This window comes from Pseudaestuariivita atlantica (assembly GCF_001205715.1).
Classification (GTDB): Bacteria; Pseudomonadota; Alphaproteobacteria; order Rhodobacterales; family Rhodobacteraceae; genus Pseudaestuariivita; species Pseudaestuariivita atlantica.
The window spans coordinates 339,500-566,134 of sequence record NZ_AQQZ01000002.1 but is presented as its reverse complement, the minus strand read 5'-3'; the positions used below and the strand labels follow the sequence as shown (position 1 = coordinate 566,134).

Here is a 226,635-nt window from a genome sequence, read left to right as displayed (position 1 = left end):
CAAATAGCTGCCGATTCCGGCCATAATGACTTGCCCATTCCTGTCCCAAAAGTGGGGAAATCCCCGTCCCGTTTCCCATTAATGGGTTTTTAGGGGGATGTCATTAGCGTCCCAGCAGGCCCCGTGTTCTGGGGTCGGCCGATGTTCCCGGCATCGCGGGTCAGGACGAGATCGGTCATGCAGTCGGAGGGCGACCCGGTGGCACTGCCCCGTGGATCGCACCCGCCTTGGTTGAGAGCACGCACCGGCCCACGGGCCGATGCGTGAAGGCGGAAGACCGGCGTGCCATGGCCGCCACCACTCCGGAAGCAGGATCTCGTCCTGATCCTGATGCGGGCCGCCGCCGATCAAGCGGCGCGCGGACTTGCGAAGGCCCCGCGCGCCGGGGCATAGCGGGGCATGGCCAAGCTCTATTTCCACTACTCGACGATGAACGCGGGCAAGTCGACGGCTCTGCTGCAGGCCGCGCACAATTACCGCGAGCGGGATATGGTGCCCTACCTGCTGACCGCCGAGATGGACACCCGCGCGGGCGAGGCGCGGATCGGGTCGCGGATCGGCATCAACAGCCCCTCCGACATCTTCACGCCCGACGACGATCTGTTCGACCGGTTGCAGACCCGTCTTGCAACGCAGCCGGTGGATTGCGTGTTCGTGGACGAGGCGCAGTTCCTGACGCCCGCACAGGCGTGGCAACTGGCGCGTGCCGTGGACGACCTGGGCGTGCCGGTCATGTGTTATGGCCTGCGCGTCGATTTCCTGGGCGAGCTTTTTCTCGGCTCGGCGGTCCTGCTGGCGCTTGCCGACGAGATGCGGGAGGTCCGCACGATCTGTCACTGCGGCAAGAAAGCGACCATGGTGATCCGGCGCGACGCGGACGGACAGGTCGCAACAACCGGCGCGCAGGTTCAGATCGGCGGCAACGAAACCTACGTGTCGCTGTGCCGCAAGCACTGGCGCGAGGCGGTGGGCGACGTGAAGAGCGGTGACGAAAGAAACCGGCTCAACGCGGATCGGGGCTGACCGGAGACACGGCGACGGGCGTCAATGCATCCTGCCGCCGTTCGGCACGGGATGATCGGGGGAAATGAGCACCACCGCGCCGTCCGGGTCCATCACGCCCAGCACCAGCACCTCTGACCGGACCGGCCCGATCTGGCGCGGCGGGAAGTTCACCACCGCCATCACCTGCTTTCCCGGCAGGTCTTCGGGCGTGTAATGCACGGTGATCTGAGCGGAGGACTTCTTTTCCCCGATCTCCGGCCCGAAATCGATCCACAGCTTGATCGCGGGCTTGCGCGCCTCGGGGAAAGGCTCTGCCCGCGTGACGGTACCGACGCGGATATCGACGTTGAGAAAATCGTCATAGGTGATCTCAGCCATCGCGCAATTCCTTTGACCGGTCCGTTGCAGCGGCGACCGTGCGCGCGATCAGGTCCGGCAATTCCGCCATCAGCACTTCGAGCCCCGCCTGCGTCGTCCCGTTGGGCGACGTGACGTTGACGCGGAGTTGCGCGGGTGTCTCGTCAGCCTGCATCGCCAGCGCGCCCGCGCCCGCGACCGTGGCCTTGGCGAGGTCCATCGCCATGTCGGCGGGCAATCCCTGCGCTTCCCCGGCCTTTGCCAGGCACTCGATCAGGTGAAAGACATAGGCCGGGCCGGACCCGGACACACCCGTGACCGCGTCCATCTGATCCTCGGTCTCAAGCCGGACGACGCGCCCCACGGCCTGCATCAGGGCCTCTGCCCCGTCCAGATGCGCGGCCGAGCTTGCCCCGTTCCCGACAAGCGCGGTGATCCCCTGCCCCACGGCCGCGGGCGTGTTGGGCATGGCGCGGATGATGGGTGAAGTCGCGCCCAGAACGCGCTCGTACGCGTCGATGGTGACCCCAGCCGCCACGCTGATGAACAGCGTGCCGCCCCCGCCCATGCCTTGCAGCGCGGGCAGCGCATCTCCCATCATCTGGGGTTTCACGGCGATCAGGGCGACGGCGGGCGCGTCCGGCAAGGCCGCGTTCACATGCACACCCGTGCCGGTCACCCAGTCCGATGGTTTCGGGTCGATCACGTGGACCGACGTGGCGGGCAGTCCCTCTGCCAGCCACCCGGCCAGCATGGCGGAGCCCATCTTGCCGCAGCCCAGCAGGACCATGCCGCGTTGCGTGATGTCGTCGAAAATGGTCATGTCGCCCTCCCTTCCGGCGCGCGGACCCTAGACGGGTGGCGCGCGGAAGGGAATGCAGGTGTCAGGCGCGGCCGTAGGCTTCGGCGATCGCGACCTGGATCGCGTCTTTCGGGGCGCGTTCGGCCCATGTGACAAGCTGGATCGCCGGGTAATACCGTTCGGCCGACATCACCGCGGCACCGATCATGGTGTCGATCTGGTCCGCCGACGGCGTCTGCCCGTCACCCACGACAAGGCCGTAGCGGTAGACCATCAGCTTCTGTTCGTCCCACCACGTGAACGCCCCGCACCAGCACTGGTCGTTGATGAGGTTCAGGACCTCGAACAGCTCGCCGTGGCGGTGCTCGGGCGGTTCCATTTCGAAGGTGCAAACCATGCGCAGCGTCTGGTCATAGGCCGACCATGCAAGCGTGATCGAGTAGGTGCGCCACTGGCCCTCGACCGCCATCGCGATCTGGTCGTCGGCGATACGGTCGAAATCCCAGTCGTGGTGCGCGGCCAGCGTCTCCACGATGTCGATGGGATGAATGTCGTCCTCTAGGTACTGCTCGGAAAGCGCCATGCTGCCACCCTCGTTGTTATCGGAGCCTGGGCTTTGGCAGCGCCCGGGCGCCTGGTGCCTGCTTGCCGGGGAGTTGGTTTGCCTGTTCCCCTTGGCTTCATGGTGCACAGGTCGGATTGCGGCTGTAAAGCTATTTCTTGGGGACAACCTCTATAAGCTGTGGATATCCAACAGACGATCACAAGACTTGGGCCATCGCCGAGGTTTCGCTTGATTTGAAAGCCGCTTGCCGTCACCCTGCGCGCGTTCTCAGGGCGGGGCGGAATTCCCCACCGGCGGTATGCGGCATGATCCGCGAGCCCGCGAGCGGCCCGAGCCACACAAGGCTTCGGGTGTCAGCAGATCAGGTGAAATGCCTGAGCCGACGGTCATAGTCCGGATGGAAGAGAACGTGCATCCGATCCCGCCGGACTTTCCGGCGGCGAGGGATGCATGGGATCGCCTTGGGTGACGTGTCTGACCCAAAGGAGGATTCCCGATGACACACACCCGCTTTGCCTTCATCAAGGCCAACTGGCACGCCGACGTGGTGGACGAGGCCCTGCGCGGCTTCACCGAACTCATACCGCCTGCGCAGGTGGATGTGTTCGACGTACCGGGTGCGTTCGAAATGCCGCTACTTGCCCGCGACCTCGCCGCGACCGGGCGTTATGGCGCCGTTGCTGCGGCGGCGCTGGTCGTGGATGGCGGCATCTACCGGCACGACTTCGTTGCGCAAGCCGTCGTCAACGGATTGATGCAGGCTGGGATGGAGACGGGCGTGCCCGTTCTGTCGGTCGCCCTGACACCCCACCACTACCAGGAGACGGCGGCGCATACCGGCTTTTTCCGGGCCCATTTCGTCGAAAAGGGGCGCGAGGCCGCGCAGGCCGCGCTTCGGATCACGACAACCCGTGCCGCGCTGGCGGCTTGACCGGAACCTGTTCCGCGGGACATCAGCCCGCGGCGCGGATCACTTGCCTTCCAGCGCCTCGATCCGGGCCTTCAGGGCCTCGTTTTCCTCGCGGGCCTTCTGCGCCATGGCGCGCACGGCGTCGAATTCCTCACGCGTGACGAAATCGCGATCCGCCAGCCAGCGGTCGATCATCGAGTTCATGGCCGTTTCGGCCTCGGCCTTGGCACCCTGCGCCACGCCCATGGCGTTGGTCATCAGTTGCGAGATATCGTCAAAGACCTTGCTGCGCGTCTGCATCTGTCGCTCCGGTTCTGCGTTTGGGCATATATGGGCCGCAAAGCGCGGGTTCACAAGGTTGACCCCGCACGGAAGCAGGGGCAAGACAGCAGCATGCAGGCCGCTATCCCTTTCCCGCCCATCGCCCCGGAAATCTTCTCCATCTCGGTTTTCGGGATCGAATTCGCTCTGCGTTGGTACGCCCTCGCCTACATCGTGGGGATCATCATCGGCTGGCGGCTTGCCGCGATGGCGGTCAAGACGCCCCGGCTCTGGCCCGGCGGGCGCGCGCCCATGACGCCCACGCAGGTCGAGGACCTACTGACCTACATCATCCTTGGCGTGATCCTTGGCGGTCGCCTTGGCTTCGTGCTGTTCTATCGCCCGTTCTACTACCTGCAGAACCCGGTCGAGATCCTGATGCTGTGGGAGGGCGGGATGTCCTTTCACGGGGGATTCCTCGGCGTCGGCGTGGCGATCTGGCTTTATTGCCGGGCGCAGAAGGTGCCGCTGGCCCCGGCCTGCGACCTGATCGCGATGGCCACGCCGCCGGGGCTGTTGCTGGGACGGCTGGCAAATTTCATCAATGCCGAATTGTGGGGCCGCCCCACGGACCTGCCCTGGGGCGTGATCTTTCCGGGCCAGCTGGCACAGGCCTGCGGCCAGGTCGCGGGAGCTTGCGCGCGCCACCCGTCGCAACTCTACGAGGCGGCGCTCGAAGGGTTGATCCTCGGCGCGGTCCTTCTCTGGCTTGCATGGCGGCGGCGCGCGTTCTTTCGCCCATGGCTCGCCACCGGCGTCTTCTTTGTCGGCTATGGCGCGGCACGGTTCCTTGTCGAGTTCGTGCGGCAACCCGACATCCAGTTCGTGTCGGACGGCAACCCGCTTGGACTGGCGCTGCATGTCGGGGGGTACGGGCTGACACAGGGACAGGTCCTGTCACTGCCCATGATCCTTGTCGGCGCGCTCCTCGTTCGTGCCGCCCTCCGGCGCCCTGCCCAGACCGCATGACCCTCCGCGACCGGCTGATCGCGCGGATCGAGGCCGATGGCCCCATGACCATTGCCGCCTACATGACGGCCTGCCTGACCGACCCCGAAGAGGGGTATTACACGACCCGCGACCCGCTGGGCCGGGATTTCATCACCGCGCCGGAGATCAGCCAGATGTTCGGCGAATTGCTGGGGCTTGCGCTGGCGCAGGCATGGATCGATCAGGGCCGCCCATCCCGCCTCCTTCTGGCAGAGCTTGGTCCGGGGCGCGGGACATTGATGGCCGACATGCGCCGGGCGATGGCGCAGGTTCCCGGCCTGTCGGACGCCGCCGAGGTTCACCTTGTCGAGCTGTCCCCGACCCTGCGCGCCGAACAGGCCGCGCGCGTGCCCGACGCAACGTGGCACGACACGATCGACACGCTTCCAGCCGACGCGCCGCTCTACCTCGTGGCCAACGAGTTTTTCGACGCGCTGCCGATCCGCCAGTTCCAGCGCGATCCGAACGGCTGGCGGGAGGTGCAGGTCGGGCCGGACCTGCGTCCGGGTCTCGCCCCGGCAATCCCCGTGGCCGCGCTCGACCACCGGCTGGCGGATACGCGGCCGGGCGATCTCGTCGAATGGAACGCACCGGCGGTGGCGGTCGCGGGCGCGGTCGCGGCCCGGATCGCGGCGCAAGGCGGCGCGGCGCTGATCGTGGATTACGGGGACTGGCGATCGGTCGGGAATACCTTTCAGGCGATGTCACAGGGCGCGCCGGTCGATCCGTTCGACGCGCCGGGCGCGGCCGACCTGACCGCACATGTCGATTTCGAACCGCTGGCCGATGCTGCCAAAAAGGCAGGTCTCTGGCATTCGCGCCTGACGCCGCAGGGCCTTTTCCTCGAACGGCTGGGCATCACCGCGCGGGCCGAGGCGCTGGCCACACGGCTGACCGGACAGGCGCGCGCCGCGCACGTGGCCGCACACAGACGGTTGACGCATCCCGATGAAATGGGGACGCTGTTCAAGGTGCTGGGCATCGCCCCGCACCCGCTGCCCGGATTCGCCGATGACCCTTGAGATCCTGACGTCCGACGCGCTCGGTTCCGTGCGCCACGGGTTCTTCACCCGGCGCGGCGGCGCGTCCTCGGGCATCTATACCGGGCTGAATTGCGGTTTCGGGTCCGACGACCAGACAGAGGCGGTGCGCACCAACCGCACCCGCGCCGCCGAGGCGCTGGAGGTCGCACCGGACGCGCTTGTCTCGGTCCACCAGTACCACTCGGCCGAGGTGCTGACCGTATCCGAACCACGCAGCGACCGGCCCAAGGCGGACGCGATGGTCACCGCCACGCCGGGCATCGCGCTGGGCATACTGACCGCCGATTGCCAGCCGGTCCTGTTCGCCGATGGCGAGACCGGGGTCGTCGGCGCGGCCCATGCGGGATGGAAAGGTGCCGTGGGCGGCGTGCTGGATGCCACGGTCGCGGCGATGGAGGCCCTTGGCGCCCGGCGCGACCGGATCACGGCGGTCATCGGCCCCTCGATCAGCCAGGCGAATTACGAGGTCGGGCCGGAATTCCTTGACCGGTTCCTCGACGAGGATCCCGAAAACGGGCGCTACTTCGCAGGTGGCGAGGGCGACCGGGTGATGTTCGACCTGCCGGGATACGGGCTTGGCCGCCTGCGCGCGCTGGGGATTGGCCATGCCGAATGGACCCGGCATTGCACCTATGCCGATCCGGATCGATTCTTCTCCTACCGCCGCGCGACCCACCGCAACGAGGCCGATTACGGGCGCCTGATCTCGGCCATCCGGCTCTGATCCCGGCAGGAATGTGGCAGGACCTGCGCGTATTCCGCCCCAATCGGACGCGGAATCGCCCGCCACGGGCGAAAACGCTACCTGATTTCAAGTTTAATTCAACATTATCAATAATTTGAACATTGGGGCCGCGCTGCCCCATTCCAATCACGGGCCTGCCCAGAAAGTTTCAACAAATTTCGTTTGCGCCCTTCGGACGCCGCAAACCGGGGCCATCCTGTCTTCAATCGAATATCACGCCCGGATGCCGGGCACCGACGGAGACGGACACATGAAACTGAGCACCCGCTTCATCAAATCGGCCATCGCAACCGCGGCTGAAACGAAGACGCAAATGCCGTGGGAACGTGGCGCACGCCGCGCAGCCTTCATCGCGGACCGCAAGGCGCCCAAGCTGAAAACGGCTTGATCGCCCTTCACATCCGAAAGTTCTGAAAGCCGCCCTCGCCGGGGCGGCTTTTGCATGCGTGGCGTCTGCCGCCGCACCTTTCCACCCGTTCCCGACACGACTGACCCTGTTTCAGGGCGGTGTCCGAATCGGAATGTGGCGAACTCGTTTCACGATATTCAACAATTCCGCCGCGCGCCGATCTTTGGCGCGCAACCCGCGTCGAATGTCCCCCGATCTTTGACTTATGACCCCGCTTTCAGGCAATTTGTGACCATGGAAAGGCAAAGAAGGGACCCGTCCTTCTGTCGTTGTCGGTGGGGGCCGGCGCGGATGTGACACCCGAGAATGGGTATTCGCATGGCTAACCTCGACTTCGGCACCCGTGGTGCCCTTTTACCAGTCTCCCCGGCCACCGACGGCCGGATTGCTCGGCAAGACGGGCGACCTCAGCGCACGCCGCCTCTCATGCGCAAGTACGAGGTCGCCTCTTTGCTCCCCGACCTCTCGATCCGACGCACGCATCACGTCGCGCCCGCCACCTCGCTGTTCACCGCGACGTCGTCGGCCTTCGCACATGGCGCGCTGATCAACACTGTTGCCGGCCCCGTGCCCGTCGAAGACCTGCTGCCCGGCGATTACCTTGACGTGCAGGATGCCGATCCGGCCGCGATCCTCTGGATCGGGTCGACGCTTCTGGCGCCCAACATGCCCGAAGTGGATGGCGCGCTGTCACGCCTGGTACGGATCATGCCCGACACGTTCGGTCTTGCCCGGCCCATGCACAACCTTCTCCTCGGTCCCGGCGCGCGGGTTCTCCAGCCGCAGCAGGGCGGAGGCGGTTCGGTGCTGGTGGACATCCGGGGCCGCGTCGACGGCACCAGCGTGATCGAGGTCACCCCGCCTTCTCCGGTGCGCCTCTATCATATCGCCACGCGCCGCCACGCGATCATCGAAGCGGACGGCATCGCTGTCGAAACCTACCACCCCGGTCGGAACACAACCGACAGGCTGGGTTTCAACACGCGCTCGCTGTACCTGTCGATGTTCCCGCATATCCGCGAATTGTCGGATTTCGGCCCGCTGATCTATCCGCGCACCGACGCGGAAGACGATCTGGACGCGGCCTGACGGACGGTCAGGCCGTCCGGCTCAGCCGTTCTTCCAGCACGTCGAACGGCACGCCGGGGTCGTCTTTCGCACCACGGATCACCAGCGACGTCTTGACCGACCCGACATTGTCCGCCGTCAGCAATTCCGAGGTCAGGAAAGTCTGGAAGGTCGACAGGTCGGGTGCCACGCATTTCAGGATGAAATCCACCTCGCCGTTCAGCATGTGACACTCGCGCACAAGTGGCCAGGCGCGGCAGCGGTCCTCGAACGCGGTCAGATCGGCCTCGGCCTGCCGCTGCAGCCCCACCATCGCGAAGACCTGCACCTCGAATCCAAGTTCGCGCGGGTCCACGTCGGCATGGTAGCCCCGGATATACCCCTGCTCTTCCAGCGTGCGCACGCGACGCAGGCAGGGCGGCGCGCTGATGCCCACGCGTTTGGCCAGTTCGACGTTGGTCATGCGGCCGTCGGCCTGCAATTCCGACAATATCTTGCGGTCGATCGGATCGAGCCGGTGCTGGGGCATAATTCACCCTATCTGAGTTGGCGACAGCCGAGAGTTACAGGACAGCATTCAAACGCGCAATAATGTTTCGCAACTGCGCAACAATCTTGTCGAATGCTCGCATGGGTCACGCCTGCGCGATCCGCACTTTCCCCCGCCCGCGGGCTTTCGTATATCCCTAAAGCCAAGGCCAGGAGGGACGCGACATGGGCGAGACGAAGACCACCAAGGTGCTGATCGTGGGCTCCGGTCCCGCCGGGTATACTGCGGGCGTCTATGCCAGCCGCGCCATGCTGGAACCCGTTCTGGTGCAGGGAATCGAACCCGGCGGCCAGCTGACCACCACGACCGAGGTCGAAAACTGGCCCGGCGATACCGAGGTGCAGGGTCCCGACCTGATGCGGCGGATGGAAGCCCACGCCAAGGCGATGGGATGCGAGATCATCGGCGACATCATCACCTCCATCGATTTCTCCAAGCGCCCCTTCGTCTGCCAGTCCGACAGCGGCACCGTTTATGTCGCGGACGCGATCATCCTCGCCACCGGGGCGCGCGCCAAGTGGCTGGGGCTGGAAAGCGAGGAGAAGTTCAAGGGCTTCGGCGTGTCCGCCTGTGCCACCTGTGACGGGTTCTTCTATCGCGGGCAGGAGATCGTCGTGGTCGGCGGCGGCAACACCGCAGTGGAAGAGGCGCTGTTCCTGACCAACTTCGCCTCGAAGGTCACGCTGGTCCACCGCCGGGACGAGTTGCGCGCCGAAGCAATCCTGCAGGACCGTCTGTTCAAGAACCCCAAGATCGAACCGATGTGGTTCCACGAGGTGGTCGAAGTCTATGGCACCGACGCGCCCTTGGGCGTCGAGGGCGTGAAGGTGAAGCACACCAAGACGGGCGAGATCACCGACATTCCCTGCAAGGGCTTTTTCGTCGCCATCGGTCACGCGCCGGCCAACGAACTGGTGAAGGACGTACTGGAAACGCATATGGGCGGCTACGTCGTGACCAAGCCCGATTCGACCGAAACGTCGATCCCCGGTGTCTTCGCGGCGGGCGATTTGACCGACCACAAGTACCGCCAAGCCGTCACCAGCGCCGGGATGGGCTGCATGGCCGCGCTCGAAGCGGAACGGTTCCTCGCCGAACACGGCGAGGCAGAGCGCGAGCAGGTGACCGAACCGCTCGGCTACGGTGCCGAGACCGCCTGATCCGGAGTTAAGACTTCTTAAAGACTTGCACCGTTAACCTTGTCTTCAGTGGTACAGGGGGCCGGTCATGGTTGCGCATGCCTACACGGTTGCGTTCGAAGGGGTCGAGGCGCGCGGGGTCGAGGTGCAATGCGCCGTCACGCCGGGCCTGCCGGCCTTTTCCATCGTCGGCCTGCCCGACAAGGCGGTGAGCGAGGCGCGGGACCGGGTCCGCGCGGCGCTGAGTGCCCTGTCGATCGCGCTTCCGTCGAAACGGATCACGATCAACCTGTCACCGGCCGATCTGCCCAAGGAAGGATCGCATTTCGACCTGCCCATCGCGCTGGGTCTCCTTGCGGCGCTCGACATCATCCCGACCGACGCGGTCGAAGGCATCGTGGCGCTTGGTGAGTTGTCCCTCGACGGGGCGCTTGTGCCGGTGATCGGCGCCCTGCCCGCCGCCATGGCTGCCGCCGAGAATGACCGCGCGCTGTTATGCCCCCGCGCCTCCGGGGCGGAGGCCGCATGGGTCGGCGCGGCGCAGGTCATCGGCGCGGAAAACCTCGCCGACGTGATCCGCCACTTCACCGGCCAGTCACCGCTTGCCCCATCCGAACCAGGCGATGTCACACCTGCCCCCGGCGGCCCCGACCTGCGCGATGTGCGCGGGCAGGAACGCGCCAAGCGGGCGCTGGAAATCGCCGCCGCTGGGCGGCACCACCTGCTGCTCGTCGGCCCGCCCGGTTCGGGAAAGTCGATGCTGGCCGCCCGCCTTCCCGGCATCCTGCCCGACCTGTCCCCGGCCGAGGCGCTGGAGACGTCGATGGTGCATTCCCTGTCGGGTCTGCTGACCGATGGCGGGATTTCGCGCGCGCGTCCGTTCCGCGAACCGCATCACACCGCATCGATGGCGGCCATCGTCGGCGGTGGGCGCGGGGCCAAGCCCGGAGAGATCTCGCTCGCCCATAACGGGGTGCTCTTCTTCGACGAATTGCCGGAATTCTCGCGCATGGTGCTGGAGACGCTGCGCCAGCCGATCGAGAACGGCACCGTCATGGTCGCCCGCGCCAATGCCCATGTCAGCTATCCCTGCCGCTTCATGCTGGTGGCGGCGGCCAATCCCTGCAAATGCGGGCACCTGACCGATCCCGGCCGCGCCTGCAACCGCGCGCCGATCTGCGGAGAGGATTACCTTGGCCGGGTGTCCGGCCCGCTGATGGACCGGTTCGACCTGCGCGTGGACGTGCCGCCGGTGCAGTTCACCGATCTCGACCTGCCGCCACCGCGCGAGGGGTCGGAGGATGTCCGCGCCCGCGTCGTCGCGGCCCGCGCGCGCCAGACCACGCGCTTCGCGGACGTGCCCGGTGCGCGCAGCAATGCCGACATGCAGGGCGAGGTGCTGGACCGGCACGCGAAACCGGATGTGGACGGCAAGGACCTGTTGTTGCGGGCTGCCGAACGGTTCGGCCTGACCGCGCGCGGCTATCACCGGGTGCTGCGCGTCGCGCGCACGATCGCCGACCTGGCCGAGGCAGACAAGGTGACCCGCACCCATATCGCCGAGGCGCTTGCCTTCAGGGTCGGCGCGTCCTGAGCGTCAGCCCGCGGCCCGCGCCTCGACCGCCTGCCAGATCTTCTCCGCCACGTTGATCCCGTCGAACCGTTCAAGCTCCTGGATGCCGGTGGGGGAGGTCACGTTGATCTCGGTCAAATAATGGCCGATCACGTCGATCCCGACGAAAACCTGCCCCATCTCCTTCAAACGCGGCCCGATCGTGGCGCAGATTTCCCTGTCGCGTTCGGTCAGGTCCACCTTCTCGGGTCGTCCGCCGACATGCATGTTGGACCGCGTCTCGCCCTTCGCGGGCACGCGGTTGATCGCGCCGACGGGCTCACCGTCGACAAGGATCACGCGCTTGTCGCCCTTGGACACGTCGGGCAGGAATTTCTGGATGATGAGAGGCTCGCGGCTGGTCGCGGTGAACAGCTCGTATAGCGATGCGAGGTTGCGGTCGTCCGCGCCAAGCCTGAACACGCCCGCACCGCCATTGCCGTACAACGGCTTCACGATGACGTCGCCATGCGCCTCCTTGAACGCGCGCAGCACGTCGAGGTCGCGGGTGATCGTGGTCGCCGGCATGAGCTGCGGGAAGTCGAGGATGAACAGCTTCTCGGGCGCATTGCGCACCCAGAACGGCGCATTGACCACCAGCGCCTCGCCTTCGAGCCGGTCGAGGAGATGGGTCGTCGTGATGTAATGCATATCGAACGGCGGATCCTGGCGCAGCCAGACCACATCCATGTCACGGCCGAGGTCGACCGTCCTGACATCGCCCATCTGCGCGTGATCGCCCTGTACGCGCTGCACCTTCAGGTCGCGTCCGCGCGCGGTGATGCGGCCTTCCTCGTAGGCAAGTGCATTGGGTTCATAGACAAACAGCTCGTGCCCGCGCACCTGCGCCTCTTCGGCCAGTCGAAAGGTACTGTCGGCGGAGATATCCACCGTCTCGATCGGGTCCATCTGAAACGCGACGCGCATGTCACCTCCGGTCAGCAAGTTCCGACCTACATGGGACATCCTTGGAACGGGTGCAACGGATCAGGCGCAGCCGAACGCATTCTCCACGATGGCGACCCCGCCATATTCGTCGACCAGCGCCACGTCGAACCGCGCCTCGGACAGCGAACCGTCGGGCAGCGTGTCGAGGTATTCACCGGCTGCAGCGGCGATCCGCGCCATCTGGCGCGGCCGCAGATGTGTCGCGGCGCTGCCAAGGTCACGACCGCGCTTGACCTCGACGAAGACGGTCGCTGGGCCGTCCCGCACGATCAGGTCGATCTCGCCGCCCTGACCCGTCCAGCGGTGTTCGGCCACACCGCACCCGCGCCGTTCATAGACGCGCGTGACCGCCGCCTCGGCATGCCGCCCTGCATGATACGCGTTGGCGCCGCGCAATTGCCGCGCCGTTCGACTGCCGTCCAGATGTCGCATCCAGCTCATCGCCGCTCTCCGTCACTCCGCATCATCACGCAGGGCAAGGGCCCGTTGATAGACGTCGCGGCGTTTCAGCCCGTGCATCCCGGCGACCCGCGCCACGGCTTCTTTTAGCGTCATGGAGCCTAACAATTCCCTAATGTCGTCATCCACGTCACCCGGTTCCGGCGCGGTGTCGGGTGCCGGCTCGATGAGGAGGACGATCTCGCCACGGGGTGGATCGTCCGCAACCGATCGGGCGAGGTCCGCGAGCGACCCGAGCCGCGTTTCCTCGAACTTCTTGGTCAGTTCCCGGCACAGCGCGGCCTGACGATCCGGCCCTAGCACCGTCACCGCGTCATCCAGCGTTGCCGCGATGCGGTGGGGCGATTCGTAGATGACGAGCGTGGCGTGGATCGCGGACAGATCGGTCAGAACGGCGCGGCGGGCGCCGGATTTCGCGGGCAGGAACCCCTGGAACAGGAAGCGGTCGGTCGGCAGGCCTGCGACCGTCAGGGCGGCCAGCGCGGCGGACGCGCCCGGCACGGCGGTCACCGAGTACCCTTCTTCCCGCGCCGACCGCACGAGGCCGAAACCGGGATCGGCAACGAGCGGCGTGCCGGCATCGGAGGCGTAGGCCACCGACCGGCCCTCGGCCAGCGCCTTCATCAGGCCCGGTCGCGCGGATTGCGCGTTGTGATCGTGGTAGGCGACGATCTTGCGACCGTTCAGTGCGATGCCGTGGATTTCCATCAACCGGCGCAGCGTGCGGGTGTCCTCCGCGGCAAGCACATCCGCCCCGGCAAGCGTATCCATCGCGCGCAGGGTGATGTCGCGCGCATTCCCGATTGGCGTCGAGATCAGATACAATCCCGGCTGAAGATCGCCTTTGTCCATTTTCGCTACTGGACCCTTCCCGCATCTCGACTATGATCGCGCCCGCACCGAAAAGAGCTGCCCGGGCGAAGGAGTGAGAGTAGCATGGTCACGTTTTTCAGCAAAAGCCGCAATGCGTTGCGGTGCGGTTTTGCCGGGCTTGCGCTTCTGGCCCTGTCGGCCTGCGACGCCTCCCTTGTCTCGAACCCGCTGCCCGGCACGGGCGGGCAAAAGATCGACCCCGGCGCACGTGTTCCTGTCGCGCTGCTGCTGCCGAAAAGCGACGCCGCGGGCGGCCCGGTCGCGCGCAGCATGGAAAACGCCGTGCGCCTCGCCATCGCGGACCTTGGCGACAAGGCCAATATCGACCTGCGCGTCTATGACACCGCGGGCAAGCCCGCCACGGCAGCCGCACAGGCACAGGCCGCCGTCGACGGCGGCGCCAAGATCATCATCGGCCCGCTTTTCGCGGAAGCCGCCAACGCGGCAGGCAATGCCGTGGCCGACGAAAACGTGGTTGTCCTGTCGCTCAGCAACAACGCCTCGATCGCGGGCGGCAACGTCTTCGTGCTGAGCACGACATTTGGCAACACCGCCAACCGCCTGCTGTCCTACGCCGCGCGGCAGGGCAAGAAATCGGCCGTGATCGTTCACCAGAACAACGTGAGCGGCACCACCGGCCGCGACGCCTTTGCCAAGGCCGCCACGCGCAACGGCGTGACCATCACTCGGACGGTGGCCTACGAGTTCAACCCCGCCGCGGCCACGGCCGCAGGCACGCAAGCCGCCGCCGCGATGACGGAAACCGGCGCCGACACGCTGCTGATCACGGCCGAGGCCGCGGGATCGCTCGGCTTCCTTGCCGGAACGCTGCCGCCGGGCGGCGGGCAGTATGTCGGCCTGACGAACTGGAACATCAGCCAGGTGTTGACGCTTCCCAGCCTGCAGGGCGGCTGGTTCACGGTGCCCGATCCGGGCCGGTCCGCGGGCTTCCGGTCGCGGTACCAGGCGGCTTACGGGTCTTCGCCGCACAATCTTGCCGCCGGTGCCTATGACGGCATGGCCGCGATCGGCACGCTGATTGCCGCCGGCAAGAGCAATGCGCTGACCACCGCGGGACTGACCCGCCGGCAGGGCTTTGAAGGAGCCGCCGGCATCTTCCGCCTGCTGCCCGATGGCACGACCGAACGCGGCCTCGCCATCGCGCGGGTGACCAACAACGCTCTCGTCGTCATCGACCCGGCTCCGCGCAGCTTTGGCGGCTCCTGACACCGCCCAGGACCTGAAAGTCGACGCCCCGGACAGCCTCGTCTGTTCGGGGCTTGACCTTTTTGACGCTGACGCCGCGTTTGCCGCGATCCGCGACGCCGCACAACAGGCCTCGGACAGCGACACGCGCACCGCGACCGTCGCGCGGCTGAACGCCGACCGTAAGGCCGCGCGCGACCGCATCGCTGCCGAACTGGCCGCGCGCCCGTTCGCCGCCGAAGCCGCCGTGCGGTCCTACGCGTGGCTGACCGACGGCCTTGTGCGCGTCGCATGGCGCGTCGCGACCGAACTGATCCACCCCCTGCCCCTGCCCTCGGACAACGAACGCCTGTCGGTGATCGCCGTCGGCGGCTATGGCCGGGGCGAAATGGCGCCCTATTCCGACGTCGACCTGCTGTTCCTGACACCGTGGAAGATCACCGCCCGCGCGGAAAGCGTGATCGAGACGATGCTCTACATCCTGTGGGACCTGCGCCTGAAGGTCGGCCATTCCAGCCGCACCGTGCGGGACTGCCTGCGGCTCGGCACCGAGGATTTCACGATCCGGACGGCGATGCTGGAATGCCGCCACATCACCGGCGACGCGGCCCTGTCGAAGGAGCTGACAGAACGCCTTTGGTCCGAGCTGTTCAGCGGCACCGAGCGCGAATTCGTCGCCGCCAAGCTGGCCGAACGCGCCACGCGGCTGCAACGCCATGGCGGCCAGCGCTACCTCGTCGAGCCGAACCTCAAGGAAGGCAAGGGTGGGCTGCGCGACCTGCAATCGCTCTTCTGGATCACCAAGTACGTGCACAAGACCGACGACACGCGGAACCTCGTGCAGCTTGGCGTGTTCCGACCCGACGAATACGCAACCTTCGAACGCGCGCACAGCTTTCTCTGGGCCACCCGCTGCCACTTGCACCTCGTCGCGGGCCGCGCGACCGAGCAACTGACCTTCGACATGCAGGTCGAGGTGGCGGACCGCATGGGATACCTTGATACCGGCGGGCGCCGCGCGGTGGAGCATTTCATGCAGGACTATTTCCTGCACGCCACCCGCGTCGGCGAGTTGACCCGCATCGTGCTGACCGCGCTGGAAGCGGACCAGACCAAGGACGCCCCGCTGCTCACCCGGCTGTTCCAGAAACGCCCGCCGCGCCTGCGCGCAGGATACGAAGTCGTCAACAACCGACTGGCCCTGACCGATCCAGACGCCTTTCTGCAGGACAAGGTCAACCTTCTGCGCCTGTTCGAGGAAGCGATGCGCACCGGGCTCTTGATCCACCCCGATGCGATGCGCCTCGTTGCGGCCAACCTGCACCTGATCGATGACGAGGTGCGCAATTCCAAGGACGCGCAGAAACTGTTCCTGAACCTGCTTCTGAAATACGGCAACCCCGAGCGCGCGCTGCGGCGGATGAACGAGCTGGGTGTGCTCGCCGCCTTCATCCCCGAATTCGAACCCATCGTCGCGATGATGCAGTTCAACATGTACCACCACTACACGGTGGACGAACACACCATTCAGACGATCCGCACCCTCGCCCAGATCGAGCACGAGGAACTGGTCGAGGAGCTGCCGGTCGCCTCGTCGATCCTCGCCGAAGGCGTCGACCGCAAGGTGCTTTATGTCGCGCTCCTGTGCCACGACATCGGCAAGGGCCGGGACCAGGATCACGCGGTGCTAGGCGCGCAGATCGCCCGCACCGTCGCGCCCCGGCTGGGCCTGAACAAGGCGCAATGCGAAACCGTCGAATGGCTGGTGCGCTACCACCTGCTGATGTCGGACATGGCGCAGAAGCGCGACATCGCCGATCCCCGCACCGTGCGCGATTTCGCCAAGGCGGTGCAGACGGTCAAACGGCTCGACCTGTTATGCGTGCTGACGGTCTGCGACATCCGCGGTGTCGGGCCGAACACGTGGAACAACTGGAAAGCAACGCTCATCCGGGCGCTGTATCGCCAGACCCGGCGCGCGCTCGAAGAAGGGATGGAGGCGCTGACCCGCGAAAACCGCGGCGCCGACGCCAAGCGCGACCTGCGCGAGGCGTTGCAGGACTGGCCGGGCAAGGACCTGCGGACCGAGATCGCGCGCCATTACGACCCCTATTGGCAGGGCCTGCATGTCACCGCGCACGTGGCTTTCGCCAAGCTGCTGCATGACCTTGGCGATGACGAGATCAGGATCGACATCCATCCGGACGACGACCGCGACGCGACGCGCGCCTGCTTCGCCATGGCCGACCACCCCGGCATCTTCGCCCGGCTTGCCGGCGCGCTGGCGCTGGTGGGCGCGAACGTCGTCGACGCGCGCAGCTTCACCACCAAGGACGGATACGTCACCGCCGCCTTCTGGCTGCAGGATATCGAGGGCAAACCCTACGAAGCGTCCCGCCTGCCGCGCCTGCGCAGTATGATCCAGAAGACGCTGGCGGGTGAAGTCGTGGCGCGCGAGGCGATCAAGTCACGCGACGTGATGAAAAAGCGCGAAAAGGCGTTCTCGGTCCCGACCTCGATCACCTTCGACAATGAAGGATCCGACATCTACACGCTGATCGAGGTCGACACCCGCGACCGCCCCGGCCTGCTGTACGACCTCGCCCGTACCATGACCGACATGAACATCAACATCTTCTCGGCGGTGGTCGCTACCTATGGCGAGCAGGTGGTCGACACGTTCTACGTCAAGGACATGTTCGGGCTGAAATTCTACTCCGAAAGCAAGCAACGCGCCGTGGAGCGCCGCCTGCGGGAAGCGATCCTGCAAGGAGCGGAACGCGCGAAGAACTCCTGAGAACAGGATCGACGCGCCGCATTGGCGCGGTTTGCATCGGCACGAGGATATTCCTGGCAACGGAGTCGAGACCGGGGGTTTCCATCCCGGTTCCCGAGGCGTAAGGCAGCGCTCAGCTATGCTCCGATTCCCGGTCATTCCGGGACCCACGATTGGTCGAGACATGCGCCCCTCTGATTTCTTTCCGCCCCTGAACTGGGCTCACAAGATCACAGCATCGAACGTGCGTTCGGACGCATTCGCGGGTTTCACGAATGCGGCTATCGTGCTGCCCCAGGCAATCGCCTTCGCGACCATTGCCGGGCTGCCGCCGCAATACGGGCTTTACACCGCGATCGTGACCGCCGTCGTCGCGGCCCTTTGGGGATCGTCGATGGTGATGGTGTCGGGGCCGACCACGGCCATCTCGGCCGTCCTGTTCGCAACGCTCGCGGACATGGCCGTTCCAGGCACGGCGCATTACATCCAGCTGGCGCTGATCCTGACCATCCTTGTCGGCCTGTTCCAGCTGGCGGCGGGCCTGGTCCGGCTGGGCGGTCTGGTTTCCTTCGTGTCGCACTCGGTCATTACCGCCTTCACGGCCGCCGCCGCCGTGCTGATCGCCGTCAGCCAGCTGGCCGGCGCACTGGGCGTGCATGTCGAACCGGGCGGCAACGTCATCGAACGGCTTTTGCGGCTGGGCGAACACTTCATCGAGGTCAATCCCTACGCCGTCGCCATTTCCGCCACCACCTTCGTCACGCTGATCACCCTTGCCCGGTTCGCACCGCGCCTGCCGGGGTTCCTGATCGCGCTGGTTGTGGGGGCCGGGCTTGCACAGCTGATCGGGGCGGCGGATCACGACGTTGCCATGGTGTCGAGCTTCCCTGCCGCCCTCCCCCGGTTCGATCCGCCCGAAGCGAGCCTCGCCCACGTGATCAACCTTGCACCGGGCGCGTTGGCGATCGCGCTGATCGGGCTGCTGGAGGCGATCTCGATCGGTCGCTCCTTCGCGGTGCGTCGCAAGGAGCCGTTCGACGCCAACCAGGAGATGATCGGTCAGGGCCTGTCGAACGTCGCGGGCGGTCTGACGCAATGCTACGCGGGTTCGGGCTCTTTCACCCGGTCGGGCGTGAACGCCGCCGCCGGGGCCGTCACCCCGCTGTCCGGCATCTTCGCCAGCGCGTTCCTCGCCGTGATCCTGGTCTTCGTGTCGCCCTATGTCAGCTATATCCCGATCCCGGCCATGGCAGGGCTGATCCTGTACGTCGCATGGCGCCTCATCGATATCGAGGAGTTGCGCCACATCATCGAGACATCGCGCCCCGAGACGCTGATCCTCGCCCTGACGCTCGCCGCCGGGCTGCTGATCGAGCTGGACTTCGCCATCTATGTCGGCGTGATCGCCTCGCTGTGCGTCTTCGTCTACGAAACCGCCTATCCCGAGGTTGCCGTGACCGTCCCGGTCCAGACCGTCGGCGGTAACCGCAAGTTCGCCGACGTCACGACAACGGACCAGGTCGAATGCCCGCAGGTCGTCGTGATCCGCGTCACCGGTGCGCTGTATTTCGGATCGGTCGACAACGTCTCGCGCGCGATCAAGTCCGCGATGGCCGCCCGCCCGCGACAGGTCAACGTGGTGCTGTACCTCAAGAGCGTACGGAAGCTGGACCTCGCGGCGGGGGACATGCTGATCGAACTCATCCGGTCGGTGCGTGCCGCCGGGGGCGAGATCCACCTCGTGGCCGGCACCCACGAACTGCACCGGTCGCTGGAGCGGTTCCACGTCATCGACGAACTCGGCCCCGGCCACATCCACGATTCCAAGACCGAGGCGGTCGTGGCCACCATGACGCATCACTTCAAGCGCCGCATCTGCCAGGGCTGCATCCGCGAGGTGTTCCGGGAATGCGATGCCTTGCGCGACGGGCTGATGCCGACAGGCGGCGCCACGGCGGACAAGAAGGCCGGCTGAAGACGCACCAGCCGCGTTCCGTCCAGGTCTGTCTTTTAAAACGCCCTCAGGTCACCCGCGACCGCACCTGGAATTGCGGCTCGCGCCAGACGCCGCTGTTGACCACGTCCGTCACGATCCGCGCGGCCTCGATCACGTCCGCCTCGTCAAGGTAAAGCGGCGTGAAGCCGAAGCGCATGATGTCGGGCGCGCGGAAATCGCCGATCACGCCCCGTGCGATCACGGCCTGCATCGCCGCGTAGCCGTCCGGATACGCGAAGGACACCTGCGACCCGCGCTTGGAAGGGTCGCGCGGCGAGGCAAGCGCAAGGTCGGGACAGCGCGCTTCGACCTCGGCAATGAACCGCTCGGACAGGGCCATTGACGCCGCGCGGACCTCCTCCATCGTCACGCCGTCCCAGACGTCGAGCGCATGGTCGAGCATGGCCATCTGCACGACCGGCGGCGTGCCCACGCGCATCCGTTCGGTGGACAGCGCCGGGCGGTAGGCCGGCTCCATCGCGAAAGGCGCCTCGTGCCCAAGCCAGCCGGACAGGGCCGGTTCCAGGTCGCCGATCAGGTCCGGCCGGACATAGATGAAGGCGGGCGCTCCCGGACCGCCATTGAGGTACTTGTAGGTGCAGCCGACCGCGAATTCGCACGCCGACGCGTCCAGCGCGACGGGTACCGCGCCCGCGCTGTGGGCAAGGTCCCAGATCATAACGGCGCCCGCATCATGCGCGGCCTGCGTGATCGCCTGCATGTCATGCAGCCGCCCGGTGCGGTAATCGACATGGGTCAGCATCACGACCCCCACCTCTTCGGTGATCGCCTCCGCCAAGTCTTCGGGCGCGGGCGTGCGCAGCGACCAGCCGTCATCGACAAGGCCGATAAGACCCTGCGCCATGTAAAGATCGGACGGGAAATTGCCGGAATCCGACAGGATCACCCGCCGGTCGGGCCGCATCTTGATCGCTGCCGCCAGCGCCTGGAACACCTTGATCGACAGCGTGTCGCCCATGGCGACCGTGCCGGGTGCCGCGCCGATCAGGGGCGCGATCCGGTCACCCACCCGCTGTGGCGCCTCCATCCAGCCCGCGTTGTTCCACGCGCGGATCAGTTCGGTGCCCCACTCGTCGTGCAGGACCCGCTGCACCACGTCGCCGATCCCCCGCGGGACCGGACCCAACGAATTGCCGTCGAGATAGATCACGCCCTCGGGGAGATCGAACAGGTCCTTGCGGGGAAGTGTCATGGCGTCTGGCGCTCCGCTTTGGGCTGGTGCTGCAGGCTTGCCGCAAGTTGCGCGCCCCGGCAAGCCCGCCCCCTGTCACGTGATCGGAACAGGCTGTCATGTCACCTTGACGTCCACGCCGGGACGCTCCTAAAGTTTGCATGGAATTTCCGCGCGCCAAAGTTTAACTTGCCACTCGGTAAAGTTTTGCGCCCTTGGTGCAAACCGGCAGAAAAGGCACGTGACGAAGTCGAGAATGAGTGACGGCAAGATCAGGAACATGGAGGATTTCGCGGCGCTGAGCGGTATCTCGCGCCCGACCATCTCCAAGTATTTCAACGATCCGCAAAGCGTGCGCCAGTCCACTCGCGCGAAGATCGAGGAAGCGATAGAGCGGTACGATTACCGCCCCAACATCTTCGCGATGAACCAGAACCGGAAGCTGACCAAGAATGTCGGCATCGTCGTGCCCTACCTCGCCGACCCGTTCTTTGCCGAAATCGCCCGCAACATCGAACAGCGCTGCATCGACAGCGGCTATCGGCCCACGCTGTTCTCGTCACATGGCGATCCGGAACTGGAGGTCGAAATCCTCGACACCCTGCGGTCTCTGAAACCGGCGGGGGTGCTAATTGCCCCTCTCGGTCGCGCCAGCCGCAAGGGCGCGCTGGAACGGTTCTGCAAGGACGTGCCTACGGTGCTGTTCGACAGCAACCTCGAAGGGATCGGCGCGGCATTCGTGGGATCGGACAATTTCAGCTTCGTCTCGCAAACCGTCGAATACATGACGCGCACCGGCGCCCCGCCCGCCTTCTTCGAGATGCGCACACCCGCCAACCCGAACGCGAACAAGCGGCGCTCGGCCTATATCGAGATGATGTCGCGGCTGGGCTTCGACCCCAAGGTGATCCAGATCGACGGCGAGGGCTGGGCGTTCGAGGAAATCGGGCGGCGCGGCGCGCACAAGGTTCTCGAAGACGGCAGCCTGCCGACGGATGCGATTCTGTGCAGCAATGACCGGCTGGCGATCGGATTCCTGTCGGCCTGTTACGAGCGTGGCCTGAAGGTCGGGCGCAACCCGGACTGCGTCTTGCGGGTCGCCTCGAACGACGATCACCCGTTTTCAAAGTTCACCTGCCCGGCACTGACAACCGCTGCGCATGACTATGAAAGGGTCGCCGAACACAGCGTCGACAGCCTGTTTTTGTTGATCGAAAACGGGGGCAGCCTGCCCACCCGCGAAGAGACGTTGTTCCCGGCACGACTGGTTCTGCGGGCATCGGCCTGACGGGGTTCCGGATATAAAAGTTATCGCGCGTAAATTTTTATTTGACTCCGCGACAAGCTGCCGCCTAGGGTTGCGCATCACATCCAGAGATTAGGGAGGATCGGATGTATTTGAGGAATGCACTTTGTGCAGCAAGCACGCTCGCGGTCATGGCGGGCACTGCCTACGCCGACGGCCACGCGAAAGAGCTCACGATCGCGATCGTGAACAACGGCCACATGATCAACATGCAGAAGGTCGCCGAAGCCTACACCGAGGAAACCGGCGTCAAGCTGAACTGGGTCGCGCTGGAAGAAGGCGTCCTGCGCGAGCAGGTCACGTCCGACACCGCAACCGGTGGTGGCCAGTACGACATCATCAACATCGGCATGCAGGAAGCACCCATCTGGGGCGCGGCCGGCTGGATCGAGCCGCTGGAATTCGGCGCCGATTATGACGTCGAAGACATCCTGCCCGCGATGCGCGCCGGCCTGTCGCATGACGGCACGCTCTATGCCGCACCGTTCTACGGTGAATCGTCGATGGTGATGTACCGCAAGGACCTCGCCGATGCGGCGGGCGTCTCGATCACGGACAACGCAAGCTGGTGGAACGTGAAAGAGGCCGCGGCGGCCATGCACGACCCCGACAACGGCGTCTACGGTGCCTGCCTGCGCGGCAAGCCGGGCTGGGGCGACAACGCTGCGTTCATCACGACCGTGGCCAACTCGTTCGGCGCGCGCTGGTTCGACGAGAACATGATGCCGGACCTCGACTCGGTCGCGTGGAACGCGGCGGTCAGCTTCTATGTCGACCTGCTGAGCAACTACGGCCCTCCGGGTTCGGAAGGGAACTCGTTCAACGAGATCCTCGCGCTTTACAACGAAGACAAGTGCGGTCTCTGGATCGACGCGACCATCGCGGCCTCGTTCCTGGAAAACCCGAACGTCGCATACGCACAGTCGCCCAATGCCGGTAACCCGGTTGGCGCGAACTGGCTGTGGGCATGGGCAATGGCCATCCCGGCCGGTACGCCGAACGCCGAAGAAGCCAAGGCGTTCATCGAGTGGGCCACGTCGAAAGACTACGTGCAGGCCGTGGGCAACCACCCCGACTTCGGCTGGGGCTCGGTCCCGACCGGTCAGCGTGCATCGACCTACGAGATCCCCGAGTTCCAGGCCGTTGCCAAGTTCGCCGAAGCCGAACTGGCCGCGATCGACTCGGCGGCTCCGGAAGCCACTGACCTGAAGCCCTATGTCGGCGTCCAGTTCGTGGCGATCCCGGAATTCCCGCAGATCGGCGTGATCTTCGGCCAGGAAATGGCCGCTGCCCTGACGGGTGCGAAATCGGTCGAGGAAGCGCTGGCTGCATCGCAGGAAGCCGCTGACGCGATCATGAGGGAAGCCGGCTACTACTGAGTGGCCAACCTCCCGGAAGGTCCGACCGCGTGTCGGGCCTTCCACCCCCCGGACGCACCGTCGATTGCCCGACCCGGCGCACCGGTGCATGACAACCGACCCCTTTTCATCCGATAACTGCGATGACAATCGTCCTGCGCAGGAGCACTCGAGCCATGTCCGACAGAAAGTTGCCCCGCCTACTGCAAGCCCCCGCGGTGATCCTGCTTCTGATCTGGATGCTCGTGCCGCTGTCGATGACGCTCTACTTCTCGTTCATCCGCTACGTGCTGAACAACCTGCGCCGCCCGGAATGGACCAAGCCGCTGCCCAGCAACTGGCGCGGGTTCGGCAATTACGAATTCGTCTGGAACAACAAGGATTTCTGGTTGGCGATCCAGAACTCGCTGCTGATCGTCGGCAGCATCATCATCCTCACGGTGACGCTGGGTATCCTGATCGCCGTCCTGATCAACCGTGCCTTCCCCGGACGCGGGATCGTGCGGGTGCTGCTGATCTCGCCCTTCTTCGTGATGCCCGCGGTCAACGCGGTGTTGTGGATCAACATGATCCTCGATCCCGTCCTTGGCCTGCAGGGCCTTGCGGTGGACGGGATCAACCAGCTGATCGTGTCGCTGCAGACCGCGCCGGGCGTGGGATGGTTCTTCTCTCTCTGGCCGCAGCTTGAACCGATCTCGTTCCGCGCGACCCAGACCTCGGCATATGCCGTCATCATCATGGTGACGTGGCAATGGACGCCCTTCGCGGTCCTGATCTTCATGACCTCGCTGCAATCCGAGGACCAGCAGCAGAAAGAGGCGGCGATCCTTGACGGTGCGGGCGCGTGGTCGCAGTTCCGCTTCCTGACCCTGCCGCACCTCGGTCGACCCATCGCCATCGTGGTGATGATCCAGGCCATCTTCCACCTGTCGCTCTATGCCGAGATCGAGATCGTCAGCCGCGGCAACGGCAACAAGAACCTGCCCTACCTGATCGGCGAGTTCGCCAACAACAATATCGGCGCGGCCAGTGCCACCGGCATCTTCGCCGTCATTCTCGCCAATATCGTCGCGATCTTCCTGCTGCGGATGATCGGCAAGACGCTGATGGAATAGGGAGGCCCACACCATGGCAATCGTCGCACAACACTCCCGTTTCTCCTCCATCGCATGGCCCGTCGTGGCCTGGGTGGTCGGGCTGATCTTCTTCTTCCCGATCTTCTGGATGGTCCTGACCAGCTTCAAGACCGACGCGGACGCGGTGAAGCCCGAATACCTGTTCTTCTTCAGCCCGACGCTGGAGAACTACCTGAACATGACCGAGAACTACGATTACTGGCGCTTCGCCATCAACTCGGTCATCACCTCGGTCTTTGCCACCGTCTTCGCGCTGTTCGTGGGCATCCCCTGCGCCTATGCGATGGCGTTCAATCCCAGCCGCGCGACCAAGGACGTGCTGATGTGGATGCTGTCGACCAAGATGCTGCCCGCCGCCGCGGTGCTCTACCCGATGACGTTCCTGACCAAGAACTTCCTCGGCATCTTCGACACGCATTTCCTGATTATCCTCGTCCTGTGCCTGATCAACCTGCCGATCGTGATCTGGATGCTGTTCACCTACTTCAAGGAAATCCCGAAAGAGATCATCGAAGCGGGCAAGATGGACGGCGTCACCACCTGGGGCGAGATCCGCGAGATCCTGATCCCGCTGGCCTGGGGCGGCATCGCGTCGACCGCGCTGCTCACCTTCATCTTCTGCTGGAACGAGGCTTACTGGACCGTCCGGCTGACCACCACCGAAGCCGCGACCCTGTCAAAGCTGATCGAGGGCAACCGCGCGCCCGAGGGCCTGTTCTTCGGCCGCCTGTCGGCGGTGTCGACTGCGGCGGTCGGGCCCATCGTCGTGCTGGGCTGGTTCTGTCAAAAACAACTCGTCCAAGGCCTGACCTTCGGCGCCGTGAAATAGGAAACGACCATGGGACGCATCGTACTGGACAAGGTGTCGAAAAGCTTCGGCGAGACCGAGGTCATCCCACCTCTCGACCTGACCATCGAGGACGGCGAGTTTGCCGTGTTCGTCGGCCCCTCGGGCTGTGGCAAGTCCACCCTCTTGCGCCTGATCGCGGGGTTGGAGGATGCCACCTCGGGCAAGGTCATCATCGATGACGAGGACGTCACTCAGGTCTCGCCCTCGAAACGCGGGCTGGCGATGGTGTTCCAGTCCTACGCGCTCTACCCGCACATGACGGTGCGCAAGAACATCGCCTTCCCGCTGCGGATGGCCAAGATGTCGCAATCCGAAATGAACCAGCGGGTGGAACAGGCGGCAGGCATCCTCAATCTTGCCGATTATCTCGACAAGAAGCCGGGGCAATTGTCGGGCGGCCAGCGCCAGCGGGTCGCCATCGGCCGCGCCATCGTGCGCGAACCCTCGGCGTTCCTGTTCGACGAACCGCTGTCGAACCTCGACGCGGCGCTGCGCGTGGGGATGCGGCTGGAGATCGGCGAACTGCACCAGCGGCTGAAGACCACGATGATCTACGTCACCCACGACCAGGTCGAGGCCATGACAATGGCCGACAAGATCGTCGTGTTGCAGGCGGGCGTGATCGAGCAGGTCGGGTCGCCGCTGGAACTTTATCGCACGCCGCGCAACCGGTTCGTCGCCGGCTTCATCGGCTCGCCCAAGATGAATTTCATCGGCGGGGACGAGGCCGCGAAGCACGGCGCGCATGAAATCGGCATCCGGCCCGAACATATCGCCGTCGCGAACGGGTCCGGCGCATGGTCAGGCGTCGTGGGCGTGTCAGAGCACCTTGGATCGGACACGTTCTTCCACGTGCACGACACCGGCCTTGCCGAAACCATCACCGTGCGCGCCGATGGCGAGGTCTCACTGAACGCGGGCGACCGGATCGACCTCGCCCCGCGCGAGGATGTCATCCACAAGTTCGACGCGCAGGGAATGCGGATCGCATGACGCGGCTGGCGGGCAAAACGGCGCTGATCACCGGCGCGGCGCGCGGCATCGGGCTGGCCTTTGCCGAGGCGTACGTGCGCGAGGGCGCCCGCGTCGCCATCGGGGATATCGACATCGCCCGCGCGCGAGGCGCTGCCGCCGATCTGGGCGATGCCGCCATCGCGGTCGAGATGGACGTGACCTCGCAATCCAGCATCGACGCCGCCGTCGCGCAGACGGTCGATGCCTTCGGCGGGATCGACATCCTGATCAACAACGCGGCGATCTTCACCGCCGCGCCCATCGTGGAAATCGACCGCGCGGATTTCGACCGCACCTTCGACATCAACGTCGCGGGCACGCTGTTCACCCTGCAGGCCGTCGCGCGCCACATGATCGACCGCGGAAAGGGCGGGCGCATCATCAACATGGCCAGCCAGGCCGGGCGCCGGGGCGAGCCGCTGGTCGCCGTCTATTGCGCGACCAAGGCCGCCATCATCTCGCTGACGCAATCGGCAGGGCTCAACCTGATCGAACACGGCATCAACGTGAACGCGATCTCTCCGGGCGTGGTGGATGGCGAGCATTGGGACGGCGTCGACGCCTTCTTCGCCAAGTACGAAGGCAAGGCCCCCGGCCAGAAAAAGCGCGAAGTGGGCGCCGCCGTGCCCTTCGGACGGATGGGAACCGCCGAGGACCTGACCGGCATGGCGGTGTTCCTTGCCAGTGACGAGGCCGAGTATATCGTCGCCCAGACCTACAACGTGGACGGTGGGCAATGGATGAGCTGATCCCCCTCCGCCTCTCGACGCTGGGCGCGCTTCCGCAAGGCGTGCTGGTGCCCACTTACGACCGCGCAAGGCTGTCGCCCGGCATCGTGCATGTGGGCCTCGGCAATTTCCACCGCGCCCACCAGGCATGGTACCTGCACCGCCTGATGCAGGCGGGCGAGGCGATGGACTGGGCCATCATCGGCGCAGGCGTGCGGCCCTACGATAGCGCGATGCGCGACCGGCTGCTGGCGCAGGATTGCCTGACCACGCTGATCGAGCTTGACCCGGCCCGCACGGCGGTCGAGGTGACGGGCGCGATGATCGACTACCTGCCGGTGGAGCCCGACAACGGCGCGCTGATCGCGCAGATCGCCGATCCCTCGACCCGGATCGTGTCGATGACGGTCACGGAAGGCGGGTATTACAACGGCCCGCACGGGTTCGACATCGACCATGCCGACCTGCGCGCCGACATCGCCACGCCGGACCGGCCGCGCACCGTGTTCGGCGCCATCGTCGCGGCGCTGGGGCTGCGACACGCGGCGGGCCACGGCCCGATCACGCTTCTCAGCTGCGACAACCTGCAGAATAACGGGGACATCCTGCGCAATGCCGTGGTGACGCTGGCCCAGGCCACCGACCCGGCGCTGGCCAAGTGGATCGACCGCTCCTGCTCCTTCCCCAATTCGATGGTCGACTGCATCGTGCCCGCCACCGGCCCGACCGAGCTTGACCTCGTGCACGGCCTCGGCATCGACGACAAGGCGCCCGTCACGCATGAAGCGTTCCGGCACTGGGTGATCGAGGACAAGTTCTGCGCCGGGCGACCCGCATGGGACAAGGTCGGCGCGATCATGACGGACGATGTCCACGTCTTCGAAGCGATGAAGCTGCGCATCCTGAACGGCGGTCACCAGATCGTCGCCAATGCGGGTGAGCTGCTGTCGGTCGGCACGATTTCGGATGCGACCGCCGATCCCACCATCGGCGCGCTGTTCGACAAGGTCGAGGCGGAAGAGATCCTGCCGCAGGTCGCGCCCGTGCCCGGCTTTACGCCCGAGGCCTACCTCGACCTGATCCGCGCGCGTTTCCTGAACCCGCGCATCGTCGATACAACCCGGCGCGTGGCCTTCGATGGCAGTTCCCGCCATCCCGGCTTCCTGCTGCCGTCGCTGCGCGACCGGCTCGCCTCGGGCCAGCCCGCGCCCGGCCTCGCCTTGGTCGAGGCGCTCTGGGCGCGCTATTGCGTCGGCACGCGCGAGGACGGCACCACCATCGAACCGAACGACCCGATGTGGGACCGCCTGCAACCGCAGGCGCGTGCCGCCCAATCCGATCCGATGGTCTGGCTGCAGATGGACGACATCTATGGCCCCCTCGCGCAGAACCCCGAGTTCCGCGCGGCCTTTGCCGATGCCGTGATCGCCGTTCGTGACCTTGGCGTCGTCGGCGCGATCGAGGCCTATTGCCACGGCGCGCGAACACCTCGGGCCAGCGCCAGCTGACAGCGTACGGTCAGCGCGGCGGGGCGACCGATCCACGCGTGATGATCGTGCCGTCGAACCGCGCGGATGCCAACGGCACGCCGGTTTCCAGGCGTTCGACCAGTTGCCGCGCCGCTTCCTGCCCCATCTTGCGCGCGGGCAGGTTCATCGTGGTGAGCGGCGGGACCAGTTCGGACGTCCAGTCGAGGTTGTCGAACCCCATGACCGACATCTCCCCCGGCACCGAAAGCCCGGCCTCGGCCAGCGCGAAACAGGCGCCAAGCGCCAGAACATCCGAGAAGCACAAAAGGGCGGTCGGGCGGTTCGCCTCCGCCAATGCCGCCCGCGCGGCCTGCTTGCCGCCCGCCACATCGAGCGCCCCTTCGAATGCCGCGACCGGCGCCGCGCTGCGCGCACCGGCCAGCCGCGCGCGTGCGCGGTCATTGGTGTCGAGCGGTCCGTGCAGGACGGCGATCCGTTCGTGACCCTCGCCGCGCAGGAAGCGTACCGCCTCTGCCGCGAGCGCGTGGTTGTCGTATCCGATGGTCGGCACCGCGCTGTCGGGGTCGTAGACCGATGTGAAGACATACGGCACCCGCCTCAGGTCCAGCAGTTCCGTCAGTTCGGCCCCATGCGCCTGTCCGCTCAGGATGAACCCCTCAGCCCCCATGCCCAGAAGCTTCTGGACCGCCGCATGCTCCTGCTCGGCCACGCCGTTCGACACGGCGAAAACCAGCGAATATCCCTGCTCGGCAAGCGTCCTTTCGACCGCGCCCATGAACTTGGCATAGATCGAATGCTCGATGCTCGGGATCACCGTCGCCACGGTGCGCGACTTGGCCGTCGACAGGGCACGCGCGGCAGGGTTCGGCAGGTAATTGAGCGCGCGGATGGCTTCCAGCACCTTGTCGCGGGTCGCGGGCGCCACGTTCCGCGCACCGTTCATCACGCGCGACACGGTTGCGATCGACAGGCCTACCCTGTCGGCCACGTCCCTGATCGTGCCCACCTTGCGCGTCACCGGTCACCCCTCGCCGTTTCGGCAAACTTATCCGTTGACTTGAAATTCCGCCAACCCCTATCGTTGAAACCGGTTACACGGGCGCGTGCGCCGGTTTTTTGCGGATTGATCCCGTGCTGGAACATTTGTCGACCAAACCTTTGCCACGACGCGTCTATCGCGGCCTGAAGGACCGCGACGTGCTGCGGCGCGAGGTTACCTGGGGTGGGTCCAGCTTTGTCCGGGTGCCGCGCGACGCCATCATCTCGATCACCAACGTGGGCGGCGGCGCGCCTTGCTGGGTCACGACGCTGTCGGACACCGCGCCGACCGCGACACCGAAAGCGCTCGACCTGGCGGGGGCAACCGCCCGGCTCGACCCCGCCCGGTTCGACGCGCGCCAGCTTGCCGCCCGCCTTGCCGCGCGGGGCGCGTCGCTCGACACCGTGCGCATCGCGCCGATCTTCGACGCCTCGACAGAGCCCGGCGCGCATTTCGTGACCCGCGCGACCGAGGACACGACGCTCTGCATCATCGCCCCCATCGCACCCGAATACGTGATCACCGGCGGCGGCAGTTCCTTTGCCGTCGAGGTCAAGCTTCCCGCCTCCGCCGGGCCCGACGCTTTGCTGCCGGAACCCATGGGCCGGGTGGTCGAGGAATGGCGCATCGACCGGGCCACCGCGCGGGCCTACACGGTCAAGGCGGGGCAGTTCATCCAGGTGATCGACGTCGAAGGCCAGCAATGCTCGGACTTCATGGCGATGCGTGCCAGCGCGCTTGATGCCGGGATCGAACGGTTCATCGACAGCACCGTGACCCGCACCAAGGCGCGCAGCGCCTATCCCCTTCCGGGCCTCTTCGACAAGTTCTACGACCAGGACATCCGCCCGCTTCTTGCCGTGCGGCAGGACACCGTCGGGCGGCACGACACCTTCGCGCTGGCCTGCACCGCCAACGGCTACGAAGAGCGCGGCTTTCCCGGTCACATCAACTGTTCCGACAACATCTCGGACGCTTACGCACCCTACGGGATCGGCGCGCGGCCGGCATGGCCCGCCATCAACTTCTTCTTCAATTCGTGGATCGACGCGGGCCATCACGGGCTGGCGTCGGACGAGGCATGGTCCCGCGCGGGCGATTACGTGGTGATGCAGGCGCTGACCGACCTCGTCTGCGTCTCCACCGCCTGCCCCGACGACGTGGACCCGATCAATGGCTGGAACCCGACCGACATCCACCTGCGCATCTACGAGGCCGACAGCCCCATCACCCACGCCGTGACATGGCGTGCCCAGCCGGACGAGGCCGGACAGATGACCCGACATTCCGCGTTCCATCCCCGCACCTCGGCGCTGACGCGCAGTTTCGACGTCGCCCGCGACATGTGGATGCCCCGCCACTACGATGCCACCGGCGCGGTAGGCGAATACTGGGCCTGCCGCCGCGCCGCGACGCTGCAGGACATGTCGGGCCTGCGCAAATACGACATCGTCGGCCCCGATGCCGAGGCGCTGCTGCAAGCCTGCCTCACCCGCGACGTGTCGAAACTCGCCCAGCACCGTGGCCTGTACGCGCTGATCTGCGATGCGCGCGGGCAGGTTCTGGATGACGGCACCTTGTTCCGCATCGAACCGCACGTGTTCCGCTGGTGCTGCGGATCGGACGAAAGCGGCCTGCACCTTGCCGAAGAGGCCGCGCGGCTTGGGTTGTCGGTGCATGTCCGCGCGCTTGGGACCAAGATGGCGAACCTCGCGCTGCAGGGGCCCGCATCCCGCGACATCCTGCGCGAGGTCTGCACGATCCAGCCCTCCCGTCCCGCGCTCGACGCGGTCAAGTGGTTCGGGTTCACCATCGCCCGGATCGGCGGGCCGCAGGGACCGGCGGTCATGCTGTGCCGGACCGGGTTCACCGGCGAGCTGGGATACGAGGTGTTCTGCGACGAAAGCGACGCGCTTGCGGTGTGGGACGCGCTGATACAGGCGGGCGCACCACACGGCATGGTGCCGATGGGCGGCCACGCGCTCGACATGCTGCGGATCGAGGCGGGGCTGATGATCATGGGCGCCGAATTCGGGCCGGGCGCGGACGCGCTGGAATCCGGCCTCGGCTTTGCCGTCGATTTCCGGAAAGAGGCGTTCATCGGCCGTGACGCGCTTCAGCGCAACGCGCAGGCCGAACGGCGCAGGCTGGTGGGCCTGATGCTGACCGGGGCCGAACCGCCCGTGCACGGCGATCCGGTGTTCGACGGCCGGATCGAGATCGGCACCGTGACCAGCGGCTGCCATTCGCCGCAACTGGGCCACGCCATCGCCATGGCGCGCGTCCCGGTCGAACTGTCGGAACCGGGCACGGTGCTGGAAATCGGGCGGCTTGACGGCCACCTCAAACGCCTGCCGGCCACGGTCACGACCCTGCCCTTCCTCGACCCGAAACGCGAGAAGGCCCGCGCCTGAACGGCCTCGCGCGTTGCGCTTTGGGGTTTTATCGATATTCAATGTCGGTATGAGCGATCTTGCGCCGCCCACGCTGTCTGCCGAAGGCTCCGCCACGCAACGTGCCTATGTCACGCTGCGGCACATGATCGTGACCGGACAATTGCAGCCGGGCGAAAAGCTGAAGATCGACACGCTGCGCCAGCGGCTCGATACCGGGGCGTCGCCGATCCGCGAGGCGCTGAGCCTGCTGACCTCCGACAACCTTGTGGAACGGATCGACCAGCGCGGGTTTCGCGCTGCCGAAGTCAGCGCCGCGAACTTCAACGAGATCCTGACGCTGCGCTGCACGCTCGAAGACCTCGCCCTGCGCCAGAGCCTCGCGCGTGCCGACGATGCGTGGGAAGAACGGCTGGTTCTGGCCCATCACCGGATGAGCCGCGCCGCGTCCGAGGACATCACGCGGTTCGAAGAGGTGCACAAGGCCTTTCACATGACCCTGCTCGACCGGGCCGAGGCCCCGATCCTGCTGAAATTCTGCTCGCAGCTCTACGACCTGAACATCCGCTATCGCTACCTTGCCGGGCGGGCGTCGAATTACGGAAGGCGCGATATCGGGGACGAACATGCGCGCATCCTCGACGCCGCGGTGTCGCGCGACGCCGACGAGGCCAGCGCGCGGCTCTTGTCGCATTACCGCAAGACGGGTGCCTACCTCACCGGCCTGTTCGATACCGGGGCGCTCGGCTAGGCGCGGACGAGGATCAGGTCGAAATCGACCTTCAGCCACGGCCCGTCGACCTTGCCCGACAGGTCATACCCGGCATCTGGAAAGGTGCCCGCCGGCATTTCCTTGTAGGACATGATCAGGTCCGACCGAACGCCGAACACCGCGTCCTCGTCAAGGTAGGGATCACCGTCGGCGAATATCTCGCTCACCAGCGTGCGGTATCCCGGAGCCTTGACGATCATGTGCAGGTGCGACGGCCGCCAAGCATGGCGGCCCGAGGCGCGCAGGATGTCCCCGACGGGTCCGTCGGTCGGCACCTCGTAGCTGACCGGCTTGACGGTGGTGAACCCGTACCGCCCGTCCGCGCCGGTTGTCTGGATGCCGTGGAACGAATAGGTGTCCTGATCCGGGTCCTGGCTGGAATAGAACCCGTTGGGCGCGGTCTGCCAGATGTCGATGGCCGCCCCTTCGATGGGCGTGCCGTCCATGTCCCTGACCATGCCGTTCGCCAGCAGCACCTCGCCCGGAAAATCGCGCTTCATGTCGTGGCCCATCGGGATCTCGGGCGACCCCGCGATGTGGAACGGGCCCAGCACCGAGGAACTCGTGCCGCCTTCGACCGTGTTCAGCATGTCGACCAGCGAGGACAGCCCGAACACGTCGGACAGCAGGACAAACTCGTGCCGCTCTTTCGTGGTGAACTCGGTCATGCGTTCGAGGAAAGCGATCCCCTGCTCCCATTCCGGGTGCGTCAGGTGCACCTCCTTGGCAAAGGCGTGCAGGTGCCGGGCCAGCGATCCGATCACCTCGCGGAACCGCGGATCGGTGTCGGGGCCAAAGTAGCCTTCGAACACCTCGGTCAGGTTCTCCTTGGTCACGTGGCGCATGGCTTTGTCCCTAATTCAGTATGGCGAGGCTGAGGGCGGGGAATCGGATCAGCAGGATCAGGACGATCAGCATCACGCCCGCGAAGGGCAGCGCTCCCAGGAAAACATCCTTCAGGCTGATCCGGTCATCGTCAAGCGTGGCCTTGATGACGAAACAGCTGAGGCCAAGGGGCGGCGTCAGCAGCCCGATCTCGGCCGCGACGACGGCCACGATGCCGAACCAGACAAGGCTCAGCCCCATGCTTTCGATCAGCGGAAGGAACAGCGGCACGACGATCAGGATGATCGACGCGGTGTCGAGGATCGTGCCGAGGAACAGCATCAGAACGACAAGGATGACCATCACCCAGAAGAAATCGAACTGCCCGGCGGACAGGAAGGCCTGCAACTCGTTCGGCAGCCCCGCGATCCCCAGCATGCGCGCATACATCGAAGCCGCCGTGATCAGGAACAGGATCGCGGCGGTGATGTGGCCCGTCTCCAGCACCGTTTCCCACAGCGACCGCGCGTTGATCCGGCCACGCAGGGCCGCGATCACGATGCCCAGAAGCGAACCGGCCGCGCCCGCCTCCACCGGCGTGGTCCAGCCGGTATAGATGCCGCCAAGCACCACCACGATCAGCGCGAGGATGGGCAGGGTCTTGGCCGCGATCTCGGGCCACGGCATCAGCGTGGCCTCTTCCACGATCTCGCCGCCCACGAAGGCGGGGGTGAAACGGCCCATAAGCCAGATGGCGACGACATAGGCCACCGCCAGAAGGATACCCGGCACCACGCCCGCGAGGAACATCTCCCCCACCGATTGCTCGGCCACGAAGGAATAGATGATCAGCATGGCCGAGGGCGGGATGATCATGCCCAGAACGCTCGACCCGGCCACGACGCCCACGGCGAAGCGCGGGTTGTAGCGGTGGCGCAGCATTTCCGGCACGCTCATCTTGGAAAAGACCGAGGCCGAGGCGATGGATGACCCCGTGACGGCCGCGAACACCGCGTTCGCACCCACCGTCGCCATGCCGATCCCGCCGGTGATGCGCCGGAACCCCTGGTTCATCACCGAGTAAATGTCGGCGCCCAGCCCGGCCTTCGACACGATCAACCCCATGAAGGTGAAAAGCGGGATGGTGGCAAAGGTGTATTCCATCGCGCTGTCGCCGATGGCGATTTTCAAGAGCGCGAAGGACAGGTCGATGTTGTCGCGCATGATCCAGATCGCGACGAAGCTGACGACGCCCAGCGCGATGGGAATGTAGACGCCAAGGTAGATCAGCACCACGATGGCGACGATGGACAGAAGGCCAATCTCGACCGGGCTCATGCGAGGGTGTCCTGTTCGTCCGGCGCGGTGACACGCGGGCCGGTGATCACGTGCAACGCGAAGTGGATCGCGCACAGGCAGGCGCTGAGGAAAATGACCAGCTTCACCGGCCACCACGGCGCGGTGAAGACGCCCGGAACGCCGAAGAAATCGCGGCTTTCCCACATCTCGACGAATTCGGGCCAGATGGCGATGGCGACGATCACCATGAACACGCAACTCAGCGCGTCGATGGCGCGCGACAGCGCCCGGCCCACGGGCGGGCGGCGGCGCGTCATCAGGCCAAGGAACCCATCCGACCGGGTCAGCCGCCCCACGCGCACCACGTCGGGCAGTTGCAGGAACACGATCAGCACCATCGAGAACTGAACGACCTCGACCGCGCCGAGGAAGGGTTTGTTGAACACGCTGCGCGCCACGATGTCGTAATTGACGACCGCGATCAGCGCGATCACCACGAAGGTGCCGACGGCGTTGGCCGCGATGGCCACGCCGCCGGCGATCTTGTGCACGGGTTTCAGCACGCCAACCGCCGCGCGATCGCGATCAGTTGGTCGCCGCGTCCGCGGCCCAGTCGCGCACCGGGGTGAACCCCGCCGCCCGCAACTTGGCCATGTAGGCGTTCAGCATCTCGGTCCCGGGCTGACCCGCGGCATCGAGGTTCGCCGCCCATTCCGCCGCGATGTTGGGCATCGCCATCGCCCATGCCTCGCGCTCTGCCGGGTCCATCTCGACAATGGTGCCGCCGCCGTCGACATAGGCCTGGCGGCTTGCCTCGGCCCGGTCCATCGCCAGCCCCGCGACGTGGTCGCGGTAGAGCACGGCCACCTCCTGCAGGACGCCCTTCACCTCGTCGGGCAGCTTGTTCCAGTATTGCTTGTTCACGGTGACCGTCTTGGAGTTCACCGCGCCAAGATCCGCGCGCAGCATGTAGGGCGCGACTTCGGCGATCTTGAAGGTCTTGGCCGCCTCTGGCCACAGCATCGCGTGATCCACCAGCCCGGTCTGCAGCATGTTGTAGAAATCGGTCAGGCCGCCGCGCACGCCCGCCGCGCCGTCGATCCCTTCGAGGTAGCGCAGGTTCATGCCCGCCCCCGCGACCTTGCCGCCCTCGACATCCTTCAGGCTGTTGATCGGCTGTTTCGAGAAGAGCTGGTAGGTATCCAGCACGACGCCGGTGGCGAGGTAGACCTGGTTCTGCTTGTCGAACTCGGCCTGCATCGCCGGGTATTCCTTGGCGATCTCGTCAATCGCCTTGGCCACCGCACGCGCATCGGGCGCGACAAACGGCGTGACCGCCGACAGCGCCTGGCTGGGCAGTTTCGAATTGTGGAAGATGGTGGTGACGATCCCGATATCGCCAAGGCCCAGCTTGACGCCTTCCAGCACGCCCTTGGGCTTCACGATCGTGCCGCCATAGGCCTCTTGCCACTCCATCTTGTAATTGCCGGTCTCGGCCAGCCGCTTGTCGACCTCGGGGATGAAGAAGTTGGTGAACTCCTTCACCCACAGCGCGCGCGCCGGGTAGCCGTCGATCACGACCGCCTTGATCGTCTCCTGTGCCGCAGCGGGCAGCGCCACGGTGGCGGCAAGCGCGACAGCGCCCACCCATCCGGTGATCCAGTGTTTCATCTTGTCCTCCCTTGGGGGCCTGTGCCCCTCACGCTTTTGCCCAGGTCACGGTGACGTCCGTGCCGGAGTTCTCGTACAGTTTCGATATCGGGCAGTATTTCGCCGTCTCCGCAGCCACCCGGTCCAGATCGGATTGCGAGGCTGGCCCGTCGGCGGTGACCTGTAGCCGGATCGAGGTGAAGGGCACCTCGACCTCTTCCATCAGCAGGACGCCGCGCCGGTCGAAATCGACCTCCATCTCGAAGGCGAGATGGCCGATATCGACGCCCAGCCTGGCGGCGCACTTGTTGCCGATCACGTTGGTGCACCCGATCAGCGCGGCATAGGCCATCTCGGTCGGCGACGGGCCAAGGTTGGTCCCGCCCCGTTCGACGGGTTCGTCGATCACCGCTATCAGGTCACGGACCGCGATCTCGCTTTGCGCGTGGCCGGTGCCCCGTCCCGACAGCTTGAGCGTTACATGCGTCTTTTGCCGGATCGCCATGGGCCCCTCACACGATCTTGCAGATGTCGTCGAAGTCGAACCGCGGCAGTTTCTGGAACAGCGCGGACTCGTCGGCGTATCCGATGTTGCACAGGAAATTCGACTTCCAGCCGCTTTCGGCAAAGAACTCGGCATCCACGTCGGCATTCGAAAAGCCCGACATCGCGCCCACATCCAACCCCATCGCCCGCGCCGCGATCATGAAATACGCGCCTTGCAGGGTCGAGTTGCGGAAGGCGGTGGCGTGGATGAACGCATCCTTGCCCTCGAACAGGTGCTTGCGGTCGTCATGCGGGAACAGGAAGTCGAGCCTTTCCCAGAAGGCCGGGTCCCAGGCGATGATCGCCGTGACCGGCGCGCCCATCATCTTGGGGACGTTTGCGGGTTTGAGCGCCTTGGCCAGCCGTTCCTTGGCCGCGTCAGACCGCACGAAGACGAACCGCGCAGGGCAGGTGTTCATGCTGGTCGGGCCCTGGATGGTGATGTCGAAGATCTCGCGCAGCATCTCGTCCGACACGGGCCGGTCGGACCACGCATAATGCGACCGCGCATCGCCGAGGATCAGGTCGATCGCATCGTCGCCCAGCCGGTCGATCCGGCCCCGCAGCGCCCGCACCGCCGCCTGCGCCTGCGCGCGGGGGTCCATGCCGCCGTCGCTCGTCATTCCGCGGCCACCTTGCTGAAATCGGCCTCGTCGACGACGGGATTCGCGCACAGGCCGATCCCCTCGATCTCGACCTCGACTGTTTCGCCGGGGCGCAGCCATCGGGGATCGGGTTTCTTGGCGTGGCCCACCCCCGGCGGCGTGCCCAGCGCGATGTGATCGCCCGGCGCCAGCGTGCAGTATTCCGAGATGATGGCGATGCTACGCGCCACGCCCCAGATCATGTTTTCGGTGTTCGACGATTGCAGGATCTCTTCGCCCACACGGCTTTCGATCTTCAGCCCGCTGGCCCCTTCGGGCAACGCGTCCGGGGTCACGACACAGGGACCGACGGCACCGGTATTGTCGAAATTCTTGCCCGGCGTCCATTGGTGGGTCTTGCGCTGGTATTCCCGCACCGACCCGTCATTGAACACCGTGTAGCCGAACACGTGCTCCAGCGCCCGGTCCTCGGGGATGTGGCGCCCGCCTTGCCCGATGATGACCATCAGTTCCGCCTCGTAATCCAGCGTTTCGGAACAGGCGGGCCGGACCATCGGCGCACCGGCGGCCATCAGCGACGCGCGCCCGCGCATGAACAGCGCCGGGTAGTCGGGGATGTCGTAGCCGCCCTCCCTGATGTGTTCGACGTAATTCAGGCCAAGGCAGATGATTGTTCCCGGCGACGCGATGGGCAGCGACGGCGTGATATCGGCCACCGGGACCGTGTTGCCGGTGGCGCGGGCGGCTTCCGCTGCCAGCGTCGGGGTCGCGACAAGCGCGGCAAGATCCGACCCGACCTGCGGAATGGCCTGCGTGAGGTTCAGCGCCGCGTCTCCGTTGACGGAAAATACCGACTGCTCTCCATGATGAGTGCCCACGAGGTACCGCATGGATGGTCCACCTTTCATTGCGTGCATGCCAGCTTTGGCGATAATGTAATTCGAGGTCAAATAAAATCGATATTCTGAAGGAGGCCCTGATGCCCCGCTGGTCCGACTACACCGAAACCGCGCGCGCCCGCGGGTCGCTCGCCTTCGAACTTTATGCCGTGGTGTCGACCCCGGCCGCACCACCCGACGTGGTCAAGGCCATCCTGCCCGACCACCTCGCCTACCAGGCCAAGCAGGAGGCGAAGGGAGCCTTGTTCCTCGCCGGTCCCATGTCGGACGAGACGGGCGATATGATGGAGGGCGTGGGCCTCATCATCTATCGGGCGGCATCGCTGGAAGCGGCGCGTGCGCTGGCGGACAACGATCCGATGCACGCAACCGGCGCGCGCAGCTACACGATCCGGCGCTGGCTGGTGAACGAGGGTGCGCTGTCGCTGTCCGTGCGGCTTTCGGCGCAGGAGGTCAGGCTCGACCGCTAAGGCGCGCGGCCGCCCTTTCACCAACCTGCGCGATCCGGTAAGCCTGTGCAAAACGCGCAGGACCCCGATGAAACCCATCCGCTTCCTTTCGGCCTTCCTCACCGTGGGTGGGTGGACGCTGATGTCCCGCGTGCTGGGCTTTGTCCGCGATGCGATGATCCTCGCCTTCCTTGGAACAGGTCCGCTGTACCAGGCCTACGTCGTGGCCTTCCGCCTGCCCAATCTCTTCCGCCGGTTCTTCGCCGAGGGCGCGTTCAACACCGCCTTCGTGCCGATGTTCTCCAAGCGGCTGGAAGGGGCCGACGACGCCAAGACCTTTGCCGAGGACGCCTTTGCCTGGCTGACCTCGATCCTGATCCTGCTGACGCTGGTCGCGCAAATCTTCATGCCGTGGCTGATCTGGGCAACGGCGGCCGGGTTCGAAGGGACCGAGAAGTTCGACCTGTCAGTCGAGTTCGGGCGGATCGCCTTTCCCTACATCCTGTTCATCTCGCTCGCGGCGCTTTTGTCTGGCGTGCTGAACGCGACGGGCCGGTTCGCCGCCGCCGCCGCCGCGCCCGTCCTGCTGAACGTGCTGCTGATCTCGGGCATGTTCGTCGCGGCGCAGACGGGCGGGGACATCGCCCGCGCGCTTGTTTGGATGATCCCCGTGGCCGGCGTGGCGCAACTGGTGCTTGTCTGGGTCGCCGCCGCGCGCGCGGGCTTTGCCCTGCGCCTGCGCTTCCCGCGCCCGTCGCCCCAGATGTGGCGGCTGGTGCAGGTCGCCGTGCCTGCCGCGCTGGCGGGTGGCGTGGTGCAGATCAACCTCGTCGTCGGGCAGGTCGTGGCATCCGGGTTCGACCGTGCCGTGGGCTGGCTGTTCGCCGCCGACCGCCTTTATCAACTGCCGCTTGGCGTGGTCGGCATCGCGGTAGGCATCGTGCTGCTGCCAGACCTGTCGCGCCGTCTGCAGGCGGGCGACGACGCGGGCGCGCGCCATGCCTTTTCCCGCGCGGGAGAGATCTCGCTCGCCCTCACCATCCCCGCCGCCGTGGCGCTGGTGGTGATCCCGCTATCGCTCGTGTCGGTCCTGTTCGAGCGTGGCGCGACCACCGCCGATGACAGCGCCGCCATCGCGACCGCCGTGTCGATCTATGGCCTCGGCCTGCCCGCGTTCGTCCTGCAGAAGCTATTGCAACCGCTGTTCTTCGCGCGCGAGGACACGCGCCGCCCGTTTCACTATGCGCTGGTGGCGATGGTGGTGAATGCGGGCCTTGCCATCGGGCTGGCCCCGGTGATCGGCTGGACCGCGCCGGCGATCGCGGCCTCGGTCGCCGGCTGGATCATGGTGGCGCTTCTGGCCATCGGCAGCCGGAGCATGGGGGACGTCGCGCGGTTCGACGCGCAACTGCGCCGGCGGATCTGGCGCATCCTCGTGTCGTCCGCGATCATGGGGGCGGTCCTGTGGATCGGCCAGCTTGTGCTTGGCCCGGCGCTGGGCAGCGCCGGCTGGCGCTACCTTGCCCTTGCCGCGCTTGTCCTGCTTGGCATCGTCGTCTACTTCTCCGCGGCCCACGTGACGGGCGCGCTGCGCCTCGGTGAAGTGCGCGCGACCCTGCGCCGCGAATAAGCCCGTTCAGTCCCGGCGCAGCGCCGCGATCACCCGCGCCATGCCGCCGGGTGCCAGCAGCGGCGCCATGGCGAGCCCGATGACGAAGGCCGCAAGGTCCGCGACCCATGTCGGGCTGGTGCCGTAAAGCGCGCCGAAGATCAGCTGGATCAGCATCAGGAACCCGATCAGGCTGAACGCGCGTATCTGCCGTTGCCCCGCCGCGCCCAGCTTGACCCACAGAAGGAACGTATAGGCCCCCACGAACCCATAGATCGCCGGGAACGCGCCCATCAGGGGCGCGGCACTTTCGGTCAGAAGCGCGAAGGCGACCGCGCCAAGCGCGCTGGGCACGAAGAAGAACAGCACCGCCGCGACCGTCCCGTAGGCATCCCCGACCATCTTGCCGAGGGCGAGGAAGATCACCGACCCGATGGCGGCGTGGATGAAGGTCGAATGGATGAACGGGAAGGTCACAGTGCGAAGCAACTGTTCTGCCGGCCAGCGATTGTTCTCGATCATCCAGTCGAAAATCTCTCCGGAAAAGGCGAATTGCTGGATATAGGCCAGCCGCCAGCCCACCGCCGCCGGGCCGCCGATGATCTCGCGTTCGCCCAGAGAAAAGATGAGCTCTGCCGTGACCATGGCGAGGAACAGGAAAAGGATCACCGGCGGGATCGGATTGATCGGGGACGTGTCGTTGTGATCAGGGTTCGGGTGCGCCATGGCGGGCTCCTTGACGGGCTCGGATGCCATGGGTAAGGCAGCCGCACCCCGTTGACCAGATGGAGATTTGTCTCATGACCGAGACAACCCACACACCGCGCGTCTTTTCCGGCATCCAGCCGTCTGGTGGCCTGACGCTGGGCAACTACCTTGGCGCGATCAAGCGGTTCGTCGAGATGCAGGACAGCGGCATCGAAACGCTCTACTGCATGGTCGATCTGCACGCGATCACCGTCTGGCAGGACCCCGAGGCGCTGCGCCACAACACGCGCGAACTGGCTGCCGGGTACATCGCCGCGGGCCTCGACCCGGCGAAATCCATGCTCTTCAACCAAAGCCAGGTGCCCGAACATGCGCAGCTTGGCTGGGTGTTCAACTGCGTCGCGCGCATGGGCTGGATGCAGCGCATGACGCAATGGAAGGACAAGGCGGGCAAGAACCAGCAGAACGCATCGCTGGGGCTGTTCGCCTACCCGTCGCTGATGGCGGCCGACATCCTGATCTACCACGCGACCCACGTACCCGTGGGCGAGGACCAGAAACAGCATATCGAGCTGACGCGCGACATCGCGATCAAGTTCAACAACGATTACGGGGTCGATTTCTTTCCCGTGACCGAGCCGGTGATCGAAGGCGTGGCGACGCGCATCATGTCCCTGCGCGACGGGTCCAAGAAGATGTCGAAATCCGACCCCTCGGACATGAGCCGCATCAACATGACCGACGACGCGGACGCGATCGCGACCAAGATCCGCAAGGCACGGACCGATCCCGACGCGCTGCCCTCGGAACTCGACGGTCTTGAGGACCGGCCCGAGGCGCGGAACCTCGTCAACATCTACGCGGCCCTGTCGGGATCCGACGCGGCCACGGTGCTGCGCGAGGTGGGCGGCAAGCAGTTTTCGGAATTCAAACCGATGCTCGCGGACCTGGCCGTTGACCACATGGCGCCGATTTCGACCCGCATGGCCGAACTGATGGACGCCCCGGACGAGATCGACCGCATCCTGACGGACGGGGCCGACCGCGCCCGCACCATCGCGGCACCGATCCTGAAACAGACCTACGACATCATCGGAATGGTCCCCCCGGCGCGTTGAGCGCCGGGTCGCCCGTCAATCGAGACCCAGCTGCGCGACCAGAGCGGCCAGCGCCGCGCGGTCGTTCTTCGTCAGGTTGGCCACGCGGCTTTTCCAAAGCGTCGCCTGGCTTTTCAGCACCAACCCGTCCGACAGGATCTTGAGGTGGTTGGCGCGCAGCGTCTCGCCGGTAGAGGTGATGTCGGCGATCATCTCGGCGGTGAGGTTGGCCACCGTGCCCTCGGTTGCGCCCTGGCTGTCGACGATGGCGTAATCGGCCACGCCCGCATCCCGCAGGAACCCGCGCACCAACCGGTGATACTTGGTCGCCACACGCAGGCGGTGGCCATGTTCGGCGCGGAAGGCCGCCGCCGCCGCGTCCAGATCGTCAAGCGTGTCCACGTCGATCCAGCAGGCGGGAACGGCCAGCACGAGGTCGGCATGTCCGAACCCCATCTCGGCCAGCGGCGTGACCACGTCGGTCCAGAGCGGCAGGCGCTCATGCACAAGGTCGGTGCCCGTGACCCCGAGGTGCAAGCGCCCGGCCGCCAGTTCACGCGGGATCTCTCCGGCCGACAAAAGGACAAGCGACACGCCCTCCGCGCCCGACACGGTCGCGGCATATTCCCGGTCCGATCCCGACCGCGCGAGCGTCACGCCGCGCCGCGCGAACCAGTCGAATGTCTTCTCCATCAGCCGTCCCTTGGACGGCACGCCCAGCTTGATCATGTGCCCGCCCCGTCCAGTGCGACAACGAGGTCGGGCCGCACGACGCCGCCCACGGCGGGGATCGCGCCTGCGCCCTGCCCCAGCCGTTCGGTCAGCGCATCGTACCGCCCGCCAGTGGCCACCGGCGGCCAGTCCGGGCGCCGGGTGGCGTAGAAACCGAAGACGAACCCGTCGTAGTATTCCATCGACGTGCGCCCGTAATTCGCCTCGAACTCCAGCGAACCGGGCGCAAAACCCCGCGCGTCCAGCGCGTCGAGCCGCGCGGCAAGGCGGTCCACGGCAGGCCGGATCGACACGAGGTCAACGGACAGGTCCCGCAACCGCTCGATCGCGAAATCGCAGGTCTCCCGCACCGCCAGCAGCGCGTCGAGAAGCGCCAGCGCCTCGGCCGCGAGGGGCGGTTCAGCCGCGTCTTCCCGCAGGGCGGCAATGCGCGCCTCGACCTCGGCACGCCCGCGCAGCCCGATCTGCGGTGCCGCACCGGTCCACGGATGATCCTCGGCCAGAAGTCGCGCGCGAGAGGCCGGCACGGGCGTGCGCCCCGCGAAACGATCCAGCAACGCGCGGAAGCGGCGCGGCCGCCAGATATGGCGCATCAGCGCGGTGCGGCGACGGTCGGTTGTTTCAAGCCCGCGCACTGCCGCCATCAGGATGCCGATATCGCCGGTCACCGCGCGCACCGGCAACCCGTCAAGCTGCGCCGCGATCAGGGCAAAGACCTCGGCATCCGTCTCGGCCGGTGCGCTGCGGGCGAAGACCTCGTATCCCACCTGCGGGTACTCGTTGGCGCGGGACGGGTCCTGTTCCTGCTTGCGGAAGACCGGGCCCGCATAGGCATATCGCGCGGGTTCGGCCCCTTCGGCCATGTGGCGCTGCACGACTGGCACGGTGAAATCGGGGCGCAGCATCTGCTCCCCCCGCAACGCGTCCGACGTCACGTAGGCGCGGCCCCGGATGTCTTCGCCGTAAAGGTCCAGCAGCGCCTCGGCAGGCAACAGGACGGGGGCTGAAACCTCGACCCCGCCCGCATCGCGGAACGCGCCCATCAGCGTGGCGACACGCGCCCGCAGACGCGCGTCGTCTGTCGTCTGCCCTGCGTCAGCCATCGGCACCGTGCCGCGCGAGCATCTCGCGCACCTGCGCCACCAGGTCGCCACGCGGCACCTCGACCTGCGAGGGGCGGTCCTTCCACTCCTCAAGGCTCGCCGTCTCTGCCAGCTTCGCCCCGAGGATGAGGTCCTTCAGCTGGACGACGTCGCGGTCGGCCTCGTCCCCGCCCTGGATCACAGCGACGGGACTACCGCGCTTGTCCGCGTATTTCAGCTGGTTTCCGAAGTTCTTGGGATTGCCGAGGTAGACCTCCGCCCGGATGCCGGCCTGCCGCAACTCGCCCACCATCGCCTGGTAGTCGGCCATGCGATCCCGGTCCATGACCGTGACGATCACCGGGCCATGCGACGCGCCCGCGACGCGGCCCTTCATGCGCAGAGCGGCGAGCAGGCGGTCGACACCGATGGACACGCCCGTCGCCGGGACTTCCTGCCCGGTGAAGCGCTTCACGAGGTCGTCGTACCGCCCACCGCCCGCGACCGAGCCGAACTGCCGCGGGCGGCCTTTTTCGTCGAGGATTTCAAAGGTCAGCTCCGCCTCGAACACCGGGCCGGTATAATAACCGAGGCCACGCACGACCGACGGGTCGATTACGATGCGGTCGGGGCCATAGCCCTGCGCGTCGAGTAGCGCGGCGATGGTTTCCAACTCGTCTACGCCCGCCGTGCCGACAGCCGACCCGGCCACCAGTGCGCGCAGCGCGGCCACCGTTTCGGCACCCGTGTCGCGCCCGGCTTCCATGAAACCCATGACGACATCGGCCTGCTCGCGCGCAAGACCCGCACCTTCGGTGAAATCGCCGCTGTCGTCCTTGCGCCCTTCACCCAGCAGCGCCCGCACGCCGTCCGGGCCGAGGCGGTCGAGCTTGTCGATGGCGCGCAGGACGATGCCGCGTTCGGCCTCCTTTTCGTCGCCCGCAAGGCCCGCAACCTCCATCACGCCGTTCAGGACCTTGCGGTTGTTCACCCGCACGACGTAATCGCCCCGGTCGATCCCCACGGCTTCGAGCGTGTCGCTGAGCATCGCGCAGATCTCGGCATCCGCCGCGACGGACGGTGCGCCCACGGTGTCCGCATCACATTGATAGAACTGGCGAAACCGCCCCGGCCCCGGCTTTTCATTGCGCCAGACCGGCCCCATCGCGTAGCGGCGGTAGGGCGTCGGCAGGTCGTTGCGGTGCTGGGCATAGACGCGGGCCAGCGGGGCCGTCAGATCGTAACGCAGGGCGACCCAGCCGCTGTCATCCAGTTCCCACGCGAAAACGCCCTCGTTCGGGCGGTCGACGTCGGGCAGGAACTTGCCCAGCGCCTCGACCGTCTCCACCGCGCTGGTTTCTAGCGCGTCGAACCCGTAGCGATGGTAAACCTCGGCGATGGTGGCCAGCATCGCGCTGCGTTCGGCCACGTCGGTGCCGAAATAATCGCGGAAGCCCTTGGGCGTTTCGGCCCTTGGGCGCGGGGTTTTCTTGACCTTGGCCATGGCGCGTGCCCTTTGCCTCGTTTCGCGCGGCCCGTGTAGCGGCCCCGCGCGCGGGGGGCAAGGACGGGGCTTGCCTTCGCGCGCCCATCCGGCAAGGTAGCGGCATGAGCGACATCGACCCAACACAGGAACGCCTGGCACATCTGGAGCGGCTGGCAGAGGAATTGTCGGACGTGGTGGCGCGGCAGTCCCAATCCATCGACCAGCTGGAACGCCGCGTGGCACTGCTGATGCGGCGCGAGGCAGAGCGCGAGGAAGCCGAGGGCGCGGCCGTTATCGTGGGCGACGAACGCCCGCCGCATTACTGACGGCGCGTCCGGCGGTCAGTTACCGACCTTGTCCTTCTCGACCACCGTGCCGTCGTGCAGCAGGATGTTCGCCCACGAGGCCGACCCCTCGTAGCGTTCATAGGTCGACACGAACACGGTCGTTTGCGCCAGCTTTTCGATCTTGGCGCCGCAGGGCTTGCCCTTGGCCGCGCGGCAGACGCGGCCCTTCACCGTCTCATAGGCCTCGTCGGTGGCCGAATACGGCTGGACCTTGCTGGGCAGGCCATAGCGCAACTGCTCGTGCAACGCGGCCTCGCCGAACAGCGCGAGCGCGGCGGTGAACTGGCGTGCACAGCCATCCTTGAAACCGGTGAGGTAATGCGTGCGCAGACCCGTCTGTTTCGGCTTGGAATCGTACAGGCGATAGGTCGGGCGCTTTTCGGGATACCGCGCGATCTCCTTGCCCAAGCCATTGCGCGGCACGTCGCACACGCGCACGACCTCTCCGAAATTGACGGGGGTGCCGTAGGGGACGACGCGGGCATCGGGCGCGTCCGGGTCGATGCGGGGCCCGCGCGCGGCTGAAAGCTGACCGAACAGTCCCCGGCGGCGCGGTGCGGCCTCTTCGGTGTCAGTTTCGGGTGCCGCGACACTGTCCGGCGCCAAGGCCGCAACCTCTTCACCTGCCGGCTCAACGGCGTCCCGCTTCTCCTCTTCCACGGCCTCGGCTCGTGCCGAGGCTGACCGCGCACGCTGGAGAAACCCACCGAGAAGGCCACGCCTCGGTTTCGCGGTTTCTTCAACCTCGGCCACATCCGCCACCACGGCGTCCACGGTTGCGTCCGAAGCCGGTGCCGCCTCCGCTTGCGGGGCATCTGCCGGATCGGCCTCCGATGGTGCACCCGTCCCGGAGGCTGCTGTCTCCGCCGCTGCCTCGGCATCGCCCGAGCGCTTGAAAAGGCCCAGAAGGCCCGGACGGCGGTTGAGTTCCTGCGGTTCGGCGCTGACCTGCGCGGTGGTGGGAAGTGCCGCGCCGGTGTCGGCGGCACCCGCATCGGGTGCGACCAGCGGCACGTCTTCCAGCCGCTCCACGTTCCGCAAGGGATCGGAGCAGGCCGTGACGGCCAGACAGGACAGCATCAACAGCCATGCACGCAACGCGACATTCCTCCCCAAAAGGCGCGCGCCGGACCGGCGAACACCATGTCACCCCGCGCTGATACAGGAGCGGCGGCGGCAACGTCCAGAGGCGGTCCGCCGACCGGCCCCCGCCGGGCGGAATGCCGCGATCAGAGGTCCTCGACCATCACCACGCCCGACAGGCTTTTGACCGCGCCCTTGATCTGCGGGTTGACCGCGAAACCTTCACCTAGATCAAGCTCCACCTCGCCGGGAAGGCCGGGATCGAGCAGGCACAGGACAACCGGGCCGCGCCCGGCGGACCGCGCGGCCTTTGCCGCGTCCTCGAGGATGCGCGCGACCAGCGGCACCGCTCCGGCGTCATCGACGAACACCTTCAATCCGCCCCCGTCCTCGGCCCCTGCAACCGTGTCGATGGGTGCCACGGACCGGCCCAGAAGCTTAAGCTGGTCGGCTTCCAGTGTCGCCTCGACCTGCACCACGACCTTCGACCCGGTCTCGAGATGCTCCCGCGCGACCTCCAGCGTGTCCGAGAACAGCGTGACCTCGTATGCCCCGGTCGGGTCGCTCAACTGGGCAAAGGCAAACCGGTTGCCGCGCGCCGACTTGCGCTCCTGCCGCCCGGCCACCACACCTGCGATCTTGGCCACGCAGGGGGCCTTGGCCCGGACATCGTCAAGGGTCAGCACGCCCTTGCGTTTCAGCGGCCCAAGGTAATCGTCAAGCGGATGACCCGTCAGGTAGAACCCCACCGCCTTGAACTCCTCTCCCAGCCGTTCGGCGGGCAGCCAGTCATCCACCGGCGCAAGGCGGGGTTCTGGCAGGTCGTCACCCGCCTCGCCGAACAACGAGACCTGGTTCGAGGACTTCTGGTCATGCACGGCGGCCGAATAGGCCACCAGCGCGTCGAGCGACTGGAACACGCGCGCACGGTTGCGATCCAGTTCGTCGAACGCGCCCGCGCGGGCCAGCATTTCCAGCGGGCGCTTGCCCACGCGTTTCAGATCGACCCGGCGCGCGAAATCGTAAAGCGTGGTGAAGGGCCGCTCGTCGGGCCCTTGCGTGCCCGCCTCGCCCCGGCGCGCCTCGGTGATCAGGCGCATCGCTTCGACGCCGACGTTCTTGAGCGCGCCCAGGGCATAGTGCAACGTGCCGTCCCGCACGTCGAAGGACGCCTCGCTGCGATTGACGCAAGGCGGCGCCCACGGCAGGTCCAGCCCCTTGCGGACCTCCTCGAAATAGACGCCCAGCTTGTCGGTGAGGTGGATGTCGCAGTTCATCACCCCGGCCATGAACTCGACCGGGTGGTTCGCCTTGAGCCATGCCGTCTGGTAGCTGACCACGGCATAGGCGGCTGCGTGAGACTTGTTGAACCCGTAATTGGCGAACTTGTCGAGGAGGTTCCACACCTCCATCGCCTTGGCCTCGTCGACCCCGTTCTCGGCCGCGCCCTTCAGGAATTTGGGGCGTTCAGCGTCCATCGCTTCCTGGATCTTCTTGCCCATAGCGCGGCGCAGCATGTCGGCGCCACCGAGCGAATAGCCCGCCATCTCCTGCGCGATCTGCATCACCTGTTCCTGGTAAACGATGATGCCCTGCGTCTCATCCAGGATGTGATCGACCAGCGGGTGCAGCGTGTCGCGCTGAGACAGCCCGTTCTTGACCTCGCAATACTTGGGGATGTTCTCCATCGGGCCCGGCCGGTAGAGCGCGACGAGCGCCACGATGTCCTCGATACAGGTGGGTTTCATGCGCTTCAGCGCATCCATCATGCCCGAGCTTTCCACCTGGAACACCGCCACGGTCTTGGCCGCCGCGTAAAGGCGGTACGAGGCCTCGTCATCGAGCGGGATCGCGTTGATCTCGTTCTCGGTGCCCGGTTCGGGCGTGTAAAGCTCGGTGCCGTCGGCGGCGATGTGCAGGGAGCGGCCTGATTTCAGGATCAGGTCGACGGCGTTCTGGATTACCGTCAGCGTCTTCAGGCCGAGGAAGTCGAACTTCACCAGCCCCGCCTGTTCGACCCATTTCATGTTGAACTGGGTCGCGGGCATGTCCGACCGGGGATCGCGGTAAAGCGGGACAAGCTCGTCCGTGGGCCGGTCGGCGATCACCACGCCCGCCGCGTGGGTAGAGGCGTTCCTGAGCAGCCCCTCGACCTGCTGGCCATAGGTGAGAAGGCGGTTCACCACTTCCTCGGTCTTGGCTTCCTCGGCGAGGCGCGGTTCGTCCTTCAGCGCCTTCTCGATGCTGACGGGCTTCACACCCTCGACCGGGATCATCTTGGACAGGCGGTCCACCTGCCCGTACGGCATTTGCAGCACGCGGCCCACGTCGCGCACCGCGGCCTTCGACAGAAGCGCGCCGAAGGTGATGATCTGGGCCACGCGGTCGTGGCCGTATTTCTCCTGCACGTACTGGATCACCTCCTCGCGGCGATCCATGCAGAAGTCGATGTCGAAGTCGGGCATCGAGACCCGTTCGGGGTTCAGGAACCGTTCGAACAGCAGCGAATAGCGCAGGGGATCGAGGTCGGTGATCGTCAGCGCATAGGCCACCAGCGACCCCGCGCCCGAGCCACGCCCCGGCCCGACCGGAATGTCCTTTTCCTTCGCCCACTTGATGAAGTCGGCAACGATCAGGAAGTAGCCGGGGAACCCCATCCCCTCGATAATGCCAAGCTCGAAATCGAGCCGCTTTTCATATTCGTCGACCGGCGCGGCATGGGGGATCACCGCCAACCTGTCCTTCAACCCCTGCTCGGCCTGCCGGCGCAGTTCGTCGACCTCGTCATCGGCGAATTTCGGCAGGATCGGATCGCGGCGATAGGCGGCAAAGGCGCAACGGCGGGCGATTTCCACCGTGTTCTCAAGCGCCTCGGGCAGGTCGGCGAACAGCACGGCCATTTCCTGCGGCGACTTGAGGTAATGCTGGGGCGTCAGGCGGCGGCGCGGTTCCTGCTGGTCGACATAGGCGCCGTCGGCGATGCAGATCAGGGCGTCATGCGCCTCGTACATCTCTTCCTTCGGGAAGTAGACGTCGTTCGTGGCGACCAGCGGCAGGTCCATCGCGTAGGCCATCTCGACAAAGCCGCGTTCGGTCAGGCGTTCCGCCTCGGGCGGGCTGCCATCCTCGCCCGGATGGCGCTGCAACTCGACATACAGGCGATCCCCGAACACCTCCGCCAGCCAGCGCATCAGCGCTTCGGCCGCCGGGTGCTGGCCGTGCTGCAGCAGGCGCCCCACCGGGCCGTCCGGCCCGCCGGTCAGGCAGATCAGGCCGGTCGCGTTCTGCGCGATCTCGTCCCGCGTGACATGCGGCAGCGTTCCGTCCTTGCGCAGGTAGAGACAGGAGTTGAGTTTCATCAGGCTCGCATACCCGGCCTCGTTCTGCGCCAGGAGAACGAGGGGCGCGGGCGGCTTGGCCGTCTCCCCCAGCCCGGCCTGGTCATAGGACAGGTCGATCTGGCAGCCCACGATCGGCTGCACGCCCGCCCCCTGCGCACCGACCGAGAATTCGAGCGCCGCGAACAGGTTGTTGGTGTCGGTCAGGGCAATCGCGGGCAGGCCCATTTCCGCCGCGAGGCCGGGCAGTTTCTTGACGCGGACGGCCCCTTCCAGAAGCGAGTATTCGGAATGGACGCGGAGGTGGATGAATCGGGGGTCGCTGCTCATGCCGACACCATATGTGGGGCCGGGCGAGGCGAAAAGCAGGAAAGGCGGTGCAAGGTCGCGGGACAGTCGGGCACGCGTCCCTGCGGTGAGGGTTGCTGGCGGTGGCGCAAACCGTCCGCGCAACATCCATTATATAGCCATTTGACTAAGTTTCTTGACACTAGCAGGCATATAGCAATACTTAGCCACATGGATAACCAACTTGACAGCTTCTTCGGCGCCATGGCCGACCCGACCCGCCGCGCCGTGATCGAACGCCTGACGCAGGGGCCAGCCCCCGTCAGCGAACTGCACGCCCCGCACGACATCGCTCTGCCCACCTTTCTCAAGCACCTACGCAAGCTCGAAGACGCGGGCCTCGTCCGGTCCGAGAAACGCGGCCGCGTGCGCACCGTGCATATCGAGGCCGCCCCGCTTGCCGTGGCCGAGGACTGGCTCGCCCGCCAGCGCCGCGTCTGGGAAGGGCGGCTCGACCGGCTGTCCCACCTCGCGGACCGGTTGCCGCCGGACGTATCCTGACCTTTCCCGTCCCCCATTCACACCCAAGGAGTTCTTCCCATGACCATCACAACCGGAACGCTGCGCTTTGAACGCTCTTTCAACCTGTCTCCCGACCGCCTGTGGCACCTCGTCACCGATGCCAAGGAGCGGGAGAAATGGTCTACGCCTGATGAGGATCACACGCTTGTCGCCGAGAAGATCGACCTGCGCGAAGGTGGGCACGAGCATCACCGCTGCGGCCCTGCTGACGAGCCGATGTATACGGTCGACACGCGCTGGTACCACCTGAACGCCCCGGCGTCGGCCTGCTTTACCGAAACGCTCAATTTCGGCGGCATGTCGGGTAGCGTGTCGCTGGTGACCTACCTGCTCACGGCGACCGGTACGGGCACCGACCTGACCATCGATGTCGCGATCACGTCGCTCGACGACGAGGCCCCCATCTCGGAACACGAAGCGGGCTGGGCGGGGGCCATCGACCGCCTGACGCGACTGGCCAAATCCTGATCCCTGCAACCGTCCGGAAGCGGCCCGCGCGCCGCTTCCGGCATTTTCCGCTTGCCAACGACTTTCAGCCGCGCCTAGCCTTGGGACCGATCCCGCGCCGCCTCTACGCCGCATCGAGGCGCGCGCCACACGGGCCACATCGGTAACGCGGCCGGCCATTCGCATGGACATCACGTTTCTTCTGAACGGAGAGACCGTCACCCTGCGCGACCCCGCCCCGACCGAGACGTTGCTGGATCACCTCCGCGAGAAACGCGGGCTGACCGGCACCAAGGAAGGGTGCAACGAGGGCGATTGCGGGGCCTGTACCGTCATGGTGCGCGACCGCGACGGACCCCGCGCCCTGAACGCCTGCATCCTGTTCCTGCCGCAACTGGACGGAATGTCGGTCACCACCGTCGAAGGCCTTGCCGCGCCCGACGGCACGCCGCATCCGGTGCAACAGGCGATGGTGGATCACCACGGGTCGCAATGCGGGTTCTGCACGCCGGGGTTCGTCGTGTCGATGGCGACGGCGCATCGCACCGGCGACGCCGACGACGACACCACGCTGGCCGGTAACCTGTGCCGCTGCACCGGATACGCCCCCATTGCGCGTGCCGCCGAAGCTGCCCGGTCCGCGCCCGTGCCCGACTGGCTCGACACCGGCACGCTGCCCGATCCCGTGGCATCCGACCGGATGCCGCGATCTTCGGACGACCTCGCCCGCTTGCTGGAGCAGACGCCCGACGCCACGCTGATCGCCGGGGCGACGGATGTGGGGCTGTGGGTCACCAAGGACCTCACCACACTGTCGGACCCGATTTTCCTTGCCGCCTGCGCCGACCTCAAGGAGATCGAGGTTACCGACACCACGATCCGCGTCGGGGCCATGGTCACGATCGAGCGCCTGATGATCGCCCTGCGCGACCACCAGCCCGACCTCGCGGAATTACTGCGGCGGTTCGGCTCCACGCAGGTGCGCAACGCTGCGACCATCGGCGGCAATATCGCCAACGGCTCTCCCATCGGGGACGCGCCCCCGGCGCTGATCGCGCTTGGCGCCACCCTGCACCTTCGGCAGGGCGACACGCGGCGGGAGATGCCGCTTGAAGACTTCTTCCTCGACTACCGCAAGCAGGACCGCCGCGCGGGCGAATTCGTCGAGGCCGTCACGCTGCCGCGCCAGCCCGCGACGCTGCGCTGCTACAAGCTGTCCAAACGCCGCGATCAGGACATCTCTGCCGTCTGCGGCGCGTTCAACCTGGTGGTCGAGGATGGCACGGTCACCCGCGCGCGGATCGCCTTTGGCGGGATGGCAGGCACCCCGAAACGCGCCCGCGCCGTCGAGGCGTGCCTGACCGGCCAACCCTACACCGAAGCGACGGTGACCGCCGCCCTCCCCGCCTTTGCCGAGGATTTCACCCCCCTCAGCGACATGCGCGCCTCGGCCGACTACCGCCTGAAAACCGCGCAAAACATGCTGCTCCGCCACTTCGCCGAACATTCGGGCGCGCGCACCCGGATTGCCGAGGTCGCCCCATGACCGCCGGTCGCGCCCTGCCGCATGACGCCGCCGCCCTGCACGTCACCGGCGCCGCGCGGTATGTCGATGATCAGCCGCTGCCCGCGGGCACGCTGCACCTCGCCTTCGGCCTGTCGCAGGAGGCGCATGCCGATCTGACCGCGCTCGACCTCGATGCCGTGCGCGCCGCACCGGGTGTCGTGGCGGTGATGACGGCAGACGACCTGCCGCACGCCTCCGACGTCTCGCCCGGATCGGGGGACGAACCGCTTCTGGCGACCGGCTCCGTGCATTACGTCGGCCAGCCCGTCTTCCTCGTCGTGGCCACCTCGCACCTCGCCGCGCGCGCCGCCGCGCGGCTTGGACAGGTGGGTTATGCCACCAAGCCCGCCCTCCTGACGGTCGAAGACGCCCTCGCCGCCGACAGCCGGTTCGAGGAAGGACCGCGCATCTATGCCCGTGGCGACGCCGATGCCGCGCTGGCAAGCGCGCCGCACACCATCACGGGCGAGATCGAAATCGGCGGACAGGAACATTTCTACCTCGAAGGCCAAGCCGCCGCCGCCCTGCCTCAGGAAGCGGGGGACATGCACATCCTGTCCTCCACCCAGCATCCAACCGAAATCCAGCACAAGGTCGCCGACGCGATCGGCCGCCCGATGCACGCCGTCCGGGTGGAGACGCGCCGGATGGGCGGCGGGTTCGGCGGCAAGGAAAGCCAGGGCAATGCGCTCGCCGTCGCCTGCGCGGTCGCGGCGCACCTGACGGGTCGCCCCTGCAAGATGCGGTACGACCGCGACGACGACATGGTCATCACCGGCAAGCGGCACGACCTGAAGATCCGCTATGCCGCCGGGTTCGACGGCGAGGGCCGGATCACTGGCATCACGTTCGAACACCTGTTCCGCTGCGGCTGGGCGCAGGACCTGTCGCTTCCCGTGGCCGACCGCGCGATGCTGCATGCCGACAACGCGTACTTCCTGCCGAACGTGCGCATCACCTCGCACCGGCTGCGCACCAACACGCAAAGCGCCACCGCCTTCCGCGGCTTCGGTGGCCCGCAAGGCATGATGGGGATCGAACGGGTGATGGACGAGGTCGCCCACACGCTGGGCCTCGACCCAACCGAGGTGCGCGCGCGGAACTTCTATGCCTCCGCGCCCTCCGGCCCCGGCACTGCCAAACGCTTTGGTGGCAAGCACTCGCCCAAGGGGCCCGAGACCGCCCGCGACACGACGCCCTACGGCCAGCAGGTCGAGGATTTCCTGCTGCACGACATGATGCCCGACCTTGCGAGGCGCGCGGGCTTGCCGGCGCGACGAGCGGCCGTGGCCCGCTGGAACGCCGACAACGACATCCTGAAGCGCGGGATCGCGCTGACGCCTGTCAAGTTCGGCATCTCCTTCACGCTGACCCACCTCAACCAGGCGGGCGCGCTGGTGCATGTCTATGCCGACGGCTCGGTCCACCTGAACCACGGCGGGACCGAGATGGGCCAGGGCCTGTTCCAGAAGGTCGCGCAGGTCGCGGCGCGCGAACTGGGCGTGCCGCTGGACGCCGTGCGCATCACCGCGACCGATACCGGCAAGGTGCCCAACACCTCGGCCACCGCCGCCTCCTCGGGGTCGGACCTGAACGGGATGGCGGTGCGCGATGCCTGCATCACCCTGCGCTCCCGCATCGCCGATGTCGTGTCTGAAAACCGCTGCCGGGCCGAGGACGTCCGGTTCGAGGACGGCCATGTCCATGTCGGGCAGGACACGCTGACCTTTGCCGAGGCGGCGCAGGCCGCCTACCAGGCCCGCGTCTCGCTGTCGGCCACGGGGTTCTACAAGACGCCGAAACTGGCATGGGACCGGATCGCCGGTCAGGGCCGCCCGTTTTTCTACTTCGCCTACGGCGCGGCGGTGACCGAGGTGGTGATCGACACGCTGACAGGCGAAAACCGCATCCTGCGTACCGACATCCTGCACGATTGCGGCACCTCCCTGAACCCGGCGCTCGATATCGGCCAGATCGAGGGCGGCTACGTGCAGGGCGCGGGCTGGCTGACGATGGAGGAACTGGTCTGGGACGATACCGGGCGCCTGCGGACCCACGCGCCGTCGACCTACAAGATCCCGGCCATGTCCGACCGGCCCTCCGTCTTCAATGTCGAGTTGTGGGACGCACCCAACCGGGAAGAGACGATCTATCGCTCGAAGGCCGTGGGAGAGCCGCCCTTCATGCTGGGCATGTCGGCCTTCTTCGCGCTGTCGGACGCCTGCGCGGCCTGCGGCCCGAACTACCCCGCGCTCGACGCGCCCGCGACGCCCGAACGGGTGCTCGCCGCCGTGGAAAGGGCACGGGGATGAGCGCGATCTGGGTGGTCATCGACGCCGTACGCGGATCGGCCCCCCGCGATGCGGGCACGGCGATGAAGGTGACCGCCGACGCCCTCGAAGGCACGATCGGCGGCGGCGCGCTGGAATACCGCGCCACGGCCATCGCGCGCGAGATGCTGGCGAAGGACGCGCCCGACACGACGCGGAAATTCCCGCTTGGACCGGACCTTGGCCAATGCTGCGGGGGGGCGGTCACGCTGCGATTCACGCGGACGCGCCACGCCACGGACAGCCAGCATGTCCATGGTCATCCGGTCAGGTCACACCGGCCCCATCCGGAGGTCCTGTGGCTTTGGGGCGCGGGTCATGTGGGCCGCGCGGTGATCCATGCGCTTGACCTGCAGGCCTGCAAGGTAACGTGGGTCGACAGCGCGGCCGACCGGTTCCCGCAATCCGTGAGCCGAGACGTGACCGTGATCCCGACCCCCGACATGCCGCTCTTGGCACGGCGCGCGCCCGTCCACGCGCATCACCTGGTCTTTACCTATTCACACGACATCGACCTTGCCCTGTGCGCCGCGCTTCTGCAGCGCGGGGCCGCGTCCATCGGATTGATCGGGTCCGACACCAAGCGCGCGCGGTTTTTCAGGCGTCTGCGCGCGATGGGGCTTGACCCGGCGCCCATCACCTGTCCCATCGGGGACAAGTCGCTGGGCAAGGCCCCGGCACAGATCGCCCGCGGGGTGGTCGCGCAACTTGGGGAAATCGGGCAAGCCGCATGACCGCATTGCTGAACCTTCACGGGCTGACCAAGGCCTATCCCGGCGTGATCGCCAATGACGACGTCTCCTTCGACATCGACAAGGCCGAAATCCACGCGCTGTTGGGCGAAAACGGCGCCGGCAAGTCGACGCTGGTCAAGATGATCTACGGCCTCGTCAAACCCGATGCCGGCACCATGACGCTGAATGGAAAGCCGTTCGCCCCGCATGAACCCCGCGCTGCCCGCGCCGCGGGCATCGCCATGGTGTTCCAGCACTTTTCCCTGTTCGACGCCTTGACCGTCGCCGAAAACGTGGCGCTGGGGATGGAGGATGCCGGCCCGCTGCGCGACCTGTCGAACCGGATCGAGGAAGTGTCGAACCGCTATGGCCTGCCCCTGTCGCCCGCCTCCCGCGTCGGCGACCTGTCGGCCGGTGAACGCCAGCGGGTCGAGATCATCCGCTGCCTGCTGCAGGACCCGCAACTGCTGATCATGGACGAACCGACCTCGGTCCTGACCCCGCAGGAGGTGGAGATCCTGTTCGAAACCCTGCGCGCGCTGAAGGAAGACGGGCGGTCGATCCTCTATATCTCGCACAAGCTCGAGGAGATCCGCGCGCTCTGCGATGCCGCCACGATCCTGCGTCACGGGCAGGTGGTGGGCTCCTGCATCCCGCGCGACACCACCGCCCGCGCGATGGCCGAGATGATGGTCGGCGCCGCGTTCGAAACGCCCGAGACGCGCCCGCAAGGGAGCGGCGAGGTCCTGCTCGACATCCAGTCGCTGTCCCTGCCCGCCACCTCGCAATTCGGCACGCCCCTGCGCGACGTGTCGCTGACGCTGCACGCGGGCGAGATCATCGGGATCGGTGGCGTGGCGGGGAACGGGCAGGACGAATTGCTGGCCGCGCTGTCGGGTGAGACGCGCAGCGACGCGGCGGCCATCACGCTCGACGGCCAGCCGATCGGGCGGCTTGGCCCGACCGGACGCCGCGCGCTTGGGCTCTCTGCCGCTCCCGAAGAACGGCTTGGCCATGCCGCCGCGCCCGACATGAGCCTGACCGAGAACGCCGCCCTGACCGGCCACGTGCGCGAAAAGCTGGCCCGCCGGGGGTTCATCGACTGGCGGCGCGCGCGCGACTTCGCCGAGCGGGTGATCACCGCCTTTGACGTGCGCACCCCCGGCGCGTCTAGCGCGGCGCGCTCCCTGTCGGGCGGCAACCTGCAGAAATTCGTGATCGGGAGAGAGGTGCTGCAACGCCCCCGCGTGCTGGTCGTGAACCAGCCGACATGGGGCGTCGATGCCGCCGCCGCCGCCGCGATCCGCCAGGCGCTGATCGACCTCGCCGCCGACGGGGCGGGCGTGATCGTCATCAGCCAGGATCTTGATGAGTTGATGGAGATCAGCCACCGCTTCGGTGCCCTGAACGGGGGCCGGCTGTCGCCCCTGCGGCCCGCCGCGGGCCTCACGCTGGAAGAGGTCGGGCTGATGCTCGGCGGGGCGCATGACATGGAGGTCGCCCATGTCTGACACCCGCCACGCGGCACTGCCGAGGAAAGAGAAGTCCCATGATCGCGCTTGAAAAGCGGCCCGAACCGTCCCGCTGGCTGGGCTTTGCAACGCCGCTATTCGCCGTTCTGGCGACCATGATCGCGGGCGGTCTTTTGTTTGCCGCGCTGGGCAAGGACCCGGTCGCCGCCATCGCCACGATCTTCTGGGAACCCCTGTTCGGAGAGTTCGCCTTTTACTACCGCCCGCAATTGCTGGTGAAGGGCGCCCCGCTTGTCCTGATCGCCATCGGGCTGGCGCTGGGGTTTCGCGCGGGCATCTGGAACATCGGGGCCGAAGGGCAATACATCATCGGCGCGATCTGCGGCGCGGGCGTGGCGCTGGCCTTCTATCCGTTTGAAAGCGCTTTGATCTTTCCCGCCATGGTGATCGCGGGCGCGGTGGGCGGCTGGGCCTGGGCGATGATCCCGGCACTGCTCAAGGTGCGCTTCGGCACGAACGAGATCCTCGTCTCGCTGATGCTGGTCTACGTGGCCGAGCAACTCCTCGCCTCCATGGCGCTGGGGCTTCTGAAAAACCCCGAAGGCTTCGGCTTTCCCGGCTCCCGCAACCTTCAGCAATATCCCTCCGCCTTCAACGCCGACCTGATCGCCAATACCGGGTTCCACTGGGGCGTCGCGGCAGCGCTTGTCGCGGTGATCTTTGCCTACGTGCTTCTCAGCCGCCACATGCTGGGCTTCCACATCCGCCTGACCGGTGCCGCCCCGCGCGCCGCCCGGTTCGCCGGGGTCGAGCCGTCGCGCATCATCATCCTGTGCCTCGGCCTGTCCGGCGCGCTGGCGGGTCTTGCGGGCATGTTCGAGGTCGCGGGCCCCTCGGGCCAGATCACCATCGATTTCAACGTGGGCTACGGGTTCACGGCGATCATCGTTGCCTTCCTCGGGCGGCTGAACCCCATCGGCATCCTGTTCGCTGGCCTGCTGATGGCGCTCACCTATATCGGCGGCGACATCGCGCAGTCGCAGCTGGGCCTGCCTGCCGCCGCGATACAGGTGTTCCAGGGGATGCTGCTGTTCTTCCTGCTGGCCTTCGACCTTCTCATCAACTTCCGCCTGCGCTGGCAGAAAGGGGCAACCGCATGAATTTCGGTGCCATCGACCCCGTCCTCCTGATCGCCTCGCTCATGGTCGCGGCGACGCCGCTGATCTTTGCCGCCATCGGCGAGCTGGTGGTGGAAAAGGCGGGCGTTCTGAACCTTGGTGTCGAGGGGATGATGATCGTCGGCGCGATCAGCGGGTTCATCATTGCGGTGGAGACCGGGTCCCCCATGCTGGGTCTTCTGTTCGCGGCCATCGGTGGTGCGCTGTTGTCCCTGCTGTTCGCGATCCTGACGCAACTGGCCCTGGCCACGCAGGTCCCATCCGGGCTGGCGCTGACGCTCATGGGCCTCGGGATATCGTCGCTGATGGGGCAGGATTACGTGGGCGTGAAGCCGCCCACCATGGCGCGGCTCGATATTCCCGTCCTGTCGGACCTGCCGGTCGTCGGCCCGATCCTCTACAGCCACGATCCCGCGCTCTATCTCGGGCTGGTGCTGGTGGCCTGCGTGTGGTGGTTCCTCAACCGCTCCCGCGCCGGGCTGACCCTGCGCGCGGTCGGCGAGAATGCCGAGGCCGCCTTTGCCCTTGGCTACAAGGTGGTGCGCATCCGGGTGCTGGCGATCCTGTTTGGCGGAGCCTGCGCGGGGGTGGGCGGGGCCTATATCAGCCTCGTCCGGGTACCCCAGTGGACAGAGGGGATGACCGCGGGGATTGGCTGGATCGCGCTGGCGCTGGTGGTCTTCGCCTCGTGGAAACCGGGCCGCGCGATGATCGGCGCCTACCTGTTCGGCGGCGTGACGGTGTTGCAGCTGAACCTGCAGGCGGCGGGCCTCGCCATCCCGGTCGAGTACCTGTCGATGTCGCCCTACATCATCACCATCCTCGTGCTGGTGTTCCTGTCGGCGGATCGGTCATCGGCACCGGGAAGCCTTGGGCGGATTTTCCACGCCTCGCGGTGAGCGGCGGCCTGCGGCCTTGGTTCCGCGCTGGGACAAAGCCCAAACCCACGCCAATCGCCCAAACTTGAAGCAACAAACGTCACATCCGCCTTGCCCAAGGCCTGCGACTCCGTTGATAAGAGTGCGGAACTTCATCTGGGGAGAGAACACCATGATCACACGTCGCATCCTGATGGCGAGCGTTGCCGCGCTTGGCCTTGCGGGCGCTGCCTTTGCAGACGGCCACGCCAAGACCAAGGTCGGCTTCGTCTATGTCGGCCCGGTGGGCGATGGCGGCTGGACCTACGAACACGACCAGGGCCGCCTCGCGGTCGAGGAAGCGTTCGGCGATGCCGTCGAAACCGTCTATGTCGAGAACGTGGCCGAAGGCCCGGACAGCGAACGCGTGATGACGCAGATGGCGCTTGACGGCGCAGACCTGATCTTCACCACCTCGTTCGGCTACATGGATCCCACGATCAACGTCGCCAAGAAATTCCCGAACGTGAAATTCGAACACGCCACCGGCTACAAGCGCGCCGACAACGTGTCGACCTACTCGGCCCGGTTCTACGAAGGCCGCGCCGTGCAGGGCCACATCGCGGGCAAGATGACCAAGTCGAACATCATCGGCTACATCGCGTCCTACCCGATCCCGGAAGTCATCCGCGGCATCAACGCGGCCTACCTGCACGCCAAGGCCGTGAACCCCGATGTCGAGTTCAAGATCATCTGGGCCTTCACGTGGTTCGACCCGCAGAAAGAGGCCGACTCGGCCAAGGCGCTGATCGAACAGGGCGCGGACGTGGTTCTGCAGCACACCGACTCGACCGCACCGCAGGCCGCCGCACAGGCCGCCGGCAACGTCGTCACCTTCGGCCAGGCATCCGACATGGCCGAATACGCGCCGTTCCCGCGCGTCTCGTCGATCATCGACAACTGGGCGCCCTACTACATCGCGCGCACCAAGGCCGTGATGGACGGCACGTGGGAAAGCGTCGACACGTGGGACGGCATCCCGACCGGCATGGTCAAGATCGGCGAGATCACCGACGCCGTGCCGGCGGACGTGAAGGCCGAAGCACTCGCCATGGTCGAAGCCATGCGCAAGGGCGAGTACCACCCCTTCACCGGCCCCATCAACAAGCAGGACGGCTCGGCTTGGCTGGCCGAGGGCGAGACCGCCTCGGACGGCGACCTCGCCGGCATGTCCTTCTATGTCGAAGGCCTGACGGGCGACATTCCGAACTGATCGGGATCGATCCACTGATTAACGGGGGCGGGCCGCTGGTCCGCCCCTTTTCGTTCACGGGTTCACAGCCGCGACAGGATACGCGCCAACGCGTCCCGGTCTTCCGGGTCAAGCGGGGAAAGCACCTCCCCCACCACCTCTGACAAGACGCCCGAGATGTCGCGCACGACCGCGGCACCCTCCCCTGTCAGGCTCAACCGCCACGCGCGGGCGTCGTCCACGCACCGCTCGCGCACGACCAGCCCCTTGCCTTCCAGCGATTTGACCGCGCGGGTCAACTGCGACTTGTCCCGTGTCATCGCCCGCGACAGGACATGCATCGGCACCGGCTGAAGGTCGTCGATCGCCAGCAGCAACATGCCCCCGAACGGGCCGACGCGGTGCGCGTCGATCGCGGGCGCGCGTTCCGTCAGCCCGGCCTGGATGCGGCGCACCAGCCTGTCCACCGCGCGCGCCAGCCCGGTCTGTTCTGCATCAAGGTCGAATTTAGTTGACATAGTCCACCAACTGTCCCACGCATGGAGGCCAGAATACACGTCTCGCCCCACGCCACAACTCGCCCCGGATCCCGCCCATGACGCTTTCATCGACAGCCCGCCTCGCCCTTCGCATCGCCGCTGTCCTGTGGGTGGTCTGGGGCCTTGTCCACCTCCTTGCCGGCGTTCTGGTTCTGGGCGGCACCACCGCTTCGGGATTCCAGGCAATCGCGGACGGCGTGGACCCCGCCGCGCTTGCCCTCGACTATCCCGCGGCGGTCGGCGCGGTTCTGGACCAGCACGCATGGAACCTCGCATGGTTCGGGCTTGCCACCATCATCGGCGCGATTTTCGTCTGGCGGGCCAACATGACGGCGATCTGGGTCACGGGCATGGTCGGCGGGCTGGCCGACCTGGGCTACCTGGTGTTCCTCGACCTGCCGGGATACGTGAACTTCGTGCCCGGTACGATCATGACCTTCGTCTCGGGCGCCGCCATTGTCCTCAGCTTCCCGGTCTGGATCAGGAACCGGAACGCCTGATCCTCTCACATTGACTTGCCGCGCGGGGCAGACGAGGCTCCGCGCATGACCGATCTCGCCACACCCGACGGCACGCCGCTGTCCCCCCTCGCCTTCGGCACGATGCAATTCGGCGGCAAGGCCGACGCGCAGGCATCGGCGGCCATGTACGCGATGTGCCGCGAGGCCGGGATCACCCATTTCGACACCGCCCATGTCTATACCGGCGGCGCGTCCGAGAAGATCCTCGGGCAGCTGGTGGTGCATGAGCGTGAGGCCGTCTTCATCGCGTCCAAGGTGGCCTATGACCACCCGGCCACCGCCGAGTTGCTGACCGAGCGCGTGGACGCCAGCCGCCTGCGCCTCGGCATAGACACGATCGACCTTCTGTACCTGCATCGCTGGGACTCCGCGACCGACCTGCGCATCACGTTCGAGGCGCTCGCAGGGCTGCAGGCCAAGGGCGCGATCCGGCATATCGGCGTATCCAACTACGCGGCATGGCAGGTGATGAAGGCACAGGCCGTCGCCGCCTCGCTGGGCACCCGGATCGACGCAATCCAGCCGATGTACAACCTCGTCAAGCGGCAGGCCGAGGTAGAGCTTTTGCCCATGGCGCGCGATCAGGGGATCGCCGTCTTCCCCTATTCGCCGCTGGGCGGTGGACTGCTGACCGGGAAATACGCGCAGGGAGGCAGGGGTCGCCTGACCGAAGACGACAGGTACGCCGCGCGCTATGCCTCGGACTGGATGCAGGACACGGCCCGCGCGTTGGCGGAACGCGCGGGCGCGGCCGGCATCGCACCCGAAACGCTGGCCGTGGCATGGGCCGCGCGTCACCCGGCTGTCACCGCCCCGATCATCTCTGCCAGCGACCCCGCGCAGCTTGGCGTATCGCTTGCCGGGGCCGCACCGCTTGACGACGCGACCTATGCCGCCCTGTCGGCCCTCTCCCCCACCCCGCCACCGGCCACCGACAGAAGCGACGAGGCATGACGGAAATCCTGATCATCGGCGGGGGAATCGCCGGCGTCTCGGCAGCCGCCCGGCTGGCACCCCACGGACAGGTCACGCTGGTCGAGGCGGAAACCTCGCTCGGCTACCATGCCTCGGGGCGCTCGGCGGCGGCCTTCCTTGAGGATTACGGCAACGCGGTGGTCCGCGCGCTCAACAAGGCCAGCGCACCGACCCTGCGCGAAGCAGACGTTCTGAAGCCGCGCGGTATGATGCTTGTCGGACGCGCTGACGAGGCCGAGGCCCACGCCGCCGAGGCGCGCGATTTCGGGCTTGAACAGATCACCGTTGCAGAGGCGCGGACGATGATCCCGATCCTGTCAGCGGACGTGGTGGCCCATGCGGGCTATCGCCCCGATATCTACGACCTCGATACCGACCGGCTGCTGCAAAGCTTCCGCAAGGCCGCCCTGTCCCATGGCGCGACTTTTGAGACCGGCCACCGGATCGACCGGATCGCGCGGGATGGTGCGGTGTGGCGCGTGCAGGCCGGGGACGCGGAATGGCGGGCGGATGTCGTGGTCAATGCAGGCGGCGCATGGGCGGACGAGGTAGCGACCCTTGCCGGGATCGCCCCCATCGGGCTCACCCCCTACCGCCGGTCCATCGCGCGCCTGCCCGCACCGGGTGGCCATGACGTGACCGACTGGCCCTTCGTCGATGGCGTGGGCGAGGCATGGTATGCCAAGCCCGATGCGGGCAAATGGCTGGTCTCCCCTTCCGAGGAAATTGCCTCTGCCCCGATGGATGCATGGCCCGACGACATGGTCCTTGCGGAAGGGCTGGCGCGGTACGAGGCGATGGTGACCGAACCGGTGACCCGCGTCGAAACGGCGTGGGCGGGCCTGCGCACCTTCGCCCCCGACCGCGCGCTGGTCATTGGCGAGGACCCCGACACGCCGGGCTTTTTCTGGCTCGCGGGTCAGGGCGGCTACGGGTTCCAGACCTGCGCGGCAGCCTCCGCGCTGGTGGCCTCGCTCGTGACTGGAACCACGCCTGACCTCGAAGCCGCGCTGGTCGCCAGCCTCGCGCCCGCGCGGTTCCGTTAAAGAACAGCCTCGGCCTTCCGGGTCAGCCCGCCAAGCCGGGCGATGTGGTCCACGATCCCGTCCACCCCTTCGCCATGCCGCAACGCGGTGAAGACGAACGGCCGACCCGCACGCACGCGGGTCGCGTCCCGGTCCATCACCTCCAGCGACGCGCCCACATGCGGGGCGAGGTCGGTCTTGTTGATGATCAGAAGGTCTGACCGGGTGATGGCCGGGCCACCCTTGCGCGGGATCTCTTCTCCTGCGGCGACGTCGATGACGTAGAGCGTGATGTCCGCCAGTTCGGGGGAGAACGTGGCCGACAGGTTGTCCCCGCCGCTTTCGATCAGGACGATTTCCACATCCGGGTGGCGCTCCACCATTTCTGCCACGGCGGCAAGGTTGATGGAGGCATCCTCGCGGATCGCCGTATGCGGGCAGCCGCCCGTCTCCACCCCGATGATCCGGTCGAGCGGCAGCGCCTGCATGCGCATCAGCGCCTCGGCATCTTCCTGCGTGTAGATGTCGTTGGTGATCGCACCGACCGAGAAGTCGCGTTGCAGCGCCTTGCAGAGCGCCGCGGTAAGCGTCGTCTTCCCGGCGCCCACCGGGCCACCGATGCCCACCCGCAAGGGTCCGTTCGGAGAAGTCATGTCAGGCTCCTTTCATCAACCGGCCGGTCATCACGTGCGGAATACCCGCACGTCCAGCGCCTCGTGCCGCATGGAGGCGATATCCGCGAGGAACGCCGCGCTGCCGATATCGTCGAGCCCCGCGCCCTCGGTCTCTCCGGCGATCCGGTCACATAGCGGCGAAAGCGCCGCCAGAACCTCCTGCCCCTCGGTCTGGCCAAGCGGCACCAGCCGCACCGCCGCCGATACGAGGTTCGATGCAAACGCCTGCAGGTACAGCGCCACCCCCAGCGAGACCGGCATGCAGAGCCGGGCGAGCGCCGCCCCGAACGCCACCGGAAAGGTCAGCGCGTCCGCCTCGCCGCCCCAGATCGCGGCCGTCGTCCGCTGGAACGCCGCGCCTTGGTCCAGCGTCTCCTTCAACCGCTCCGCCGACGGCACCAGAACCCGCGCCATCGCATCGGCCTCCGCCGCCGCACCGGATGCGGCCACCCGGATCAGGATCGCATCGCTGCGCCCCGCGCCGTGCCGCAAGACACCTTCCAGCCAGTTCCGCAAGGCCGCTGCATCCGTCACCCGCCCCTCGGCAATCTCTGTCTCGAGCCCGTGGGAATAGGCAAAGCTGCCCAGCGGATAGGCGGGCGAGAGCCATTGCTGCAGCGTCAGAAGGTCAGTGGTCGTGGGCATGGGTGTGCAGCGTTGCCCCGTGTTCATGCGCATGCGTGCGCCCGTGGCCATAGGCCCCGCCTTCGGGCGTGAAGGGTTCGGTCACCGCACGGGTGGTGGCCCCCAGGTGTTCGAGCATCGAGGCCATGACCGGATCGTTCTGGATCAACAGCCGCCCGGCCTCGATCTGGCAGGGCGTGTGGCGGTTGCCGATGTGCCATGCGACGCGGGTGAGGTCATCGGCCGTGATTTCCAGAAGCGGTTCGGGCGCGGCGATGATCTCCACCTCCGCACCGTCGGTCGTGACGAGACGCCCCCCGTGATCCAGCGAGGTCGTCTGTTTCAGGTCGACCAGCAGGTCAGCGCCCTTGGCCGTGGTCAGGACCTTGCGGCGCAGGAAGCGATCCTCGTAGGTCAGTTGCAGGCTGTCGGACGCCGGGCCGTGGCCGTGGTCGTGGTAGGTGTGGGTGGTTTGCATGTCGGACCTTTCGCACTAACGCCCCAGGCGCGGAATCAAGGCCGAAGGCCGCCGCGCCATCGCTGGGCCGCCCCCACGGCCCGGCGATTTGGTTGTCCTTGGCGCATCGCATCCGCGGATTTCGGACATGGCAGCCATAAAGCTGCTTAGAACATCTGTCGGATCGCCGTACCGCGGCCCATCCATGGCGCAGCTTGCACGAAACTGCCCATCGGGCGATTGCTGAGAGAGCATGGGCGCGCCGCTCAAAACAGGAAATACCGCTGCGCCATCGGCAAGACCTCTGCCGGCTCGCAGGTCAAAAGTTCGCCATCCGCCCGCACCTCGTAGGTTTCGGGATGCACCTCGACCTCCGGCGTCGCGTCGTTCAGCTTGAGGTCTTTCTTCCCGATCTCCCGCGTGTTCTGCACCGCAAGTGTCTGCTTCGCGAGGCCCAGCGCCTTGCCGATCCCATCGGCCTGCGCCGCCTCCGACACAAAGGTCACGGCAGAGTTTTCCACCGCCCGCCCGAACGCCCCGAACATCGGCCGGGTATAGACAGGCTGCGGTGTCGGGATCGACGCGTTCGGATCACCCATCTGGGCGCAGACGATCGAGCCGCCGATCAGCACCATCTCGGGCTTCACGCCAAAGAAGGCCGGATTCCACAGGCACAGATCGGCGCGCTTGCCCTCTTCGATCGAACCGATCTCGTGGCTGATCCCATGCGCGATGGCCGGGTTGATCGTGTATTTCGCGATGTACCGGCGCACCCGCATGTTGTCGTTGTCACCGGTCTCTTCGGGGAGACGCCCACGCTGTTTCTTCATCTTGTCGGCGGTCTGCCACGTGCGGATCAGCACCTCGCCTACCCGGCCCATCGCCTGGCTGTCTGACGCGATGATCGAAAACGCACCCATGTCGTGCAGGATGTCCTCGGCCGCGATGGTCTCCCGCCGGATGCGGCTTTCGGCAAAGGCCACGTCTTCGGGGATCGATTTGTCGAGGTGGTGGCACACCATCAGCATGTCGAGATGCTCTTCGAGCGTGTTCACCGTGAAGGGCCGCGTCGGGTTGGTCGAGGAAGGCAGGACGTGCTCCTCCCCGCAGATACTGATGATGTCCGGCGCGTGCCCGCCACCGGCCCCTTCGGTGTGGAAGGCATGGATCGTGCGGCCCTTCATGGCGGCGACGGTGTTCTCGACAAACCCGCTCTCGTTCAGCGTGTCGGTATGGATCATCACCTGCACATCCCAAGCGTCTGCGACCGACAGGCAGCAATCGATGGCCCCCGGCGTCGTCCCCCAATCCTCGTGCAGCTTCAGCGCGCAGGCCCCGGCCTTGATCTGTTCTTCAAGCGCGGCAGGGAGCGAGGCGTTGCCCTTGCCCGCAAACGCCAAGTTCATTGGGAAGGCATCGGCGGCCTGCAACATCCGCCCGATATGCCACGGCCCCGGCGTGACGGTGGTGGCGAGCGTGCCGTGTGCAGGCCCCGTGCCACCGCCCAGCATGGTGGTCAGGCCGGAATGCAGCGCATCCTCGATCTGTTGCGGGCAGATGAAATGGATGTGGCTGTCGAACCCGCCCGCCGTCAGGATCTTCCCTTCACCCGCGATCGCCTCGGTCCCCGGTCCGACGATGATGTCGACACCCGGCTGCGTATCGGGGTTGCCCGCCTTGCCGATCTTGTGGATGCGCCCATCCCTCAGGCCCACATCCGCCTTGTAGATCCCCGTCCAGTCCACGATCAGCGCGTTTGTGATGACCGTGTCGACCGCGCCCTCGGCCCGGGTCGCCTGGCTTTGCCCCATCCCGTCGCGGATCACCTTGCCTCCGCCGAACTTGACCTCTTCGCCATAAAGCGCCGCGTTCTGACCCGAGCCACCCTCGGTCCCCGCCCGCTCCGCGCCCAGATCGCGCTCCACCTCGATGATCAGATCGGTATCGGCCAATCGCACCCGGTCCCCGGTCGTGGGGCCGAACATGGCGGCGTAATCGGCGCGGGATATGGTGGCGGGCATCGGCAATGTCCTGTCTCTGGCTTGCGCAATGGTATCCCGCCCGCTGCCCGAGAAAAGCTCGGCCGCACCAATCCCCGCCGCTCAAAACCATCTGCCGAAATCTTAGGCAATTTCTATACAAACCACGTCTGTATTATGCTAAAATCCGGATATCACGATCATTTTGATGGAGTATTTTCATGACCCTTGCCCGTATCGCGGCATTTGCCGTCTGTCTGTTGCCCATCACACCTGCCCTCGCCGCGCCCAGCCTCGAACGCGGTGAATACCTCGTGCAGGGCCCAGGTGGCTGCGGCAATTGCCACACCCCAATCGGCCCCGACGGATTTGTCATGGCGCAGGACCTCGGTGGGCGACTGGTGGAAAAGAACCCCGCCTTCACCGCCATTGCGCCCAACATCACGCCGGCGGGGCGCGTGGCCGACTGGTCGGATGCCGAGCTTGCCCGCGCCATCCGCGAAGGCCTGCGCCCCGATGGCAGCCTGATCGGTCCACCGATGCCTTTCGCGATGTATCGCGGTCTGTCGGATGACGACCTGGAATCCATCGTGATGTACTTGCGCAGCGTGCCCGCGGTCGATCACGATCCCGGGCAATCGACCTACGCGATCCCGCTGCCCCCCGCCTACGGCCCACCCGTCTCTACCGTCTCGGCCCCCGACCCGTCCGACACCGTGGCCTACGGCGGCTACCTCGCCGGACCGGTCGCGCATTGCCTGGAATGCCACACACCCTTCGGCCCGCAGGGCCCGCTGCTCGACACGCAGCTGGGCGCGGGCGGCTTCGAATTCCACGGACCATGGGGCACGTCGGTCGCCAGCAACCTGACGCCGCACGAACACGGGATCGCGGCCTGGTCGGATGCCGACCTGGTCACGATGATCACCCAGGGCCACCGCCCCGACGGCTCGCCGATGATGCCGCCGATGCCCTACGGGTACCTCGCCCGCACCACGCCCGAGGACCTCGCGGCCATCGTCGCTTACCTGCGCAGCCTGCCGCCCCTGCCCGACCCCGGCTGACGCGCATCCGGGCGCGGCCCGCCCCCCCACGCCCGGCCCCTTACGACCGAAACGCTTCGTCCACCGGCACCTGCATCGCGGTGACCAACCCGTTGGTCTGCATCGCCATGCCGATCACCGCCAGCAACTCGCCATACTGGGCCTCGCTCATCCCCTTGGCCCGCGCTGCCGCGGTGTGGGAATGGATGCAATAGGAACACGCGTTCGCCGTCGACACCGCGACATACAGCATCTCCTTCACCAGCGGGTCGAGCGCGCCGGGCGCCATCACGTCCTTCAACCGCGCCCACGTGGCCGCCAGCAACGCCGGATCATGCGCCAGCGCCCGCCAGAAATTGTTGATGAAATCCGATCCGCGCACCGCCCGGATATCGTCCAGCACCGCCCGCGCCTCCGCACTCATCTCGTCATCGCTCAACAACGTCACGACCGCCATGCGCCTGTCCTTCTTCGGTTCTCAAATACCTTCAAGGGGGGTCCGGGGGGAGTGAAACTCCCCCCGGTTGGTCGGATGGCCGCAAGGCCATTCGAAACCGGAACTCAGACCATCGCGAAAATCCGCGCCGGCCCTCCGGTGCCGCGCCCGATCTTCGGCGCCCCCACGATCAGCGTCGCGCCCGCGGCCGGCATACCCTCAAGCCCCGCGATATTCTCGATCCCGTACCGGTTCGCGGGCAGCCACGCGTAATGCGTTGCGAAATCCGCCGAAATCCCGTGATCGAGGGACAGCGTATCCACCGCCAGCGAAGCCGCGCCGGTTTCCAGGAGCATCTGCGTCGCCTCGATATGGAAGCCGGGGAAGTGCAGCTTGCCCTCGCCGTCGGCGTTGCGGAAAGCGTCGGTCCGCACCTTCTCGCCCCAGCCGGAATACATCGCCACGCATGCGCCGTCGGGGATGTCGCCATTGGCGGCGATCCACGCTTTCAGGTCGTCCGGCGTCACTTGCGTGTCGGCATCCTCGGCGGCCCGCGCGGCGATGTCGATCCTGACCAGCGGGCAGACGAGGCTGCCGACCGCGATCTCGTCCACCGACAGGCCATCCGCCGAGAAATGCAGCGGCGCGTCGATATGCGTGCCGGTGTGCTCCATCACTGTCAGGTTATAGAGGTTGAAGCCCGACTCCGCGAAATCGAACGCCTTGTCGTACCCGATCCCCGGTGTGCCGAAAAAGGTCGGGAAGGTCTCGTCCACCATGTGGGTCATGTCGCTGACCGACGCGTGCCCCGCCGCCAGCGCGGCTGGGGTCGCCGCCGCAACGCCCACCGTCGCCGCCGCAGCCGTCGCGGCCCCGGTCCTGAAGAAGTCGCGGCGGGACAGCATCCGCTCCTTGACCGCATTCATCACGCACGCATCACACATCGGGTATCCTCCTTGGTTTGCGCCCGGAACCCCAATGCGCCGCCCGTCTGCCGGGGCGGTCACGCCGTGTCTGTCAGTTCACCTCGCCGAACCAGCGCAGCTCCTCGGTGCGCGTCCGCGTCAGGCGCGTCAGGCATTCGTAGAACAGCTGGTTCTGCAACGTCCCGCCGCGCGCCAGCAGGCTTTCGGCCTCGCAGGCCCTGTCGCGGAACGGGATCCACGCCCGCTGCGCATCCCGCAGGATGGTCGATGTCTTCACCTCGTCCGCCGACAGCGCGCCATCCAGTTGCCGCGCCCGGTTCATCGCGAGCTTCCATGCGAGGTTCAGATCCTCGTCCGCCGCCTCGTAGGCCAGCGCCGCGCAGCCCGTCATCTCGACCTGCGTGATCGCGTTCATGCAATCGAGGCCCTGCGCCGCCGCAGGACCGCCAAACACCGCCATCGCCAGCACGATCCGTTTCATAACGCCCCCATGACCTTCTGGTTGAACCCGAAAATCCGCCGCGCGCCCGAGATGGGAATGAGTGTCACCTCCCGCCGCTGGCCGGGTTCGAACCGCACCGCCGTCCCCGCCGCGATATCAAGACGCATGCCGCGCGCCGCCTCCCGGTCGAAGTCGAGCGCGGCATTGGCCTCCCCGAAATGGTAGTGGCTGCCCACCTGCACGGGCCGGTCCCCGGTATTGGCGACCATCAAGGTGATCGGCTCGGCCCCCGCGTTCAGCGTCAGCATGCCGTCGGCGGGCATCACCTCGCCGGGGATCATGGCCGGTCTCCTGGCGCGGTCCCGTCGCGCAGGGCGTCGAGGATCTGCTTGCCGAAGACCCCGACCGTCGCACCCAGCACGATCAGGAAGGCGGGCGTCGGGATGCCGAACAGCGTGCACAGCACGATCACCGCCAGCAGCAAAAGCATCAGCGTCAGCATGTCGTACTGCCCGTCACTGATCGCAAGATCCATCAGCGTGACGTTCTTCAGCGTGTCCCGCACGACGGGTTCCATGATGCGCACGCCGGCCCCGGCGACGATAGAGAGGATGAGGGCGAGGATCATCGGATCTTCCTCCGGTCTGGATGGTCCGATCAGCGGATCGGGTTGTGCACGGTGACCAGCTTGGTCCCGTCGGGAAAGGTCGCTTCGACCTGAACGTCGTGGATCATGTCCGGCACCCCTTCCATGCATTGCGCGGCGGTGACCACGTGCGCGCCCGCTTCCATCAGGTCGGCCACGCTGCGCCCGTCGCGGGCGCCTTCGACCACGGCGTCGGTGATCAGCGCAATGGCTTCGGGGTGGTTGAGGCGGACGCCACGGGCCAGCCGCTTGCGGGCGACCTCGGCGGCCATGGCGACCATCAGCTTGTCTTTTTCACGCGGGGTCAGCTGCATCGGTTGCCTTCGTCCTTGGGGTTGCGGGCCTTACAGTGTCCACGTCCGGGGCACCGCGACATTCACTGCGTTCAGCGCCGGAAGAAGCGTCTTGCGCAGCGCGTACCCGTCGGGGGCCGCGATCCGCGCAAAGAGCACGCCCGGCCGGATCAGGCTAACGCCGCCCGCCTCCGGCATCAACTGCCGCAGGGGCGCAAGCCAGCGGTCCGCTTCGGGACTGACCACAATCAAGGCAGCCAGCGCCCCGGCCCCGCCGCCTGTCGCGCGGCCCGCAAGATGCGCGACGCTGTCGCCGTCCATCGCCACGCGGTCGGCGAAAACCGGCACCCCGTCACGACTTACGTCGATCCGGTCGCGGAAATGCAGGTGGTGCACCCGCTCTCCCATCGCGGCCCGGCCAAAGACCAGCGGCTCCACCGCGACCAGCGTCGCGTCCGGGGCCAGTTCGGCGGAAAGCCGTCGGTGGACCGAGGCGTGGTCGAAGAGGATCGTCTCCTGCGGCAACCAGTCGATCCGCGCGCCGCGCCCTACCGTCAGGTCGGTCGAGATCCGCCCCGTCTCTCCCGGCTGCGCGCGGTAATAGCGTTCCGCGGCCTGCGTGGTGAGCGTCAGATGTGCGCCCTCCCCGGCGCTTGCCGTCACCGAAAAGCGATCACCCCCCGTCACCCCGCCCGAGGTGTTCAGCATCACCGCCGTCATCCCAGCCCCGTGCGGGAACAGCGCCCGGAACGCCCCGGCCTGGTGCAGGCGGGCGAGCCTGGTGCCGCGCGGGCTGGCCGAGACCTCGATCTCCAGCTTGCCGCGTGCGCGGGGTTGCGTGGGCAGGTGCGGTTTGTTCATCGCGCCAAAGGCTAGTGCCGTGGGCGGGCGGGGGCAATGGCGGGCGCGTCAGCCCGTGGCCAGCGCCAGCCCGTCTGCATCAAAGAACGACAATCGCGCGGGGTCGAAGGTGAGGCCGACGGTCTCTCCGGGTTTCAAGGTGCTGTCCCCCGTCACCCGCACGGTGATCTGGCCGGACGCACCATCGACCACGACGAAGGTGTCCGCGCCAAGGTATTCGGTCACGTCCACCGTGCCATCCAGCTGGCCCGTCCCAGCGGCCCCGATCCCGATATGTTCGGGCCGGATGCCCAGATGCGTTGCAGTTCCTGCGACCTTGGCCTTGCCGCCACGCCCACCGGGAAGCGTGTAGCCCGCCCCATCCGTCTCACAGGCCATCACGTTCATCTTGGGCGAGCCGATGAACTGCGCAACGAACAGGTTGGCGGGGTTCTCATACAACTCGCGCGGCGTGCCCACCTGCGCGATCTTGCCGAACTCCAGCACGACGATCCGGTCGGCGAGCGTCATCGCCTCCACCTGGTCGTGGGTGACGTAGATCATCGTGCGGTTCAGGCGCTGACTGAGTTTCGCGATCTCGTACCGCATCTCGACCCTCAGCGCCGCGTCGAGGTTCGACAAGGGCTCATCGAACAGGAACGCCGTCGGGTCGCGCACGATGGACCGCCCGATGGCGACCCGTTGCCGCTGCCCGCCCGACAGATCCTTGGGCCGCCGGTCGAGGTAATCGGTCAGCTTTAGCACGTCAGCGGCATGGGCGACGGCCTTGTCGATGTCCGCCTTCGGTGCACCCGCGACCTTGAGCGAAAAGCCCATGTTGTCGCCCACCGACATGTGCGGATAAAGCGCGTAGGACTGGAACACCATCGTCAGCCCGCGCTTTGATGGCGGCTGGTCGGTCACGTCCCGCCCATCGATCAGAAGCCGCCCGCGCGAGATATCCTCCAGCCCGCCAATCATCCGCAGAAGCGTGGACTTGCCGCAGCCGGACGGGCCGACGAACACGACGAACTCGCCATCCGCGATTTCAAGGTCGACGCCCTTGATCACCTGCGCCTCGCCGAACCACTTTTCGACTTTGTCGAGCGTGATTGCCCCCATGCCTCAGCCCCTCGCGTTCGGAGATGCCCAGCCCAGCCAGACGGCGGCGGTCCAGGTAAACGTGCTTCCGCCCGCCGGGTCGCCGGTCAGCGGATCGAAATATTCGGCAAAGCCGTGGTGTTCGATGGCGGCGCGGGTGTGGTCGCGGACCATGTCTGCCTGTGGCTTGCCCATCGCGGCGAGGCCGGAGCCGATCAGGTAGTTCATGATCGCCCAGGACGGCCCGCGCCAGTAGCGCTTGGGTTCGAACCGTGGGCTTTCGGGATCGTGGCTGGGCACGCCGTATTGCACCTTGGCCATCACGCGATCCAGATGCGCGGCGGTCTCCGCATCGTCGATCCCCGCACCCCAGCACAGGAACGAGGCCGACGACACGCATCCCGCCCAGTCCCCCGTCACCACGTCCCGCGCATCGAAACAGCGCAGTTCGGGGTTCCAGAGGGACCGCGCCCCTGCCTCAAGCACCGCGATCTCGTCGGCAATGCCGGCGGTGTCACAGCCCAGCGCCTCCCCCAGCGCCAGCAGGTCGCGATGCGCGCGGAGCAGGATGAATGTCATCGTCGGATCGGCCACGCGGAAGGGGTTGATCGCCTTCAGCTTGGCATCGTCCCACCCTACAGACGCGCCAAGGTTCACAAGCCAGATGTAGCGGTCATAGTCGAACTTGGTCGGCCGCATCGCTGGATCCACGTGCGAGGTGTCGCGGCGCGTATACTCGCCCACCCCCTGCGGATCGATCCGCTTCAGCGGCGCATCCCATTCCGGCGTGTTGTCGCGGCCTGCCTCCCATGGATGGGTGACACAGATCGCGCCCGCGTCATCCGTGCGCCAATCCATGAACCAGCGGTGCCAGGCCCGCAGCTTGGGCCAGAGCGCCATGACCCGGTCGCGGCTCTCCTCCGGCGCCTGCTCGTAAATCAGGCGGGCAAAGATCGCGGCCACGGCGGGTTGCGTGATGCCGGACGACGGGATCGGCCCCACGCCTTGCCACACGTCCGGACCGGGGAAGTAGCGGTCATCGACCTGGTGAAACAGGATGTGCGGCACCATGCCCGACGCCCATTGCCCCGTCATCAGCGTCTCAAGCTCAACCCACGCCCGGTCCAGATCGAACTGGGCAAACCCGAAGGCGGCAAAGGCCGAATCCCAGTTCCACTGGTAGGGGTACAATCCGTCCGTCGGCACGGTGTACCCGCCCCGGTCGTTCAGGTGGAGGATGCGCCGGGCCTCGGCATCAAGCGCGTCGTAATCTGCCATGTCCTTCATCCCTTGACCGACCCCGCCGTCAAACCCTTGGTCATGAACCTCTCCAGCCCCAGGAACAGCACCATGATTGGCACCGTCGCGATCACCGCGCCCGCCATCAGATGCTGGCGCGGGATTTCCGAGGAGTTGAGCGACGCGATCCCCCGCGTCAGTGTGAATTTCGATGGATCATCCAGCAGCATGAACGCCAGCAGGAACTCGTTCCACGCGATCATGAACACGTACAATGACACCGACGCCAGCGCCGGCAGCGACAGGGGCAGCGTGATCTTCCAGATCACCGCCAGCCGCGACAGCCCGTCCATCAGCCCGGCTTCCTCGATCTCTGCCGGGAGCCCGCGGAAATACCCCTGCAGCATATACAGAGCGACCGGGATCGTCGTGACCGGGTAGATCATCACGATCCCAAGGATCGAGTTGCGCAAGCCGGTCAGCGAGAACGCGATGTAGATCGGCAGCGCCAGCACGATCATCGGCACCATGTAGATCATTAGGATCGACCGCGAAAACGCCGCCTGCCCCCGGAATCTGAGCCGCGCCACCGCATAGGCGCCGGGGATCGAGAAGGCGAGCGTGATGAACACGGTCAGGACCGATACGAGGAACGATGTCCACAAATACCCGCCAAAGCCGTAAATCCCGAACAGTTCGTTGTAGGACCGGAACAGGTCCACCCCCTTCGACAGGTCGATCGAGAAGTCGAGCGGGTTCTGCAACAGCGCCTGCTGGGATTTGAGCGAGGTCATCACCATCACGTAGAACGGGATCAGCACGATGGCGGTGAAGAATATATAGCCAAACCCGGTCAGGAACCGGATCACCGCCTCCTCGAACTCGTGCCGCGTCAGCGCACCGCTCGGCATGTCGCGCAGGATCACTCCCATCGACCACACGAAGGCCACCGCCAGCGCGACCGCCCCGAATACGGCGGACCCAAGGCTCACCCCGTCCCCGATCACCAGCGGACCGAAGTTCAAAAGGCTCAGACCCGCCAGGGATGCGGTGCCCAGCACGCCGCCCAACATGTCGCTTTTCCGCAGTGACAGGGTATAGCCGATGGCGGCCCCGAAAAGCAGGCTCAACATCATGTGCGGCCGGAACGGATCGCCCGTGGCGAACGACATCGCCACCGCCACGGTGGTCGACAGGACGACCATCCACAGCGCACCCAGGACGGGGCCGGTCACGTATCCGAACCTCAGGAACCGCACGCGACCGTCCCTTCTCTGGTTGGAAAATACCTCGGGGTGTGGGGCAGCGCCCCACGGATAACCACGCTCACAATCCCTCCTCCCGGCTGACATACCTGAAGAAGAAGATCGAGAAGATCAGCAGGCAGGCGAAGATCACCACCGCCACCGCCGCGCCCGCGCCGATGTTCGACACGGCGAAGGCCTGTTCGTAGACGTTCACCGTCAGCGTCCGCGTGCCCGCATTGCCGCCGGTCAGCAGGAAGATGTCGTCGAACTTGTTGAACGTCCAGATGAAGCGCAGCAGGAACAGGACCGACAGGATCCCCAGCAACTGCGGCAGGCTGAGGTACCAGAACTTCTGGAAGGGGGAGGCCCCGTCCATGTCCGCCGCCTCGTACATGTCGCTGTCGATGGACTGCATCCGGGCGAGGATGAATAGGAAGGACAGCGGGAAGTAGCGCCAGATCTCGAACACCGTGACCATGATCAGCGCCAGCGGGCGCTGGCCGAAGAAGTTGATCGCTTCGCGGCTGACGCCCATCTGCAGCAGGAGCGCATTGACCGAGCCCGAGAACGGATCGAAGAGCGTGATCCACGCGAACGCCACGGCGATCACCGGGGCCACGTAGGGAAAAAGGTAGAGCCCGCGCAGCACGCCCTGCCCCCGGAACGACTTGTTCAGAAGCAGCGCTGCGAAGAGGCCAAAGACCAGCGCGCCGATGGTGCCGAACACCGTGTAGAACATCGTGACATACAGCACTTCCCAGAACTGCTTGCCGTCAAAGACGCGGGCGAAGTTGTCCAGCGTGAACTCGAAATTCGTCAGAATGTTGTTGGCGGTGCCTTGGGCCAAAGGCTCGGTATCGTCCTCTAAAGCGTCCTCCAGCGCCACCGCGTCGCCCTCCAGCGTGACGGGTACCATCAGGGTCACACGCGCCTTGGGCTCCAGCGTGCCGAGGGTGCAGGTCAGCGTCGTGCCCGCCACGGCACATTCCGGCGGCAGCGTACCAAGTGTCACGCCTGCCGGGATCGTGTCGGTGAAGGACATGTCGGTGATCGGCACGTCCTGGCTGCGGTTCTGGATGCGGTAGCGCACCGCCTGGTCCGGATCGCCCTTGTTCCGCAGGTCCTCCCGCACCACGGGCACGACAGGGCGCAGGTCGGCCAGCCCCACCGGTTTGAACGAGATCCAGAAGATCGCCAGAAGTGGCAGGATCACGACCAGCGACACGATTGCCACCGTCGGCAGCAACAGCCCCCAGGCCAGCCGGGCCTCGCGCCGGGCCAGCGCGCCGCGTGTGGTCGGGGGGCCGTGGTCGGACATGGGGCGTGCACGTCCCGGTCAAGACGCCGGGACCTCCTTGACGGTGGTCAGAAAACTGGCCCCGGATCGACGTCCGGGGAAGCAATCGCGGGGCCGGAAGGCCCGACCCCGCGACCGACAGGTTACTCGATCTTGCCGAGTTCGTCGTTCATCGCGGCCACGGCGGCGGCCGCGTCGATCTCACCATCGGTGAACTGGCGCACGATGCGGTTGATCACCTGGCTGTTGATCATCTTCGACGCGAGCGACAGCTGGCCTTCGGCCACGCCCCAGCGTTTCGCGACCTCAAGCCCGCCGACGATCTCGTCGATCATCTCCTGCGCGTACAACTCGCCCAGCGGGGCCTTGCGGTCCACGCCGACGGGCAGGGTCGCCCACAGGTCCTTGAACTTGGTCGGTTCGTCCGCCGTGCCCGCACGGACCGGGAACTTGCCCTCGGGCGCGATCGACAGCGTCTGGCCATAGCCTTCATCCATCGAGTACTTCACGAAGGCCTGCGCGGCCTCGGTATCGGCATCCGACGTGATCCCGAAATACCGCACGTCACCCCATGCCGCGCCATCGGCGTTCGACGGACCGGCAAAGTTGGTCACGATACCCGTCATCGCCGCAAGGTCGCGGGTGGTGGGATCGTCGTTGATGGTCGGCGGGGCGCTGTCGCGCAGACCGGCCAGTTCGTCGAGGATGAAGGGCGACCAGATGATCATTGCCGCCTGACCCGCGAAATACAGCTCGCGCGACTGCTTCCAGTACAGCTCACCCGGAGGCGAGGCTTCGACGATGGCCTTGTAGAAGTTCAGGACTTCGGTGGTCTTCGCCTCGTCCAGAGGGGCAAAACCGTTCGCGTCCACCGGCGACACGCCGTTGGCGAGGAAGACATGCTCCAGAACCTGGGACATGAAGTTCTCGTCCACCTTGGTGGGCGCGACGAAACCGTACATTTCCGGCGGGTTGTGCAGCTTCTCGATGGCCGCGACGACGTTGGCGTAAGAGGTCGGAGCCTCCAGCCCGGCCGCGTCGAACGCGTCCTTGCGGTAGACAACCATCTGCGTCCAGCCGTCCACCGGAACCGATGCAACGCCACCGTCAACCGCCGCCATGGCCAGCGGACCGGCCGAGAACGTGTCGCGGCCCAGCTCGTCGACCACCTCGGTCGCGGCATCGGTGTCGAGGATACCGGCCTCGGCCCATGGCAGGGCATATTGCAGCGTGTGATAGATCACGTCGGGCAGGTCGCCCGCGGCGAAGGCCGCCGTGGCGCGGGTGCCGAGGTCGGATTCCGTCACCGGGATCACCTCGACCGAGGTACCGGTCGCGGCCTCGAACTCGGCCGCCATGGCTTCCTGCTTGGCCAGCCGCTCGGGCTGTTCTTCGGTCGTCCAGAAGCGGATCGTGTCCGCCGCGACGCCGTTTGCCAGAAGTGCCAGCGCCGTCGCGGCGCCCAGCATCAGGCGGGTCTTGGGTTGAAGGGTCATGTGAGGTCTCCTCCCGTTGGTTCACATGATGGAAGATGCGCGCACTCGCCGGGCAAGCTGCGCGGAGCTCAAGACCGGGGGCCCGTGCGAGCCGCGGTCAAGAAAGGAAGCATCGGCCAGATCGCGCAGGGCGTGGGGGTCGGTACCCCGGACCCGCTCGATCAACATCTGGGTCAGGCGTTCGCCCGCCGCGCGGTTGTCGACGGCAAAGGTCGACAGGGGCGGGTCGACGAACCGGCCTTCGGGGATGCCGTCATAGCTGATGACGCTGACCTCCCTGCCGATGGCCAGTCCGCGCTCCCGCGCCGCGTCGTAAAGGCCCAGCGCCGCCTGGTCGACGGCACAGACGATCGCGGTGGGCGGTTCGGTCAGGGACAGCAGGCGGCGGCCCGCATCGCATCCCTCGATCGGGTTGAGCGAGGGCGGCGCGATCAGGTCGTCGTCGATGGCAAGGCCCGCGGCCTGCATCCCGGCGATATACCCGTCAAGGCGCAAGTGGGCGTAATTGGCGCCCTCGCCCCCTTGCACGAAGCCGATGCGCGTGTGGCCCAGCGCCGCGAGCCGTGCGACGGCGTTTGCCATTGCCGCCTCACCCGCGATGTCGAACCATGCGCATCCGGTGTCGTCGCCCGTCCGCCCGAACAACACGAACGGCACGCCCGCACGGCGCAGCGTCTCGATGCGCGGGTCGTCGCGATAGGTCCGGGGCAGGATGAACCCGTCGACCTTGCGTTCGTCCACCAGCCGGTCAAGCGTGGCGAGCATTTCGTCCTGTGACGACGCGGTTGCCAGCGTCAGCGTCCAGCCTTCGGCACTGGCCGCGCCACTGATGCCGGTCAGGAAATCGGCGAGGAACGGGCGGTGCCCGTCATGTTCGTAGAACTGGAAGACCAGCCCGACCGACCGCACCCGCCCGGTGCGGATCGCCTGTGCGTGGGCGAGCGGGCGATAGCCCATCCGCTCCGCCGTGCGCGCGACTTTCAGGCGGGTGGTTTCCGAGATGTCGGGATACCCGTTCAGCGCGCGGCTGACGGTGCCCTTGGTCAGGCCCAGAGCCTCTGACACGTCACTGATCGTGACGCGGCGCTGGCGCGGCGCAAGGTTATTGATCTGTCCTCCCATGCGACTCAGAGTCGGTTCCGAAACCGGTTTCGGCAAGCGTTTTCTTTTCCGCAGCGCGGCATCGGCAGGCTTTGCCCCGCGCGACGAAGGTACCGGCGATGCCTGCCGGGGGCTTGCGAAACGGGCGCCCTGTCCTCATGTGAGGGGCGTGACCGCGGCGCGCCCCGGCGCGACGCGGCCTGTTCCAATGAGGAGGCCCCGCCGATGCCCGACCCGTCCCGACGCCCGCGCGTTGTCATCATCGGAGCCGGTTTCGGAGGGGTCGCCGTCGCCAAGGCGCTCAAACGTGCGCCAGTCGATATCGAGATCATCGACAAGCGCAACTACCACCTGTTCCAGCCGCTTTTGTACCAGGTCGCCACCGCCGATCTGTCGCCTGCCGATATCGCCTGGCCGATCCGTGGTATCTTTTCCAAACAGGACAACGTGCGCGTCACCCTGTCGAATGTGGAAGACGTGGACACCGGCGCGAAAGAGGTGATTTGCGACACCGGCCGCGTGCCCTATGACCACCTCGTGATCGCGAACGGATCGTCGCATTCCTATTTCGGGAAGGATGACTGGGCCGACCACGCGCCGGGCCTGAAACGGATCGTGGACGCGACCGAGATCCGCCGCCGCGTGCTGATGGCCTTCGAACGCGCCGAGCTGGCCGAGGACCCCGAAGAGCAGGCCCGCCACCTGACCTTCGTCATCGTAGGCGCGGGCCCGACGGGCGTGGAGATGGCCGGGTCGATTGCCGAACTGGCACACGTCACCCTCGCCCGCGACTTCCGACGCATCCGGCCCGACACTGCCCGCATCCTGCTGGTCGAAGGCGGCGACCGCGTGCTCTCCGCCTTCCCTGAAAGCCTGTCGTCCAAGGCCGAAGCCTCACTGGAACGGCTGGGCGTCGAGGTGCGGACCGGCACCATGGTCGAGGACGTGAACGAAACCCACGTGGTCGCGGGTGGGGAGACCATTCCCGCCGCCACCACCATCTGGGCCGCAGGCGTCAAGGTCGACAACCTGCACGACTGGCTGGGGGTGGAGACGGACCGGATCGGGCGCGTCGCGGTGGAGCCTGACCTGACCGTGCCGGGCCTGCCCGACGTCTCGGTGATCGGCGATGCCGCGCAGGTGCCGTGGAAGGACGGGCAGGACGTGCCCGGCATCGCGCCCGCCGCCAAGCAGGAAGGCAGGTACGTGGGCCGCCGCATCGCCGCCGCCGTCGCGGGACGCAAAGCGCCCGAACCCTTCCGCTACCGCCACGCGGGCAACCTTGCGACGATCGGGCGGAACTCTGCCGTGATCTCGATGGGACGGATCAGGCTGAGCGGCTGGATCGCGTGGTGGATCTGGGGCATCGCCCACATCTACTTCCTGATCGGGGTGCGCCGCCCGCTCTTCGTCGCGATCAACTGGATCGGCAGCTACGTCTTCCAGACCAAGGGCGCGCGGCTGATCACCGGGCTCGAACCCCTGCGCATACCGTCGCAGCCCCCGCAACAACCGGACCCCACCCTTGCCCCCGCCCGCGCAAGCGACTAGCCCACGGGGAACCGGAGCGAGGGGAGACGTGACATGTTGCGACTGACGCAGGCCGTGGAGCGGCTGGGGACCGAAAGCGCGTTCCAGGTACTGGCGCGCGCGCAGGCGCTGGCCGCGCAGGGGCAGGACATCATCAACCTCGGCATCGGCCAGCCCGATTTCCGCACGCCCGACCACATCGTCGAGGCCGGGATCAAGGCGCTGCGCGACGGCCATCACGGTTATACCCCCGCCAACGGCCTGCCGGTCCTGCGCGAGGCCGTCGCCGCCGACCTGGAAAAACGGCACGGCGCGGCGGTCGATCCCGATTGCGTCGTCGTGGTGCCGGGCGGCAAGCCCACCATGTTCTTTGCCGTGCTGATGTTCGGCGAACCGGGGGCGGAAATCATGTACCCCAACCCCGGTTTCCCGATCTACGAATCCGTCATTAAGTATTCCGGCGCGACGCCCGTCCCGATTGCGCTGGAGGAAGAGAAAGGCTTTGCCTTCGACGCCGATACGGTGCTGGGCCAGATCACCGACAAGACGCGCCTGATCATCATCAACTCGCCCGCCAACCCCACCGGCGGCGTGACCCCCAAGGCCGAGATCGACAAGCTGGTCGCGGGCCTGCCCGACCACGTGGCGATCCTGTCGGACGAGATCTATTCCGAGATGCTCTATGGCGGGCGCGAACACGTCTCGCTTCTGCAATACCCCGAGATCCGAGACCGCCTGATCCTCCTCGATGGCTGGTCCAAGACCTATGCCATGACGGGCTGGCGCATGGGTTATGCCGTCTGGCCCGAGGCGCTGGTGGAAACCGTGCAACGCCTGTGCATCAACGACCATTCCTGCGTGAATGCCTCGGCCCAATATGCAGGGCTCGCCGCGCTGCAGGGCCCGAAAGAGCCGGTGCTGGAAATGGTGGCCGAGTTCGACACCCGCCGGAAGTTCATCGTGGATGCGCTGAACGACCTGCCCGGCATGCGCTGCGCCGACGCCGCGGGGGCCTTCTATGCCTTCCCGAATATCGAGGGCACGGGCCTGAGTGCCGCCGAGGCGCAGGACCTGTTCCTCACCAAGGCGGGCGTCGCGACCATCGCGGGCACCTCCTTCGGGGCATGGGGCGAGGGCTTCGTGCGCCTGAGCTACGCCAACAGCCTTGAGAACATCGAACGCGCCATCGACCGGATCCGGGGCGTGCTGTGACGCCTTTCTGGCGCGGGTTCCGCGACGCGGCGCCCTTCATGCTGGTCGTGATCCCGTTCTCGGTCCTGTTCGGGGCCGTCGCGCGCGAGGCGGGGATGGACATCCTGCAGATCATGGCGATGTCGGCCGTGGTCTTTGCCGGGTCTGCGCAGTTCACCGCGCTGGCGCTCTTGCAGGACGGCGCGCCGGTCTTCATCGCGATCCTCGCTGGCCTCGCCGTCAATTTGCGCATGGCGCTCTATTCGGTCGCGCTGATCCCGCATCTCGGCCACGCGCCGTTCTGGAAGCGCGGGGTCATGTCCTACCTGATGGTCGATCAGGCCTTTGCCGTGGCGGTGAAGACCTATGACAGCGAACCGGACATGCCGCGCGCAGCCAAGATCCCATACTACTTCGGCGTCGTCGCCTCGGTCTGCCCGCTATGGCTGGCCTTCACCTGGGTCGGTGCCGTCGTGGGCCGGACGATCCCGCCCGACTGGCAGCTCGATTTCGCGCTGCCCATCTGCTTCATCGCGCTGACCGCGCCCCTGTTGCGGTCGCTGGCGCACGTGGTGGCCTGTTTCGTCGCCGTCTCGGTCGCGCTGATGTTCGCGTGGGTGCCGTGGAACCTGTGGCTGATCCTCGCCGCGCTTGCCGGGATGGCTGCCGGGGCCGAGGTGGAGCGGAGGGCGGCGCGTGTCTGACGCGGTGATCTGGACGGTGATCCTTGCGCTGGGGATCGGCACCTACGCGATCCGGTTCTCGTTCCTGGGGTTCCTCGGCGACCGCACACTTCCCGACTGGGTGCTGCGCCACCTGCGCTATGTCGGGGTGGCGGTGCTGCCCGCGCTGGTCGCGCCGATGATCCTGTGGACCAATGGGCCGGGCAGCGCCGTCGATCCCGCGCGCCTGGTCGCCGCCGCCGCGGGCTTTGCCGCGGGCTGGCGATTCGGCGTCGTGCCTGCCCTCGTTGCGGGCATGGGCACGCTTTACGCGGTGCAGGCGCTGATCGGCTGACCGCCCGTCCCTTGCCACTTGGCCATGACCGGGTTTTGATGCGGGGAACGCGGGCGCGGGTGGCCTGCGCGGAGGACCGCCAATGACCGACTTCCTGCTTCTCGCCTTCATCTTCCTCGTCGCGGGCGTGTTCGCGGTGCCCATCGCCTCCCGCCTCGGGCTGGGGTCGGTGCTGGGTTACCTGATCGCGGGCATCGTGATCAGCCCGATCCTCGCGCTGCTCGGCGTCGACGTGATCGCGATCCAGCATTTCGCCGAATTCGGCGTGGTGATGATGCTGTTCCTCGTCGGGCTGGAGCTTGAACCGAAACTCCTGTGGCAGATGCGGGCGCGGCTTCTGGGGCTTGGCGGCGGGCAGGTCGTGCTGACTACGCTGGCCGTCACCGGGATCGCCATGGCGTTCGGCCTGTCGTGGCAGGTGTCGCTGGCGGTGGGCATGGTGCTCGCCCTGTCATCGACGGCCATCGTGCTGCAAACGCTGAACGAAAAGGGCCTGATGAAATCCGATGGCGGGCAATCGGCCTTCTCGGTCCTGCTGACGCAGGACATCGCGGTGATCCCGATGCTCGCCTTCCTGCCCCTCCTCGCCGCGCCCGGCTTCGTCGATACCGCCGGGGTCGGGACCGACATCCTGATCGGCGCCGCGACCGGTGACGCGGGCGGCGACCACGGCGGCGGGGCCATGAGCCTGGTCGAGGGGCTGAACGGCTGGCAGACGGCGCTGGTGACGCTGGCCGCCATCGCGGTTGTGGTGCTGGGCGGCAGCACGCTGACGACGCCGCTGTTCCGCTTCATCTCGGCCGCAAACCTGCGCGAGCTGTTCACCGCCACGGCGCTGATGATGGTGATCGGCATCGCGCTTCTGATGTCGCTGGTGGGCCTGTCACCTGCCCTCGGCACCTTCCTTGCGGGCGTGGTGCTGGCCAATTCGGCCTACCGGCACGAACTGGAATCCGACATCGACCCGTTCCGCGGCCTGCTTCTGGGCCTCTTCTTCATGACGGTGGGCGCGGGCATCAACTTTGCGCTGCTCTTCGAAAACGTCGGCCTGATCGTGGCGCTGACGCTGGGCCTGATGCTCCTGAAGGCGGCGATCCTGCTGATCCTCGCGCGGGTCTTCAACATCACCGGCGCGGACAAGTGGCTGTTCGCGCTGGGGCTGGCGCAGGCGGGCGAGTTCGGTTTCGTGCTGCTCAGCTTCACCGTCTCCGCCTCGGTCCTGCCTGCTGCGCTGGCCGATCAGCTGCTGCTTGTCGTCGCGCTGTCGATGCTGCTGACGCCTGTGCTGTTCATCCTCTACGACCGGATCATCGCGCCGCGTTACGCCGGATCGGATGATCGGGAGATGGACGCGATCGAGGAAGACAACCACATCATCATCGCGGGCGGCGGGCGCGTCGGCGGGCTGGTGAACCGAATCGTGCAGGCCGCGGGCATGCAGGCGACGGTGATCGATTTCTCCTCTGCCCGCCTCGCCGCGCTCGAACGGTTCGGGGTCAAACACTACTACGGTGACGCCACGCGCCCCGACCTGCTGCACGCGGCGGGGATCGACGAGGCCAAGGTCCTCATCATCGCCATCGACAACCGCGAACAGATCACCGAACTGGTCCATTACGTGCACAGCACGCACCCCCACGTGCACATCATCGCCCGCGCGACCGACCGCGATCACGTCTATGACCTGTGGGCCATGGGCTGCCGCGACATCATCCGCGAAACCTATGACAGCACCCTGCGCATGGGACGGTCGATGCTCGAAGCGCTCGGCATCCCGACCGACCGCGCCGAGGCCATGATCGCCGAGTTCAACGCGATGGACCGCCGGTCGATGCTGGCGCTTGCCGGTGCGCACAAGGTCGGCGTCGCCCCGCACGAGAACGAGGAATACATCGCCCGCGTCCGCAGCTACGTCACCGACATGGCACCAGTCCTGCAAACCCGCGTCACCGCTCACCGCGACGGCCGCGACCCCGATGCCGAGGCTCCGCTGGAAGACCCGGCGGCGAACTGACTCCGGGCGCGCATCGCCAACCGTGATGGCAGAGCCGACAAATCACGATCCCATGCGGGCAAAAATCGTGGCATGTAGGCCGCCATGACGACCGAGCTTCTCTCTGCGCTTGCCGCCTTCGCGCTGGTGTCTTCCATAACGCCGGGGCCGAACAACCTGATGCTGATGGCGTCGGGCGCCAATTTCGGGTTCCGCCGCACGATCCCGCACATGCTGGGCGTCGGTATCGGGTTCACGGTGATGATCGTGCTGGTGGGCGTGGGGCTGGTGCAGGTTTTCGAACGGGTGCCCTATGCCTACGAGGCGCTGACCGTTGCCTCGGTCCTCTACCTGTCGTGGCTTGCGTGGAAGATCGCGCATGCCGGCGCGCCCTCCGGCGCCGACCCGGATGCCCGCCCGATCACGTTTCTGCAAGCCGCCGCGTTCCAGTGGGTGAACCCCAAGGCGTGGACGATGTCGGTGGGCGCGGTGACGCTTTACGCACCGGGCCACACGCTGTGGGCGGTGGGGCTGGTCGCGCTTGTCTTCGGCGTGATCAACCTGCCCTCGGTCTCGCTCTGGACGGTGCTGGGCCAGCAGGTGCGCCGCCTTCTGACCTCCCCTGCCCGCCTGACGGCGTTCAACTGGTCGATGGCGGCGCTGCTTCTGGCCTCGCTCTGGCCGGTGCTGAGGCCCTACTTCACCTGAGCGGCACGAAGATATGCGTCACGAGGTCGTCCGGCGCGGTGTCGAGGGGCGAGTTCACGTAGACCTCGTAAGACGGGAAATCGTCCAGCTCCTCGCCCGACTCCGGCAGCCACGTGGCATAGATCCACGTGTAGGCGGCGGGCAGCCCGGTATAGGGGCCGCGATGTTCGAACCGGGCGACCTTGCCTTCGGGCAAGGTAAGGTCGGTCAATCCCTCGGGCACCGTCGCGCCGTCGGCCAGCAGCGCGCCGGCGTCGCTTGTCAGTTCCGGTTCGGGCGTGACCATCGGGTCGTCGAAATAGACCGCCGCCATGCCCCGCACATGGGCAAAGGCGTTCGCCTCGGCCAGTTGCGCGCTCAGCTTGGCGAAGGTCCGGCTGATTTCGGAATAGGCGCCCTTGTGGCGCAGGGCGGCCATCCGGCGGGTGGGCACGTCCGTGATCTGTGTGTCGAGCATCTGCAAGTCTCCTGTGGGGGCATTGGGCTTGAAGGTTCGGGGCCGGGCGCCACGGACCCGGAAGGCCTGCGGCGTCAGCCCGTACAGGTCCGCAAAAGCCCGGTTGAAGCTGCGCAGGACGGGATAACCCACGTCCCTTGCAATGACCTCGACCGGGTCACCGGTCTCGATCAGCTTCACGCCCGCCCGGTACAGCCGGATGCGGCGCACCGTCTGGGCACAGGTCTCCCCGGTCATCGCGTGGTAGACGCGGTGCCAGTGATAGGGCGACATCGCCGCCACGTCGGCCAGCACGTCGAGCGACAAACGCTCGCCTGCATTGGCGTGGATATGGTCGATGACGCGGTTGACCCGGTCGATATAGCCGTTGCGTGACATGCACCGATCCTGACACGGGCACGGCGGACAAGTCTTGCGGAGTTGCGATGCGCCCGCCATATAGCGCCCAACGCGACGGGGAGCCCCATGACTCATTACCTGGATTTCGAAAAGCCCTTGGCCGAGATCGAAGGCAAGGCCGAAGAGCTGCGCACGATGGCGCGCCAGAACGAGGAAATGGATGTCGAGGCCGAGGCAAAGGCGCTCGACAAGAAAGCGGCCGAGCTGCTGCGCGAACTGTATGGCAAGCTGACGCCGTGGCGCAAATGCCAGGTCGCGCGGCACCCGAACCGGCCCCATACCCGCGACTACATCAACACCATCTTCACCGAATACACGCCGCTGGCGGGCGACCGGAACTTTGCCGACGACCACGCCGTGATGGGCGGCCTCGCGCGGCTGGACGACCGGCCGGTGATGGTGATCGGCCACGAAAAGGGCGACGACACCAAAAGCCGCATCGCTCGCAATTTCGGCATGGCCCGCCCCGAAGGCTACCGCAAGGCGATCCGCCTGATGGCGATGGCCGACAAGTTCAACCTGCCGGTCATCACTCTGGTCGACACGCCGGGTGCCTATCCCGGCAAGGGCGCCGAGGAACGCGGCCAGTCCGAAGCAATCGCCCGCTCGACCGAGGCCTGCCTCGGCCTCGGCGTGCCGCTGATGAGCGTGATCATCGGGGAAGGCGGCTCCGGCGGCGCGGTGGCCTTCGCCAGCGCCAGCCAGGTCGCGATGCTGGAACATTCCGTCTATTCGGTGATCTCGCCCGAGGGCTGCGCCTCGATTCTGTGGAAGGATTCCGAGAAGATGCGCGAGGCCGCCGAAGCCCTGCGCCTGACCGCGCAGGACCTCAAGCAACTGGGCGTCTGCGACCGCATCATCCCCGAGCCGATGGGCGGCGCGCACCGCGACCGTGACGCGACCATCGACGCGGTCAAGCGGACGCTGGTCGACATGCTCGACAGCTTCGACGGCAAGGATGCCGACACGCTCCGCGCCGAGCGCCGCCGCAAGTTCCTCGACATGGGCTCGGTCGGTCTCGCGGCCTGATCTCCGGACTCAATCGGTTCACAAAGTGAACCACCCTGTTCTAAGCTGTTGAGACACGCCCGCGACCCGTCTCAAGCTGGAACCCATGCGCTCGCTTGCCAAGGCCCTGTCGTTGCTCGACCACTTTTCCGACCTGCAACCGCAGATCGGGCTGAGCGCGTTTCGCCGCCTCACCGGCCATGACAAGGCGACGCTGCACCGGCACCTTCAGGCGTTGACCGAGGCCGGGCTGCTGGAGCAGGACGGAGACAGCCGCGCCTACAGCCTCGGCCCCCGGATCGACCGGCTGGCCGCGCTGCGCGGCAAGCAGGGCGGCGGGCGTGTTCCCGTCGCGGCAACGGTCGATACGCTCAGCCGCCGGATCGGGGAAATGGTGCACCTGTCTCAGGTGCGGGACGACACCCTGCACACGATCCACCGCGCGGATTTCGGCCAGCACGCGATGCGCGTTGGCCTGCCCGCCGACTGGCCGCTGCCATGGGGCACCTCGTCCTCGGGCAAGGCGGTTCTCGCCTTTTCCGCGCCCGCCCTCACGGCGGCGCGCCTTGATGCGCTCGACATGCGCGCCGCGCAGAAAGACAACCTGCGCCGTGAATTGCGGCGCATCGCGGATCAGGGTTTCGCCCGCAGTTGCGACACGGTCGAGGTCGGCGTGTCCTCCTGCGCGATCCCCGTCTTCGGCGCCGACGGTCTGGCGCGCGGCGCGTGCAGTATCGCCTTCCCCACCCTGCGCGGCACGCCCGACCTGCTCGCCCGCGCGGCCTCGCTCCTGGCCGAGGCCGGACCCGGCCTGACCCACGGCATGGGTGGCACCGTTCCCGACCACGTCCGGCAGGCATGGCGCCGCACGACCGCACCGCAACCGCAAAGGATCCGCGCGTGAAGGACAGCAACTTTTTGAAAGAGAACAACGCCCGCCACCTGTGGCACCCGATGGCACATCCCGCCGACAGCATGGCGAACCCGCCCGCGATCATCACGCAGGGCGACGGCGTACATGTGACGGATGTGGACGGGCACCGCGTCGTCGATGCGGTGGGTGGGCTGTGGAACGTGAACCTCGGCTATTCCTGCGAACCGGTGAAGCAGGCGATTGCCGACCAACTGGAAGGTTTGCCGTATTACTCGATCTTCCGGGGCACCTCGAACGACAAGGTGATCGAGCTGTCCTACGTCCTGCAGGACTTCTTTGCGCCCGACGGTCTGACGCGCGCCTTCTTTACCTCGGGCGGGTCGGACTCGGTCGAGGTCGCGCTGAAACTCGCGCGCCAGTACCACCGCGCGCGCGGCGAGGCGGGACGCAGCAAGTACATCTCCCTGCTCAAGGGCTACCACGGCACCCATTTCGGCGGTGCCTCGGTCAACGGGAACGAGAAGTTCCGGCACGCCTACGACCCGCTCCTGCCCGGCTGCGTGCACGTGCCCGGCCCTTACCTCTACCGCAATGTCTTCGACGCGACGACGGCAGAGGATTTGGCAGGCAAGTGCCTCAACATGCTGGAAAAGACCATCGCGTTCGAAGGCGCTCACACCATCGCCGCCTTCATCATGGAACCGGTGCAGGGCGCGGGCGGCGTGATCCCGCCGCATCCGTCCTTCATGCCCGCCCTGCGGGAGATCTGCGACCGGCACGGAATCCTTTTGATCGCGGACGAGGTCATTACCGCCTTCGGTCGCACCGGCACGGAAACCGGAAGCCGCCACTGGGGGGTCCAGCCCGATTTCGCCTGCACCGCCAAGGCCATCACCAACGGCTACTTCCCCTTCGGCGCGGTGATGATCCACGCCCGCGTGGCCGAGGTGTTCGAAACCGGCGGCAAGATCGCCTCGGTCGATACCGGCTACACCTATTCCGGCCACCCCGTCGGCGCGGCGGCGGCGCTTGCCTGCCTCGCCGAAACCGACCGGATCAAACCGTGGACCAACGCGGGGCCTCGCGGGGCGGAACTCAAGGCCGGGCTGGAAGACCTGGCAGACCGCTTCGACGTGATCGGGGACGTGCGTGGCGAAGGGCTGATGTGCGCGATCGAGTTCACGTCGGACCGCGCCACCAAGGCCGCGCCCGACATGGCCGCCGTCGCCCGGTTCCAGAAGGCGGCATACGAGGACGGCACCATGGTGCGCGTGTCCGGGCCGAACGCGATCTTCTCCCCGCCCCTGATCGTCACGTCGGACGACGTGCAGACGATCCTGCGCTCCACCGAAGCCGGATTGCGCGCGATGTGATGCAGGTCCGGGTCGACACAGACAGCATGCGCACCTCTGCCGCGCCGCGCCCCTTCCGCGCCGATCCGCGCGCGCGGGCCTTCGCCGCCGATGTGCCCCCCGACCGCAAGTTCAAGATCGAGGACCTGATGGCCTTCAAACGCGGGCGCGGAGACCTCGTCTTCTCGGCCCTTGCGCTCATGGTCGCGCTGTTCTTCCTGATGACCTTCTTCACCGAAACCGGCTGGGACAAGCGCAAGCTGCCAGGCGACGGCTGGACCTACTGGGCGCGGCAGTTCGGACTGATCGACGGCGAAGGCCGGCTCGCCCGGCTGGGCCGCATCCTCAAGCAAGGCTGGGTCGCGCCCATGATCTGCCTTGCGATCCTCGTCCCGGCGGCGGTCCTGAACCTGCGCGACTCGTGGCGTGTGCACCGCTGGCGCGTCCGGTTTCGCCAGCCGACCAGCCTGCGATACGAGGGCGAGATGTGGCTGCGGGCGCTCGAATTCGTGGGCTGGTTCATCGCCTACACGTTGCTTGTTCCGGTGCTGGGCTACCTCGTCTCCACCCTTCTTCTCGGCACGCTTTTGCCGTGGCGGCTGGACTATCGCGGACCGCGCTGGATGGGCATCTGCCTCGCCGCGTCCTTTACCATCGTTCTGGTCTTCCGCACCGGGCTGCAGATCCGCACGCCGGTGAACATCTGGCTTTACGACCAGCTTCCGCAACAGGCCGCGGCCTTCATGAAGACGTGGTTCTGAGGGATGGAGGCGCTCTGGACCGGCATCGACAACATCTTCCAGCCCGGCGTGCTGGTGGCGATGCTGATCGGGTCGGTGGGGGGGCTGGCCATCGGCGCGGTGCCGGGCATCGGACCGGCCATCGCCATCGCGATCCTTCTGCCCGCCACCGTGTTCCTCGACGACCTGGTGTCGCTGGTGCTTCTTCTGGGTGTTTACGGGTCTTCGATGTATGGCGGCGCGATCCCCGCGATCCTCATCAACACGCCCGGCACGCCGGTCAACGCGCTCACCACCTATGACGGGTACGCCATGACGCGGCGCGGTCAGGCCGCGCGGGCGCTTGCTCTGGCCTATTCCGCGTCCTTCTTCGGCGGTTGCTTCTCGATCCTGATCGCGTTGGGGGCACTCATGGCATTCGGCCCGTACCTGCGTGACCTCGGCGCGTTGTTCGGGCAGCGGGACATCTTCATGGCCGCGGCGCTTGGTGGCGTTCTGCTGATCGCCGCGCACCGGCGCACCATGGGCATCGCGGCGCTGCTCTTCGGGTTCGGCTTCCTGATCGCGATGATCGGGCGGCAGACGCTGAAACAGGTGGACCGCTACACCTTCGGGATCGAATACCTCTATCCCGGTTTCAACCTGATCGTCGTGATCGTGGGCACCTTCGCCATCAGCCAGGCACTGTTCCTTCTGACCGGCAAGGATGACGACCCGCCCCGCGCGCGGCTTTCGGGCACCCTGCTTGCGGGGTTCGTCGAACTCGCACGGCACCGCGTCGTCGCGCTGATCTCTGCCGGTTACGGCACGATCATGGGCATCATCCCCGGCGTCGGCGAATTCGTCGCGCAGTTCTTCAGCTACTCCACCGCGCGCGCCATCTCGAAGGAGCCGGCCCGGTTCGGCCACGGCGCGCCCGAGGGCCTCGTGGCATCCGAGACCGCCAACAACGCCGTCCCCGCCGCCGCCATGATCCCCCTTCTGGCGCTTGGCGTGCCCGGCGAGGCGCTGACCGCCATGATGATGGTCGTCTTCTTCGACGCAGGGATCAAACCGGGGCCGGACATCTTCGAGAACAACCCCGATTTCCTGTTCTCGCTCTTCATCGCGCTGCTGCTCGTGAACCTGATCGTGGTGGCGACGCTGCTTACCACGTCGAAATACATCGCGCGCATGATCTACATCCCGAACCGCCTGCTGGGCGCGTTCATCCTGATGCTCAGCTTCGTCGGCGTCTTCTCGATCCGCAATTCGTTCACCGACTGCATGTTCGCCGCCGGGTTCGGCTATCTCGGCTACATCCTGCGGCGGCTCGACTGGCCGCTTGTCCCCATCGTCCTCGGCCTCGTCCTCGGCTCGATCATGATCGAAAAGCTCACCGCCGGGGCGGGCCAGATCAAGACGATTGCGGACTTGGTGAATCGGCCCGTCTCGGGCACGTTGTTCGTCGCGATCCTTGTGGTGATCGCGGTGACTCTGGTGTCGACCCTCCGGCAACGGCGGTTCGATCCGACATAAGAAAACCACGACAGGGAGAAAACAATGAAACATCTTCTGGCATCCGCCGCGCTGGCGGCCATGGCCGCCGCCTCTCCGGCGCTGGCCGAATACCCCGACGGACCGGTGCAGTTCATCGTGCCGTGGCCCCCCGGCGATTTCGAAGACATCCTGACCCGCATGATCGCGGACGACATGGCCAAGGCTACCGGCCAGTCCGTGTCGGTCGTCAACCGCCCCGGCGGCGGCGACGGCCCGTTCCCCGGCGCGCTGGAAGTGCTGAACGCGCCCAACGACGGATCGGTCATCGGCTCCTTCGTGATCGGTGTTCCGGTGGTGGGCCCCAAGATCGACATCGGGATCGAGGAAGACAGTTTCGTGCCCGTGGGCATCTTCCTGACCTACCCATTTGTCCTCGCGGCATCGGGCGATGCGCCCTATTCCAACATGGCCGAACTGGCCGCCTATGCGCAGGACAACGACGTGGTCCTCGGCCACTTCGGCGCGGGCCTGACGCCGACCAAGGTGTCCTTCGTCGCCGCCAAGGAGATGGGGTTCGAGTTTGCTGACGACAGCGCGTTCGACCTGTTGGACTGCAACACCCTGTCCTCGGGCGACGCGGACGTCATCAACACAACGCTCGCGCTGATCGAGCCGTGTCTGGACGAGATCAACGTGCTTGGCAGCATCGGCGCGGATCCGATCGAAAAGCTGGGAGGCGTGCAGACGCTGGCCGCGCAGGCCAACATCGCACCGCTTGAATTGTGGAACGGCCTGTTCGTGACGAAAGGCACGCCGCAAGAGGTGATCGATACCATCGCGGGCGTCGCCGAACAGACGATGGCGAGCGAAGCCGCCCAGACCCTGATGCAAGAGACCGGCGCCGCCGTCTATTGGCAGGGACAGGCCGAGGCTCAGGCCCGGATCGAGGCCGACCGTGCCACAGACGCGGCCTTCAACGCCAAACTGGCCGAGTAAGGGACAGGTAGGTCGGCTGCCAAGCAGCCGACCTACGCACAAGAATGCAGCGTATTCGCCTGGGCCTTCTGCAGGTCAATCACGACCGGACCGAGGAGATCGGGGATCACTACCCCGACGACAGCCACCGGTTCCGCGACCTGTTCGACCAGCTCGAACAGCGGTTCACCTATCGCGTCTACATGACCGAAGGCGGCGAACTGCCCGAAAGCCCGATGGAGCAGGACGCGTTCCTGATCACCGGTTCCCCCCTGTCCGCGATGGACGATCACCCGTGGATGGCCGGGTTGATGGACTTCATCCGCGCCTGTGACGCGACCCGCACGCCCTTGCTCGGCTGCTGTTTCGGCCATCAGGCCATCGCCCGCGCCTTGGGCGGCACGCTTGCCAAGCGCAACGGCGGCTACAACGTCGGCGTCGAGACCACGCATTTTACTCGACAACGCCCATGGATGGACGGCCCCGAACAGGTGCCGATGTATGTCTTTCACGAAGACCACGTCGTCACCCTGCCCTCCGGCTGCGACCTGCTGGGAGGCTCCAACGCCTGCCCCATCGGCAGCTTTGCCAAGGGTAACCATATCTTCACCACGCAAGCCCACCCCGAGATCGACCACCGCTTCATGGAGGCGGTAATGCGCCACGTCGAAGGGCATGGCGAAGACCTGTCCTCCGGCTGGGCCACGATGGATCAGGAGCCGCAGGGCGTTGTCTTCGCCGGGTGGGCGGCCGAGTTCTTCAAGGGTGGTCGCCATGCGCAATCTGGCTGACCACGACAGCTTCACCGATGGCGTCCCGCACGCCACCTTCGCGCAGATGCGGGCCGAGGCGCCCCTGCACTGGACCGAGGCGTTTGCGGGCAACAAGGGCTTCTGGTCCCTCACCCGCCACGCCGACATCCTCGCCGCCAACCGCGACCCCGCGACGTTCTCCAGCGCCCAAGGCATCCGGATCGAGGATCAGACGCGCGAGGAATACCTCGCCCGCCGTACCTTTCAGGAAACCGACCCGCCCGAGCATTTTGCCACCCGCCGCATCGTGCAGGGGGCCTTCGCCAAACCCGTGATCGCCCGGTTCGAAGGCGTCGTGCGCGAGTTGGCGCGGGACATCGTCGCCCGCGCCGTGGCGCAGGGGACGGGCGATGGCGTCGCGATGATCGCCAAGGAACTGCCGATGAAGATGCTCGGCCGCATCCTCGGCGTGCCGGACGCGGACCTCGACTGGCTGGTCGAAAAAGGCGACGCGCTGATCGGCAACACCGATCCCGATTTCACCGACACCGTTCTCGACAAGGTCGACACCTCCGCCTACGCCATGATGCCCTTCCGTTCGCCTGCGGGGGTGGAGCTTTATGACTACGCCGACGCGATCCTCGACGGGGCGAAACCCGTCACCGACGACGGCATCCTGCGCTGCGTGCTGGACGCCGAGGGCGCGTTGGATCGCCTCGCGTTCAAGAACTTTTTCTGCCTTCTGGTGGCCGCTGGGAACGACACGACGCGCTATTCCATCGCGATGGCGCTTTACCTTCTGGCCCGCGATCCGGCGCTGTTCGACGCGGTCAGGTCGGGCCAATACTTCGACACGGCGGGCGATGAATTCATCCGTCTCGCCTCCCCCACCCTGCACTTCCGCCGCACCGCCACCCGCGACATCGACCTGCACGGGCAAACGATCCGCGAAGGCGACAAGGTGCTGTTGTGGTTCGTGTCCGGCAACCGCGATGCCGAGGTCTTCGATCAACCGGACACCCCCATCCTCGACCGTCCGTCCAACCGCAACCTCGCCTTCGGACAGGGCGGTCCGCATGTCTGTCTGGGCATGTGGCTGGCGCGGCTGGAACTGCGGGTCGTACTGGAAGAGCTGTCGAGGCAGGCCAAGGCGCTGACCCTTCTTGACGAACCGGCATGGACCCGGTCCAACTTCATCTGCGGGGTGAAATCCCTGCCCATCAGGATCACCGCCCCATGAGAACCCGCGCGCTGTTTGCCGACCTTCTGAACCTGCCGCGCGGCAAGGTCGTCCCCGCCCACGTGGCCGAGGGCGGCAAGATCGGCTTCGCCCGCGGCGTGTTCGGCACCACCTATGACCGCGACCTGATCCCCGTCCCCGGCACCGGCATGTTCGACGGCATCCCCGACATGGACCTGATGCTCGACACCCGCCGCCCCTCGTGGCGCCCGGACGAGGAGGTCGCTTTGGGGGACCTGCACGCCGATGGCGCGGCCTATGTCCTCTGCCCCCGTGGCGCGTTGAAACGGGCGGTCGCCGCGTGGGAGGCAAAGGGTCTGACCCCGATGATCGGGCTCGAGTTCGAGGCCTACGTGTTCCAGCAGGACGATGACGGCACGTGGCGCCCCTATGACACGCCCGGCGCCTTCGTCTACGGTACCGGCCCCGCGAACGACCCCGACGGGCTGATGGACGCGATCTGGGACACGGCGGATGCCTGTGACTTGCCCATCGAGTCGATGAACGGCGAATACGACAACGGCCAGTTCGAACTGACCCTGTGCTTTGCCGACGCTTTGAAAGCCTGCGACGACGCCTTCCTGTTTCGCACCATGGCGCGGGAGGTCGCGCTGGACCGCGGATACCTGCTGACCTTCCTGCCCAAACCCATCCCCGACCGGGGTGGCTCGGGCCTGCACGTCAACTTCTCGTTCACGCGCGACGGGGCCAACGTGATCGCCCCTGATGGGGCATTGTCCGACACCGCCAAGCAGTCCATGGCCGGCCTGATCGCGCATCACGAGGGGCTGGCGGGCCTTCTGGCCCCCACGGTCAATTCCTACGACCGCCTCACGCCCGCCTCGATGGCCGGCTACTGGGCCAACTGGGCCGACGACCACCGCCTCGTCACCACCCGCTGCGCCACCGGATCGCCCACATCCGCACGGCTGGAACACCGCATGGCGGACGGAGCGGCGAACCCCTACATCGCCGTCGCCTCGGTCCTGCAAGCCGCGCTTCTGGGCGTCGACGGCTCGCTCGACCTGCCCCCTGCCGAAGACCTCGACGGTCTGGAAAATACCCGCGCCACCCGCCACGTTCCACCATCGCTCGACAAAGCACTGGCCGCGCTCGACGCCGACGCCATCCTGCGCGGCGCGGTCGGAGAGGAATTGTGCGATGCCCTGCTTTTTCTCAAACGGGACGAGGTCAAACGGCTTGACGGAAAAACCGTGGACGAGGTCCGCACCTATTACCTGCCGTTCATCTGATGCCGCACCTGACGCTTGAATATTCCCCGAACCTCGAACCGGAGGTCGACATGACCGCCCTGTGCGATGCCCTGCGTGAGGCGATGATCGAGACCGGCGTCTTCCCCATGCCCGGCATCCGCGTCCGCGCCTATCCCGCCACGCATATGTCAGTGGCCGATGGCGACCCAAAACATGCCTTCATCGACATGTCCCTGCGCCTGCGCGCGGGCCGGTCCGACGCCGACAAGCACCGCGCGACCGATCACGTGTTCGACGCCGCCCGCGCCTTCCTTGCACCCGTGATGGAGCGCCGCTCCCTCGCCCTGTCGTTCGAGATGCGGGACATCAACCCCGACCTGTCGCGTAAGACCGGCACCATCCGCGACCATCTGAAAGACCCCGCCAATGGCTGACCTCGACCAAAACCTCGCCCGCCTGTCGGAGCTTCTGGAGCGTTACCGCGAGCCCATCCTCAACCGCATCGGCGGCGAACTGGTCCCGGCGCGGGACGGCGCGGTTTTCGAGACGCATTCGCCGACTGACGAGACCCTGATCGCCACGGTCGCCAAATCCGGCAAGGCCGACGTCGACGCCGCCGCCCGCGCGGCGAAAAAGGCGTTCCCCGACTGGCGCGACATGGGCGGGGCGGAGCGCAAAAAACTGCTACACGCCATCGCCGACGCCATCGTCGCGCGGGCTGAGGATATCGCGCTCTTGGAATCCTGGGACACCGGCCAGCCGATCCGCTTCATGGCCAAGGCCGCCCTGCGCGGGGCGGAAAATTTCCGCTTCTTTGCCGACCGCGCGCCCGCCGCGCGGGACGGGCAGATGCTGCCCTCGCCCACCCTGATGAACGTCACGACCCGCGTGCCCATCGGCCCGGTCGGCATCATCACGCCGTGGAACACACCCTTCATGCTATCGACGTGGAAGATCGCGCCCGCGCTCGCCGCAGGTTGCACCGTGGTCCACAAACCCGCCGAATTCTCCCCCGTCACCGCCGCCCTGCTGGTCGAGATCGCCGAAGAGGCGGGCCTGCCCCCCGGCGTCTGGAACATGGTGCAGGGCATGGGCGAGGATGCAGGCCGGGCGCTCACCGAACATCCCGACATCAAGGCCATCGCCTTCGTCGGCGAGTCGAAAACCGGCAGCGCGATCATGGCGCAGGGCGCGGCATCGCTGAAACGGGTGCATTTCGAACTGGGCGGCAAGAACCCAGTGATCGTCTTCGACGACGCCGATCTGGACCGGGCGCTCGATGCGGCGATCTTCATGATCTACTCGCTGAACGGCGAACGCTGCACCTCGTCGTCTCGTTTGCTGGTACAGGACACCATCGCGGATGATTTCGAGACACGTCTGGCCGAGCGCGTGGGCCGGATCAAGGTCGGCCACCCGCTTGATCCCTCGACCGAGGTCGGCCCCCTGATCCACAAGGTCCACGCCGACAAGGTGCTGGGCTACATGGGCGCCGCACAGGCCGAAGGCGCGGTAATCGCAGCCGGAGGCGCGCGACACGGAGATACCGGGCATTTCGTGCAGCCGACGCTTTTCACCCGCGCGTCGAACGACATGGCCATTGCGCAGGAAGAAATCTTTGGCCCCGTGCTCACTTGCATTCGCTTCTCGACCGAAGACGAGGCGCTGTCGATGGCCAACGACGTGGCCTATGGCCTGACGGGCTACGTCTGGACCAATGACCTGACCCGCGCGATGCGCGTGACCGAGCGGCTGGAGGCCGGGATGATCTGGGTCAATTCCGAAAACGTCCGCCACCTGCCCACGCCTTTCGGCGGGGTAAAGGCATCCGGCATCGGGCGCGACGGCGGCGACTGGTCGTTCGAGTTCTACATGGAGCAAAAGCACATCGGTTTCGCCACCGGCTACCATAAAATCCCGAGGTTGGGGGCATGAGCGAGAGCCGCGCATCGACGGGCCCTGAACCGGCGATCCTCACCCCGTTCCCGGGCACTTTATGCCAGCCAAGTCCGAATATGCTTGCCACGATGCGCAGGTGGCAGACCTATCGCCGGGCCGTGGGAGGGCCCGTCGATGCGCGGCGGCTTCGCCTTGATTCCGCGCGGGAGTGTCGCACCACCCGCACCATCGTCGGGCCGCGGTGCGGCGATCCAACGTCAATTCTGCAGACCTTTATGGTTGCCAAGTCCGGACGCCAGCCAAGCGGCGCGCTGTGGGCAGCCAAATCGCCATGCCGGGGGGCGGCCCGGCGATGCGCGTTCATCGGGCTTACGCGGCCCCACTGGGGCCACAATCCCTCTGCGGCCTGCGGCCTTGATTCCGCGCGGGCACTTCAGACGGGCGGTCGGTGCGTGAGACAAGAGGTCCCGGCTCAGAGGCCGGGACGCGACACACGCAACTGCAAACAACCCGCCCCGGACTTGATCCGGGGCCTCCACGCCACACCGGCCAGAAGGACCACCTGATGCCCGTCCCACCCCCGGTCCTGCACCCGCCGTTCAACACCGTCCGCCTCAGCCACATCACCTACACGGTGACCGACCTCGCTACGTCCCGCGCGTTCTGGGTCGACACACTCGGCCTGCAGATCAGCGCCGAGACCGACACCGCCCTGCACCTCCGCGCGATGGAGGAACGCAACCACCACTCGATCATCCTGCAACAGGGCGTTGAGCCCCGCGCCGGGGCGCTGGCCTTCAAGCTCTACGAAGACGCCGACCTCGACCGCGCCGCTGACTGGTTCTCGGCCCAAGGCCAAGGCACAACCTTCACCGACGACCCACTTACCGGCCGCACGCTGCACACCACCGACCCGCACGGTGTCCCGCTGGACTTCTACGCCCGCATGACGCGCCTGCCGTCGATCCACCAGAACTACGCACTCTACCACGGCGTCAAACCGCTCCGGATCGACCACTTCAACCTCTTCAGTCCCGACGTGGACGGCTCCATCGACTTCTGGACGCAGATGGGCTTCCGCACCACCGAATACACCGAGGATGCCGAGACCGGGAAATGCTGGGCCGCGTGGATGCACCGCAAGGGCGGCGTGCACGACATCGCGTTTACCAACGGCATCGGCCCGCGCCTGCACCACACCGCCTTCTGGGTGCCGACGCCGCTCAATATCATCGACCTTCTGGACCTCATGTCCACCACCGGCTACCGCGACAACATCGAACGCGGGCCGGGGCGGCACGGCATCTCCAACGCCTTCTTCCTTTACATCCGCGACCCGGACGGCCACCGGATCGAGATCTACTGCTCGGACTACCAGACCGTCGATCCCGACCACGAACCGATCCACTGGGACCTCAAGGACCCCTCCCGCCAGACCCTCTGGGGCGCCCCCGCCCCGCGAAGCTGGTTCGAGGAAGGCACGCTGTTCGAAGGCCTCGCCCCCCGCGAGCCCGCGCTCAAGGCGCAACCCATCGTGGCGCCCTGATGGAGTGGGAGGGCTTTTCCGATTGGGGCCGCCACGTCGCCGACTGGGCCGAGGCGTATCACCGCGACATCCGCGACCGCCCCGTGCGCGCGCAGACAGCGCCGGGTGACATCGCCGCCCAGATCGCCCCGCACCCGCCCGAACAGGGCGAGGGGATGGAAGCGATCTTCCGCGATTTCGAACGCATCGTGATGCCGGGGATGACCCACTGGCAGCACCCGCGCTTCTTTGCCTATTTCACCTCCAACGCCTCGCCCGCCTCGGTCCTGGCGGAATACATCGTGTCGACCATCGCCGCGCAATGCATGTTGTGGCAGACGTCCCCGGCGGCAACCGAGATGGAAGGCGTGATGATCGACTGGCTGGCGCAGGCGCTTGGCTTGCCGGCCGGGACCTCGGGCGTGATCCAGGACAGCGCCTCCTCCGCCACCCTCTCTGCCGTCCTGACCATGCGCGAACGCGCGACCGGCTGGCGCGGCAACCGCGAGGGGCTGAACGCACAGGGCCGGTTGCGCATCTACTGCTCGGATGAAGTGCACTCCTCCATCGACCGCGCCTGCTGGGTCGCCGGCATCGGGCAGGATAACCTCGTCAAGCTGCCCACTACCGGCGCACCGCATTACGGGATGGACACCCACGCCCTGCGTCGCGCCATCGACGCGGACCTCGCCGCCGGACACATCCCCGCCGGGATCATCGCCATCACCGGCGGCACCGGGATCGGCGCCTGTGATGACCTGAACGCGGTCGCGGACGTGGCCGAGGCGCACGACCTCTACACCCATCTCGACGCCGCATGGGCCGGGTCCGCGATGATCTGCCCCGACCTGCGCGAGCCATTCTGGGACGGCGCAGGGCGCTATGACAGCATCGTCTTCAACCCGCACAAATGGTTGGGCGTGCAGTTCGACTGCGCCGCGCAATTCCTGCGCGACCCACGGGCGCAACTGAACACGCTCAAGATCGAGCCCGAATACCTCAAGACCTCGCAAACCGTCATTAACTACAGCGAGTGGACGATCCCGCTGGGCCGCCGGTTCCGCGCGCTGAAACTGTGGTTCGTCATGCGCGCCTACGGCCTCGAAGGTCTGCGCGCCCGCATCCGCAACCACGTCATATGGGCGCAGGAGCTGTGCGAGGTGGTCCGAGCCATGGACGGGTTCGAGATCGTGACCGGCCCGATCCTGTCGCTCCTCTCCTTCCGCTGCCCCGGCGACGACGCGATGCAGCAACGGCTGGTCGACGCAATCAACGACGATGGCCGCATATACCTTACTCAAGGCATGCACGAAGGCCGCCGCATGATCCGCCTGCAGGTCGGCCAGTTCGAGACGACGCGCGAAGACGTGATGATGGCCGCCGACGTGATTGCCGAGGTCTGGAGCACGCTCAAATGAAGATCATTTCCTTCACCCACAACGGCACCGCCCGCTGGGGCCTTCTGCAACCGGACGGCATCGCGCCGATGGACCACCTTGCGCCAACGGTGAAAAGCGCGGTCGAGGCGGGCTTGATCGCCTCGCTGCCGTCGGACACCAAAGCAACGCTAAAGCCCGACGAGATCGCGCTCACGCTCCCCCTGCCCGATCCGGGCAAGATCATCTGCGTCGGCGTGAACTTCCCCGACCGCAATGCGGAATACAAGGACGGGGTCGAGGCGCCGCCAAACATGTCCCTATTCCCCCGCTTCCCGCAATCCTTCACGGCCCATGACCAGCCCCTCATCCGGCCCCCGGAAAGCGAGAAACTCGACTACGAGGGCGAGATCGCCATCGTCATCGGTACCGGAGGTCGCCGCATCGCCGAAGCCGACGCATGGTCCCACGTTGCCGCCGCAACCCTTTGCAACGAGGGCACGATCCGCGACTGGGTGCGGCACGCGAAATTCAACGTCACCCAAGGCAAGAACTGGGACCGCTCGGGCGCGATGGGGCCGTACCTGACGCCTATCACGTCTGCAGATCAACTCGCCGACATCCGCCTCACCACCCACGTGAATGGCGAACTCAGGCAGGACGACAGCACCAGCCGCATGCTGTTCCCGATCCCGCGCCAGATCGCGTACATCTCGACCTTCACGACGCTCCATCCCGGCGACATCATCGTCACCGGCACCCCCACCGGCGCGGGCGCGCGGTTCGACCCGCCGCGATACCTCGAACCCGGCGACGTGATCAAGGTCACCGCCGAGGGCCTCGGCACCCTGCGCAACACTGTGGAGGACGAATGACCCCCGACCAGATCAACGCCGCCGCCACCGCGCTGTTCGAGGCCGAGACGACGGGCCAGCAGATCGGCCTTCTCAGCCTCGCCTATCCCGACATCACGATGGACGACGCCTACGCCGTCCAGACCCGGCTCATGGCGCTGAAACTGGCCGAAGGCCGCCGCGTGATCGGCTGGAAGATCGGCCTGACCAGCCGCGCCATGCAGGACGCGCTTGGCATCGACATCCCCGATTCCGGCGTTCTGTTCGACGACATGGCCTTCGACACAGGCAGCACCGTGCCCGAGCGCCGGTTCATCGAACCACGGGTGGAGGCAGAAATCGCCTTCGTCATGGACGCGCCCCTGGGCGGCGCGGACATCACCCGCGACGACGTGCTGGATGCCACGGCCCATGTCTGCCCCAGCCTCGAACTGCTCGACACGCGTATCCTGCGCAAGGATCCCGCCACCGGCTCCCCGCGCCGGATCTTCGACACGATATCGGACAACGCCGCCAATGCCGGTGTCGTGCTGGGAGAGGCCCGGCACGACCCGCGCGTGGTCGACCTGCGTCGCGTCGGCGCCATCGTGACCCGCGATGGCGGGGTGGAGGAAACGGGTCTCGGCGCGGGCGTGCTGAACGATCCGGTCGAAAGCGTGGTCTGGCTCGCCCGGCGCATGGCGCAATACGGCCAGCGCATCGAACCGGGTCACGTGATCCTCTCCGGCTCCTTCATCCGCCCCATCGAATGCCCCCCCGGCAGCGCGATCCACGCCGATTTCGGCGATTTCGGAGAGGTCTCCATCTCCTTCGCCTGACCGAACCGAGGCCGCCCACCAGGGCGGATGAGGGCGCGGTTTACCTCCGCGCGATGGCGATGTTTTTGGTCTGCACGTAGTTCCAGAGCGCCTCGCGCCCCTTCTCGCGGCCATAGCCCGACTTGCCATAACCACCAAACGGCGTCTCGACCCCGCCGGCGTACCATTCGTTGACAAACACCTGCCCCGCCCTCAGCCGCCCCGCCGCGCGCATCGCGCGGTCGATGTCGCGGGTGAACACGCCCGAGACGAGCCCGTACTCGGTGCCGTTCGCGATCCCGATGGCCTCGTCCTCGTCCCGGAAGGTCAGGATCGACAGGACCGGGCCGAACACTTCGTCCTGCGCGATCTCCATGTCGGGCGTCACATCCGCCAGAACGGTGGGTTCAAGGAAGGCGCCGGGGATGTTCATCGCCCGGCCACCCGTCGCCAGCCGCGCGCCCGCCTCGACCGCTCGCGCCACCATGCCCGCCGCCCGGTCGCGTTGCGGCACGCTGACCATCGCCCCCATGTTCGCGCCGAACTCCGTCCGTTCGATCCCCGGCCCGACCGACAGCGACTGCGCGACAGACGCCGCGCGCTCCACCATCTCCTCCGCCCGGCTCTCATGCACGATCACCCGGCTCATCGCCGAACAGACCTGCCCGGCATTGAAGAAGATGCCCCAGCGCAGGTCACTCTCGAACGCGTCGAGATCGGCGTCTTCATGCACGATGGCCGCCGACTTGCCGCCCAGTTCCAGCACGCAAGGCACCACGTTCCGCGCCGCCGCCGTCGCGATGTTGATCCCCGTCGCGACCGACCCGGTGAACACGATCTGGTTCACGCCGCCGTGCCCGGCCAGCGCCGCGCCAGCCTCGCGCCCCAGCCCGCACAGCACGTTGACCGCACCCGCGGGCAGCCCGACGGCTTCGGCAGCACGGGCGAAATAGCCGTTGGTCAGCGGCGTCAGTTCCGGCGATTTGATCACGCAGGCATTGCCCGTCGCCAGCGCCGCCGACAGCGACCGCGCCGTCATCTCCACCGGGTAATTCCACGGGATGATCTGCGCCGACACGCCCATCGGTTCGTATTCCGTCCAGTCGAAATACCCCGCGCCCAAGGGGATCGAGCGGCCTTCGACCGTCTCCGCCTGGTTGCCGTAATACTCGAAATACCGCGCCGCGCCGTCGACCTCGATCTCGGCCTCCCACAGGGGCTTGCCCTGTTCGCGCGTCAGCACGCGGGCGATCTCGTCGCGGTTTTGGGCGAGGTACCGCCCCATCGCCTGCACCATGCGCCCGCGTTCCACGGGGCGCAGATCGCTTAGTAGGCCCGCGCGGTGCACCCGCTGCGCCGCCGCCACCGCGCGGTCGACGTCACCCGCATCGGAAAGCGCGTGGGTGGCAAAGACCTCACCCGAGCCGGGATCCTCCACGTAGATCCGGCCCGCGCCGCCCTCGACGAATGTGCCGTCGATATAGTTCTGCCAATGGTCCATGTGTCAGCTCGTGAAGTCGGTGATGAGGGTGATGCCGGGCGGTTGCGCCGCGTCCATCGCGGCCAGCGCGCGGCCCGCCTGCGACAAGGGGATACGCGCCGTGATCAGGCGGTCGAGAGGCAACGCGCCCTGCGCATAGAGGTCCAGCAACCGGTCGAACCCCGCCGCCCCCATCCCGCGCGTGCCGTGCAGCGTCAACTGTCGCGCATAAACCAGTTCCAGCAGCGGCAGCGGCACGGTTTCATGCGCGCCCACCGGCATCCCTATCTGCACGTGCCGCCCGAGCTTCCGCAAGGAGCGGAGCGAGGCATCGAAGGTCGCCGTGATCCCCAGCGCGTCGACCGACACATGCGCGCCGCCTCCCGTCAGCGCGCGCACCCGCGCCGCCACGTCGCCTTCTGCCGCGCTCACGCACAGGTCCGCGCCCAGATCGCCCGCCATGCCCAGCGCCGCGTCGGATATGTCGACCGCGACCACCTTCGCGCCCAGCGCCTTTGCGATCATCACCGCCGACAAGCCCACACCGCCGCAGCCATGCACCGCCAGCCATTCGCCCTTTGCCAGCGCCCCGCGATCCGTCAGCGCGCGCCATGCCGTCGTGACCCGGCACCCCATCCCGGCGGCGATGTCGAAGGGCACGGCCTCTGGCAAGGGGACAAGGTTGAAATCGGCGCGCGGCACGGCCACCGCCTCGGCAAAGGCACCCCATTGGGTAAATCCGATCACCGCCTGGCTGTCGCACACGGTCGGCTGGCCCGCCGTGCAGTCGGCGCAGGTGCCGCATCCAAGGATGAACGGCGCGGTCACGCGATCTCCCACCGCGTGCCGCGCGCAGTCCGGCCCCACCGCCGCGACGATGCCCGACAGTTCATGCCCCATCACGTGCGGCAGCGTGACGTCCGGGTCGGCCCCGTCCCATGCATGGTGATCGGACCGGCAGACACCGCACGCCTCAAGACGCACGATCACGCCGTCCGCCGGGCAATCCGGGTCCGGCACGTCTGTCAGGACGAGCGGGTCGCGCCAGCGGGTCATCAGGGCGGCTTTCATGTCTCAGACCTTCAGTCGATGCGCATGCAGGTGATCGTAATGCGGGCGCATCCGGCGCACCACCTGCCGCACACGTTCGGGCGCGTCGTCCAGTTCGACATACCGCCGCTTTTGCGGCGTCAGCCCGGTCGAGGCCTTCAGGTTCTGGTGAAAGGACCCGCCATCCCACCAGCTGTACTGCCCGGTATCCGCGCCCGGCTCCCAAGTCAGGGCGTGTTCGAGGAAGGGAATGCCCACCGCATCGCAGAACGCTTCGGTTATCGCGTGTGGGTTCTCCAGCAGATCGCCGGAATCGATTACCGGCGGCGGCGCGCCGTTCAGCGCGGTCAGCAGGTCGAACAGCGCGCGCTGTTCAGGGAACCCGACCTCCAGCTCGTCGAAATCGGGCCACTTGTCGTACATCGACGTGACCGTCAGCGCCGGATCGCGGATCAGGAAGGCATGGGTGAAATGCCCGAGGAATTCGGGCGTCCACATGTGGTTGATGTAGTGTGGGAAGTCCTTGAGGAAGACCGGCCCGCGCGCCGCCCGCGCCCGGATTTCGTCCCAGACCGAGGCCAGCGTCAGCCCCGGCGTCGTCTTCTCGCCCTCGCGGTACCGCGGCCACAAAGGGTCCTCTCCCTGGTACCACGCCTCTCCGAACGGTTCGTGCAGGCAGTCAAGATCCCCGCGCTGCCGCATCATCCATTCGAACGCGGTGGAGGTAGAGCGCGGCACGGCCCAAAGCGCGACGATCTTATGCATCAGGGTCACCGTTCAGGGCCGGACAGCGCCCGTACCGCACGGGGCGCCCTTCCGCTGCGCCAAAGACTGAAAGCGCGCCGACGTGACCGCTGCCTGTCCACGGCAACCCTGCGCCCGCCCCGTGGGGGGCGGTGCGGGCGCTGTTCGGCTGCGCCGAACCGGGCATCACAACGCTTCCAGCAACCGGCCATGCGCGCCTTCGGGGCGCAGGCCAAGCGAGCGGAAGATGCGCCAGTAAAGCGCCGTGTCGTGGCCGATCACCGGCTTGCCGATGGCGGCTTCCAGCTGCGGGATCAGGTGCAAGGGCCGCTGCGGTTGCCCGTTCGGCCCGGTGCGAAAATTGCACATTCCGTTGATCAGGATCGCCTCGGCCTCGGGCGCCTTCTCGGCGACATAGGCAAAACTGCGCGCGGCCAGTTCCCCGTCAAAGATCCAGCGTTTCGCGTTCACCGCCGCCTGATCGGGGAACCATCCCTGATCGACGAAATTCCCGGCCCACAGCACCTCGATCCCGGCTTCCTGCAGGAACCCGACCGTGCCCTGCCACCACTCAGGCCAGTGATAAGCCGCGTTCAAAGCCACCGATCCGATCCCCTGATCACGCAGCGCCTCGACCATCGCGTATCCCGCCATGTGGAACGCGACGCCATGGGTGTCGGAGAGCCGCGCGCAATGGTCCGCGATGCCCTGCACGCCCAACCCGCTGGCATGCACCCAGTTCGACCCCACCTGCGCCGCCACGTCTGCCCCGTTCCGCGCCATGCAATGCACGAAATCGTCCAGCATGGCGAAATTCGCCTTCCTCTGGTCCAGCCCGTGCACGTAGTCGGGCACATGCAGCATCCAGCCATGCACACCCACCGTCTCGGGCGCGATCCGCTGGAAGTCGGTCGGCGCCGCGTCCCAGTCGAAGGGCGGACAGGTGAACCCCACCTGGTGCGGGAAGAGCTTTTGCTCGGGCGTCCAGTCCGAAGGCATCATGGCATCGGATCTCCCGCATCGGCGCTGCCCGCGTATTTGGGCAGGCCGTCGTCGATCTCCACCCACGGCAGACGCTCGGCATAGTGGAAATGCGCCTGCGGCTCGAACTGCGCCGGGTCGTCGAGGGAGGCCGCGTAAAGGTGCGTCTCTTCCGGCCAGATCACGTTCTGATAGGTCATCTGCGTGCCGCACACCGTGCAGAACGACCGCTCCACCCGGCCCCCGGACGTCTCGAAAGTGGTCCGCGCACCGGTCCACGTGACCGAGGCCCGCCGCACCCCGAAAAACGACGTGAACGGGGCCGAGGTCGCCCGGCGGCAACTGTCGCAATGACAGTGCCCGGCCCAGAGGACGGGACTGTCGGTCTCCCATGTCACCGCCCCGCACAGGCAGCGTCCCGACAGGGCGGTCATGGCGTCTCTCCCGGTGCGACCGAGAACCCTTCATGCATCTCGGACCCGGCGGGCACCGGTGCCCAGCACACCCGCTCGCCCGTCACCACGTGCCGGTCGGGGACGTATCGCGCCGGGTCGTCCAGCGTGCCGATGTTCATGAACACCTCGTCGGGCCAGAGGTCCGATCTGAACCACAGCCGCGTCCCGCAGGCGGGACAGAACCCGCGGCTCGATTCAGGCGTGTACCGGTAATCCTGCCACGTCCCCTTCAGCACCAGACCCTTCACCGGCAGGCCAAGCACGGCGGTATATCCCGCCGCCACGCCCCGGCGACATTCGTCGCAATGGCACAACAGGTTGCGCGTCTTGGGGCCGGGATGCGTCCACCGCACGGTGCCACAGGCGCAACCGCCGCTCCATTCCGTCTCGTCACTCCCCATGGCACCCCCTCCCCGCGTCGGCCATTTCAGCAGTCCTGCAAGTCCACCGCCTCGCGCATCCAGCGCTGCAAATGCAGGATCGAATGTTCCGAGTTCACGCCGCAGCGCGGGTCGACCACCAGCGGCCCCGGCACATATCCGCGCGATTTCAACCCGCGCTGCACCGACTCGACGAGGTGGATATCCTCCTCCACCGTCGTCTCGCGATCCTGCACCGCCAGTTGCCGGACGGTTTCGTCCTCCACCCCGTCGACGGAATACCACCCGCGCCAGACCACCACCCGCCCGGCATCCACGGCACGCCAGTGATAGGTGTTCAGCACGTTGCCGGGATAGACCTGGAACGAGAACATCGGCCACAGGAACCACGACGAATACTCCGCCTGATGCTCGAACCCCGAATGGATGTCGTATGTCATCTGGTCGAGGTTCTGGCACTCGGTCGTGTGGCGCAGGCAATAACCCTGCGGCTGGATGTCATAGGTTTCGGGCTTCACCACGCCGGTCGCGAAGGTCGGGTGGTTGAGCGAGCAGTGATAGCACTCTGAATAATTCTCGACCGATACCTTCCAGTTGCAGTTCTCCGGGATCTCCACCCATTCCAGCGGCTTCAGCCGCTCATGGTGCGGCACCCATTTCTCCAGCTCGGCCCGCGCACCGGGGAACCAGTCTTCCATCGGTTTCGCATCCGGGTCGAGGTTGACGAAGACGAAGCCAAGGAACACCTCGGTCCGCACTTCCGTCAGGCAGATGGAGGATTTGTCGAACCCTTCGACCTGCGCGATGTTCGGTCCCGCGCGCAGCCCGCCCGTCAACTCGTAGGTCCAGGCGTGATAGGGGCAGACGATCACCCGCGTCGTGCCCGATCCCTGCACCAACTGGTGCGCGCGATGCTGGCAGACGTTGTAGAACGTGCGGATCACGCCATCCCGGCCCTTCACGCAAAAGAGCGACTCGCCCGCCATCTCGAACGCATGGTAATCGCCCGGCCCCTCCAGTTCCGACGCATGGCAGGCAAACTGCCATGTCCGCGCCAGAAGTCCCGCCTGCTCGGCGGCGAACACGGCGGGATCGGTGTAATACCGCGCCGCAAGCGATCTGACCGGGTTCGGGGCGTTCATCGGGGATCCTCGGAATAGATGCCAAGCGCGTGCCGCCGCCGGTGAAAGCTTTCGACCCGCGCCACGATCTCATCAGAGGAAACCGCGATCACAAAGCTCAGGAGCGTCTCCAGAAGAGCGATAATCGACACCGAGGACGGAAAGAATTGCGGCCCGTCGCTCGCCACCACGAATCCATGGTCCGCGCCCCGGATCACGGGGGAAGCGCGGCTGTCGCTGATGCCCACCACCGTCAGCCCTTGTTCGCGTGCGACCTCGATCGCCTGAACGACCTCTCCGCGATAGGGATGGCAGGTCATCGCGATCAGCACGTCCTGCCCGTCGGCAAAGGCCAGGTCGTCGATCGCCGAATTGCCCGCGCGCGGGATCGCGTGGAACCGCGTCATGCCAGTGGAGGCAAGGTAGGTGAAGTTGCGCGCATTGGCGTGGTTCACGCCGACGCCCAACACGAAGACCTGCCGGCAATTCCAGATCGCCTCTGCCGCCGCCTGCAACGCGGCGGGATCGATTCCGGCAAAGGTCTCCTCGATATTGTCGAGCACCGCGCGCACGCTGTCGGCGTACAGCGCGCCCAGCTGCCCGCGCTTGCCCACGTCCTGCAACCACCGCGCCCGGTCAGGAAAACCGGCGGCACCCGACCGGATCGCCTCGCGGAACGGTTCGCGGAAATCCTCGTATCCCTCGAAACCCACCTGCCGCGCCATGCGCACCAGCGTGTTGGGCTTGACCTGCGCGGCCTCGGCCATCTCACGGACGGAGGAGATGCCCACCTCGCGCGGGTTCTCCAGCACGTAGCGCGCCGCCTTCTGCGCCTCGGGCGTCAGGCCGTCCCACTCGTCGCTCAGCCGCTCAAGCACGCGGGATGATACGTTTGTGCCATTCATGATTGACGGTGGTACATTCGTGTCCTACGCCTGTCGAGCGGATTCTTCGGAGCGGTGCAATGAACAAGCCCTTTCCCAGCCATGCGCGGGTGGTCATCGTCGGCGGCGGCGTCATGGGTGTGGGCCTTGCCTATCACCTCGCCCATGAAGGCTGGGGGGACGACACGGTGCTGCTGGAAAAGGCCGAGCTGACCAGCGGCTCGACATGGCACGCGGCGGGCCAGATCACCCATTCCACCTCGTCCTTCTCGTTGGGCAAATGCGTCGATTACAACATCGGCCTCTACTCCGGCGCGCTGGAGGCCGAGACCGGGCAGGCCGTTACGTGGCACGGCTGCGGGTCGTTCCGGCTGGCCTACACCGAAGACGAGATGGACTGGCTGCGCCACACCCTGTCCGTCGGCCGGGCGCTGAAATTCAACATCGAACTGGTCGGCCCCGACCGGGTCGCCGAACTGCACCCGTTCTACAACCTCGACGGCGTGCTCGGCGCGCTGCACACGCCCGATGACGGGCACGTGGACCCCACCAACGTGACGATGGCGATGGCCGCGGGCGCGCGCGCGAAGGGCGTGCGCATCATCCGCCGCTGCCGCGCGACCAACATCACGCGCCTGCCCAACGGCGAATGGCAGGTCGACACCGAACAGGGCACCATCACCTGCGAACACGTCGTCAACGCGGGCGGCACCTATGCCCGCCAGATGGGCGAATGGTCCGGCCTGACCATCCCCACCACCTCAATGACCCACCACTACTTCGTCACCGAACCCGTGCCCGAATTCGCCAACCTCGACCGCGAACTGCCCGTCATCCGCGATGACAAGAAAGTGTCGGGCTATATCCGGATGGAGCAGAAGCGCGGCCTGATCGGCATCTACGAGAAGGCCAACCCGAACACCGTCTGGGAAGACCACTGCCCTTGGGAGGCCGAGAACGAGCTGTTCGATGCCGATTACGACCGCGTCATGCCGTGGCTCGAAGAATCCCTGAACCGCATGCCGATCTTCGCCGACCTCGGCATCACGCGCGAGGTGCATGGCGCGATCTCGCACCCGCCCGACGGCAACCCGCTGATCGGCCCGGTCTTTGGAGCACCGAACTACTGGTGCTGCTGCGGCACGCAGATCGGCATCGGCTGGGGTCCGGGCCTGACCCGTGAACTGGCGCGCTGGATGGTGCACGGGTCTGCCGACATCTCGATGCGCGATTACGACCCGCGCCGCTTCGGCCCCTATGCAACGAAGGACTGGCAGGTTGTGAAGGCGCGCGAGGATTACTGCCTCCGCCACGAAATCCCCTTCCCCCACTTCAACCGCCTCGCCGGCCGGCCGGTGAAACCCTCGCCCCTCTACGACACGCTGAAGGCCAAGGGCGCGGTGTTCGAAGAGGTGTTCGGCCACGAACGCCCGCGCTGGTTCGCACCCGAAGGCGTGGCGGCCCCCATCGACCAGTATTCGTTCCGCCGCAACACCGTGCACGACATCGTCGGGGCCGAGTGCCGCGCCGTGCGCGAACGGGTGGGCATCATGGACATCTCCGCCTTCACCAAGGTCATGGTCGCAGGCCCCGATGCCCGCGCCCTGCTGGAACGGCTTGTCGCCAACAAGCTCCCAATGAAACCCGGCGGCATCGCGCTCACCCACATGCTCAACCGCCGGGGCCGGATCGAACTGGAAACAACGGTGGTGAACTGCAGCGAGGCGGGCACGCAAGGGCCCGACGAGCGGTTCTACCTTGTCTGCGCCGCGTTCTTCGAACAGCGTCTGATGGATCATCTGACCGCGCATCTGGGCGACGCAAAGGCCACGATCACCTGCCTGTCCGACGACTGGGCGGCGCTGACTATCAACGGCCCCCGCGCCCGCGACGTCATGGCAGCCTGCACCGATGCCGATTTGTCGAACGCCGCCTTCCGCTGGCTCACCGCACAGCAGATCACGCTCGCGGGCCATTCCATCTGGGCCTTCCGCATGTCCTATGCCGGTGAACTGGGCTGGGAACTGCACCTCCCCCGTGCCGCCGCGACAAACGTCTACGACGCGCTCTGGTCCGCGGGCCAGCCGCACGGCATCGCCGACTACGGCTCCTTCGCCATGAATGCCCTGCGGATGGAGAAAGCGTTCAAGGGCGCGGGCGAACTGACCAACGAGGTCACCCTGCCCGAAGCCGACGTCATGCGCTTTGCCCGGTCCGAACACGACTACCTTGGCAAGAGCGCGACGCTCGCGGGCCGCGACGCGATGCCGTGGGTCTGCGCCTACCTCTCCATCGACCCCGATGGCGAGACCGACGGCCATGGCGGCGAAGCCGTCCTGATGGATGGCGAGGTGGTCGGATCGACATCCTCTGTCGCGTTTGGACATGCGGTCGGACAGATCCTCGCCTTTGCTTACGTCAAACCGGCCGCCGCCGCGCCGGGCACCGCGTTGCAGGTCGTGATCCACGGCCAGCCGCGCGCGGCCCGCGTGCTGGGCGCGCCTGCCTATGACCCAGACAGCCTGCGCCCGCGTGCCGACACGCAGGCCGTCGCAGCGGAGTGACCACATGATCCCCGACACGATGAACGCAATGGTCCTGACCGCCCACGGCGACCTCGACGTCTATGAATGGCACACGGACTGGCCGGTGCCCAAACCCGAAAGCCGCGAGGTGCTGATCGAGGTCAAAGCCACCGGCATGAACAACACCGACGTCAACACGCGGTCCGGCTGGTATTCCAAGGCGGTCGAGGACGCGACCACCGGCGGCGCTTTTGAAACGGTGGGCGAGGAAGACCCCAGCTGGGGCGGCGCGCCCATCACCTTCCCCCGCATACAGGGCGCCGATGTCTGTGGCATCGTCGTGGCGGTCGGGCCGGACGCCGATGCCACGCTGATCGGCAAGCGCGTCATCACCGACAACTGGCTGCGCGACTGGTCCGATCCGATGGACCGCAACAAGACGGGATATTTCGGCTCCGAAGCCGATGGCGGTTTTGCGCAATACACCAAGATCGACGAACGCAATGTCGGCGTGATCGACAACGACATGACCGATGCCGAGCTTGCGACCTTCTCCTGCTCCTACTCCACCGCCGAAGGCATGCTGGTCCGCGCCGATGTCGGCGCAGGCGACACCGTGCTCGTCACCGGGGCCTCCGGCGGTGTGGGCGGTGCATTGGTGCAACTGGCCAAGCGGCGCGGCGCAACCGTCGTGGCGCTCGCGTCCGAGGCCAAGCACGCCGACGTCGCAAAATGCGGCCCCGACGCGATCCTGCCCCGCGCGCCCGCCAACCTGAAATCCGCCCTGCGCGAAGCCATAGGGCGCGATACCGTCGACGTGGTCGCAGACATCGTCGGCGGGCCCTATTTCGGCACCGTGATCGACGCCTTGGCGCGCGGCGGGCGCTACACCTGTTCCGGTGCCATCGCCGGGCCCATCGTGTCGCTCGACCTGCGCACGTTCTACCTGCGCGACCTGACCTTCACCGGCTCCACCGTGGTCCCGCCGCACGTGTTCCGCGACCTCGTCGGCTATATCAACCGGGGCGAAGTCAAACCGATGCTCGCCGCCACCTACCCGCTGAAAGACCTCAAGACCGCGCAGCAGGTCTTCATCGACAAGGTCCACACCGGCAACATCGTGGTCGTTCCGTGACCGATCCGGCCTTTGTCCGCGCCTTCCAGGCGGCTCAGGCCATTCACGCGCTGCCCGACGTGCAGGGCTTCGTGCCCATCGACGACGCCGCGCGCCTGTCCCCGCGCGCGCCGTGGCTTGTTCCCGCCGCGCGCAACATGCGCGAGGACACCGCGCTCGACACGCCCAACCCCGACTGGCGCGACCCGCTTGTCGCGCTGTGGGACAAGGTGCCGTGGCGCGAAACCTACCGCGACACCGATATCGGCGACGACTTCATGGACCGCTTCGGCTGCTACGAACTGGTGGGCCACGATGGCCTTTTCGTCAGCCACAAGATGCGCGGCTTCGTCGTCTACATGCCCGCAAACCTCTATTACGGCTGGCACCACCACCCCGCGGAAGAGCAGTACACGATCCTCGCAGGATCGGCCGAATTCGAACAGGTGGGCACACCCCCGCGCATCATGCGCCCCGGCGAAAGCGTTTTTCACCCCTCGAACGTCCCGCACCGCACGATCACCCACGACACGCCGCTGCTGGCATGGGTCGCGTGGCGTCCGCCGCACATGGACATCGCGCCAGTCCTGACCGAGGGGATGGAATGACCCGCGCCCTCACCCGCCTGCGCGACACCCTGCGCGCCCACGTTACAGGCCACGCGCCCGACATCGCCGCGTTCTGCGGGACGGCACTGGCAGCGGATCACCGCCTCGCCCCCGTCACGCCACGCGACCTGCCCGCCACGCGCCTGCTGCCGGGAGCGCTGAAGACCGCCGAACCACCCCTCGCACCCGTGATCCGCGCTATCGTCGATGCCGCGCCCCACGTGGCGTGGAGGCACAGCTACGCGCCCACCGATCTCGGCATCGGTGCCGGCTTCCTCGACCGCTCGGGCTGGTTCAACCTGATCGCGCCTTCCGGCCCCTTCGTTCATCCCGGCCTGCGCCTGTCCATCGGCATCTGGGACGCGGGCCTGCACTATCCCCGCCACTGGCACGCGCCGGAGGAGATCTACCTTGTCCTCTCCGGCCCGGCGACCTTCCTCTCCGACGGCCGCGCACCGCGCGTCGCGCGTCCCGGCGACACCGTGCACCACGCCCCGAACCAGCCCCACGCCGCGCAGATGGGCGACGCGCCCCTGCTGGCGGCGGCCTTCTGGACGGGACGCGACCTCGAAGTGCCCTCGACCCTCGCGCCCCTGCCGGACGAGGCCACGACATGAAGATCACCCGCATCCGCCTCTACAAGACCGACCTTCCCTATGTCGGCGGCACCTATACATGGGGCGCGGGCAACCCGCTGACCGTCGCGCGCGCGTCGGTCGTGGTGATCGACACCGATGCGGGCCTGCAGGGCTGCGGCGAGTTCACCCCCTGCGGCGAGAATTACATGATCGCCCATTCCGCCGGTGTCGATGCCGCGCTGTACCTTCTCGCGCCCCGCCTGCTGGGCGAAGACCCCCGGCAAGTCGCCGCCATCGAAGGGCTGATGGATGCCCGCCTTCAGGGCCACGGCTATGCCAAGGCGCCGGTGGATGCCGCCTGCTGGGACATCCTCGGCCAGTCCTGCGACCAACCCGTCTGGATGCTGCTGGGAGGCAAGCTGACCGACGGCGCGCCCATGTACCGCGTCGCCCCGCAAAAGGACGTGGCCGACACGGTGGCCGAACTGAACACCCACCGCGCCGCCGGATACCGCCAGTTCCAGGTCAAGGTCGGGGGCGACTGGACCACCGACATCGACCGCATCCGCACCGTCGTCCCGCTTCTGGAACCGGGCGAGGTCGCCATGGCCGACGCCAACCAGGGCTGGCGAGTGGACAACGCGATCCGCGTCGCCCGCGCCACGCGCGACCTCGATTACATCCTCGAACAGCCCAGCCGCACCTACGCGGAATGCCAGCAGGTCCGCCGTGTCGCCGAACAGCCCATGAAGCTCGATGAATGTCTCACCGGCATCCACGCCGCCCAGCGCATCGTCGCCGACCGGGGCGCGGACCTCTGCTGCCTGAAGATCTCCAACCTCGGCGGCCTGTCCAAGGCGCGGCGCGTGCGCGACTACCTCGTCGACAACCGCATCCCCGTCGTGGCCGAGGATACCTGGGGCGGGGAGATCGCCTCGGCCACGCTCGCGCATTTCGCGGCCTCAACCCCGCCCGAATACCTGCAGAACACCACCGACCTGATGAACTACAACACCCGGTCCACCGGCATCGGCGGGCCATCGGTCGCGGACGGCAGGCTTTACGCCACCGACACCCCCGGCCTCGGCGTCACCCCGGATTTCGACAGCCTCGGCCCGCCCGTGCAGGAGTGGACGACATGACGCCGCACATCACCATGACGCGACCGAAAGACGCACGACACGCGCGCCGATCCCCGGACGCCCCTCAACCAGACCCAACCGCAATGACCCACGACCAACAGCCGCGAGGCGGGCACGCAAGGGCCCGACGAGCCCGCCCATGAAGATCACACGCATCACCATCTTCCAAGCCGAACTGCCGCTCGAATACCCCTACTGGCTCTCGGGCGGGCGGCTCCTGTTCGAAACGCTCGACGCCACCTTCGTCCGCATCGACACCGACGAAGGCCTCACCGGCTGGGGCGAAGGCACCCCTTGGGGCCACACCTACGTCCCTGCCCACGGCCCCGGCATCCGCGCGGGGATCGAGACGATGGCGCCTTTCCTCACGGGCCTCGACCCGCGCCGCGTGCTGGATGTCGAACGCGCGATGGACCTCGCCCTGCCCGGCCACCTCTATGCCAAATCCCCCATCGACATGGCCTGCTGGGACATCGCCGGGCAGGCCGCGGGCCTCTCCATCGCCGCCCTGATGGGATCGCACGGCACCCGCCCCATCCCCATCGCGTCCTCGGTCGGGGCCAAGACGGTCGAGGAAACGCGCGAGGTGATGGACCGCTACCGCAACCGCGGCTACGTCGCCCATTCGGTCAAGGTCGGCGGCGACGTGGCGCGCGACATCGCCCGCATCCGCGATGTCGAGGCACACCGCCCCCAAGGCGAAATCATCCTCTACGACGTCAACCGCGCCTGGACCCGGCAACAGGCCCTGCGGGTGATGTCCGCGACCGAAGACCTGAACGTCATGTTCGAACAACCGGGCGAAACACTCGACGACATCGCCGCGATCAGCGCCAAGCACGCGGCACCCGTGTCTGTCGATGAAAGCCTCGTCACCCTGCAGGACGCCACCCGCATCGCCCGCGACGGCATCGCCGAGGTGTTCGGGATCAAGCTCAACCGCGTCGGCGGCCTGACACGGGCCGCGCGGATGCGCGACGTGGCCCTTGCCCACGGGATCGACATGTTCATCATGGCCACCGGCGGGTCCGTGCTGGCCGATACCGAGGCTCTGCACCTCGCCGCCACCTGCCCCGATCACACCTGCCACGCCGTCTGGGCCTGCCAGGACATGCTGACCGTCGACGTGGCCGCGGGCCTTGGCCCCCGCGCCACCGCGGGCCACCTGACCCTGCCCGACACCCCCGGCCTCGGCGTGCACCCTGACGAGACCACATTGACCAAGGTCGCCACCTATGAACCATGACGCCCCCACTGCGAAGCGCGCACGCAAGGGCGCGACGAGCACACCGTCCCGGATCACCAAGCTCACCCTCTGGCAGGTGCCGCTCACCAGCCACGTCGCCTACCACATGGCCGATGGAAAGACCTGCGACACCGTCACCACAACGGTGCTGGCCATCGACACCGACACCGGCCTGACCGGGTGGGGAGAGGTCTGCCCCATCCCCCATTACCTGCCCGCCTATCCCGGCGGCGTCGCGCCCGCGCTGACCGAACTGGCTCCCGTCCTGCTGGGCGCCGATCCCGTCGGCCCCGAGGCGCTGATGGCCGCGGCCGACGCCTACCTGCCCGATCACCGCTATGCCAAGTCCGCGCTCGACATCGCGCTCTGGGACCTGACGGGCCAGGCGGCGAACCTGCCGCTCTACGCGCTGCTGGGCGGACGCCAGGCCGCCGACATGCCGCTCTACCACTCGATCACCTGCATCGCGCCCGACGACATGGCCGCCATCGCCCGCGAGGCGCAAGGACAGGGCATCACCCAGTTCCAGGTGAAACTCGGCGCATCGGGCGACTGGTCCACCGATGCCGAGCGTCTCGCCAAGGTGCGCGAGGCGGTGGGCGACGGCCCGCTCGTCTACGGTGACTGGAACTGCGGCGCGACCCCGCTCGATGCCACCCGCACCGCCCGCGCGGTCCGGCATCTCGACATCATGATCGAACAGCCATGCCCCACGATCGAGCAATGCGCGCAGGTGCGCCATGCCACCGGCCTGCCCATGAAACTGGACGAAGCCGCACATGATACCGCCACGCTTCTGGAAGGGGCCAAGCACGCCTGCATGGACGCGGTCGCGCTGAAACTGTCGAAATTCGGCGGCCTGTCGAAACTCCGGCAGGCCCGCGACCTCTGCCTGCACCTCGGGGCGCGCATGTGCGTCGAATGCACCTGGGGGTCCGACATCGTGACCGCCGCCGCGCTGCACCTCGCCGCCGCCACCCCGCCGAAATGGCTCCTGAACACCTGCGACCTGTCAGGCTATGTCGGCCCCCGCCTCGCGCCCGACGCACCCGCGCGCGCCAATGGCCGCATCGCCCCGCCCGATGGCGCGGGGCTGGGGATCACCGTCGACCGCGACGTGCTCGGCCCGCCGATCCTCGAACTGTCCTAGTGTCCTTCTTCTCTTTCCAAATATGTAAATCCTCCCATCCGCCACCTCGAAAGCCGCCTCCATGCAGACCCTGACCTCGCAAGCCGACTGGATCACCCGCGCCTCCGCCGCGCTTCCCGCCGCAGGCTTCGGCAATTTCGACCCCGGCATCGTGATCGACCGGGGTGAAGGCGCCCATGTCTGGGACGCGGACGGCACCCGCTACATCGACTACCTCATCGGCTCCGGCCCCATGCTTCTGGGCCATGGCCACCCCGAGGTGATGGAGGCCGTGCTGCAGCAATTGCCCCGCGGCATGACCTTCTTCGCCAACAACTCCGCCGGCATCGAACTGGCCGAGGCGATCATCGATGCCGTGCCCTGCGCCGAACAGGTCCGCTATGTCACCAGCGGGGGCGAGGCCGACATGTACGCCATGCGCCTCGCCCGCGCGGCGACGGGCCGCGACAAGATCGTGAAATTCGAAGGCGGCTATCACGGCATGTCGGCCGAGGCGCAGATGTCGCTCGCCCCCGACCGTCGGGTGAACTTCCCGCAGGCCGTGCCCGACAGCGCCGGCGTGCCCGAGGCCGTCCGCGCCGAAATGCTGATCGCGCCCTTCAACGACCTCGCCTACCTCGACAGCCTGCTAACCGAGTATACGGGCCACGTCGCGGGCCTGATCGTCGAACCCCTGCAACGGGTCATCCCGCCCGCGCCGGGCTTCCTGCAAGGCGTGCGCGATCTGTGCACCAAGCACGGCGTCGTCCTGATCTTCGACGAGATCGTCACCGGTTTCCGCCTCGCCTATGGTGGCGCGCAGGCGCATTACGGCGTCACGCCCGACCTCTGCACGCTGGGCAAGATCACCGGCGGCGGCTTCCCCCTTGCCGCCATCGCCGGGCGGCGCGACCTGATGGACCATTTCGACAAGTCGATCGTCGGGGCCGACCGCTGGCTGATGCAACTGGGCACCCTGTCGGGCAACCCCGTCGCCTCGGTCGCGGGGCTGAAGACGATGGAGGTGCTCCGCCGCGACGGCCAGTACGCCCGTCTGCGCGCCACCGGCGAGCGGCTGATGCAGATGCAGACCGACGCGCTTGCCGCCCACGGCATCCCGCACCGGATCGTCGGCGACGCGACGCTGTTCGACGTGGTGTTCGTGGATCGCGACGTGCGCGATTACCGCGACTGGCACGGCCATGACCGCGCCCGCAACGCGATCTGGAACGACACGCTGCGCGCCCACGGCATCTTCAAAAGCCCCGGCAAGATGTATCCAAGCCTCGCCCTGTCCGAAGAGGACCTCGCCCGCACCGGGGCCGCCGTGGCAAAGGCCGCGCGCGCCGTGGCCGGGGCCGTGGCGAACTGAGCAGTCAACGCCGTCGCGCCAGCACCTCGCTCGTCGCCCCCGCCGCGATCAGCAGCGAGCCCACGGCATGTGGCCACCCGAACGGCTCCCCCGCGAACAGGGCGCTGGTGATGACGCCCGACGCGATCTCGGCCGTCAGCAGGAAACTCAACAGGCCCGGCGGCACCCACCGCGCGGCGAGCACGGTCAGCACCATCAGCGGCGTGATATAGACGACACCGGTCAGCAGGCTCAGACCCACGGGCAGGGGCGGCATCCCGTCCGGCGCACCCGCGCGCAACAGCGCCAGCGCGACCGCCACCGCCAGACCGGCGGCACAGGTCACTGCCGTCAGGCCCGCCGTGTTCCGCTCTCCCGAACCGAAGACCAGCGCGGACCCGACCGCCCATGCCATGCCCGACACCAGCGCCAGCCCGTCACCGGGCCGCAGCCCCGCCTCGGGCGTGGCACCCGTCAGGACGAGGATGCCGCCGAAGGACAGGACCAGCGCCACGGTCGACACCCATGTCCAGCGCAGCCCCATGAACACCCGTTCGAGGATCTTCGACCAGACCGGCGCGAGGTAGAAGATCAGCAGGACGCGCACCACCTCGCCCTCGGCCAGCGCGGCGGAATAGGTCATCATCGCCGTGCCCATGCCGCAGGCCCCCAGCACGCCGCGCCCGCTGATCCGCACCGGTCCCCGGATCAGCCAGACCGGCACCGCCAGTACCAACGCACCCGCGATCAGCAGCGGGCCCGACCAGATGCCCGGCACGCCCAGCGTTTCGATGAACCGGATCGGCGCCCACCAGACACCCCACATCACCGCCGAGATCACCGCGACCCACGTGGCATTCGCTTCAAGCCTGTCGGTAAGGCGGGCCAGCATCCCTGCGCGCTCCATGTCTCTGCGGCTCTCGGGCCCGGTGCCCGCAGCCTTGCCCGCGCGCGGGGCATGACGCAATCCCGAAATCCGGGCGTCAGGCGACGGGACGCGGCCTGAACGCTTCGGGCACGCGGTCCACGCCGTCGAGGATCAGGTTGGCGAGGACCTCGGCGCATAGCGGCGCCATCCCGAACCCGATCTTGAACCCGCCATTGGCGATGAAGCGGCCCTTTTGGACGGGATGCGCCCCGATCAGCGGCGCGCGGGACTTCGCGCGGGGCCGCACGCCGGCCCACCTTGCGACGACCTTGGCACCCGCCAGCGCCGGCACCGCCTCCCGCGCCGCCGCGATGACCGCGTCAAGCTGTTCGTCCGTCGCCTCCGCATCGTCGTAATCGCGTTCCGAGGTCGACCCGACCGCCACCGTCCCGTCATCATGCGGCACGACATGCGCGCCTCCGACGAACAGCTGCGGTGCGTGCCGCGCATCATGCGCCAACAAGGCTGCCTGCCCCTTCACGCCCGCGCCCTCGGCCCGCCCGGTCTCTGCCGACAGCGCCTGCAGGCCCGCGACCCCCGTCGCCTCCACCACCGCGCCGGCCAGCGCGCCCTCGGTCACCACTTCTCCGCCCGCCGCTTCGATCGCCGCGGCCAGCGCAAGACAGGCCCTCCGGGGATGCAACCGCGCGGTCAGCGTGTCGTGCACCCACAGCCCCGTGGGCGAGAGCGGCGCGAATTCGCCGGGCGCGTCGGTCACGCACCACGCCGCCTCCCCCCGCCACAACCGCGCGGCACCGTCGGCGCGGGCGCGGGCGAGGTCGACGGCGGCGGCATCGGCCAGCGGTTGCACCCGCCCGGTCCGCGCATATCCCGGATCACGCCCGCCCGTCCGGGCGACCTCGGCCCACCAACACCCGGCCATCAACAGGCTGTCCAGCTGGAAGGCTTTCTTGTCGTTCCAGTTCTCGGGCACATGCGGCGCCAGCGCGCCCACGATCCCACCCGACGCACCCGCCGCCACGCCGTGGGGGTCGATCACGCGCACCCGCGCGCCGCGCCGCGCGCAGGCCCACGCGACCGAAAGGCCCGCAACCCCCGCTCCCTTCACCGTGACATCGACCATTGCGCCCGCCTCCACTTTGGGCGAACCCTCTGCCATGACCGGGACCGAAGCACCAGAACCGCTCGAATGGCGCGCGCGCGACGCGGGCGGCGCGGTGCCCGTGTCCCGCCGCTTTGACGACCCGTATTACTCGCTCGACGACGGGCTGGCTGAAACCCGGCACACCTTCCTTGACGGCAATTCCCTGCGCGACCGCCTGCAGGACGGGTTTCACGTCGCCGAACTGGGCTTCGGCACCGGCCTCAACCTGCTCGCCCTCATGGCGCTCTGGGAGGGGATGGACGCGCCGGGTCAAATCCGCTTCACCACGTTCGAGGCGCACGCCCTCGACCCCGCGACCATGGCGCGCGCGCAAGCGGCCTTCCCTGCACTTGCCCCGCAGGCAGAGGCCCTGCGCCCGCACCTCGCATCCCCCCGGTTCGAAACCGCCACGCTCCGCTTCGAGCGGATCGACGGCGACGCCCGCGAAACGCTGCCAGCGTGGGACGGCAAGGCGGATGCTTGGTTCCTCGACGGGTTCTCCCCCGCCAAGAACCCGCAGATGTGGGAGGCGGACCTGATGCGTGCCGTCGCCCGCCACACCGCGCCCGGCGGCACGGCGGCGACCTATACCGCCGCGGGCCACGTGCGCCGCGCGCTGGCCGAGGCCGGTTTCACCGTCACCCGCCAACCGGGTTACGGGCGCAAGCGCCACATGACGGTGGCGCGGCTGTGAGCGCGCCGCAGAACACGCAGGCCGGGATCGCGCTGATGGTGCTGACCTCGCTGGTCTTCGCGTTTCAGGACGGCATCTCCCGCCACCTCGCGGAAACCTACAACACGCCGATGGTCGTCACGATCCGCTACTGGTTCTTCGCGGCCTTCGTCGTGGCGCTGTCGGCGCGCCACGCGGGCGGGCTGGCGCGGGTCATCCGCGCGCGGCGGCCGGGGATCCAGATCCTGCGCGGCCTGATACTCGCGGTCGAGATCAACGTGATGGTCTTCGCCTTCACCAAGCTCGGACTGGTCGAGGCGCACGCGATTTTCGCCGCCTATCCCCTTCTGGTCGCCGCCCTGTCGGGGCCGGTGCTAGGCGAGTTCGTGGGCTGGCGGCGCTGGCTCGCCATCGCGGCAGGGTTCGCGGGTATGCTCGTCATCCTGCAACCCGGCAGCGGCGTCTTCTCCCCGTGGTCGCTGATCCCGGTCGTCTCCGCCACGCTTTTTGCGCTCTACAACCTGCTCACCCGCCTCGCCAACCGCACCGACAGCGCGGCGACGGCGTTCTTCTATACCGGCACCGTGGGCGCGCTGGCGATGACGCCGCTGGGCCTGTGGCTGTGGGAGCCGATGGCGGCGTCCGACTGGGTGTGGATGGGGGCGCTGTGCCTCACCGGGGCGGGCGGGCACTGGCTTCTGATCAAGGCGCTCGACCTGGCCGAGGCCAGCGTGCTGCAGCCCTTCGCCTACCTGCAAATGGTGTTCGGGGCCTGCGTCGGCCTTCTGGCCTTCAACGAGAACCTGCGCCCCGCTCTGGTCGCGGGCGCGGTCATCATCGTCGCGGCGGGCCTCTTCACATGGTGGCGCGAGCGCCGCTCGGCCTGATCCGACCTATTGCTCCAGCGGCAGCAGCGTCGAGCCCACCAGTTCCTTGGAAAACGGCACCGGATGCGGGTCCTTGCCCAGCCGCGCGCGGTAGACCGGCAGGCTTTCGGCCACCCGCATGACGTAGTTGCGGGTCTCGTTGAAGGGGATCATCTCGATCCAGTCGACCACGTCGATGGCACCCTTTCGCGGGTCGCCGAACCGCTCCATCCAGCGCACCGGGCGACCCGGCCCGGCATTGTAGCCCGCCGCCATCATCACGACATTGCCGTCGAACCGCTCCGCCAGCCCGCGCAGATAGGCCGCGCCCAGCGTCGCGTTGTACCTCGGATCGCTCAGCAGCCTGTCCCGGCCATAAGGCAGGCCAAGGTCGCGGCTCACGTCACGCGCCGTGCCCGGCATCAACTGCATCAGCCCCCGCGCCCCCGCGCCCGACACCACCACCGGGTCGAACTCGCTTTCGCGCCGGGAAATGGCGAGGACCAGCTCCGTGGGCACCGGGTGCACGTGCTCGGCCACCGGGTGCAGCGCGTAATAGGGGCCGGGCACTTCCAGCCCGGCCTGCGCCGCGCGCTTGCCCAGCATCACCTGGATATGCGGGCGTTCCAGCGCCATCAGCAGGTCACCCAGCTGGCCCACGCCCGTCCGGTCCAGCCGCTCCGACAGGTGCGTGAAGAACCGCTCCGACAGGTCAAGATCATCGGCGGCCAGCAACAGCACCGCCGCCTTGAAGACGCTCAACTGGCGGAACTCCGCGTCGCGCCATGACGGGAAGGTCTCGTCCCCGGCAAGGCGCGGATCGTGCGGCAGCCCCGCCTTTTCCGCGGCCAGCAGCCCGTAGAACGAGGTCTGGTACGCCCCGCCCTCCGTATAGGCCGCCATGGCCCCGGCGGTGTCGCCCATCGCCTCCAGCGCGCGACCGCGCCAGTATCCCGCGCGTCCCTTGGAAATGGGCGAGGTCACGTTGGCATCGAGCCTTTCGAAATGGCCCAGCGCGCGCGCCGGTTCCCCCAGCCGCAGCGACAGGTAGCCCGCCAGCCATTCGAGATCGGAATAGGCGGTGCCGTCGACAAGATGATGCGGCGCGGCCAGCGCGTAGGCCTCGGCGAACCGGCCCGACCGCATCTCTTCGCGCACCAGTTGCCGCCGCCGGCCCGCCCAGGCCGACGGCTCGCCCAGCGCGGCGGCGTTTTCCGACGCCTCGCGCATCAGCGCCAGCGCCTCGTCGCGCCGCCCCTTGGCCAGCATCCATTCAAAGCGCGCATGGCGCAGGCCGGGGCTTGACCGCAGGACCTCGGGCACGGCCTCGAACTTCTCAGCAACGTCGCCCGCGCGGTCGGCATAGGCCAGCCGCGCCTCGGCCACCGCGCGCACTTCGTCACCCACCAGTGGCAGCATCCGCCGGGCGGAAATCTTGGCCCCCTGCCACAGCATCGCGTCCAGCCGCGCCGCGTGGTGCGGGGCAAGCGCCTCGCCGTAGGCTTCGAGGTAATCGGCCTGCAACGCGCCGGTCATGGGATAGCTGCGCCAGCCCGCGATCGCGCTCAACCGCGCCTCCTCGGCGTCCTGCACCCGCGCCAGCGCCAGCGCGCCCGCCGCGCTTTGCGGGGGCATCCCGGCAAAGAAGGTGCGCACCTCCAGTTCGGAGGCCGTCAGGAAGGAAGGTTCGGACTTGCGCCGCAGGTACGGCAGACCCGGCCAGTCGGGATTGCGGCGCAAAAACAGCAGCACCTCGGTCGGCGTGCCCAGCCCCTCGCGCAACCGGTGCCATTCCACGATGTCCTGTGCGATCGGCCCGTCCCCGGCGGCGGCGGCGCGTGCGGCGCCCCACGCGCCCGCGCGCACGAAATCCATGGCCAGCGCCAGCGGCCTTCGGGGGGTGAACAGTTCGTCCTCGCTCACCCCGCGCCGGGCCGCGGCGTCGGCGCGCGACAGGGGGCGCGGCGGCAGCGGCGCCGCCGTCTCCCCGGCCTCGGCCACGGCCAGCCGGTCGTCCCTTGCGACGGGGCGCAGCGAACTGTCCTGCGCGGACAGCGGCACCGCGCTCAGCGCGGTGAGGGCACACGCCAGACTGGCGCGTATGATCGCTTGCATTGGCGGCAACGTTCCGACTACACGACCCAAACATATCGTGCTGGCCGGGGCATTCAATTCACTCCCGCGTCAGCCAGCAGACTTCCGGCACTTCTGCGCCGGTAAGCCAGACGACAAGGAGCGTGCACATGTTCAAAGGATCCCTTCCTGCCCTGGTCACGCCGTTCAAGAACGGCGACGTCGACGTGGACGCGCTGAAAAAGCTGGTGAACTGGCACATCGCCGAAGGCTCGAACGGGCTGGTCCCCGTCGGCACCACGGGCGAAAGCCCCACGCTCAGCCATGACGAACACGACATGGTCGTCGACATCGTCGTCAAGGAAGCCGCCGGCCGCGTGCCGGTGATCGCCGGGGCCGGGTCGAATTCGACCGCCGAATCGATCCGCCTCGCCGCCCATGCGAAAGAGGCCGGTGCCGATGCCGCGCTGGTCGTCACGCCCTATTACAACAAGCCCACGCAGGCCGGGTTGATCGCGCATTTCACCGCGATCAACGACGCGGTCGACATCCCCGTCATCATCTACAACATCCCGCCCCGGTCGGTGGTGGACATGTCGCCCGCGACGATGGGCACACTGGCCAAGCTGCCGAACATCATCGGCGTGAAGGACGCGACCGGCGATCTCAGCCGCGTGCCGCAACAGCGCATCACCTGCGGCACCGATTTCGTCCAGCTTTCGGGCGAGGACGCGACCGCGCTCGGCTTCAACGCCCATGGCGGCGTCGGCTGCATCTCGGTCACCGCCAACGTCGCGCCCAAGCTCTGTGCCGAATTCCAGGCGGCGACGCTCAAGGGCGACTACGACACCGCGCTCGAACTGCTCGACCGGCTGATGCCGCTGCATATCGCGATCTTCACCGAGCCGGGCCTGATCGGCGCGAAATACGGGATGAGCGTTCTGGGCCTTTGCTCGGACGAGGTTCGCCTGCCCCATGTCGGCCTGACCGACGGCACCAAGCGCAAGATCGAGGACGCGATGAAGCACGCGGGCCTCACCTGACGCCACCGGGCGCCGCGCCCCACGAATGACAAAGGCCCCGCCTGTCACGCAGGCGGGGCCTTTCCTTGTCCGGTACCGCGCGCGGCGCTACTGGATCGGGATCGCGTCCTCCAGCCCCTCGGGCTGGCCCACGACCACGAAGGTCAACTCGTCCGGCCGCATCAGCCGCTGCGCGACGCGCAGCACGTCTTCCCGCGTGACCGCCTCGATCTTGGCATTGCGGGTGACGACGTAATCGGGCGACAGCCCCTCCATCTGCATGCCGACGAGGATGTTGGCGATGGTGCCGTTGCCGTCGAACCGCAGGGGATAGCCGCCCGTCAGGTAGGTCTTGGCGCGGGCCAGTTCGTCCTCGGTCACGCCCTCCTGCCGCATCCGGACCCACTCGTTCTGGATCACCTCGATCGCCTGCGCGATGCGGTTGTTGGCCGAAGCCACCTGCCCAAGGTACAGCGCCGCGTGATCCTTGGGCACAAGGTAGGACCCGACCCCGTAGGTCAGCCCGCGCTTTTCGCGGACCTCGTCCATCAGCCGGCTTTCGAATCCGCCACCGCCAAGGATGACGTTGAGGATATAGGCCGCGAAGAAATCCGGATCGTCGCGTTCGAACCCTTCGTGGCCGAAGATCGCAACCGATTGTGGCACGTCGTAGGGCACGACGTGGATGCCCCCGTCAAGGTTCACCGGCGCGGGCCCCGGCTGGGGAAGACCGGTCTCGGGCAACCCTTCGACCAGCCGGTCGAGGATCAGGCCAAGCTCTTCGGCGGTGATGTCACCCACGGCGCTGGCATAGACCCGGTCGCGGGCGATCGCCCCTTGATGCGCCGCGACGATGTCGTCGCGCGTCAGGGCGGCCACCGAGTCCAGCGTGCCGTCGGAATCCGTGGCATAGGGATGATCGCCGAAGGCCAGCGCGTCAAAGGCCGCGCCCGCGATGTCGTTGGGATCGGTCAATTCGCTGCGGATGTTGCTTTCCACCTGCCCGCGCACCCGGTCTATGGACTCCTGGTCAAACCGCGGCTCGACGATGGACTTGCGGAACAACTCCACCGCCTCGTCCCGGTTCTCGGTCAGCATCCGCGCCGAGATGGCGATGCTGTCGTCGTAGACGTCGTAATCGAACGAGGCCGCCAGTTCCTCCGCCGCGCGGGCGAAGTCGCGCGCGTCCATCTCGCCCGTCCCTTCCTCCAGAAGGCCCACCATCAGGTTGGTGGCGCCGCGCTTGCCGGGCAGGTCCAGCGACGCGCCGCCCTTGAACCGCAACTCGATGGCGACGAAGGGGATCGAGTGCTCCTCGACCAGCCACGCGTCGATCCCGCCGGGGGACGTGATCTCCTGTATCTTGATCTCGGCCTCGGCCGCCACCGCGGCCAGACCCAACATGCATGCAAGCGCCAGCCGGATCATTGGCTCACCTCCGTCTCTTCACCCATCAGGAACCCGGTCACCGCGCGTTCCCGCACGAAGACCCTCTCGGCCGCCGCCATGATTTCCTCTGCCGTGATGGATTGCAGGATGTCGGGCCATGCCGCCACGTCCTCCACCGTCAGGCCCGAGGTCAGCGCCCGCCCGAACAGGTTCGCCAGATCGCCCACGTCGTCGCGGGCATAGATTTCCGCAGCCTTCAGCTGCCGCTTGATGCGGGCCAGCTGGTCCGGGTCCACGCCTTCTTCCATGAACTCGGCAATGGCACCGTCCATGGCCGCCTCCGCCTCGTCGAGGCTGACACCCGGCACCGGCACCATGATCGTCGAGAAGGTCGTGTCATCCAGACGCGTCGGCGCGTGCCACGCCGAGGCATAGACCGCCTGCTTGCTTTCGAATTGCAGCTTCTCCGCCAGCACCGAGGTCTGGCCGCCGCCAAGGATCTCGCCCAGCAGGTACAGCGCCCCGGCCTCTCGCTGGTCGCCCGGATCGCGTTCGGGCGCCAGGTAGCTGCGCAGGACGTAAGGCTGCGCGACGCGCGGGTCGCGGAAGGTCATCCGCCGTTCGGATGTCTGCGGCGGCTCCTGCGCGCGGTCGCGCGGCAGCACGTCGGGGTTGGCGGGGATCGGCTCGTAATGGGTCTTGGCGAGTTCCAGCACCTCGTCCGGTTCCACGTCGCCCGCCACCACGAGGATCGCGTTGTTGGGCGAATAATAGAGGTCGTAGAAATCCATCACCTCGTCCATGTCGAGCGTGACCATCTCGTGCCGCCAGCCGATCACCGGGACGCCGTAGCGGTGGTTGAGGTACTGCGCCGCCATGCGCTGTTCGCGGAACAGCGCGCCGGGATCGTTCTCGGTCCGCTGGTTGCGCTCCTCGATGATGACTTCCCGCTCGGTCAGGATGTCTTCCTCGGTCAGGCGGATATTGACCATGCGGTCGGCTTCCATCTGCATCATCAGGCCCAGACGGTCGGCCGCGACGCGCTGGAAATAGGCAGTGTAGTCGAAGCTGGTAAAGGCGTTGTCCGACCCGCCATTGGCGGCCACGACGCGGCTGAACTCGCCCGCTTCCATCTTGTCAGTGGCCTTGAACAGCAGGTGTTCGAGGAAATGCGCGACGCCTGATGCGCCCGCCGGCTCATCCGCCGATCCGGCGCGGTACCACACCATGTGCACGACCACGGGCGCGCGGTGATCCTCGATCACCACCACGTCCATCCCGTTGTCCAGCGTGAACGTGGTGACCTGATCCAGGATGTCGGCGCGGGCGGCGCTTGCCACCACCGCGACCAGGCATACCATGACTTGGGCAATGCGGCGCATCTGCTCCTCCTCGCAATTCGGGTTTCCGAAAGGTACGACCTTCGCGCGCGCTTTCAAGCGCGTTGACGAAGACGTGTGCAGCGGGGCCACGGGCGCCCCGCCGGCTTACTGCTGGGGCGGCACCGTGGGCGTGCGCACGCCCGCGCGGCGGAAGCGCAGAATCTCGGCCGCGGCATCAAGGATGAACCGGCGATACGCCTTGCGGTACTCGTCATCGCGCACAAGCTTGACGTTGAACAGCTTGGCGCGCTTCAGGAACGCCTCGTCCTCGGCCTTCAGCGTGGCGCGGATGTTGGGTGCCACGCCGAACCGGCCCGCCTGCGCGATCAGCGCGCTGTCGGATGCCGGCACGCCGGTCGCGTTCAGCGCCGCGCGGTTGCCGCCCAGCACTTCGACCGCGTTGCCAAGCGGCTGCGGATCGGTCCGGTTGGCCTGCCCCGGCGTCGGCTGCGGCAGGGATTGCGCGCGGATGTCGTCGGGGATTTCAAGAGGCTCCTTCGGCACGATGCCGAATTCCTCGGGCGTCCCGTCCGAGATGAACTTGTTCAGCCTGTAATTGTCGCCGCCACAGGCCGCGAGGACCAGCGCGGAGACCAGCAGAAGGATACATGCCCGGGCCATTTTGCCCCCTCGTTTCGTATTGGCGCGACAGTAACGGGTTTTGCGGACCGCGTCACCCGGCTCTTTTGTCTGCTCCGCCGGTGAAGATGACAAGCCCGATTGCACCGGCAAAGACCGCGATATCGGCCACGTTGAACGCATAGGGGTTGTCGATCCCGCAGCATGACATGTTCAGGAAATCGGCGACCGCTCCGTACAGGACGCGGTCCACCACGTTGCCCAGCGCCCCGCCGATCAGCAGGCCGCCCGCGATCAGCCCGGTCCGGCCCGGCGGGTCGCGCCACATCCAGTAGGCCACCAGCCCGACGATCGCCAGCGCCAGAACGATCAGGATCCACGCGCTGTTCTCCGCGTTCGAGAAGAGGCCGAAATTGATCCCGTAATTCCACGCCATGCGCAGGTTCAGAAGCGGCGGCAGCACGTCGATGGACCCGACCTCCTTGAGGTTCATCGCGTGCACCACGACATACTTGGTCACCTGGTCCAGCAGGAAGGTACAGAACGCGGTCCAGATCACCACACGCATCACGGGTCTCCTAGTGCCGGAAATGGCGCATGCCGGTGAACACCATGGCAAGGCCCGCCTCGTCCGCCGCCGCGATCACGTCGGCATCGCGCATCGACCCGCCCGGCTGGATCACCGCCGTCGCGCCCGCCTCGGCCGCCGCCATCAGCCCGTCGGCGAAGGGAAAGAACGCGTCCGACGCCACGACAGAGCCCTTGATCAGCGGCGCATCGAGGCCCAGCGCCTCGGCCATGTCCGCCGATTTGCGCGCCGCGATGCGGGCGCTGTCGACGCGGCTCATCTGGCCCGCGCCCACGCCCACCGTGGCGCCGTCGCGGACATAGACGATGGCGTTCGACTTGACGTGCTTGGCCACCGTCCACGCGAACCGCATGTCGGCCATCTCCTGCTCGGACGGCGCGCGTTTGGTGACGACCTTCAGCGCGTCGGGGTCGATCCGCCCGTTGTCGCGGTCCTGCACCAGATAGCCGCCCGCCACCTGTTTCAGCATCCGTCCCGCCTCTGCCGGGTCGGCCAGCGCTTCGGTCGTCAAAAGCCGCAGGTTCTTCTTCGCGGCAAACACCTCCCGCGCCGCTTCAGTCGCGCCGGGAGCGATGACGACCTCGGTGAAGATGCCGGTGATCGCCTGCGCGGTCTCCTCGTCCAACTCGCGATTCAGCGCGATGATCCCGCCAAACGCGCTGACGCGGTCGCAGTCGAAGGCGCGGGCATAGGCCTCGGCCAGTGTCGCGCCCTGTGCCACGCCACAGGGGTTGGCATGCTTCACGATCACGCAGGCCGGATCGCCGCCCGCGAACTCGCTGACCAGCTCGAACGCGGCATCCGTGTCGTTGATGTTGTTGTAGGACAGCTCCTTGCCCTGGTGCTGCGTGGCTGTCGCCACGCCCGGACGGTCCGACCCGTCGACGTAGAAGGCCGCCGACTGGTGCGGGTTCTCGCCATAGCGCAGGCTTTGCGCCAGCGTGCCGGCCACGGCGCGGCGGCGCGGCGTCTCCTCGCCGATGGCACCCGCCATCCACGTGCTGACCGCCGCGTCATAGGCCGCCGTGCGCGCATAGGCGCGCTGCGCCATCGTCTGGCGGAAGGCGCGCGTGGTGCCGCCGCGCGCGTCCAGTTGCTTCAGCAGCGCGGGGTAATCCTCCACGTCGACCACCACGGTCACGTAGCCGTGGTTCTTGGCCGCCGCGCGGATCATCGCCGGGCCGCCGATGTCGATGTTCTCGACACAGGCCGCGTAATCGCCGCCCGCCGCCACCGTCGCCTCGAACGGGTAGAGGTTCACCACCAGCAGGTCGATCCCGCCGATCCCGTGTTCCTCCATCGCCGCCGCGTGCGAAGGCTCGTCCCGCAGCGCCAGAAGCCCGCCATGCACCGCCGGATGCAGCGTCTTGACCCGGCCATCCATCATCTCGGGGAAGCCGGTCAGGTCCGCCACGTCCCGCACCTCCAGCCCCGCGACGCGCAGCGCCTTGGCCGATCCGCCGGTCGACACCAGCTCGATCCCCCGTTCCGCCAGCGCGCGGCCCAGCTCGGCAAGGCCGGTCTTGTCGGAGACGGAGATGAGGGCGCGTTTGACGGGCGCGAGGTCGGGCATGGTGGAGGTCATGGGCAGGCTGGATCCGTTCAGGCTATGAGTTCAGCGTCATCCCGGTAGAGATCGCGGATGCCCTGCGCGCTGTCCTGCGCCTTGGCAAGCGACCACCGGATGCGCGTCGCATACTCCACCGCGCGACCGGACAAAACCACCTGTTTGGTCGCACGCGGCCTCAATCGCCCCTTTTCAAGGTAGACGGACGGCTCCAGCGTCATTTCGCAACGCCCCTCGTGGCGGAATACCCAGACCTCGCCCGATTTCAGCATCATCGACACCGCGCTGCCGCCAAGGTCGATTTCCGCCTCAACGTCGGGGTGCAGGTGGAACCTTGCGGCCCACGCGATGCCTTCCAGTCGCGTCGCGTCAAGGGCCGCGTCGAAGATGCGCTTGTCACCGTCTTCCATGACCAGCAGCAGGTCCTCGCCCACCAGCCCGCGCCCGTCATGCGTCAGTTCGAGGATGCGCGCATGGGTCAGGCCATGCGTGGCGACGTACCCGTCATGCCCGCCCTCGAACCGCGACCCGTCCACTGCCTGGCTGATCTGCACGGGCACGTGACGCGGCACGTCTTCCAGCGCCTCCAGCCGCGCGCCCGCGATAATGCCGGGGGCCCCCAGCCGCGCGCTGGAATAGCCGTCCAGCGCCAGCGCCGTGTGCGACGGCGTCGCGCGGCCCGCCCTCCGCCATTCCTCGCCAAAGGACGCGCCCGACCCGCAGTTCACGAGGATCGGACGACGGCCCGACGTGACCTCCATCGCCAACGTCGAGGCATGGGCGTTGTGCGAGGCGCGACCCGTGGGCGGCGGCGCCGCGTCCACGATGATCGAGGTGCGGCCCGCCGACAGCCGGGCAAACCCCATCGCCAGCCCATCGACCTGTCGCTTGCGCACGCCCGACGCCGCCAGCGCCATGTCGAGCCGCCCGTCAAGCCCCCGCCCGCCGCCGTGGAACCGCGCCAGGCTGCCATCGGAATGGCGCAGCGTGCGCAGCGTCGGGGCGATCCGACCGATCGCGGCGCGCATCTCCTCCAGCGGATCGTGCCCGCTTTCGATCAGCGCGGCCTCGGCCCATGTCAGCAGCGTGAAGACCTCCAGCAATTCCTCGGGATTGCGGGTGGGGATGCCGCCCTGCGCATTGACCTGCCTACGACATTCCTCAGCAAGCGCCCGGCGCGCGGGCGCGATGTGCCGCTCCATGCCCGTCAGCGACAGGCCCGCGTACAGAAGACCCGTCAACGCCTCGAACCGGGCGATGCCCGGCGGCGCGGCGCTCCACCGGCGACCGAGGAACAGCGCGTGCCTTCCCAGCACCCGGAAGAACATGTGCGAGCCTTCCGACTCGATCCCACGCAACAAAAAAAGCGCATGGTGGATCAGCCGGATCAGCCGCCGCCCGGCCAGTTCCGGCGTCCATCCCGGCCCGCGCCCGGCGCCATAGGCATCCATCCAGCCCCACAGCCACCGCTGCGCAAGATGCCGCGCGCCCGCGTCACCCACCGCCGCGAGGTCATCGAGCCATGTGAAGCCGTGCACCTCCTCGACGAAGGCATCGTGCGGCATGGGCAGGTCCCACAGCATCGCGTCCTTGGCTTCGATCAGGTGACCCGCGAACATCAGGTTGCCCGCCATCAGCTGCCGCCCGCGCGCGAAATGCCCGGTCGAGCGCGGCTCGGGCTGCGACACGAACCCGGTCGCGGGCCGCGCGAAACCGGCCATCCGAGCGAATACCCGGTTGAACGCCCGTGTCCGCCGCGCGGACCAGGAAGGTCGCTGTGTCATGTCGATGCGCCTCGACTGCCTCTGCCGCGCGGCGTGATCCGCGCGTTATCGTTGCCTTTACTCTATACCAGAACCGCGCGCATGTCATGCCCGGCGAAAACGCGCCGACGGGTTTTCGCCGACCGTTCAGCCCGCCGCCTTCTTCACCGCCGCGATGAAAAATCCGTCGATCCCGCCACGCCCGGCCCAGTGGTCGGGTCGCAGGCGCAATCCGCAGGCATCGGTGCGCCACGCCTCTTCGATCCCCGGCTGGTCAAGCGCCGCCGGATCGGGCCGCAACACGGGATGACGGGCCAGCGCCTCCTCGATCTGCACCTCGCCCTCGTCCGGCAGAAGCGAGCAGGTGCAGAACACCATCCGCCCGCCCGGTTTCAGCAGGTCGACCGCCCGGTCGATCATCCGCGCCTGCAACTCGAACAGGCCCATGAACTCGGACCCGTCCTTGGCATAGGGCAGGTCGGGATGCCGTCGCATCGTGCCGGTCGCCGAACAGGGCGCATCCAGCAGGATCGCGTCGTAGCTGCCTTCGTGCTCCAGCGCGTCCCCGATGACGCATCGCGCCGTCAGACCGGTGCGGGCAAGGTTCTCCTCCACCCGCGCCATGCGCCGTTCCGAGATATCGAGCGCCGTCACCTCCGCCCCGGCATCGGCCAGTTGCAGCGTCTTGCCCCCCGGTGCCGCGCACATGTCCAGCACCGCCTCCCCCGGCTTTGCGCCAAGGATGCGTGCGGGCAACGCGGCGGCGGCGTCCTGCACCCACCACGTGCCTTCTTCGTATCCCGGCAGGGCGCTGATCTGCCCCGGCGCGGCAAGGCGGATCGACCCGGTGGGCAAAAGCTCTCCCTCGGGCAGCACGCCCGCCCCCGCCTTCGGGGTGATGTCGACGGGCGGTGGTTCGGCCTGAACAGCCTCCATCGTTCGCACCGCGTCGCGCCCCCAGGCCGCCAGAAGCGGCCCGCGCAGCCAGTCGGGCATGCGCGGTGTCGGCGCGGCCTCCCACGCGGCGGGCCCTTCGGCGGCGACCTTGCGCAGAACCGCGTTCACCAGCCCCTTCATCGGCGCGCTTTTCTTGTGCAGCGCGGCGATGGCCACGCAATCGTTCACCACGCCATGCGCATCGCCGCCGGTGCACAGTTCGAACGCGCCCAGCCGCAGGATCGCCATGACGCGCGGCACGGGCGGCTTGCGCAGGTAGGGGTTCAGCACGTGATCGGCGCGCGGCAGCCCGCGCAGGGTGCCCGTCGCAAGCCGCAGGGCGCGGGCGCGGTCGGGCGGGGCAAGGCGGCTGTCGCCCTCGACCTCGCTCAAGAGGCGTCCCTCGCCCAGAACCTGCCACAACAGATGCGATGCGGCCCGCCGTGCCGGTGTGATCTGCGCCATTCCGTCTCCCACGCTGCCCGTGGCCTTGTGCCTAGGGCTGCGCGCGCCCTATATCACCACGCATGACCGAGCAACCCGCAGACCTGTCCCCCGAAGAAGAGGCCCGCCGCGCCGCGCTGCCCGAAGCGGCCCGGCGCGCGCTGGCCGAAGCCGATGCTCGGCGCGCGGCGGGGCTTGCCGATCCCGACCTGCCGACCGAGTTGGGAGGCCGAGACGGCCCCGAACCCGTCCGTTACGGAGATTGGGAGAAAAAGGGGCTGGCGATCGATTTCTGACCGCGCCTAGCGCAGGTCGAAATCCGCCGACCGGCCCGCGCCCCGGTCGCTGGTGAACCGGATCGTGTCACCGCCCAGGTCGACGCGCTGGCAGTTGTAGGGAAATTCCCGCTCTCCCCAGAACAGCGTGCGGCAGAAGAACCCGCCCTGCCACGTCCAGTCGCCCTTGACCGGGCGCCCGACGGCCTTGCCGCGGATCTTGCCATCACCCGACACCTGCAGGCGGATGCCGTAAAGCGGGATCGCCAGCGTCTTGCCCGCCACCGCCGTGACGAAGCCCGACCGCGAGTCAAGCTTGGCAAGTTCGGCCGCCGCCATCGCTGGCAGCATGGCAGTCAGACAGGCCGCAAGGCCCAGTCGGAGCGTGGTGAACATGGCAGTGACCCCTCACGTGGCGGTACCTTGGATACGTCCCGTACCGCCAAAAGGTTCACTTTTTGCCAAAAGCGGCGCTCAGCGCAGGCCGAGCACGTCCACCATGTCGTACTGGCCGGGCGGCTGGGATTGCCCCCAGATCGCCGCCTTCACCGCCCCGCGGGCAAAGATCGCGCGGTCGGTCGCCACGTGGCGCAGCACGATCCGCTCTCCGGGTGCTGCGAACAGGACGTCGTGTTCGCCCACGATGTCGCCACCCCGGATCGCGGAAAATCCGATGTCGCCGCGCTTGCGCGCACCGGTGATCCCGTCGCGGCCCCGGTCGGCCACGTCGCCCAGCGCCACGCCGCGCCCCTCGGCGGCGGCCTCGCCCAGCATCAGCGCGGTGCCCGACGGCGCGTCGACCTTGTGGTGGTGATGCGCCTCGATTACCTCGATGTCGAAATCCTCGTCCAGCGCCGCCGCGACCCGCTTGGTCAGCTGCACCAGCAGGTTGACGCCCAGCGACATGTTGCCAGCGCGGATGATCGGCGCGTGGCGCGCGCAGGGCTCCAGCGCGGCGATGTCGTCCTCTGTCATGCCGGTGGTGCCGATCACGTGCACCGCCCGCGCCTGCGCGGCCAGCTTCGCGAAGGCGACGGTGGCGGCGGGCGCGGTGAAATCGATGATCGCCTGCGCCTTGGCAAAGGCCTCAAGCGGGTCGTCCGTCACGGTCACGCCGATACCGGCACCACCCATCGCCTCGCCCACATCCTGACCGACCCATTCATGCCCCTCGCGTTCCACCGCGCCGACAAGGGCGACGCCCGGCGCCTCCGCCACGGTTTTCATCAGCATCTGGCCCATCCGCCCCGATGCCCCGGTCACCACGATCCCCGTACGCTCCGTCATGCCGCCTCTCCCGCTTGGCAAGCCCCGTCCGACCGCCTATGTGCGATCGCATGGCAAAGAACAAGTTCCATGATGGCCCCGGACCCAGCCAGCGGCAACTGCGCGTCGGCGAAGTGATCCGCCGCACGCTGAGCGAAGTGCTGGCCCGCGGCGACATCCATGACCCCGACCTGAACCGCCTGTCGATCACCGTGGCCGAGGTGCGCTGCTCCCCCGACCTGAAGATCGCGACCGCCTACGTCATGCCGCTGGGCGGCGATCACGGGGAAGAGGCAATCGGCTACCTTGCCCGCAACAAGGCCGAGCTGCGCCGGATCGTCGGCAAGAAAACCGGGCTCAAGTTTGCCCCCGATCTGCGCTTCCGCCTCGACGAGACGTTCGACCAGATGGATGCCGCCCGTGCGCTGTTCGCGCAGGAGGTCGTGCGCCGCGACGTGGGCACCACCGATCCCGACGCCGAGGATTAGGGCCATGGCCGCGCTGCACGCCCGCCTCTGCGCGGCGCTGCTGGTGCTTCTGGCCGCCGCCGCGCCCGCATGGGCCGTGACCTGCGAGGACACCCGCGTCGACGGCAACCGCTACACGATCTGCCGTGTCGACCTCGATGCGGACGACTTGCGCCTCTTCCTCTCCGACGCGGACGGCACGCCTTACGGCCACTTCTCGACCCTCGACCGCGCGCTGGCGCGGCAGGGAGAGCAACTCGCCTTCGCCATGAATGCCGGCATGTACCACGAGGACCGCGCGCCGGTGGGCCATTACATCGAGGACGGGGTCGAGCGGATGCGCGTGATCGCCGGACCCGGCCCCGGCAATTTCGGATTGGTCCCGAACGGCGTGCTGTGCCTGCGACCGGGCCGGGCGGACGTGTTCGATACCTCGCGCTACCTGACCGAACGGCCCCGCTGCACCCATGCCACCCAGTCCGGCCCGATGCTGGTGATCGACGGCAAGTTGCACCCGCGCTTCCTGCCCGACAGCACGTCCCGCAACATCCGCAACGGCGTCGGCACCTCCGCCGATGGCCGCACGGCGTGGTTCGCCATCTCGAACCACGGGGTCACGTTTTACGACTTCGCGCGGCTCTTCCGCGATACGCTGGGCGTGCCGAATGCACTGTTTCTCGACGGCTCCATCTCGCGCCTCTACGCGCCGATGCTCGACCGCGACGACAGTGGGCGGCGCATGGGGCCGATCGTCGGCGTCGTGGCACCGCGCGCGGGTGATTGACGCAGGCAGGGACAGGCGATACCTCCGCCACTCGCTGAACAAGGGGGCAACATGGGCAGAACGCGCAAGGGCCGCGCCATCTCGGGCTGGTTGGTGATCGACAAGCCCGCGGGCCTCACCTCCACCGCCATCGTCAACAAGGTCCGCTGGGCGATGAACGCGCAGAAGGCGGGCCATGCGGGCACGCTCGACCCGGCGGCAACAGGCGTTCTGGCCGTAGCACTGGGCGAGGCCACGAAAACCGTGCCCTACATCACCGACGCGCTGAAATGCTACACCTTCACGGTGCGGCTGGGGCAGGCCACGAACACCGACGATGCCGAGGGCGAGGTGATCGCCGAAAGCCCCAACCGCCCCACCGACGACCAGATCAAGGATGCGCTTGGCGCCTTCGTGGGCGAGATCCAGCAGGTCCCGCCCAAGTTCTCCGCCGTCAAGATCGACGGCCAGCGCGCCTACAAGCTCGCCCGCGACGGCGAGGATGTGCAGATCGCCGCCCGCCCGCTCTGGGTCGAGGAACTGGTGATGACCGACCGCCCCGACCCCGATCACGTCACGCTGGAAATGACCTGCGGCAAGGGCGGATACGTCCGCTCCATCGCCCGCGATCTGGGAGAGGCGCTAGGCTGTTACGGCCATGTCCGCGACTTGCGCCGCGTCTGGTCGGGCCCGTTCGACGCCGCCGATGGCCTGACTTTCGTCCAGTTGGAGGCGCTGGCGCGCGATCCCGCGCTCGACACGCATCTGCGCCCGCTCGAAGACGGGCTGACCGACCTGCCCCGCGTGATCTGCCCCGACGCCTCGGTCACGCGGCTGCGCAACGGCAACCCGGCGATGGTGATCGCGGACGGCGTGGAGTACGGCGAAACCGCCTGGGCCGCGCACCAGGGACAGGCCGTGGCCGTCGGCACCTACAAAGCGGGGGAGCTACACCCCGCCCGCGTCTTCGCCGCGCACTAGGCGCGGACCTCAGGCCGTTTCAACCAGCGTGATCCCGGTCGTGTCGGTGATCGTGCCGGCCGCGATGATGTATTCCTGACCATCGACAAGGATGCGCGTCCCCGCCGTGCCATCCTGCAGCGACGCCACTTCGAACGTCACGGCATTGGTCGCGCCCGCGGGCACCTCAAGGATCAGCATGTCCTCCGCCGGGTCGAAATCCTCGACCTCCAGCGACTGGGCACGCTCGATCCGCAGCGTGTCGGCCCCATCGCCCAACGACATGGTCACGCCCGACGACAGGTCATCGACGAGGATCAGGTCATCCCCGTCCCCGCCCGATACGAACGCGTCTTCCAGCGCGAAGGAGATCGTGTCGTCGCCCGTGCCGCCATCGACCGTGGACCCGAGGTTGAAGTTGGTCCCCAACGCCTCGGCCATGATCAGGTCATCGCCCGCGCCGCCCATCAGGGTGACCGCGTCATCTGCGCCCGCGTCGATCTCGTCATTGCCCGCGCCGCCATCGACGACAAGGTCAAGGCCGAAGACCTGCACCGAGTCGGCGCCATCGCCCGCATCCACGACGTATCCCGCGCGCTGGTCGATGGTGAAATCGGCATTGGTGCCGTTGGCGGTCAGCATGTCGTCGCCCGGTCCCAGCGTCACGTCGGCCCGGTGCACCGCCAGTGACACGCGGTCATCGCCCGCGCCCGCATCCACCGTGGTGACGAGGCCGCGCCCGCTCAGTTCAAGGACATCGTCGCCAGCCGTACCCACAAGCGAACCGACAAACGAGATGTCATCCCCCGTGAGAACCGAATCCACGTCGCCGAACCGGTTCTGCAACTCCACTTCCAGCGCGTCGATCGGCGGGGGCGCGTCAAGGCCCACAAGCGTCACGAGGTCGGCCACCGTAGCGCCACCACCAAGGGAACTGCCGGGCTCGAACACTTCCTGCAGGACCACGCCTTCGCCCCGCACGTCCCATTGCAGCACCGGTGTCCTGACCGGCGGATCGTCATCCGATGTCAGCGACACGATCCGCAGCGTATCCTCGTCCGGGTCGAAATCGGAGATCCGCGCATCGGCCACCGACGACCCGTAACCGGAGAAGACGGTGAACGTGTCCGCGCCCTCTCCACCGATCGCCTGGTTCTCGGGCGCGACGTTCAGCACGTCGTCGCCACCGCGCCCGATCAGCACGTCCGCGTCCTCGAAATTGCCCTGCAGCGTGTCGTCGCCTTCGCCGCCGACCAGCCGGTCGTCCTCTTCAAAGTCGCCCAGCAGGTCGAGGTTCATGACCATGGTGTCGTCGCCGCCACCGCCGACCATCGTGTCATCGCCACCGTCACCGCCGTCGCCACCATCGCCGCCGCCACTGCCACCGCCGCCGCCACCGCTGTCGTCTTCATCGAACGCGCCGAAAACCCAGCCCCAGAATGCCAGGTTAAGCAATCCCCCAAGGATCAATGCCGCCATGATCACACCCTCCAGTTGCTTCCATGACGCCGGATCGGATTGCAAAAATCAAACAATTCCGGTGATTTGGCGTGATTCTCCGGGCGATTGTCCATGGTCCCGAAACACTCGGACCCGACCGCGCGATTGTCACCGGGCAGGAAACGCCCGGACGACTTGCCTTCCCCACCCCTGTCGGGCCAAGACTGCGCCCATGCCCGTGACCCGTACCCACCAGAAGGGCGATGCCGCCTCCATCGCCGTCTACTCGCCCTGCGAACGCTACCGCTATGCGCTGACCCGCGTGTGGGACCCGGACGGGCGGCGGGTGGCCTTCGTCATGCTCAACCCCTCCACCGCGACCGAAGTGCAGAACGATCCGACCGTGGAACGCTGCGAGCGGCGGGCGCGGGCGCTGGGGTTCGGTGCCTTCCGCGTGGTGAACATCTTCGCGTGGCGCGACACCGACCCCCGCGCCATGCGCGCCGCCGCCGATCCCGTTGGTCCCGGCAACGATGCCGCCATCCGCGAGGCCTGCGACTGGGCGGACGAGGTCGTGGCCGCGTGGGGCACCCACGGCGCGCACCTCGGCCGTGGCCCGGCGGTGCAGGCGCTGCTGCGCGACTGCGCCACGCCGGTCTCGCATCTCGGGCTCAGCAAGGACGGGCATCCGAAACACCCGCTCTACATCGCCTATGCAACCCGACCGCAACCTTGGGCGTTCACGCCAGATGACTGAACAGACACCCCCTCCCGAATACGATCCGGCCGATGTCCGGCGGCTGGCGAATGCCGCGGAAAGCCTGCTGCAACACCGGTACATCCGCCTGCATGACAAGCCCGCGAAGATGCTGGCCTACCAGTTCGCGCGCGGCCTCGCCTTCGGTCTCGGCACCGTGCTGGGCGGCGGCCTGCTGGTGTCGGCCCTCGTGCTGGTACTCTCGCAGGTCGAGGTCATCCCGATCATCGGCGACTGGGCGACCCGCCTGATCGACGAGATCCAGACCTCACCCTGACACCCCCCTCGCGCGCCTTTCGTCGTTAAGGATGGTTAACCATCGGCCGTGATGAGCCTTGCCGGAAAGCGCCCTCGCCCGCATCATGCAGGTGGGGGCGTATGTTTGAGGCAAGCCATGTTTTTTCTGGCAGCAATCCTGGGTGCAATGACACTCGGCAGCCTGGTGCTCGTGGGCGAAGAAGACGGCAGCGACGAACCCGACATGAAGGACGGGACCGATGCCGATGATATCCAGCAAATCGGAACGACCGGGTTCGAGGACAGCGGCGTCCCCGACGACATCCTGACCTTCGTCGATCCGCCCGAGGACCCAGACGAGTCCGCGGTCACCCCGGCCGCACCCGACCCCGACGATGCCGGCGTGGACGACCTTGTGCCACCCCCCGCATCACCCCTGCCCGCCGATGCCGCGCCGGCAGCGGCACCGCAATCCATGTCATGGACGGAAGGCTCAGACGACGGCGACATCCTGTCGGGCTCTGACGTCGGCGACACGATGCTGGGGCATGGCGGGCTCGACCAGATGAACGGCTATGGCGGGGACGACCTGCTGCTGGGCGGCGATGGCGGCGATTACATGTTCGGGGGCGAGGGCAACGACGCGCTCGACGGCGAGGCAGGCAATGACAGCATGACAGGCGATGCCGGGGACGACACGGTCTTCGGCGGCGACGGCGACGACACGGTGCTGGGGGCCATCGGCGACGACGTGCTCGACGGTGGCGATGGCGCGGATTCGCTGATGGGCGGTGGCGGGCTGGACGCGCTGTCGGGCGGCGCGGGCGACGACGCGCTGCACGGGGGCGAAGATGCCGACACCCTGCGCGGCGGCGCGGGGCTCGATGCGCTTTTCGGCGGCCACGGCGACGACCTTGTCATCGGGTCCGACGATGCCGGGCTCGACTACCTCAACGGCGGGCGCGGCGACGACGTGATCGCCGCCGGCGCGTTCGACATCGTGTCGGGCGGCGACGGGGCCGACACGATGATCCTCGGCCACTGGGCCGCGGGCACCGGCGCGATCGAGGTCATGGATTTCGAACCGGGCGTCGACACGCTTGTCCTCGGCTACGACGACAGCGGCGATGGCACCGATCCCGACGTGTCGGTGATCCCCGGCGCCGACGGCTCCGGCACGGTCGAGGTGCAGATCGACGGGCAGACCGTGGCGGTCGTGCACGGTGCACCCGATCTCACCGCCGGCGACATCGCGCTGGTCGGTGCCTCCGCCCTGCCCTCTGCCGCCTGACATCCCCGCCTTTTCGCTTTACAAGCCCCGGCGGGATGCCTTAGAGGCCCCCAATGCGCCGCCCCGAACCGGGCGGCGTGTTCATTCTCCACGGGCCTGTGCTGGACGACATCCCGGCCTGCGCCATCACCTTCAACCTGCAAGGAGACCCCGATGTCGATCACTGCCGAAGAAAAAGCCCGCGTGATGAAGGAATATGCCACCAAGGACGGCGACACCGGTTCGCCGGAAGTCCAGGTGGCCATCCTGACCTCGCGCATCTCGACCCTGACCGAGCACTTCAAGACCCACAAGAAGGACAACCACTCCCGCCGTGGCCTCCTGAAGCTCGTCGCGCAGCGCCGCAAGCTGCTCGACTACCTCAAGGGCAAGGAAGAAGCGCGCTACCAGGACCTCATCCAGCGTCTGGGCCTGCGCCGCTAAGCGCTCAAAAGCGTTACAGGATCGAAAGCCGCGCCCACCAGCGCGGCTTTTTGCATTACGTGGACCTCACGCCGCGTCAGGTTTGACCCGGACCCTTCCCCGCGTCATTCTTGCCCGATCAGGAGGAATGACCATGATCCCGACCCTGCGCGTACTGATGCACATGGGCAGCCTGCAACGGCTGGTGCCCTTCTTCGTCCTCGGCCTCGCCCTCGCCATCTGGTTCTGGGCGTGGTGGATGCCGCTGGTCGTGGCCTTCGGCGTGGTCATGCAGTTCTTCGTCGAATACGGCATGCACCGCTTCCTTCTGCACCGCAAACCCCCGACCGAGCAAAGCCCGTTCAACGCGCTTTACCGCTCCCATATCGGCCATCACGAGTTTCCCGCCGATCCCGAATTCTTCACCGGCGACGATCACTGGTACCCGGTGCGGTTCGGCCTGAAATCCATCGCCCTGCAGGCGCTGGTGCTGTGGCCCTTTGTCGGCTGGCAACTGGCGCTGGTGATCCCGTCGGTCGCGGTGTTCGTCGGATCAGTCGGGGCCTTCGCGTTCTACGAATACTGCCACACGCTGGCGCATCTGAACGTGCCCAAGGGCTGGTTTGGCCGCCGGGTGACGCAAAGCCACCTGCGCCATCATTTCAACGACCATTCGGCGACCTTCCACGTCAGCTTTGGCATGGGCTGGATCGACCGGCTGTTCGGCACGACCTATGACCGCGACACCGCCAAGGACCGGTACAACGCCGAAACCATCCTCTCGATGGGCATGGACCCCGAGGATTTGCGCCTCGTGACCGCGCGCAAGGCCTATGGCATCGACAAGATGCCCCGCGCCCGCAAAGCCTGAGCTGCGCATCGACGGGCCGCGGTGCGTCGATCCGACGGCCTCGCTATCGCGCTTTATGCCCGCAAACCCGCGCGCTGCCTCAGCGGTGCACCAAGACCAGCCAGATCGACGTGCCGTGGGGGCGGCCCGTCGATGCGCGGCGGCCTGCGGCCTTGATTCCGCGCCACACGGCTCAGCCCTGCGGATCGATCGGCGCGTGCAGCCGGGTGGCGGGCGTGATGATCCCGCCCCGGTCCCCCACCGTGATCGACCCGTAACGTTCGGCAAAGACCGGCGGCAGCGCGCGGTCGCCGTCGACCGTCAGCCATAACCGAAGCAGATGCCGCCGCCGCGCCCGTTCCGGCCAGTCAAGAAACCCCGTCCGGTCATGCAACTGCCCGTGATTGTGCACGAACTGCATGTCACCGGGCGCCAGCCGCATCCGAAGATGCAAAGCGGGATCGTTGGCCAGCGTGTCGAACAGGTCCAGCGCCTCGACATGCGCGGGCGTCAGCCGGAACGCACCCTCGAACCGCTGCGCGCTGTCGATGTATTGCCGCTGGTAGAACACCGTCAGCTTGCCCCCGAACCACGACAAGGGCGGGATCGACATCCAAGGCTCCATCCCCTCCGGCACCTCCCCGCGCCGATCCGTCGCGATGGGATCGAACAGCAGCGCCAGCAGATCGGGCCGTGCCTCCCGCATCCGGTTGTAGATCGTCTCGACACTCACCAGCAGGCTGTCACCGCCCTCCTTCGCCTCCTGCAGGCACAACAGGCCGACCACGTCCGCGCTGTCGGTGTGAAAGGTCTGCCGGGCCGAGGTCTGGTAGATGCGGCTGTTGGGATCGTCCGGGTCCGCCCCCAGATCGCGCACATGGCCCAGGATATGCCCCGCCGCGTTCTGCGACCGTGCGCGGCCCAGATGCGCCCCGATCCCGCAATAGATCGTCGCCGCCATCCGCTGGTCGTACCATTCGACCGGCAGCCCGCGCATCACCTCGAACCCGCACCCGTTCAGCAGCTTGTCCGACACCTCCTTTAGATGCCCGGCAAAGCGCGGCAGCGGAAAGGCCTCCGCCTTGATCTCCCCGATATCGCGACCCGTCCCGGCAAAGGCGCGCGCGGCAGCCTCAAGTTCGGCCACCTCACCTGCCGTCAGGTCATGCAACCACGCCTCGCGCCGCTCCGCCATGTCGGCCCCGACCCAGGCCGATGGCCCCTCGAACCGCTCCGGCATCTTCTCCAGCATCCGCATCTCCCGCGCGCGCCCCGTATTCCGCCACCTTGGCCCATCCCGCCTGCCAAGGCTTTCCAATTCCGTCAAACTCCTGTAAGCGCCCCGCATCTGAGACGTAACGCACCGGTCCCGGCGTTAGGCAAAGGACAGGGACCGGCGGCAATGGGGCCGCCATTTCAATGGAAGACCCGAGACCGCTCGGGAGTGCTTCCAAACAGGATGACATGATGTTCAACGTAGTCAAAAAATCCATGCAGTGGGGCGATGAAGAGCTCACACTGGAAACAGGCAAGGTCGCACGCCAGGCGGACGGCTCGGTGATCGCGACGCTGGGCGAAACCCGCGTGATGGCCAACGTCACCTTCGCCAAGGCACCGAAGGAAGGACAAAGCTTCTTCCCGCTCACCGTGCACTACCAGGAAAAATACTATGCCGCGGGCAAGATCCCCGGCGGCTTCTTCAAGCGCGAGGCGCGCCCGACCGAGAAAGAGACGCTGACCGCGCGCCTGATCGACCGGCCGATCCGCCCGCTCTTCGTCGACGGGTTCAAGAACGAAGTGCTGGTGATGTGCACCGTTCTGTCGCACGATCTGGTCAACGACCCCGACATCGTCGCGATGATCGCGGCCTCCGCCGCGCTGACCATCTCGGGCGCGCCCTTCATGGGCCCGATCGCCGGTTGCCGCGTCGGGTTCGAGGATGGTGAATACGTCCTCAACCCCACCGTCGACGACATGCAGGACCTGCGCCTGAACCCCGACCAGCGCCTCGACCTCGTGGTCGCGGGCACCAAGGACGCGGTGATGATGGTCGAATCCGAAGCTTACGAGCTGACCGAGGCGGAAATGCTCGGCGCCGTGACCTTCGCGCACGAACAGATCCAGCCGGTGATCGACCTGATCATCGACCTGGCCGAGGAAAGCGCCAAGGAACCGTTCGAATTCGCCGCACCCGATTACGCCGACCTCTACGAGGCGGTGAAGAAGGCAGGCGACAAGGACATGCGCACCGCCTTCGCGATCCGCGACAAGCAGGAACGCACCGCCGCCGTCGCCGCCGCCCGCGCCTCGATCATCGAAGCACTGTCGGAAGACGAGCAGGCGGACCCGAACCTCGGTTCGGCGCTGAAGAAACTCGAAGCGGGCATCCTGCGCGGTGACGTGGTCAAGACCGGCACCCGGATCGACGGCCGCAAGACCGACGAGATCCGCGAGATCGTCTGCGAAACGGGCCTTTTGCCCCGGACCCACGGTTCGGCGCTCTTCACCCGTGGTGAGACGCAGGGCCTCGTCGTGACGACGCTGGGCACCGGCGACGATGAACAGTTCATCGACGCGCTGCACGGCAACTTCAAATCGAACTTCCTGCTGCACTACAACTTCCCGCCCTACTCGGTCGGTGAAGCAGGCCGCGTGGGCCCTCCGGGTCGCCGCGAAATCGGCCACGGCAAACTGGCATGGCGCGCGCTGCAAGCCGTCCTGCCCGCCGCGACCGACTTCCCCTACACCATCCGCCTCGTGTCCGAGATCACCGAATCCAACGGCTCGTCCTCGATGGCATCGGTCTGCGGTGGCTCTCTGTCGATGATGGATGCGGGCGTGCCGCTGAAGAACGCAGTCGCCGGTGTGGCCATGGGCCTGATCCTCGAAGATGACGGCTCCTACGCGATCCTGTCGGATATCCTCGGTGACGAAGACCACCTTGGAGACATGGACTTCAAGGTCGCGGGGACCGAGAACGGCATCACCTCGCTGCAGATGGACATCAAGGTCGCAGGCATCACGCCCGAGATCATGGAGAAGGCCCTCGCGCAGGCGAAAGACGGCCGGATGCATATCCTCGGCGAGATGAACAAGGCGCTGTCGGAAACCAACGAGTTCTCGATCCACGCCCCGCGTATCGAGACGATGAACATCCCCACCGACAAGATCCGCGAAGTGATCGGGTCGGGCGGCAAGGTCATCCGCGAAATCGTCGAAGTGTCGGGCGCCAAGGTCGACATCAACGACGACGGCGTCATCAAGATCGCCTCGCCCGACGGCGAAGCCATCAAGAAGGCGTACGAGATGATCCACTCGATCGTCGCCGAACCCGAGGAAGGCAAGATCTATGACGGTAAGGTCGTCAAGATCGTCGACTTCGGCGCCTTCGTGAACTTCTTCGGCAAACGTGACGGCCTCGTGCACGTCAGCCAAATCGAAAACCGCCGCCTGAACCACCCGTCCGACGTCCTCAAGGAAGGTCAGGACGTGAAGGTCAAGCTGCTGGGCTTCGACGACCGCGGCAAGGTCCGCCTGTCGATGAAAGTCGTCGACCAGGAAACCGGCGAAGAAATCAAGAAAGAGGAACCGGCGGACTAACCACCGCCCCACTTTTCAACATCAGACGCCGCCCTTCGAGGCGGCGTTTTTTGTTGGAGGGGGGCGGGTTTGAGTCCTGAGTGCCCGCCGAACTCATCGCTCCTGCGCGGAATCAAGGCCGAAGGCCGCCGCGCATCGCCGACGCGCCCCCACGCGGCGGCGATATGGCTGCGGTTTGCGCAAAGCTCTAATCAAATTCGGATTTGGCAAGGATAAAGCGCGCAGTCTCAGCGTCGGATCGCCCCCGCGCGCGTCGGCAATGCGCTGCTATGCACCCCGCCGATTCAACGGCAGAAATGTCCGCAAAGCGCTCACACCAGCCACAAAACCCTCACCCAACCCGCAACCACCCCCTCAGGAAACCGGCCGCCGCTTCGGACACTCGATCGGCACGAACAGGAACCTGACCCGGAGCGTGTTCGTCAGCGCGTGGACCCGCGACGCGTCCATGTCGGGCGTGGCCGCGCTGGTGGTGCACAGGTGAAAGCCGGGATCGTTGGACAGGATGATCCTCGGATCGCCGTGGCTGATTTGGGTCTTCAGGCTGCGGATGTAATATCCGTCCGGGTTCGCCACCACGTCGTCGGCTCCGACAGCCTCGGTGACATGCCCGTCTCCGCACAGCGTGTCGGTACGGCTGTCTGCAAAAACCGGCGTGGCGGCAGCCACGGCGATAGCGGTCATAGCCAAGGCTATTTTCATGGTCTTTCTCCAATGTATTGAATGATATGCGTGTGCGCCGCCCTGCAATGACGGGCGGCTATGCGGCCCCGGCCCGGATCAGTCGTTGCCGGTCAGCGGGTCGATGACGTGCTGGACTTCCGTGATCGAATCCACCGGGAACCCCGACTTCTCCGCATGCGCGCGAATGTCCAACTCGCTTTCGGCAAGGTAGACGCAGAAGGTCTTGTTGCCCGCGACGTAGGAATGTTCCCACTGCACGCCATTCATTTCCGCAAGCGCCGTGTTCGAGGCACGCGCGGCCGAGCACAGCTCGGTATCCGAAAAATCCCCGATACCGGGAATTCCGCGTTCGATGACAAATCGTTTCAGCATGATCGGCTCCTGCTTGATCGGCTCCTGCTTGGTCCGTGAAACCATCCTGCCGACACCGCGCCGAATCTCCTAACTAAATATTCTTTGCATGACTAAAGAAAACCTTTAGTTTTTCGCAAAAAGGGCTCGTCATGGTCGCCTCCCATCTTCGCTCGCTTCAGGCGCTGGAACTTGCCGTGCGCACGGGGTCTTTCAACGCGGCTGCCGACGCCCTGTCGATCACCCCCGCCGCACTGGGCCAACGCATCCGCACGCTCGAGGAATTCCTGGACACCGAACTGATCGTGCGGGGCAGGAAGGGCACACGGCCCACGCTCGAGCTCGAAGCGGTTCTGTCCGACCTGCAAACCGCCTTCCAGGCGCTCGACCGGGTGACCGAGGCGATGAGTTTCCAGAAAGCGTCCGCCATTCACATCGTGGCCGATCTGGACTTGGCCGAACACTGGCTCGCCCCGCGTCTGCCGGCGTTCCGCGCGGCCTATCCGAACATCCAGTTCTGCATCAACGGCATCGGCGATGTGCCCTCCAAGGTCGGATCGCCCGACATCCGCATCGAACGCGGGGCCGAGGCCAAGGGCGAGGTGCTGATCGACGACTACTTCGTGCCCGTGACCGCACCCTCCAACCTGTGGCGCGTCGGGCGGCACGACAAGACGGCGGCAATGGAGGGCGTGTCCCTGCTTCACGTCAAACCCCGCGCCAAGCAGCCGGACTGGGCCGCGTGGTCGGTGGCATACGGCCAGCGCAAAACCGGGCTGACCCGCGGTCAGAAGTACCGCAACACGCGACTGGCACTCGACGCAACGCGCAACGCGGTCGGTTTCATGCTCTGCGGCGTGTCGCTGATCGAGGATGATCTGCGGCAGGAGAACCTGGTCCTGCCGTTTCCGGGCGACATGGGCCTGCCCGCGACCTTGCCCTACCGCCTCTGGACGCGGCACCCGCAAACGATCCGCCCGCAGCTTCAGAAATTCCTCGACTGGGTGCGGGATGAAGGACGCGCCACGCAAGCCTTCATCGAACGCCTCGCAAGGTGACCAGGCACCTTGCCCTCGCCTCGCCCGCCCCAAACCGGTCTTTTTCCCGAACGGAAACAATCACCCCGCAGCACGACCGCATTGCTGCCACGTTTGCAGGTTAGCCCGTCGTTAAGACCGGTCGGCCCTTGGCGGATCGGGGAAGCTGCCGGGGATGCATTTGGAATGATGGCCGACCTCCTTGTCGACGCCTTGCGATCGGTTCACCTGATCGGGCTGGCGCTTGGGTTCGGCCTTGCCATGTTCGCCGATGCGACTGCCTTCCGCACGATCCTCAGACCCATCACCGCCGCCGACCTCGAACGCCTGCACAACCTGCACACCGCGATCCTGATCGGGCTGGGCGTGCTGTGGGCCAGCGGCCTCGGGCTTCTTTATGCGCGCACCGGGTTCGACCTGTCGGCCTTCGCGCCCAAGCTCTTCGTCAAGCTGGGCGTGGTGATCCTGCTCACGCTGAACGCGCTGACGATCGGGTCGGTGGCGATGCCGATGTTCGTGCGCGGCGTCGGCCGGACCTTCGGCGAATTGCCGTCCCGCGCGCGGCTGACGCTGGGCGGCGTGGCGGGGCTGTCGGCAGCCTGCTGGATCAGCGGCCTCGCGCTTGGCGTCTTCTCGTTCATGCGCACGCTCGACCTTGGCGCGGCCCTGTCGATCACCGGGGCGATCTACGCGCTCTGCGTCGCTGGCGGGCTGGCGGCGGCCTGCCTTGCGCCCTTCGTGCGCCACGGCCTGTTGCCCAAACTGGCCCAACCCGCGCCCGAACCGCGTGCGCCACGGATGCGCAACGGGTTCGACCGCGACGCCTTTCTCTATCCCTGACAGCATCGGCTGACCGGCACGTCCCGGCCCAAACGTGATCCTCCGGCCCCGCCGCGCGCTTGCGCCCGCGCCGCGCACTGACCACAGTGGCAGGATCATCCGCCGCCCGGAGCCCGCGCCCATGCTTCTCGACACGCCAATCTGCGATTTCGGCCAGCCCGCGCCCGACTTCCGCCTCGCCACACCGGACGGGACGGTTCACACGCTGTCGCAGCACCTTGGCGACAAGGGCCTGCTGGTCGCGTTCATCTGCAACCACTGCCCCTACGTGAAGGCCATCGCCGACCGGCTGGCACAGGACGCCGCGACCCTGCTCGACGAAGGGATCGGCGTGGTCGCGATCATGTCGAACGACTACCGCGCCTACCCCGCCGACGCCCCGCCACAGATGCAGGCCTTCGCCCGGCGCCACGGCTTTCCCTTCCCCTACCTCGTGGACGAGGATCAATCCGTGGGCCGCGCCTACGGCGCCGTCTGCACGCCCGACTTCTTCGGCTACAACGCCGCCGGGGGCCTGCAATATCGCGGGCGGCTCGACAGCCTCGGCCCCTCCTCCGGGCCGGACCGCGATCCCGAATTGCTTACCGCGATGCGCCAGATCGCGGCCACCGGCGAAGGCCCGCGCGACCAGACACCGTCGATGGGCTGCTCGATCAAGTGGCGCGACTGACCGGCATGGACCTCGACGTTGCGGACCTGTCCATCGCTACGCCGCGCGGGCGTTTGCTGGCGCAGGTGCCGCGCCTCGTCGTGCCGTCGGGGACCACGGTGGGGCTTGCCGGTCCGTCGGGCGCGGGCAAATCCACGCTCCTCTTCGCGCTCGCGGGCCTCCTGCCGTAGGCCACGGGCCACGTCCGCTGGGCCGGGACCGACCTGGTCGCGCTGTCCGGCCCCGCGCGCCGCCGCTTTGCCGCGCAGAGCTTCGGCATGGTCTTCCAGGACTTCCTGCTCTTCGACGAACTGGGAGCCGCCGACAATGCCGCTGCCAGCGCCATGTTCCGCCCCCGCCGCGACCGCGCGGCTGTGCGGCAGGCCGCCGAACACCACCTCGCCGCATTTGGCCTTGCGGACCTGTCCCGCCCCGTCGCCTCCTTTTCGGGGGCGAGCGCCAGCGTGTCGCCGTCGCCCGCGCACTGGCCGCCGATCCGCCCGTGATCCTCGCGGATGAGCCCACCGCCAGCCTCGACCGCGCCGCCGCCGACCGCCTGATCGACGACCTCGTGACCGCCGCGCGGGCGGGCGGGCGCACCCTCGTCTGCGTCAGCCACGACACTGCCCTGCTCGACCGGATGGACCGGGTCCTGACCATGACGGACGGAGTGATGGCCGATGGGTGATCTCTGGCACGGCCTGCCCGCCACCGCGCAGGACGCGCTGACGCTTGCGGCGCTGCTGGCGCTGCCTGTGCTGATCGCGCTGGTCCTGCTGCGCGGTTTCGCGCCATGGCCCCTGATCCGCGCGCTGTTGTGGCGGTTCCGCTGGGCCAACGCGCTCTGCCTCGCGCTGATCGCGGTCTCCATAGGGATGGGCGTCGGCGTCATCACGCAGGAACGCGGCCTGCGCGACGGCTCCGCCAGCGCCGCAGACAAGTTCGACATCGTGATCACTGCGCCGGGATCCGAAACGACGATGATGCTCGCCACCGTCTACCTCCAGATCACCGACGCGCCGCTCCTCGACGGCGCCACCTATGCCGAGGTCGCCGAACACCCCCGCGTCCGCCTCGCCGCGCCGCTGGCCTATGGCGACACTTTCGACGGCGCGCCCATCGTCGGCACCACCGCCGCGTTCGTCGACCACCTGGCCGAGGGCCGGATCGAGGGCGCGCACTGGTCCGGCGCGTTCGACGCGATCGCGGGCGCGCGCGTGCCGCTCTCCATCGGTGCCACCTTCTCCCCCGCCCACGGCACCGGCGACGGGGCCGACGACGACGCACACGACGACACCTACACCATCGTGGGCCGCATGGCCCCGACAGGCTCCCCCTGGGATCACGCGATCCTCGTCCCGGTCGAGGCGGTGTGGCGCACCCATGGCCTTGCCGACGGCCACGCGCCCGAGAACGAGGGCCAGCTCGGCCCGCCCTTCGACGCGCGTTTCTTTCCCGGCACCCCGGCCATCGTGGTCGTGCCCGTCAGCCTCGGGGCCGCCTACCAGGTCCGCCAGGCCTTCACGCGCGAGAAGGAGACGATGGCCTTCTTTCCCGGCGCCGTCCTGTCAGAGCTTTACCGCCTGATGGGGGATGTCCGGCGGGCCATGTCGCTCCTCGCGCTGGTCACGCAGGCGCTGGTCGCGGCCAGCGTGCTGCTGTCGCTCTTCATCCTTACCCGGCTCTTTGCCCGCCAGACGGCGGTGCTGCGGGCGCTCGGCGCGCCCGACCGCTTCGTGCTGGCAACGGTGTGGAGCTATGCCATGGCGCTACTGCTGTCGGGCGCGGTCCTCGGCCTCGGCTTCGGGCAGGGCGCGGCCCTGCTCCTGTCGCGACTCATCGCCGCGCGGACTGACCTCGCGATCCCCGCGCGACTCGGCTGGACCGAACTGCACCTCGCCGCCGGGTTCGTGGCGCTGGCCTCGGTCCTCGCCCTCCTGCCCGCGCTCGCCACCCTGCGCCGCCCCGTCGTCGACAGCCTGCGCGGGTCCTGACACGGGCGCGGGCGGCAAATTTGGCGCAGTCGCGCCACATTTTCCCCCGCTCACGAACTTGTCACTCCCTTCGCGCGTTGGCACAACCGACACTGACAGGACATTTCCGCGAAAGAGGAGGGCGCACTGCCATGCTGACCCGTCGCACCTTTCTGACCACCGCCGCTGCCTCCGCGGCCCTGCCCATGCCGGCCCGCGCGAATTACGTCGTGCCCGAAGCCCACATGCCCCGCATCGTGCCCATCCGCGCCTCGTTCGCGCCCTACGAGCTGCATGTCGATCCCGGCCAGTTCGCGCTCTACTGGACGCTGCCGGGCCAGACCGCCATCCGCTACGTCGTGCGCGTCGGTCGCGGCGACCTCTACGAGGCGGGCGAATTCACCATCGGCGCCAAGAAGGAATGGCCCAGCTGGACGCCGACCCCCGAAATGATCGAGCGTGAGCCCGAGAAGTACAAGCAATACGAGGACGGGATGCCCGGCGGCCCGGAAAACCCGCTTGGCGCGCGGGCGCTCTACCTGTTCCAGCCGGGCCGGGGCGACACGTTCCTGCGCATCCACGGCACACCCCAACCCTGGACGATGGGCCGGGCCGTGTCGAACGGCTGCGTCGGCCTCGTGAACGCGCATATCGAGCACCTGTACAATCGCGTGCCCATGGGCACCCGCGTCGTGCTCTACCCCAAACCCGCAGGCCTGGGCTAAGGACAGGCGACCGCAACCGGGCGCCGTCCACCGGGTAGGATGGGTGATTTCACCCATCCCGGCCCGTCGCTTGCAGGCGTAGGTCGGGTGATCTCACCCGACCCCCTTCGCATCACTCGGGCAGCTTCGTCATCCGCAGGTAAGGCAGCTTGGCGTCGTACTTGCCGAACTTGGCCTTCGCGTCCTCGTTCGACACCGACGGCGGGATCACCACGTCCTGGCCCAGTTCCCAGTTGGCGGGGGTCGCCACGCCGTGCTTGGCCGCCGTCTGCAGCGCGTCGAGCGCGCGCAGGATCTCGCCGAAGTTCCGGCCGATCGTCATCGGGTAGGTCATCGACAGCTTCAACTGCTTGTCCGGCCCGATGATGAACACCGACCGCACCGTCGCGCTGTCATTGGGCGTGCGCCCGTCCGGCATGTAGGCCTCGGCCGGCAGCATGTCGAAGGCCTTCGACACTTCCAGCCCGTCATCCGCGATGATCGGGAACCCCGCGGTCGCGCCGGAATACCCCTCGATATCGCCCTTCCACTTCTTGTGATCCTCGACCCCGTCGACGCTCACGCCGATTACCTTGGTGCCGCGCTTGGCCCATTCCTCGGCCAGTTGCGCCACCGCGCCGAATTCCGTGGTGCAGACCGGCGTGAAATCCTTCGGGTGCGAGAACAGGATCGCCCAGCTGTCGCCGATCCACTCGTGGAACTGGATGGGGCCCTGGTCCGTCTCGACCTTCAGGTTCGGGACAACGTCGTTGATACGTAATGCCATGCTCAATCTCCTGATGCATTCGGCAAGCGTTGCCGCTTGCCCTGCCCTCACAGGTAGGGCAAGGCTGGCGTGGTTAAAAGAGGAGCCTGCCCCCAATGCGCGACATCCGGACCTTCTACATCAACGGCGAATGGGTCTCTCCCGCCGCCGCGAACGATCTCGAAGTGATCAACCCGTCCACCGAAGAGCCCTGCGCCGTCATCTCGCTGGGTGACCAGGCCGATACCGACGCCGCCGTCGCCGCCGCCCGCGCCGCGTTCGAGCCGTGGATGCTGACGCCGCTCGCCACGCGCCGCGACCTGATCGCCAGTATCCTCGAAGTCTACAAGGCCCGCGCCGAAGACATGGCCGAGGCGATCAGCCTCGAGATGGGCGCGCCCATCGACATGGCCCGCACCCAGCAGGTCGGTGCCGGGTCCTGGCATATCGACGGCTTCCTCAAGGCGCTCGACACCTTCCAGTTCGAACGCGATTTCACCGCCACCGAAAAGACGCTCTATGAACCGATCGGCGTCGTCGGCATGATCACGCCCTGGAACTGGCCGATGAACCAGATCGCGCTCAAGGCGATCCCGGCGATCGCGGTCGGCTGCACGACGATCCTGAAACCGTCGGAAATCGCGCCACTGTCGGGCCACCTCTTTGCCGAGATCGTGCACGAGGCGGGCGCGCCCGCGGGCGTCTTCAACCTCGTCAACGGCGACGGGCCGGGGGTCGGCTCGCAACTGTCGGCACACCCCGACGTCGACATGATCTCGTTCACCGGCTCGACCCGCGCGGGCAAGCTGATCTCGAAATCCGCCGCCGATACGCTGAAACGCGTCAGCCTCGAACTGGGCGGCAAGGGCGCGAACATCGTCTTCGACGACGCCGATGGTGACGCCATCAAGCGCGGCGTGATCCGCTGCATGAACAACACCGGCCAGTCCTGCAACGCGCCAACGCGGATGCTGGTGCAGGAAGACCGCTACGCGCAGGCGGTGGACGAAGCCGTCGCCATGGCCAACAAGATCGCCACCGGCCCCGCCGCCGAGGGCGGGAAGCATATCGGCCCGGTCGTCAGCGAAACCCAGTGGAACAAGATCCAGGGCCTGATCCAGGCCGGCATCGACGAAGGCGCGCGGCTGGTCGCGGGCGGCCCCGGCCGCCCCGAGGGCACCAACCGCGGCTATTTCGTGCGCCCCACCATCTTTGCCGACGTCACCAACGACATGACCATCGCGCGCGAAGAGATTTTCGGCCCGGTCCTCGCCATGATGCCGTTCAAGGACGAAGAACAGGCCATCGCCATCGCCAACGACACGCCCTACGGCCTGACCAACTACATCCAGTCGCAGGACACCGACCGCATCCGCCGCGTCGCGCGCCGCCTGCGCTCGGGCATGGTGGCCGCGAATGGCGGGACGTTCGCGCAGGGCTCGCCCTTCGGCGGCTACAAGGCGTCGGGCAATGGCCGCGAAGGCGGCGTCTGGGGCCTTGAAGAGTTCTGCGAGGTCAAGGCAGTCGCCGGCTGGGCCGCGGAATAGGTGCTTGCCTACCGCGCGCTTCTGACACTCGCATGGCCCGGCTTCGCGATCCTCTTCGCCATCCGGGCCCTGCGCGGGCAGGAGACATGGCGCGATTGGGCCGAACGCCTCGGGTTCGCCGGGAACGGCGTGCCCGGCGGGCTCTGGGTGCACGGCGCCTCGAACGGTGAGCTTGCCTCGGCCCGCCCGATCCTTGCGGCCCTCACCACCCGCCATCCCGACCTGCCGCTCTGCATCACCTGCAACACGCTGACTGCGCGCGACATGGTCGACGGGTGGGCGCTGCCGCGCACAACCGCGCGCCTCGCGCCGCTCGACACCCGCTGGGCCGCGCTGGATGCGCGGGCCCACCTGACGCTTGAATCCGAACTCTGGCCCAACCGCATCCGCCGCCATCCCACCATCGCCCTCGGTGCCCGCCTGACGGCGCGCACGGCGCGCGGCTGGTCGCGGATACCGGGGCTCGCCCCTGCCGTCTTCCCCCGCCTCAGGGGCGTGATCCCGCAGGACGCGGCCTCTGCCACCCGCTTCGCCGACCTTGGTGTGCCCGCCGCCGACATCGCCGCGCCCGTGCAGCTGAAGTCGCTCTACCTGCCGCCCGACCGCGACCTGCCGCCCGACCTCGCCGCCCTGCCTTACGCGCGGACGTGGCTCGCCGCCTCCACCCATGCAGGCGAAGAGGACACGGTGCTCGACGCGCATCTCGCGCGGCTCTCCGAGGATCCCGACACCGTCCTGATCCTCGCCCCCCGCCATCCCGCCCGCGCCGACGAGGTCGCGGCCCTGATCGCCGCGCGCGGACTTGCCGCGCACCGCCGCAGCACCGGCGCCACGCCACCCGGCACCCGCCTTTTGCTGGCCGACACGATGGGAGAGATGGACCTCTTCTACCGCGCTTCCCACGCGACCTTCATCGGAGGCACCCTGACCGATCGCGGCGGCCACACACCGTTCGAACCCGCCGCCCACGGCTCGGCCATCCTGCACGGCCCCGACACCGCCAACTTCACCGACGCCTTCGCCGCTCTCGGCCCAGATGCGGCCATCCCGGTGACCGATGCCGCCTCCCTCGCCGCCGGGCTTGCGCGCCTCTCCGATCCCTCTGCCGCCACCGAACAAGCCGCCCGCGCCTCGCAGGCACTTGCCGCGACCGCCTCTGCCGACGCCGTGCTTACATTTCTCGAAACCCGGCTGGGGCTGGAAACCTGACCGCGCATCCGGCCCGAACCGGGGGTTTTACGGCACGTTCCCCGCAACTTTCCCGCGAACCCCTTTAAAATCACGGCAAATTTCTGTATTGTGGATATCTCAAAACAAGAACACTCCACGAGGCGGAGCCCGCGCGGCCAAACATGAAGCAACTGCCCCTGACACTGCGTGCCGCGCACAAGTCCGACATCCGGACCCAGATCTGCGCCCTGTGCTACAGGGTGGAACAGGGCAAGACGCGCGTGCTCCTCGTGACCAGCCGCCAGACACGGCGCTGGATCCTGCCCAAGGGGTGGCCCATCGACGGCCTCACGCCCGCGCAAACGGCGGCGACCGAGGCCTGGGAAGAAGCCGGCGTACGCGGCAAGGCCATGGACCAGCGCATCGGCCTGATCTCGTACCTGAAGGACAGCGACTCTCCGAACGAACTGCCCTGCATCGGGCTGGTCTACCCGGTGAAGGTCAAGAAGATCGCCTCGATCTTCCCCGAGCGCAAGGAACGCCAGCGCAAGTGGCTCAGCCCGAAAAAGGCCGCCGCACGGGTGAACGCCCCCGATCTGGCCGCGCTGCTGCGCAGCTTCGATCCCGCGCGCCTGCGCTGAACCGCACACTTGCGCTCGGACACAACGCGCATACATTTGCGCGACCGACGAAAGGTGCGCCCGCGCATGATCCGCTTCACGCTCAAATGCGACAACGACCACGAATTCGAAAGCTGGTTCGCCTCGTCCGCGGCCTATGACACCCTGCGCGCGAGCGGGCACGTCGCCTGCGCCATCTGCGGGTCCTCGCAGGTCGACAAGGCGCTGATGGCCCCCCGCATCGCACCCGAAGGCGACGACGCGCCCACGCAACCCCCTGCACCAGAACGGGAAAAGCCCCTCTCCGCCCCTGCATCGCCCGCCGAACAGGCGCTCCGCGCGATGCGCGAACACGTCGAGAAGACCTCCGACTACGTTGGCACCCGCTTCGCGTCCGAAGCGCGCGCGATGCATGACGGCACCGCCCCCGAACGCTCGATCTATGGCGAGGCGCGGCCCGACGAGGCCCGCAAGCTGATCGAGGACGGCGTGCCCGTCGCGCCCCTCCCCTTCCGCCCGAACCGGAAATCGAACTGATGCAGGTCCTTGTCACCGGCGCCAATCGCGGCATCGGCGCGGCGCTGGTCACCGAATTGTCTGCGCGCGGACACTCCGTCATCGGCACCTCCCGCGATGGCCGCGCCGGTTTCCCGCTCGACGTGACCGATGCCGCGCAGATCGCCGCGCTGGCCGATCACCTGCGCGACCGCCCGCTCGACCTGCTGGTGTGCAACGCGGGCGTCTACCTCGACCGGCACGAAAACCTCGACGACGGCTACGCCCCCGATCTCTGGGCCCGCACCTTCGCCACCAACGTCACCGGCGTCTTTTCCACCGTGCAGGCGGCCCTGCCCGCTCTGCGCTCTGCCGGTGGCAAGATCGCGATCATCTCCAGCCAGATGGGATCAAGCGAACGCGCGCGTGGCGGCGCCTACATCTACCGCGCCTCCAAGGCCGCGGTCACCAATCTGGGCCGCAACCTCGCCACCGACCTCGCGGGCGAAGGCATCGCGGTGGGCATCTACCACCCCGGCTGGGTGCGCACCGACATGGGCAGCTCCGCCGCCGACATCTCGGTCGAACAAAGCGCCACCGGCCTCGCCACCCGCTTCGACGCCCTGTCCATGGACACCACCGGCTGCTTCGAATTCTACGACGGCCGGGCGTGCCCGTTTTAAGGGAAGGTGGGGAATACCGGACCTGCCTAGTTATTCATCACGTGAAATGATGCGTCATGCAGTCAATTACGGCCGCATGTATTTTACGGAGTGAATTTTCATGAAACGCATTGCTTCTGCGCTTGCGGGCGCGGGCCTCGCACTTGCCGTGGCCACATCCGCCGTGTCCCAAGTCTCCACAACACCTATCTCCGCAACTCCCGGCGTCACCGGTATCGTTGTGTGGGAAGTAACAACAAACACATTCGACCACCCTTTCGCAGTTCCATCCGCAGAACTCGACCCGATCACGTCGCTCCCTCTCGACAGCAACAACAATGACATAGCCGGACATACCGGTGGCGGCGGGAACGAGTATTACGACGTTTTCCTGTCAGATATCACAGGCGCGCACGATCCGAACGGCCCATGTGTACGGATCAACGGCCGTTACGGTGGCAACAGTTCAGGCTTCAACATTGCCCGCATCGATCTGATGAATGGCAGCTCCGTGATGCGTAGCTTCGACCGGTTGATTGATTACAATACGGCGCAACTCGGCGCTCAGTCCGGGTCGCAACACTTTATTGTTGATCCTGATCCCGGAATCCAACCGAGCACTTACGCCGCCTTCGGCTCTGGCAGCCTCGACCTGTACGCCGTGATCTGCCTTTCGACACCGCCGATCACGCTGACGAAAACCCTGACAAGCCCGGTGCCGATCCTCGCACCGACAAACGTCACCTTCGAATTGGCGCCGGTGCTGACAAACACGGCCCTGTTTGAAGGTCGCACGCTCGCCGTCACCGACACCCTCCCTGCGGGCCTCACCTACACCTCGGCCACCGGCACCGACTGGGCCTGTTCCGCCTCCGGCCAGGTCGTGACCTGCATCTACACCGTACCCACGGGCGGCGGGGCCGTGACCCAGGTTCCGCCCGTCACCCTTACGGCGCAAGTGGATGCGGCGATGGCGTCCGGCGACTATTCGAACTGCGCCGTGTTGTCGGACCCCGAAAGCGCGCCGACCGATCCCGCTGCCATCTGGTTGCCCCTGGAACTTGCGACCGCCCCGGCATGCGCCGACATGCCCGTCCGGCACCTTGTCGACCGTTACCACTACGCCGTAAAATACGTCTGTGGCGCACAGGACAATGACGCCGAGCCCGAAGCGGCAACAACCCTCGCCCAAGGCCGCTACTTCACCGAGATCAACATCCTCAACCCCGGCTACCTTGCCGCCGATCTCGAAAAGCGCGTCTACCCGCTCACGCTCGATACGACCGACGTGTACCGCGAACCCGCGCAAACCCCGGCAACGGGCGGCGAGGACATGACGCTCAACCCCGGCCACGCGACGTTCGATGACTGCCTGAAACTGGGCGAGATGCTCGGCGCCGACGACCTTGCCGAAAAGCGCGCCTCCATCGGGTGGTTGTCGATCACGTCTCCGCATCCTCTTGATGTCACCGCCGTCTACACGGGGCGTGACATCGACAGGGACAATGCGACATCGATCGATGTCGAACAGGTGTCGGGCCGCGTCGTCCAGATCGCGCAGTAACCCGATCACAAGGGGAGCGGCATGTCCTGCTCCCCTCCTTCCGGACGCCGACCGGATCACACGCGGCGCTCTAGCCCGGCCACGGGGTTGCACCCCACCTGACACCCGCGTAAAGCCTGCCCCCGAATTGACCCGAAGGCCTGCGTCCCATGCCCGTGCTCGTGATGAAATTCGGCGGTACTTCCGTCGCCACGCTCGACCGTATCAAGCGGGCCGCGAAACGTGTCGGAGTCGAGGTGGCCAAGGGCTATGACGTGATCGTCATCGTGTCGGCCATGGCGGGCGAGACGAACAAGCTGGTGGGGTACGTGGGCGAGACCTCTCCCCTGTTCGACGCGCGCGAATACGATGCCGTCGTGTCGTCGGGAGAGAACGTGACCGCCGGCCTCATGGCGCTCACCCTGCAGGAAATGGACGTGCCCGCGCGGTCCTGGCAGGGCTGGCAGGTGCCGGTGCAGACGACCGCCGCCCACTCCGCCGCCCGGATCGAGGCGATCCCGACCGACAACATCACCGCCAAGTTCGCCGAAGGCATGCGCGTCGCGGTTGTCGCGGGCTTCCAGGGCGTCAGCCCCGAAGGCCGGATCACCACGCTGGGCCGCGGCGGGTCCGACACCACCGCCGTCGCCTTCGCCGCCGCCTTCGACGCGGAACGCTGCGACATCTACACCGATGTCGACGGCATCTACACCACCGATCCCCGCATCGCCGACAAGGCGCGCAAGCTGGAAAAGATCTCGTTCGAGGAAATGCTCGAACTCGCCTCGCTCGGCGCCAAGGTGCTGCAGACCCGCTCGGTCGAACTGGCGATGCGGTTCAAGGTCAAACTGCGCGTCCTGTCGAGTTTCGAGGAAATGGACGACGCCGCGGGCACGCTTGTCTGCGCTGAGGAGGAAGTCATGGAAAACCGCCCCGTATCCGGCATCGCCTATTCGCGTGACGAGGCCAAGATGACGCTCGTATCGGTCGCCGACCGCCCCGGCATCGCCGCCGCCATCTTCGGCCCCCTGTCCGAGGCCGGCGTGAACGTCGACATGATCATCCAGAACATCGCCGAAGAAGGCCGGACGGACATGACCTTCTCCTGCCCGACCGACCAGGTGGCGCGCGCCGAACAGGCGATGAACGCGGCCAAGGAAGCGGGCGACATTAACTTCCACGCGCTTGTCGCCGATACCGACGTGGCCAAGGTCAGCGCCGTGGGCATCGGCATGCGCAGCCAGTCGGGCGTCGCCGCCACGATGTTCAAGACGCTGTCGGACGAAGGCATCAACATCAAGGTGATCGCCACCTCCGAGATCAAGATCTCGGTCCTGATCGACCGCAAATACATGGAACTGGCCGTTCAGGCGCTCCACGACGCGTTCGAACTGGAAAAGGTCGCCTGACCGGCGCGTCCGCGCTCACCCATTCGCCAATAACTTGCCAGCCAGCAGCGGTCCTGCCAGCCTGCGGGCATGTTCCGATTGCTTGCGTTGCTCCTGTTGGCCGCTCCGGCCTCCGCCGCCCCGCTCTTCCCGAACTCGGTCGTGTCGAACGATCTCGATTTCATCCGCCCCGACGACCCGACGCTGTTTGCCTGCACCACCTATCGCGGCACCGACCGGCGGGAGATGCCCGACAAGCGCGGCGGCCCCCTCTTCGCCGACGGCGTGCACGTGGTCGAGGCGCGGTTCCGCGACGGCACACGCATGGACATTACCGTGCACCCCGATGCCGGGGGCGCGACCCGTGCCACTGCTCTGGCGGATACCGTCGGCGCATCGATCGGGCGCCTGCCCGGTGCGATGCGCGCGAAACTCTCGCATGTCGTGATCCTCGACGGGGACGAGACCGCCTTTGCCGAGGACAAGGGTCGCTTCTTCGTCCTCTACACCCACAACATCGCCAGACGCTTGCAAACCCGCGACCTCGATGAAACCGTGTTCCACGAAAGCGTGCACGCCACGCTCGACATACCCCACGCCGCCAGCCGCGCCTGGCGCAAGGCGCAGCGCCGGGACGGCACGGCCATCACCGATTATGCCCTTCGCAACCCGGCGGGAGAGGACCTCGCCGAAACCGCGCTCTTCGCCTTCGCCATGGTCCACCACCCCGGCCGCCTGCCCGCCCGCATCGAACAGGCGGTGCGCGACACCGTGCCCGCCCGTCTGGCCTATCTGACCGATCTCTTCACCCGCATGGGCCGCCACCCTGCCCCGGCCACGGCCAACCCGGCCTGCACCTGACCCGCGCCGCCTCCACGGGCAAGGTACCGCCCGCACGGCACTTTCCCGCGCCGGTTGCAACCTTGCCTCTCCCCTTTCCGAACCAACCCGCGTATACCTGACATCCGGGAACACAACGGGCACATCATGGCCGACGGATTCGAAAGCGAAAGCCGCCAGCTTCTGGGGCGGCTCAGGAACCTGATGGCCGAAGAGGCCGCCGGGCAGGAACGGCTCGACCGGATCACCCACCTGACCGCCGACAGCATGGGCACCGAGGTGTGCTCCATCTACCTCTTCCGCGACGACGAAACCCTGGAACTCTGCGCCACGCAGGGCCTGAACCCCGAAGCCGTGCACCAGACCCGCATGCGGCTGGGCGAAGGCCTCGTGGGCCGCGTCGCGCGCACCGGCAACATCGTCAACACTGCCGATGCACCGGCCGCTCCGGGTTTCCGTTACATGCCCGAGACGGGGGAAGAGATCTATTCGTCCTTCCTCGGCGTGCCCATCCAGCGGCTGGGCGAGAAACTGGGCGTCCTCGTCGTCCAGTCCAAGCAGGCGCGCGAGTTCTCCGCCGATGCCGTCTACGCGCTTGAAGTTGTGGCCATGGTGCTGGCGGAAATGACCGAACTGGGCGCGTTCGTCGGCGAAGGCGCCGCGCTCAAGGCCCGCCACCAGCAACCCGTCGCCTTCCCCGCCACGGTTGCACAGGAAGGCGCCGCCGAAGGCCATGTCTGGCTGCACGAACCCCGCGTCGTCGTCACCAACCCCATCGCCGAAGACCCGCACCGCGAACTGGACCGCCTACACGCCGCGGTCGAGGAACTGCGCGTCGGCGTCGACCGGATGCTCGAAACCGTGGCCGGCGGCGACCGCGAACAGATTCACGTCCTCGAAGCCTTCCGCATGTTCGCCAATTCCCGCGGCTGGATGCGCCGGATGGAAGAAGACATCAGCCGCGGCCTCAGCGCCGAAGCCGCGGTCGAGAAAGAGCAATCCACCGCCCGCGCCCGCATGCAGCAGGTGACCGATGCCTACCTGCGGGCCCGCCTGCACGACCTCGACGACCTGTCGAACCGCCTCCTTCGCATCCTCACCGGACAGGGCGTCAGCAGCGATGCCATGCCCGAAAACCCGATCCTCATCGCCCGCAACATCGGCCCCGGCGAATTGCTGGAATACGACCGCAAGCTGCAGGGCGTGGTGCTGGAAGAAGGCTCGGTCGGCTCCCACGCCGCCATCGTCGCCCGCGCGCTCGCCATCCCGCTCCTGATCCAGGCCGAACGCATCACGACCGAGGCGCTGAACGGCGACCACATCCTGATCGACGGCGAGGCCGGCACCGTTCACCTGCGCCCCGACGAACACGTCACCACCGCCTTCCGCGACAAGATCGCGATGCAGCACAAGGCGCAGGAACGCTACGCCTCGATCCGCGACCTGCCCGCCGAAACGACCTGCGGCCAGGTCATCTCGCTGCAGATGAACGCAGGCCTGATGGCCGACCTGCCCTCGCTGCCCACCTCGGGCGCCGACGGCGTCGGCCTCTTCCGGACCGAACTGCAGTTCCTCCTGCGCAACAAGATGCCCCGGCGCGGCGAACTGGTGGAAATCTACGACCGCGTGCTGAACGCGGCCCAGGGCAAACGCGTGGTCTTCCGCACGCTCGACATCGGGTCCGACAAGGTCCTGCCCTACATGAACCCGCTGGACGAACCCAACCCCGCGCTCGGCTGGCGCGCGATCCGTGTCGGGCTCGACCGCCCCGGCGTCCTGCGCATGCAGCTGCAGGCGCTGATGCGCGCCGCCAAGGGGCGCCCCCTGACGGTCATGTTTCCCTTCATCGCGCAATACGACGAATACCGCGCCGCCAAGGCCGAGGTCGACAACGCCCTCGACCGCGAACGCAAGCTCGGCCACGTCCTGCCTTCGAAACTCGAAATCGGCGCGATGCTCGAAACCCCCTCGCTCGCCTTCGCACCCCAGAAATTCTTCGACGAGGTCGAATTCCTGTCGATCGGCGGCAACGACCTGAAACAGTTCTTCTTCGCCGCCGACCGCGAAAACGAACGCGTCCGCAAACGCTACGACACGCTCAACGTCTCGTTCCTCAGCCTGATCGAATCCATCGTGAACCGCTGCGCGATCTCGGGTACCCCGGTCAGCTTCTGCGGCGAAGACGCCGGTCGCCCGGTCGAAGCCGCCTGCCTCGCCGCCATGGGCCTGCGCACGCTGTCGATGCGCCCCGCCTCCATCGGCCCGGTCAAATCGCTCCTGCGCCGCACCAACATCACCGAACTGAAACAGGTGATCGCCGACGCCCGCGACCGCGGCGACCAATCCGTGCGCCCCGCCGTGATGGAATACCTGCGCAACAACGCGCAGGCCTGACCGCTTCTTCTCTTCACAAATATGTCCCCCGGAGGGCCGGCCCGCCACCCGCGCCAGCCCCCGACCCATCGCGCCACGCCAGCGAGGCGGGCACGCCAGGGCCCGACGAGCGCCCCGCCCGCTACCCGCGCCTGACCGGCGCGCGCTCCAGCCGCATCCGCAGATCGGCCACCAGCACCTCGCGCGGCAGCTCGCGCTCCTCCGACAGCTTCCGCAGCCGGAAGATCACCTGCGCCAGTTCCTGGTAATAGCTGACATAGGCGTAATTCGTGGCCGCCCCGGTCATCGCGCCCACCACCGGCACCGCCTGCGCGGCCAGCTTCTGGCCCAGCGCGGCGGCCAGCCGCGGCGCCACCCGCGCCAGCAGCGCGTTCACCGCCGTGCCCGACACCGCCACGCGCGCCGTCAGGAACCCAAGGTCCACGCCCTCGTCCTCCTCGCCCGCCAGCGGTCCCTTCGCGGCAAGGACGAGCAGGCAATCGCGCTCCACGTCCGCGGCGCGCGGGTCGTATCCGTGCTCCACCGCGACGTTCTGGATCGCGCGCAACAAGAGCGTCGTCGTGACCGGCAATTCCATCAGCGCGGACGGCACCCCGCCGAACCCGCCCGCGGCCCCGCTCAGCGTCGCCGCCACCTTGTCAAGCCAGGGTGCCGCGCTGCCGCCGATGTCGCGGGTGCCATGCGCCGCGCCCATCGCCGCCTTCAGCGCCCGCAGCGTCGCCTGTTCCAGCCGGTCGCGCACGTTGACCGGCAGCCGCGCCACCTGCGCCTCGGCCTGGTCCCCGATGAAGTTCAGCACTTGCAACCCCAGCCCATCGGCGCGCTCGTATCGCCGTGCCAGCGCCGCCAGCTCGGCCTCGAGGTCGGCGGGTATCTCCACCACGTCCACGCTGTTGTCGTCCATGCGCTCCTCCGATGTTGCACCTTTTAACATCGGGACCCGGCCCCGGATTTCAACCCGCCCGCGTCACCGCGCCTGACACGCCGTCCCACGCACCGGGCACCAGGTCATGGCCCAGAACGCGGTCGGGGTTGGTCGGCGGCGGCATCTCGACACCTTCGAGCCGCCGGAACCCGAACCGCCCGTAATAGGGCACGTCGCCCACCAGCATCACCCGCTCCCAGCCGCGCCCGCGCGCCCGGTCCAGCGCCGTCAGCATCAACTCCGCGCCCAGCCCCTCGCCCTGCCGCGTCGGGTGCACCGCGATCGGCCCCAGCAACAGCGCCCGCTCGGCGCCCACCCGCACCGGCCAGAACCGCACCGCGCCACCCACGACCCCGTGGTCGCGCAGCACAAGGCACAGATCGGCAACCGGCGGCACGCCATCGCGCAACCGGTAGGACGACAACGCCTCCCGACCCGGCGCGAAACACGTGTCGAACAGCGCCTCGACCTCCCACCGGTCCTCGCCCGTCTCCTGCCGCAGCTCCCGCATCTGCCATCCCGGTTGCAATCACCGCGCCCGGCCCTATCACAGGTCGAAAGACGCGCAAACCGATGGAGAGGGCGATGTTCTACCAACCGAAGGACGGCCACGGCCTGCCCCACAACCCGTTCAACGCCCTGATCGCCCCCCGCCCAATCGCGTGGATCTCCACGCGCGGCCCCGACGGCACCGCCAACCTCGCCCCCTACAGCTTCTTCAACGGCGTCTCCTACGTCCCGCCGCAGGTGATGTTCGCCAGCACCTCCGCCAAGCCCGACCAGGACAACACCAAGGACAGCGTGGCCAACATCCGCGCCACCGGCGTCTTCGCGGTCAACCTCGTCTCCCGCGCCCTGAAGGACGCGATGAACATCACCTCCGAACATTTCGACCGCACCACCGACGAGTTCGACCGCGCGGGGCTGGAAAAGGCCGAGTGTTCGGTGATCGATTGCCCGCGCGTCGCCGCCTCGCCCGCGACGCTCGAATGTCGGCTTGTCCAGATCGTCCGCCTCCCCGGAGAGGCCAATTACGTGACCTTCGGCGAAGTCGTGGGCGTGCACATCGCCGACGACGCGCTGGTCGACGGCATGGTCGACATCACCCGCTTCGAAATGCTCGCGCGCCTCGGCTACCGCGACTACACCGCCGTGACAGAGGCCTTCACCCTCGCCCGCCCCGACGATTGACGCGCTTTGCGAAGGTGCCGGGTGGGCGGGCCTCGCGGAACGCGGGGTCGCCCCCGGCGCCTAGTGCGCGCCGTCCGAAAACAGCCCGCGCTGCACCGCGTAATCCACCGCCACCTGGTATTCGGGATCGTCCTCAGCCTCGATGACGATCAGCCCGGTCCGGCTCAACAGCTTCCGGCAATCGCGCGACAGGTGCCGCAATTCCAGCGCCTTGCCCTCCTCGGCATAGCGCCCCGCAACCGCCTCGATCGCGTTCAGCGCCGACTGGTCGGCGACGCGGCTTTCGGCGAAATCCACGATCACCAGCGACGGATCGCCCTTCACGTCGAACAACTCCTGGAATCCCTCGGCCGAGCCGAAGAACAAGGGCCCGTTCACCTGGTACACCTTCGCCCCTTCCGGGGTCACGTGCGCGCGAGCCGAAATGCGCTTGGCGTTCTGCCACGCATATTGCAGCGCCGACACGATCACGCCGACCACGACCGCCACGGCAAGGTCCTCCAGCACCGTCACCACGGTCACCAGCAGCATCACGAAGGTCGCGAATTTCGGCGCGACGCGCATGATCCGGAACGTGTTCCACGCGAACGTCCCGATCACCACCATGAACATCACGCCCACCAGCGCCGCCAGCGGGATCTGCTCGATCAGCGGCGAGGCGAAGAGGATGAAGGACAGCAGGAACAGCGCCGCCGCCACGCCCGCGATCCGCGTCCGCCCGCCCGACCGCACGTTGATCATCGACTGCCCGATCATCGCGCAACCACCCATGCCGCCGAAAAAGCCGGTCACGGTGTTGGCCACGCCCTGCGCGATGCATTCCTGGCTCGCACCGCCGCGCTGGTCGGTCATCTGGTTCACGAGGTTCAGCGTCAGCAGGCTCTCGATCAGCCCGATGGCGGCAAGGATCACCGCGTAGGGAAGGATGATCTCCAGCGTCTCGAAATTCAGCGGCACCATGGGGATGTGGAAGGGCGGCAGCCCGCCTTCGATCGAGGCCATGTCCCCCACGCGCGGGATCGGCAGGTCGAACGCGATCACGATTACCGCCACGATCACGATGGCCGCCAGCGGTGCCGGCACCACGTTGGTGACCTTGGGCAACAGCCAGATGATCGCCATGGTCAGCCCCACGCCCGCCAGCATCAGGTAGAGCGGCAGGCCCGTCAGCCACTCGCCACCCGCCATGCCGTGGCCCGAGGCTTCCGCCGTGCCGGGCACCTGGAACTGCGTGAGTTGCGCAAGGAAAATCACGATGGCCAGCCCGTTCACGAAACCCAGCATCACCGCGTGCGGCACCAGCCGGATGAACTTGCCCAGCCGGAAGATGCCCGCCGCGATCTGCAAAATGCCCATCAGGACCACCGTGGCGAACAGGTATTCCACCCCGTGCTCGGCCACCAGCGCCACCATCACCACTGCCAGCGCACCGGTCGCGCCCGAAATCATGCCCGGCCGCCCGCCGATCAGCGCGGTGATCAGGCCCACGAGGAAGGCCGCGTACAGGCCCACCAGCGGATGCACACCGGCGACAAAGGCGAACGCCACCGCCTCGGGCACCAGTGCCAGCGCCACGGTCAGGCCCGACAGCAGCTCGGTCTTCAGCATGACGGGCCACGGCCGGTTGTCGGCCTCGGGGCGCAGGGTCAGCGACAGGTTGCGGGCAAAGTCGGAATAGTTCGTGAAGGCCAAAAGCGGCTCCTGCAAGCGGATGGACGGGTGGGCTGCGGCTAACATCCGCGCGGGATCAGCGCCACCTCGCGCGGCGCAAGCCAGCCATTTGCCCCGCGCATAGCGCTGTTTTCCGGGAAGTGCACGGTATTCATGCGCATACGCGCCACGAATGTTCAGCGATGCGCCACGTCATCCGCCCAAAGCTTCAGCAGGTAGGTCATGTCGATCAGCTTGGTGACCAGCGGCGCGCCCACGCCCACGGCCACCAGGTAGATCACCGGCGCATCCTGCACCGCGACCAGCACCATCGCCACCCAGAAGACAAGGTGCCAGAACGCCCAGAACAGCGCGCCTTCCTGCCCGTGATCGCGCATCCGCACCCACCGGCAGGGCAACCGCGCCAGTTCCGCCTCGTCGCCGCGCAGCGCCACAAGGTAGGCCACCGCGTAAAGACCCGCCGCCAGAGCCGCGTGCATCGCCATCGCCACCGGGGCCGACGCGGCAACGCAAATCGCCGCGAAACCAACAAGGTAGGCAACCGGCCAACGCCGGCTCCGCACACCCGCGGCACAGGCCCGCGCAAGGGTCGCCGTGTCGCGGTACCGCAGCACCGCCAGCAGCAGCAGCGCCGCGCCCACGGGCGCGATGCCCAAGGGGCCGCCGCCCGGCGATGCCGCCAGAACGCTCATCACCGCCAGCACCAGCCCGGCTTCGTACAGCACGGTCAGCGACAGGCGCGGGGTCTTTTCCCAAAGGTCGAAAACGATCTCCATCCCGCCCCGCTACAGGCCTGTGGCGGCAGAAGTGTGACCAGATTGGCTCTTTTCTTTCGCACCGCCGCGCCGCACAACTTGCCCAAACGGAGGTTTGCATGGGCAGGACGAAACTCGCCGTGATCGGTGGCAGCGGCATCTACGATATCGAGGGTTTGGAAGGCGCCGAATGGGTGCGTGTCGACACGCCCTGGGGCGCGCCTTCGGACGCCATCCTCACGGGCACGCTGGCGGGCACCGACATGGCCTTCCTGCCCCGCCACGGACGCGGCCACGTCCACTCGCCCTCCTCGGTCCCCTACCGCGCCAATATCGACGCGCTGAAACGGCTGGGCGTGACCGATGTCATCTCGGTCTCTGCCGTCGGATCGTTCCGGGAAGAGATGGCTCCGGGCGATTTCGTCGTCGTCGACCAGTTCATCGACCGCACCTTCGCGCGCGACAAATCCTTTTTCGGCCCCGGTTGCGTCGCGCATGTATCCGTCGCGCACCCGACCTGCCCGCGCCTGTCCACCGCCTGCGTCTCGGCGGCGCGCGGGGCGGGCGTGACGGTGCATGACGGCGGCACCTACCTAGCCATGGAAGGCCCCCAATTCTCGACCCTAGCGGAATCGCGCACGTACCGCGAGGCATGGGGCTGCGACGTGATCGGTATGACCAACATGCCCGAAGCCAAGCTCGCCCGCGAGGCCGAGCTTTGCTACGCCTCCGTCGCCATGGTCACCGATTACGACAGCTGGCACCCCGACCACGGGGAGGTCGACGTCACCCGGATCATCGCCACCCTGCAAGGCAACGCCGCCCATGCCCGCGCCATGATCACGGCGGTCGCTCCCGCGCTTGGCGGCGACCGCGCGCCCTGCCCGCATGGCTGCGACCGCGCGCTCGACTTCGCGATCATCACCCAGCCCGACGCGCGCGACCCTGCCGTCACCGCCAGGCTCGACGCCGTGGCAGGCCGGGTTTTGGGGTGAGGCACCTGCGCCGCATCCTGATCGGTGTGGCGCTGGTCGCGGCGACCTTTGTCGCGCCGTGGGCATGGCTCTGGGCCACCACCCCGGTCGCGCGCCCTGCGGACGCCCCCCCGGTCGAGGCGGCGCTGATCTTCGGCGCGCTCGTCCGCGATGGCCGGATCAGCCCGCTTCACGCCGAACGGCTCGACACCGGGCGCACGCTCTGGGCCACGGGCAAGGCCGACCGGATCGTCGTGTCGAACGCCCACCGCGCCGCCCTCGCCATGGCACGCCACCTCGAAGAGGCGGGCGTGCCACCCGACGTGATCGAGATCGACTCCCACGCCCCCTCCACCCCCGACACCTGCGCGAACGAGGCCGCGCGCCCCGAAGAACCCCGCCGCGTCGCCTTCGTCAGCCAGAGGTTCCACCTGCCGCGCATCCGCCTGCACTGCGCTCCGCTCGCGCTCGACGCGGTCTATGTCGCCGCCGACGACCCCGCCCGCCCCCGCGCGGACGTCTCGACGCTCGTCCGCGTGCGCGGCTACCGCTTCCTCCGCGAAAACCTCCTGACATGGGCTGTTCTCCTGCGGCTCTATCCGTCAGGGTAGACCTGCCCCGCGATCCCGAACCGACAGGACCTTGCCCCCATGCCCTTCGATCTCTGGCTGGCCTTCGCCGTCGCCTCCACCATCCTGCTGATCCTTCCCGGCCCGACGGTGCTTCTGGTGCTGAGCTATGCGCTGACGCAGGGCCGGCGCGCGGCGGTCGCCTCTGCGCTGGGGGTCGCGACTGGCGACCTGATCGCGATGACCGCGTCGGTCATCGGGCTCGGTGCCGTGTTCCTGACCTCGGCGCTGGCCTTCACGGTGCTGAAATGGGTGGGGGCCGCGTACCTGGTCTGGATGGGCGTGCGGATGCTTCTCAGCGCAACGTCGGCGCCGGCGCTGACCACGCGGCCACCGAACGAACCGGCGGGCAAGGTGTTCCGGGACCTCGCCACCGTGACCGCGCTGAACCCCAAGTCCAACACCTTCTTCATCGCCTTCGTGCCGCAATTCATCGACCCCGGCGCCGCCTTTGCCCCGCAGGCAGCGATCCTGATCGCGACTTTCGTCTGCATCGCCGGGATCAACGCCCTGTGCTTTGCTCTGGCCGCCAACGCGCTGCGGTCCCGCATCACGCGACCGCGCGTCCAGACGTGGCTCGCGCGCGCGGGCGGCAGCACGCTGATCGCGATGGGGCTCGCCACCGCCACCCTCCGCAAGGCCACTCCATGACCCAGATCACCGACTACATCCGCACCATCCCCGACTTCCCGCATGAAGGGATCATGTTCCGCGACGTGACCACGCTCTTTGCCGATCCGCGCGGGTTTCGCATGGCGGTCGACCAGATGCTGCACCCCTATGCCGGGCAGCGGATCGACGCCGTCGCGGGGCTGGAGGCGCGCGGCTTCATCCTTGGCGGCGCCATCGCGCACCAGCTGTCTGTCGGCTTCATCCCGATCCGCAAGGCGGGCAAACTACCCGGCCCGACGATTTCGCAAACCTACACGCTGGAATACGGCACGGCCGAGGTGGAAATGCACGACGACGCCATCACCGCGGGCCAGAACATCCTGCTGGTCGACGATCTTCTCGCCACCGGCGGCACGGCAGAGGCGGGCATCTCGCTGATCGAACGCCTCGGCGGCGTCATCACCGCCTGCGCCTTCGTGATCGACCTGCCCGACCTTGGCGGGCGCAAGCGGCTGGAGGCGATGGGCATGCAGGTCGACGCGCTCTGCGCCTTTGACGGAGACTGACAGATGCCCCACGCCACCCTGTCCTACTCCGCCGACCTGGACATCGACGCCCCCGCGCTCCTGCAGGAAATCGAGGAGATCCTGAACGCCCACGATCCCGGCGCGGGCCCCTGCAAGGGCCGCGCCTACCCGGCGCAGGAGTTTTTGCACACCCATGTGCTGATCCGCATCTCGGCCCTGTCGAAACCGCACCGCGACGCGGCCTTCACCGCCGCGCTGCTTTCTGACCTGGAAATGCGGATCAAGGCGCGGCTGTCGCAGGCCTGCTACTTCACGCTCGCCATCGACTATTCCGGCCCGAACTACGTCACCAACCGGTTCACGCCCGAGGCCTAGCGCAGGACGGCACCGGGGTTCATGATGCCGGCGGGGTCAAGCGCGGCCTTGATCGCGCGCATCGCTGCAAGCTTGGCCGGATCGCCATAGCGTTCAAGGTCCGCCACCTTCAGCCGCCCGATGCCGTGCTCGGCGCTGACCGATCCGCCGAACCCGTGCACAAGGTCATGCAGGCACCGTTTCACCTGCGGGCGCTCTTCCTCGTAATCGGCTCGCGATTTTCCCGGCATGGGGAAGACGTTGTAATGCAGGTTCCCGTCGCCCAGATGCCCGAAACAGTTGATGCGGAACTCGGCAATCTCGGCCAGTTTCGGCCCCGCCACCTCGATGAACTCGGGCACCGAGCCAAGGGGCAGCGAGATGTCGTGCGACGACACCGACCCGATCTTGCGGTTGGCCTCGGGGATGTGTTCGCGCACGTCCCACAACTCGCGGCGCTGCGCCTCGGACTGGGCGATGATGCCGTCCTGCACCAGCCCCTCCGCCGCACCCGCCTCGAAGATCGCCTCCATCGCCGCGACCGGGTCGCGCCCGCGCGACAGGCCGAGGTCGACCAGCACCATCCACTCGGGTGGCCCGTCGGCCCATGGCCGCTTCACCTCCGGCAGCGTCTCGGCAAGGAAGTCGAGCCCCGCGCGGTGGATCAGCTCGAACGCGCTCACGCCCTCGCCCACCTCTTCGCGCACCAGCGCCAACAGGTCGAGCGCCGCGCGTGGCGAGGTGACCGCCAGCATCGCCGTCGCCTCGCCCGCCGGGCGCGGCGCCAGTTTCAGCGCGGCGGCGGTGATGATGCCCAGCGTGCCCTCGGACCCGACCAGAAGGTTGCGCAGGTCGTAGCCGGTATTGTCCTTGTGCAGCCGCTTCAGCCCGTGCCAGACCGTGCCGTCGGGCAGCACCGCCTCCAGCCCCAGCACCTGCGCGCGGGCATTGCCATAGCGCAGCACGTTCACCCCGCCCGCATTGGTCGCCAGCAACCCCCCGATCCGCGCCGACCCTTCCGAGGCCAGCGACAACGGGAAGAGCCGCCCCGCCTCCGCCGCCGCCGCCTGCACGTCCGCCAGTATGCACCCCGCTTCGGCCACCATCACGTTTTCCGACGGATGCACGTCGCGCACCGCGTTCATACGCTCCAGCGACAGGATCAGCGGCGCCGCGTCGCCTTCGGGCATCAACTGGCCACCGACCAGCCCCGTCCCGCCGCCGTAAGGCACCACCGGCACCCGCGCGTCCGTGCAGGCGCGGATCACCAGCGCGACCTCGTCCACGTTCGCCGGTTGCACCACGGCGGCGGCCGCGCCGGCCCAGCGGTCACGCGGTTCCTCGACATAACGCGCTTCGACGGGCCGCACGCGCAGTCCCGGCACCGCGCGACCAAGGTCGTCAAGAAAGGCGCCATCGGCGCTAGATAGCTGTGTCATGGGGTCGGTCAGTCCAGGTCGAATACGAATTGAGGCTGCAGGATCATCACCGTGGGCGATCGCGGCAGGCTGCGCAAGGAGACATCGAGGTAGGGCACGTCCAGCACCAGCACCTCGAACTCGCCCTCCATGCCCTGCGCGAAGGCGCGCAGCGAAAAGCCCGAGAACCAGTGCATCGGGATCACGATCGACGACCGCAGCCGTTTCAGGACCGTGATCATTTCCGGCAGCGGCAGGGTCAGCCCGCCATCCACGGGCGCCATCACGACGTCGAGCCGACCAAGTGCCGCGAACTGCTCGTCCGACGGGATGTGATGCAGGTGGCCCAGGTGGCCGACGCACAGGCCCGCCACCTCGAACACGAAGATCGAGTTGCCGTTCTCCTCGGTCCCGGCAAAGGCCGACCGGATATCGGTCGACACGTTGCGGATCAGCATCTCGCCAAGGTCGAGATAGTGATCTATCGCGATGCCGAACTGCTCGGACCACCCGCGCAAGACGTGCGGGATGTCGTCGCTGGGCGAGGCCGTCCAATGCGACGAATGGGCATGGTTCATGGTGACCACGTCCGGCACGAATCCCCGCGCGCCGGTGAAGCCGGTGAAGTCGGTGATCGCGGTCAGCCCGCCATGCGTCTCGATCAGGAAGCTGGCATGCTGCAGGTAGCGCAGGCGCACCGTCTCGGGCGGCACCGCCTCTTCGGAATGGGCCGAGGCCAAGTGCACAATTTCGGGCCCGAAATGTACAAATTGTACAGAAGGCGCGCTTTCGGCGATGGCGATGCAATGGCTCGGACGCCGCTCCTGCGCGGCCAGCGCAGCGGGCATCGACAGGACGAGAGCAAGAACGAAACGGAGCATCGGCAGCACCTCCTGCCGAACAGTCTAGCACGATTTGCGAGGCCGCCCACCAGGGCGGATGAGCGGCGCCTACCCCGCCAGCGTCCGCCCGCGCCGGTCCATCCGCAGGGCCGCGTACAACACGTGCGTCCGCCACCGCCCGTCGATCTGCAAATAGCTTTGCGCGACGCCCTCGTACTTGAACCCGCTGACTTCCAGCAGGCGGCGCGAGGCCTCGTTTTCCGGCAGGCAGGCCGCCTCGATCCGGCTCAGGTCCATCCGCTCGAAGGCGTGGTGGACGACGGCGCGGATCGCCTCGCTCATGTAGCCTTGCCGGGCATGGGCCTCGCCGATCCAGTACCCCAGCGTACCGGCCTGCGCCGGGCCGCGGCGGATATTGTCGAGCGTGATCGCCCCGATCAGCATGCCGTCCGCGCGCCGTTCCAGGAACAGGGGCAGCGCGTTGCCTGCCGATATCGCCCGCGCCGACCAGTAGACGCGGTTGGTAAAGGCCTTGCGCGTGAGGTGGTCGCGCGCCCATGACGGCTCCCATTTTGCAAGAAATTCAACGCTTTGGGATCGTAACGCCACCCAGGCGCGGAAATCTGCATGGGTTGGCGGACGCAGGGTGAGACGCTCGGTCTCGATCCGGACTTTGCGCCGCCAGATCATGGTCATGCCGCCCGGCGCGCCTGCAGTTCGTCAAGCTGCGGAGCGCCTTCGACGGGACCGTACAGCGCCATCGCCGCCGGGGCCGAGGCGGCCATGCGTTCCGCAAAACCGCGCACGTCGGCCAGCGTGACCGCGTCGATCTTGGCAATCGTGTCCGACAAATCCGGCACCCGGCCCCAGACCTGGATCATCCGCGCCATCCGCTCGGCCCGCGAGGAGGGGCTTTCCAGCCCCATCAAGAGGCCCGCCTTCATCTGCACCTTGGCGCGGGTCACCTCGGCCTCGGACAGGGTAACGGCGGCGCGTTTCATCTCGTCCACCGTCAGCCGCGCAAGGTCGCCCACGTCCTCGGCCCCGGTGCCCGCGTAGATGGTGAGCATCCCGGTGTCCGAATAGGCGCTCGCCTGCGCGTAGATCGTGTAGCACAGCCCGCGCACTTCCCGCAATTCCTGGAACAGGCGCGAGGACATGCCGCCACCCAGCGCGTTGCCATAGATCTGGCCGGTGTGGAATTCGGGCGCCATGACGCCCGGCGCTTCGAAGGCCAGCGTGAAGTGGGCTTGCTCCAAAGGCTTGATTTCACGCCATTCCCCGCCCACGAACCGCGACGGTTCGACCATGGTCGAAGGCCCCTGCGGCTGCGCGCCGAACCGTTCGGCGGCGGCGGCGACCAGCGCCTCGTGATCGACCGCGCCCGCCGCCGACACGATGATCCGGTCGGGCGTGTAATGGGTCGCGGTGAAGGCGCGGAAATCGTCGGCGTGGAACGCGCCGACGCGTTCGGCGGGACCGAGGATCGTCCGGCCCATCGGCTGGTTCGGATAGGCGGCTTCCTGCAACCAGTCGAACACGACGTCGTCCGGCGTGTCGAGCGCCTGCCCGATCTCCTGCAGGATCACGCCGCGCTCCACCTCGATCTCGCGCGGGTCAAAGGCGGGGTTCTGGACGATGTCGGCCAGCACGTCGAGCGCGAGGGGCACGTTCGCCTCCAGCACGCGGGCGTAATAGGCCGTGACCTCGCGCGAGGTATAGGCGTTGATGTATCCGCCCACGTCCTCGATCGCCTCGGCGATCTGCAACGCGCTGCGCCGCGCGGTGCCCTTGAACGCCATGTGTTCGAGAAAATGCGCGATCCCGTTCTGTTCGGCCGTCTCGTGGCGTCCGCCCGCGGTCACCCACAGGCCGATGCTGGCCGATTGCAGGGAAGGCATGCGCTCGGTCACGATGCGCAGGCCGTTCGGCAGGGTCGTCAGTTGCACCGTCACGTGTGGATGCGCTCCCGGATCAGATCCTCCAGCGCGCCAAGGTCATTCGGCACTTCGGTCACGCGTTCGGACCGCTCATACAGGTCCGCCATCCGATGGGGAAGAGGCGGGCGCGTCCCGGTCGCCTTTTCGACCGCATCAGGGAACTTGGCTGGATGGGCCGTGGCCAGCGTGATCATCGGCGCGTCGTCCAGATGCTCTTCAGCCACCTTCACGCCGATGGCGGAATGCGGGCAAAGCAGCTCGTTCATGTGGTCCCGCGCGCGGGTGATGGTCGACAGCGTCTCGTCCTCGGACGCGCGGCCCGAGGCGAAATCCGCGGCCAGCCGGTCCAGCGTGCCCTGGCTCACGTGGAAGCCGCCTTGCGTCTTCAACTCGTCCATCAGCGCCGCCACCGCCGCGCCGTCGCGGTCATAGGCGTCGAACAGAAGGCGTTCGAAGTTGGACGAGACCTGGATATCCATCGACGGCGAGATCGAGGGGATCACCGCATCGGTCACATAGCCGCCTGTCGTGAGGCAACGGTGCAGGATGTCGTTCTGGTTCGTCGCCACCACCAGCCTGTCGATGGGCAGGCCCATGCGCTTGGCGATGTAGCCCGCGAAGATGTCACCGAAATTGCCCGTGGGCACGGTGAAGCTGACCGCACGGTGCGGCGCACCGAGTGCCACGGCGGAAGAGAAGTAGTAGACGACCTGCGCCAGCACCCGCGCCCAGTTGATCGAGTTCACGCCCGCCAGCCTCACGCCATCGCGGAAGTCGAAATCGTTGAACATGTCCTTCAGGCGCGCCTGCGCGTCGTCGAAGGTGCCGTCGATGGCCAGCGCATGCACGTTGTCCTCGACCGGCGTGGTCATCTGGCGGCGCTGCACCTCGCTGACCCGGCCATGCGGGTAGAGGATGAAGACGTCCACGGCATCGAGCCCGCGAAACGCCTCGATCGCCGCCGAGCCGGTATCGCCAGAGGTCGCGCCGACGATGGTCACCCGCTCGCCCGACCGCGACAGCGCCTCCTGGAACATCTGCCCGATCAGCTGCATCGCGAAATCCTTGAACGCGAGCGTGGGGCCGTGGAACAGTTCGAGCAGGAAGTGGTTCGGGCCAAGCTGCTTGAGCGGCGCGCGGGCGTCGTGGCCGAACCCGGCATAGGCCTTGGCGATCAGGTCGGCAAAGACCTCGTCGGTGAAGGTGTCGCCGATGAAAGGGCGCATGACGCGGAAGGCGATCTCTTCATAGGGCAGGCCGGCAAGGGCAGCGATGTCAGCGGTGGACATCTGCGGAACCTCCGCCGGGACATAAAGCCCCCCGTCGCGGGCGAGGCCCGTCAGCATGGCCTGTTCGAAGGTCAGGTCCGGCGCTTGGCCGCGGGTGGAGATGTAGCGCATGGGCGGGCTCAGGCTCCGGCTGTGCGGCGGGTGCGCCGCAGGAAATAAAGGCTCATCACGATCCACACCAGCGCGAGCGAGAACCAGGTGATGGCGTATTGCAAGTGATTGTTCGGAATGCCGCCGGTGTCCACCGGCAAAGGACGGATACCGGCATTATCCTCGGCCTCGGTCAGGATGACGAAGACATCCTCGGTACCGAGGTGGTCGGCCATGGCGGCGGTGTCGCGGGCGAACCAGATGTTGCCATCGAGATCCGGCGCGGGCGTGAAGCTGTCGGTTTCCTCGGGAAAGCGCAGGACGCCGGTGATGGTCTGATCCGCGGAGGCGGGGCGTGCGGTATCTTTCTCTTCTGTCGGGATCACGCCCCTGTCGACGAGGATGCGGCCCATCGGCCCCTCGAACACGCTCACCACGCGGTAGGCCGCCCCGATGCCCGACGCGGTGGACAGGACATGCGCTTCTTCACCGGTGAAGCGGCCCTCGACGGTCACCGGCTGGAACTGGATGACCATCGGGTCGAGCGCGGCGCGGAGTGGCACGGGATCGGTCGCAAGGCGCGTGTCGATCTGGGCCAGGATGGCTTCTTTCCATTGCAGGCGCTGAGTCTGCCAGACGCCGAGGGCGAGGAGGATCCCGGTCCCCAACAGTCCCACGATTGCAATGAACAGGGTGCGGCGCATCTGCGACTCGGCGGTTATCAAAAGAGAAGGTCGGCTGAGGATCAGCCGACCTACGATTTCAGTGCGAATGCATCGGCTGGCAAGCAGCCGATCTACGCGTCAGCCGCCCCAGATGTAGACGGCGGCGAAGAGGAACAGCCAGACCACGTCCACGAAGTGCCAGTACCATGCTGCCGCCTCGAACCCGATGTGCTTCTCGGGCGTGAAGTGGCCGCTGTAGACGCGCAGCAGGCAGATGAACAGGAAGATCGTGCCGACGATCACGTGGAAGCCGTGGAAGCCCGTCGCCATGAAGAAGTTCGCGCCGTAGATGTTGCCGGCAAAGCCGAACGCCGCGTGGCTGTATTCATAGGCCTGGAAAGCGGTGAACAGGACGCCCAGCGCGATCGCGATGATCAGGCCCCATTTCACGTCTTCGCGGTTGTCCTCGTGCACCAGCGCGTGGTGGGCCCATGTCGCGGCACAGCCCGAGCAGAGCAGGATCAGCGTGTTGATCAGCGGCAGGTGCCACGGATCGAAGGTTTCGATCCCGACCGGCGGCCAGACACCGTCGACGGCCGGCGATTCCGGGCCCATCGGGTACAGCGCGTGCTTGAAGAACGACCAGAACCATGCCGCGAAGAACATGATCTCGGACATGATGAACAGGATGAAGCCGTAGCGAAGGCCGATCCGCACGACGGGCGTGTGGTCGCCGATATGGCTTTCCTCCACCACGTCCGACCACCATGCGAACATGGTGTAGAGGACGCCTGCGAGGCCGATCAGCAGCATCCACGGGCCGTTGTCGTGGAAGAACAACACCGCGCCGACGAGCATGACGAAACCCGCCACCGCGCCGATGAACGGCCAGATAGAGGGGTTCAGGATGTGATAGTCGTGGTTCTTTTCATGCGCCATATTCGGGTCCCTCGGGGTTCGGCGTTACTGTGTTATGTCGGCTCCGGCCGGGAGCGTCATGGCGACGTCCTCCGGCAGGTCGATTTCGTGGAACGTATACGACAAGGTGATGACCTTGGTAAACTTGGCATCGCGATCATCGACCAGTTCGGGGTCGACATAGAAGGTGACGGGCATCTGCACCGTCTCTCCGGGTTGCAGGACCTGCTCTTCGAAGCAGAAGCACGCGATCTTGATGAAATACGCGCCCGCCTCGTAAGGCGTCACGTTGTACGAAGCGGAGCCTGCGACCGGGCGGTCGGTGGGATTGTGCGCCTCGTAGAAGGCAAGGCCCGTCTCGCCGATGCGGATTTCCATCTGCCGCTGGACCGGCGTGAACTCCCACGGCATCCCGCGCTCTTTCGAGGCGTCGAACCGCACCTTGATCGTCTGGTCGAGGATGGTGTCCGAACCTTCCTCGGCCGTGCCGGTCACGCCGCCGAAGCCGGTGACGCGGCAGAACCAGTCGTAGAACGGCACCGATGCCCATGCGAGCGAGCCCATCAGAACGACGACGCCCACGGTCTGGAACACGGTCTTGCGCAGGGCGCGGGGGTCCTGGGTCATTGGCTCATCTCCTCGACCGAGGGCATGGGCGTCTGGGTGACCTTGACGACCGTCAGGCCGAAGATCAGCGCGATGAACGCGGCCAGCACGAGTCCAAGGCCAAGGTTGCGGCCAAACCGGCGGCGGTGGAGTTCGTGTTCTTCCTGGAAGCTCACCACAGGCCTCCCAGTCCCAGCGCCGTGTCGGCACCGATCGCCCCGAAGAGCAGGAAGAGATAGAGCAGCGAGAGCTTGAAGAACGCCTTCTCGACCTTGAAGTTGTCGGCCTCGGACGCGTCTTCGTCCCGGCGCCAGATGCGGATGGCATCGCGCACGAACAGCGCGTTCAGCACCAGAGCGGCGGCAAGGTAGACCGGGCCACCGATCGACGTCGCCGCAAGGCCGAGCGACAGCGCGGCGAGCAGAAGCGTATAGACAAGGATGTGGACGCGGGTCGCGCGGCGGCCATGGGTGACCGTCAGCATCGGTACGCCGGCATCGTCGTAATCCGACCGCATGAACAGCGCCAGCGCCCAGAAATGCGGCGGTGTCCACATGAAGATCAGCGCGAACATCAGCACCGATTCGACCGACACGCTGCCCGTCGCGGCGGCCCAGCCGATCATCGGGGGGAAGGCGCCTGCGGCACCACCGATCACGATGTTCTGCGGCGTCCAGCGTTTCAGCCACATCGTGTAGATCACGACGTAGAAGAAGATGGTGAAGGCCAGAAGCCCGGCAGCGGCCCAGTTGGTCGCCAGCCCCAGCATCACGACCGAGATGCCGGACAGGCCCAGCCCGAAGGCCAGCGCCTCCTGCGGGGTGACGCGGCCCGACGGGATCGGGCGCTTGGACGTGCGCTTCATCACCGCGTCGATATCGGCATCCCACCACATGTTCAGCGCGCCCGAGGCACCGCCGCCCAGCGCGATGAACAGGATCGCGGCGAAGGCTTCGACCGGGTGCAGGGACACGGGCGCGGCGAAGAGGCCGATGATGGCGGTGAACACCACCAGCACCATGACCCGCGGCTTCAGCAGCGCGACGTAATCGCCGAACTGAGCCTCGGGTGCCTGTGCGTCGGTGTTGATCGTTGCGTCCGTCATCGTGGCTCTGCGCCGGGTCGGATGGCCGCCCGGCTCCCGCTTCTGCGATGGCCGCCGCGTTCCGGCGTCACCGCTTCAAAGTTCGAGGCCGGGTGAGGATCACCCGACCTTCCGTCGTTCATGCTGCGTCGCGGGCCAATCAGGCGGGTCCGCGGCGGAGGTCGCCGGCTCAGTTGCTGGCGATCTGGTAGGATTGCGGGATGCCCGCGTACTCGTCCTTCGCGCCGGCCAGCCACGCGTCGTACTCGGCCTGCGAGACGGCTTTCACGGTGATCGGCATATAGGCGTGATCCTTGCCGCACAGTTCCGAGCACTGGCCGAAATAGATACCTTCGCGGCCTTCGTCGACCTTGAACCAGAGATGCGCGAGGCGGCCGGGCACGGCGTCCTGCTTCACGCCGAAGGCCGGGATGGTCCACGAGTGGATCACGTCCGCACCCGTCACGGTCATCACGACCACCTTGCCGGTCGGAACCACGACGGCGGTGTCGGTCGCCAGCAGGTATTCATCCTCGGCATAGCCGTAATCGGCCAGTTCATCCTTGCCGAGCAGGAAGCTGTCGAAGCCGAAGCCCTCGTCGGTATACTGGTAGCCCCAGTACCACTGGTAGCCGGTGACCTTGATGTTGATGTCGCCTTCCGGGATCTCCTGCTGCTTGAACAGGACCGGCAGCGAGAACGCACCGATGAAGACAAGGATCACGATCGGCACGACCGTCCACGCGATCTCGACCGGCGTGTTGTGGGTGAACGACGCCGGTTCGGGGTTCGACTTGGCGTTGTAGCGGAAGATCACGATCGCCATCAGGGCGCAGACGAACAGCGTGATCGCCGTTATGATGATCAGCACCATGTGGTCGAGCCACTGGACGTCGCGGGCCAGTTCGGTCGCGGCAGGCTGGAAGCCCATCGCGCCGGGAACCGGCTTGCCGATGGTTTCAAGGCCGTCCTGTGCCAGCGCGGGCAGCGCCGCGAACGAAAGGCCGATGGCCGCGGTCAAGGAGGTCAGTCGCATTTGTCACCCTAGGTTCAGGTTGTGGCTTGGTGCCCCGGTCAGGCGGCCTTATGCCGCGCCGCACGCGCCCGCGCCACACGCGCATTGTCGTTGGGCGGCTTAAAACCATATTCTTCTGTCGAGATAAAGAACCCATCCCCGCGTCAAAGAGACGCTTGTATCCAAAGATATGCAGTTTTGCGCGGGTCAGGAGACAAAGATGACGCAAACCACCCCCTTCCGCCCGTTCGAGACCGACCTCGACCGCGAATCGGCGCTGTCGGTTCTGCGGGCGGCGACCGACGGGGCCGATGACGGCGAACTGTTCCTCGAACGCCGCCAGTCCGAGATGCTGGTCTTCGATGACGGGCGGCTCAAGACGGCGAGCTACGACGCCCTGCAGGGGTTTGGCCTGCGCGCGGTCAAGGGCGAGGTCGCGGGTTACGCCCATGCCACCGAGTTGAGCGAACAGGCCATGCGCCGCGCCGCCGAAACCGCGCGGCTTGCCGTGGGCGACGGAGGCGGCACGCTGGCCGAACCGCCGCAGGGCACCAACGAGAAGCGCTATCGCGACCTCGACCCGATCTCGGGCCAGAGCTTCGCGGTCAAGCTCGACACGCTGCGCGAGATCGACGCCTTCCTGCGCGACCTTGACCCGCGCGTGGTGCAGGTCAGCGCCTCGATGTCGGCCTCCCGGCAGGAGGTGGTGATCCTGCGTCCCGACGGGGCCGAGGTGTCGGACATCCGCCCGATGACGCGGCTGAACGTGTCGGTCATCGTCGAAGAGAACGGCCGCCGCGAAAGCGGGTCGGCGGGGGGCGGGGGGCGCGTGGCGCTCGACGGCCTGATCGACCGGGCCGACTGGGAGCGCAAGGCGCGGGAGGCGCTGCGCATCGCGCTGGTCAATCTTGGTGCCGAACCGGCCCCGGCGGGCGTGATGGGCGTGGTGCTGGGGCCCGGCTGGCCCGGCATCCTGCTGCACGAGGCGGTGGGCCATGGCCTTGAGGGCGATTTCAACCGCAAGGGCAGTTCGGCCTTTGCCGGGCTGATGGGCCAAAGGGTCGCCGCGCCCGGCGTGACGGTGCTGGACGACGGCACGATCCCCGACCGGCGCGGGTCGATCACCGTCGATGACGAGGGCACGCCGTCGGCGCGCAACGTCCTGATCGAGGACGGTGTCCTGACGGGATACATGCAGGACCGGCAGAACGCGCGGCTGATGGGCGTCGCGCCCACCGGCAACGGGCGGCGCGAAAGCTATGCCCATCCGCCGATGCCGCGCATGACCAACACCTACATGCTGGGCGGCGACGCCGACCCCGAGGCGATCGTCGCCGACCTCAAGGACGGCATCTGGGCCGTGGGCTTTGGCGGCGGGCAGGTCGACATCACCAACGGCAAGTTCGTGTTCAGCTGTACCGAGGCCTACCGCGTGAAGAACGGTCGTGTCGGCGCCCCGGTCAAGGGCGCGACCCTGATCGGCGACGGCGCAACCGCGCTGACCCGCATCCGCGCCATCGGCAACGACATGGCGCTCGACCCCGGCATGGGCAATTGCGGCAAGGCGGGGCAGTGGGTGCCGGTGGGCGTCGGCCAGCCGACCCTGATGATCGACGGGCTGACCGTCGGCGGATCGGCCTGATGCGCCCGGCGGTCCGTTTCACGCTCGCATGGGCCGCCGCAACCTTCACCACGCTGTTCTATTCCGAGTTCCTGTTCTGGAACGAGGGCCCGGTCGCCGCTCTGGCCGCAGGCGACGGGGCCGCGATTGCCCTTTACCTCGCCTTCTACGCGCTTGGCGCTCTGGCGCTTGCCGCGGCCTTGTCCCGCGCAGGGGGTATCGGCGTGGCGGGCTGGCCCGCATGGATTCTTGCCGGGGCGATCTACGGCTGGGTGATCGAGGCGGCGGTCGTGCCCGCTTCGTACGAGGATCCGCCGGGATCGTTCTTCTGGACGGCACTTGGCTGGCACGTGCCCGTCGACATCCTTTGGGGCGTCTGGATTTCGCCGGTGCTGCTGGCACGCGCGCGCCTTCTGGTCGCGGCGCTGGCCTGCGCCGGAACAGGGATCGTCTGGGGAGGCTGGACGACGTGGATCTGGGTCGACACTGTCCCGACCCTTGCCGGCTTCACCCGCCACACCCTGCTTGCCGCGCCCTTCGGTATCCTTGGACTCTGGGGCATGGCACGGCTTGGTGATGCGTTCGCCCTACCCTCCCGATGGCTGCGCGGAGTGATCCTGGTCCTTATCGCAGTGCTGTTCGCGCTGACCGGGTCGGCGATGCCGTTCTGGGCGCTGGCACTGGCCGCGCTGATGGCCGTGACATGGATCGCCATACCGCCTCGCGCGTACGAGGGGAGGACGGACCCGGTCCACCTGTCACCCGCGAGGTACGCGCTGCCCTTCCTCGTTCCGGCCTTCGCGGTTGCCACCTATGCCGCCTGCCTGTCCACCGGCTGGAGCCTGCCGCTGGGCACAACCGTGAAGGCCCTGACGGTTGTGGCGGTCGCGGCGTGGTTGGCTGCGCTCCTGCGGGGATTCACGTACCGTTAACTGGAATCGGTCTACGAGTCGGGACGCAGCAAGCGGTGAACCGATGGCCGAGGATACAATCTCTTCCACTCCCCCCCCTATCCCACCGACGACGGAAGACGACCGGCTGAACTGGCTCCGCTTGCTGCGCTCACGTCGGGTGGGGCCGACGACCTTCTACCGACTGATGGCCGAACACGGCTCCGCAGCAGCATCGCTGGATGCGCTGCCCGGTATCGCGGCCAATGCCGGCGTAACACAGTATCAACCATGCCCCGAAGGTGTCGTCCGGGCGGAGGCGCGGGCCGCCCGCGCCGCCGGTGCGCGGCTTCTGGCATATGGAGAGCCCGATTACCCCTCCGATCTCGCCCAGTTGCCGGACGCCCCGCCACTGATGTGGACGGTCGGTGACCGCGCGCTTCTGCACCGGCCCATGGTGGCGCTTGTGGGCGCGCGCAACGCCTCCTCGCTCGGCACCCGCATGACCCGCGCGCTGGCGCAGGGCCTGACGGAGGCCGGGTTCGTCGTGGTGTCGGGCCTAGCGCGCGGGATCGACGCGGTCGCGCATCATGCCGCGCTGGATGGCGGCACAATCGCGGTGATGCCCGGCGGCGTCGACATCCGCTACCCGTCCGAGAACACGACACTGGCCGAGGACATCGCGCGCAAGGGGCTGCTGGTGTCGGAACAGCCCATGGGCCTTGCGCCGCTCGCCCGCCACTTTCCCAAGCGCAACCGCATCATCTCGGGCCTTGCGCGGGCCGTGGTCGTGGTGGAGGCGGCGGCGAAATCCGGCAGCCTGATCACCGCGCGCAACGCGCTTGACCAGGGGCGGGACGTGCTCGCCGTGCCGGGGCATCCGTTCGATGCCCGCGCCGGGGGCTGCAACCTGCTGATCCGCGATGGCGCAACGCTGATCCGCACCGTCGACGACGTGATCGAGGCGCTGGCCCAGCCCGCCGCGCACCCGCAGGCGGCCCTGGCCCTGCAGGACGTGCCGCCACCGCCGACCACCGCGCCCGAGCGGTCACTCGTCGATACCGCGCGCCTGCACGCCACCATCCTCGACCGGCTGGGGCCGACGCCGCTGGCCGAGGACCAGTTGCTGCGCGACCTCGACCTTGCGGCGCCCGATGTCGCGCCCGCGCTGACCGAACTGGAAATCCAGGGAGATATCGAACGCCATCCCGGCGGCCTTCTGGCCCGCCGTGGCTGACCCGGCCTCAGCGGCAGATTTCGGGCAGGACCTCGAACCAGACCGCGCAGAACGCGACATCGGCGTACCACACGTCGGTCGCCCCGATTGCCCAGTGCACCGCCACCCAGGTCTCCCCGGACTTGCGGTAGAGCGCCTGCAGGGTCGTGCCATCCATGAAATCGGGATCAAGCTGCCCGTCGGCAAAGCCGGGCGTGGCGCGGATGTCGATCGGCACGCCGCCGGGGCGCTGCGCCGTGACGGCGGCAAACCCGGTCCGGCCCGCCTGCCGCAGGTCGTGCACCAGGAATTCCACCGGCGCGCCAAGCACCCATTCGGCATGCGGCCTGAGCGCATCCATCATCCCCGCCCGGTCGGCGGAGCCGCGCGCGGGCTCGACATAGTTCTGGCCCGACTGGGCCTGCGCCATCCCGGCGGACACGAGCAGAACTGACAACAGAAGGGAGCGGATCATGGCGGAAATCCCCGGCGAAAAATGCATTGAAATTGGCCCTGACGGTGCCCCCTGCCCGGCCCTTTGGCAAGACACAAGGGAGGGAGTGATTGACATTCTCCCCTTGCGGGGCACATCCCTTGAGGTCATATCGCCACGAACTCATTAGGTCCAAGGTCGCTCCCCGCATGCCCGTCGTCGTCGTTGAATCGCCCGCCAAGGCCAAGACAATCAACAAGTATCTCGGGTCCGACTATACCGTCCTTGCCTCTTACGGGCACGTGCGCGACCTGCCACCGAAGGACGGATCGGTCGATCCCGACCACGGCTTTGCCATGACGTGGGAGGTCGGCGCGGACAGCCGCAAGCACGTCAAGGCCATCGCGGATGCGCTGAAAGACGACAACGCGCTGATCCTCGCCACCGACCCCGACCGCGAAGGCGAGGCGATCAGCTGGCACCTGCAGGAAGCCCTGACCAAGCGCCGCGCGATCAAGAAGGACACCGATGTCAGCCGCGTGACCTTCAACGCCATCACCAAGTCCGCCGTGACCGAGGCGATGCAGAACGCGCGCCAGGTCGACATGCCGCTGGTCGAGGCGTACCTCGCCCGCCGCGCGCTGGACTACCTTGTCGGCTTCAACCTCTCGCCCGTGTTGTGGCGCAAGCTGCCCGGCGCGCGGTCGGCGGGGCGTGTGCAATCGGTCTGCCTGCGCCTGATCGTCGAGCGCGAGATGGAGATCGAGGCCTTCGATCCCAAGGAATACTGGTCGGTCCGCGCGATGCTGGAAACGCCGCGCGGCAAACCGTTCGAGGCACGCCTGACGGTGCTGGGTGGGCAAAAGCTCGACCGGATGAGCCTTGAAAGCCAGGCGGCGGCGGAACTGGCGGTTCAGGCCGTAAGCTCGCGTGCGCTGCACGTGAAGTCGGTTGAGGCCAAACCATCGACCCGCAACCCGTCGGCCCCGTTCATGACCTCGACCTTGCAGCAGGAGGCGAGCCGCAAGTTCGGGTTCGGCGCGCGGCAGACGATGAACGCCGCCCAGCGTCTCTATGAAGCGGGTCACATCACCTACATGCGGACCGACGGGATCGACATGGCACCCGAAGCGGTGCAGGCCGCGCGGGACGAGATCGCGCGCCGGTACGGCGGCGATTACGTGCCGTCCTCGCCCCGCGTCTACAAGAACAAGGCGAAAAACGCGCAGGAGGCGCACGAATGCGTGCGCCCGACCGACATGTCGAAGGACCCCGCGACGCTGAAAGTGTCCGAACCGGACCAGGCGCGGCTGTATGACCTGATCTGGAAACGCACCATCGCCTGCCAGATGGAAGCGGCGCGGATGGAGCGCACCACGGTCGACATCGCAAGCGACGACGCGCAGGTCGAACTGCGCGCCACCGGGCAGGTCATCCTGTTCGACGGTTTCCTCAAGGTCTATGAAGAGGGCCGCGACGAACCGCTGGACGATGACGACAACCGCCTGCCGCAACTGTCGCAGGGCGAGGCGACCGGGTTCGCCGCGCGCGGGCTGCAGGCCGACTACGACAAGGCCGCCGGAGAGGACGTGCTCGTCGAAAGCACGGGCGCGGGCATGCAGAAGCATGACAAGGCGATCCTGTCGGACAACGGCGCGGTTCTTGGCCTGCAACACCACACCCAGCCGCCCCCGCGTTATACCGAAGCGACGCTGATCAAGCGGATGGAAGAGCTGGGGATCGGGCGGCCATCGACCTATGCGTCGATCGTGACCACGATCCAAGACCGCGAATATGTCCGCAAGGAGCAGAACCGCCTCTTTGCCGAGGAACGCGGGCGGATCGTCACGATCTTCCTGCTGAACTTCTTCCGCAAATACGTGGGCTACGAGTTCACCGCGCAGCTGGAAGAGCAGCTTGACGATGTCAGCGCCGGCAAGGCCGACTGGCAAAAGGTGCTGTCGGACTTCTGGCGCGACTTCAAGGCGACGGTGACGGAAACCAGCGAGTTGCGAATCTCGGAAGTGCTCGACAAGCTCGACGCCGCGCTGGCGCCGCAGCTGTACCCGCCGCGCGAGGATGGCAGCGACCCGCGCGTCTGCCCGCTCTGCGGCGAAGGGCGTTTGCACCTTAAAACCTCACGCACCGGCGGGTTCATCGGCTGTGGCCGTTATCCCGAATGCCGCTACACGCGCCCCATCTCGGGTGATGCCGATACCGAGGGCGACAAGGTGCTGGGCGTGGATGACGGGGACGAGATCACGCTGCGCTCGGGCCGGTTCGGTCCCTATGTCCAGCAGGGCGAGGCGACCGAGGAGAATAAAAAGCCCAAGCGCGCCTCGTTGCCGAAGGGCTGGCAGAAGGACGACATGGACCTCGAAAAGGCGCTCAGGCTTCTTAGCCTGCCGCGCGAGATCGGGGAGCATCCGTCCGGCGGCAAGATCACCGCGAATTTCGGGCGGTTCGGCCCGTACCTGATGCACAAGCTGCCGGGGGACGAGAAACCGGTCTATGCCAACATCAAGGATCCCAACGACGTGTTCGAGATCGGGATGAACCGCGCGGTCGAGGTGATCGACGACAAGCGCGCCAATCCCGGCCGGGGACGGCGCGCGGCGGCGAAACCGCTGAAGGAGTTGGGCGAGCATCCCGAACACGGCGGCGCGGTGGCGGTGCTGGATGGTCGGTACGGGCCATACGTGAAGTGGGAGAAGGTGAACGCCACGATCCCCGATGGCGTCGAACCGGCGGACGTGTCGATGGACTTGGCGCTGAAGCTGATCGAGGAGCGTCAGGCCAAGAGCGGCAAGAAACCCGCCAAGAAGAAGACCGCGACCAAGAAGAAGACGGCCGCCAGGAAGAAGTCCTGAAACCGGTAAGGCAGGTGCTTCGTTTCAGCGCGACGCGACGCGGAAGACGCAGCCGTCCGTGACCAGTTCCGGCGGCGTCAGGCAGAGGCCGCGCGCGACCTGAAAGGCGGCCAGCACCTTGGGCACGTAATCCCGCGTCTCGGCAAAGGGCGGCACGCCATCGTGCTTGGTCACCGCGTTCTCGCCGGCATTGTACCCCGCCAGCACCAGAACCGGGTCGCCATCGAACTTCTCCATCAGGAGGTCGAGGAAGGCGACGCCGCCCTTGATGTTCTGCGCGGGGTTGAAACTGTCATCGACGCCGAACCGCTCTGCCGTCGCGGGCATCAGTTGCATCAGCCCCTGCGCGCCCGCACCCGATTGCGCATCCGCCCGGCCCGACGATTCTACCGCGATCACCGCAAGCGCGAAGGCAGGCGAGACCCGCGTGCCGATGGACGACTTCAAAAGCTCGATCCCGTGCGCCTCGGCAATATCCTGCATCACCTGCAACCGCGGCGCGGGCACCTGCGCCCCGCCGGGACCCTTCGACAGCGCGCGCAAGGCGGTCTCCAGCCGGCCGGGCCCGCTGTCCGACAGTTTCGGTGACACCGCCTGCCAGTACCAGTTGAGCGCACCGGTGGCAGGCGCGGCACCTGCCGACGGCGCGGGGGCCGCGGGAGCGACCCGCGGCTCGATCTGCACCGTGATCCGGCGCGCGGCACCGGGTTTCGGCGGCTTGACGCGCTTGGCCTTGAAGTCGGGAAACGGTTCGGGCGCCTCGGCAAGGCCGGGGGTGGCGGCAATAAACAGGGCACACAGTGCCGCAAGGATGCTGCGCGGGGTCATGTCCAAACTCTGCCTCAGAGATTTTTCTCTTTATTGGTTCCAATATCGCAAAAATCGCTTAATCGGGCCAGCATTAGTGATCAGAACTCGGGCATCTGTGCCACATTTGACCGATGCCCCATGCCAAAACCCGCCATAGGCATCAAAAGGCGAAAAAAATTATCATTACTTTCAGTAGGTTAAAAATCTGAACGTAAGAAAAGTCGAATTTTCAGGAATCGCGCCAATGCGGTCAAACTGGTGCCTGATTTGCCCGGCTAATTGCGCTCATACCGCGACGGGCGGATCGGAAGTGAGAGGCCGATCCACACAATCCCGGAAACGGTTACCTGAGCAATGATCCTACTGGAGACCAAGACCATGATGAAATTCCTCAAAGACGAATCCGGCGCCGTTACCGTTGACTGGGTGGTTCTGACCGCCGCTGTTGTTGGCCTGGCCATCGCAGCTTACACCGCGATCGAAACCAACTCGAACACGCTGATCAACGCCGCCGGCGGCGCAGTTGCAGGCCAGAACGACTTCTAAGTCGTCTGATCGCACGATCTTGGCCGGAGCCAGCGTGGCTCCGGCTTTTTCTTGAAAGCTTGCCGGCCGCGCGCCGGAAGACACGGAGAATTCAAATGCTGAACTTCCTCAAAGACGAATCCGGCGCAGTCACCGTTGACTGGGTTGTCCTGACCGCAGCCGTTGTTGGCCTGGCGATCGCTGCCTACACCGCGATCGAAACCAACTCGAACACGCTGATCAACGCCGCTGGCGGTGCAGTCGCAGGCCAGAACGACTTCTAAGTCGGCCTGACAAGATCCGGGCAAGGCGGCGTCGTGTGTTGCCGGCTTGCCCGCCATCGTTACGGCGTTAGCTGAAAGGACCCTAGTATGACTGCGTTTATCAAGTCCTTCGCCCGCGACGAATCCGGTGCTGTCACCGTGGATTGGGTTGTTCTGACGGCTGGAGTGGTTGGTCTTTCGGCCATCAGCTTTTTCGTCATCGAAGACAACTCGAACACCCTGATGCAAGCAGCCGGCGGCGCAGTGGCCGCTGAGAACGACTTCTAAGGTCGTCACCACAGCTTTTACTAAAAGGGCCGCCCCTTCCGGAGCGGCCTTTTTCACGCGTGGACGGCGTGCCGCAAAAATGTCCGCATGCCGATCCGAAAAATGTCGCATTTGCCCTCCATCCCTGCGCGGAGCTTGCCGGCCATGTACCGGCACCAAAACAGGTAAAAAGGGGCACCCCATGCGATTGGTATTCGGATTGGTCCTTGTGATCGGACTGGGTCTTGCGGGATTCGCCGTCTACATGGCCAAGAACTACATCGGCGCCTACCAGGCCGAACTGGCGCGCGAACGCGCGGTCAGTGCCAAGGCGGTCAAGACGGTCGGCGTCTACGTGATCAACAAGCCGGTCAAGTACGGCGAGAAGCTGACAACCGAGGACGTGACGCTGGTCGCGTGGCCGCAAAAGGCCCTGCCCGAAGGCATTTTCACCGACCAGGAACCGCTGTTCGCCGAAGGCGAGACGCGCCCGCGCTACGCGTTGCGCGCGATGGAGAAATTCGAACCGGTGCTGGCCGTCAAGGTCACCGCGCCGGGTGAAGACGCCGGCCTGACCTCGCGTCTGGGCAAGGGCATGCGCGCCTTCGCGATCAAGGTCGACGTGGCCTCCGGCGTGTCGGGCTTCCTGCGCCCCGGTGACAAGGTCGACATCTACTGGACGGGCCGCGCCCCCGGCAGCGATCCCGCGGGCCGAAAGGAAGACGTGACCCGCCTGATCGAAACCAATGTCTCGCTGATCGCCATCGACCAGACGGCGACCTCCGAACAATCCGAGGCGTCGATCGCCAATACGGTGACGGTGGCCGTGTCGCCGCAGCAGGTCGCAGCGCTGGCACAGGCGCAGGCCACGGGCCGTCTTGCGCTGTCCCTCGTGGGCACCGACGACGAAACCGTCGCCGAGGTGATCGAGGTCGACCAGCGCAAGCTGCTGGGCATCGTGGCCGAGGAACAGGTCGAGGCCAAGGTGATCCAGGAGAAGAAGGTCTGCACGACGCGGGTCAACAAGGGCACCGAAAAGGTCGAGATCGAGATCCCCTGCACCAACTGATCCGATCCGGAATCCATGGCGAGGGCGCGGGCATGACCTGCGCCCTTTGCACGTGTGCTGTTGCCCCAGACCCACACGCCCAAGGGGCTTTTCCTTTGAGAATCTTGCAATAAAAGCTGAACGCGCGCATGGTGACGCCAACTAAGGGCAATAAGACCCATCTTGAGGCGTGATCGAAGAGGCAGGTCACATGAAAATCGACAGATTTCTGAAGGTCGCGCTTGCCGGCCTTGCGCTTGCGTTATCCGCGCCTGCGCCATTTGCCGCCGCCGAAACGCTCCGCGTTGTCCGGTCCGGCACATCGTCCGACCTGAGCGTTCCCATGAACAGGGCCATCGTCGTCGAAAGCGACGTCCCGTTCGCCGAGCTCAGTATCGCCAACCCCGCGATTGCCGACATCTCGTCGCTCAGCGACCGCACGATTTACGTGCTGGGCAAGTCACCGGGCCTGACGACGCTGACACTGCTGGACGCGTCCGGTCGCCTGATCACCAATGTCGACGTTCGCGTGGCCGCCGACGTGTCGGAGTTCAAGGAGCGGCTGCGCCAGATCCTGCCCGGCGAGAAGATCGAGGTGCGCACCGCAAATGACGGGATCGTCCTGTCCGGCACGGTGTCATCGTCGGCCAAGCTGCAGCGCGCGCTCGAACTGGCCGCGCGGTATGCCCCGGACCGGGTGTCGAACCTGATGAGTGTCGGCGGCGTGCAGCAGGTCATGCTGAAGGTGCGTTTCGCCGAAATGCGCCGGTCGGTGTCGAAATCGCTGCAAAGCTCGGTCGCCTTCGGCGGCAACGCCTTCAACAACAAGCTTGGCGTCGCCGGTGGCACCAACAGCGCCATCGACAACACCGCACAGATCGCGACGCTGGGCGGCGCGACGCCCAATGGCAGCACCAACAACGGCGCCATCGCATTCGGGTTCAACGCGGGCGGCGTCGAAGTTGCCGTCCTCCTCGAAGCCCTTGAATCAAAAGGGGTTGTTCGCACCCTGGCCGAACCGAACCTGACCGCCCTGTCGGGGCAGGAAGCCCGGTTCCTCGCCGGTGGCGAATACCCGGTGCCCACGCGCGACGAAGATACCGGCGCCATCGTGGTCGAATTCCGCCCCTTCGGGATCGAGATGAACTTCATCCCCACCGTGGTGGACGGCGACCAGATCAACCTGCAGCTTCAGACGGCGGTATCGTCGATCGACTTCACCAACGGGATCACGCTGGATGGTCTGACCATCGCCTCGTTCAACAAGCGCGAGGCCTCGACCACGGTCGAGATGCGGGATGGCGAAAGCTTTGCCATCGCGGGCCTTCTGCAGGACGATTTCCGCGACCTTAACGGCCAGGTGCCGTGGCTGGGTGACGTGCCGATCCTTGGTGCGCTGTTCCGGTCGGCCGAGTTCGAACGCGAGCAGTCCGAGCTGGTCATCATCGTGACGCCGCACCTCGTGACGCCCACGCGCGGAGAGGCCCTGGCCCTGCCGACGGATCGCATCCGTCCGCCGAGCGAGAAGGACCTTTTCCTGCATGGCCGCGTTCAGGCCGGCACGCGTGCGCCGAAAGAAGGCGCCGCCGCAGAGGTTGCCAAGCAGGATTTCACCGGCTCATATGGCTACGTGATGGATTGAGGACGATATGCGGGGTCCCATGTTGAGATATCTGGCACTTGGCGGCGTGGCTTTCGCCGCGTCCTGCAGCTCGTCGGACCCGGTCCACACGCAATTCTATCGCGAAGCGGGCGTGATGTATGACCATTCCGGGTTCGGCACGGCGACCATGAACAACATGGGGCTGATGACCGGCGAACAGCAATACGCGTTCGACCTGGGCCAGCGGTTCGCGTCCGAGGTGCTGACCACTGTCAACTTCGCCTTCAATTCCGCGACACTCGATGCCGGCGCGCGTGACGCGCTGCGCGAGCAGGCCCGCTGGATCCTGCAATTCCCCGAAGTGCGCTTCCGGGTCTACGGCCATACCGACGCGGTCGGGTCCGAAGCCTATAACAAGCGGCTCGGCCTCCGCCGGGCGCAGGCAGTCGTGCATTTCCTGACCAGCCAGGGCATCAGCCGCTCGCGGCTCGAAGCGGTGGTGTCGTTCGGCGAAACCCGCCCGGTGATCCCCACGCCCAACATGGACCGCCGCAACCGGCGCACCGTGACCGAGGTATCGGGCTTCGTGCAGTCGCACCCGATGGTGCTGGACGGCAAGTACGCGCAGATCGTGTACCGCGAATACGTCACCAGCGCGCAGGCACCCAGCACGCTGACCAACGTGGAAAACAGCCGCGAAAGCATCGGACGGCTCGGCGGCAACTGATCCCCGGCGAACACCGGCCAATCATCAAGGGCGCCCTGCGGCGCCCTTTTTCGTGGGCCATATGCCTGCGATATCGGTAAAAATTGCCTTTAAGCCGCCGCAAGATACCGCAGATTTTCGCTCTTTCGGCCCAATTGTCGCCGCCTTTGACCGGCAGGTTCACGCCTGACGGAAACCCTATGACCCCGAAAAGCGGGTCAGACGGGTCCGACAGGCCATCGGCCGGGGGCATGACACGCGTGACCAGTTTGGCGCGCCCCTATCGCCGTGGTTTGCCGGGCCTGATGCAAGAGGACCTGAGGCATGATGAGCGAGACCATTCTGGGCGCGGAGGAACATCCGCTGGTGGCCTGTACCATCAGCCGTGACGTGCAACTCTACGACCTGTTGATCGAAGACATGGAAGACGCGCTTGGCGAAGGCTGGGGCGATCTTGGCTTTGACGAGGCGATCCCCTTCATGGGCCAGCCCGATGGCGAGCGGATGTCCTTCATCGCCATCGCGATCGATAAGGAAGACGAAGGCCGCGCCGACCAGTTGAGCGCCATCATCCACAAGGCCGCGACCAAGGGGATCAAGGTGATCCTGATCGCCGAGGACGTGAAGCCCGCGACGCTGCACAAGCTGCTGCGCGAGGGCGCCGACGAGTTTGTCCCCTACCCGCTTCCCGAGGGCGAGTTGCAGGCCGCGATCACCAAGATCATGACCCCTGCCCCGGCAGCGCAGGACGGGGAAGAGGCTGCACCGGCCAAGCCGACCTCGGCTCTGTCGAAAACCGGCGCCGCCAACGGCGCGCTGATCGCGGTTCAGGGACTGGCCGGCGGTGTCGGTGCGACGACGCTTGTCACCAACCTCGCATGGGAACTGGCCACCGTGACCAAAACGGACGGCCCGCGCGTCTGCATCCTCGACCTCGACCTGCAGATGGGATCGGTGTCGACCTACATGGACCTCACCCGCCGCGAAGCCGTGTTCGAGATGCTGTCGGACATCGACAGCATGGATGAAGACAGCTTTGGCCAGGCGCTGGTGGGTTACGAGAACAAGGTGCAGGTCCTGACCGCGCCGCCCGACCTTTTGCCGCTCGACATGATCGGGCCCGAAGAGGTCGAAAAGATCCTCGACATGGCGCGTCAGCATTTCGACTACGTGATCGTCGACATGCCCAAGACGCTGGTCCAGTGGTCGGAAACCATCCTGACCTCGGCCCATGTCTACCTCGCCATGATCGAGCTCGACATGCGCTCGGCCCAGAACGCGCTGCGCATGAAACGCGCACTGCAATCCGAAGGCCTGCCGTTCGACAAGCTGCGCTTCATGCTGAACCGCGCGCCCAAGTTCACCGACCTGCAGGGCAAGGCGCGGGTCAAGCGGATGGCGGAAAGCCTTGGTATCTCGATCGACCTGCAGATGCCCGATGGCGGCCGGCCGATCCTGCAAGCCTGCGACCACGGCCAGCCGCTGGCCGTTGCGGCGGCCAAGAACCCGCTGCGCCGCGAAATCATGAAGCTGGCGGCTTCCATTCACGCCGTCGGCCAGACCGACGCCGAAGCGGCCTGAGGAGCGACCTGAATGTTCTCTCGCTACAAGAAAGACGGGGCCAAGCCCGCTGACAAGCCGGTCCTGAAGGAAGTCCCCAAGGCCGCCGCCCCCGAGGCGGAGCCGGCCAAGACGCTGCGCAAGCCGGTCGAGTTGAAACCCGCCCGTGCCGAGGCCGGAGACAAGGAACAGAAACGCAAGGAGCGTCTGTCCGAGATCAAGCTGGAACTGCACCGCGCGCTGCTGGACAACCTCAACCTCGCGGCGCTTGAACACGCGTCCGAAAAGGACCTCCGGGCCGAGATCAACGCGATCAGCCAGGAAGTGCTCGAAGAGCAGTCCATCGTCCTGAACCGCGAGGACCGCGCGACGCTTGCGCAGGAACTCTATGACGAAGTGAAGGGCCTTGGCCCTCTGGAAACGCTTCTGCAGGACGAAACGGTCAACGATATCCTGGTCAACGGGCCCAAGCAGATCTTCGTGGAACGCGCGGGCAAGCTGCAACTGACCGACATCACCTTCAAGGATGAAAAGCACCTGTTGCGGATCATCGACAAGATCGTGAGCGCGGTGGGCCGGCGGGTCGATGAATCGAACCCCTACGTGGACGCCCGCCTGCAGGACGGGTCGCGTTTCAACGCGATGGTGCCGCCGATCGCGGTGGACGGATCGCTCGTCTCCATCCGGAAATTCAAGAAGGACAAGCTGGGCATCGACGACCTGGTGAAGTTCGGCGCCTTCAACGAAGAGATGGCCGCCTACCTTCAGGCCGCGGTCGCAACCCGCCTCAACGTCATCGTCTCGGGCGGTACCGGTTCCGGTAAGACGACCACGCTCAACGCGCTGTCATCCTTCATCGACAACAGCGAACGTATCCTGACGATCGAGGATACGGCCGAACTTCAACTGCAACAGACGCACGTCGGCCGGATGGAAAGCCGCCCGCCCAACGTCGAAGGCAAAGGCGAGGTATCCCCCCGCGACTGTCTGAAAAACGCCCTGCGGATGCGTCCCGACCGCATCATCGTCGGCGAGACGCGCGGCGAGGAAGTCATCGACATGCTGCAGGCCATGAACACCGGCCACGACGGGTCGATGACGACGATCCACGCCAACAACCCGCGCGACGGGATCGCGCGCCTGGAAAACATGATCGCCATGGCCGGGATCGAGATGCCGTTGAAAGCGGTCCGCTCGCAGATTTCCTCGGCTGTGAACCTCATCGTTCAGGCGTCGCGCCTGCAGGACGGCTCGCGCCGCATGACCTCGATCACCGAAGTGACGGGGATGGAGGGCGAGGTGATCTCGATGCAGGAAATCTTCCGCTTCCAGCGCGTGGGCCTGACGCCCGACAACAAGATCATCGGCCATTTCACCGCCACCGGCGTGCGTTCGCACTTCTCGGAACGCTTCCGCCTGTGGGGCTATGACCTGCCGCCGCAAATCTTCGAACCCTATGCCGCCGAGTAAACCATGACGCTCTCTGCAGAACCGATCATCTATATCTCGATCTTCATCGGCGTGCTGGTGCTCGTCGAAGGGATCTACCTTGTCGCCTTCGGCAAATCGATTTCGCTGAACTCCAAGGTCAACCGCCGCCTCGAAATGCTCGACAAGGGCGAGGGCCGCGAGGAAGTGCTGGAAAAGCTCCGCAAGGAGATGGACCAGCACATGAATTCCAGGTCCATCCCGCTCTACTCGATGCTGGCGGACCGGGCACAGAAGGCGGCCATCGCCTTTACCCCGCCGCAGCTGATCGGGATCATGGCGGGGCTTGCGGTGATGATCTTTGTCGGTCTCAGCATCGGCACCGAAACGCAGGTCGCGGTGCGCGTGGTCGTGTCCATCGGCATGGGCATCGCGGGCGTGTTCGTCTGGGTTAACGGCAAGGCCAAGAAGCGCCTCGCCCTGATCGAGGAACAATTGCCCGACGCGGTCGAACTGATGGTGCGCTCCCTGCGCGTCGGTCACCCGTTCTCGTCGGCCATTTCCATCGTCTCGAAAGAGGTCGAGGACCCGATCGCCACCGAATTCGGCATCATCGCCGACGAAAGCGCCTATGGCCGCGACGTGGGCGAGGCGCTGATGCACATGGCCGAACGGCTGGACATGCAGGATCTGCGCTTCCTTGCCGTCGCCGTGTCGATCCAGCAGCAATCGGGGGGTAACCTGGCCGAGATCCTCATGGGCCTCGCCAAGGTGATCCGCGCCCGGTTCCGCCTGTTCCGCCGCGTGAAGGCGATCACGGCCGAAGCGCAATGGTCGGGCAAGTTCCTGTCGGGCTTCCCGCTGGCCGCACTTGTCGTGATCCAGGTCACCGACCCGAATTACTACGACGACGTGCTGGATCACCCGTACTTCATCCCCGCCTGTTTCCTGGTCGGCGGCTTCCTCATCGCGAACCTTGTCGTGATGCGGATGCTGGTCAACATCAAGGTCTGAGGAGCGACAGAACATGGAACTCGTCACAGATATCCTCGGCCCGTTCGGCCCCATCATCCTCGTCGGTTCGCTGGGCGTCCTGCTTGTCCTGCTGACGATCCCGATGATGATGCGGGACAAGTCCGACCCGATGCAGAAGCTGCACCGTCAAAGCCAGGCGCGGCACAAGTCGGCGGACCAGGGCCCGACCCTGCGGTCGAACCAGCAGAACAAGAAGCTGGAGAAATACGCCACCTTCCTCGAACCGCAGGACACCGAGGAATACTCGGCCATCCGCAAGACGCTGGTGACCGCCGGTTACCGGACAAAGGACGCGGTGCGCATCTATTTCGCTGCGCAGATGGTTCTGGGCCTTGGCGGCCTGGCGTTGGGTGCGGCCTATTTCTTCCTCGTCATCAAGTCCGACGAGACGACGATGCAGCAGACCCTGATGTATATCCTGGGTCCCGGCGCGGGCGGCTACCTGTTCCCGAAATACTGGCTGACCAAGCGCGTCGACAAGCGCAAGAAAGAGATCGAACAGGGCTTCCCGGACTCTCTCGACATGATGCTCGTCTGCATCGAGGCGGGCCAGTCCATGGACCAGGCGATCATCCGGGTCGCGCGCGAACTGCACGCCTCCTACCCCGCGCTGGCGGACGAGTACGAAATCGTCGCGCACGAGATCAAGGCCGGCAAGGACAAGTCCGCCGTGCTGCGCGACATGGCCGAACGCTGCGGCGTGCAGGACATCGCGTCGTTCACGACCGTGCTGATCCAGTCCCAGCAATTCGGGACATCCATCGGCGAGGCGCTGCGCGTCTATGCCGAGGAGATGCGGGACAAGCGCGTGATGCGCGCCGAAGAGGCCGCAAACAAGTTGCCAACCAAGATGACGCTTGTCACAATGACGCTTACAGTGCCGCCGCTTCTGATCATCCTGGTCGGGCCTTCGGCGGTGGGCATCACGCAACTCGGGCAGCTCGCGAATTAACGAAAAATGATACGCTTCGCGGCGATCGCATTGATACTGACCCTGGCCGCCTGTTCATCGGGCGGCTTCGGCGTGTCCAAGGACCGGGTCTACGCCCCCGACATCGATGCGCGCGGCACGGCCGAACCGGGCCTTGTCGTCGGTCACCGCCTGATGGCGGCAGGCCAGCCCGAACTTGCCCTCGCCGCTTTCCGCCGCGCCGGGGCCGAGGAAGGCCTCACGCCCGAGGTGCTGTCGGCCCTTGGAACCGCCAATATCGGCCTTGGCCGCCTGAACCAGGCCGAGGCGTTGTTCCGTCGCGCCCTGAAGGAAGAAGCGGAGTGGCCGGAATTGTGGAACAACCTCGGCGTGGTGCTGATGGAGCGCGGCAAGATTTCCGAAGCGGCCGAAGCCTTTCGCCGGGCCTATGCTCTCGACAATGGCGAAAGTGACGCAATCCGGGATAATTTGCGCCTGGCGCTCGAAAAAATTGACAATTCGGGATACGCTGATCTCGACCAAGACTACAAACTCGTGCGCCGGGGCAGTTCCGACTACCTGATCCGGACCACGGGATAAAAAGGCAGGCGCCCACAAGGCTGACCCAGATCGGTCCGGGCACAGAGCAGTAAAGGACGCAAAAATGCGCCACCCCATCGTCGTGGGCCTGTGTCTTACAGGCGCGATCGCCCTTTCCGGCTGTGATGCCGTTTCCGGAAAAAACACCGTCGACCGCAAGTTGCAGGACGTGAACGTCGTGGACGAATCCGACCTGAACTCGGTCATGCTGACGGTCGCCGATCCCAACGAGGGCGTGAACTATTTCAAACGCGCCTTGACCACCAAGCCGAAAAAGATCGAGCTGCGCCGCGGCCTGGCCATCACCCTGATCCGCGCCAAACGCTTCCCCGAAGCGGTCAGCGCATGGACCAAGGTGACCGAGCATGAGGACGCCACGAACGACGACAGCGTCGAGCTGGCCGATGCCTATATCCGCACCAACGACTGGGACAGCGCGGAAAAGACGCTGAACGGCATTCCGCCCACCCACGAGACCTACAAACGCTACCGTCTGGAAGCGATGATCGCCGACAGCAAGCAGGACTGGAAGAAGGCCGACGCGTTCTATGAAACCGCGCTTGGCCTGACCACGACACCGGCGAGCGTGATGAACAACTGGGGCTATTCCAAGCTGACGCGCGGCGATTTCGAAGGGGCCGAAGCCCTGTTCGGGCAGGCGATCCGCGCTGATCAAAGCCTGTTCACCGCCAAGAACAACCTCGTTCTCGCGCGTGGGGCGCAGGGCAACTATACGCTTCCGCCGGTGCCGATGTCGCAGGTCGAACGCGCGCAGCTTCTGCACACGCTGGGCCTTGCGGCGCTGAAACGCGGTGACGAGAAGATCGCGCGCGGCCTGTTCCAGGAGGCGCTGGAAACGCATCCGCAGCACTTCGAAGCCGCCGCGCGCAGCCTCGACGCGCTCGAATCCACCATCACGAACTGAGATGGAGATCTCGGCACTGTCGGCCTGGGTGTTTCTGCCCTTCGCGGTGCCGATCGGCCTGTATGTCGCGTTCACCGACCTGAAATCCATGAAGATCCGCAACCACGCCGTACTGGCACTGCTTGCGGTCTTTGTCGTGGCGGGCGTGTTCGTGTTGCCGTTCGGCGAATACCTGTGGCGGTTCTCCCATCTGGTCGTGCTGTTCGCCATAGGTTTCGTGCTGACGGCCGGTGGCATCATGGGCGCGGGCGACGCCAAGTTCATGGCCGTTGCGGCGCCGTTCGTGGCGCTGGGTGACGCGGTCCTGATGCTGATGATTCTTGCCACGGCGGCGCTTGCGGCCTTTGCCGTGCACAGGCTTGCACGCGCAACCGCATTGCGGCGGCTTGCCCCGGACTGGGAAAGCTGGACGGCCGAGAAATTTCCGATGGGCTTTGCCCTTGGTCCCGCGCTTATCGCCTATCTCGGCATGGGCGCGGCATGGGGAAGTTGACGCATGCGCGACGCCTCGAAACTGCCGTATTGCCGGGTCATGCAATGGCATGACTTCACCAATTCTGAACCTCGCTGCCGGATAACGGACGCGCGTCGAACAACGCCGGAGGACTGCACATGAACATGGTAACCACCAACGTGATGGCTCCGCCGCCGCCCAAGCGGATGGCCGACATGCAGCTGTCGCCGGTGATGATGCGGGATATCCTGCTGAAGACCGTGTTCCGCAAGAACGTGAGCCTTGTCAGCGAACTGGCCCGCGCCGTCTGCCTTCCGACGCCCGTCACGCAAGAGCTTGTCGACATGGCGCGCGAGCAGAAACTGATGGAAGCGATGGGCACGCTGAACGCCAACAACGGCAACGAGATGGCGTACCAGCTGACCGATGCCGGCAAGACGCGCGCGATGGACGCGCTGGCGCAGTCGGAATATTTCGGCGCGATGCCCGTCCCGCTCGACGTCTACCGCGAACAGGTGGCGCGACAGTCGATCCGAAACCTCGCCATCACCCGCGAACAGCTGACCTCGGCCATGGGGCACCTGATCCTGCCGCCGGCGCTGCTTGACCAGCTGGGCCCCGCCGTGGGCGCCGGGCGATCGATCCTGATGTATGGCCCGCCGGGCAACGGGAAATCCTCGATCTCGAATGGCATCCGCGACGCGATGGGCGACAAGATCTACGTCCCCCGCGCGATCGAATATTCGGGCCAGGTCATCACCGTCTACGACCCAATCGTGCACTCTGCCGCCGAGGCGGAAGAGGATGACCCGACCGTGTTGCGCCGCAAGAACCGGTTCGACACCCGTTACGTGTATTGCGAGCGGCCGACGGTCATCACCGGCGGTGAATTGAAGCTCGACATGCTGGACCTTGTCTACAACCCGACCGCGCGCACCTACCAGGCGCCGCTGCAGCTGAAATCGACGGGCGGCATCTTCATCGTGGACGACCTTGGCCGGCAGGAGGAACCGCCGCAATCGCTGGTCAACCGCTGGATCGTTCCGCTGGAAGAGTCGAAGGACATCCTTGCCCTGCAATCGGGCGAGAAGTTCGAGGTGCCGTTCGACACGCTGGTGATCTTCTCTACCAACTTCCACCCGAACGAGATCTTCGACAAGGCCGCGTTGCGGAGGATCTTCTTCAAGATCAAGATCGACGGCCCGGACCAGCAGGATTTCCTCAAGATCTTCGCACTTGTCGCGCGCAAGAAGGGGATGCCGCTGGACGAAAAGGCGCTGATCCACCTTCTGCAGAAAAAGTATCCGACGATCGACAACGTCTATGCCAACTACCAGCCGGTCTTCCTGATCGACCAGATGATCTCGATCTGCGAGTTCGAGGGCATCCCCTACCAGATGACGCCCGACCTGATCGACCGCGCATGGGCGAACATGTTCGTCAAGGACGAGACCATCGTGAAGTAATCTGGCGCGGCCAAGCGGCTTCGAAGCCGCTTGCGTCCCGCGCTTGGCGGGCGTCGCGCACCGGTGGTTTCCGCGGGTGACGCACGGGACGGCGCCGTGCAACGATCTTCGAAGATCGTTGCCGCGCTCAATCCTCGAACGCGCCCTTCCACATCGCGGCGAAAGGTGCCGTGAGGTAGGACCAAAGCGTCGTCTCGGCCCCGTTCAGTGCCACGTTCACCGGCATGCCCACCGCCAGCTGGAACCGCGCGCCCAGCGTGTCGCGGGCAAGCGCCACGTCATCGGCGAAAAGTTCGGCTGCCCCGGTATAGAATTGCGCTGTGCCCGCCTCGTCCCGGACGGGTTCCGCCGCCAGCCTGGTCACCTTGACCCGCAGGATCGGGGCGGAGCGTTGCGGCAGGCTATCGATTGTCAGCAAGCCGTCCTGTCCCACGCGCACCTGGTCGGCAAGGCGAACCGGCACCTTCAGGTCGATCCCCGGCGCCTGCAGGGGCTGCGAGATCGTGGCGAGCGTTTGCCCCGGCCGGGCCACCTGTCCCGCGACGGCCACCGGCAGGTCGGTGATCTGGCCATCCACCGGCGCGGCAACCCGCGCACCGTCGATCTGCAGTTCGAGAAGGGCGATGTCGCCCTCGATCCCGGTCAGCCGCTTGAGGTTCGCAAGCTTCAGGTCGGCCAGCGCCTGCCGCCGCGCCTGGCGGACCAGCCCGGCCTGCAACCGCGCCTCCCGCACCTGCCCTGCCAGCGCGCGCATGCGCGCTTCGGCAGAGGTTTCCGAAACACGCAGCTGCAAGGCGCGCTGCTCCAGCTCTTCGACCACCGTGTCCGCTGCAAGCCCCCGGTCCCGCAGGCTGCCGGTCTTGGCCGCCCGCGCCTCCACCACCGAAAGCAGTTCTTCCTGCAGATCTGACTGGGCGCCCAGCACGCGAAGCTGTGCCTCTGCCGCGTCCGCGATGGCGTCCTGCGCGGCGATCTGCGCGCGCAGTTGCGCGTCCTGCTGCGCGAAAGCCTCGGTCACCGCACTGGTCCCGAGGGGCGGCGCAACCTGCGTCACGTCCTCCGCACCAAGCCGCAGGTCGGCGGCCGCGATCTCGGCCTGCAGCGCCTCGGCGGTCGCGCGCAGGGAGGCGCGGCGCAACCGGGCCTCGGACATGTCGAGGTCGAACAGGATCTGCCCCGCGCGGACCTGTTGATGCAGGGAGACATGTACCGCCGCGATACGCCCGCCCGTGGGGTGCTGCACGCCGTGGCTGGGCGCGTTGGGGCTGATCGATCCCGGCACACGCAGGGTGGTGGCGATCTCGGCCCCGATGGCCCAGATCAGCGCCGCGCTCAGAAAGCCGACAAGCACGAATCCGGCGGCATAGAGGTTTCGCGTGACGGCGACGGGGGGGCGGGCAAGGTCGTCGCCTGCCATCTCAGTGCACCTTTTCCGACGGCGGCGTGTCGTGGATGATCCGCGCGAAATAGGCCTGTCGGCCTTCATGCACGCGATGTTCGAACATGTCGGCAAGCTGGATGACGGTCGCCAGCGAATGCTCGTCCGGCGACAGGTCGCTGTCGCCCGTCTGGCTCATCTCCACCAGTTTTTGCACCTTGTGCACCTTGGCTTCCAGCCTGACCCCGTTATCCTCGCTCATCGTGATCGAACAGGTCACGTCGTCGATGAAGCGGAATTCGAAGAACAGCCTGCGGCCCGCATCCTGCGGCCCGTTTTCCGAGGCGAAGGCGAACAGTTCGGACGCGATCACCGTCACCCGCTGCTTGAAATCGGTATCGCCGTCGCGCACGAACTGGTTCTGCACCCAGTCATGCAGGTCCTGCAGGGCGGCGGGCGTGACGGGAAGGCGCAGGCGGCGGTGCGAATTGGCGAGACGTCCCAAAATCTCGGCTCGCGGCCCGTTGTCGATCACGCGGCCCTGTTCGAGAACCAGCGCCCGGTCGGCCAGGTTCGCAATCGCCATGCGGTGCGCGGTCATCACGATGGTGACGCCCTGCGCCTTCAGGCGCACGATGGCATCGCCCAGCTGCCGCTCCGCCATGTGATCGAGCAGCGCGTTGGGTTCGTCCATGAACAGGTAGCGCGGCGACTGGTAAAGCGCGCGCGCCAGCGCGATGCGCTGCGCCTGTCCCGCCGACAAGAGCTGGCGGTTGGCGCGCAGGTCGGTTTCGTAAGCGTCGGGCAGGGCCGAGATCAGGCCGTGCACCCCCGCCAGCCGCGCGGCGGCCAGCACCTGCGCATCGTCCCGCGCCGGGTCGAAGGCAGCGATATTCTCGGCAATCGTGCCGGCATGCAGGATCGCCATCTGCGGCACGAACCCGATGGCCTGCGCGCGGGTCGCAAGCGACAGGCTGCGCACGTCGGTTTCGTCAAGGAATACGGTGCCGATCGGGGCGGGTTCGACCCCGGACAGCGCGTTCAGCAATGTCGTCTTGCCGGACCCGGATTCACCGAGGATGACAAGGCAGGTGCCTGGTTCAAGCTCCAGCGACACGCGGTCAAGGCGCGGAGGGGCCCCGCCCCCCCGCGGGTAGGTCAGTTGCGCGGCACTCAGCGCGCCACTCAGGTCGGCCACCTCGGTCCCGTCGCGGGTGGTGCCGGGGTCGAAATCGCGAAAGGTGGCCCATGCCTCCCGCAGGCGCGGCGCCTCGAACGCGACGGCGATCACGCTTTCGAGGATGCCAAGCGTTTTCGTCAGGATGATCGAGGCGCCGATCATGCCCCCGGCGGTCAACGCGCCACGGGTGACCAGCACCGCGCCCAGCGCCAGCGTGCCGACCTGCACGCTCATCCGCAGCATCCGCGACACCGCGTCGACACCGCCCTGCACCCGTTGCGCGGATTGCGACAGCCCGTGGCTTTCGGCGATGTCCCCCGCATACCGCTGGCCAAGGTTGCCGCCCAGCGACATGAGGTCGGCCACGGGCCCGTGCTGGTCGATCAGACGAAGCGCGTCCATGCCGCGGGCGCGGGCCGCCTGCGCCCGTTCCTTGGCTTCCTTCGTCAGGACCTGTCCCAGCCACGCGAGCACGACCAGGACGGCAAAGGCCGCGACCAGAAGCAGCAGGAACGCGGGATGGATCAGGAAAAGCGCGACAAGGAAGAACGGTGTCCACGGCAGGTCCATCAGCGCCAGCACCCCGCGCCCGCCGAAAAAGCCGCGCAGGGTCGCCACCGATTGCAGCGCGGGCAGGTTCCGGCGGCGACCATCGGCGAGGATGATCGAGGCGCCGGCACGTTCCAGCCAGTCGCCCGCCTGCGAGCGCGCACGGTCGCGAAACATCTCGACCAGCGCGTTGGCGAGCAGCGCCAGCGCCGCCACCATCCCCAGAAGCGCAAGCGTGTTCAGGTTGCCGCTTGGGACGACCCGGTCGAGCACGTTCATCATGAACAGGGGCGAGGTCAGCACGGCGAGGTTTGTCACGCAGGCAAACAGCGCCAGCGGCGGAAAGAAGGTCCGCGTGCGCGCCAGTACCTGTTTCGACTGATCCGACATGCTGCCCCCTTGTGCCGGTCGTGTTGCGTGGCGAAGCGGCTTGGCCGCTCCGCCCGATGCTTCCTCCCCGTGTCGGTCAGACGATGAAGTTCGCCTCGTCCAGATCGTCGAGCGTGACGGACTTGATCAGCAGGCTGTCGCCCGCTTCGGACTGGTCGAGCCCTTCGAGGTCGATCTCGATCGCCCAGCCATGGTCGATCATGCGGTCCTGGATTTCCTCGTATGTGAGGCCGTAGGCGCTGAGGTCAATCTGGTCCTTTTCGGCTTCGAAATCATGGATCATGTCGCGGCCGCCGCCCTGGCTGTGCACGAAGGTGTCGCTCGATTTGTCGCCGCGCCAGTCGCCGCCCCACAGGTGGTCGTTGCCGGCGCCTCCTTCGAGCGTGTCCTTGCCGATGCCGCCGACCAGCCGGTCGGCGCCGTCGCCGCCCGAGATTGCGTCATGGCCGCCGCCACCCAGCATGAAATCGTCACCCGAACCGCCATCGGCCACGTCATGGCCGCCCTGCATGTCGATGTGGTCATTCCCGGCGGCGCCCGTCGCCGTGTCGGCACCGCCGCCCGCAAAGATGCGGTCGCCGCCTGCGCCGCCGTCGATCTCGTCATCGCCCTGCCGGGCATAGAAGGTGTCGCTGCCCTCGCCCCCGAACAGGGTGTCGTCCTTGTTGCCGGAACTGAGAAGGTCGTCGCCGTCACCGCCGCGCATCAGGTTGGTGCCGGACAGGTCGTGGATGCGGTCGTCCCCGGCACCCCCGTCGAAACTGTCGTTGCCGGAATTCCCGAACATCCGGTCGTTGCCCTCGTCACCGTGCAGCGCGTCGTCCCCCGTGCCGCCGTGCAGGACATCGGCCCCGAACCCGCCGTGCAATGCGTCATCGCCCGAGCCGCCGCGCAGGCTGTCATCGCCCCCTTCGGCCACGATCACGTTCGGATCGCGGACCAGCACCGTCGCCGTCTGATCCACCTCGGCGAAGGGATCGACCGAGCGCGGGTCAACCGCCCCGTCATTCGACCGGGTCGCTGGCGCTTCGGCCAATTGCTCGGCCATGGCCGATCCGTTGTCCCAATCCATGTGGACCTGGAAGATCGCACCCTGCACGTCGGTGCTGCTGTCGAAATCGTGGTCGCCACGGTTCAGACCGGCATACAGGTTGCCGTCACCATCGAGGAACACCGCGCCATAGGCGCCCTTGACCATGCCGTCGTGCATCGTGCCGTCGACCAGCGAGCTTGAGATCGGCAATTCGGTGATGACCGGTTCGCTCGATCCGTCGAACTTGGTCACGTCGATCTTCACCACCTTGCCGTCGCCGCCGTTTTGCGACGGTGCGACCACGGCGTAAAAGGCGTTCTCCTCGGCATTGTAGGCGATGTCGTAGGTCCGCCCGGCGAACAGGTCGGCAGGCAGCGGGTAATTCACGACCGCCGGGTTGCCGTCCGCGTCGAGGTTGTCGACATCGATCCTGGTGATCCGGTTCACCGAGGAATCGAAGGTCCACAGGTTGCCGTCATCGTCGAAATCGCCGACGTAATCGCTGACCGGCGTTTCCCCGATCCGGTAGACATCGCCGTTGGCATCCATCGCCACGAGATCGGTCACCGACACCGCGTTGCCCAAAGCGTCGACGCCGTTGGCCTTGGCGATGCCGTAGATCATGTCATCCTCGACGTTGAAACCGATCGCGTTGACCCGCAAACCGGTCTCCGGCCCCACCTCGATATAGGTGTCGTTCTCCACGTCGAAGACGTGCAACTGGCCCTCGATCACCTGGTAGAGGTTGGCCTGGCCGGGCGCGAAGGCGTCGACGCTAACCTCGGCCCCGTTCACCGTCAGGGTCGATTCGTAGGAATTGATCGGGCCGGTCATGTCGATCTCGGGGCCGGAATTGGCGATCTCCTCTGCCGTCGGCACGTTGCGCACGGTCAGGTCCGCCGGTGCGCCCGTCCCCTCGAACTCAACATTCACCGTTTCGAACACGCCCGAGGTCACGTCGAACGTCCCGACCACCTGGCCATCGAACAGGACCTCGACCGAGCCTGCCGTGGCGCCGCCCGGCAGGTTGCTGGCAAGGTCGAGGCTCATGGTATAGGACTTGCCCGCATCGGTATCGAGCGACTGGGTCATTTGCGGCAGCCCGGTATCGGGATCATGCGTCACGCTCCAGCCAGAGGCATCCGCCTGTGCCGACATGCTCGTCGCGCCCGGTGCGTTCGACAAGAGGTTGCCGCCTGCGAGGTCGCCGAACAGCACGTCGTCGTCATCGCCGCCGTTGAGGACGTCGGCATCAAGCCCGCCCTCGGCATAGTCGCGGCCGCGTCCGAGGTTCAGGACGTCATTGCCCCGGCCCCCGAACCCGCTGTCATCGCCGGTGCCACCGATCAGCCGGTCGCGTCCGTCCCCGGCCGACATGTAATCGTCGCCCGCATTGCCCAGCAGAACGTCGTTGCCGATGCCGCCGAAAAGAACGTCATTCGCGCCGTCGGCCACCATGTGCGGATCGGCCTTGGTCTTCACCGCGGCGGCGTTGTAGTGCCACTCGCCATCGACCAGCCGCCATTCCGCCCCGGCACCACCGCCGACAAGCAGGTCGTTGCCGTCGTCGCCCGCGATGTTGTCGTTCCCGGTTCGTCCTTCAAGCCGGTCATTGCCGCCGTGCAACCCGTTGACGCCGGAGCCGCCTGTCAGCGTGTCGTTGCCGCCATTCGCGAGAACGGAATCGTCATCCGCCGTACCGCTGATCGAATCCGCGCCGCTTGTCCCCTGAGTGATATTCGTCGCCATCGAGAAGCCTCATCCCGCTAAAAAACCTGCTCTCCGGCCTAGGCGCATCGCCTTAATCGGTCCTTTAGGACTGGCGGCGCGGGGGCAGAGAAGTATCTAAAATGCGTGTTGCCCTTTAAGGATGGTCCGCCCGGTGCCCCAGCCCCCCACCCTTCCGCCCGCGTTGTCCGACTGGTTCGGAACACGCGGCTGGTCGCTCCACCCGCACCAGCAGGAGATGCTGAACCGCGCCGGGGCCCCGGCGCTGATGCTGGTCGCGCCCACCGGTGGCGGCAAGACGCTGGCGGGGTTCCTGCCGTCGCTGGCCGAACTGGCCGATGGCACGCATGAAGGGTTGCACACGCTTTACGTGTCGCCGCTGAAGGCGCTCGCGGCGGATATCAAGCGCAACCTGCGCACCCCGGTGGAAGAGGCGGGCCTGCCCATCCGGATCGAGGACCGTACCGGCGACACCTCGGCCACCCGCAAGAAGGCGCAACGCGCGGACCCGCCGCATATCCTGCTGACCACGCCTGAATCGCTCGCCCTGCTGGTCAGTTACGAGGACGCGCCGCGCATGTTCGCGGGCCTGCAACGGGTGATCGTGGACGAAATCCACGCGCTGGCGGAATCGAAACGCGGCGACCAGTTGATGCTGGCGCTGGCCCGCCTGCAAACCCTGCGCCCCGACCTGCGCCGCGTCGGGCTGTCGGCCACGGTCGAGGACCCAGCAGGCATGGCCGCGCAACTTGCCCGCCATCCCGACCCGTGCGAGATCGTCTTTGCCGACCCCGGCCCCCGTCCCGACATCCGCATGCTGGAAACCGCCGAGGCCCCGCCATGGGCAGGCGGAGGCGCTGCTTACGCCATCCCCGCCGTGCTGGACGAGGTGCGCCGTCACAAGACGACGCTCATCTTCCACAACACCCGCGCGCAGGCGGAGATCTTCTTTCACAACCTCTGGCTCGCCAACGACGACGACCTGCCCATCGGCATCCACCACGGCTCTCTCGACCGGGCACAACGCGAACGGGTCGAGGCCGCGATGGTCCGGGGAGACCTGCGCGCCATCGTCTGCACCGGGTCGCTCGACCTCGGGATCGACTGGGGCGACGTGGACCTGGTCATCCAGATCGGCGCGCCCAAGAACGTCAAACGCCTGATCCAGCGGATCGGGCGCGCCAACCACCGCTATAACGCGCCGTCCAAGGCGCTGCTGGTCCCGGCCAACCGGTTCGAGATCGTGGAATGCAAGGCGGCGCTGGAAGCGGCCTATGAAAACGACCTTGATGGCGATCCGCCGGGACCGGGGCCGCGCGATGTCCTGTGCCAGCACATCCTGATCACCGCCTGCGCCGGCCCCTTCGACGCCGACACGCTTTATGCCGAGGTTACCTCGGTCGGGCGTTACCGGTCGCTCTCACGCCCGGACTTCGACGCCTGCCTCGATTTCTGCGCAACCGGCGGCTACGCGCTGCGCGCTTATGACAAGTGGCAACGGCTGGTCGAACGGGACGGGCTGTGGCACCAGCGCGATCCCCGCGCCGCCCGCCGCATCCGCATGAACATCGGCACGATCCAGGACACCGACACGCTGAAAGTCCGCTTCCGGGGCCGTGGCGGCAAACCGCTGGGCGAGATCGAGGAAGGCTTTGCCGCCACCCTCACCCCCGGCGACACCTTCCTGATCGGCGGTCAGGTCGTGCGCTACGAAGGCCTGCGCGAACTCACGGTCGAAGTCACCCGCCGCGCCGACAAGAAACCCAAGATCGCCACCTTCATGGGTACCAAGTTCGCCACCTCCACCCAGCTAAGCCACCGCATCCTGCGCATGTTCGGGCAAGACGATTGGCCCGAGCTGCCGGGCCACACCCGCGACTGGCTGGCGCTGCAACGCAAGGTCTCCCGCCTGCCCGAACCGGGGCGGCTATTGCTGGAAAGCTTCCCCCATGACGGGCGCGCGCAACTGGTGGCCTACGGGTTCGCTGGCCGCAACGCGATGCAGACGCTGGGCCTGTTGCTGACCAAGCGGATGGAGGAAATGGGCCTTGCACCGATGGGCTTTGTCGCAACCGATTACGCCGTCCTGATCTGGGGCCTCGACGCCGTGACCGACCCCACGCCGCTCTTCGACCTCGAAGCGCTCGAAAACGGGCTCGACCGATGGCTTGCGGGCAACGCCGTGATGAAACGCACCTTCCGTGCGTCCGCCACCATCGCGGGCCTGATCGAACGCCGCTTTCCGGGGTCCGAGAAAACCGGCAGGCAGGCCACGTTCTCCTCGGACATCCTGTACGACACGCTCCTGAAATACGATCCCGACCACCTGCTGATGCAGATCACCCGCGATGAAGCGATGCGCGGCCTCGTCGATTTCGATCGCATCCGCGAAATGTGCCTGCGCGTCGGGGACCGGATCGACCACGTCACGCTCGACCGCGTGACACCCCTCGCCGCTCCTCTCTTCCTCGAACCCGGTCGCGTTCCAGTCTCGGGCCTCGCCAACGAACGCTTGCTTGCGGAAGAGGCCGACCGCATCCTGACGGATGCCGGTCTCGCTCCCACACCCGGCAAACCCCAATGGCGCGTCGGGTGGTAACACTGTCCCTCGGTCATAGCGAGACGCGCGCGCCAGGGCGCGGCGAGCATCTTGCACAAAAGGCAAAGTTCCTGTTTTGTCCCAGACATGAGCAGCCACGACTTTCCCTTCCACGGCACCACCCTCACCGCGCGGCCCTCCGGCGCGCTCTGGTGGGCGGAGGCGCGGATTCTCACCGTCTCCGACCTGCATTTCGGCAAGTCCGACCGCCACGCCCGCCGGTCCGGCATCATGCTGCCCCCGTACGAGATCGCCGAAACCCTGGCCCGGCTCGAAGCCGACATCGCGGCCACCAACCCCGCCTCCGTGATCTGCCTTGGTGACAGTTTCGACGACCTCGCCGCGCGCGATGCCTTCACGCCCGATCACCTCGCCCGCCTCACGCCGCTGATGGCGGGGCGCACGTGGATCTGGATCGAGGGAAACCACGATCCCGGCCCGCTCGACCTTGGCGGCCAGCACAAGGCGGAATACCGCGCGGGCCCGCTGAGCTTCCGCCACATCGCGACCGCGGATAAGGGCGAAATATCAGGTCATTACCACCCCAAGGCCGCGATCCGCACGCGCGCCCGCACCGTCACGCGCGCCTGTTTCCTCGTCGATGCCCACCGCGTCATCCTGCCCGCCTACGGCACCTATACCGGCGGGTTGCGCACCGATGACCTGACCCTGTCACGCCTGATGGCACCCGACGCGCAGGCGATTCTGACCGGTCCAAGCGCCCGCGCCTTCCCGATGCCCCGGTACCTCGATGCCTGATATCGCCCGCAAGATCCGCGACAGCTTCGCCCGCCAATCGCTGATAACCACCCTCGGCGCGACACTCGACACGATCGCGGATGGCACGGTCACCATCACCGCACCGATCCTCGACCTGGCGAAACAGCAACACGGACACGGCCACGCGGCCCTGACCTTTGCCATCGCCGACAGCGCCGCGGGCTATGCCGCGCTCACGCTCATGGATGCCGAGGCCGAGGTGCTGACGGCGGAGATGAAGATCAACCTGCTCGCCCCCGCCTCGGGCGACCGCCTGATCGCCGAAGGCCGCGTGATCAAACCCGGCCGACGCCTCGTCATCGTGCAATCGGATGTCTTCGCCGAAACGGACGGCACCCGCCGCCATATCGCCATCGCGCAGGGCACGATGATCCCGGTCTAGGCCGGGTCGCTGAACCCGATTTCCTTGTGCGACCCGTCGCAGAAGGGCTTGTTCTTCGACGCACCACAGCGGCACAGGAACGCCCGCTCCATCCGCGCCAGCCGATGCCCGGTACCCGTCGTCACCTCCACCGGCCCTTCCATTTTCAGCGGACCATCGGGGATGCGCGCCACCTTCAACGCACCGGCCGGCAAATCCTTGTCCTTCGCCGCATCGCTCGACGGCTCCCCGGTCGCCTCGAACCCGGCATCCACATGCGCGTAGTCGCAAAAGGGCTTGTTGCCCGACTTGCCGCACCGGCACAGCGTCGCCCGCGTCATACGCTCACCTTCGACGTCAAGATCACCCTGCAACGCGATGGGCCCGTTCTCCAGCACCGCCACGCGATTGATCGGCGTCGGCGCTTCCTCCTGACCGCCATCCAAGCGCCGGAACGTCAGCGCGCCCGACGGACAGGTCCGGATCATCGCGGCCACCTCTTCCGCGGGCGCCGCGTCAGGCGCCACCCATGGCTTCCGCGACGGGTCGAACACCTGCGGCAGTTTCAGGAAACAGTTCCGCGCATGGATGCAGCGCGCCATGTCGAAATCGATCTCGATCGACGTGCCCCGATAGGTCCGAACCTTGCCCATGACGTCCTCCCGTGCGGTCACCCCAAGGATGACGCGCGGGCGCCACAGGTCAAGCCCGCACTCAGGCGGTCAGGCCCTCGGGTTCTTCGAGACCGTTGGCGCGGCAGCAGGCGGTGACGGTATTGGCCAGCAGACAGGCAATCGTCATCGGCCCCACGCCACCCGGCACCGGCGTGATCGCTCCCGCCACCTCGGCACAGGACGCGTAATCGCAATCGCCCACCAGCTTCATCTTGCCCTCACCCTTCTCGGGCGCGGGGATCCGGTTGATGCCCACGTCGATCACCGTCGCACCGGGCTTGATCCAGTCGCCGGGGACCATCTCGGGCCGCCCCACGGCGGCCACGACGATATCTGCCCTCCGCACCGTCCCGGGGAGGTCCTTGGTCCGCGAATGCGCGATCGTCACGGTGCAGCTATCCCCCAGCAACAACTGCGCCATCGGCTTGCCCACGATGTTCGACCGCCCGATCACGACGGCATCCATGCCCGACAGGCTCCCGTGATGATCCCGCAGCATCATCAGGCAGCCCAGCGGCGTGCACGGCACCATCGACTTCTGCCCGGTCCCGAGCAACCCCACGTTCGAGATATGGAACCCGTCCACATCCTTCGCCGGATCAATCGCGTTGATGATCGTATCGCCATCGATGTGATCCGGCACCGGCAACTGGCACAGGATGCCGTGCACGCTGGGATCGTTGTTCAGCCGGTCGATCAGCGCCAGCAACTCCTCCTGCGTGGTCGAGGCATCCAGCTTGTGCTCGAAAGACGCCATGCCGACCTCGACCGTCTGCTTGCCCTTGTTGCGCACGTAGACCTCGCTGGCCGGGTCCTCGCCCACCAGCACCACCGCCAGCCCCGGCGTGATCCCGTGATCCGCCTTCAGCCGCGACACGTGGCCCGCCACCTTCTCGCGCACATTCGCCGCGAACGCTTTCCCGTCGATCACCGTGGCCGCCATGATGTCCCTCGCTTCTTCTCTTTCAAAATATGTCCGCCGGAGGCTCCCTGACCCTCGGCCCGCGCGACAGATCGGATCGTCGCGCCTCGCGGGACGGTGGGCGGGGCGTCGTCGCAGACGCGCGTCCGCCCGCCGTCTCACATCAGAACAGACCTTCGATCTGCCCGTCCGCGTTCAGCATGATCGATTCCGCCGCCGGATGCCGCGGCAGGCCCGGCATCGTCATGATCTCGCCGCAGACGACGACCACGAACCCGGCACCGGCCGACAGGCGAACCTCGCGCACCGGGACCGAATGGCCCGTCGGCGCGCCGCGCAGGTTCGGATCGGTCGAGAAGGAATACTGCGTCTTCGCCATGCAGACCGGCAGGTTGCCGTATCCCTGCTCTTCCCACAGCTTCAGCTGGTCGCGGATCTTCTTGTCGGCCAGCACCTCGTCCGCGCGGTAGATGCGCTTGGCGATGGTCTCGATCTTCTCGAACAGGCTCATGTCATCGGGATAGATGGGCGAGAATTGCGACTTCCCGCTGTCCGCGATCTCCGCCACCCGCATCGCGAGGTCGGCCGACCCTTCCGAGCCCAGTTCCCAGTGCCGCGACACGATCGCTTCGGACCCGTGCTCGGTCACGTAATCCTTCACCGCCTGCACCTCGGCATCGGTGTCGGTCACGAAGTGGTTGATCGCAACGACCACCGGCACACCGAAGGATTTCAGGTTCTCGATGTGACGCCCAAGGTTCGGGCAGCCCTTCTTGACAGCATCCACGTTCTCGTCGCCCAGATCGGCCTTGGCCACGCCGCCGTTCATCTTCATCGCCCGCACCGTTGCGACCAGCACCACCGCGTCGGGGCTCAGGCCGGCCTTGCGGCACTTGATGTTGAGGAACTTCTCGGCGCCCAGATCGGCGCCAAAGCCCGCTTCGGTCACCACGTAATCCGCCAGCTTCAGCGCGGTCGTCGTCGCGATGACCGAGTTGCAGCCATGCGCGATATTCGCGAACGGGCCGCCGTGCACGAAGGCCGGGTTGTTCTCCAGCGTCTGCACGAGGTTCGGCTGCATCGCGTCCTTCAACAGCACCGTCATCGCGCCATCGGCCTTGATGTCGCGGCAGTAGACGGGGGAGCGGTCGCGGCGGTAGGCCACGATCATGTCGCCCAGGCGCTTCTGCAGGTCTTCGAGGTCCTTCGCCAGGCACAGGATCGCCATGACCTCGGACGCCACGGTGATGTCGAACCCTGCCTCGCGCGGGAAACCGTTGGCCACACCACCCAAAGAACAGGTGATCTGGCGCAGCGCCCGGTCGTTCATGTCGACCACGCGGCGCCACTGCACCCGGCGCACGTCGATTTCCAGCTCGTTGCCCCAGTAGATGTGGTTGTCGATCATCGCCGACAGCAGCGAGTGCGCGGAGGTGATCGCGTGGAAGTCGCCGGTGAAGTGGAGGTTCATCTCCTCCATCGGCACGACCTGCGCCATGCCGCCACCCGCGGCCCCGCCCTTCATGCCGAAATTCGGGCCCAGCGACGCCTCGCGGATACAGACCATCGCGTTCTTGCCGATCCGGTTCAGACCGTCACCCAGACCCACGGTCGTCGTGGTCTTGCCCTCACCCGCGGGCGTGGGGTTGATCGCGGTCACGAGGATCAGCTTGCCGTTCTTCTTCGACTGGACCGAGTTGATGAAGTCCTGGCTCACCTTCGCCTTGTCGTGGCCATAGGGCAGCAAGGCCTCGCCATCGATGCCGATCTTGGCCCCGATCTCCTGGATCGGCTTCTTCTGCGCTTCGCGCGCGATCTCGATATCGGATTTGTAGGCCATGAGGTTCCCCGTTGCGTTCGTATGCAATTGCGCACGACGTTATTCACGGGTTGCGACATTCTGGCAGGGCGATTCCGACATTTCCTTCACCGGAACCGTCGCGCGCGGCTCTCCTCCGTCTCCGATAGGAAACCCGTGTCGCCTCAGGGGGACCATGCGCGTTGATCGGGAACATGCAGCGTCAGGGTGTCGCCAACCGCGATCCGCCCCTCCGCCGCGACCCACGCCGTGACCCCGCGCTTGCCCTTGGCGGCGGTCTTGAACCCGGTGCCCTGGCCGGGATGCTCCGCCTCGATCGACTTCGCGGGAAACTGGCAGGGGCGGTTTTCCATATCCACGCAGACCGTCGCACCGGAGGGCGCCTGCAACCGCGACGACGGCGGGATATGGGTGAAATCCGGGATGCCCCGCACCACGATGGTCGCGCCCAACCGCGCAGGATCAATTCTCTCCAGACCCAGCTTGGTGGCAATCTCGTCCAGCTCCTCGGCACTGACAATCGACACCTGCCGCTCGTTCCGGATCGGCGTGCCCTTGGGATATTGCGACGTCACCCGGCTGCACGACGGGCGCGTCAGCCCCGCATGGCACTCGCCCTCGACACCTTCGAACGTCAGGTCCAGCGCCTCGCGCTCCTCGCCCAGCATCACCTTGCGGTCCTCGCTCACCAGCGATCCCAGCCAGACGATCTCGGCGCTCCAGTCGGTCGGTTTCAAGGCAGGCATGTGCTCTCTCCGGTCTGTTTCCGGCAGCATTACCCGTGGGCGGCACAAACCGGAAATGACACTTCGTGATGATTGGACACAGAATTCGAGACGAATGGAACGTCCAGTGATCGCACCATTCAACCTGCCGGGCATCCCAAACGCAAACGGCCCACCGGAATTCAGCGGGCCGTTGCAAAACTCACGAAAGGTAGGTGGTTTCCACCCACCTTGCCTTACGCCGAGGGTTCGGGCTCCATGTCGCCACCACCCACCGGCTTGTTGCGCGGCTTGGTCTTCGGGATCGCGGTGACCGACGGCGCATTGCCCGACGGCTTCTCGTCCTCGTCGTCCTTCTCGACATGCGGCGGCTGGCCCCGCATCACGCGCTTGATCTCGTCACCGGTCAGCGTCTCGTATTCCAGAAGGCCCTGCGCCAGCCGCTCCCATTCCTCTTTCTTCTCGGTCAGGATCTTGTAGGCGCGGTCATAGGCTTCCTCGATGAAGCGTTTGACCTCTTCCTCGATCAACTCCTTGGTATGGGCGGACACGGACAGGCCGGCGGTCTGGCCACTGTATCCTTCAGCCGCCTCGCGGTAGTCGATGTTGCCCACCTTGTCGGACATGCCCCATTGCAGGACCATCGCCCGCGCGAGGGCCGAGGCCTGCTGGATGTCACCCGCCGGACCGTTCGACACGTTGTCGGGACCGTACTTGATGATTTCCGCCGCCTTGCCCGCCATAGTCATGGCCAGCTTTTCCTCGCATTCCGAACGATGCCAGTTCAGCCGGTCGATCTCGGGCAGGGACACGACCATGCCCAGCGCGCCACCGCGCGGAATGATCGTCGCCTTGTAGACCGGGTCGCATTGCGGCAGTTCCAGCCCCACGACGGCGTGGCCCGCCTCGTGATAGGCCGTCTTTTCCTTCTGCTCGTCGGTCAGGACCATGCTGCGCCGTTCGGCACCCATCATGACCTTGTCCTTGGCGTTCTCGAAATCTTCCATCGTAACGAACCGTCGCCCGACACGCGCCGCCATCAGCGCCGCCTCGTTCACGAGGTTCGCAAGGTCCGCACCCGAGAAGCCCGGCGTGCCGCGCGCGATGATCCGCATGTCGGCATCGGGGCCCAGTGGCACCTTGCGCGCGTGTACGTTCAGGATCTTCTCGCGGCCCTTGATGTCGGGGTTCGGCACGGTGACCTGGCGGTCGAACCGGCCAGGACGCAACAGCGCAGGGTCCAACACGTCGCGGCGGTTGGTGGCCGCGATGATGATCACGCCTTCATTGGCTTCAAAGCCGTCCATCTCCACCAGCAACTGGTTGAGCGTCTGTTCCCGCTCGTCATTGCCGCCGCCATAACCCGCACCCCGGTGCCGACCCACGGCGTCGATCTCGTCGATAAACACGATGCAAGGCGCATTCTTCTTCGCCTGCTCGAACATGTCGCGCACGCGGGACGCACCGACGCCCACGAACATCTCGACAAAGTCCGAGCCCGAAATGGTGAAGAACGGCACGCCCGCCTCTCCCGCGATCGCGCGGGCGAGCAGCGTCTTACCGGTACCCGGAGGGCCCACCAGCAGCGCACCTTTGGGGATCTTGCCGCCAAGGGCCGAGAATTTCTGCGGGTTGCGCAGGAATTCCACGATCTCTTCCAGCTCTTCCTTGGCCTCGTCGATGCCGGCTACGTCGTCGAACGTGACGCGCCCATGCTTCTCGGTCAGCATCTTGGCCTTGGACTTGCCAAAGCCCATCGCGCCGCCACGGCCCCCGCCCTGCATGCGGTTCATGAAATAGATCCACACGCCGATCAGCAGAAGGAACGGCAACAGCGACAGGATGAAGGTCTGGAAACCCGACTGCTCCTGCTGCTTCGCCTCGACCGGCACCTCCTCATCGATCAAGAGCTGGGTGAGGTTCGCATCCTCGGGCTTGATCGTGATGTATTCGTTCCCGTCCGTCCCGCGATAACGCACCTGCTCGCCATCCAGCGTCACGGCGGAAACGGAATCATCCTTCACCGCCTGAACGAATTCCGAATACGGGATCGTTCGGCTTTGCAGCGTGTTTCCGCCGCCGTTGAACAGTTGGAACAAGGCAAGGATCAGAAGAAACAGAACGACCCAGAAGGCGATATTGCGTGCGTTTCCCAAGGAAATTCTCCGGTCAGACGTGGTGCCGCGTGGCCTACCACATGAGGGTTACGTCTTAAATAGCGATCAACTGCGGCGCTTCAATGGCACCCACCCTGCGGCAAAGGAGCCACCCGGGGGGTTCAGCTTGCACGAATATGGCGAGCCGAACCCGGCCGGTGCAAAGGCAACCAGCCGCGCACCGTCAAAGACCGCAGGCCGCGCGATCAACGCGTAAAAGGGCGTGCCCGCCGGCCTTCCCTCAAGCTGCGCCGCTCCCTGCTCGCCCAATGCGGCGATGTCCAACCCCTCGAACTCCGGCTTGGGCAAGGACCACCAGCGCTGGTCCCAGGGCGACGAATTGAACGGCACGCGCATGTCAGCCACGGCTGCGTATTCGCGACAGACGCGCAGAACCTCCGCCTCCGCAGTCACAAGGCAACCCTGCAGCGTCATGCGCCCACCATCCGTTGCACGGGCCAGAGCATCCTCCAGCGCCGATGCGCGCGGTTTGTAGGGCGTGGAGGAGACATACCGCACGGCCTCTGCCATCAGGCGCAAACCGGTCTCGGGCTCCAGCGATGCAAGACGCGTCCGGTCAAACACCACGTCGCCTGAGCCATCCCATCCGCTCACGACGTCCCGCGCGGCAGCTTCGGCCCGCGCGAAAAGCGCCTCCCGCGCCCGCGACATGCGCCGGGCCGTGCCCGCAAGACGCTGTGCCGGAATCCCAAGCCCCTCCATCGCCGCCCGCACCCGCACGCGGTCAAAAGCCGGGTCCTCGTTCGACGGGTCTTCCACCCACCTCGTCTTGTGGAACCGCAGGTAGCCCCGCAGCCCTTCGCGCGGCTCTTCCAGCAAGGGCCGCACGCGGGTCAGACTGGGCGGCGTGACGTTGATCGACCGACCGGCTTCGCCGTAGTGCAGTGTCTCGGCGCGCAGTGGAACCGGACCATCAATATCCGCATCCGGCAAATCGTTCGCCCCAATCGAACGAGGCACGTCACCGATCGCCGCCATCGCGGCCAATCCTTCGACGCCCGATCCCCGCGCCAGCCGCATCAGGAACGTCTCGGCCACGTCATCCTGCGTGTGGGCGAACAGCACATGACGGATCGCGCCTGCCCAGCGCCCGATCAGGTCGATCCGCGCCTCCCGCGCCGCCGCCTGAAGATTTCCCTTACCGTCCCAACGCCAGCGCAGCGTCGTGTGCGCCAACCCCAGCGCAGCGCATTCGGTCTTCACAAAGGCCGCCTCGTCCGCCGCCTCGGGTCTGAGCCCGTGATCCACCGTCACCACCCATAACCGCACGCCCATGTGACGCGCCCAGCCATGCGCCAGTAGCAGCATCGCCATGGAATCCGACCCGCCCGATACGGCCAAAGCGATGTCCGACGGGAACTCCGGGCCCAACAGGTGCCCCATCCTGTCCGCAAAGCGCTGCGGCAGGTCAGGATCACACCGGGTATGGGCTTCTTCTCTTTTCAAATATGTAATTCCCCATCGCCGGCCACCCGCGCGACGTCAGGAACAGCCAAGCGCCGTCCGCGCGGCCTCGGCTTCTGTGACGAAAGGGTCGCCGGGAAAGCGCACCGCGACCTCGCCCAGCGTCACGCAGGCCTCGCGCGGCTTGTCGAGCCGGCCCAGCGCCTCGCCCACGCGGAAAAGCGCCTCGGCCGCGACCGGGCTTTGCGGATACCCGGAATAGCTGTCGAGCCACGCGCGCGCCGCGCTGCGCGTGTCGCCCTGCCCGTCCAGCGCCTTGCCAAGCCCCATCAGCGCCTGCGGCTCGAAAGGTGAACCGGGATAAGCCTGCCGGAAGGCGCGGAAGGCATCTGCCGCCTGCGCGAACCGGCCCGCCTCCAGCGAGGACAGCGCGGCGTCGAAATCGCGCTTTTCCCCGACCGCAAGCTGCGTGCCGTCCGGCACCTGCACCGGTTGCGGCGCTTCCGGGGCGACGGCGGCAAGGTCCGCGCCCCCGAGGGTCGAGGTCTCGCCCAGCTGGCTCACGTCACCGCCCTCCAGCTCGACCAGCCGGAATTCGAGGTCGCCGATGCGGTTGGTGCCGTCCTTCACGACGCGACCGATGCGGAATTCCAGCTGCTCGGTCTTGGCCGTCAGGCGCTGCATTTCCACTTCCAGCGCGTCGAGCCGGTCCAGCACCGATCCCTGCACCGTCACGTCCTGGACGCCGGTGGTGGACAATTCGCGTTTGAGCTTCTGGATCTCGACCGCAAGCATCGTCAGCTGCTGACGGATATCCGCCAACGTCTGGTCCTGCGCGAAAGACGGGGCACCGGCCAGGGCCAGAACGACAACAAGGATGAAACGCATCAATTCCCCCGAACCCTGCCCGGGGCAGGCGCCTCTTAACTTGTCAGGCCGCCCGAGATGATCGTGACCGCGCGCCGGTTCTTGGCATAGCACGCCTCTTCCGAACAGATCTCGATCGGCCGTTCCTTGCCGTAGGTTACCACCTTCAGGCGGGCTTCCGGAATACCTTTCGACACGAGGTATTCCTTGACCGCGTTCGACCGGCGCGCGCCAAGGGCGAGGTTGTATTCCCGCGTGCCCTGTTCGTCCGCGTGGCCCTCGATCGTGGCGATGTAGTCGGAATTGGTGGTCAGCCACGCCGCCTGCGCGTCAAGCGTGCGCATGGCCGCCGGGCTGAGCGTGGACTGGTCCACCGCGAACAGGACCCTGTCGCCGACCGATTGCTTGAAGTATTCCGGCGAGTCGATGGACGGCCCGACCGGGGTGACCGGCGCCGGGGCGGCGCGTGTCGCGCTCAGGTCCACCTCGTTGTCGAACCGGTTGGGGTTCGCGCAGGCTGCGACGGAAAGCGCCACCGCGCTCAGAAGGATCGCCTTGATCGGTGTCATGATGTCTGCCCTCATGCCAATATGTGATGCCTTGCCGGCATTTTGTCGCTTGTTAGCACATACCGCCGCGCAAGGAAACGCCGGGCGCGGCGGCGTGCGGTGCGTCGCCGATCACTGCAGCGGCGACCACGCGGGGTCCGACGCGCCGTCCGGCGTGCGCACCCGCTTGAGGTTCCGCCCCGACACGTCGACCGAATAAAGCGATGACGTGCCCTGCGCGCCCTGGGTCTCGCGCGCAAACATGATGACCCGCCCGTTCGGCGCCCATGTCGGCCCTTCATCTAGGAACGAAGCCGTCAGCAACCGCTCCTCACTGCCATCGGTGCGCATCACGCCGATATGGAACCGGCCCTTCGACTGCTTGGTAAAGGCGATCAGGTCACCGCGCGGCGACCAGACAGGCGTGCCATACCGGCCCTCCCCGAACGAAATGCGCTGCGCCTCGCCGCCACCGGCGGGCATGATGTAAAGCTGCTGCGTGCCCGACCGGTCGCTTTCGAACACGATGCGGCTGCCATCGGGCGAATAGGACGGCGCGGTTTCGATCCCCGGCGCCGAGGTCAGCCGCGCGGTCCCACCGGATGCCAGGTCGAGCCGGTAGAGGTCGGTATTACCGCCGGTGCTCAGCGAATAGACAACGCTTTGCCCACCCGGCGCAAAGCGCGGGGCAAAGCTCATCGTGCCGTCGCCCTGTTCCAGCGTGCGGCTCCGGACCGATCCGACATCGAGGATCTTGATGCGCGGAAAGCCCGACTCGTAGCTGGTATAAAGCACCCGGTCGCCGGTCGGCGAAAAGCGCGGCGCCAGCACCAGCGCGCTGGAATCCGTCAGGTACTGCACGTTGGCCCCATCGTAATCCATGATCGCCAGCCGCTTGCGGCGGTTGTCCTTGGGCCCGGCTTCGGACACGAACACCACCCGGCTGTCGAAATAGCCACCCTCGCCGGTGATCCGGCTGTAGACAGCATCGGCCACCTTGTGCGCCATGCGCCGCCAGCCGTCCTCGGTGCCCGCGAATTGCAGGCCGGCACCCAGCTCGGTCCCGGCGAAGACGTCGTAGACGCGGAACTTCACGACAAGGTTGCCCGCCCCGTCCGTCTGCACCGCGCCCGTGATCAGCGCCTGCGCGTTGATCGCGCGCCAGTCCGCGAAGGCGACGGGCGCGGCGAAGCTGGTGATCTGGCTGATGAAGGCCCCTGCCGGGATCTGCCGGAAAAGGCCGGTGCCGTTCAGATCATCCGCCACCACCTGCGCGATGCGCTGGCCCCAATCCGCCGCGCCCGCCGTTTCGGCGACGAAGGGCGGGGCGGCGAATGGTAGAGGCTCCACCACGCCTTCGGTGATTTCGATCCGCAGCGGGCCACCCTGGGCCTGCACGACGCCTGCCCACAGGCAGGCCAGCATCACGATCGCCAGAACTCGTCTCATCATCGCACCCTCATGCTTTCGGGGTTGAACGTCATTTCGACCTCGCGCCAGGTCTCGTACTTGTCGGCAGGAAGATCATAGCCTCCGCGCTGGCAGCGCAACACCGCGCGGCGGGCGGACTGGAACGCCGTCTGCACCGCACCGTCCGATCCGCCCTCGGCCGCGATCAGGCGCACGTCGCTGGAGACAGTGCCGTTCTCAGCCAGTTCGAACCCGACCGTGACAACCACGTTCGCGGCCTGGCTGCCCACGTCCACGTTCCAGCATTCCTGCACCGCGATGCGAAACGCTTCGGACTCGCCGCGGCTGAGAGGCGGGCCGCCCGCGGGCGCGGCGGGCGCCGTCGCCTCGCGCAACAGGTCGGCCACGACCGACTCGACCGAGTCGTCGCGGGTGTCCGACGGTGCGGGGGTGTCCGGTTCGGGGGTGGAGGCCGTCGCCAACCGCTCGGGCCGCCCGCGCGGGCGAAGCGATTGCGTGGGCGCAGCCGAGGCCGGCTCTTCGGCCTCGGTCACGATCTCGGTCGTGGCTTCCTCGGGCCGGGCGGCGTCCTGCTCGGGCGTCGGTGTCTCGCTCGCTTCATCGGGCCGCGTCTCGGGCGACGGGACCGGGGCGATCTCGGTTTCGGGCTGCGGTTGCGCGACCGGGACGGGCGCCACGCGCGAGGCCGGGCGCGGCTTGGGCCGGATGCTTTCAAGCGGAGCGGTGTCGGGCACGATCACCGCAACCTCCGGAGCGGGCGCGTCCGGCTGGTCGGGCGGCGCGTCCTCGACCGCCGCCTCGGGCACGGGGGTGGCGACATCGCTGACATCCGGTTGCGCATCGGGCGCCGGGGCCGGGGCGGGATCGGGTTGCGGGGCCGGTTGCGGCTCGGGCACGGTTTCGGGCGCCACCGGGTCGGCCTCCGGCTGCGGCGCGGGCGGCTCGGGCGTCTCCACCACCGCCGAGGCATCGGGAGGGCTTTCGGGCAGCACCAGCGCCGCCCATTCCTGCCCCGACACCATCGTGACCTCGGTAAATTCCATCTTGAGCGGCTCGGCGGCGAACACGTTGCCGAACAGCAACCAGCCGATCAGCCCCGCATGGCCGATGCCCGAGATATAATGCCCGACATGCATGCACGCGGCCTCAGCCCGGATCCGAGTCGAGCGACGGACCGCCGATATCCGTGACAAGGCCGATATTGGCGAACCCGCCCGCGTTGAGCGCACCCATCACCTGCATGACGACGTCATAGCTGATCGCGCCGTCCGCGCGCAGGAAGACCCGGTCCGACGACCGTTCCGCCGCGATGGCGCGCAATTTGCCGACGAGTTCCTCGCGCGGCGTCTCGGTTTCCTGGATCAGCACCCTGCCGTCGGACAGGATCGTGATCGTCAGGGGCGGCTCGGCCTCTGCCGGAAGGGCGTTCGCCGCCGTCTTGGGCAATTCCACCGGCACGCCGACCGTCAAAAGCGGGGCGGCGACCATGAAGATGATCAACAGCACCAGCATGACGTCGACGAACGGCGTGACGTTGATTTCGGACATCGGTTTGGTCCGGCCCCGGCCATTCCGCCTGCGCCGTCCGCCCCCGCCGCCCGACTTGTCCACGACGCCCGCGCCCATGGCTCAGCTGTCCAGCTGGCGGCTGAGGATGGTCGAGAACTCGTCGGCGAAGGCTTCGTAGCCCGCGACGATCCGGTCCGCATCCGCGCTCAGCTTGTTGTAGAAGATGACCGCCGGGATCGCGGCCAGAAGGCCCAGCCCCGTCGCCAGCAGCGCCTCGGCTATGCCGGGCGCCACCACCGCAAGGTTGGTGTTCTGCTGTTCGGCGATTTCGATGAACGCGTTCATGATCCCCCAGACAGTCCCGAAAAGGCCGACGAACGGCGCGGTGGACCCGACCGTCGCCAGCACCGGCAGCCCGCGCTGCAACTCGTCCGCTTCCTTGGCGATAGCGACGTCCATGCTGCGGTCGATCCGCGCCTGTGCGCCCGCGATCAGCCGCCCGTCTTCCTTGTGACTGCGGCGCCATTCCGTCATGCCCGCCGCGAAAATCCGCTGG

The 226,635-nt window shown here is 66.8% G+C and carries 224 protein-coding genes and 1 riboswitch (2 of these 225 only partly in view); of the genes, 124 read left to right on the top strand and 100 right to left on the bottom strand.

Annotation, left to right across the window (positions count from 1 at the left end; genetic code table 11):
* On the bottom strand, positions 1–24 hold the 5' end (the start) of the coding sequence (locus tag ATO11_RS06265) for a hypothetical protein (protein WP_050529958.1). The gene continues 435 nt to the left of window position 1, outside the view; only the first 24 of its 459 coding nucleotides appear in the window; it begins with the start codon at positions 22–24; the stop codon falls past the left edge of the window.
* Positions 25–399: 375 nt separating this feature from the next.
* Between ATO11_RS06265 and ATO11_RS06260 the strand changes: the two genes are divergently transcribed.
* Positions 400–1,023, top strand: a complete 624-nt coding sequence (locus tag ATO11_RS06260) for a thymidine kinase (RefSeq protein ID WP_050529957.1) — start codon at positions 400–402, stop codon at positions 1,021–1,023.
* Positions 1,024–1,044: 21 nt separating this feature from the next.
* Here the strand turns inward: ATO11_RS06260 and ATO11_RS06255 are convergent, their stop codons facing one another.
* The 3 genes from ATO11_RS06255 to ATO11_RS06245 form a co-directional block, all read right to left on the bottom strand.
* Complete coding sequence (locus ATO11_RS06255; protein WP_050529956.1) at positions 1,045–1,383, bottom strand: tRNA-binding protein; 339 nt, start codon at positions 1,381–1,383, stop codon at positions 1,045–1,047.
* Complete coding sequence (gene proC, locus ATO11_RS06250; protein WP_050529955.1) at positions 1,376–2,185, bottom strand: pyrroline-5-carboxylate reductase; 810 nt, start codon at positions 2,183–2,185, stop codon at positions 1,376–1,378. Before proC ends, ATO11_RS06255 begins: the two co-directional genes overlap by 8 nt.
* Positions 2,186–2,246: 61 nt before the next feature.
* Positions 2,247–2,747 (bottom strand): type III secretion system chaperone family protein, encoded by a 501-nt coding sequence (locus ATO11_RS06245; protein ID WP_050529954.1) that lies wholly within the window; start codon positions 2,745–2,747, stop codon positions 2,247–2,249.
* A gap of 241 nt (positions 2,748–2,988) precedes the next feature.
* Positions 2,989–3,142, top strand: a riboswitch (FMN riboswitch).
* An 83-nt stretch (positions 3,143–3,225) separates the two neighbouring features.
* Here ATO11_RS06245 and ATO11_RS06240 point away from each other — a divergent pair.
* Positions 3,226–3,660: a 6,7-dimethyl-8-ribityllumazine synthase gene (locus tag ATO11_RS06240; RefSeq protein ID WP_050529953.1), complete on the top strand. Its 435-nt coding sequence runs from the start codon at positions 3,226–3,228 to the stop codon at positions 3,658–3,660.
* 39 nt (positions 3,661–3,699) lie between these two features.
* Here the strand turns inward: ATO11_RS06240 and ATO11_RS06235 are convergent, their stop codons facing one another.
* Entirely contained in the window at positions 3,700–3,939 is a 240-nt protein-coding gene (locus ATO11_RS06235) for an accessory factor UbiK family protein (protein WP_050529952.1), read from the bottom strand.
* A gap of 93 nt (positions 3,940–4,032) precedes the next feature.
* On the opposite strand from ATO11_RS06235, the gene lgt reads away from it, so the two are divergent.
* The 5 genes from lgt (at position 4,033) to ATO11_RS06215 (ending at position 8,236) form a co-directional block, all read left to right on the top strand.
* On the top strand, positions 4,033–4,929 hold the full coding sequence (gene lgt, locus ATO11_RS06230; protein ID WP_050530066.1) for a prolipoprotein diacylglyceryl transferase: 897 nt from the start codon (positions 4,033–4,035) through the stop codon (positions 4,927–4,929).
* A complete protein-coding gene (locus ATO11_RS06225; protein WP_050529951.1) occupies positions 4,926–5,972 on the top strand; it encodes a class I SAM-dependent methyltransferase in 1,047 nt (348 codons plus the stop codon). The genes lgt and ATO11_RS06225 overlap by 4 nt, the downstream gene beginning before the upstream one ends.
* The gene (gene pgeF, locus ATO11_RS06220; protein ID WP_050529950.1) at positions 5,962–6,717 is read left to right on the top strand and encodes a peptidoglycan editing factor PgeF; all 756 of its coding nucleotides are present in this window, start codon (positions 5,962–5,964) and stop codon (positions 6,715–6,717) included. The genes ATO11_RS06225 and pgeF overlap by 11 nt, the downstream gene beginning before the upstream one ends.
* 271 nt (positions 6,718–6,988) lie before the next feature.
* Positions 6,989–7,126, top strand: a complete 138-nt coding sequence (locus ATO11_RS22095; protein ID WP_165586937.1) for a hypothetical protein — start codon at positions 6,989–6,991, stop codon at positions 7,124–7,126.
* Between the two features lie 447 nt (positions 7,127–7,573).
* Positions 7,574–8,236, top strand: a complete 663-nt coding sequence (locus ATO11_RS06215) for a Hint domain-containing protein (protein WP_050529949.1) — start codon at positions 7,574–7,576, stop codon at positions 8,234–8,236.
* 7 nt (positions 8,237–8,243) lie between these two features.
* Here ATO11_RS06215 and ATO11_RS06210 read toward each other — a convergent pair whose 3' ends face one another.
* Entirely contained in the window at positions 8,244–8,744 is a 501-nt protein-coding gene (locus ATO11_RS06210; protein WP_050529948.1) for an Lrp/AsnC family transcriptional regulator, read from the bottom strand.
* Between the two features lie 185 nt (positions 8,745–8,929).
* Here ATO11_RS06210 and trxB point away from each other — a divergent pair, with 185 nt between their 5' ends.
* Positions 8,930–9,925, top strand: coding sequence for a thioredoxin-disulfide reductase (gene trxB, locus ATO11_RS06205; protein WP_050529947.1), 996 nt, complete (start codon positions 8,930–8,932; stop codon positions 9,923–9,925).
* Between the two features lie 67 nt (positions 9,926–9,992).
* Positions 9,993–11,498 (top strand): YifB family Mg chelatase-like AAA ATPase, encoded by a 1,506-nt coding sequence (locus ATO11_RS06200; RefSeq protein ID WP_050529946.1) that lies wholly within the window; start codon positions 9,993–9,995, stop codon positions 11,496–11,498.
* Positions 11,499–11,501: 3 nt separating this feature from the next.
* Here ATO11_RS06200 and gshB read toward each other — a convergent pair whose 3' ends face one another.
* The 3 genes from gshB to rsmI are packed head-to-tail and all read right to left on the bottom strand — an operon-like array spanning position 11,502 to position 13,775.
* Positions 11,502–12,443 carry a glutathione synthase gene (gene gshB / locus ATO11_RS06195; RefSeq protein ID WP_050529945.1) on the bottom strand — a complete coding sequence of 314 codons (942 nt, stop codon included), beginning with the start codon at positions 12,441–12,443 and terminating at the stop codon, positions 11,502–11,504.
* 60 nt (positions 12,444–12,503) lie between these two features.
* Complete coding sequence (locus ATO11_RS06190) at positions 12,504–12,905, bottom strand: YraN family protein (protein ID WP_242601366.1); 402 nt, start codon at positions 12,903–12,905, stop codon at positions 12,504–12,506.
* Positions 12,906–12,917: 12 nt separating this feature from the next.
* Positions 12,918–13,775: a 16S rRNA (cytidine(1402)-2'-O)-methyltransferase gene (rsmI, locus tag ATO11_RS06185; protein WP_050529944.1), complete on the bottom strand. Its 858-nt coding sequence runs from the start codon at positions 13,773–13,775 to the stop codon at positions 12,918–12,920.
* An 84-nt stretch (positions 13,776–13,859) separates the two neighbouring features.
* On the opposite strand from rsmI, the gene ATO11_RS06180 reads away from it, so the two are divergent.
* The 3 genes from ATO11_RS06180 to ATO11_RS06170 all read left to right on the top strand — a co-directional run bounded on the left by ATO11_RS06180 (position 13,860) and on the right by ATO11_RS06170 (position 19,753).
* Positions 13,860–15,023 carry a penicillin-binding protein activator gene (locus ATO11_RS06180; protein ID WP_050529943.1) on the top strand — a complete coding sequence of 388 codons (1,164 nt, stop codon included), beginning with the start codon at positions 13,860–13,862 and terminating at the stop codon, positions 15,021–15,023.
* Positions 15,010–17,799, top strand: a complete 2,790-nt coding sequence (locus ATO11_RS06175; RefSeq protein WP_242601365.1) for a [protein-PII] uridylyltransferase — start codon at positions 15,010–15,012, stop codon at positions 17,797–17,799. Before ATO11_RS06180 ends, ATO11_RS06175 begins: the two co-directional genes overlap by 14 nt.
* 118 nt (positions 17,800–17,917) lie before the next feature.
* Positions 17,918–19,753, top strand: a complete 1,836-nt coding sequence (locus tag ATO11_RS06170; protein WP_423212701.1) for a SulP family inorganic anion transporter — start codon at positions 17,918–17,920, stop codon at positions 19,751–19,753.
* A 46-nt stretch (positions 19,754–19,799) separates the two neighbouring features.
* Here the strand turns inward: ATO11_RS06170 and kynU are convergent, their stop codons facing one another.
* A complete protein-coding gene (gene kynU / locus ATO11_RS06165; protein ID WP_050529941.1) occupies positions 19,800–20,987 on the bottom strand; it encodes a kynureninase in 1,188 nt (395 codons plus the stop codon).
* Between the two features lie 235 nt (positions 20,988–21,222).
* Here kynU and ATO11_RS06160 point away from each other — a divergent pair, with 235 nt between their 5' ends.
* From ATO11_RS06160 to ATO11_RS06130, 7 genes are all read left to right on the top strand, one after another.
* On the top strand, positions 21,223–22,254 hold the full coding sequence (locus ATO11_RS06160; RefSeq protein ID WP_050529940.1) for a LacI family DNA-binding transcriptional regulator: 1,032 nt from the start codon (positions 21,223–21,225) through the stop codon (positions 22,252–22,254).
* Between the two features lie 104 nt (positions 22,255–22,358).
* Positions 22,359–23,651 (top strand): ABC transporter substrate-binding protein, encoded by a 1,293-nt coding sequence (locus ATO11_RS06155; protein WP_207382943.1) that lies wholly within the window; start codon positions 22,359–22,361, stop codon positions 23,649–23,651.
* 155 nt (positions 23,652–23,806) lie between these two features.
* Positions 23,807–24,745 carry a carbohydrate ABC transporter permease gene (locus ATO11_RS06150; RefSeq protein ID WP_050529938.1) on the top strand — a complete coding sequence of 313 codons (939 nt, stop codon included), beginning with the start codon at positions 23,807–23,809 and terminating at the stop codon, positions 24,743–24,745.
* Between the two features lie 13 nt (positions 24,746–24,758).
* Complete coding sequence (locus ATO11_RS06145) at positions 24,759–25,595, top strand: carbohydrate ABC transporter permease (protein WP_050529937.1); 837 nt, start codon at positions 24,759–24,761, stop codon at positions 25,593–25,595.
* Between the two features lie 9 nt (positions 25,596–25,604).
* Positions 25,605–26,609, top strand: a complete 1,005-nt coding sequence (locus ATO11_RS06140; protein ID WP_050529936.1) for an ABC transporter ATP-binding protein — start codon at positions 25,605–25,607, stop codon at positions 26,607–26,609.
* Positions 26,606–27,379 (top strand): L-iditol 2-dehydrogenase, encoded by a 774-nt coding sequence (locus ATO11_RS06135; protein WP_050529935.1) that lies wholly within the window; start codon positions 26,606–26,608, stop codon positions 27,377–27,379. The genes ATO11_RS06140 and ATO11_RS06135 overlap by 4 nt, the downstream gene beginning before the upstream one ends.
* Positions 27,367–28,866 (top strand): mannitol dehydrogenase family protein, encoded by a 1,500-nt coding sequence (locus ATO11_RS06130; RefSeq protein WP_050529934.1) that lies wholly within the window; start codon positions 27,367–27,369, stop codon positions 28,864–28,866. The genes ATO11_RS06135 and ATO11_RS06130 overlap by 13 nt, the downstream gene beginning before the upstream one ends.
* Positions 28,867–28,876: 10 nt before the next feature.
* Here the strand turns inward: ATO11_RS06130 and ATO11_RS06125 are convergent, their stop codons facing one another.
* A complete protein-coding gene (locus ATO11_RS06125; RefSeq protein ID WP_050529933.1) occupies positions 28,877–29,866 on the bottom strand; it encodes a LacI family DNA-binding transcriptional regulator in 990 nt (329 codons plus the stop codon).
* Positions 29,867–29,979: 113 nt separating this feature from the next.
* On the opposite strand from ATO11_RS06125, the gene ATO11_RS06120 reads away from it, so the two are divergent.
* Both ATO11_RS06120 and ATO11_RS06115 read left to right on the top strand, forming a co-directional pair.
* Positions 29,980–32,301, top strand: coding sequence for a DUF1989 domain-containing protein (locus ATO11_RS06120; protein ID WP_050529932.1), 2,322 nt, complete (start codon positions 29,980–29,982; stop codon positions 32,299–32,301).
* Between the two features lie 49 nt (positions 32,302–32,350).
* Positions 32,351–33,031 (top strand): GntR family transcriptional regulator, encoded by a 681-nt coding sequence (locus ATO11_RS06115; protein WP_050529931.1) that lies wholly within the window; start codon positions 32,351–32,353, stop codon positions 33,029–33,031.
* On the opposite strand, the gene ATO11_RS06110 is transcribed toward ATO11_RS06115, so the two are convergent.
* From ATO11_RS06110 to ATO11_RS06080, 7 genes are read right to left on the bottom strand one after another with little or no spacing between them, the layout of a single operon-like run.
* Complete coding sequence (locus ATO11_RS06110; protein ID WP_050529930.1) at positions 33,028–33,897, bottom strand: dioxygenase family protein; 870 nt, start codon at positions 33,895–33,897, stop codon at positions 33,028–33,030. The genes ATO11_RS06115 and ATO11_RS06110 overlap by 4 nt on opposite strands.
* Before the next feature lie 10 nt (positions 33,898–33,907).
* The gene (locus ATO11_RS06105; protein ID WP_050529929.1) at positions 33,908–35,215 is read right to left on the bottom strand and encodes a TRAP transporter large permease; all 1,308 of its coding nucleotides are present in this window, start codon (positions 35,213–35,215) and stop codon (positions 33,908–33,910) included.
* A complete protein-coding gene (locus ATO11_RS06100) occupies positions 35,212–35,739 on the bottom strand; it encodes a TRAP transporter small permease subunit (RefSeq protein ID WP_050529928.1) in 528 nt (175 codons plus the stop codon). Before ATO11_RS06100 ends, ATO11_RS06105 begins: the two co-directional genes overlap by 4 nt.
* 22 nt (positions 35,740–35,761) lie before the next feature.
* Positions 35,762–36,847: a C4-dicarboxylate TRAP transporter substrate-binding protein gene (locus ATO11_RS06095; RefSeq protein ID WP_050529927.1), complete on the bottom strand. Its 1,086-nt coding sequence runs from the start codon at positions 36,845–36,847 to the stop codon at positions 35,762–35,764.
* A gap of 28 nt (positions 36,848–36,875) precedes the next feature.
* Complete coding sequence (locus ATO11_RS06090) at positions 36,876–37,331, bottom strand: OsmC family protein (protein ID WP_050529926.1); 456 nt, start codon at positions 37,329–37,331, stop codon at positions 36,876–36,878.
* 7 nt (positions 37,332–37,338) lie between these two features.
* A complete protein-coding gene (locus tag ATO11_RS06085) occupies positions 37,339–37,995 on the bottom strand; it encodes a malonic semialdehyde reductase (RefSeq protein ID WP_082176178.1) in 657 nt (218 codons plus the stop codon).
* The gene (locus ATO11_RS06080; RefSeq protein ID WP_050529925.1) at positions 37,992–38,867 is read right to left on the bottom strand and encodes a fumarylacetoacetate hydrolase family protein; all 876 of its coding nucleotides are present in this window, start codon (positions 38,865–38,867) and stop codon (positions 37,992–37,994) included. Before ATO11_RS06080 ends, ATO11_RS06085 begins: the two co-directional genes overlap by 4 nt.
* 89 nt (positions 38,868–38,956) lie before the next feature.
* Between ATO11_RS06080 and ATO11_RS06075 the strand changes: the two genes are divergently transcribed.
* Entirely contained in the window at positions 38,957–39,346 is a 390-nt protein-coding gene (locus ATO11_RS06075) for a YciI family protein (RefSeq protein ID WP_050529924.1), read from the top strand.
* A gap of 67 nt (positions 39,347–39,413) precedes the next feature.
* On the top strand, positions 39,414–40,955 hold the full coding sequence (gene murJ / locus ATO11_RS06070; protein ID WP_050529923.1) for a murein biosynthesis integral membrane protein MurJ: 1,542 nt from the start codon (positions 39,414–39,416) through the stop codon (positions 40,953–40,955).
* 6 nt (positions 40,956–40,961) lie between these two features.
* Here the strand turns inward: murJ and ATO11_RS06065 are convergent, their stop codons facing one another.
* Positions 40,962–41,660: a rhomboid family intramembrane serine protease gene (locus tag ATO11_RS06065; protein WP_050530062.1), complete on the bottom strand. Its 699-nt coding sequence runs from the start codon at positions 41,658–41,660 to the stop codon at positions 40,962–40,964.
* 74 nt (positions 41,661–41,734) lie between these two features.
* On the opposite strand from ATO11_RS06065, the gene trpS reads away from it, so the two are divergent.
* Positions 41,735–42,760: a tryptophan--tRNA ligase gene (trpS, locus tag ATO11_RS06060; protein ID WP_050529922.1), complete on the top strand. Its 1,026-nt coding sequence runs from the start codon at positions 41,735–41,737 to the stop codon at positions 42,758–42,760.
* 15 nt (positions 42,761–42,775) lie between these two features.
* Here trpS and hisG read toward each other — a convergent pair whose 3' ends face one another.
* From hisG to hisS, 3 genes are read right to left on the bottom strand one after another with little or no spacing between them, the layout of a single operon-like run.
* Positions 42,776–43,468, bottom strand: a complete 693-nt coding sequence (gene hisG, locus ATO11_RS06055) for an ATP phosphoribosyltransferase (protein ID WP_050529921.1) — start codon at positions 43,466–43,468, stop codon at positions 42,776–42,778.
* Positions 43,465–44,574: an ATP phosphoribosyltransferase regulatory subunit gene (locus ATO11_RS06050; RefSeq protein WP_050529920.1), complete on the bottom strand. Its 1,110-nt coding sequence runs from the start codon at positions 44,572–44,574 to the stop codon at positions 43,465–43,467. Before ATO11_RS06050 ends, hisG begins: the two co-directional genes overlap by 4 nt.
* Positions 44,567–46,057, bottom strand: coding sequence for a histidine--tRNA ligase (hisS, locus tag ATO11_RS06045; protein ID WP_050529919.1), 1,491 nt, complete (start codon positions 46,055–46,057; stop codon positions 44,567–44,569). Before hisS ends, ATO11_RS06050 begins: the two co-directional genes overlap by 8 nt.
* A 104-nt stretch (positions 46,058–46,161) precedes the next feature.
* On the opposite strand from hisS, the gene ATO11_RS06040 reads away from it, so the two are divergent.
* A complete protein-coding gene (locus ATO11_RS06040; RefSeq protein ID WP_050529918.1) occupies positions 46,162–46,365 on the top strand; it encodes a SlyX family protein in 204 nt (67 codons plus the stop codon).
* A 15-nt stretch (positions 46,366–46,380) separates the two neighbouring features.
* Here the strand turns inward: ATO11_RS06040 and ATO11_RS06035 are convergent, their stop codons facing one another.
* Together ATO11_RS06035 and dnaE are read right to left on the bottom strand one after the other, a co-directional pair.
* On the bottom strand, positions 46,381–47,466 hold the full coding sequence (locus ATO11_RS06035; RefSeq protein ID WP_050529917.1) for a hypothetical protein: 1,086 nt from the start codon (positions 47,464–47,466) through the stop codon (positions 46,381–46,383).
* A gap of 149 nt (positions 47,467–47,615) precedes the next feature.
* Positions 47,616–51,137, bottom strand: coding sequence for a DNA polymerase III subunit alpha (gene dnaE, locus ATO11_RS06030; protein ID WP_050529916.1), 3,522 nt, complete (start codon positions 51,135–51,137; stop codon positions 47,616–47,618).
* Between the two features lie 189 nt (positions 51,138–51,326).
* On the opposite strand from dnaE, the gene ATO11_RS06025 reads away from it, so the two are divergent.
* From ATO11_RS06025 to ATO11_RS05985, 9 genes are all read left to right on the top strand, one after another.
* A complete protein-coding gene (locus ATO11_RS06025; protein ID WP_050529915.1) occupies positions 51,327–51,656 on the top strand; it encodes an ArsR/SmtB family transcription factor in 330 nt (109 codons plus the stop codon).
* Between the two features lie 39 nt (positions 51,657–51,695).
* The gene (locus ATO11_RS06020; RefSeq protein ID WP_050529914.1) at positions 51,696–52,145 is read left to right on the top strand and encodes an SRPBCC domain-containing protein; all 450 of its coding nucleotides are present in this window, start codon (positions 51,696–51,698) and stop codon (positions 52,143–52,145) included.
* A 163-nt stretch (positions 52,146–52,308) separates the two neighbouring features.
* The gene (locus ATO11_RS06015; RefSeq protein ID WP_050529913.1) at positions 52,309–53,670 is read left to right on the top strand and encodes a xanthine dehydrogenase small subunit; all 1,362 of its coding nucleotides are present in this window, start codon (positions 52,309–52,311) and stop codon (positions 53,668–53,670) included.
* Positions 53,667–56,003 carry a xanthine dehydrogenase molybdopterin binding subunit gene (xdhB, locus tag ATO11_RS06010; protein ID WP_050529912.1) on the top strand — a complete coding sequence of 779 codons (2,337 nt, stop codon included), beginning with the start codon at positions 53,667–53,669 and terminating at the stop codon, positions 56,001–56,003. The genes ATO11_RS06015 and xdhB overlap by 4 nt, the downstream gene beginning before the upstream one ends.
* Positions 56,000–56,755 (top strand): xanthine dehydrogenase accessory protein XdhC, encoded by a 756-nt coding sequence (gene xdhC / locus ATO11_RS06005; protein WP_050529911.1) that lies wholly within the window; start codon positions 56,000–56,002, stop codon positions 56,753–56,755. The genes xdhB and xdhC overlap by 4 nt, the downstream gene beginning before the upstream one ends.
* Positions 56,752–58,266: an ABC transporter ATP-binding protein gene (locus ATO11_RS06000; RefSeq protein ID WP_050529910.1), complete on the top strand. Its 1,515-nt coding sequence runs from the start codon at positions 56,752–56,754 to the stop codon at positions 58,264–58,266. Before xdhC ends, ATO11_RS06000 begins: the two co-directional genes overlap by 4 nt.
* Positions 58,267–58,304: 38 nt before the next feature.
* Positions 58,305–59,387 (top strand): ABC transporter permease, encoded by a 1,083-nt coding sequence (locus tag ATO11_RS05995; protein WP_050529909.1) that lies wholly within the window; start codon positions 58,305–58,307, stop codon positions 59,385–59,387.
* The gene (locus ATO11_RS05990; protein ID WP_050529908.1) at positions 59,384–60,304 is read left to right on the top strand and encodes an ABC transporter permease; all 921 of its coding nucleotides are present in this window, start codon (positions 59,384–59,386) and stop codon (positions 60,302–60,304) included. The genes ATO11_RS05995 and ATO11_RS05990 overlap by 4 nt, the downstream gene beginning before the upstream one ends.
* Before the next feature lie 151 nt (positions 60,305–60,455).
* Positions 60,456–61,535, top strand: coding sequence for a BMP family ABC transporter substrate-binding protein (locus ATO11_RS05985; RefSeq protein ID WP_050530061.1), 1,080 nt, complete (start codon positions 60,456–60,458; stop codon positions 61,533–61,535).
* A 62-nt stretch (positions 61,536–61,597) separates the two neighbouring features.
* On the opposite strand, the gene ATO11_RS05980 is transcribed toward ATO11_RS05985, so the two are convergent.
* Positions 61,598–62,032, bottom strand: coding sequence for a MarR family winged helix-turn-helix transcriptional regulator (locus tag ATO11_RS05980; protein WP_050529907.1), 435 nt, complete (start codon positions 62,030–62,032; stop codon positions 61,598–61,600).
* Between the two features lie 77 nt (positions 62,033–62,109).
* Here ATO11_RS05980 and ATO11_RS05975 point away from each other — a divergent pair, with 77 nt between their 5' ends.
* Genes ATO11_RS05975 through ATO11_RS05965 form a run of 3 tightly spaced genes read left to right on the top strand, consistent with a single transcriptional unit; the run spans position 62,110 to position 64,595 of the window.
* On the top strand, positions 62,110–62,553 hold the full coding sequence (locus tag ATO11_RS05975; RefSeq protein WP_050529906.1) for a hypothetical protein: 444 nt from the start codon (positions 62,110–62,112) through the stop codon (positions 62,551–62,553).
* A 45-nt stretch (positions 62,554–62,598) separates the two neighbouring features.
* Entirely contained in the window at positions 62,599–63,528 is a 930-nt protein-coding gene (locus ATO11_RS05970; protein ID WP_050529905.1) for an aldo/keto reductase, read from the top strand.
* Positions 63,525–64,595: an NAD(P)/FAD-dependent oxidoreductase gene (locus tag ATO11_RS05965; RefSeq protein WP_050529904.1), complete on the top strand. Its 1,071-nt coding sequence runs from the start codon at positions 63,525–63,527 to the stop codon at positions 64,593–64,595. The genes ATO11_RS05970 and ATO11_RS05965 overlap by 4 nt, the downstream gene beginning before the upstream one ends.
* Here ATO11_RS05965 and ureG read toward each other — a convergent pair.
* From ureG to ureC, 4 genes are all read right to left on the bottom strand, one after another.
* Positions 64,592–65,227, bottom strand: coding sequence for an urease accessory protein UreG (gene ureG, locus ATO11_RS05960; protein ID WP_050529903.1), 636 nt, complete (start codon positions 65,225–65,227; stop codon positions 64,592–64,594). The genes ATO11_RS05965 and ureG overlap by 4 nt on opposite strands.
* A gap of 30 nt (positions 65,228–65,257) precedes the next feature.
* On the bottom strand, positions 65,258–65,893 hold the full coding sequence (locus ATO11_RS05955) for an urease accessory protein UreF (RefSeq protein ID WP_050529902.1): 636 nt from the start codon (positions 65,891–65,893) through the stop codon (positions 65,258–65,260).
* A complete protein-coding gene (locus ATO11_RS05950; protein ID WP_050529901.1) occupies positions 65,877–66,350 on the bottom strand; it encodes an urease accessory protein UreE in 474 nt (157 codons plus the stop codon). The genes ATO11_RS05955 and ATO11_RS05950 overlap by 17 nt, the downstream gene beginning before the upstream one ends.
* A 245-nt stretch (positions 66,351–66,595) precedes the next feature.
* Positions 66,596–68,350 (bottom strand): urease subunit alpha, encoded by a 1,755-nt coding sequence (gene ureC / locus ATO11_RS05945; RefSeq protein WP_050529900.1) that lies wholly within the window; start codon positions 68,348–68,350, stop codon positions 66,596–66,598.
* Between the two features lie 179 nt (positions 68,351–68,529).
* Between ureC and ATO11_RS05940 the strand changes: the two genes are divergently transcribed.
* Positions 68,530–69,372 (top strand): c-type cytochrome, encoded by an 843-nt coding sequence (locus ATO11_RS05940; protein WP_110553582.1) that lies wholly within the window; start codon positions 68,530–68,532, stop codon positions 69,370–69,372.
* Between the two features lie 40 nt (positions 69,373–69,412).
* Here ATO11_RS05940 and ATO11_RS05935 read toward each other — a convergent pair whose 3' ends face one another.
* From ATO11_RS05935 to ATO11_RS05875, 13 genes are all read right to left on the bottom strand, one after another.
* Positions 69,413–69,808, bottom strand: a complete 396-nt coding sequence (locus tag ATO11_RS05935) for a carboxymuconolactone decarboxylase family protein (protein ID WP_050529899.1) — start codon at positions 69,806–69,808, stop codon at positions 69,413–69,415.
* A 104-nt stretch (positions 69,809–69,912) separates the two neighbouring features.
* Positions 69,913–70,731, bottom strand: coding sequence for a cyclase family protein (locus ATO11_RS05930; protein WP_050529898.1), 819 nt, complete (start codon positions 70,729–70,731; stop codon positions 69,913–69,915).
* Positions 70,732–70,804: 73 nt separating this feature from the next.
* Positions 70,805–71,194, bottom strand: a complete 390-nt coding sequence (locus tag ATO11_RS05925; RefSeq protein WP_050529897.1) for a lysozyme inhibitor LprI family protein — start codon at positions 71,192–71,194, stop codon at positions 70,805–70,807.
* Complete coding sequence (locus tag ATO11_RS05920; protein WP_050529896.1) at positions 71,191–71,496, bottom strand: urease subunit beta; 306 nt, start codon at positions 71,494–71,496, stop codon at positions 71,191–71,193. Before ATO11_RS05920 ends, ATO11_RS05925 begins: the two co-directional genes overlap by 4 nt.
* On the bottom strand, positions 71,493–71,783 hold the full coding sequence (locus ATO11_RS05915) for a hypothetical protein (protein WP_050529895.1): 291 nt from the start codon (positions 71,781–71,783) through the stop codon (positions 71,493–71,495). Before ATO11_RS05915 ends, ATO11_RS05920 begins: the two co-directional genes overlap by 4 nt.
* 29 nt (positions 71,784–71,812) lie before the next feature.
* On the bottom strand, positions 71,813–72,115 hold the full coding sequence (locus ATO11_RS05910; RefSeq protein ID WP_050529894.1) for an urease subunit gamma: 303 nt from the start codon (positions 72,113–72,115) through the stop codon (positions 71,813–71,815).
* Positions 72,116–72,145: 30 nt separating this feature from the next.
* Entirely contained in the window at positions 72,146–72,955 is an 810-nt protein-coding gene (locus ATO11_RS05905; protein WP_207382942.1) for an urease accessory protein UreD, read from the bottom strand.
* 48 nt (positions 72,956–73,003) lie between these two features.
* A complete protein-coding gene (locus ATO11_RS05900) occupies positions 73,004–74,056 on the bottom strand; it encodes an ABC transporter ATP-binding protein (RefSeq protein ID WP_050529893.1) in 1,053 nt (350 codons plus the stop codon).
* Between the two features lie 3 nt (positions 74,057–74,059).
* Positions 74,060–75,322 carry an MGH1-like glycoside hydrolase domain-containing protein gene (locus ATO11_RS05895; protein ID WP_082176176.1) on the bottom strand — a complete coding sequence of 421 codons (1,263 nt, stop codon included), beginning with the start codon at positions 75,320–75,322 and terminating at the stop codon, positions 74,060–74,062.
* Positions 75,319–76,533, bottom strand: coding sequence for a carbohydrate ABC transporter permease (locus tag ATO11_RS05890; RefSeq protein ID WP_050529892.1), 1,215 nt, complete (start codon positions 76,531–76,533; stop codon positions 75,319–75,321). Before ATO11_RS05890 ends, ATO11_RS05895 begins: the two co-directional genes overlap by 4 nt.
* A 67-nt stretch (positions 76,534–76,600) precedes the next feature.
* Positions 76,601–77,839: a carbohydrate ABC transporter permease gene (locus ATO11_RS05885; RefSeq protein ID WP_050529891.1), complete on the bottom strand. Its 1,239-nt coding sequence runs from the start codon at positions 77,837–77,839 to the stop codon at positions 76,601–76,603.
* A gap of 122 nt (positions 77,840–77,961) precedes the next feature.
* Positions 77,962–79,314: an ABC transporter substrate-binding protein gene (locus ATO11_RS05880; protein WP_110553580.1), complete on the bottom strand. Its 1,353-nt coding sequence runs from the start codon at positions 79,312–79,314 to the stop codon at positions 77,962–77,964.
* A 21-nt stretch (positions 79,315–79,335) separates the two neighbouring features.
* Positions 79,336–80,436: a LacI family DNA-binding transcriptional regulator gene (locus tag ATO11_RS05875; RefSeq protein WP_050529890.1), complete on the bottom strand. Its 1,101-nt coding sequence runs from the start codon at positions 80,434–80,436 to the stop codon at positions 79,336–79,338.
* 204 nt (positions 80,437–80,640) lie between these two features.
* Between ATO11_RS05875 and ATO11_RS05870 the strand changes: the two genes are divergently transcribed.
* The 6 genes from ATO11_RS05870 to ATO11_RS05845 all read left to right on the top strand — a co-directional run bounded on the left by ATO11_RS05870 (position 80,641) and on the right by ATO11_RS05845 (position 86,854).
* On the top strand, positions 80,641–81,966 hold the full coding sequence (locus ATO11_RS05870) for an NAD(P)/FAD-dependent oxidoreductase (RefSeq protein WP_082176174.1): 1,326 nt from the start codon (positions 80,641–80,643) through the stop codon (positions 81,964–81,966).
* 33 nt (positions 81,967–81,999) lie between these two features.
* The gene (locus ATO11_RS05865) at positions 82,000–83,157 is read left to right on the top strand and encodes a pyridoxal phosphate-dependent aminotransferase (protein WP_050529889.1); all 1,158 of its coding nucleotides are present in this window, start codon (positions 82,000–82,002) and stop codon (positions 83,155–83,157) included.
* Positions 83,154–83,840 carry an AzlC family ABC transporter permease gene (locus ATO11_RS05860; protein WP_242601363.1) on the top strand — a complete coding sequence of 229 codons (687 nt, stop codon included), beginning with the start codon at positions 83,154–83,156 and terminating at the stop codon, positions 83,838–83,840. Before ATO11_RS05865 ends, ATO11_RS05860 begins: the two co-directional genes overlap by 4 nt.
* Entirely contained in the window at positions 83,833–84,153 is a 321-nt protein-coding gene (locus ATO11_RS05855; protein WP_050529888.1) for an AzlD domain-containing protein, read from the top strand. Before ATO11_RS05860 ends, ATO11_RS05855 begins: the two co-directional genes overlap by 8 nt.
* Positions 84,154–84,235: 82 nt before the next feature.
* Positions 84,236–86,167, top strand: coding sequence for a cation:proton antiporter domain-containing protein (locus tag ATO11_RS05850; protein ID WP_050529887.1), 1,932 nt, complete (start codon positions 84,236–84,238; stop codon positions 86,165–86,167).
* 84 nt (positions 86,168–86,251) lie between these two features.
* Positions 86,252–86,854 carry a LysE family translocator gene (locus tag ATO11_RS05845; RefSeq protein ID WP_050529886.1) on the top strand — a complete coding sequence of 201 codons (603 nt, stop codon included), beginning with the start codon at positions 86,252–86,254 and terminating at the stop codon, positions 86,852–86,854.
* On the opposite strand, the gene ATO11_RS05840 is transcribed toward ATO11_RS05845, so the two are convergent.
* Positions 86,847–87,689, bottom strand: coding sequence for an AraC family transcriptional regulator (locus ATO11_RS05840; protein WP_050529885.1), 843 nt, complete (start codon positions 87,687–87,689; stop codon positions 86,847–86,849). The genes ATO11_RS05845 and ATO11_RS05840 overlap by 8 nt on opposite strands.
* A gap of 87 nt (positions 87,690–87,776) precedes the next feature.
* On the opposite strand from ATO11_RS05840, the gene ATO11_RS05835 reads away from it, so the two are divergent.
* The 15 genes from ATO11_RS05835 to hpaH all read left to right on the top strand — a co-directional run bounded on the left by ATO11_RS05835 (position 87,777) and on the right by hpaH (position 103,816).
* Entirely contained in the window at positions 87,777–88,739 is a 963-nt protein-coding gene (locus ATO11_RS05835; RefSeq protein ID WP_050529884.1) for an acetyl-CoA carboxylase carboxyltransferase subunit alpha, read from the top strand.
* 85 nt (positions 88,740–88,824) lie between these two features.
* On the top strand, positions 88,825–89,622 hold the full coding sequence (locus ATO11_RS05830) for an IclR family transcriptional regulator (protein WP_050529883.1): 798 nt from the start codon (positions 88,825–88,827) through the stop codon (positions 89,620–89,622).
* A complete protein-coding gene (locus ATO11_RS05825; protein ID WP_050530055.1) occupies positions 89,619–90,965 on the top strand; it encodes an aminotransferase class III-fold pyridoxal phosphate-dependent enzyme in 1,347 nt (448 codons plus the stop codon). Before ATO11_RS05830 ends, ATO11_RS05825 begins: the two co-directional genes overlap by 4 nt.
* Entirely contained in the window at positions 90,965–91,705 is a 741-nt protein-coding gene (locus ATO11_RS05820) for a tripartite tricarboxylate transporter TctB family protein (RefSeq protein ID WP_050529882.1), read from the top strand. The genes ATO11_RS05825 and ATO11_RS05820 overlap by 1 nt, the downstream gene beginning before the upstream one ends.
* Positions 91,706–91,708: 3 nt before the next feature.
* The gene (locus tag ATO11_RS05815; RefSeq protein ID WP_050529881.1) at positions 91,709–93,202 is read left to right on the top strand and encodes a tripartite tricarboxylate transporter permease; all 1,494 of its coding nucleotides are present in this window, start codon (positions 91,709–91,711) and stop codon (positions 93,200–93,202) included.
* A gap of 24 nt (positions 93,203–93,226) precedes the next feature.
* Positions 93,227–94,159, top strand: coding sequence for a tripartite tricarboxylate transporter substrate-binding protein (locus tag ATO11_RS05810; RefSeq protein ID WP_050529880.1), 933 nt, complete (start codon positions 93,227–93,229; stop codon positions 94,157–94,159).
* 44 nt (positions 94,160–94,203) lie between these two features.
* Entirely contained in the window at positions 94,204–94,929 is a 726-nt protein-coding gene (locus ATO11_RS05805; protein ID WP_050529879.1) for a type 1 glutamine amidotransferase, read from the top strand.
* Positions 94,913–96,130 carry a cytochrome P450 gene (locus tag ATO11_RS05800; protein ID WP_050530054.1) on the top strand — a complete coding sequence of 406 codons (1,218 nt, stop codon included), beginning with the start codon at positions 94,913–94,915 and terminating at the stop codon, positions 96,128–96,130. Before ATO11_RS05805 ends, ATO11_RS05800 begins: the two co-directional genes overlap by 17 nt.
* Positions 96,127–97,383, top strand: coding sequence for a type I glutamate--ammonia ligase (locus ATO11_RS05795; RefSeq protein WP_050529878.1), 1,257 nt, complete (start codon positions 96,127–96,129; stop codon positions 97,381–97,383). Before ATO11_RS05800 ends, ATO11_RS05795 begins: the two co-directional genes overlap by 4 nt.
* A complete protein-coding gene (locus ATO11_RS05790) occupies positions 97,383–97,778 on the top strand; it encodes a 5-carboxymethyl-2-hydroxymuconate Delta-isomerase (RefSeq protein ID WP_050529877.1) in 396 nt (131 codons plus the stop codon). Before ATO11_RS05795 ends, ATO11_RS05790 begins: the two co-directional genes overlap by 1 nt.
* Positions 97,771–99,279, top strand: coding sequence for a 5-carboxymethyl-2-hydroxymuconate semialdehyde dehydrogenase (hpaE, locus tag ATO11_RS05785; RefSeq protein ID WP_050529876.1), 1,509 nt, complete (start codon positions 97,771–97,773; stop codon positions 99,277–99,279). Before ATO11_RS05790 ends, hpaE begins: the two co-directional genes overlap by 8 nt.
* A gap of 529 nt (positions 99,280–99,808) precedes the next feature.
* Positions 99,809–100,789 (top strand): 3,4-dihydroxyphenylacetate 2,3-dioxygenase, encoded by a 981-nt coding sequence (gene hpaD / locus ATO11_RS05780; RefSeq protein ID WP_050529875.1) that lies wholly within the window; start codon positions 99,809–99,811, stop codon positions 100,787–100,789.
* Positions 100,789–102,186: a pyridoxal phosphate-dependent decarboxylase family protein gene (locus tag ATO11_RS05775; protein ID WP_050529874.1), complete on the top strand. Its 1,398-nt coding sequence runs from the start codon at positions 100,789–100,791 to the stop codon at positions 102,184–102,186. Before hpaD ends, ATO11_RS05775 begins: the two co-directional genes overlap by 1 nt.
* Positions 102,183–103,019: a fumarylacetoacetate hydrolase family protein gene (locus ATO11_RS05770; protein ID WP_050529873.1), complete on the top strand. Its 837-nt coding sequence runs from the start codon at positions 102,183–102,185 to the stop codon at positions 103,017–103,019. The genes ATO11_RS05775 and ATO11_RS05770 overlap by 4 nt, the downstream gene beginning before the upstream one ends.
* Positions 103,016–103,816: a 2-oxo-hept-4-ene-1,7-dioate hydratase gene (gene hpaH / locus ATO11_RS05765; RefSeq protein WP_050529872.1), complete on the top strand. Its 801-nt coding sequence runs from the start codon at positions 103,016–103,018 to the stop codon at positions 103,814–103,816. Before ATO11_RS05770 ends, hpaH begins: the two co-directional genes overlap by 4 nt.
* A gap of 40 nt (positions 103,817–103,856) precedes the next feature.
* Here the strand turns inward: hpaH and ATO11_RS05760 are convergent, their stop codons facing one another.
* The 8 genes from ATO11_RS05760 to ATO11_RS05725 form a co-directional block, all read right to left on the bottom strand.
* Positions 103,857–105,296, bottom strand: a complete 1,440-nt coding sequence (locus tag ATO11_RS05760) for an aldehyde dehydrogenase family protein (protein WP_050529871.1) — start codon at positions 105,294–105,296, stop codon at positions 103,857–103,859.
* Positions 105,297–105,299: 3 nt separating this feature from the next.
* Positions 105,300–106,346 (bottom strand): zinc-dependent alcohol dehydrogenase family protein, encoded by a 1,047-nt coding sequence (locus ATO11_RS05755; protein ID WP_050529870.1) that lies wholly within the window; start codon positions 106,344–106,346, stop codon positions 105,300–105,302.
* 3 nt (positions 106,347–106,349) lie between these two features.
* Positions 106,350–107,090, bottom strand: coding sequence for a sulfotransferase-like domain-containing protein (locus ATO11_RS05750; protein WP_050529869.1), 741 nt, complete (start codon positions 107,088–107,090; stop codon positions 106,350–106,352).
* Between the two features lie 165 nt (positions 107,091–107,255).
* Positions 107,256–108,071: a hypothetical protein gene (locus ATO11_RS05745; protein WP_050529868.1), complete on the bottom strand. Its 816-nt coding sequence runs from the start codon at positions 108,069–108,071 to the stop codon at positions 107,256–107,258.
* Positions 108,068–108,484 (bottom strand): GFA family protein, encoded by a 417-nt coding sequence (locus ATO11_RS05740; protein WP_050529867.1) that lies wholly within the window; start codon positions 108,482–108,484, stop codon positions 108,068–108,070. Before ATO11_RS05740 ends, ATO11_RS05745 begins: the two co-directional genes overlap by 4 nt.
* Positions 108,481–108,906 (bottom strand): GFA family protein, encoded by a 426-nt coding sequence (locus tag ATO11_RS05735; protein WP_082176173.1) that lies wholly within the window; start codon positions 108,904–108,906, stop codon positions 108,481–108,483. The genes ATO11_RS05740 and ATO11_RS05735 overlap by 4 nt, the downstream gene beginning before the upstream one ends.
* Positions 108,907–108,932: 26 nt before the next feature.
* A complete protein-coding gene (locus ATO11_RS05730) occupies positions 108,933–110,027 on the bottom strand; it encodes an aromatic ring-hydroxylating oxygenase subunit alpha (RefSeq protein ID WP_050529865.1) in 1,095 nt (364 codons plus the stop codon).
* Positions 110,024–110,911, bottom strand: coding sequence for a MurR/RpiR family transcriptional regulator (locus tag ATO11_RS05725; RefSeq protein ID WP_050529864.1), 888 nt, complete (start codon positions 110,909–110,911; stop codon positions 110,024–110,026). The genes ATO11_RS05730 and ATO11_RS05725 overlap by 4 nt, the downstream gene beginning before the upstream one ends.
* A 59-nt stretch (positions 110,912–110,970) precedes the next feature.
* Here ATO11_RS05725 and ATO11_RS05720 point away from each other — a divergent pair, with 59 nt between their 5' ends.
* The 8 genes from ATO11_RS05720 to ATO11_RS05685 all read left to right on the top strand — a co-directional run bounded on the left by ATO11_RS05720 (position 110,971) and on the right by ATO11_RS05685 (position 120,604).
* The gene (locus tag ATO11_RS05720; protein WP_050529863.1) at positions 110,971–113,454 is read left to right on the top strand and encodes an FAD-dependent oxidoreductase; all 2,484 of its coding nucleotides are present in this window, start codon (positions 110,971–110,973) and stop codon (positions 113,452–113,454) included.
* Positions 113,455–113,458: 4 nt separating this feature from the next.
* A complete protein-coding gene (locus ATO11_RS05715) occupies positions 113,459–114,550 on the top strand; it encodes an alcohol dehydrogenase family protein (RefSeq protein ID WP_050529862.1) in 1,092 nt (363 codons plus the stop codon).
* The gene (locus ATO11_RS05710) at positions 114,547–115,137 is read left to right on the top strand and encodes a dimethylsulfonioproprionate lyase family protein (protein ID WP_050529861.1); all 591 of its coding nucleotides are present in this window, start codon (positions 114,547–114,549) and stop codon (positions 115,135–115,137) included. The genes ATO11_RS05715 and ATO11_RS05710 overlap by 4 nt, the downstream gene beginning before the upstream one ends.
* Positions 115,134–115,754, top strand: a complete 621-nt coding sequence (locus tag ATO11_RS05705) for a dimethylsulfonioproprionate lyase family protein (protein ID WP_050529860.1) — start codon at positions 115,134–115,136, stop codon at positions 115,752–115,754. Before ATO11_RS05710 ends, ATO11_RS05705 begins: the two co-directional genes overlap by 4 nt.
* Positions 115,751–116,857 (top strand): mandelate racemase/muconate lactonizing enzyme family protein, encoded by a 1,107-nt coding sequence (locus ATO11_RS05700; RefSeq protein ID WP_050529859.1) that lies wholly within the window; start codon positions 115,751–115,753, stop codon positions 116,855–116,857. Before ATO11_RS05705 ends, ATO11_RS05700 begins: the two co-directional genes overlap by 4 nt.
* Before the next feature lie 139 nt (positions 116,858–116,996).
* Positions 116,997–118,103 carry a mandelate racemase/muconate lactonizing enzyme family protein gene (locus ATO11_RS05695; protein WP_050529858.1) on the top strand — a complete coding sequence of 369 codons (1,107 nt, stop codon included), beginning with the start codon at positions 116,997–116,999 and terminating at the stop codon, positions 118,101–118,103.
* Entirely contained in the window at positions 118,093–119,253 is a 1,161-nt protein-coding gene (locus tag ATO11_RS05690) for a mandelate racemase/muconate lactonizing enzyme family protein (RefSeq protein WP_050529857.1), read from the top strand. The genes ATO11_RS05695 and ATO11_RS05690 overlap by 11 nt, the downstream gene beginning before the upstream one ends.
* Positions 119,254–119,314: 61 nt before the next feature.
* On the top strand, positions 119,315–120,604 hold the full coding sequence (locus ATO11_RS05685) for an aspartate aminotransferase family protein (RefSeq protein WP_082176171.1): 1,290 nt from the start codon (positions 119,315–119,317) through the stop codon (positions 120,602–120,604).
* Positions 120,605–120,608: 4 nt separating this feature from the next.
* Here the strand turns inward: ATO11_RS05685 and ATO11_RS05680 are convergent, their stop codons facing one another.
* Positions 120,609–121,475, bottom strand: a complete 867-nt coding sequence (locus tag ATO11_RS05680) for a DMT family transporter (RefSeq protein ID WP_050529855.1) — start codon at positions 121,473–121,475, stop codon at positions 120,609–120,611.
* Positions 121,476–121,566: 91 nt separating this feature from the next.
* Complete coding sequence (locus ATO11_RS05675; protein WP_050530053.1) at positions 121,567–122,595, bottom strand: NAD(P)/FAD-dependent oxidoreductase; 1,029 nt, start codon at positions 122,593–122,595, stop codon at positions 121,567–121,569.
* 34 nt (positions 122,596–122,629) lie between these two features.
* Here ATO11_RS05675 and mnmC2 point away from each other — a divergent pair, with 34 nt between their 5' ends.
* Positions 122,630–123,310: a tRNA (5-methylaminomethyl-2-thiouridine)(34)-methyltransferase MnmC2 gene (gene mnmC2, locus ATO11_RS05670; RefSeq protein ID WP_050529854.1), complete on the top strand. Its 681-nt coding sequence runs from the start codon at positions 122,630–122,632 to the stop codon at positions 123,308–123,310.
* A complete protein-coding gene (locus ATO11_RS05665) occupies positions 123,307–124,176 on the top strand; it encodes a DMT family transporter (RefSeq protein WP_278044285.1) in 870 nt (289 codons plus the stop codon). The genes mnmC2 and ATO11_RS05665 overlap by 4 nt, the downstream gene beginning before the upstream one ends.
* 6 nt (positions 124,177–124,182) lie before the next feature.
* On the opposite strand, the gene ATO11_RS05660 is transcribed toward ATO11_RS05665, so the two are convergent.
* Positions 124,183–126,270, bottom strand: coding sequence for a lytic transglycosylase domain-containing protein (locus ATO11_RS05660; RefSeq protein ID WP_242601362.1), 2,088 nt, complete (start codon positions 126,268–126,270; stop codon positions 124,183–124,185).
* Positions 126,271–126,398: 128 nt separating this feature from the next.
* Between ATO11_RS05660 and dapA the strand changes: the two genes are divergently transcribed.
* Positions 126,399–127,271 (top strand): 4-hydroxy-tetrahydrodipicolinate synthase, encoded by an 873-nt coding sequence (dapA, locus tag ATO11_RS05655; RefSeq protein ID WP_050529853.1) that lies wholly within the window; start codon positions 126,399–126,401, stop codon positions 127,269–127,271.
* Positions 127,272–127,358: 87 nt separating this feature from the next.
* Here the strand turns inward: dapA and ATO11_RS05650 are convergent, their stop codons facing one another.
* The 7 genes from ATO11_RS05650 to ATO11_RS05620 form a co-directional block, all read right to left on the bottom strand.
* Positions 127,359–128,678 carry a M16 family metallopeptidase gene (locus ATO11_RS05650; protein ID WP_050529852.1) on the bottom strand — a complete coding sequence of 440 codons (1,320 nt, stop codon included), beginning with the start codon at positions 128,676–128,678 and terminating at the stop codon, positions 127,359–127,361.
* Positions 128,675–130,000 (bottom strand): M16 family metallopeptidase, encoded by a 1,326-nt coding sequence (locus tag ATO11_RS05645; protein WP_050529851.1) that lies wholly within the window; start codon positions 129,998–130,000, stop codon positions 128,675–128,677. Before ATO11_RS05645 ends, ATO11_RS05650 begins: the two co-directional genes overlap by 4 nt.
* Positions 130,001–130,126: 126 nt before the next feature.
* Complete coding sequence (locus tag ATO11_RS05640) at positions 130,127–130,642, bottom strand: DUF3035 domain-containing protein (RefSeq protein WP_050529850.1); 516 nt, start codon at positions 130,640–130,642, stop codon at positions 130,127–130,129.
* 52 nt (positions 130,643–130,694) lie between these two features.
* Entirely contained in the window at positions 130,695–131,168 is a 474-nt protein-coding gene (gene lspA, locus ATO11_RS05635; RefSeq protein ID WP_050529849.1) for a signal peptidase II, read from the bottom strand.
* A gap of 10 nt (positions 131,169–131,178) precedes the next feature.
* Positions 131,179–132,762, bottom strand: a complete 1,584-nt coding sequence (gene purH, locus ATO11_RS05630; protein WP_050530050.1) for a bifunctional phosphoribosylaminoimidazolecarboxamide formyltransferase/IMP cyclohydrolase — start codon at positions 132,760–132,762, stop codon at positions 131,179–131,181.
* 29 nt (positions 132,763–132,791) lie between these two features.
* Positions 132,792–134,540 carry a heparinase II/III family protein gene (locus ATO11_RS05625; RefSeq protein WP_050529848.1) on the bottom strand — a complete coding sequence of 583 codons (1,749 nt, stop codon included), beginning with the start codon at positions 134,538–134,540 and terminating at the stop codon, positions 132,792–132,794.
* Between the two features lie 126 nt (positions 134,541–134,666).
* On the bottom strand, positions 134,667–135,920 hold the full coding sequence (locus tag ATO11_RS05620) for an RsmB/NOP family class I SAM-dependent RNA methyltransferase (RefSeq protein WP_050529847.1): 1,254 nt from the start codon (positions 135,918–135,920) through the stop codon (positions 134,667–134,669).
* A gap of 62 nt (positions 135,921–135,982) precedes the next feature.
* Here ATO11_RS05620 and ATO11_RS05615 point away from each other — a divergent pair, with 62 nt between their 5' ends.
* Positions 135,983–136,195, top strand: a complete 213-nt coding sequence (locus ATO11_RS05615) for a DUF1674 domain-containing protein (RefSeq protein ID WP_082176168.1) — start codon at positions 135,983–135,985, stop codon at positions 136,193–136,195.
* Between the two features lie 6 nt (positions 136,196–136,201).
* Here ATO11_RS05615 and ATO11_RS05610 read toward each other — a convergent pair whose 3' ends face one another.
* The gene (locus ATO11_RS05610; RefSeq protein WP_050529846.1) at positions 136,202–136,570 is read right to left on the bottom strand and encodes a hypothetical protein; all 369 of its coding nucleotides are present in this window, start codon (positions 136,568–136,570) and stop codon (positions 136,202–136,204) included.
* Positions 136,571–136,648: 78 nt separating this feature from the next.
* Complete coding sequence (gene dapB, locus ATO11_RS05605; RefSeq protein ID WP_050529845.1) at positions 136,649–137,461, bottom strand: 4-hydroxy-tetrahydrodipicolinate reductase; 813 nt, start codon at positions 137,459–137,461, stop codon at positions 136,649–136,651.
* A gap of 50 nt (positions 137,462–137,511) precedes the next feature.
* Between dapB and rbfA the strand changes: the two genes are divergently transcribed.
* Genes rbfA through truB form a run of 3 tightly spaced genes read left to right on the top strand, consistent with a single transcriptional unit; the run spans position 137,512 to position 139,651 of the window.
* The gene (gene rbfA, locus ATO11_RS05600; RefSeq protein ID WP_050529844.1) at positions 137,512–137,928 is read left to right on the top strand and encodes a 30S ribosome-binding factor RbfA; all 417 of its coding nucleotides are present in this window, start codon (positions 137,512–137,514) and stop codon (positions 137,926–137,928) included.
* Between the two features lie 4 nt (positions 137,929–137,932).
* A complete protein-coding gene (locus tag ATO11_RS05595) occupies positions 137,933–138,691 on the top strand; it encodes a phosphodiester glycosidase family protein (protein WP_050529843.1) in 759 nt (252 codons plus the stop codon).
* Positions 138,692–138,742: 51 nt separating this feature from the next.
* Positions 138,743–139,651, top strand: coding sequence for a tRNA pseudouridine(55) synthase TruB (truB, locus tag ATO11_RS05590; RefSeq protein ID WP_050529842.1), 909 nt, complete (start codon positions 138,743–138,745; stop codon positions 139,649–139,651).
* 9 nt (positions 139,652–139,660) lie between these two features.
* Here truB and ATO11_RS05585 read toward each other — a convergent pair whose 3' ends face one another.
* A complete protein-coding gene (locus ATO11_RS05585) occupies positions 139,661–141,109 on the bottom strand; it encodes a calcium-binding protein (RefSeq protein ID WP_134643071.1) in 1,449 nt (482 codons plus the stop codon).
* Between the two features lie 193 nt (positions 141,110–141,302).
* On the opposite strand from ATO11_RS05585, the gene ATO11_RS05580 reads away from it, so the two are divergent.
* From ATO11_RS05580 to ATO11_RS05560, 5 genes are all read left to right on the top strand, one after another.
* Positions 141,303–141,827, top strand: a complete 525-nt coding sequence (locus tag ATO11_RS05580) for a DUF1643 domain-containing protein (RefSeq protein ID WP_050529840.1) — start codon at positions 141,303–141,305, stop codon at positions 141,825–141,827.
* Complete coding sequence (locus ATO11_RS05575; RefSeq protein WP_242601361.1) at positions 141,820–142,104, top strand: DUF5665 domain-containing protein; 285 nt, start codon at positions 141,820–141,822, stop codon at positions 142,102–142,104. The genes ATO11_RS05580 and ATO11_RS05575 overlap by 8 nt, the downstream gene beginning before the upstream one ends.
* Positions 142,105–142,251: 147 nt before the next feature.
* On the top strand, positions 142,252–143,355 hold the full coding sequence (locus tag ATO11_RS05570; protein WP_050529839.1) for a calcium-binding protein: 1,104 nt from the start codon (positions 142,252–142,254) through the stop codon (positions 143,353–143,355).
* Between the two features lie 153 nt (positions 143,356–143,508).
* Complete coding sequence (rpsO, locus tag ATO11_RS05565) at positions 143,509–143,778, top strand: 30S ribosomal protein S15 (RefSeq protein WP_050529838.1); 270 nt, start codon at positions 143,509–143,511, stop codon at positions 143,776–143,778.
* A 133-nt stretch (positions 143,779–143,911) separates the two neighbouring features.
* Complete coding sequence (locus ATO11_RS05560) at positions 143,912–144,628, top strand: sterol desaturase family protein (protein ID WP_050530047.1); 717 nt, start codon at positions 143,912–143,914, stop codon at positions 144,626–144,628.
* 172 nt (positions 144,629–144,800) lie between these two features.
* Here the strand turns inward: ATO11_RS05560 and ATO11_RS05555 are convergent, their stop codons facing one another.
* A complete protein-coding gene (locus ATO11_RS05555; RefSeq protein ID WP_207382941.1) occupies positions 144,801–145,859 on the bottom strand; it encodes a TauD/TfdA family dioxygenase in 1,059 nt (352 codons plus the stop codon).
* 215 nt (positions 145,860–146,074) lie between these two features.
* Between ATO11_RS05555 and pnp the strand changes: the two genes are divergently transcribed.
* Positions 146,075–148,207, top strand: a complete 2,133-nt coding sequence (gene pnp / locus ATO11_RS05550) for a polyribonucleotide nucleotidyltransferase (protein ID WP_050530046.1) — start codon at positions 146,075–146,077, stop codon at positions 148,205–148,207.
* A gap of 354 nt (positions 148,208–148,561) precedes the next feature.
* Here the strand turns inward: pnp and ATO11_RS05545 are convergent, their stop codons facing one another.
* Together ATO11_RS05545 and ATO11_RS05540 are read right to left on the bottom strand one after the other, a co-directional pair.
* On the bottom strand, positions 148,562–148,891 hold the full coding sequence (locus ATO11_RS05545; RefSeq protein ID WP_050529836.1) for a hypothetical protein: 330 nt from the start codon (positions 148,889–148,891) through the stop codon (positions 148,562–148,564).
* Positions 148,892–148,987: 96 nt separating this feature from the next.
* Complete coding sequence (locus ATO11_RS05540) at positions 148,988–149,308, bottom strand: DUF4242 domain-containing protein (RefSeq protein WP_242601360.1); 321 nt, start codon at positions 149,306–149,308, stop codon at positions 148,988–148,990.
* Positions 149,309–149,394: 86 nt separating this feature from the next.
* On the opposite strand from ATO11_RS05540, the gene ATO11_RS05535 reads away from it, so the two are divergent.
* The 8 genes from ATO11_RS05535 to ATO11_RS05510 all read left to right on the top strand — a co-directional run bounded on the left by ATO11_RS05535 (position 149,395) and on the right by ATO11_RS05510 (position 154,466).
* A complete protein-coding gene (locus ATO11_RS05535; RefSeq protein WP_050529835.1) occupies positions 149,395–150,300 on the top strand; it encodes a LysR family transcriptional regulator in 906 nt (301 codons plus the stop codon).
* Between the two features lie 165 nt (positions 150,301–150,465).
* A complete protein-coding gene (locus ATO11_RS05530) occupies positions 150,466–151,119 on the top strand; it encodes a hypothetical protein (RefSeq protein WP_050529834.1) in 654 nt (217 codons plus the stop codon).
* A gap of 121 nt (positions 151,120–151,240) precedes the next feature.
* Complete coding sequence (locus ATO11_RS05525; protein ID WP_050530044.1) at positions 151,241–151,789, top strand: thioredoxin family protein; 549 nt, start codon at positions 151,241–151,243, stop codon at positions 151,787–151,789.
* A 5-nt stretch (positions 151,790–151,794) separates the two neighbouring features.
* On the top strand, positions 151,795–151,959 hold the full coding sequence (locus ATO11_RS22375) for an ATP-binding cassette domain-containing protein (protein WP_242601359.1): 165 nt from the start codon (positions 151,795–151,797) through the stop codon (positions 151,957–151,959).
* An 87-nt stretch (positions 151,960–152,046) separates the two neighbouring features.
* Positions 152,047–152,274, top strand: coding sequence for a hypothetical protein (locus ATO11_RS22485; protein ID WP_278044284.1), 228 nt, complete (start codon positions 152,047–152,049; stop codon positions 152,272–152,274).
* Entirely contained in the window at positions 152,175–152,456 is a 282-nt protein-coding gene (locus tag ATO11_RS22480) for an ATP-binding cassette domain-containing protein (RefSeq protein WP_423212702.1), read from the top strand. The genes ATO11_RS22485 and ATO11_RS22480 overlap by 100 nt, the downstream gene beginning before the upstream one ends.
* Positions 152,449–153,762 carry an FtsX-like permease family protein gene (locus ATO11_RS05515; RefSeq protein ID WP_050529833.1) on the top strand — a complete coding sequence of 438 codons (1,314 nt, stop codon included), beginning with the start codon at positions 152,449–152,451 and terminating at the stop codon, positions 153,760–153,762. The genes ATO11_RS22480 and ATO11_RS05515 overlap by 8 nt, the downstream gene beginning before the upstream one ends.
* Positions 153,763–153,893: 131 nt before the next feature.
* Positions 153,894–154,466, top strand: a complete 573-nt coding sequence (locus ATO11_RS05510; RefSeq protein WP_050529832.1) for a L,D-transpeptidase — start codon at positions 153,894–153,896, stop codon at positions 154,464–154,466.
* A 112-nt stretch (positions 154,467–154,578) separates the two neighbouring features.
* Here the strand turns inward: ATO11_RS05510 and ATO11_RS05505 are convergent, their stop codons facing one another.
* Positions 154,579–155,232, bottom strand: coding sequence for a peroxiredoxin (locus ATO11_RS05505; protein WP_050529831.1), 654 nt, complete (start codon positions 155,230–155,232; stop codon positions 154,579–154,581).
* Between the two features lie 95 nt (positions 155,233–155,327).
* On the opposite strand from ATO11_RS05505, the gene ATO11_RS05500 reads away from it, so the two are divergent.
* From ATO11_RS05500 to ptsP, 9 genes are all read left to right on the top strand, one after another.
* Positions 155,328–156,758 (top strand): aldehyde dehydrogenase family protein, encoded by a 1,431-nt coding sequence (locus ATO11_RS05500; protein WP_050529830.1) that lies wholly within the window; start codon positions 155,328–155,330, stop codon positions 156,756–156,758.
* Positions 156,759–157,967: a 3-deoxy-D-manno-octulosonic acid transferase gene (locus ATO11_RS05495; RefSeq protein WP_050529829.1), complete on the top strand. Its 1,209-nt coding sequence runs from the start codon at positions 156,759–156,761 to the stop codon at positions 157,965–157,967.
* A 143-nt stretch (positions 157,968–158,110) separates the two neighbouring features.
* Positions 158,111–158,569, top strand: coding sequence for an NUDIX hydrolase (locus ATO11_RS05490; protein WP_050529828.1), 459 nt, complete (start codon positions 158,111–158,113; stop codon positions 158,567–158,569).
* 66 nt (positions 158,570–158,635) lie between these two features.
* Positions 158,636–159,085 (top strand): DUF1178 family protein, encoded by a 450-nt coding sequence (locus tag ATO11_RS05485; protein WP_050529827.1) that lies wholly within the window; start codon positions 158,636–158,638, stop codon positions 159,083–159,085.
* Positions 159,085–159,726: an SDR family NAD(P)-dependent oxidoreductase gene (locus tag ATO11_RS05480; protein ID WP_050529826.1), complete on the top strand. Its 642-nt coding sequence runs from the start codon at positions 159,085–159,087 to the stop codon at positions 159,724–159,726. Before ATO11_RS05485 ends, ATO11_RS05480 begins: the two co-directional genes overlap by 1 nt.
* Before the next feature lie 100 nt (positions 159,727–159,826).
* Positions 159,827–161,269 carry a DUF11 domain-containing protein gene (locus tag ATO11_RS05475; RefSeq protein ID WP_134643070.1) on the top strand — a complete coding sequence of 481 codons (1,443 nt, stop codon included), beginning with the start codon at positions 159,827–159,829 and terminating at the stop codon, positions 161,267–161,269.
* Between the two features lie 149 nt (positions 161,270–161,418).
* Positions 161,419–162,657, top strand: coding sequence for an aspartate kinase (locus ATO11_RS05470; RefSeq protein WP_050529824.1), 1,239 nt, complete (start codon positions 161,419–161,421; stop codon positions 162,655–162,657).
* Between the two features lie 69 nt (positions 162,658–162,726).
* Complete coding sequence (locus ATO11_RS05465; protein ID WP_050529823.1) at positions 162,727–163,497, top strand: hypothetical protein; 771 nt, start codon at positions 162,727–162,729, stop codon at positions 163,495–163,497.
* Between the two features lie 126 nt (positions 163,498–163,623).
* On the top strand, positions 163,624–165,870 hold the full coding sequence (gene ptsP / locus ATO11_RS05460; protein ID WP_050529822.1) for a phosphoenolpyruvate--protein phosphotransferase: 2,247 nt from the start codon (positions 163,624–163,626) through the stop codon (positions 165,868–165,870).
* Positions 165,871–165,991: 121 nt separating this feature from the next.
* Here ptsP and ATO11_RS05455 read toward each other — a convergent pair whose 3' ends face one another.
* Entirely contained in the window at positions 165,992–166,774 is a 783-nt protein-coding gene (locus ATO11_RS05455; RefSeq protein WP_050529821.1) for an EcsC family protein, read from the bottom strand.
* A 49-nt stretch (positions 166,775–166,823) separates the two neighbouring features.
* The gene (locus ATO11_RS05450; RefSeq protein WP_050529820.1) at positions 166,824–167,306 is read right to left on the bottom strand and encodes a GNAT family N-acetyltransferase; all 483 of its coding nucleotides are present in this window, start codon (positions 167,304–167,306) and stop codon (positions 166,824–166,826) included.
* Between the two features lie 74 nt (positions 167,307–167,380).
* Between ATO11_RS05450 and ATO11_RS05445 the strand changes: the two genes are divergently transcribed.
* The gene (locus ATO11_RS05445) at positions 167,381–167,986 is read left to right on the top strand and encodes a flavin reductase family protein (protein WP_050529819.1); all 606 of its coding nucleotides are present in this window, start codon (positions 167,381–167,383) and stop codon (positions 167,984–167,986) included.
* 60 nt (positions 167,987–168,046) lie between these two features.
* Here the strand turns inward: ATO11_RS05445 and ATO11_RS05440 are convergent, their stop codons facing one another.
* Together ATO11_RS05440 and ATO11_RS05435 are read right to left on the bottom strand one after the other, a co-directional pair.
* A complete protein-coding gene (locus ATO11_RS05440; protein WP_082176167.1) occupies positions 168,047–169,723 on the bottom strand; it encodes a SulP family inorganic anion transporter in 1,677 nt (558 codons plus the stop codon).
* Between the two features lie 110 nt (positions 169,724–169,833).
* Complete coding sequence (locus tag ATO11_RS05435; protein WP_050529818.1) at positions 169,834–170,433, bottom strand: hypothetical protein; 600 nt, start codon at positions 170,431–170,433, stop codon at positions 169,834–169,836.
* Positions 170,434–170,531: 98 nt separating this feature from the next.
* Here ATO11_RS05435 and ATO11_RS05430 point away from each other — a divergent pair, with 98 nt between their 5' ends.
* From ATO11_RS05430 to ATO11_RS05410, 5 genes are read left to right on the top strand one after another with little or no spacing between them, the layout of a single operon-like run.
* Positions 170,532–171,407 carry an S-methyl-5'-thioadenosine phosphorylase gene (locus ATO11_RS05430; protein ID WP_050529817.1) on the top strand — a complete coding sequence of 292 codons (876 nt, stop codon included), beginning with the start codon at positions 170,532–170,534 and terminating at the stop codon, positions 171,405–171,407.
* A complete protein-coding gene (locus ATO11_RS05425) occupies positions 171,404–171,997 on the top strand; it encodes a YdcF family protein (protein ID WP_050529816.1) in 594 nt (197 codons plus the stop codon). Before ATO11_RS05430 ends, ATO11_RS05425 begins: the two co-directional genes overlap by 4 nt.
* Positions 171,998–172,036: 39 nt before the next feature.
* Positions 172,037–172,666, top strand: coding sequence for a LysE family translocator (locus tag ATO11_RS05420; protein ID WP_050529815.1), 630 nt, complete (start codon positions 172,037–172,039; stop codon positions 172,664–172,666).
* Positions 172,663–173,193 carry an adenine phosphoribosyltransferase gene (locus ATO11_RS05415; protein WP_050529814.1) on the top strand — a complete coding sequence of 177 codons (531 nt, stop codon included), beginning with the start codon at positions 172,663–172,665 and terminating at the stop codon, positions 173,191–173,193. Before ATO11_RS05420 ends, ATO11_RS05415 begins: the two co-directional genes overlap by 4 nt.
* A 3-nt stretch (positions 173,194–173,196) precedes the next feature.
* Positions 173,197–173,529, top strand: a complete 333-nt coding sequence (locus ATO11_RS05410; protein ID WP_050529813.1) for a tautomerase family protein — start codon at positions 173,197–173,199, stop codon at positions 173,527–173,529.
* On the opposite strand, the gene ATO11_RS05405 is transcribed toward ATO11_RS05410, so the two are convergent.
* The 11 genes from ATO11_RS05405 to coxB form a co-directional block, all read right to left on the bottom strand.
* Complete coding sequence (locus ATO11_RS05405; RefSeq protein WP_050529812.1) at positions 173,526–174,947, bottom strand: FAD-binding oxidoreductase; 1,422 nt, start codon at positions 174,945–174,947, stop codon at positions 173,526–173,528. The two genes, ATO11_RS05410 and ATO11_RS05405, sit on opposite strands and share 4 nt — an antisense overlap.
* A gap of 8 nt (positions 174,948–174,955) precedes the next feature.
* Positions 174,956–175,807, bottom strand: a complete 852-nt coding sequence (locus ATO11_RS05400; protein WP_050529811.1) for an MBL fold metallo-hydrolase — start codon at positions 175,805–175,807, stop codon at positions 174,956–174,958.
* Positions 175,808–175,876: 69 nt separating this feature from the next.
* Positions 175,877–176,464, bottom strand: coding sequence for a GNAT family N-acetyltransferase (locus ATO11_RS05395; RefSeq protein ID WP_050529810.1), 588 nt, complete (start codon positions 176,462–176,464; stop codon positions 175,877–175,879).
* Entirely contained in the window at positions 176,461–177,723 is a 1,263-nt protein-coding gene (locus tag ATO11_RS05390) for a M16 family metallopeptidase (RefSeq protein WP_050529809.1), read from the bottom strand. Before ATO11_RS05390 ends, ATO11_RS05395 begins: the two co-directional genes overlap by 4 nt.
* Positions 177,720–179,108, bottom strand: a complete 1,389-nt coding sequence (gene thrC / locus ATO11_RS05385; RefSeq protein WP_050529808.1) for a threonine synthase — start codon at positions 179,106–179,108, stop codon at positions 177,720–177,722. The genes ATO11_RS05390 and thrC overlap by 4 nt, the downstream gene beginning before the upstream one ends.
* Before the next feature lie 8 nt (positions 179,109–179,116).
* Positions 179,117–179,791 carry an SURF1 family protein gene (locus ATO11_RS05380; RefSeq protein ID WP_050529807.1) on the bottom strand — a complete coding sequence of 225 codons (675 nt, stop codon included), beginning with the start codon at positions 179,789–179,791 and terminating at the stop codon, positions 179,117–179,119.
* Between the two features lie 99 nt (positions 179,792–179,890).
* Positions 179,891–180,691 carry a cytochrome c oxidase subunit 3 gene (locus tag ATO11_RS05375; RefSeq protein ID WP_050529806.1) on the bottom strand — a complete coding sequence of 267 codons (801 nt, stop codon included), beginning with the start codon at positions 180,689–180,691 and terminating at the stop codon, positions 179,891–179,893.
* Positions 180,692–180,715: 24 nt separating this feature from the next.
* Entirely contained in the window at positions 180,716–181,297 is a 582-nt protein-coding gene (locus tag ATO11_RS05370; protein ID WP_050529805.1) for a cytochrome c oxidase assembly protein, read from the bottom strand.
* Positions 181,294–181,452, bottom strand: a complete 159-nt coding sequence (locus tag ATO11_RS22090) for a hypothetical protein (protein ID WP_050530042.1) — start codon at positions 181,450–181,452, stop codon at positions 181,294–181,296. Before ATO11_RS22090 ends, ATO11_RS05370 begins: the two co-directional genes overlap by 4 nt.
* A complete protein-coding gene (gene cyoE / locus ATO11_RS05360; protein WP_050529804.1) occupies positions 181,449–182,381 on the bottom strand; it encodes a heme o synthase in 933 nt (310 codons plus the stop codon). Before cyoE ends, ATO11_RS22090 begins: the two co-directional genes overlap by 4 nt.
* Before the next feature lie 169 nt (positions 182,382–182,550).
* Positions 182,551–183,396 carry a cytochrome c oxidase subunit II gene (gene coxB / locus ATO11_RS05355; RefSeq protein WP_050529803.1) on the bottom strand — a complete coding sequence of 282 codons (846 nt, stop codon included), beginning with the start codon at positions 183,394–183,396 and terminating at the stop codon, positions 182,551–182,553.
* 199 nt (positions 183,397–183,595) lie between these two features.
* On the opposite strand from coxB, the gene tldD reads away from it, so the two are divergent.
* From tldD to dprA, 3 genes are read left to right on the top strand one after another with little or no spacing between them, the layout of a single operon-like run.
* Positions 183,596–185,017, top strand: coding sequence for a metalloprotease TldD (gene tldD / locus ATO11_RS05350; protein ID WP_050530041.1), 1,422 nt, complete (start codon positions 183,596–183,598; stop codon positions 185,015–185,017).
* The gene (locus ATO11_RS05345) at positions 185,017–185,928 is read left to right on the top strand and encodes a hypothetical protein (protein WP_050529802.1); all 912 of its coding nucleotides are present in this window, start codon (positions 185,017–185,019) and stop codon (positions 185,926–185,928) included. The genes tldD and ATO11_RS05345 overlap by 1 nt, the downstream gene beginning before the upstream one ends.
* A gap of 43 nt (positions 185,929–185,971) precedes the next feature.
* Complete coding sequence (dprA, locus tag ATO11_RS05340; RefSeq protein WP_050529801.1) at positions 185,972–187,123, top strand: DNA-processing protein DprA; 1,152 nt, start codon at positions 185,972–185,974, stop codon at positions 187,121–187,123.
* 7 nt (positions 187,124–187,130) lie between these two features.
* On the opposite strand, the gene ATO11_RS05335 is transcribed toward dprA, so the two are convergent.
* Entirely contained in the window at positions 187,131–187,577 is a 447-nt protein-coding gene (locus ATO11_RS05335) for a hypothetical protein (RefSeq protein WP_050529800.1), read from the bottom strand.
* Positions 187,578–187,744: 167 nt separating this feature from the next.
* Here ATO11_RS05335 and topA point away from each other — a divergent pair, with 167 nt between their 5' ends.
* A complete protein-coding gene (topA, locus tag ATO11_RS05330; RefSeq protein WP_050529799.1) occupies positions 187,745–190,405 on the top strand; it encodes a type I DNA topoisomerase in 2,661 nt (886 codons plus the stop codon).
* Positions 190,406–190,429: 24 nt separating this feature from the next.
* Here topA and ATO11_RS05325 read toward each other — a convergent pair whose 3' ends face one another.
* Complete coding sequence (locus ATO11_RS05325; protein WP_050529798.1) at positions 190,430–191,233, bottom strand: lytic transglycosylase domain-containing protein; 804 nt, start codon at positions 191,231–191,233, stop codon at positions 190,430–190,432.
* 360 nt (positions 191,234–191,593) lie between these two features.
* Here ATO11_RS05325 and ATO11_RS22085 point away from each other — a divergent pair, with 360 nt between their 5' ends.
* From ATO11_RS22085 to ATO11_RS05260, 14 genes are all read left to right on the top strand, one after another.
* Positions 191,594–191,761: a Flp family type IVb pilin gene (locus tag ATO11_RS22085; RefSeq protein WP_165586936.1), complete on the top strand. Its 168-nt coding sequence runs from the start codon at positions 191,594–191,596 to the stop codon at positions 191,759–191,761.
* Between the two features lie 95 nt (positions 191,762–191,856).
* The gene (locus ATO11_RS22080) at positions 191,857–192,024 is read left to right on the top strand and encodes a Flp family type IVb pilin (RefSeq protein WP_165586935.1); all 168 of its coding nucleotides are present in this window, start codon (positions 191,857–191,859) and stop codon (positions 192,022–192,024) included.
* An 87-nt stretch (positions 192,025–192,111) separates the two neighbouring features.
* Positions 192,112–192,291 carry a Flp family type IVb pilin gene (locus ATO11_RS05315; protein WP_050529796.1) on the top strand — a complete coding sequence of 60 codons (180 nt, stop codon included), beginning with the start codon at positions 192,112–192,114 and terminating at the stop codon, positions 192,289–192,291.
* Between the two features lie 181 nt (positions 192,292–192,472).
* On the top strand, positions 192,473–193,339 hold the full coding sequence (gene cpaB, locus ATO11_RS05310; RefSeq protein WP_050529795.1) for a Flp pilus assembly protein CpaB: 867 nt from the start codon (positions 192,473–192,475) through the stop codon (positions 193,337–193,339).
* 190 nt (positions 193,340–193,529) lie between these two features.
* Positions 193,530–194,960 (top strand): type II and III secretion system protein family protein, encoded by a 1,431-nt coding sequence (locus ATO11_RS05305; RefSeq protein ID WP_050529794.1) that lies wholly within the window; start codon positions 193,530–193,532, stop codon positions 194,958–194,960.
* A 19-nt stretch (positions 194,961–194,979) separates the two neighbouring features.
* Positions 194,980–195,648 (top strand): OmpA family protein, encoded by a 669-nt coding sequence (locus ATO11_RS05300; protein WP_082176165.1) that lies wholly within the window; start codon positions 194,980–194,982, stop codon positions 195,646–195,648.
* Between the two features lie 306 nt (positions 195,649–195,954).
* Positions 195,955–197,208, top strand: coding sequence for a CpaE/TadZ family protein (locus ATO11_RS05295; protein ID WP_050530040.1), 1,254 nt, complete (start codon positions 195,955–195,957; stop codon positions 197,206–197,208).
* Between the two features lie 12 nt (positions 197,209–197,220).
* Positions 197,221–198,657: a TadA family conjugal transfer-associated ATPase gene (locus ATO11_RS05290; protein WP_050529792.1), complete on the top strand. Its 1,437-nt coding sequence runs from the start codon at positions 197,221–197,223 to the stop codon at positions 198,655–198,657.
* A 3-nt stretch (positions 198,658–198,660) separates the two neighbouring features.
* Positions 198,661–199,629 (top strand): type II secretion system F family protein, encoded by a 969-nt coding sequence (locus ATO11_RS05285; RefSeq protein WP_050529791.1) that lies wholly within the window; start codon positions 198,661–198,663, stop codon positions 199,627–199,629.
* A 13-nt stretch (positions 199,630–199,642) separates the two neighbouring features.
* Positions 199,643–200,602 carry a type II secretion system F family protein gene (locus ATO11_RS05280; protein ID WP_050529790.1) on the top strand — a complete coding sequence of 320 codons (960 nt, stop codon included), beginning with the start codon at positions 199,643–199,645 and terminating at the stop codon, positions 200,600–200,602.
* Positions 200,603–200,608: 6 nt separating this feature from the next.
* Complete coding sequence (locus ATO11_RS05275; RefSeq protein WP_050529789.1) at positions 200,609–201,160, top strand: tetratricopeptide repeat protein; 552 nt, start codon at positions 200,609–200,611, stop codon at positions 201,158–201,160.
* Between the two features lie 64 nt (positions 201,161–201,224).
* A complete protein-coding gene (locus tag ATO11_RS05270) occupies positions 201,225–202,085 on the top strand; it encodes a tetratricopeptide repeat protein (RefSeq protein ID WP_050529788.1) in 861 nt (286 codons plus the stop codon).
* A 1-nt stretch (position 202,086) separates the two neighbouring features.
* The gene (locus tag ATO11_RS05265) at positions 202,087–202,578 is read left to right on the top strand and encodes a prepilin peptidase (protein WP_050529787.1); all 492 of its coding nucleotides are present in this window, start codon (positions 202,087–202,089) and stop codon (positions 202,576–202,578) included.
* A 119-nt stretch (positions 202,579–202,697) separates the two neighbouring features.
* The gene (locus ATO11_RS05260; RefSeq protein ID WP_050529786.1) at positions 202,698–204,005 is read left to right on the top strand and encodes an ATPase; all 1,308 of its coding nucleotides are present in this window, start codon (positions 202,698–202,700) and stop codon (positions 204,003–204,005) included.
* Between the two features lie 127 nt (positions 204,006–204,132).
* Here ATO11_RS05260 and ATO11_RS05255 read toward each other — a convergent pair whose 3' ends face one another.
* The 3 genes from ATO11_RS05255 to ATO11_RS05245 all read right to left on the bottom strand — a co-directional run bounded on the left by ATO11_RS05255 (position 204,133) and on the right by ATO11_RS05245 (position 210,284).
* Complete coding sequence (locus ATO11_RS05255) at positions 204,133–205,422, bottom strand: beta-barrel domain-containing protein (RefSeq protein WP_050529785.1); 1,290 nt, start codon at positions 205,420–205,422, stop codon at positions 204,133–204,135.
* A gap of 1 nt (position 205,423) precedes the next feature.
* Positions 205,424–207,502 carry a type I secretion system permease/ATPase gene (locus tag ATO11_RS05250; RefSeq protein WP_050529784.1) on the bottom strand — a complete coding sequence of 693 codons (2,079 nt, stop codon included), beginning with the start codon at positions 207,500–207,502 and terminating at the stop codon, positions 205,424–205,426.
* Positions 207,503–207,578: 76 nt separating this feature from the next.
* Positions 207,579–210,284, bottom strand: coding sequence for a calcium-binding protein (locus ATO11_RS05245; RefSeq protein WP_050529783.1), 2,706 nt, complete (start codon positions 210,282–210,284; stop codon positions 207,579–207,581).
* A gap of 133 nt (positions 210,285–210,417) precedes the next feature.
* On the opposite strand from ATO11_RS05245, the gene ATO11_RS05240 reads away from it, so the two are divergent.
* From ATO11_RS05240 to ATO11_RS05230, 3 genes are all read left to right on the top strand, one after another.
* Positions 210,418–212,862, top strand: a complete 2,445-nt coding sequence (locus ATO11_RS05240) for a ligase-associated DNA damage response DEXH box helicase (RefSeq protein WP_242601358.1) — start codon at positions 210,418–210,420, stop codon at positions 212,860–212,862.
* A gap of 87 nt (positions 212,863–212,949) precedes the next feature.
* The gene (gene pdeM / locus ATO11_RS05235) at positions 212,950–213,621 is read left to right on the top strand and encodes a ligase-associated DNA damage response endonuclease PdeM (protein WP_050529781.1); all 672 of its coding nucleotides are present in this window, start codon (positions 212,950–212,952) and stop codon (positions 213,619–213,621) included.
* Positions 213,614–214,024 (top strand): PaaI family thioesterase, encoded by a 411-nt coding sequence (locus ATO11_RS05230; RefSeq protein ID WP_050529780.1) that lies wholly within the window; start codon positions 213,614–213,616, stop codon positions 214,022–214,024. The genes pdeM and ATO11_RS05230 overlap by 8 nt, the downstream gene beginning before the upstream one ends.
* Here ATO11_RS05230 and ATO11_RS05225 read toward each other — a convergent pair.
* From ATO11_RS05225 to tolQ, 12 genes are all read right to left on the bottom strand, one after another.
* Positions 214,021–214,656 carry a CDGSH iron-sulfur domain-containing protein gene (locus ATO11_RS05225; RefSeq protein WP_050529779.1) on the bottom strand — a complete coding sequence of 212 codons (636 nt, stop codon included), beginning with the start codon at positions 214,654–214,656 and terminating at the stop codon, positions 214,021–214,023. The two genes, ATO11_RS05230 and ATO11_RS05225, sit on opposite strands and share 4 nt — an antisense overlap.
* Before the next feature lie 61 nt (positions 214,657–214,717).
* On the bottom strand, positions 214,718–215,620 hold the full coding sequence (gene folD / locus ATO11_RS05220) for a bifunctional methylenetetrahydrofolate dehydrogenase/methenyltetrahydrofolate cyclohydrolase FolD (RefSeq protein ID WP_050529778.1): 903 nt from the start codon (positions 215,618–215,620) through the stop codon (positions 214,718–214,720).
* 142 nt (positions 215,621–215,762) lie between these two features.
* A complete protein-coding gene (locus ATO11_RS05215) occupies positions 215,763–217,439 on the bottom strand; it encodes a formate--tetrahydrofolate ligase (protein ID WP_050529777.1) in 1,677 nt (558 codons plus the stop codon).
* 143 nt (positions 217,440–217,582) lie between these two features.
* Entirely contained in the window at positions 217,583–218,164 is a 582-nt protein-coding gene (locus tag ATO11_RS05210; protein ID WP_050530039.1) for an MOSC domain-containing protein, read from the bottom strand.
* A gap of 215 nt (positions 218,165–218,379) precedes the next feature.
* Complete coding sequence (gene ftsH / locus ATO11_RS05205) at positions 218,380–220,299, bottom strand: ATP-dependent zinc metalloprotease FtsH (RefSeq protein WP_050529776.1); 1,920 nt, start codon at positions 220,297–220,299, stop codon at positions 218,380–218,382.
* Between the two features lie 66 nt (positions 220,300–220,365).
* The gene (gene tilS / locus ATO11_RS05200; RefSeq protein ID WP_050529775.1) at positions 220,366–221,703 is read right to left on the bottom strand and encodes a tRNA lysidine(34) synthetase TilS; all 1,338 of its coding nucleotides are present in this window, start codon (positions 221,701–221,703) and stop codon (positions 220,366–220,368) included.
* A gap of 99 nt (positions 221,704–221,802) precedes the next feature.
* Entirely contained in the window at positions 221,803–222,612 is an 810-nt protein-coding gene (ybgF, locus tag ATO11_RS05195; protein ID WP_050529774.1) for a tol-pal system protein YbgF, read from the bottom strand.
* A gap of 35 nt (positions 222,613–222,647) precedes the next feature.
* Entirely contained in the window at positions 222,648–223,160 is a 513-nt protein-coding gene (gene pal, locus ATO11_RS05190) for a peptidoglycan-associated lipoprotein Pal (RefSeq protein ID WP_050530038.1), read from the bottom strand.
* 111 nt (positions 223,161–223,271) lie between these two features.
* On the bottom strand, positions 223,272–224,591 hold the full coding sequence (gene tolB, locus ATO11_RS05185; RefSeq protein WP_050529773.1) for a Tol-Pal system beta propeller repeat protein TolB: 1,320 nt from the start codon (positions 224,589–224,591) through the stop codon (positions 223,272–223,274).
* Positions 224,588–225,706 carry a hypothetical protein gene (locus ATO11_RS05180; protein WP_050529772.1) on the bottom strand — a complete coding sequence of 373 codons (1,119 nt, stop codon included), beginning with the start codon at positions 225,704–225,706 and terminating at the stop codon, positions 224,588–224,590. Before ATO11_RS05180 ends, tolB begins: the two co-directional genes overlap by 4 nt.
* Positions 225,707–225,716: 10 nt before the next feature.
* Entirely contained in the window at positions 225,717–226,196 is a 480-nt protein-coding gene (gene tolR, locus ATO11_RS05175; protein ID WP_050529771.1) for a protein TolR, read from the bottom strand.
* A gap of 3 nt (positions 226,197–226,199) precedes the next feature.
* Positions 226,200–226,635, bottom strand: partial view of a protein TolQ gene (gene tolQ / locus ATO11_RS05170; RefSeq protein ID WP_050529770.1) — the 3' portion only. The gene runs 260 nt beyond the window's last position; the window shows 436 of its 696 coding nt (coding positions 261–696); its start codon lies off the right edge, out of view — the gene reads right to left on this strand; the stop codon is at positions 226,200–226,202.

Coding starts and splice junctions, on each gene's coding strand:
- ATO11_RS06260 (WP_050529957.1), top strand. CDS start 400: ATGGCCAAGCTCTATTTCCACTACTCGACGATGAACGCGGGCAAGTCG.
- ATO11_RS06255 (WP_050529956.1), bottom strand. CDS start 1,383: ATGGCTGAGATCACCTATGACGATTTTCTCAACGTCGATATCCGCGTC.
- proC (WP_050529955.1), bottom strand. CDS start 2,185: ATGACCATTTTCGACGACATCACGCAACGCGGCATGGTCCTGCTGGGC.
- ATO11_RS06245 (WP_050529954.1), bottom strand. CDS start 2,747: ATGGCGCTTTCCGAGCAGTACCTAGAGGACGACATTCATCCCATCGAC.
- ATO11_RS06240 (WP_050529953.1), top strand. CDS start 3,226: ATGACACACACCCGCTTTGCCTTCATCAAGGCCAACTGGCACGCCGAC.
- ATO11_RS06235 (WP_050529952.1), bottom strand. CDS start 3,939: ATGCAGACGCGCAGCAAGGTCTTTGACGATATCTCGCAACTGATGACC.
- lgt (WP_050530066.1), top strand. CDS start 4,033: ATGCAGGCCGCTATCCCTTTCCCGCCCATCGCCCCGGAAATCTTCTCC.
- ATO11_RS06225 (WP_050529951.1), top strand. CDS start 4,926: ATGACCCTCCGCGACCGGCTGATCGCGCGGATCGAGGCCGATGGCCCC.
- pgeF (WP_050529950.1), top strand. CDS start 5,962: ATGACCCTTGAGATCCTGACGTCCGACGCGCTCGGTTCCGTGCGCCAC.
- ATO11_RS22095 (WP_165586937.1), top strand. CDS start 6,989: ATGAAACTGAGCACCCGCTTCATCAAATCGGCCATCGCAACCGCGGCT.
- ATO11_RS06215 (WP_050529949.1), top strand. CDS start 7,574: ATGCGCAAGTACGAGGTCGCCTCTTTGCTCCCCGACCTCTCGATCCGA.
- ATO11_RS06210 (WP_050529948.1), bottom strand. CDS start 8,744: ATGCCCCAGCACCGGCTCGATCCGATCGACCGCAAGATATTGTCGGAA.
- trxB (WP_050529947.1), top strand. CDS start 8,930: ATGGGCGAGACGAAGACCACCAAGGTGCTGATCGTGGGCTCCGGTCCC.
- ATO11_RS06200 (WP_050529946.1), top strand. CDS start 9,993: ATGGTTGCGCATGCCTACACGGTTGCGTTCGAAGGGGTCGAGGCGCGC.
- gshB (WP_050529945.1), bottom strand. CDS start 12,443: ATGCGCGTCGCGTTTCAGATGGACCCGATCGAGACGGTGGATATCTCC.
- ATO11_RS06190 (WP_242601366.1), bottom strand. CDS start 12,905: ATGAGCTGGATGCGACATCTGGACGGCAGTCGAACGGCGCGGCAATTG.
- rsmI (WP_050529944.1), bottom strand. CDS start 13,775: ATGGACAAAGGCGATCTTCAGCCGGGATTGTATCTGATCTCGACGCCA.
- ATO11_RS06180 (WP_050529943.1), top strand. CDS start 13,860: ATGGTCACGTTTTTCAGCAAAAGCCGCAATGCGTTGCGGTGCGGTTTT.
- ATO11_RS06170 (WP_423212701.1), top strand. CDS start 17,918: ATGCTCCGATTCCCGGTCATTCCGGGACCCACGATTGGTCGAGACATG.
- kynU (WP_050529941.1), bottom strand. CDS start 20,987: ATGACACTTCCCCGCAAGGACCTGTTCGATCTCCCCGAGGGCGTGATC.
- ATO11_RS06160 (WP_050529940.1), top strand. CDS start 21,223: ATGAGTGACGGCAAGATCAGGAACATGGAGGATTTCGCGGCGCTGAGC.
- ATO11_RS06155 (WP_207382943.1), top strand. CDS start 22,359: ATGTATTTGAGGAATGCACTTTGTGCAGCAAGCACGCTCGCGGTCATG.
- ATO11_RS06150 (WP_050529938.1), top strand. CDS start 23,807: ATGTCCGACAGAAAGTTGCCCCGCCTACTGCAAGCCCCCGCGGTGATC.
- ATO11_RS06145 (WP_050529937.1), top strand. CDS start 24,759: ATGGCAATCGTCGCACAACACTCCCGTTTCTCCTCCATCGCATGGCCC.
- ATO11_RS06140 (WP_050529936.1), top strand. CDS start 25,605: ATGGGACGCATCGTACTGGACAAGGTGTCGAAAAGCTTCGGCGAGACC.
- ATO11_RS06135 (WP_050529935.1), top strand. CDS start 26,606: ATGACGCGGCTGGCGGGCAAAACGGCGCTGATCACCGGCGCGGCGCGC.
- ATO11_RS06130 (WP_050529934.1), top strand. CDS start 27,367: ATGGATGAGCTGATCCCCCTCCGCCTCTCGACGCTGGGCGCGCTTCCG.
- ATO11_RS06115 (WP_050529931.1), top strand. CDS start 32,351: ATGAGCGATCTTGCGCCGCCCACGCTGTCTGCCGAAGGCTCCGCCACG.
- ATO11_RS06110 (WP_050529930.1), bottom strand. CDS start 33,897: ATGCGCCACGTGACCAAGGAGAACCTGACCGAGGTGTTCGAAGGCTAC.
- ATO11_RS06105 (WP_050529929.1), bottom strand. CDS start 35,215: ATGAGCCCGGTCGAGATTGGCCTTCTGTCCATCGTCGCCATCGTGGTG.
- ATO11_RS06095 (WP_050529927.1), bottom strand. CDS start 36,847: ATGAAACACTGGATCACCGGATGGGTGGGCGCTGTCGCGCTTGCCGCC.
- ATO11_RS06090 (WP_050529926.1), bottom strand. CDS start 37,331: ATGGCGATCCGGCAAAAGACGCATGTAACGCTCAAGCTGTCGGGACGG.
- ATO11_RS06085 (WP_082176178.1), bottom strand. CDS start 37,995: ATGACGAGCGACGGCGGCATGGACCCCCGCGCGCAGGCGCAGGCGGCG.
- ATO11_RS06080 (WP_050529925.1), bottom strand. CDS start 38,867: ATGCGGTACCTCGTGGGCACTCATCATGGAGAGCAGTCGGTATTTTCC.
- ATO11_RS06075 (WP_050529924.1), top strand. CDS start 38,957: ATGCCCCGCTGGTCCGACTACACCGAAACCGCGCGCGCCCGCGGGTCG.
- murJ (WP_050529923.1), top strand. CDS start 39,414: ATGAAACCCATCCGCTTCCTTTCGGCCTTCCTCACCGTGGGTGGGTGG.
- ATO11_RS06065 (WP_050530062.1), bottom strand. CDS start 41,660: ATGGCGCACCCGAACCCTGATCACAACGACACGTCCCCGATCAATCCG.
- trpS (WP_050529922.1), top strand. CDS start 41,735: ATGACCGAGACAACCCACACACCGCGCGTCTTTTCCGGCATCCAGCCG.
- hisG (WP_050529921.1), bottom strand. CDS start 43,468: ATGATCAAGCTGGGCGTGCCGTCCAAGGGACGGCTGATGGAGAAGACA.
- ATO11_RS06050 (WP_050529920.1), bottom strand. CDS start 44,574: ATGGCTGACGCAGGGCAGACGACAGACGACGCGCGTCTGCGGGCGCGT.
- hisS (WP_050529919.1), bottom strand. CDS start 46,057: ATGGCCAAGGTCAAGAAAACCCCGCGCCCAAGGGCCGAAACGCCCAAG.
- ATO11_RS06040 (WP_050529918.1), top strand. CDS start 46,162: ATGAGCGACATCGACCCAACACAGGAACGCCTGGCACATCTGGAGCGG.
- ATO11_RS06035 (WP_050529917.1), bottom strand. CDS start 47,466: ATGCTGTCCTGTCTGGCCGTCACGGCCTGCTCCGATCCCTTGCGGAAC.
- dnaE (WP_050529916.1), bottom strand. CDS start 51,137: ATGAGCAGCGACCCCCGATTCATCCACCTCCGCGTCCATTCCGAATAC.
- ATO11_RS06025 (WP_050529915.1), top strand. CDS start 51,327: ATGGATAACCAACTTGACAGCTTCTTCGGCGCCATGGCCGACCCGACC.
- ATO11_RS06020 (WP_050529914.1), top strand. CDS start 51,696: ATGACCATCACAACCGGAACGCTGCGCTTTGAACGCTCTTTCAACCTG.
- ATO11_RS06015 (WP_050529913.1), top strand. CDS start 52,309: ATGGACATCACGTTTCTTCTGAACGGAGAGACCGTCACCCTGCGCGAC.
- xdhB (WP_050529912.1), top strand. CDS start 53,667: ATGACCGCCGGTCGCGCCCTGCCGCATGACGCCGCCGCCCTGCACGTC.
- xdhC (WP_050529911.1), top strand. CDS start 56,000: ATGAGCGCGATCTGGGTGGTCATCGACGCCGTACGCGGATCGGCCCCC.
- ATO11_RS06000 (WP_050529910.1), top strand. CDS start 56,752: ATGACCGCATTGCTGAACCTTCACGGGCTGACCAAGGCCTATCCCGGC.
- ATO11_RS05995 (WP_050529909.1), top strand. CDS start 58,305: ATGATCGCGCTTGAAAAGCGGCCCGAACCGTCCCGCTGGCTGGGCTTT.
- ATO11_RS05990 (WP_050529908.1), top strand. CDS start 59,384: ATGAATTTCGGTGCCATCGACCCCGTCCTCCTGATCGCCTCGCTCATG.
- ATO11_RS05985 (WP_050530061.1), top strand. CDS start 60,456: ATGATCACACGTCGCATCCTGATGGCGAGCGTTGCCGCGCTTGGCCTT.
- ATO11_RS05980 (WP_050529907.1), bottom strand. CDS start 62,032: ATGTCAACTAAATTCGACCTTGATGCAGAACAGACCGGGCTGGCGCGC.
- ATO11_RS05975 (WP_050529906.1), top strand. CDS start 62,110: ATGACGCTTTCATCGACAGCCCGCCTCGCCCTTCGCATCGCCGCTGTC.
- ATO11_RS05970 (WP_050529905.1), top strand. CDS start 62,599: ATGACCGATCTCGCCACACCCGACGGCACGCCGCTGTCCCCCCTCGCC.
- ATO11_RS05965 (WP_050529904.1), top strand. CDS start 63,525: ATGACGGAAATCCTGATCATCGGCGGGGGAATCGCCGGCGTCTCGGCA.
- ureG (WP_050529903.1), bottom strand. CDS start 65,227: ATGACTTCTCCGAACGGACCCTTGCGGGTGGGCATCGGTGGCCCGGTG.
- ATO11_RS05955 (WP_050529902.1), bottom strand. CDS start 65,893: ATGCCCACGACCACTGACCTTCTGACGCTGCAGCAATGGCTCTCGCCC.
- ATO11_RS05950 (WP_050529901.1), bottom strand. CDS start 66,350: ATGCAAACCACCCACACCTACCACGACCACGGCCACGGCCCGGCGTCC.
- ureC (WP_050529900.1), bottom strand. CDS start 68,350: ATGCCCGCCACCATATCCCGCGCCGATTACGCCGCCATGTTCGGCCCC.
- ATO11_RS05940 (WP_110553582.1), top strand. CDS start 68,530: ATGACCCTTGCCCGTATCGCGGCATTTGCCGTCTGTCTGTTGCCCATC.
- ATO11_RS05935 (WP_050529899.1), bottom strand. CDS start 69,808: ATGGCGGTCGTGACGTTGTTGAGCGATGACGAGATGAGTGCGGAGGCG.
- ATO11_RS05930 (WP_050529898.1), bottom strand. CDS start 70,731: ATGTGTGATGCGTGCGTGATGAATGCGGTCAAGGAGCGGATGCTGTCC.
- ATO11_RS05925 (WP_050529897.1), bottom strand. CDS start 71,194: ATGAAACGGATCGTGCTGGCGATGGCGGTGTTTGGCGGTCCTGCGGCG.
- ATO11_RS05920 (WP_050529896.1), bottom strand. CDS start 71,496: ATGATCCCCGGCGAGGTGATGCCCGCCGACGGCATGCTGACGCTGAAC.
- ATO11_RS05915 (WP_050529895.1), bottom strand. CDS start 71,783: ATGATCCTCGCCCTCATCCTCTCTATCGTCGCCGGGGCCGGCGTGCGC.
- ATO11_RS05910 (WP_050529894.1), bottom strand. CDS start 72,115: ATGCAGCTGACCCCGCGTGAAAAAGACAAGCTGATGGTCGCCATGGCC.
- ATO11_RS05905 (WP_207382942.1), bottom strand. CDS start 72,955: ATGAACAAACCGCACCTGCCCACGCAACCCCGCGCACGCGGCAAGCTG.
- ATO11_RS05900 (WP_050529893.1), bottom strand. CDS start 74,056: ATGGGGGCAATCACGCTCGACAAAGTCGAAAAGTGGTTCGGCGAGGCG.
- ATO11_RS05895 (WP_082176176.1), bottom strand. CDS start 75,322: ATGAAGGACATGGCAGATTACGACGCGCTTGATGCCGAGGCCCGGCGC.
- ATO11_RS05885 (WP_050529891.1), bottom strand. CDS start 77,839: ATGTCCGACCACGGCCCCCCGACCACACGCGGCGCGCTGGCCCGGCGC.
- ATO11_RS05880 (WP_110553580.1), bottom strand. CDS start 79,314: ATGACCCTTCAACCCAAGACCCGCCTGATGCTGGGCGCCGCGACGGCG.
- ATO11_RS05875 (WP_050529890.1), bottom strand. CDS start 80,436: ATGGGAGGACAGATCAATAACCTTGCGCCGCGCCAGCGCCGCGTCACG.
- ATO11_RS05870 (WP_082176174.1), top strand. CDS start 80,641: ATGCCCGACCCGTCCCGACGCCCGCGCGTTGTCATCATCGGAGCCGGT.
- ATO11_RS05865 (WP_050529889.1), top strand. CDS start 82,000: ATGTTGCGACTGACGCAGGCCGTGGAGCGGCTGGGGACCGAAAGCGCG.
- ATO11_RS05850 (WP_050529887.1), top strand. CDS start 84,236: ATGACCGACTTCCTGCTTCTCGCCTTCATCTTCCTCGTCGCGGGCGTG.
- ATO11_RS05845 (WP_050529886.1), top strand. CDS start 86,252: ATGACGACCGAGCTTCTCTCTGCGCTTGCCGCCTTCGCGCTGGTGTCT.
- ATO11_RS05840 (WP_050529885.1), bottom strand. CDS start 87,689: ATGTCACGCAACGGCTATATCGACCGGGTCAACCGCGTCATCGACCAT.
- ATO11_RS05835 (WP_050529884.1), top strand. CDS start 87,777: ATGACTCATTACCTGGATTTCGAAAAGCCCTTGGCCGAGATCGAAGGC.
- ATO11_RS05830 (WP_050529883.1), top strand. CDS start 88,825: ATGCGCTCGCTTGCCAAGGCCCTGTCGTTGCTCGACCACTTTTCCGAC.
- ATO11_RS05820 (WP_050529882.1), top strand. CDS start 90,965: ATGCAGGTCCGGGTCGACACAGACAGCATGCGCACCTCTGCCGCGCCG.
- ATO11_RS05815 (WP_050529881.1), top strand. CDS start 91,709: ATGGAGGCGCTCTGGACCGGCATCGACAACATCTTCCAGCCCGGCGTG.
- ATO11_RS05810 (WP_050529880.1), top strand. CDS start 93,227: ATGAAACATCTTCTGGCATCCGCCGCGCTGGCGGCCATGGCCGCCGCC.
- ATO11_RS05805 (WP_050529879.1), top strand. CDS start 94,204: ATGCAGCGTATTCGCCTGGGCCTTCTGCAGGTCAATCACGACCGGACC.
- ATO11_RS05800 (WP_050530054.1), top strand. CDS start 94,913: ATGCGCAATCTGGCTGACCACGACAGCTTCACCGATGGCGTCCCGCAC.
- ATO11_RS05795 (WP_050529878.1), top strand. CDS start 96,127: ATGAGAACCCGCGCGCTGTTTGCCGACCTTCTGAACCTGCCGCGCGGC.
- ATO11_RS05790 (WP_050529877.1), top strand. CDS start 97,383: ATGCCGCACCTGACGCTTGAATATTCCCCGAACCTCGAACCGGAGGTC.
- hpaE (WP_050529876.1), top strand. CDS start 97,771: ATGGCTGACCTCGACCAAAACCTCGCCCGCCTGTCGGAGCTTCTGGAG.
- hpaD (WP_050529875.1), top strand. CDS start 99,809: ATGCCCGTCCCACCCCCGGTCCTGCACCCGCCGTTCAACACCGTCCGC.
- ATO11_RS05775 (WP_050529874.1), top strand. CDS start 100,789: ATGGAGTGGGAGGGCTTTTCCGATTGGGGCCGCCACGTCGCCGACTGG.
- ATO11_RS05770 (WP_050529873.1), top strand. CDS start 102,183: ATGAAGATCATTTCCTTCACCCACAACGGCACCGCCCGCTGGGGCCTT.
- hpaH (WP_050529872.1), top strand. CDS start 103,016: ATGACCCCCGACCAGATCAACGCCGCCGCCACCGCGCTGTTCGAGGCC.
- ATO11_RS05760 (WP_050529871.1), bottom strand. CDS start 105,296: ATGGACCATTGGCAGAACTATATCGACGGCACATTCGTCGAGGGCGGC.
- ATO11_RS05755 (WP_050529870.1), bottom strand. CDS start 106,346: ATGAAAGCCGCCCTGATGACCCGCTGGCGCGACCCGCTCGTCCTGACA.
- ATO11_RS05750 (WP_050529869.1), bottom strand. CDS start 107,090: ATGCATAAGATCGTCGCGCTTTGGGCCGTGCCGCGCTCTACCTCCACC.
- ATO11_RS05745 (WP_050529868.1), bottom strand. CDS start 108,071: ATGATGCCTTCGGACTGGACGCCCGAGCAAAAGCTCTTCCCGCACCAG.
- ATO11_RS05740 (WP_050529867.1), bottom strand. CDS start 108,484: ATGACCGCCCTGTCGGGACGCTGCCTGTGCGGGGCGGTGACATGGGAG.
- ATO11_RS05735 (WP_082176173.1), bottom strand. CDS start 108,906: ATGGGGAGTGACGAGACGGAATGGAGCGGCGGTTGCGCCTGTGGCACC.
- ATO11_RS05730 (WP_050529865.1), bottom strand. CDS start 110,027: ATGAACGCCCCGAACCCGGTCAGATCGCTTGCGGCGCGGTATTACACC.
- ATO11_RS05725 (WP_050529864.1), bottom strand. CDS start 110,911: ATGAATGGCACAAACGTATCATCCCGCGTGCTTGAGCGGCTGAGCGAC.
- ATO11_RS05720 (WP_050529863.1), top strand. CDS start 110,971: ATGAACAAGCCCTTTCCCAGCCATGCGCGGGTGGTCATCGTCGGCGGC.
- ATO11_RS05715 (WP_050529862.1), top strand. CDS start 113,459: ATGATCCCCGACACGATGAACGCAATGGTCCTGACCGCCCACGGCGAC.
- ATO11_RS05705 (WP_050529860.1), top strand. CDS start 115,134: ATGACCCGCGCCCTCACCCGCCTGCGCGACACCCTGCGCGCCCACGTT.
- ATO11_RS05700 (WP_050529859.1), top strand. CDS start 115,751: ATGAAGATCACCCGCATCCGCCTCTACAAGACCGACCTTCCCTATGTC.
- ATO11_RS05695 (WP_050529858.1), top strand. CDS start 116,997: ATGAAGATCACACGCATCACCATCTTCCAAGCCGAACTGCCGCTCGAA.
- ATO11_RS05690 (WP_050529857.1), top strand. CDS start 118,093: ATGAACCATGACGCCCCCACTGCGAAGCGCGCACGCAAGGGCGCGACG.
- ATO11_RS05685 (WP_082176171.1), top strand. CDS start 119,315: ATGCAGACCCTGACCTCGCAAGCCGACTGGATCACCCGCGCCTCCGCC.
- ATO11_RS05680 (WP_050529855.1), bottom strand. CDS start 121,475: ATGCTGGCCCGCCTTACCGACAGGCTTGAAGCGAATGCCACGTGGGTC.
- ATO11_RS05675 (WP_050530053.1), bottom strand. CDS start 122,595: ATGGTCGATGTCACGGTGAAGGGAGCGGGGGTTGCGGGCCTTTCGGTC.
- mnmC2 (WP_050529854.1), top strand. CDS start 122,630: ATGACCGGGACCGAAGCACCAGAACCGCTCGAATGGCGCGCGCGCGAC.
- ATO11_RS05660 (WP_242601362.1), bottom strand. CDS start 126,270: ATGCAAGCGATCATACGCGCCAGTCTGGCGTGTGCCCTCACCGCGCTG.
- dapA (WP_050529853.1), top strand. CDS start 126,399: ATGTTCAAAGGATCCCTTCCTGCCCTGGTCACGCCGTTCAAGAACGGC.
- ATO11_RS05650 (WP_050529852.1), bottom strand. CDS start 128,678: ATGATCCGGCTGGCGCTTGCATGCATGTTGGGTCTGGCCGCGGTGGCG.
- ATO11_RS05645 (WP_050529851.1), bottom strand. CDS start 130,000: ATGGTATGCCTGGTCGCGGTGGTGGCAAGCGCCGCCCGCGCCGACATC.
- ATO11_RS05640 (WP_050529850.1), bottom strand. CDS start 130,642: ATGGCCCGGGCATGTATCCTTCTGCTGGTCTCCGCGCTGGTCCTCGCG.
- lspA (WP_050529849.1), bottom strand. CDS start 131,168: ATGCGTGTGGTGATCTGGACCGCGTTCTGTACCTTCCTGCTGGACCAG.
- purH (WP_050530050.1), bottom strand. CDS start 132,762: ATGCCCGACCTCGCGCCCGTCAAACGCGCCCTCATCTCCGTCTCCGAC.
- ATO11_RS05625 (WP_050529848.1), bottom strand. CDS start 134,540: ATGACACAGCGACCTTCCTGGTCCGCGCGGCGGACACGGGCGTTCAAC.
- ATO11_RS05620 (WP_050529847.1), bottom strand. CDS start 135,920: ATGGCGCAGATCACACCGGCACGGCGGGCCGCATCGCATCTGTTGTGG.
- ATO11_RS05615 (WP_082176168.1), top strand. CDS start 135,983: ATGACCGAGCAACCCGCAGACCTGTCCCCCGAAGAAGAGGCCCGCCGC.
- ATO11_RS05610 (WP_050529846.1), bottom strand. CDS start 136,570: ATGTTCACCACGCTCCGACTGGGCCTTGCGGCCTGTCTGACTGCCATG.
- dapB (WP_050529845.1), bottom strand. CDS start 137,461: ATGACGGAGCGTACGGGGATCGTGGTGACCGGGGCATCGGGGCGGATG.
- rbfA (WP_050529844.1), top strand. CDS start 137,512: ATGGCAAAGAACAAGTTCCATGATGGCCCCGGACCCAGCCAGCGGCAA.
- ATO11_RS05595 (WP_050529843.1), top strand. CDS start 137,933: ATGGCCGCGCTGCACGCCCGCCTCTGCGCGGCGCTGCTGGTGCTTCTG.
- truB (WP_050529842.1), top strand. CDS start 138,743: ATGGGCAGAACGCGCAAGGGCCGCGCCATCTCGGGCTGGTTGGTGATC.
- ATO11_RS05585 (WP_134643071.1), bottom strand. CDS start 141,109: ATGGCGGCATTGATCCTTGGGGGATTGCTTAACCTGGCATTCTGGGGC.
- ATO11_RS05580 (WP_050529840.1), top strand. CDS start 141,303: ATGCCCGTGACCCGTACCCACCAGAAGGGCGATGCCGCCTCCATCGCC.
- ATO11_RS05575 (WP_242601361.1), top strand. CDS start 141,820: ATGACTGAACAGACACCCCCTCCCGAATACGATCCGGCCGATGTCCGG.
- ATO11_RS05570 (WP_050529839.1), top strand. CDS start 142,252: ATGACACTCGGCAGCCTGGTGCTCGTGGGCGAAGAAGACGGCAGCGAC.
- rpsO (WP_050529838.1), top strand. CDS start 143,509: ATGTCGATCACTGCCGAAGAAAAAGCCCGCGTGATGAAGGAATATGCC.
- ATO11_RS05560 (WP_050530047.1), top strand. CDS start 143,912: ATGATCCCGACCCTGCGCGTACTGATGCACATGGGCAGCCTGCAACGG.
- ATO11_RS05555 (WP_207382941.1), bottom strand. CDS start 145,859: ATGCTGGAGAAGATGCCGGAGCGGTTCGAGGGGCCATCGGCCTGGGTC.
- pnp (WP_050530046.1), top strand. CDS start 146,075: ATGTTCAACGTAGTCAAAAAATCCATGCAGTGGGGCGATGAAGAGCTC.
- ATO11_RS05545 (WP_050529836.1), bottom strand. CDS start 148,891: ATGACCGCTATCGCCGTGGCTGCCGCCACGCCGGTTTTTGCAGACAGC.
- ATO11_RS05540 (WP_242601360.1), bottom strand. CDS start 149,308: ATGGTTTCACGGACCAAGCAGGAGCCGATCAAGCAGGAGCCGATCATG.
- ATO11_RS05535 (WP_050529835.1), top strand. CDS start 149,395: ATGGTCGCCTCCCATCTTCGCTCGCTTCAGGCGCTGGAACTTGCCGTG.
- ATO11_RS05530 (WP_050529834.1), top strand. CDS start 150,466: ATGATGGCCGACCTCCTTGTCGACGCCTTGCGATCGGTTCACCTGATC.
- ATO11_RS05525 (WP_050530044.1), top strand. CDS start 151,241: ATGCTTCTCGACACGCCAATCTGCGATTTCGGCCAGCCCGCGCCCGAC.
- ATO11_RS22375 (WP_242601359.1), top strand. CDS start 151,795: ATGGACCTCGACGTTGCGGACCTGTCCATCGCTACGCCGCGCGGGCGT.
- ATO11_RS22485 (WP_278044284.1), top strand. CDS start 152,047: ATGGTCTTCCAGGACTTCCTGCTCTTCGACGAACTGGGAGCCGCCGAC.
- ATO11_RS05515 (WP_050529833.1), top strand. CDS start 152,449: ATGGGTGATCTCTGGCACGGCCTGCCCGCCACCGCGCAGGACGCGCTG.
- ATO11_RS05510 (WP_050529832.1), top strand. CDS start 153,894: ATGCTGACCCGTCGCACCTTTCTGACCACCGCCGCTGCCTCCGCGGCC.
- ATO11_RS05505 (WP_050529831.1), bottom strand. CDS start 155,232: ATGGCATTACGTATCAACGACGTTGTCCCGAACCTGAAGGTCGAGACG.
- ATO11_RS05500 (WP_050529830.1), top strand. CDS start 155,328: ATGCGCGACATCCGGACCTTCTACATCAACGGCGAATGGGTCTCTCCC.
- ATO11_RS05490 (WP_050529828.1), top strand. CDS start 158,111: ATGAAGCAACTGCCCCTGACACTGCGTGCCGCGCACAAGTCCGACATC.
- ATO11_RS05485 (WP_050529827.1), top strand. CDS start 158,636: ATGATCCGCTTCACGCTCAAATGCGACAACGACCACGAATTCGAAAGC.
- ATO11_RS05480 (WP_050529826.1), top strand. CDS start 159,085: ATGCAGGTCCTTGTCACCGGCGCCAATCGCGGCATCGGCGCGGCGCTG.
- ATO11_RS05475 (WP_134643070.1), top strand. CDS start 159,827: ATGAAACGCATTGCTTCTGCGCTTGCGGGCGCGGGCCTCGCACTTGCC.
- ATO11_RS05470 (WP_050529824.1), top strand. CDS start 161,419: ATGCCCGTGCTCGTGATGAAATTCGGCGGTACTTCCGTCGCCACGCTC.
- ATO11_RS05465 (WP_050529823.1), top strand. CDS start 162,727: ATGTTCCGATTGCTTGCGTTGCTCCTGTTGGCCGCTCCGGCCTCCGCC.
- ptsP (WP_050529822.1), top strand. CDS start 163,624: ATGGCCGACGGATTCGAAAGCGAAAGCCGCCAGCTTCTGGGGCGGCTC.
- ATO11_RS05455 (WP_050529821.1), bottom strand. CDS start 166,774: ATGGACGACAACAGCGTGGACGTGGTGGAGATACCCGCCGACCTCGAG.
- ATO11_RS05450 (WP_050529820.1), bottom strand. CDS start 167,306: ATGCGGGAGCTGCGGCAGGAGACGGGCGAGGACCGGTGGGAGGTCGAG.
- ATO11_RS05445 (WP_050529819.1), top strand. CDS start 167,381: ATGTTCTACCAACCGAAGGACGGCCACGGCCTGCCCCACAACCCGTTC.
- ATO11_RS05440 (WP_082176167.1), bottom strand. CDS start 169,723: ATGTTAGCCGCAGCCCACCCGTCCATCCGCTTGCAGGAGCCGCTTTTG.
- ATO11_RS05435 (WP_050529818.1), bottom strand. CDS start 170,433: ATGGAGATCGTTTTCGACCTTTGGGAAAAGACCCCGCGCCTGTCGCTG.
- ATO11_RS05430 (WP_050529817.1), top strand. CDS start 170,532: ATGGGCAGGACGAAACTCGCCGTGATCGGTGGCAGCGGCATCTACGAT.
- ATO11_RS05420 (WP_050529815.1), top strand. CDS start 172,037: ATGCCCTTCGATCTCTGGCTGGCCTTCGCCGTCGCCTCCACCATCCTG.
- ATO11_RS05415 (WP_050529814.1), top strand. CDS start 172,663: ATGACCCAGATCACCGACTACATCCGCACCATCCCCGACTTCCCGCAT.
- ATO11_RS05410 (WP_050529813.1), top strand. CDS start 173,197: ATGCCCCACGCCACCCTGTCCTACTCCGCCGACCTGGACATCGACGCC.
- ATO11_RS05405 (WP_050529812.1), bottom strand. CDS start 174,947: ATGACACAGCTATCTAGCGCCGATGGCGCCTTTCTTGACGACCTTGGT.
- ATO11_RS05400 (WP_050529811.1), bottom strand. CDS start 175,807: ATGCTCCGTTTCGTTCTTGCTCTCGTCCTGTCGATGCCCGCTGCGCTG.
- ATO11_RS05395 (WP_050529810.1), bottom strand. CDS start 176,464: ATGACCATGATCTGGCGGCGCAAAGTCCGGATCGAGACCGAGCGTCTC.
- thrC (WP_050529808.1), bottom strand. CDS start 179,108: ATGCGCTACATCTCCACCCGCGGCCAAGCGCCGGACCTGACCTTCGAA.
- ATO11_RS05380 (WP_050529807.1), bottom strand. CDS start 179,791: ATGCGCCGCACCCTGTTCATTGCAATCGTGGGACTGTTGGGGACCGGG.
- ATO11_RS05375 (WP_050529806.1), bottom strand. CDS start 180,691: ATGGCGCATGAAAAGAACCACGACTATCACATCCTGAACCCCTCTATC.
- ATO11_RS05370 (WP_050529805.1), bottom strand. CDS start 181,297: ATGACCCAGGACCCCCGCGCCCTGCGCAAGACCGTGTTCCAGACCGTG.
- cyoE (WP_050529804.1), bottom strand. CDS start 182,381: ATGACGGACGCAACGATCAACACCGACGCACAGGCACCCGAGGCTCAG.
- coxB (WP_050529803.1), bottom strand. CDS start 183,396: ATGCGACTGACCTCCTTGACCGCGGCCATCGGCCTTTCGTTCGCGGCG.
- tldD (WP_050530041.1), top strand. CDS start 183,596: ATGACGCAAACCACCCCCTTCCGCCCGTTCGAGACCGACCTCGACCGC.
- ATO11_RS05345 (WP_050529802.1), top strand. CDS start 185,017: ATGCGCCCGGCGGTCCGTTTCACGCTCGCATGGGCCGCCGCAACCTTC.
- dprA (WP_050529801.1), top strand. CDS start 185,972: ATGGCCGAGGATACAATCTCTTCCACTCCCCCCCCTATCCCACCGACG.
- ATO11_RS05335 (WP_050529800.1), bottom strand. CDS start 187,577: ATGATCCGCTCCCTTCTGTTGTCAGTTCTGCTCGTGTCCGCCGGGATG.
- topA (WP_050529799.1), top strand. CDS start 187,745: ATGCCCGTCGTCGTCGTTGAATCGCCCGCCAAGGCCAAGACAATCAAC.
- ATO11_RS05325 (WP_050529798.1), bottom strand. CDS start 191,233: ATGACCCCGCGCAGCATCCTTGCGGCACTGTGTGCCCTGTTTATTGCC.
- ATO11_RS22085 (WP_165586936.1), top strand. CDS start 191,594: ATGATGAAATTCCTCAAAGACGAATCCGGCGCCGTTACCGTTGACTGG.
- ATO11_RS22080 (WP_165586935.1), top strand. CDS start 191,857: ATGCTGAACTTCCTCAAAGACGAATCCGGCGCAGTCACCGTTGACTGG.
- ATO11_RS05315 (WP_050529796.1), top strand. CDS start 192,112: ATGACTGCGTTTATCAAGTCCTTCGCCCGCGACGAATCCGGTGCTGTC.
- cpaB (WP_050529795.1), top strand. CDS start 192,473: ATGCGATTGGTATTCGGATTGGTCCTTGTGATCGGACTGGGTCTTGCG.
- ATO11_RS05305 (WP_050529794.1), top strand. CDS start 193,530: ATGAAAATCGACAGATTTCTGAAGGTCGCGCTTGCCGGCCTTGCGCTT.
- ATO11_RS05300 (WP_082176165.1), top strand. CDS start 194,980: ATGTTGAGATATCTGGCACTTGGCGGCGTGGCTTTCGCCGCGTCCTGC.
- ATO11_RS05295 (WP_050530040.1), top strand. CDS start 195,955: ATGAGCGAGACCATTCTGGGCGCGGAGGAACATCCGCTGGTGGCCTGT.
- ATO11_RS05290 (WP_050529792.1), top strand. CDS start 197,221: ATGTTCTCTCGCTACAAGAAAGACGGGGCCAAGCCCGCTGACAAGCCG.
- ATO11_RS05285 (WP_050529791.1), top strand. CDS start 198,661: ATGACGCTCTCTGCAGAACCGATCATCTATATCTCGATCTTCATCGGC.
- ATO11_RS05280 (WP_050529790.1), top strand. CDS start 199,643: ATGGAACTCGTCACAGATATCCTCGGCCCGTTCGGCCCCATCATCCTC.
- ATO11_RS05275 (WP_050529789.1), top strand. CDS start 200,609: ATGATACGCTTCGCGGCGATCGCATTGATACTGACCCTGGCCGCCTGT.
- ATO11_RS05270 (WP_050529788.1), top strand. CDS start 201,225: ATGCGCCACCCCATCGTCGTGGGCCTGTGTCTTACAGGCGCGATCGCC.
- ATO11_RS05265 (WP_050529787.1), top strand. CDS start 202,087: ATGGAGATCTCGGCACTGTCGGCCTGGGTGTTTCTGCCCTTCGCGGTG.
- ATO11_RS05260 (WP_050529786.1), top strand. CDS start 202,698: ATGAACATGGTAACCACCAACGTGATGGCTCCGCCGCCGCCCAAGCGG.
- ATO11_RS05255 (WP_050529785.1), bottom strand. CDS start 205,422: ATGGCAGGCGACGACCTTGCCCGCCCCCCCGTCGCCGTCACGCGAAAC.
- ATO11_RS05250 (WP_050529784.1), bottom strand. CDS start 207,502: ATGTCGGATCAGTCGAAACAGGTACTGGCGCGCACGCGGACCTTCTTT.
- ATO11_RS05245 (WP_050529783.1), bottom strand. CDS start 210,284: ATGGCGACGAATATCACTCAGGGGACAAGCGGCGCGGATTCGATCAGC.
- pdeM (WP_050529781.1), top strand. CDS start 212,950: ATGAGCAGCCACGACTTTCCCTTCCACGGCACCACCCTCACCGCGCGG.
- ATO11_RS05230 (WP_050529780.1), top strand. CDS start 213,614: ATGCCTGATATCGCCCGCAAGATCCGCGACAGCTTCGCCCGCCAATCG.
- ATO11_RS05225 (WP_050529779.1), bottom strand. CDS start 214,656: ATGGGCAAGGTTCGGACCTATCGGGGCACGTCGATCGAGATCGATTTC.
- folD (WP_050529778.1), bottom strand. CDS start 215,620: ATGGCGGCCACGGTGATCGACGGGAAAGCGTTCGCGGCGAATGTGCGC.
- ATO11_RS05215 (WP_050529777.1), bottom strand. CDS start 217,439: ATGGCCTACAAATCCGATATCGAGATCGCGCGCGAAGCGCAGAAGAAG.
- ATO11_RS05210 (WP_050530039.1), bottom strand. CDS start 218,164: ATGCCTGCCTTGAAACCGACCGACTGGAGCGCCGAGATCGTCTGGCTG.
- tilS (WP_050529775.1), bottom strand. CDS start 221,703: ATGGGGCACCTGTTGGGCCCGGAGTTCCCGTCGGACATCGCTTTGGCC.
- ybgF (WP_050529774.1), bottom strand. CDS start 222,612: ATGCGTTTCATCCTTGTTGTCGTTCTGGCCCTGGCCGGTGCCCCGTCT.
- pal (WP_050530038.1), bottom strand. CDS start 223,160: ATGACACCGATCAAGGCGATCCTTCTGAGCGCGGTGGCGCTTTCCGTC.
- tolB (WP_050529773.1), bottom strand. CDS start 224,591: ATGATGAGACGAGTTCTGGCGATCGTGATGCTGGCCTGCCTGTGGGCA.
- ATO11_RS05180 (WP_050529772.1), bottom strand. CDS start 225,706: ATGCATGTCGGGCATTATATCTCGGGCATCGGCCATGCGGGGCTGATC.
- tolR (WP_050529771.1), bottom strand. CDS start 226,196: ATGGGCGCGGGCGTCGTGGACAAGTCGGGCGGCGGGGGCGGACGGCGC.